The sequence below is a fragment of the Bacteroides sp. RTP21281st1_H5_RTP21281_210402 genome (assembly GCF_040918965.1).
In the GTDB taxonomy this organism is placed as follows: Bacteria; Bacteroidota; Bacteroidia; order Bacteroidales; family Bacteroidaceae; genus Bacteroides; species Bacteroides congonensis.
In genome coordinates, this window is the sequence record NZ_JBCOWR010000010.1 from 101,235 (window position 1) to 267,152 (window position 165,918).

At 44.2% G+C, this 165,918-nt stretch carries 98 protein-coding genes and 1 pseudogene; 46 read left to right on the top strand and 53 right to left on the bottom strand.

The window, feature by feature from the left end:
• The 7 genes from AB5443_RS15565 to AB5443_RS15595 all read left to right on the top strand — a co-directional run.
• On the top strand, positions 1-666 hold a 666-nt coding region (locus AB5443_RS15565), incomplete at its 5' end, for a cyclomaltodextrinase C-terminal domain-containing protein (protein WP_368119621.1).
• A gap of 198 nt (positions 667-864) precedes the next feature.
• On the top strand, positions 865-3,075 hold the full coding sequence (locus AB5443_RS15570; RefSeq protein ID WP_277132080.1) for a glycoside hydrolase family 97 protein: 2,211 nt from the start codon (positions 865-867) through the stop codon (positions 3,073-3,075).
• A gap of 88 nt (positions 3,076-3,163) precedes the next feature.
• Positions 3,164-6,187 (top strand): TonB-dependent receptor, encoded by a 3,024-nt coding sequence (locus tag AB5443_RS15575; RefSeq protein ID WP_277132082.1) that lies wholly within the window; start codon positions 3,164-3,166, stop codon positions 6,185-6,187.
• Between the two features lie 20 nt (positions 6,188-6,207).
• The gene (locus AB5443_RS15580; RefSeq protein WP_277132084.1) at positions 6,208-7,806 is read left to right on the top strand and encodes a RagB/SusD family nutrient uptake outer membrane protein; all 1,599 of its coding nucleotides are present in this window, start codon (positions 6,208-6,210) and stop codon (positions 7,804-7,806) included.
• A gap of 39 nt (positions 7,807-7,845) precedes the next feature.
• Positions 7,846-8,994 (top strand): SusE domain-containing protein, encoded by a 1,149-nt coding sequence (locus tag AB5443_RS15585; protein ID WP_022137375.1) that lies wholly within the window; start codon positions 7,846-7,848, stop codon positions 8,992-8,994.
• A gap of 23 nt (positions 8,995-9,017) precedes the next feature.
• Positions 9,018-10,385, top strand: coding sequence for a DUF5115 domain-containing protein (locus tag AB5443_RS15590; protein ID WP_277132087.1), 1,368 nt, complete (start codon positions 9,018-9,020; stop codon positions 10,383-10,385).
• A gap of 73 nt (positions 10,386-10,458) precedes the next feature.
• Complete coding sequence (locus AB5443_RS15595; RefSeq protein ID WP_368114122.1) at positions 10,459-12,840, top strand: alpha-amylase family glycosyl hydrolase; 2,382 nt, start codon at positions 10,459-10,461, stop codon at positions 12,838-12,840.
• A 192-nt stretch (positions 12,841-13,032) separates the two neighbouring features.
• Here AB5443_RS15595 and AB5443_RS15600 read toward each other — a convergent pair whose 3' ends face one another.
• The 8 genes from AB5443_RS15600 to AB5443_RS15635 form a co-directional block, all read right to left on the bottom strand.
• Positions 13,033-13,797: a UDP-2,3-diacylglucosamine diphosphatase gene (locus AB5443_RS15600; RefSeq protein ID WP_044654507.1), complete on the bottom strand. Its 765-nt coding sequence runs from the start codon at positions 13,795-13,797 to the stop codon at positions 13,033-13,035.
• Positions 13,798-13,865: 68 nt separating this feature from the next.
• Positions 13,866-14,177 (bottom strand): metal-sulfur cluster assembly factor, encoded by a 312-nt coding sequence (locus AB5443_RS15605; RefSeq protein ID WP_022139307.1) that lies wholly within the window; start codon positions 14,175-14,177, stop codon positions 13,866-13,868.
• 160 nt (positions 14,178-14,337) lie between these two features.
• Positions 14,338-16,977: a glycoside hydrolase family 2 TIM barrel-domain containing protein gene (locus tag AB5443_RS15610; protein ID WP_277132093.1), complete on the bottom strand. Its 2,640-nt coding sequence runs from the start codon at positions 16,975-16,977 to the stop codon at positions 14,338-14,340.
• Positions 16,978-17,137: 160 nt separating this feature from the next.
• Positions 17,138-19,183, bottom strand: coding sequence for a hypothetical protein (locus AB5443_RS15615; protein WP_277132095.1), 2,046 nt, complete (start codon positions 19,181-19,183; stop codon positions 17,138-17,140).
• Between the two features lie 28 nt (positions 19,184-19,211).
• Positions 19,212-21,395: a GLUG motif-containing protein gene (locus AB5443_RS15620; RefSeq protein ID WP_277132097.1), complete on the bottom strand. Its 2,184-nt coding sequence runs from the start codon at positions 21,393-21,395 to the stop codon at positions 19,212-19,214.
• A 47-nt stretch (positions 21,396-21,442) separates the two neighbouring features.
• On the bottom strand, positions 21,443-23,395 hold the full coding sequence (locus AB5443_RS15625) for a DUF5006 domain-containing protein (RefSeq protein WP_022139311.1): 1,953 nt from the start codon (positions 23,393-23,395) through the stop codon (positions 21,443-21,445).
• Between the two features lie 27 nt (positions 23,396-23,422).
• Positions 23,423-25,222: a RagB/SusD family nutrient uptake outer membrane protein gene (locus AB5443_RS15630; RefSeq protein ID WP_368114121.1), complete on the bottom strand. Its 1,800-nt coding sequence runs from the start codon at positions 25,220-25,222 to the stop codon at positions 23,423-23,425.
• Between the two features lie 13 nt (positions 25,223-25,235).
• Positions 25,236-28,562: a SusC/RagA family TonB-linked outer membrane protein gene (locus tag AB5443_RS15635; protein ID WP_368114120.1), complete on the bottom strand. Its 3,327-nt coding sequence runs from the start codon at positions 28,560-28,562 to the stop codon at positions 25,236-25,238.
• A 343-nt stretch (positions 28,563-28,905) separates the two neighbouring features.
• On the opposite strand from AB5443_RS15635, the gene AB5443_RS15640 reads away from it, so the two are divergent.
• A complete protein-coding gene (locus AB5443_RS15640) occupies positions 28,906-32,838 on the top strand; it encodes an ATP-binding protein (RefSeq protein WP_283139975.1) in 3,933 nt (1,310 codons plus the stop codon).
• A 14-nt stretch (positions 32,839-32,852) separates the two neighbouring features.
• On the opposite strand, the gene radC is transcribed toward AB5443_RS15640, so the two are convergent.
• Positions 32,853-33,548, bottom strand: coding sequence for a DNA repair protein RadC (gene radC, locus AB5443_RS15645; protein WP_277132105.1), 696 nt, complete (start codon positions 33,546-33,548; stop codon positions 32,853-32,855).
• A gap of 146 nt (positions 33,549-33,694) precedes the next feature.
• On the opposite strand from radC, the gene AB5443_RS15650 reads away from it, so the two are divergent.
• Positions 33,695-35,692 carry a family 20 glycosylhydrolase gene (locus AB5443_RS15650; RefSeq protein WP_277132107.1) on the top strand — a complete coding sequence of 666 codons (1,998 nt, stop codon included), beginning with the start codon at positions 33,695-33,697 and terminating at the stop codon, positions 35,690-35,692.
• A 165-nt stretch (positions 35,693-35,857) separates the two neighbouring features.
• Here AB5443_RS15650 and AB5443_RS15655 read toward each other — a convergent pair whose 3' ends face one another.
• The 3 genes from AB5443_RS15655 to pta form a co-directional block, all read right to left on the bottom strand.
• Positions 35,858-36,847, bottom strand: coding sequence for a glycosyltransferase family 2 protein (locus AB5443_RS15655; protein WP_277132109.1), 990 nt, complete (start codon positions 36,845-36,847; stop codon positions 35,858-35,860).
• A 137-nt stretch (positions 36,848-36,984) separates the two neighbouring features.
• Complete coding sequence (locus AB5443_RS15660; protein ID WP_195407352.1) at positions 36,985-38,184, bottom strand: acetate kinase; 1,200 nt, start codon at positions 38,182-38,184, stop codon at positions 36,985-36,987.
• A 46-nt stretch (positions 38,185-38,230) separates the two neighbouring features.
• Positions 38,231-39,250 carry a phosphate acetyltransferase gene (pta, locus tag AB5443_RS15665; RefSeq protein ID WP_044656605.1) on the bottom strand — a complete coding sequence of 340 codons (1,020 nt, stop codon included), beginning with the start codon at positions 39,248-39,250 and terminating at the stop codon, positions 38,231-38,233.
• Between the two features lie 198 nt (positions 39,251-39,448).
• Here pta and AB5443_RS15670 point away from each other — a divergent pair, with 198 nt between their 5' ends.
• From AB5443_RS15670 to AB5443_RS15685, 4 genes are read left to right on the top strand one after another with little or no spacing between them, the layout of a single operon-like run.
• Positions 39,449-39,892, top strand: a complete 444-nt coding sequence (locus AB5443_RS15670) for a CidA/LrgA family protein (RefSeq protein WP_022139133.1) — start codon at positions 39,449-39,451, stop codon at positions 39,890-39,892.
• On the top strand, positions 39,889-40,584 hold the full coding sequence (locus tag AB5443_RS15675) for an LrgB family protein (protein ID WP_022139134.1): 696 nt from the start codon (positions 39,889-39,891) through the stop codon (positions 40,582-40,584). The genes AB5443_RS15670 and AB5443_RS15675 overlap by 4 nt, the downstream gene beginning before the upstream one ends.
• A 54-nt stretch (positions 40,585-40,638) precedes the next feature.
• Entirely contained in the window at positions 40,639-41,556 is a 918-nt protein-coding gene (locus AB5443_RS15680) for a DUF2156 domain-containing protein (RefSeq protein ID WP_073346702.1), read from the top strand.
• A gap of 17 nt (positions 41,557-41,573) precedes the next feature.
• The gene (locus AB5443_RS15685) at positions 41,574-42,590 is read left to right on the top strand and encodes a GNAT family N-acetyltransferase (RefSeq protein WP_022139136.1); all 1,017 of its coding nucleotides are present in this window, start codon (positions 41,574-41,576) and stop codon (positions 42,588-42,590) included.
• Positions 42,591-42,598: 8 nt separating this feature from the next.
• On the opposite strand, the gene AB5443_RS15690 is transcribed toward AB5443_RS15685, so the two are convergent.
• The 12 genes from AB5443_RS15690 to AB5443_RS15745 all read right to left on the bottom strand — a co-directional run bounded on the left by AB5443_RS15690 (position 42,599) and on the right by AB5443_RS15745 (position 65,966).
• Entirely contained in the window at positions 42,599-43,732 is a 1,134-nt protein-coding gene (locus AB5443_RS15690; RefSeq protein WP_277132115.1) for a glycoside hydrolase family 88 protein, read from the bottom strand.
• Between the two features lie 4 nt (positions 43,733-43,736).
• Positions 43,737-45,032: a BNR repeat-containing protein gene (locus AB5443_RS15695; protein WP_277132117.1), complete on the bottom strand. Its 1,296-nt coding sequence runs from the start codon at positions 45,030-45,032 to the stop codon at positions 43,737-43,739.
• 14 nt (positions 45,033-45,046) lie between these two features.
• Complete coding sequence (locus tag AB5443_RS15700; RefSeq protein WP_277132119.1) at positions 45,047-46,069, bottom strand: glycoside hydrolase family 43 protein; 1,023 nt, start codon at positions 46,067-46,069, stop codon at positions 45,047-45,049.
• 28 nt (positions 46,070-46,097) lie between these two features.
• Positions 46,098-47,354: a DUF2264 domain-containing protein gene (locus AB5443_RS15705; RefSeq protein WP_277132121.1), complete on the bottom strand. Its 1,257-nt coding sequence runs from the start codon at positions 47,352-47,354 to the stop codon at positions 46,098-46,100.
• Positions 47,355-47,478: 124 nt separating this feature from the next.
• Entirely contained in the window at positions 47,479-49,383 is a 1,905-nt protein-coding gene (locus AB5443_RS15710; RefSeq protein ID WP_368114119.1) for a family 16 glycosylhydrolase, read from the bottom strand.
• Positions 49,384-49,414: 31 nt separating this feature from the next.
• Positions 49,415-50,890: a family 16 glycosylhydrolase gene (locus tag AB5443_RS15715; protein ID WP_277132123.1), complete on the bottom strand. Its 1,476-nt coding sequence runs from the start codon at positions 50,888-50,890 to the stop codon at positions 49,415-49,417.
• 18 nt (positions 50,891-50,908) lie between these two features.
• Positions 50,909-51,802, bottom strand: a complete 894-nt coding sequence (locus AB5443_RS15720) for a discoidin domain-containing protein (protein WP_195662952.1) — start codon at positions 51,800-51,802, stop codon at positions 50,909-50,911.
• A gap of 28 nt (positions 51,803-51,830) precedes the next feature.
• Positions 51,831-53,468 (bottom strand): RagB/SusD family nutrient uptake outer membrane protein, encoded by a 1,638-nt coding sequence (locus AB5443_RS15725; protein ID WP_195407359.1) that lies wholly within the window; start codon positions 53,466-53,468, stop codon positions 51,831-51,833.
• A gap of 29 nt (positions 53,469-53,497) precedes the next feature.
• Positions 53,498-56,512: a SusC/RagA family TonB-linked outer membrane protein gene (locus AB5443_RS15730; RefSeq protein WP_277132126.1), complete on the bottom strand. Its 3,015-nt coding sequence runs from the start codon at positions 56,510-56,512 to the stop codon at positions 53,498-53,500.
• Positions 56,513-56,544: 32 nt separating this feature from the next.
• Entirely contained in the window at positions 56,545-58,485 is a 1,941-nt protein-coding gene (locus tag AB5443_RS15735) for a RagB/SusD family nutrient uptake outer membrane protein (protein WP_195407361.1), read from the bottom strand.
• 6 nt (positions 58,486-58,491) lie between these two features.
• A complete protein-coding gene (locus AB5443_RS15740) occupies positions 58,492-61,620 on the bottom strand; it encodes a TonB-dependent receptor (RefSeq protein ID WP_277132128.1) in 3,129 nt (1,042 codons plus the stop codon).
• A gap of 188 nt (positions 61,621-61,808) precedes the next feature.
• On the bottom strand, positions 61,809-65,966 hold the full coding sequence (locus AB5443_RS15745; RefSeq protein ID WP_277132130.1) for a hybrid sensor histidine kinase/response regulator transcription factor: 4,158 nt from the start codon (positions 65,964-65,966) through the stop codon (positions 61,809-61,811).
• Positions 65,967-66,262: 296 nt separating this feature from the next.
• On the opposite strand from AB5443_RS15745, the gene AB5443_RS15750 reads away from it, so the two are divergent.
• The gene (locus tag AB5443_RS15750) at positions 66,263-67,882 is read left to right on the top strand and encodes an ATP-binding protein (protein WP_195407364.1); all 1,620 of its coding nucleotides are present in this window, start codon (positions 66,263-66,265) and stop codon (positions 67,880-67,882) included.
• A gap of 137 nt (positions 67,883-68,019) precedes the next feature.
• On the opposite strand, the pseudogene AB5443_RS15755 reads toward AB5443_RS15750, so the two are convergent.
• Positions 68,020-68,195: pseudogene (locus tag AB5443_RS15755) on the bottom strand (DUF2264 domain-containing protein); the annotation flags it as partial.
• Between the two features lie 102 nt (positions 68,196-68,297).
• Between AB5443_RS15755 and AB5443_RS15760 the strand changes: the two are divergent.
• The 3 genes from AB5443_RS15760 (at position 68,298) to AB5443_RS15770 (ending at position 71,828) form a co-directional block, all read left to right on the top strand.
• Positions 68,298-69,302, top strand: coding sequence for a family 43 glycosylhydrolase (locus tag AB5443_RS15760; RefSeq protein WP_277132132.1), 1,005 nt, complete (start codon positions 68,298-68,300; stop codon positions 69,300-69,302).
• A 191-nt stretch (positions 69,303-69,493) separates the two neighbouring features.
• On the top strand, positions 69,494-71,500 hold the full coding sequence (locus tag AB5443_RS15765; protein ID WP_283139973.1) for a glycoside hydrolase family 127 protein: 2,007 nt from the start codon (positions 69,494-69,496) through the stop codon (positions 71,498-71,500).
• Between the two features lie 16 nt (positions 71,501-71,516).
• Positions 71,517-71,828 (top strand): hypothetical protein, encoded by a 312-nt coding sequence (locus AB5443_RS15770; protein ID WP_277132136.1) that lies wholly within the window; start codon positions 71,517-71,519, stop codon positions 71,826-71,828.
• Between the two features lie 48 nt (positions 71,829-71,876).
• Here AB5443_RS15770 and AB5443_RS15775 read toward each other — a convergent pair whose 3' ends face one another.
• The 12 genes from AB5443_RS15775 to folP all read right to left on the bottom strand — a co-directional run bounded on the left by AB5443_RS15775 (position 71,877) and on the right by folP (position 94,511).
• Positions 71,877-74,747, bottom strand: coding sequence for a two-component regulator propeller domain-containing protein (locus AB5443_RS15775; RefSeq protein ID WP_283139972.1), 2,871 nt, complete (start codon positions 74,745-74,747; stop codon positions 71,877-71,879).
• 107 nt (positions 74,748-74,854) lie between these two features.
• Positions 74,855-76,846 carry a beta-L-arabinofuranosidase domain-containing protein gene (locus AB5443_RS15780; protein WP_277132140.1) on the bottom strand — a complete coding sequence of 664 codons (1,992 nt, stop codon included), beginning with the start codon at positions 76,844-76,846 and terminating at the stop codon, positions 74,855-74,857.
• A 141-nt stretch (positions 76,847-76,987) separates the two neighbouring features.
• Complete coding sequence (locus AB5443_RS15785; RefSeq protein WP_368114092.1) at positions 76,988-78,601, bottom strand: RagB/SusD family nutrient uptake outer membrane protein; 1,614 nt, start codon at positions 78,599-78,601, stop codon at positions 76,988-76,990.
• 21 nt (positions 78,602-78,622) lie between these two features.
• Positions 78,623-81,622 (bottom strand): TonB-dependent receptor, encoded by a 3,000-nt coding sequence (locus tag AB5443_RS15790; RefSeq protein ID WP_277132144.1) that lies wholly within the window; start codon positions 81,620-81,622, stop codon positions 78,623-78,625.
• Between the two features lie 832 nt (positions 81,623-82,454).
• Positions 82,455-83,600, bottom strand: coding sequence for an ATP-binding protein (locus AB5443_RS15795; RefSeq protein ID WP_277132146.1), 1,146 nt, complete (start codon positions 83,598-83,600; stop codon positions 82,455-82,457).
• Between the two features lie 134 nt (positions 83,601-83,734).
• A complete protein-coding gene (locus AB5443_RS15800) occupies positions 83,735-84,601 on the bottom strand; it encodes a TonB family protein (protein ID WP_283139971.1) in 867 nt (288 codons plus the stop codon).
• Positions 84,602-84,703: 102 nt separating this feature from the next.
• A complete protein-coding gene (locus tag AB5443_RS15805) occupies positions 84,704-86,650 on the bottom strand; it encodes a glycoside hydrolase family 97 protein (protein WP_277132150.1) in 1,947 nt (648 codons plus the stop codon).
• An 18-nt stretch (positions 86,651-86,668) separates the two neighbouring features.
• Positions 86,669-89,170 carry an alpha-L-arabinofuranosidase C-terminal domain-containing protein gene (locus tag AB5443_RS15810; protein WP_277132152.1) on the bottom strand — a complete coding sequence of 834 codons (2,502 nt, stop codon included), beginning with the start codon at positions 89,168-89,170 and terminating at the stop codon, positions 86,669-86,671.
• A gap of 165 nt (positions 89,171-89,335) precedes the next feature.
• Positions 89,336-90,304, bottom strand: a complete 969-nt coding sequence (locus tag AB5443_RS15815) for a glycoside hydrolase family 43 protein (RefSeq protein ID WP_195662958.1) — start codon at positions 90,302-90,304, stop codon at positions 89,336-89,338.
• Between the two features lie 28 nt (positions 90,305-90,332).
• Complete coding sequence (locus tag AB5443_RS15820) at positions 90,333-92,669, bottom strand: beta-galactosidase (protein WP_277132154.1); 2,337 nt, start codon at positions 92,667-92,669, stop codon at positions 90,333-90,335.
• A 199-nt stretch (positions 92,670-92,868) separates the two neighbouring features.
• Positions 92,869-93,633 (bottom strand): diadenylate cyclase CdaA, encoded by a 765-nt coding sequence (gene cdaA / locus AB5443_RS15825; RefSeq protein ID WP_022137403.1) that lies wholly within the window; start codon positions 93,631-93,633, stop codon positions 92,869-92,871.
• Between the two features lie 11 nt (positions 93,634-93,644).
• Positions 93,645-94,511 (bottom strand): dihydropteroate synthase, encoded by an 867-nt coding sequence (gene folP, locus AB5443_RS15830; RefSeq protein WP_022137402.1) that lies wholly within the window; start codon positions 94,509-94,511, stop codon positions 93,645-93,647.
• A 116-nt stretch (positions 94,512-94,627) separates the two neighbouring features.
• On the opposite strand from folP, the gene AB5443_RS15835 reads away from it, so the two are divergent.
• Together AB5443_RS15835 and murF are read left to right on the top strand one after the other, a co-directional pair.
• Entirely contained in the window at positions 94,628-96,643 is a 2,016-nt protein-coding gene (locus AB5443_RS15835) for an ATP-binding protein (protein WP_277132159.1), read from the top strand.
• A gap of 77 nt (positions 96,644-96,720) precedes the next feature.
• Positions 96,721-98,019, top strand: coding sequence for a UDP-N-acetylmuramoyl-tripeptide--D-alanyl-D-alanine ligase (gene murF / locus AB5443_RS15840; RefSeq protein WP_277132162.1), 1,299 nt, complete (start codon positions 96,721-96,723; stop codon positions 98,017-98,019).
• 66 nt (positions 98,020-98,085) lie between these two features.
• Here murF and AB5443_RS15845 read toward each other — a convergent pair whose 3' ends face one another.
• On the bottom strand, positions 98,086-98,493 hold the full coding sequence (locus AB5443_RS15845) for a VanZ family protein (protein ID WP_277132164.1): 408 nt from the start codon (positions 98,491-98,493) through the stop codon (positions 98,086-98,088).
• Between the two features lie 102 nt (positions 98,494-98,595).
• On the opposite strand from AB5443_RS15845, the gene AB5443_RS15850 reads away from it, so the two are divergent.
• Positions 98,596-99,966: a sodium-dependent transporter gene (locus AB5443_RS15850; RefSeq protein ID WP_022137398.1), complete on the top strand. Its 1,371-nt coding sequence runs from the start codon at positions 98,596-98,598 to the stop codon at positions 99,964-99,966.
• Positions 99,966-100,892: a helix-hairpin-helix domain-containing protein gene (locus AB5443_RS15855; protein WP_073346715.1), complete on the top strand. Its 927-nt coding sequence runs from the start codon at positions 99,966-99,968 to the stop codon at positions 100,890-100,892. The genes AB5443_RS15850 and AB5443_RS15855 overlap by 1 nt, the downstream gene beginning before the upstream one ends.
• A 178-nt stretch (positions 100,893-101,070) precedes the next feature.
• Here AB5443_RS15855 and AB5443_RS15860 read toward each other — a convergent pair whose 3' ends face one another.
• From AB5443_RS15860 to AB5443_RS15870, 3 genes are read right to left on the bottom strand one after another with little or no spacing between them, the layout of a single operon-like run.
• The gene (locus AB5443_RS15860; protein ID WP_277132166.1) at positions 101,071-101,727 is read right to left on the bottom strand and encodes an ABC transporter ATP-binding protein; all 657 of its coding nucleotides are present in this window, start codon (positions 101,725-101,727) and stop codon (positions 101,071-101,073) included.
• Between the two features lie 9 nt (positions 101,728-101,736).
• Entirely contained in the window at positions 101,737-102,471 is a 735-nt protein-coding gene (locus tag AB5443_RS15865) for a tRNA threonylcarbamoyladenosine dehydratase (RefSeq protein ID WP_277132168.1), read from the bottom strand.
• Positions 102,453-104,588, bottom strand: a complete 2,136-nt coding sequence (locus AB5443_RS15870; protein WP_195407383.1) for a cation:proton antiporter — start codon at positions 104,586-104,588, stop codon at positions 102,453-102,455. The genes AB5443_RS15865 and AB5443_RS15870 overlap by 19 nt, the downstream gene beginning before the upstream one ends.
• Positions 104,589-104,893: 305 nt before the next feature.
• Between AB5443_RS15870 and AB5443_RS15875 the strand changes: the two genes are divergently transcribed.
• The 13 genes from AB5443_RS15875 (at position 104,894) to AB5443_RS15935 (ending at position 119,606) form a co-directional block, all read left to right on the top strand.
• Entirely contained in the window at positions 104,894-105,901 is a 1,008-nt protein-coding gene (locus tag AB5443_RS15875) for an aspartate-semialdehyde dehydrogenase (protein ID WP_022137392.1), read from the top strand.
• Between the two features lie 251 nt (positions 105,902-106,152).
• Complete coding sequence (locus AB5443_RS15880) at positions 106,153-108,996, top strand: TonB-dependent receptor (RefSeq protein ID WP_368114091.1); 2,844 nt, start codon at positions 106,153-106,155, stop codon at positions 108,994-108,996.
• A gap of 4 nt (positions 108,997-109,000) precedes the next feature.
• On the top strand, positions 109,001-110,233 hold the full coding sequence (locus tag AB5443_RS15885) for a DUF4876 domain-containing protein (RefSeq protein ID WP_368114090.1): 1,233 nt from the start codon (positions 109,001-109,003) through the stop codon (positions 110,231-110,233).
• Entirely contained in the window at positions 110,226-111,737 is a 1,512-nt protein-coding gene (locus tag AB5443_RS15890) for a DUF6850 family outer membrane beta-barrel protein (protein ID WP_368114089.1), read from the top strand. The genes AB5443_RS15885 and AB5443_RS15890 overlap by 8 nt, the downstream gene beginning before the upstream one ends.
• A gap of 42 nt (positions 111,738-111,779) precedes the next feature.
• On the top strand, positions 111,780-113,399 hold the full coding sequence (locus tag AB5443_RS15895; RefSeq protein WP_368114088.1) for a fimbrillin family protein: 1,620 nt from the start codon (positions 111,780-111,782) through the stop codon (positions 113,397-113,399).
• Between the two features lie 86 nt (positions 113,400-113,485).
• Positions 113,486-114,073 carry a hypothetical protein gene (locus AB5443_RS15900; RefSeq protein ID WP_073346720.1) on the top strand — a complete coding sequence of 196 codons (588 nt, stop codon included), beginning with the start codon at positions 113,486-113,488 and terminating at the stop codon, positions 114,071-114,073.
• Positions 114,060-114,626 (top strand): PepSY-associated TM helix domain-containing protein, encoded by a 567-nt coding sequence (locus AB5443_RS15905; RefSeq protein ID WP_368114087.1) that lies wholly within the window; start codon positions 114,060-114,062, stop codon positions 114,624-114,626. Before AB5443_RS15900 ends, AB5443_RS15905 begins: the two co-directional genes overlap by 14 nt.
• A 22-nt stretch (positions 114,627-114,648) precedes the next feature.
• Complete coding sequence (locus tag AB5443_RS15910) at positions 114,649-115,536, top strand: ABC transporter ATP-binding protein (protein WP_368114086.1); 888 nt, start codon at positions 114,649-114,651, stop codon at positions 115,534-115,536.
• A gap of 87 nt (positions 115,537-115,623) precedes the next feature.
• Positions 115,624-116,292, top strand: a complete 669-nt coding sequence (locus tag AB5443_RS15915; RefSeq protein WP_022137384.1) for a hypothetical protein — start codon at positions 115,624-115,626, stop codon at positions 116,290-116,292.
• A gap of 37 nt (positions 116,293-116,329) precedes the next feature.
• Positions 116,330-117,364, top strand: coding sequence for a DUF4857 domain-containing protein (locus AB5443_RS15920; RefSeq protein ID WP_368114085.1), 1,035 nt, complete (start codon positions 116,330-116,332; stop codon positions 117,362-117,364).
• Positions 117,365-117,434: 70 nt separating this feature from the next.
• The gene (locus tag AB5443_RS15925; RefSeq protein ID WP_073346724.1) at positions 117,435-117,755 is read left to right on the top strand and encodes a nucleotidyltransferase domain-containing protein; all 321 of its coding nucleotides are present in this window, start codon (positions 117,435-117,437) and stop codon (positions 117,753-117,755) included.
• Positions 117,746-118,153 (top strand): HEPN domain-containing protein, encoded by a 408-nt coding sequence (locus AB5443_RS15930; protein WP_288359878.1) that lies wholly within the window; start codon positions 117,746-117,748, stop codon positions 118,151-118,153. Before AB5443_RS15925 ends, AB5443_RS15930 begins: the two co-directional genes overlap by 10 nt.
• A gap of 151 nt (positions 118,154-118,304) precedes the next feature.
• Positions 118,305-119,606 (top strand): lamin tail domain-containing protein, encoded by a 1,302-nt coding sequence (locus tag AB5443_RS15935; protein WP_368114084.1) that lies wholly within the window; start codon positions 118,305-118,307, stop codon positions 119,604-119,606.
• Between the two features lie 43 nt (positions 119,607-119,649).
• Here the strand turns inward: AB5443_RS15935 and AB5443_RS15940 are convergent, their stop codons facing one another.
• A complete protein-coding gene (locus AB5443_RS15940) occupies positions 119,650-121,326 on the bottom strand; it encodes a glycoside hydrolase 43 family protein (protein ID WP_368114083.1) in 1,677 nt (558 codons plus the stop codon).
• A 250-nt stretch (positions 121,327-121,576) separates the two neighbouring features.
• Between AB5443_RS15940 and pelA (AB5443_RS15945) the strand changes: the two genes are divergently transcribed.
• The 9 genes from pelA (AB5443_RS15945) (at position 121,577) to AB5443_RS15985 (ending at position 135,268) form a co-directional block, all read left to right on the top strand.
• The gene (gene pelA / locus AB5443_RS15945; protein WP_368114082.1) at positions 121,577-122,884 is read left to right on the top strand and encodes a pectate lyase; all 1,308 of its coding nucleotides are present in this window, start codon (positions 121,577-121,579) and stop codon (positions 122,882-122,884) included.
• A gap of 49 nt (positions 122,885-122,933) precedes the next feature.
• Positions 122,934-123,935: a DUF5123 domain-containing protein gene (locus AB5443_RS15950; protein ID WP_368114081.1), complete on the top strand. Its 1,002-nt coding sequence runs from the start codon at positions 122,934-122,936 to the stop codon at positions 123,933-123,935.
• A gap of 43 nt (positions 123,936-123,978) precedes the next feature.
• Positions 123,979-125,301, top strand: coding sequence for a pectinesterase family protein (locus AB5443_RS15955; RefSeq protein WP_368114080.1), 1,323 nt, complete (start codon positions 123,979-123,981; stop codon positions 125,299-125,301).
• Between the two features lie 8 nt (positions 125,302-125,309).
• The gene (locus tag AB5443_RS15960) at positions 125,310-126,887 is read left to right on the top strand and encodes a glycoside hydrolase 43 family protein (RefSeq protein ID WP_368114079.1); all 1,578 of its coding nucleotides are present in this window, start codon (positions 125,310-125,312) and stop codon (positions 126,885-126,887) included.
• A gap of 81 nt (positions 126,888-126,968) precedes the next feature.
• Positions 126,969-128,429 (top strand): polysaccharide lyase family 1 protein, encoded by a 1,461-nt coding sequence (locus AB5443_RS15965; protein ID WP_368114096.1) that lies wholly within the window; start codon positions 126,969-126,971, stop codon positions 128,427-128,429.
• Positions 128,430-128,592: 163 nt separating this feature from the next.
• Complete coding sequence (locus tag AB5443_RS15970; protein ID WP_368114078.1) at positions 128,593-129,189, top strand: RNA polymerase sigma-70 factor; 597 nt, start codon at positions 128,593-128,595, stop codon at positions 129,187-129,189.
• 67 nt (positions 129,190-129,256) lie between these two features.
• Complete coding sequence (locus AB5443_RS15975) at positions 129,257-130,267, top strand: FecR family protein (RefSeq protein WP_368114077.1); 1,011 nt, start codon at positions 129,257-129,259, stop codon at positions 130,265-130,267.
• Positions 130,268-130,427: 160 nt separating this feature from the next.
• Complete coding sequence (locus tag AB5443_RS15980; protein ID WP_368114076.1) at positions 130,428-133,823, top strand: TonB-dependent receptor; 3,396 nt, start codon at positions 130,428-130,430, stop codon at positions 133,821-133,823.
• Positions 133,824-133,855: 32 nt separating this feature from the next.
• On the top strand, positions 133,856-135,268 hold the full coding sequence (locus AB5443_RS15985) for a RagB/SusD family nutrient uptake outer membrane protein (RefSeq protein ID WP_368114075.1): 1,413 nt from the start codon (positions 133,856-133,858) through the stop codon (positions 135,266-135,268).
• Between the two features lie 650 nt (positions 135,269-135,918).
• Here AB5443_RS15985 and AB5443_RS15990 read toward each other — a convergent pair.
• The 11 genes from AB5443_RS15990 to AB5443_RS16040 form a co-directional block, all read right to left on the bottom strand.
• Positions 135,919-136,098, bottom strand: coding sequence for a DUF5039 family protein (locus AB5443_RS15990; protein WP_368114074.1), 180 nt, complete (start codon positions 136,096-136,098; stop codon positions 135,919-135,921).
• Between the two features lie 22 nt (positions 136,099-136,120).
• Positions 136,121-137,965: a pectate lyase gene (pelA, locus tag AB5443_RS15995; RefSeq protein WP_368114073.1), complete on the bottom strand. Its 1,845-nt coding sequence runs from the start codon at positions 137,963-137,965 to the stop codon at positions 136,121-136,123.
• Positions 137,966-137,984: 19 nt separating this feature from the next.
• Positions 137,985-139,727: a DUF5123 domain-containing protein gene (locus AB5443_RS16000; protein ID WP_368114072.1), complete on the bottom strand. Its 1,743-nt coding sequence runs from the start codon at positions 139,725-139,727 to the stop codon at positions 137,985-137,987.
• A 14-nt stretch (positions 139,728-139,741) separates the two neighbouring features.
• Positions 139,742-141,745: a RagB/SusD family nutrient uptake outer membrane protein gene (locus AB5443_RS16005; protein ID WP_368114071.1), complete on the bottom strand. Its 2,004-nt coding sequence runs from the start codon at positions 141,743-141,745 to the stop codon at positions 139,742-139,744.
• 13 nt (positions 141,746-141,758) lie between these two features.
• Positions 141,759-145,037, bottom strand: coding sequence for a SusC/RagA family TonB-linked outer membrane protein (locus AB5443_RS16010; protein ID WP_368114070.1), 3,279 nt, complete (start codon positions 145,035-145,037; stop codon positions 141,759-141,761).
• Between the two features lie 235 nt (positions 145,038-145,272).
• Positions 145,273-149,661 (bottom strand): two-component regulator propeller domain-containing protein, encoded by a 4,389-nt coding sequence (locus tag AB5443_RS16015; RefSeq protein ID WP_368114069.1) that lies wholly within the window; start codon positions 149,659-149,661, stop codon positions 145,273-145,275.
• Between the two features lie 163 nt (positions 149,662-149,824).
• Positions 149,825-151,246 (bottom strand): glycoside hydrolase family 28 protein, encoded by a 1,422-nt coding sequence (locus AB5443_RS16020; RefSeq protein ID WP_368114068.1) that lies wholly within the window; start codon positions 151,244-151,246, stop codon positions 149,825-149,827.
• A 43-nt stretch (positions 151,247-151,289) separates the two neighbouring features.
• Positions 151,290-153,395, bottom strand: coding sequence for a hypothetical protein (locus tag AB5443_RS16025; protein WP_368114095.1), 2,106 nt, complete (start codon positions 153,393-153,395; stop codon positions 151,290-151,292).
• Between the two features lie 22 nt (positions 153,396-153,417).
• A complete protein-coding gene (locus AB5443_RS16030) occupies positions 153,418-154,620 on the bottom strand; it encodes a glycoside hydrolase family 105 protein (RefSeq protein WP_368114067.1) in 1,203 nt (400 codons plus the stop codon).
• Between the two features lie 42 nt (positions 154,621-154,662).
• Positions 154,663-155,715, bottom strand: coding sequence for a family 43 glycosylhydrolase (locus AB5443_RS16035; protein WP_368114066.1), 1,053 nt, complete (start codon positions 155,713-155,715; stop codon positions 154,663-154,665).
• Positions 155,716-156,050: 335 nt separating this feature from the next.
• The gene (locus tag AB5443_RS16040) at positions 156,051-160,145 is read right to left on the bottom strand and encodes a two-component regulator propeller domain-containing protein (protein ID WP_368114065.1); all 4,095 of its coding nucleotides are present in this window, start codon (positions 160,143-160,145) and stop codon (positions 156,051-156,053) included.
• A gap of 181 nt (positions 160,146-160,326) precedes the next feature.
• Between AB5443_RS16040 and AB5443_RS16045 the strand changes: the two genes are divergently transcribed.
• From AB5443_RS16045 to AB5443_RS16055, 3 genes are all read left to right on the top strand, one after another.
• Positions 160,327-163,584, top strand: a complete 3,258-nt coding sequence (locus AB5443_RS16045; RefSeq protein ID WP_368114064.1) for a SusC/RagA family TonB-linked outer membrane protein — start codon at positions 160,327-160,329, stop codon at positions 163,582-163,584.
• Positions 163,585-163,603: 19 nt separating this feature from the next.
• On the top strand, positions 163,604-165,538 hold the full coding sequence (locus tag AB5443_RS16050) for a RagB/SusD family nutrient uptake outer membrane protein (RefSeq protein ID WP_368114063.1): 1,935 nt from the start codon (positions 163,604-163,606) through the stop codon (positions 165,536-165,538).
• 52 nt (positions 165,539-165,590) lie between these two features.
• Positions 165,591-165,918: sulfatase-like hydrolase/transferase (locus AB5443_RS16055; RefSeq protein ID WP_368119622.1), on the top strand; the 328-nt coding region annotated here is incomplete at its 3' end.

Consider the following 165,918-nt stretch of genomic DNA (forward strand, 5'->3'; position numbering starts at 1 on the left):
CATATGAACAAAGCCTTTGACGAAGAAACAACCGACTGGAACGGTGGACTGTGCCGGCTTTATGAATACCTGTCACAAGACATCGTCTTTGCCGACCCGATGAACCTGCTGACTTTCCTTGATAATCACGACACTTCCCGTTTCTACCGTTCGGAAGCAGATACCCAAAACCTGAACCGGTACAAACAAGCCTTGGCATTCCTTCTGACAACACGCGGCATTCCGCAGATATATTACGGAACTGAAATCTTAATGGCTGCCGATAAAGCAAACGGTGACGGATTACTTCGATGTGACTTCCCGGGCGGCTGGCAGAACGATACTCATAATTACTTTGAGGCAGCAAACCGCACTCCGCAACAGAATGAAGCTTTCTCTTACTTGAAGAAGCTGCTCCAATGGAGAAAAGGAAACGAAGTCATAGCCAAAGGAAAACTGAAACACTTCGCACCGAATAAAGGCGTATATGCATACGAAAGAAAACTAGGCGACAAATCAGTTGTTGTTTTCCTCAACGGAACAGACCGGGAACAGACTATCGACTTGAATTCTTATCAGGAAATACTGCCCGGCTCTTCCGCATACAATGTATTAGAGGATAAAAAGATGGAGTTAGGAAAGGATTTAACACTTCCGGGCCGCGGAATATACCTTTTATCCTTCTAAAAATGTTCACTACGACTTATATTTATCCGTATTCACAGAATGCTTATTCAACTATAAATCAAAACAATAAACTTCATACTAACTTGTATTTTTATTCTAATTGACAGACTCAGTCCAGACGGTCGCTACATTTGCAATATCCGAAACAAAAAGAATAAAATTATCAGTTAGCTCACAATTTAATACCATAAAAATAAAATGAAAAAGAATCTTTTGCTTATCGCAATTCTCTGTATCCCGTTTATAGCGAACGCACAACAGAAACTGACTTCACCGGATGGAAATCTGGTAATGACCTTCCAGGTTAACAAGGAAGGTGCTCCTACGTACGACTTGATTTATAAAGGAAAAACGGTTATCAAACCCAGTACCTTGGGACTGGAATTAAAGAAAGAAGACAATACCCGCACAGACTTCGACTGGGTAGACCGCAGGGATCTGACCAAGCTTGATTCAAAGACGAATCTTTATAACGGCTTTGAGGTGAAAGACACAAAGACTTCCACATTCGACGAAACCTGGCAACCGGTATGGGGAGAAGAAAAAGAAATCCGCAATCATTATAATGAGCTGGCAGTAAACTTGTATCAGCCAATGAATGACCGTTCCATCCTCATTCGTTTCCGTTTGTTCAATGACGGTTTAGGCTTCCGCTACGAATTCCCGCAGCAGAAATCCCTGAACTATTTCATCATCAAAGAAGAACACTCCCAATTTGCGATGGCAGGCGACCATATCGCTTACTGGATACCGGGTGACTATGATACTCAGGAATATGATTATACCATCTCCCGCCTGTCGGAAATCAGAGGTTTGATGAAAGAAGCTATTACCCCGAACTCTTCACAGACTCCTTTCTCACAAACAGGCGTACAGACTGCACTGATGATGAAAACAGATGATGGTTTATATATCAACCTTCACGAAGCAGCCCTTATTGATTACTCTTGTATGCACCTGAACCTCGACGACAAGAATATGGTATTCGAATCCTGGCTGACTCCTGACGCAAAAGGAGACAAAGGATATATGCAGACTCCTAGCCATACTCCATGGCGTACCGTGATTGTCAGCGATGATGCCCGCAATATCCTTGCATCCCGCATCACTCTGAACCTGAACGAGCCTTGCAAAATTGCGGATGCCGCTTCATGGGTGAAACCTGTGAAATACATCGGCGTTTGGTGGGACATGATTACCGGAAAAGGTTCTTGGGCTTATACCGACGAATTGACCAGCGTAAAATTAGGTGAAACCGATTACTCTAAAGCAAAACCGAACGGCAAGCATTCTGCCAACACTGCCAATGTAAAACGTTATATTGACTTCGCGGCAGCCAACGGATTCGACGCCGTATTGGTAGAAGGTTGGAACGAAGGTTGGGAAGACTGGTTCGGCAACAGCAAAGATTATGTATTCGACTTCGTCACTCCGTATCCGGATTTCGATGTGAAAGAGATTCATCGTTATGCGGCAAGCAAAGGCATCAAGATGATGATGCACCACGAAACTTCCGCATCTGTCCGCAACTACGAACGTCATATGGATAAGGCTTACCAGTTTATGGTGGACAATGGTTATAATTCTGTAAAGAGCGGTTATGTAGGCAATATCATTCCCCGCGGCGAACACCACTACGGACAATGGATGAACAACCACTATCTGTATGCAGTGACCAAAGCGGCCGACTACAAAATCATGGTGAATGCGCACGAAGCAACCCGCCCGACTGGTATCTGCCGCACGTACCCTAACTTGATTGGCAACGAATCCGCACGTGGAACTGAATATGAGTCATTCGGCGGAAACAAAGTATATCACACCACTATCCTTCCTTTTACCCGTCTGGTCGGTGGCCCGATGGATTACACTCCGGGAATCTTCGAAACTCACTGTAACAAGATGAATCCTGCAAACAATTCACAGGTACGCTCTACCATCGCCCGTCAGTTGGCATTGTACGTGACCATGTACAGCCCTCTGCAAATGGCAGCCGATATTCCGGAGAACTACGAACGCTTTATGGACGCTTTCCAGTTTATCAAAGACGTAGCGCTCGACTGGGATGAAACCAAGTATCTGGAAGCAGAACCGGGTGAATATATCACCATCGCCCGCAAGGCAAAAGGCACTGACGACTGGTATGTAGGCTGCACAGCAGGTGAAAACGGTCATACTTCCAAATTAACGTTCGACTTCCTGACTCCGGACAAGCAATATGTCGCCACTGTTTACGCGGACGCTAAAGATGCCGACTGGGAAAAGAATCCGCAAGCCTATACCATCAAAAAAGGTATCCTCACAAACAAGAGCAAACTGAACCTGCGTGCTGTCAATGGTGGCGGATATGCTATCAGTATCAAGGAAGTAAAGGATAAATCTGAAGTAAAAGGACTGAAGAAATATTAAGGGAATAAGATTGGGAGAATATAGTTTTCAATAGGTATTTTTTAGAGAGAAATATTTGATTTTGATAAAATAACTTTAAATTAGAGACATGAAAAAGAGCTTAAGACTAAAAGCCCTGCTTGTATTGTTGGTAGGACTCTTCCTTTCCATTGGAGCATTTGCGCAGCAAATAGCTGTCAAGGGGCATGTGAAAGACACAACGGGTGAGCCTGTCATCGGTGCAAACGTACTGGTGAAAGGTACAACCAACGGAACCATAACAGATTTCGACGGTAACTTTATGCTGAATGTACCGAAAGATGCCATTCTTTCCGTTTCATTCGTCGGCTATAAAACTGCGGAAGTGAAAGCCGCACCTACCGTAATGATAACATTAGAAGATGATTCTCAAGTACTGGATGCGGTAGTCGTTATCGGTTACGGTTCGGTGAAGAAGAATGATATGACAGGTTCGGTTACTGCCATCAAACCTGATAAACTGAACAAAGGTCTGATTACCAATGCGCAGGACATGATGACCGGTAAGATTGCCGGTGTGAGTGTCGTCAGCAAAGGCGGCGCTCCGGGTGCGGGCGCAACGATCCGTATCCGTGGTGGTTCTTCGCTGACTGCGGAAAACGACCCGCTGATTGTAATTGACGGTCTGGCAATGGACAATAAAGGGGTGAAAGGTTTGTCCAACCCGCTTTCTATGGTCAATCCGAATGATATTGAAAGCTTTACCGTATTGAAAGATGCTTCGGCTACCGCTATTTACGGTTCACGTGCTTCCAACGGTGTCATCATCATTACGACAAAGAAAGGTCAGGCAGGTGCACGTCCCACCATTTCTTATGACGGTAATCTGTCTGTCAGTAATGTAAAATCGACCGTTGATGTGATGGATGGCAACCAATTCCGTTCTTTCATCAAGGACATCTGGGGAGAGGACAGCGAAGCTTACAGCAAACTAGGAAACGCCAATACCGACTGGCAGAAAGAAATCTTCCGCGCAGCCGTAAGTACAGACCATAATCTCACCATTTCCGGTGGTTTGAAGAACATGCCTTACCGCGTCTCTTTCGGTTATACCAATCAGAACGGAATCCTGAAAACATCCAAGTTTGAACGTTATACGGCATCTGTCAGCCTGGCTCCTTCTTTCTTTCAGGATCATCTGAAAGTGAATGCCAACCTGAAAGGTATGATTGCCAAGAACCGTTATGCTGACGGCAATGCGGTAGGTTCTGCTGTCAGTTTTGACCCTACACAGTCTGTCCGTTCCGACGATCCTTACCATCAATACTATTTCGATGGATTTTTCCAATGGAATACGGATGCTTCTTCTTTGAATGATGACACATGGAAACGTACTTTCAACGGTAATGCTCCCGGTAACCCTGTCGCCTTATTGGAAGAAAAGAACGACCGCGCCATCTCCAAATCTTTGATCGGTAATCTGGAACTGGACTATAAGTTTCATTTCTTGCCGGACTTGCACGCTCATGTGAACGGCGGTATGGATCTCTCTACGGGTAAGCAATATACGGATGTCTCTCCCTATTCCTCCACCAACAACTATTATGGCAGCTACGGCTGGGAAGAAAAAGACAAGTATAACCTCTCTTTGAATGCCTACCTGCAATACAGCAAGGATTTCACCGACAAACATCGTTTCAACGTAATGGCAGGTTATGAATGGCAACACTTCCATGATACGTCCGATCAGGAATATTGGGGACTCTATCCGCTGTCAAACAATGTGGTGGAGAACAGAGGTCAGCGCTACAATAATACCGCAAGTGGTTCGGCTACGGAAAGTTATCTGGTATCTTTCTTCGGTCGTGTCAACTACACACTGCTGGATCGTTACCTGTTTACGGCAACCGTACGCCAGGATGGTTCTTCCCGTTTTCACAAAGACAACCGCTGGGGATTGTTCCCGTCTTTTGCCTTGGGATGGAAATTGAAAGAAGAAGCTTTCCTGAAAGACGTTGACGTACTTTCCGACTTAAAGCTTCGTCTGGGTTATGGTATCACCGGTCAGCAGAATATCAATTCGGGAGACTATCCGTATCTGGCTGTTTATGAAACAAACAAGGACGGTGCTTACTATCCTATTCTGGGAGAGGGAATCACTTACCGTCCGAATGCATACAACCCGGATCTGAAATGGGAAAAGACCACCACCTACAATGTAGGTGTAGACTTCGGATTCCTGAACAACCGCATCAACGGTTCAGTGGATTATTACTATCGCAAGACCACCGATTTGCTGAACAGCGTATTCGTTTCCGCAGGAACGAATTTCAAAAACAAGGTATTGTCCAATGTCGGCTCACTGGAAAACTCCGGTGTGGAATTCTCTATCAATTCCAAGCCGGTTGTAACTACCGACTGGACATGGGATCTTGGTTTCAATATCACTTACAACAAGAACGAAATCACTAAATTAACCACCGGAGATAGCGAAAATTATTATGTTGCTGCCGGAGACAACATCGGCGGCGGACGTGACATGAAAGCAATGGCGCACGCCGTAGGACATCCGGCTTCTTCATTCTATGTTTACCAACAGGTGTATGACGAAAACGGAAGACCCATTGAAAACGAATTTGTAGACCGCAACGGAGACGGAACAATCAACGGTGACGACCGCTATTTCTACAAGAAGCCGACAGCCGACGTACTTATGGGACTTACTTCCCGCCTTTCTTACAAGTCATGGGATTTCAGTTTCTCACTACGCGCCAGTTTGAACAATTATGTGTATAACTCTGTCGAAGCAGGTGGCTCCGACTGCAACCCTACTTCCATCTATTCATTCGGCGCACTTAACAACCGCCCGTTGATGGGAGTGGCAAACAATATCCAAAGCAAGAACGACAACACCTTGCTGTCCGATTACTTCGTGCAGAATGCTTCTTTCATGAAATGTGATAACATCACTTTGGGATACTCGTTTAAAAAATTGTTCGGCGCTCCGATTGACGGACGCGTATATGCAGCCGTACAAAACGTATTCACTATCACCAAATACAAAGGACTTGATCCAGAAGTAGAAAACGGATTGGACAACAATATTTATCCACGCCCTCTGACTACGTTAATCGGTTTGAGCCTTAATTTCTAAACCTACTAAAAATACCAATTATGAAATTCAGATATATAAAATCAATCCTATCGGCTGCCTCACTATTGCTGGCAGTCAGCGTGACTTCATGTATCGGTGACCTGGATGCCACTCCTATCGACCCGAATATAGTGATGACATTCGATCAGGCGAGCGTTTTTAACAAGATATATGGAACCCTCGGACTGACAGGACAGAAAGGCCCTGACGGAAGCGGTGATCTGGACGACATCGACGAAGGAACTTCCTCTTTCTACCGTATGACGTGGTGCGCCAACCAATTGATGACAGATGAAGCGATTGTCAATTCATGGAACGATGCCGGTGTCGCTACTATCGCCGATTGCAGTTGGAGTTCTTCCAATGAAATCGTAACAGGGCTCTATTACCGTCTGACATTCGACATCACTTTGTGCAACTACTTCCTTGAACAAACGGAAGGACTGACTGATGATGAAACCATGCGCCAACGCGCAGAAGTACGTTTTATCCGTGCTTTGAACAACTACTACCTGATGGATATGTTCGGCAATCCGCCGTATTGCGATAAAGTATCGACAGAGAAGCCTCAACAAATCCAACGTGCGGATCTCTTCGCAAAGATTGAAGAAGAGTTGAAGGAAATCGGCGACGATGCTACCGCCACATTAGCGCAGCCTCTTCAGACGACTTATGGTCGTGTAGACCGTGTTGCCGCCTGGTTATTATTAGCGCGTATGTATCTCAACGCAGAAGTCTATACCGGTACGCCCCAGTGGGGAAAAGCCAAGGAATACGCCCAAAAAGTAATTGGCTCCGGCTACAAACTGGCTCCTGTCTATAAGCACCTGTTCATGGCCGACAATGATGGCAGCAATGTCAACAAAGCAAGACAGGAAGTGATACTCCCGATTCTGCAGGACGGCGTGCGAACCAAGAGTTGGGGTGGTTCGTTGTTCCTGATTGCAGGTACACACAAGAGTGATACAGGCATGAATCCTTGGGGAAGCAAACAAGGATGGGGCGGCCCGCATTGTCGTCAGGCAATGGTAGCCAAATTCTTTCCGAACGTAAATGATGCCCCTTCCGTATTGGAAGACCAGATGGTAGTGGCTGCAAAAGACGACCGTGCCTTGATGTGTGGAGTACAAAGAACTACGTCGACAGGAGACAACATGAGCTTTACAGACGGATTTGCGTGTGCCAAATTCTCGAATATCCGTGCAGATGGTGGTTTGACCAGCGATACTGACAATCCGGACATGGATATTCCTTTACTTCGTATGGCGGAAGCCTATCTGATTGTGGCAGAAGCCAGTCTTCGTGAGAATAATGGTGTTTCGACTCAGGAGACAGTAGCTGCCATGCATGAAATCCGCAAGCGTGCAAACGCCGCTGAAGCCGCTTCATATACATTGACGGATATCCGTGACGAATGGGCGCGTGAGTTCTGGTTTGAAGGCCGCCGCCGTATCGACTTGGTTCGTTTTGGCAATTTCGGTGGTAACTCCGACTACAACTGGGATTGGAAAGGTGGAGAAAAGCAAGGTACCGGAATCAAGGAATTCCGTAACATTTATCCTATTCCTGCCAATGATATCAATGCCAATACGAATCTGGATCAGAATCCCGAGTATTAAAATCAGACCGAAGTTATACTTTTAAATAAACAGAGTAATATGAAAAAAATAAATATACTGACGTCCATATTAGTAGCGGCAGCCTTGCTGACTGCCTGCGAAGATGACAGGGACTCGAATCCTACCATACAGGAACCTACTACTTTTGTATTGAACACTCCTGCCAACGCAATGTCCAACGTCTATGACCTGAACCAGTCCAAGAATATTGAACTGACTTGCACGCAACCGGATTACGGTTATCCTGCCGTAGTGACTTATACCGTGCAAGCGGATTTAACTGATAAATGGACTGATGAAACGGAAACGGCAGATGCCTCTTATCTGACATTACCCTCTACATCTACATCAGCGAAAGTAGATGCCAGTGCTCAGGAATTGAATAAGGCTATCGTAAAACTTGCCGGATGGGCATCGGAGAATGAGTATGACGGTGAGCCGATGAGTGTATTTGTACGTTTGTACGCCCATATCGGAGATGGAGATTATCCTATACATTCCAATTCGATAGAACTGAAAGTACTCCCCTATTATATGGATATATCTGACGCTGTTCCCGCTACTTATTATTTGCTGGGTGATTTCATCGGAGAAGTTCCCTGGGGAAATCCGACGATGACAGCAGGTAGCGCCTATATCCCGATGTCACTGGTGAAAGGATATGCGTATGACGCAAATACGGGTAAAGGAGAATTTACTTACACAGGATATATTCCTGCAGATAAAGGATTTAAGGTAGTAGCTGTTCCCGGCGCATGGGACGACCAATGGGGAAATGCAGACAGCGAAGGTTTCACCAATTTGGTAAATGACAAGAATTCTCAAAATATTAAAGTGAATGCAGCCGGCTGGTACACACTTCATCTGAATACGATTGAGAATAAATTGACAATGAAAGCAACTACTTTCGAGACTCAGCCGACAGAGTATGATGCCATCACATTGACTTATGGTTCGGAAACTATTGAATTGAACAAGGTAATCATGGAACACTCACATGTATGGTATGCCGACATAACAATCGCATCAAGTTGCAAAGCCAAGTTCACTTCCGGCGACAAGACTTGGGGCGGAGAGGTATTCCCGTTCGGCTCATTTGTCGACGGCGCAACAATCAGTTGCAAACCGGGCGATTATACCGTACTGTTCAACGAACTGGACGAGTGCTATTACTTCAAAGCAAAATAGATGAATCTTAAATGCAGATAGATATGAAAAAATTATCAATATATATAACCGTGCTACTGGCTGCCTCACTGACAGCCTGCAACGAAGATTTTAATGAAGGGGTAGCTTCTCCACAGTCTTACGGACAGGAAGAAGCCGCCGGCAAGATTACTTTTACGGCTACAGGCGTAGACCCGATCAATCTGGGAGATGTTGAGGAAGAATCCGTAGCAGTTGCCGTATTTACGGCTCCTGCCGTTGAAGAAGAAGCCTCTTTATCCTATAAAATGAAGTTGGATAATAAAGTGACTTTGTCAGTCAATAGTGACGGACATGTAATCACGAAAGATTTGCAAGATGCCGTAGCTCAAATATATGGTATTCGTCCGGTAGAACGTACCATGAAAGCTGTGCTTACTGCTTATGTGGCTTCCGGCAAGACAGTATATGCAGCACCGGCTGAAGAATTTGAACTAAAAGTAACGCCCGAAGCCCCGGTTATTGAAAGTGCTTATTATATCAATGGCTCTCTGACTTGGGAACAGGATGTGGCATTTGGCAATACAAGCGGTGATCCTTATGCCAACCCGGTCTTTATAACAACCGTCCCTGCCGTGATTACGGACAAAGCAGGAGCACAAGACGCCTATTTCCTGATTAAATCCAACTCCGGCAAGTCGCTAGGTGCTGCGGACGCTGATAACGATGCCTTGGAAGGCAATCTTGTCTTATCAGAAACAGCGAAGCCAATAAAAATATCCGGTGGGGATTATAAATCAGTCAAAATCTCCATAAATATGCTGGAAGGTACCTACAAGATTGAAAAGATAACGGATGCACCTTATTTATGGATACCGGGAAACCATCAGGGATGGGCGCCTTCACAAGCACCGACTTTGTTCAATCCGGAAGGAAACAAAGCTCATTGGGGAATGTCGGAACTGAACGGCGGCTTCAAGTTTACCGCACAACCCTATTGGCCGGATGGCTCAGATGATGGTGGGACTGATTATGGCTATGATTATTTCACGACAAAAGAGGGTATGACAAATGATGGTGGAAACTTATCACTGCCCCAAGGCATTTACTACATGGTAGTCAATTTGGATGATAAGTATGTCTCTGCAACCGAGATATCATCTATGGACATAATAGGCACAGCTGCAGGCGGATGGGAAAGCGGCAAAAAACTGACTTATGATGCAACGGAAAAATGCTGGACTGTAAATACGGAAATGACAGCGGGTGAATTTAAGCTTCGTGTCAACTCCACTTGGGATTCCGGTATTAGTTTCGGGGGAACATTAGATGCACCCACTCCTTTCTCAAGCGATAATATTGTGATGGACGCATCGGGTAACTACACTATAAAATTCTATCTGAACAGTAGATTAGTCCTCATCAAAGAATAATAAAATAACAAATGGAGAGAACTGTTGAACGTAAAAGCAGCAATAGTTCTCTCTACCTTCAAATTGAACAAGTATGAAAAAAGATATAAGACATATATTCTGGATACTGCTCTGTCTGTTCACGATAGCAGCATGTTCCGACGAAAACCACGAGATGTTAATCACCGGGCCGGAACTTCCCGAACTGGATCATGAACCGTCTATTGAAGAATTGGTAGAAGGAATCAATAATTACCCGACTAAATTCAACGGTGACAAGCAAGGCAAAATCTGGTATAAAGCAGCCGCCGGCGACGACTTGTACGGCTATGAAGGCGATGTATATGTTCACATCGGCATCAATGACTGGATGTATGTTCCTACGGAATGGGGCGTAAATGAAGATAAATACAAGGCGGAGAAAGTGGCGGAGAACATTTGGTACTTTACGCTTGCCCCGACAGTACGCGAATGGTTTGGCGCGGAAAATGCAGCCAACATTCAAAATGTCTGCATCCTCTTCCGCAATGACGAGGCACTGACTGACGAGAAGAAAACCAGCGACTTCTTTATCACAGTAACAGGAGACAAGACTTTCACGCCGGCTCCGGTAGAGATAGCCGCCTGTCCGGTAGATGAAGCCGGCATTCATCCATCCGCCGACGGAACATCCGTGACTTTCGCACTATACGACTTGGATACGGATAACAATTATAAGGATTATGCTTGCCTGATTGGCGACTTCAATGATTGGGAGCTTAGCACGGAATATCAGATGAAGCGTGATAATGACAAACACTTCTGGTGGTACACCGTTACGGGCATCGATCCTACCAAAGAGTATGGCTTCCAATATTATATGGGCAGCGAAAAAGACGGGAACGTCCGCATTGGCGACCCCTATTGTGAAAAGGTTTTGGATGGCTCGAACGACAAATATCTTGTAGAACAGGGAGTTTATCCAGCTAGTGCCATACAGTATCCGAATGGAAAGACAACAGGTATTGTCTCCGTATTCCAAACAAAACCGGCATCCTACAACTGGCAGGTGTCCGATTTCAAGATTAAGAATGCGGATAATATGGTAATATACGAACTGTTGTTCCGCGACTTCACGCAAACAGGTTCCGAACTTGCCACCGGTACCATTAAAGAAGCTACGAAGCATCTGGATTACATCAAGAGCTTGGGAGTGAATGCAATTGAACTTATGCCGGTACAAGAGTTCGATGGAAATAATAGTTGGGGCTATAATCCATGTTATTATTTTGCAATGGACAAGGCATATGGAACGAAAGAGGAATATAAGCAATTCATTGATGAATGTCATAAACAAGGCATTGCAGTATTGTTGGATGTTGTCTACAACCACGCTACAGGAAGTCATCCATTTGCGAAACTTTATTGGAATTCGAAGGAAAGCAAGACTGCCAAGAATAATCCTTGGTTCAATGTCGATGCTCCGCATCCATTCAGCGTATTCCATGACTTCAATCACGAATCACCGCTTGTACGTGAATTCGTAAAACGCAACTTGAAGTTCTTGTTGGAAGAGTACAAGTTTGACGGTTTCCGTTTTGACCTGACCAAAGGATTTACTCAAAACAAGAGCAATGAATCAACGGCAAGCAATAAGGATGATTCCCGTATTGCTATCTTGAAGGATTATTATGAAACAGTCAACACGACTAATCCTAACGCAGTAATGATACTCGAACACTTCTGCAATACAGATGAAGAGTCAGAATTGGCCAAAGCGGGGATGAAACTATGGCATAATATGAATGAAAGCTATTGCCAGTCCGGAATGGGAGAATCAAGCAAATCAGATTTCTCATACATGAGAAATAGCGGAATGCCTGCCGGGGGATGGGTTAATTTCATGGAAAGTCATGATGAAGAAAGAGTCGCATACAAGCAAACAGCTTTTGGTAATCTTAAAGATGCACCTCTTACTACCCGTATGAAACAACTGGAGACAAATGCAGCCTTCTTCCTGACTGTTCCAGGGCCGAAAATGATTTGGCAGTTTGGCGAACTTGGATATGATTATTCCATAATGTATAAGTACGATGGAACAATGGGAACTGAGAAGAATACTGATGCCAAGCCTGTGAAATGGGATTATCTTACTGACCAATATCGGAAAGGATTATATGACACTTATGGCACTTTGCTGAAATTACGCAACGATAATCCTGACTTATTCAACGACAACGCATTCAAAGACTGGAAAGTCGGTGTTTCCGATTGGGACAAAGGTCGTTATCTAAGATTGGAATCCACTACAAAGAAACTGGTTGTAGTAGGCAATTTCAAGAATGAACAGATTAATACAAGTGTGTACTTTGGTAACACGGGAGATTGGTATGAATTGAATGGCGGAACATTGAATGTAACCAACAGTTCTGAACAGCCTGTTGCTATACCTGCAAATAGCTTTAAGTTATACACCAACTTTCCGGTAAACAATTGATTGAACGGTTGTAATCAGAATTATCATAGAAAACAACCCATAATAATGTAATAAATCCCTGTTCCACAATGTTGGAGCAGGGATTTATTGCTTTAATTATTTCTTATCGGTAGATATTTTTATCTTCAAGCATGAGTTCTTTTTCAGTCCTTTTAAGCAAGTTAGTTGTTTCATGCCTTGAAACTATCCGCCTCAAACCTGCGTCTCTCCTTCTATATATTCTTCAAGAAAAAGATTCTCGCCGTCGAATACGGCATAAGAAAAGAAATTAATCCAGTCTCCAAGTATCAGCACACGTGAAGTGACACTTAGCATCAAATCAAGTTCAATGTGGCGATGTCCGTAAATAAAGAAGTTGATATTGGGATGACTTTTCAAATACTCTTTTGTATATAGTACCAGATGCTCCTGATTTTCTCCCATATAGTCCGGTTCCTTTCCGTCAGCCCGTTTCTGCCTGCTGCGTTTCGCCCATGACAAACCAAGTTCCACGCTCCAACGGGGATGAATAGCGGAGAACAACGTTTGTAATGTTTTGCTGTGAAACATGGAACGAAGCAGTTTGAACTTCTTGTCCGGGTCGCCCAGTCCGTCACCATGAGCAAGATAGAACTCTTTTCCGTATATTTCGGTAGTCAGCGGTTCACGGTGCATAATGACACCACATTCTTTGGTGAGATAATCCCCACACCATATATCATGGTTGCCAATAAAGAAATGCACTTCCACTCCCATATCCGTCAGTTCGGAGATTTTTCCCAAGAAACGGGTATATCCTTTGGGGACGACCAACCGGAATTCATACCAGAAATCAAACATATCTCCCAACAGATAAACAGCAGAAGCCTTGTGTTTTATACTATCAAGGAAGTTCACCAAGCGTCTTTCTTGAGTACGTCCGTGTTCAATGGCACGGGAGCCAAGATGCGCGTCGGAAAGGAAATAAACGTTCTTCATGAGTTTTCTAGTTGTTAGTTATAAGTAGTGGGTTATGAGTTGTCAGCGTGTATTCTGTTCACTCATAATTAAAGGAAACCCAGTTCGAGTTTCGCTTCTTCACTCATCATATCCTTATCCCATTCCGGTTCAAACACCAGGTTAATGGTAGCCGAGTTCACTCCTTCCACTGATTCCACTTTCTGACGAATATCTTCCATGATAAAATCAGCAGCCGGACAATTCGGTGCTGTCAGAGTCATGTCAAGCACCACTTCCCCATTATCGGAGACATCAATCTTATAAATCAGTCCGAGGTCATATACGTTTACCGGAATCTCCGGGTCGTACACCGTCTTTAGCATGGCTACAATCTTCTCTTCTATTTCAAACTTTTCCATACGTTCTTATTTGTTATGTATCGCAAAGATAGAGATAAAATACGAAAGACAAAAAAATAGGCACGGAATGCGTATCCCTTGCCTAAAGAATGTTACATTACTCTCTATCTCCGGTTAATTAAAAAACGTACCGGAATAGTAAATTGTTTCAAAAGGAGTATCAATTCCTCTTTTCGCCAAAGTCTGTCTGTTGTCTTTCCACCTCTTTCAGTTTCAGTTCATTCTGTTCACGACGCAAACGTTCCAACTCCAATTCCGCGTCATTCTTTTTGTCTACTGAAGAAGACTCCATCTGTTTGGTTAAACACTCTTCCATAGCATCAAATATCAATGGATACATCGGAGCGGAAGAGGTAAATTCCAGTTCTCCGCTTACAGGCATTTGGGAACCTTCGAACAATACACTGGCCATGACCTTAATCTTGCCCGGCTTTGTGGTAGACTGAATCAGTACCGGAACACTCCCCCATTTCACAGGAGCAGGATTCGCCATCACACCGGCATCCCCAAGAATACGCCCTTCACCTTCCACAAAGAACTTGATATAATAGTTGTTCAGATGTTTCACATTACCGTTCTTATCAGTAACTTCGGCTATAACAGTTACAAAGTCGGAACCGTCAGCGCGTAAGTTCACACCTTCGTGATCTACTCTCAAGCGAATTTGTTCGGCACGGCGAGCCGGCAGTACTTTGTGAGTAACCACGACTTTACCGTCCATAAGCCCTTCCGCCAACATATAAACATCTTCCTCATGCTTCTCACGGGTCAACTTCTTGTCCGTCATAAAATCGAATACACCCGGGAAAGTGATAATCGGTGAAGGCATTCCTTTCCGTGCCTTATCTTTCTTATATGTATATACCTTTCCACCTTTATTAACCGTCAGACGCACTTCGTCACAATTTGAATAGACTGTTACGTCCCTACTAGAGAACGGTGTCATCTCATGAGCAATATATACCATCGGGCCACTTTCCGCCAAGCCATCGGAAGCCTCAACAGGACGTTGCGCCTTAAACATATAATAAGAATATTTCGGTTGTCGGAACACGTCCATCACTCCCCCATAGAAAGGGTCGGGATGATAACCGCGCTGATGGTCGAACGAATGCCACAGGCAACCGCCTACGTGCCACGGAGATTCCTTGTACAAGGCATCATAACAGGTATATTCGTAATAAGGGGAAGCATAATGCGTAGCCTGTATCAACATGGGCTGCTCTCCCCAGTTGCGGGCTGTACGGCTGGGAGAGTTGTGGGAACTCCAGTTATCCACATTATCGCCCCATTCACGTGTGAAGTAAGTGATTTTAGGGTCACGCTTCGACACTTCCATCGGATGACAGAACTGAACCGGGAAATATTGCGCCCCTTTGGCTTGCGTATCACAGCCCGAATAACAAGACGGATAAGGATACTCTTCATCAACAAGACCTTTCACATGTCCGGCAAAATCCTCCGGATACCATGTCTCGTTTAGAATAGGTTCCCACAGCCATACACAAGGATGGTTACGGTCACGGCGAACCAAATTACGAATATCATTATAAACCCGTTCGGCAAAAATCGGCTCATCATTCCAAAATTGCCATCCCGGAGTATTCACAATAACAAACAAGCCTAGTTCATCACAAGCATCCATAAACGCAGGGTCTTGCGGACAATGCGCGTTACGAATCACTTCCAAGCCTAAATCCTTCAGTTTCTTCGCATCGCGCCAGTGAATGCTGTTAGCTACGGCATTTCCTACTACCGCAAAATCCTGATGGCGGTTGGCACCTATCAATGGCTTTCCATACGGTTTTCCATTCAGCCAGAAACCGTCTTTTCCCTTGAATTCAATGCTGCGGATGCCGATACGACGGCGATAACCGTCTACGATATTTCCGTTCTTATCATAAATACGGATATACAGGTTATACAGATAGGGCGATGAAGGAGTCCACAAATGAGGTTGTTCCACTTTCATCTTGCCATTACGGCTTATCGCAGTACCTTTACGAATACTTAGCTTCATATCTGATGATGCCACCTCTTTGCCGTCACGGTCGACTAACGAATAAGCAATGTTTCCGGCAAAGTTCCGTGCATTATCATTGCGTATATGCGCTTTCAGAAGAATATCCGCCGATTGTTCCGAAACATTGTCAAAAGCGACAAATAATCCACCGCCGGCTGTTTCATTCTCATAATTCGGGTCGGTGATAAACACAGGATTGTGCGCAATCAGCCAACAGTCACGATAAATACCTCCAAAGTATGTATAATCCAATACGTCTTGCGGCTTTCCCGGAGCATAAGTAGGGTCATCGCTATTGTCAGCCCATACAGCTATTACATTGTCTTCCCCCCAATTTAGTGCATTTGTCACATCAACCGATACAGGAAGGTAGCCGCCAAAATGCTCTGCCAGCAATTTGCCATTCACGTAAATTCTGCTTTTGCCCATGATGGCTTCGAAATGCAAAAACAACTTCTTTCCTTTCAAGGCGTCTGCCGGAGTAAAATGCTTCCGATACCAAACTTCCCCCTGGTAGTTGATGCAACCGCTGGCTTCAGTCGGAAGATACTCGATTCCATTCGGTAAGGAGACTACCTGCCAGGCTTTGTCATTAAACTCTTTCGCTTCGGCACCGACGGCACTTCCTTTATGAAAACGCCAAGCGGGATTCATCGAATATACATCACGTCCCGTATCCGGCAATCGGAAAAAGCCGGCAGTCGAGAATTCCGGTTCGTAGGCATAAGCCATAAAAACCAAACACAAACACATCAGGTTAACAAGGATTCGTTTCATACATATATAAATTAATACCTACTATACTTTTCTTTTAATTCTATCAAACGCAACAAAGATATTCTTATTTTTCAGAAATCCCCCCTATTCGTCCTTCTATGACGCATAAATCAGGACGAATAAAGGGAATCCTACAGAATAGTCAAGCTTCAGGAACAAATCACTGCATAATTCTTCGGATACTTAGAGGAGCATCATCAGCCGTATTTACGAAAAATTCGAATCCTGAATCAGATACAGCATTATTCATGCCAACCGCTTTTTCCCGAAGTTCATCCGCACTTGTCAACTTGACCGCACTAGACAAACCGCCACCCGGATTCGTTATTCCATCCATTATAAAATAACATTCGATTCCATTAATATTATCAGCCTTTCCACCAATACCACCAATATTATTACTGCCGGATGTAGGAAGAATAGTCATCGAATAACAACCGGACACTTTTCCGCCTGCGTTAACGATACCACCCGCTGAGAAGCCTGTACAATTTGCCACAATTTTACCTGCCGAGTATGAAGCGATAACACTACCTGCATTTCCACCGGTCAAACCTCCGGAATTGGCAGCCTTATCCAGTTGTATCGTAGCTAAAGAATAACTACCATATATATTTCCCCTACTCCAGCCGACAAGTCCGCCTACACCAGTAGTTGCCGTTGCATCATTGATTATAAATAATACATCTTTCCCTACAGAACATCCCTTTATGGCAGATGCGTTCCAACTACCAAGCACACCGGCTATTCCGCCTATATTTGCCTTATTGGTAACTGTAAATACAGTACTTCCATCTACCATGCAATCTGTAATTGCAGCCGATGCCTGTAAGTTATTTCCTGCAATAGCGCCAATCGCTGCATTAAAAGCTCCGGATGTAAATGTTCCGCCATTAACGGTACATGATTGAATCGTTCCGAGATTCTCTGCCGCAAATCCACCTACAGCAGTTGCAGCCGTACTATGAAGCGTCACATCCTCCAAGGTCAGATTCCTAATTGCACCGCTATTCTTTACAAATAATCCGGCAGATGTGCCGCTCGTTGCAATGGTCAGATTGGCAATCTTTTTATTATTACCTTCCAGTGTCCCCTTGAATTCCGCAACCGGCATCCAAGCATCTTTCCCCTGAAAATCAATATCCGTATCCAGTGTAATCACCGTTGCGGTATTAGTCATAATAGCTGATTCTCCCGCCAAATTAATCAAGCCGTCCGCTTTCTTGACCAAATACTTGTTTGTTTCAGTCTCTTCATATCCTAAATCCGCTACGAAAGTAAACGAAACGCCATAACGTTTTCCAGCAATGTATTTATATCCATCCTCTGCTACCACTGAACCTATATTATAAAGTTCGCTGACTTTGCCAGTCTTCTCTATTATTTCAGATGTTCCAGGTTCCCCATTTTTCTCTATTGTAGCTGTAAAAGTCAGCTCTGTATCTTCTGTCATATCAGATACCGGGAAAAAGCTCATATAACCGTATGAAGTTGCGTTCTTTCCTACTTCCAAGTTTGTAGTAGTCAAAACCAAACTGTTCACTTTCTCTCCATACGTCTTATTATCTCCGGAAATGGTCAGAGTTTTAGGAAAGATTGCATCATTACATGATACAACAATTTTAGTTACTGCATAAGTATCCGGTCTGCGGTTAGTAACCTTAAACTGAAAGAGTGCAGTCAAATGCTCAAAATTCAGATTAGTAACCGCATTTCCATTCACCGTACCTTTGGCCAGCATATGCATTGTGTTCTGCAATTCCGGTTTGCTTCCGCTCTGCGTCACATTATCCGCCAATGTAAAAGTGAAAACATTCGCAGTGGTCGGGGAATCCTTTTTCGGATAGATTCCCCATACTGTTGCTCCGTCTGCCAATGCACCGTCTCCTGTAAATTCCACATTTCCGGACGGTTCACTCTCATCATAATTCACAGAACTGAACTCATAGCCGTTTGTACCATTCCAGATGGTCACTTTATCATCCTTATTCCACATGAAAGAACTGCCGTCATCCTGCACATTCGCACGTGACGAAGGGGCTTTCTCCGTATTCTTATAGCTATCAATGGATGCAACAGCCGTATAGGTTTGCAGTTTTCCCTGCTGTGTCCTGCCTTGTTCCTCCGTGAAAATATCTTCTTTACAAGAGCTTAGGGTGGCTGCGCCAAGCAGCCCAATCCCTAATAAAGAATAGATTTTATTCATGATTTAATCTTTTTCTGTTATCCGTTAATTAAATATCACCGCCGTCTCCAAAATCAGAACCACCAAAACCGGGTTCTTTTACCGCGTTCTGTAAGATAAGCGGTTGAAGAAGATTTGTAGAAGGGTCGTCATTCACTTTGAAGTTAAAGCCGAATTCAGGGTCTTTTGCTTCTATGGCAAGATTCATCTGACGCTTTTTACCTTTGAGCTGGTCGGTATCAACCTTGGCAATACCGCTTGCAGAACCATTTCCAACACCATTTGTCACTACATCGTCTACAAAATAGCACTGGTTCGTACCAACCGTATTCGATCCGATGAAAGCTCCCAACTTATTTCCCGCAGCATTAGTCGCCGTTATCCGGGTAGTTGTATAACAGGAAGTTACTACAGCATCGAGATTGTTTATCGTGTTCTGTGCTATCAGACCGCCCGTATTATTCACTACTCTTCCGCTTATCCCACCTGCCGCATAACAAGCTAAAACAGTACCGTTACTATTCGCACCGACCAGTCCGCCGGTTTGAGCGGAACAGTTAATTTCAAGCGTTGCCAATGAATAACAACCTTTAATCTTACCTGAGTTATTCCAGCCTACAAGTCCGCCGACACATGACGCGCCTGCCGCATTTGTCGGGTGTTTAATCGTAACATCTGCTCCGACATAAGAATTGACTATTAATGCAGTTCCATTGAAATGCTCGCCTACCAGTCCACCGTAGTTCGAATTACCGGCCTTACCGGACAAGTCGATAGTGATTGTCCCGCTCAACAGCTTACAACCATCAATCTTACCTTCAGAGTTTCTGCCGACCAATCCGCCAAAGACAACCGTTTGTTTCACATTTGCCGTCAGATTCTTGACTGTACAGTTCTGAATGACACTGGTTGAACTTGTCGCAGCCAATGCGCCCGCACCGTCAGTAATGTCATTGGCAAAGTTTACGTTTTCAAGTGTCAAATTACGGATGGTTCCCGTATTTGCGTCTATAAAGCCTTTCTTCTCAATATTGAGATTACGGATAATAACACCGTTACCCTCAAATACTCCTCCGAATGCAGCAATCGGTTTCCAAAGTTCATTCTCCATATCAATCACTTTTCTTCCGTCACCGTCCGGTTCGTCAATGTATTCTTTCTCCAAAGTGATTGTTGCCAACCGGTATTGGTTTGCTATTTCATTCCATCCCGACAAACCTTTCTTATTATAAATATGAACATTCCCGTCATCATCAATCATGTAACCCTCTTTCGGGATCTTGAACCGATAATCAACATCGAAATCCATCTTATAAAGTTTGCCTGCCGTAAATTGATTGGCAGAAGCATCCATATCAATCCCGACCTTATCCTTTAGTTCCTGTACCTGCACTGTTTTCAACAAGATAATATCCTGTTCCATTTCACCATTCACTACACGCACGGTAAGATTCAGTCCAGTAGTAGCCTTCATCAAGCGGATGTCGCCATAAGTGGTAGGAAGTATGTTCATGTAACCATTCAGTGTAGCGTTCTGCGCAAGTGCCTGCCCACCCATATCAAGCGTCAGTTTATTGCGTGTTCCCGATACGCTTTGCACCACTCCGTTTTCATCAATTCTCAGTTCAGACGGAAATACTTCATCATCACTTTCCAAGGTAACAGAAAGAATCTTCAACTCACGGTCGGAAGTGTTTTTCAGACCGAACTGAAGAAGTGCCGTCAACGGTGAAAAAGTCAATGCAGGTATTTTATTATCCACCACTTCACCAGTGGCTACCATATAGGTAGTAGCCGCCAGTTCCGCAGTTTCACCGCTCTGAACATAAGTATCCGGCATGGAGAACGTAGTCAAGTCATTAAAGACCTTCGCTTCTTTTTGAGGAAATACCGCAATCAGTTTATATCCGTTTTCTATGGCTGCCTTACCCGCAAATTCCGCATCCTTGCCCGGCTGTGCGGAAGTGACGGTGAAATTGTATCCGGCACCGAGGTTACGGTTCCATAGCGTTACCGCATCCCCTTTATTCCATGCATACACTCCATTCTGCATATTTGCGCGAACCGGCGGTTCGGCCTGCTTAATGGAAGCCGTAAATGTATAATCCGCCAGATTCTTGTCGGCCTCGTTTCCTCCGCCGGTATTCTCATTCACTATCTTGTCCTCTTCGCAAGAGGTCAGCGCTATCGCACCCAATAGTGCAATGCCCAATAAGTGATAAACCTTTTTCATAACTATATAAAAGTTTACTCTATTAAATATCCTTGTTTCAACCACCATTAATACATTGGTTTATTACGGGTAGGCGTACCGCTTCCATAATACTTGTAAGTCGATTTCTTGTAGAAACGTATCCAGTCTATTTCCATACGCGGAGTATCATTGCTGGTCTTACTGTCCTGATAAGAAATATGCTTGAAGTCGTTAGCCCAACTACCATCTTTCGCAGCCTGTTCTGCCGCAGCCTCGCCTAATGACCACTCATTACAACCCGCAAATGTGAATAACAGATGTAAGCCTTCCTGATTATACTCATCGGTGAACGGCCAATGTGTAGAACTATTCCATGCAGCCGTACCATTTGCTACTCCCGTATAATTACCGTCACGCTTGGCGCACACAGTCTCCACACCATTGATACCTAAGGCTATTTCATTATTATCTCTCCATTCCATCCAATAGATATCAAACTCATCCATATCAGATATTACCTTTTGTCCGGAAGACGGTTTATACTTGTCGCCCGATGAGGTAGACACATCGTTCCAGTGGAAAGTCTGCCAGGCACCGTTCGGGTTACTGTTAGTCGCCGGATTCTCCAGCAGGTCGACCTCACCGTAAGTAGACCATTGCACGCCTCTGATATTTCCCTGGAACCAGACAGCCGAGTTGAAAGAATGTTTCTTTCCACGTACACGGATTCTGACTTCCACGCGGGTGCCCGGCAAGATGCGTACATTGCTTGATTCCCAAGAGTCTGCTCCGGTAGGAACACCGTCAAACTTGCTGGCATAAAGAGCAGAAACGCCAAAGTCTCTTGTTCCGGTTATTTCACCGGTCACACTAATTCCCGGATCGTAAGCACACCACATCTTCAGATAGCCTTCTTGGGTCATTGTCGCATACTTGTCATTGACAACAGCCTGTACTTTCTGCGTATTGGCTACATTCTGCGCCGCCATAAAACGCGGCGGGCGGTTACCATATTCATTCACACCCTTGCCACCCTGTGTCAACGCATCAATCGGATGGAACTCATAGGAATTCAGGAACGACCAGCCTTCGGCAGCCAAAGCCTCATTAGGATGTGGATCGCCTTCTTTTATTTCCAATGCGGATGCCGCTCTAATTTCGTCCCATTTTTCAACAGATTTCTTATTATCGGGGGATATGAATATCTGGTCGGGGTCTGTGTAAACCCATTGCTCATTGGTAAGCTCTGTTCCTGCCACCAGACCGGCATCTGTATCCGTCACCTTAATCTCCATTTCATTTCCATATACCGGATGATTTTCCGAGTCGGATGAGAAAGACATGGAGACAGACGTAAAGGAGTTCGGCCCCTGCTCACCCTTTATCCGTATAAAGCCGGATTCCGCCGTTTTATAACCGGCTTTCACAATCAGTTTATCCGGCAGGTTCTCATACTTATCCGCATCGTCACCTGCATTTATAGTAATCGTCACATCTTCCTTGGCCGGTGCCCCCACCGTAGCCAAAAGAACAAAATAGCCATATTCCTTGACCGTATTATCCGAATTGTTCTTCAAAGACATAATCGTATAATGTTTATCCGAAAGCACAATCGGACGTTCGGCGGCATTCATCTTGTATCCTCTTACATAAGCGGTTATTGCACCGGAAACTGGATACTTAGCCAGGTTATTCTTCACCTTGAACTCAGTGAATCCCTGTTTTTCCCCCTTCTTCATATATATATGACCGCTAAAATTATCAAAGACATCAGATGCGGCAACCTCTTTTCCTTCCACATTCTTGCCGGTAAAAGTCAGGACAACATCTATATCTTCTTCCAAAGCCAGGCTGTTATCCTGCTGGTCTATCTTCACGGAAAATGTCACTTCATCACCGATGGCAGCACTCTGGGTACTAATCTCGGCCACCAGATTGCGACTCTCCCCAATAGAGATTACCGTCTCCGTGTCATCACAGCCTGTCATCAGCAAAGCCAACAGGCAAACGGGCAATAACCCATAGAAAAACTTCTTCATAGTGTATTCTATTATATCATTATTATATTACCACTTCGGATTTTGATTCAAAGTCTTATTCAGTTCCAGTTCGGATGGCGGGATAGGCAACAGATAATCCCTATCGGCATGAAACTGATAGCCGCTCGGCAATGTTCCTGCCAGCGGGTCTGCCCAGCCATTATCGTCAAGTGTCAGTCTTTCCCTGATTCTCATCTGATTGTCCGGGCTGAACGACTTGAACAAGAGCGACTCCACATCGCCGGGTTTACCTACATAAGCACCTTTGCCACGCTTGCCAACAATCAGCTTATCGCCTTTCCAACGCATCAAATCATCCAAACGGAAGCCTTGCAAGGCAAGTTCGGAACGACGTTCACGACGAACTTCCTGCAAAACCGGAGTCAGTTCATAGCCGAAGTCTGTAAAGTTATTATCTTTCACAGGCGTTACATATTGTATTCCGGCACGTGCACGCAGTTCTTTCAATGTTTTAGTCGCTACGATGTCGCTCCATTCTCCCAATTCTGCGGCAGCTTCGGCATAAGCCAACAGAGCTTCCGCGTAACGGATAACCGGCAAGGCAGTCTCACCATTGCCACTCACGAAAGTAGTATCTATCCCCAGGCGGATATGATAGCCTGTCAAAGAACGTGAATTGCCGTCTCCCGCCAATTTGGGCGGACTAATCCTGTTTTTATTTTCATCACTGTATTCTTCCAGATGCATGGGCGTCGCCGTAGTAGCAGAAGCAAATTTGGCACCTTCATTCATTACCGTCTGAAGTAATCTGGGGTCACGTCCTTCAAAAGTCTGTTTGAAACTCATAAACTTTTCATCCGCCGGATTAATAGGCGTTCCATCCTGATTCAGGTAATTGTCCACCAAGCTCTGCGTAATTCCCGCAGCCCCTTCCGAATCAACCACACCTGCTTTCAAATTGCCGTTTACATCATGGAAAACGCCCTCGTCACTCGAATACTTTCTCCACAGCAGCACTTCGCTCATACCCGACAAGTCCTTACTATTGAACAAGGCGGCAAAAGCATCTCCCGGATTCTTTCCTTCCTTATATAAGCTGATGCCACATTCAAATAACTCATCCCCCCATTTCATTACCTCACCAAGAAAATAATCCGATTCATTGACCGGTGCGGCAAAACCGTCTTTTGCGTGGTACTTTTCCCATGTCCCTTCGTATAAGGCAACATTCATAGCCAATGTCATAGCTGCTTCCTTATTTACACGGATACCGGAGTATTTACTACGCGAATGTAATAACAGCTTGGCGTCATTCAAGTCTTTCAGGATAAACCTGGCTACTTCATTGCGCGACTTCGCAGGAATCTGCAATCCCTCCACTGTCGCATTTTCATCCCAGAAAGTATCCATCACCGGAATAGAGCCGAATTTCTTCAACAGGTAGAAGTGCCAGTAAGCCCGGAAGAAATAGGCTTCTCCCTTCAATGAAAGCACATCTTCGTTTTCCTGTGCTTCCGGCACTTTGTAATTGTGGAAGAAGTAGTTCACTTTACGCAAGTTCTGATAGCCGGTCTGCCATTCGGAAGCCCCGCTGAACTGATTGTTCTGACCATGCAGACGCTGGTCGTATTTCTCGGCAATGATATTATCGCTATTCTTTTCCTCACTACGAACTCCAAGGCCGAACTTGCTGAAAGACGGCAGTGTCATGTAAAGTCCGTTTATATAATTCTCAACCTGTATCGCACCGGACAGGAATGTGCCAGCTTCCGGCTTGGTTATCGGTTCCCTGTCCAGAAAATCAGAACAGGATGAAAACGGTAGTATTGAAGCGGCTGCAAGAGCCAGTATATATATCTTTTTCATGATTCTCTACAGTTTAAAAAGTAAACTCAACACCAAATACATAGTTCTTATTCAACGGATATACCTTTCCGTTACCATTCTGCTTCATCGGGGAAGTCAAGCCCGGAGCAGTCTCGTTGCTACCACCTGCCCATGTATTTACCTGGTTCAGAGTTTCCGGGTCGAATACATCCGGCAGATTATCAATCGTGAACAGGTTATCGCAAGTGAAGTAAACTTTCAGGTTCTCCAAACCTATCTTCTTCACAAGCTTCGGTTGAAAATTATAAGAAATCATCAGGTTCTTCAAACGCATATAAGCGGCATTCAGCAAATAGCGCGTTGTGTTGTAACCTGCGTTGGCGTTATATTCGGGGCTGTCCGGCTTAGTCAAGCGAGGCAGGTAAGCGCCCGGATTATATACGTTGTAATAATCCAGATGTTCCTTGAAGAAGTTGGAGTCGCCGCTAAAGAGGTAGGTACTGGCGGCCATCGGGAAGTCGCGTTTCATCACGCCCTGGAACAAAGCCGATACTTCAAAGCCTTTATAACCCGCATGCAGGTTCACGCCGAATGAATAACGCGGAGTGGTGTTACCAATCACTTTCAAGTCACCATGGTCTTTCAGTGTGCCTGACCCCGGGTCTATTTTACCGTCGCCATTCGAATCAATGTATTTCAAGTCACCGCGTTGCCAGTCCTTATTCGGTTTGAAGAAGGACATATCCACTCCTTTCAGGTATTCGTCAACTTCTTGGTTAGTCAGGAAAAGGTCATTAGCCTCATATCCCCATATTTCTCCCAAATTCATTCCTTCATAATAACCTCTGTTACGTTCCAGACCGGTATGGTTATTGTAAATCAAACCTTCGGGATTATTATATTTGGTTACCACCGCTTTATAGTCGAAGATGTTGAAACCGATTCCATAGCTGAAACCGTTCTTCAACTGGTCTGCCCAATTAATGGATAATTCCCAGCCACGATTCCGTAAAGTAGCGTTGTTCACTTTCGCACGCTGATCGACAGCAATACCGCCAATATCGGGGATAGCCTCAGCCGGCCCAATCATATCTTTCGTCGTACGCTGGTAAATATCCGCAGTAACGGTCAGGCGATTATTAAACAGGCTCAAATCGAAACCCAGGTTGGCATTATCTACCTTTTCCCAAGTGATGTAGGGGCTTACCATAGAGGGAGTCAAAGCTACCGTACCGCGCACCGGTGTGGCAGAAGTTATCCCGGAAAGCAACCAGGCATTTGAGTAATCGGGCCTTAGAGTCATGAAGTTCAGGTAGTCATAGAGTCCGGCACCGTTCTGATTGCCCAGACGTCCGTAGGAAAGACGCACCTTCAACTGCGAAACAGGTAAGTTCAATTGCTTGAAATAGTCGGTGCGTGCAATATCGTAACCGGCAGAAGCCGAAGGGAAGAATCCCCAACGATTGCCGCGGGCAAAACGGGAAGAACCGTCATAACGTCCGCTGAATTCTAGGAAATAGACATTCTGATAGTTCCAGTTCAAACGGGTATAGAATCCCATTGTAGCCCAATGGTCGCGTGCTTCGCTGTTATAGGCTTTACCGTTCGCATTGTCGAAAGAGAATGTGCCGTCGCTCATCACGCCGTCTTTGTAGGCATACATGCTCGAGTTGTTCTGCACCTCCATTTGGAAACCTGCCATAGCCTTAAAGAAATGCTCTCCCCACTGATTTGTATAAGAAGAAGATACGCTGGGAGACAGGTAATAATTGAACTGGTTGCCGCGGGTCATCGAACCCCACAACGAGTTTGAATATTCAATGCCCGGATAGGAATATCCCTGTCGGGGCGCAGTCACATTCTCGACAGTTCCGTCGGGGCGTGTAGTCCTGGGTTGTTTCTGCAGGAACTCATCGTTCTGCACATCGAAACGGACTTTCATTTCTCCAATAATGTCCCATCCCTGCAGAGGAGTAACCGTAGCCGCAAAAGTCATGGCATCCGAAATACGGTTTTGGGAGTAGTTCACATTATCCAGATACAAGGCTTCGTTCCATGACGGCAGGTTATATTGCCCGGAAATGGGAACTTCTGTTACCATGTTGGGTTGCGACCGTGAAATCTGATGATACAGGATAGACATGTTCGGAAGCGGACGCGAAATCAGGTTCAACGTGATATTATTATTGAAGTTGAACTTCAACCAGTCATTCGGTTTGATTTGGAATTTGGTGTTCACGTTATATTTATCCAGTGAATCTTCCACACGGTCCAGCAAACCACCCTGGTAGGTATATCCCAAACCAACATAATAAGTAACTTTCTCCGAACCGCCGGAAATGCTCAGGTTATGCGAATGGCGCAGAGAAGTGTCTTTATAGAAATAGTCGAACCAGTCGGTATTGGCATATTGTGATTCACCGCCACGCCAGCCGGTATTCTCCTGGTTCGCCGTTATGCCGGGAAGCCCTTCGCCGTAAGGGTTCTGCATAAACTGCTGCATCAGCCCGATGGTTTCCTGTGAGAAATAAGGAGACTCACCGATAGCCGCCCGATAAGAGTTCTTGTAATTGGCAAACTCCACGGAGTTCATCATTTCGGGCATATTAATCGGAGAACTCAGACCGACGGAACCGCGATATGTCACTCTTGCCTTATCCTGCTTTCCACTTTTTGTTGTTACCAATACCACACCATAGGCGGCACGCGCACCGTAAACGGCTGCCGCGGAAGCGTCTTTCAATACACTGATACTTTCAATATCGGCAGGATTGACATTCTGCAGACTCTGTTCCACACCGTCTACCAATACATAAGGTTCACCACCGTTGATAGAACCGATACCACGGATATTAAATTTGATTTCGCCGCCGACTTCACCGCCTGTACCGCTCTCGGAAGCATCCGAAGCAAAGTTAAGACCGGCAACATTACCTTGAAGCGCACTGGTAGCGTCGGTCACCGGACGGTTGGCAATAGCGTCCGAACTGACGGTGGCAACGGCTGCCGTAATCGTATTACGTTTCTGCGTTCCCATGCCGACTACCACCACTTCATCCAAAGCCTTGGCGTCTTCTTTCATCACATAGCGATTTCCGGATAATTTGGTTACCTTCACTTCCAGAGGGGAATAACCGACATAAGTAATAGTGAGAGTGCTGCCCACCTTGCCTTTAATTGCAAATTTTCCATCTAAATCGGTAATAGCACCATCGGTAGAACCTTTCACCAGTACGGTTGCTCCGATAACAGACTCTCCACGTTCATCCACCACCTGACCGGTGACAGTTCCCTGTTGCGCAAGAGCTCTTACAGGGAAGAACAGCAAAAGCATCGAAAAGAGACACACGAGTTGCATCCTAATCCGCATTTTCTTCATAACATTATATTAAAGTTAATACTAAAAGTTTTGTGGTTTTCAAGGGTTGGCAGCCAACTGCCGTACCTTAAATTCTGGTTCAAAAATAGCCCTTTTATCAGACTGACGAGTTCACGAAATCGCCAAAATGTTTCCAAAAAACATCAGCTTTCCATTTTTAGACATACTTCGGGCTATTCTAAGAAACCAGCATGCCACCGGAGATATTCTCCATAAGAATAGTAACAGGAATTATCAAGGCTCAAAAATAATCATTCAAATGATAATTTCAGAAACATTTCTTTTGTTTTAGCGGAAATAGTCATACTTTTGCTTCACCATTATTCCTTTAAATCCCCAATTCATGAGAAAAACCAGTCAGATAAAACATATTTTCTGTTTGCTAATCTTTCTGATAATAAGCATATTCCCTGCAATTGGACATCATTACGATTTCAAGCAAATCGGTTCGAAAAGCGGTATGCCTTCGATTATCAGTTGCATTTATACCGAACAGAAAGGATTTATATGGATTGGCACCCCGCAAGGACTTATAAGGTTTGACGGCGAAGAACTGAAAAAATACACCGCTCAACCGGACAACGAGAATTCCCTGCCCGGCGACAGTATTCTCCAAATTATCGAAGACAACCAGCAAGCCACTTGGATACTGACCACGAAAGGTATTGCGCGCTACTCGCTTATCCACGACAAATTCTTTATTCCAAAATTGGACAACCGGCCGATTGTGGCATATTCTGTGTGCAAAACAGACGACGGACTCCTATTCGGCGGCATCAATAATATATATAAGTACTCCTATGACAGCGATGAAATCTCACGCATACATGAGTTCAAGACAGACAGCCCGTTCATTATACGAGGTGTACAGGTATGGAAATCGGATATTGTCCTTTGCCTGAACTGGCAGAAAGGAATATTCCAGATGAATCCGAAAACACCGGAGCTGATTCCGTTTCCTTTCCGGTTCGGAGACAGTAATGTGGAAATGTTGGTCGATTCCCAACAACGGATATGGCTGTCGACGTACAACAACGGTGTCTTATGTTTCTCGAAAGAAGGTAAGGAAATAGCCAGCTACTCCACCCGTAATTCCAAACTAAGCAGTGACATCGTTCTATGTATGACGGAACTGGAAGGTAAAATATGGCTCGGAACAGACGGCGGAGGAATTAATATCCTCAATCCGGACAATGGAGAAATCACCCTGTTGGAGCATATTTCGGGAGACAACCATTCACTTCCCACCAACACAATACTCTGCCTGCATGGTGATTCAGCCAATAATATATGGGCGGGAAGCAAACGGGAAGGGGTTATAAACATCCGTGAAGTCTCCATGAGGACATATACCAATGTTGTATTGGGCTACAACAAAGGATTAAGCCAAAGTACCGTATTGCAAGTATATCAGGAACCCGGTTCCGAAGACCTTTGGATAGCGACGGACGGCGGGGGAATCAACAAGTTCATCTCTTCCGAAGAAATATTTGTGCATTATCCGGATACGTGGGGAGATAAAATGGTATCTATCAGCAATTTCACGTCCAACGAGTTGTTGGTTTCCGCTTTCTCGAAAGGCATCTTCATATTTGACAAACGTACGGGAAAGAAACGCCCTCTTCCCATCACCGCACCTTCTTTGGAAAAAAGTATCCGGTACAGCGGGCAACCTATCAATCTGTATGAGGACGCACCGCACTCCGTTTTAATATTGAGTTCTACTCCATACAGATACGATATTCCGACCCGGAAGTTTGAACAGGTTTCCTGTGCAGAGAATATCAAGATAAAAGGAATGTTGGCTTCTATCGCCCATGATTCCCTCTATACATATCTGAATGACCCGTATAATATCTATAAGCTGGACCGTGCAAAAAACAGGCTGGAGATATTCGCTAATGCTCCCCAAGGAATTTATCTCAATGCCGTATCGAAGGACGGCGAAGGGGTATTTTGGATTGCAAGTACCCGCGGACTTTATACATATCATCCCGACAGCCGGGAGTTTAAAAAGATTCCGACATCTCTGTTTAGCGAGGTCAACACCGTCCTTTGTGATAATAAAGGCAAAGTGTGGATAGGAGCCGAACGGAAGTTATTTGTCTGGCTCACTGATGCCAAACGCTTTGTCCTGTTCGGAGAAACTGATGGTATCACCCAAAACGAATATCTTGCCAAACCTCGCCTGATATCGCCCAAAGGCACTATTTATATGGGTGGTGTGAAGGGGCTGCTTCGCATCAACGCGGACATAAAGATAGAGAAAAGCACGGATTCTCCAGAAATCCGCCTATCCGAATTCACTATCAACGGCGAGAACAAGATGCATAAACTGCATGAGAACAAGATATCCATTCCCTGGAACAGCAAGAATATCAAAATTCGTGTAATGACCTACGGCGGGGATATTCTGCGTCTCAAAGTCTATCATTACCAAATGGGCGGCTTCGATGCGGAAAGCTACAATCCGGAACTGGTAATCCCTTCTCTTGCACCGGGCACTTACCCTATCCTGGCAAGCTGCAACACCCAGGAAGGGAACCTGACTGAGCCTCAATATCTTTTCACCCTGACCGTATTGCCGCCCTGGTACAGGACTTGGTGGTTTCTCTCTCTTTGCATTATCTGCTGCACCATCATAGTAGCATGGATTGTTTTTGTCCTGCTCCGCCGCAAGGAAAACAAGATGAAATGGATTGTAAAGGAGCACGAACAGAAAGTTTATGAAGAAAAGGTACGTTTCCTAATCAATATCAGCCATGAGCTGAGAACTCCACTGACACTGATATATGCTCCGTTGAGTCGTATCCTAAAGACATTGAGCCCGTCGGACAGCAACTATCCGTCGCTAAAGAATATACACAAGCAGACACAGCGCATGAAAGACCTTATTAATATGGTGCTGGACGTGCGTAAAATGGAAGTCGGCGAAACCAAGCTCAAACTCCAGGCGCACCCGCTCAACGAGTGGATAAAAGAAGTGGGAGCCGACTTTACAGACGAGGGAACAGCCCAACAACTACAAATAGCCTATCAACTCGACGAGAACATAGGGGAAGTTGTATTCGACAAAGCCATGTGCACAATTGTAGCAACCAACCTGCTGACTAATGCCCTGAAACACAGTCCTGAGCATAGCACTGTCACTATACGGGCCCATAAGGAAGGGGAATACGTCCGCATTTCCGTAACCGACGAGGGAGAAGGATTAAAGGAAGCAGACATGGATAAAGTGTTTATCCGCTTTTATCAGGGCGACGGGGAAACCGGCGGAAGCGGCATCGGACTGTCATATGCCAAGATGCTGGTAGAACTGCACAAAGGTAAAATCGGAGTTGTGAACAATGAGGGAAAGGGGGCGACTTTCTTCTTCGACCTGCCACTGGAACAGACAGCCGGCGAGGTGACCTGCCAGCCGAAACCTTATATCAACGAATTGATTATACCGGACGTAACTGATGATATAAATACTCCCGAAGTCCGTGATTTCTCTACACGAAACCATACCTTATTATTGGTAGACGACAACCGGAACCTGACTGACTTCTTTTCCAAGGAACTGAAAGATTTGTTCAAGGCTATCTATATAGCTTATGACGGAGAAGAGGCTTTGCAGATTGCCAGGGAGCGAGTGCCGGACATTATCGTAAGCGACGTAATGATGCCGCGAATGAACGGTTACGACTTATGCAAAGCAGTGAAAGAAGATATCAGCATCAGCCATATCCCCGTCATACTGCTTACGGCACGTACCGACGAACAAAGCCGTCAATACGGATACAAGATTGGCGCCGACGCCTATCTAGGAAAACCTTTTGAGATAGACACGCTTATCAAAATCATACAAAATCGTTTGTACAACCGGGAACAGACTAAAGAGCATTATCAGCACGTAGGTATCTTCCCCCAACCGTTGGAAAGTACTTTCAGTCAGGCTGACGAAACATTCCTGCTCAGATTCAACAAGCTTATCCGGGAGAATATCAGCAACCCCGCGTTGGATATCCCCTTTATCTGCAAGGAAATCGGCATGAGCAAGACTTCACTCTACAACAAGCTCAAAGCCATTACCGATATGGGCGCAAACGACTACATCAACAAGTTCAGGTTGGAACAAGCCATCGTTCTGGTGAAAACGACCGACCTTACGTTTACAGAAATATCCGACCAGGTAGGTTTCACTACTTTGCGTTATTTCAGTACCGCATTCAAGCAATACACCGGCAAGACGCCGACGCAGTATAAGAATGAATGTAAGAACGGGCAGCAATAAGGGTTGCCCTGAAATCAGAGCAATCCTTCATCCGCAAAGCTGTAGAACCCGTCTTCGCAGACTATAACGTGGTCTATCAGATGTATATTCATTGTATCCGCCGCTTTGCGGATATGTTCCGTCAACGTCCTGTCCGGCTGGCTGGGATGAAGATTCCCGGAAGGGTGATTATGTACCACGGCTATTTGCGTAGCCCTTTGCAGCAACGCTTCCCGGAGAATGGTACGCACATCAGTATAAGTCCCGTCTATGCCGCCGGTACTGATACGTACCTTGTCAATCAGTTTAGTCGCCTGATTCAAGAGTAAGACCCAGAATTCTTCCTGTTCAAGGTCGCACATAATCGGTTGAAAAATCTCATAGATGTCTTTTGAGCAAGTTATCCGGAGCCTTTCTTTTGTGCTTTGCAGCTTCCGTCGCTTGCCGAGTTCAAGGGCTGCCATGACAGTAATACTCTTTGCAGGTCCCATTCCTTTAAAACGGGAATAGTCGCACACCTCCCACTTAGCCAGTGAGTTCAGGTTGTTATCACAAGACAGGAGCAGGCGTCTCATCAGTTCGACAGCACTTTCTTCCGTATTTCCGGAGCCGATTAATATAGCGAGTAGTTCGGCATCACTTAATGCGGCTGCTCCCTTCTCCATCATTTTCTCCCGCGGGCGGTCTTCCGGTGCCCACTGGGTGATGGATAGTTTGTGTTTACTTTCCATTATTTATATAATTGAGAGCACAAAGGTAGTCTTATTTCATTTAATAAATGATTTTTGGAATCCATAAGTCTATTTTTGGAACATGTTTCTTTCCAAACATCCTAATTTTGCATCAGTAAGATAAGTATAAACTAAATCTAATAAGCATGAAAAAGCAGATAAGTATTTTATGTATCCTATTGCTGCTGGGTATGGTAGCAAATGCACAAGTCAATATTCCCCAAGTGATTCCCTCCTTACAGAACTGGAAAGCAGGAAAAGGAAAGCTGGCACTGCCGGCAACTGGAAAAATAATCGTTGCGCCCGAAGCGGAAAGCCTGCTGAAAGAAACTGCGGAGATAGTAACAAAGGACCTGAAAGCTATGTTCGGATGGAATTATCAGGTAATTTCCGGCAAACCGGAAAAAAGCTCCATCTACCTGTCTCTGAAAAACTCCCCCACCTCCTCAAAAGAAGAAGGTTATGAAATGAATATAAACAACCGTGTAACGATTGAAGCCTCCACCGTAAAAGGCGTATTTTGGGGAACGCGCACACTACTGCAAATGCTTCATAACCAGCCTTCAGGAATCTTGCAGGGGAAAACCTCAGACTATCCACAGTATTCGCACCGGGGAATGATGATTGATGTAGCGAGAAAGTTCTTTACGATAGACTATTTGAGGGATTATATAAAAATCCTCTCCTTCTACAAAATGAACGAGTTGCAAATACATCTGAATGATAACGGCTTCGTCGAGTTTTTCGATAATGACTGGAAGAAGACATACGCTGCTTTCCGGCTTGAAAGCGACTGTTTTCCGGGATTGACGGCAAAAGATGGTTCTTACACTAAAGAAGAATTTCGTGATTTGCAGAAAATGGCAGCGCGTTATGGCATCAATATCATTCCCGAAATAGATGTCCCCGCCCATTCACTTGCCTTTACCCATTACAACCCTAACCTGGCAGCCGACAAGAAAGAATATGGTATGGATCATCTTGACCTCTACAAGAAAGAAGTGTACAATTTCCTTGATACTTTATTCAATGAATATCTTGCGGGGGACGAACCGGTGTTTCTCGGACCGGACGTGCATATAGGTACGGACGAATATAACCTCAAAGAGGCGGAACAATTCCGCTACTTCACTGATTACTATTTGAAATATATTTCCGGGTACGGAAAGAATCCCCGGTTATGGGGAAGCCTGAAACATATGAAAGGAGATACTCCAGTCAATTTGAAAGGAAAAACCGTCAACGCATGGAACTACAACTGGATGGACATGGAAACCGCACTGAAAGAAGGAGCTAAGGTTGTCAATACCTGCGATGAATTTCTGTACATCGTACCATCCGTAAACTACTACCATGACTTTCTCGAATATAAATGGCTCTATGAAAACTGGTCGCCACGTATGATGAAAAAAGGGGAAATGACAGAGTACTCCCCTAACCTGTCAGGAGCCATGTTTGCCGTGTGGAACGACCGCGTCGGAAATGGTATCAGCCAGCAGGATGTACACATACGTACCTTTCCTGCCATGCAGATGATAGCCGAAAAGCTCTGGAAAGGAGAAAATACAGCCAACATATCCTTTAATACATTCGAAAACCTGTGCAAACGAACACCGGAAGCACCGGGAGTTAATTTACAAGCGCGGGTAGACGGTAGAAAAGAACTGACTCCGCACGAACAAGAAATCATCTTGCAAGGCAACGACTCCCTTCTCACTTCCATTTCCGAAATCGGTTATCCGTATGCAGTGGAATTCGAAATCCGTCCGGATACAAAATCCAATATTGATGCAGTCGTATTCAAAGGCCCACATTCTGTCTTTATCACGAACTGGCAAAATACAGGCAAATTCGCTTTTCGCCGCGACGGCTACGAATTTGTATTCCACGCCTACCGTTTGCCAGTGGAAACATGGACTAAAGTTCGCATAGAAGGGGACAAGAAAGGAACCTCGCTTTATATAAACGGAAAATTGCAGGAACGTCTGGAAGGACGCATCGGCGTATCTTACAATTTAAAAGCGCAGAAAAAAGATAGTATATGGTATCAGGAAACCCTGATTTTCCCTTTACAACAGATTGGCGATAAACAGATGGGATTTAAAGGATTAATCAAAAACATTATTTGTATGCAACCGGAATAATTTTTCCATGCTAACGCTTCTTGTCTGACACCCGGGTGTCAATGATACTGAGACCCGGGTGTCAGCATATCCAAGACCCGGGTGTCAGACGTGCCGAGACCCGGGTGTCAGACAACTTTTCTTTTAAGCAAAAAAAGGAATGCCAGTAGACAAATAAGAGTTTGACTATTTATAAAAATTCTTTCGGAAAGCCTCGAACTCATCCTTCCCTCTTACACAACGCTGCCACCATGCACGCCAAAAGCCTGTTCCATAGCCGATAAGCTGGATAAATGCGGCTGCAATGGAGTAAATGCCAATAGGTAAGCTCTTATTCTGAATAGTAGAATCAATGCATACCAATAGTGCATAGAGAATTATCGGTGTAAAACTGAAAAGGCAGAACGGAGTTCCTAGCAGTAGAAGCGCTACTCCTAACGTAAATACGGCAGGCAGCAAATGAACCAGCTTAAGAGAATCCGGGTATTTCTTATAAAGATTGATACGGGCAATGCCGGAGTTGTGCACCTGCTTGAAGAACTTCTTCAAATCTGTCCGACGCTTATGATACACCCAGGTATCCGGAAAAAGACGGCAGGTATAGCCATTTTTAAAGATACGGATACTAAAATCAATATCCTCTCCGAAACGCATCTTGGAAAATCCTCCCAAAGCTTCGTACACTTTGCGTCGCACTCCCATATTAAAGCTACGGGGATAGAATTTATCCATCTTCTTTTTCCCGCCACGGATACCGCCCGTTGTGAAGAAAGAGGTCATGGAATAGTTAATCGCTTTCTGAATATCCGTAAAAGAATCGTGCGCACGATCAGGACCGCCAAAAGCATCGGCAGAAGAAACGAGAAGTTCTGTCTCTACGGCATCGAAATATCCTTCGGGCAGAATCACATCAGAATCGAGTATAATAAGATATTCCCCTTCACTGCGTTCGGCTCCATAATTACGGGTCTGTCCCGGTCCCGAATTGGGTTTAGCAAAGTATTTGATGTCCAGCCGGCCTGTATATCGGTCTGTTACTTCTTTACAGGGAATGGAAGAACCATCTTCCACTACAACGACCTCAAAATCTTTAAAGTGCTGCACAGTGAGACTTTGCAATAACTCGTCCACTTCATCAGGACGATTGTAAACGGGGATTATGACAGAGTAACGCATATCAAAATGGAATGTAACTGTTAGATATGCAAAGTAAGGGAAAAAAAATGATACTTATAAAAGAATGATGAATTTCTATACATCAAAAAAGGCGACACCGTTAAAGAGTCGCCTTTTCATATATAAAATCCTATTTATTACTTGTTCAAAATATCCATCGTATCCGAAGCAATCAACAGTTCTTCGTCTGTCGGAATCACTACTACTTTCACTTTAGAAGCAGGAGTGGAAATGATAGCTTCTTCACCGCGAACTTTCGCATTTATGTCGTTATCAAGTTCGATGCCCATGTATTCCATATCCTTACAAACTTCACGACGACATTCCATTTGGTTTTCACCCACACCACCTGTAAACAGGATGATATCCACACCACCTAATGCAGCAGCATAAGCACCGATGTATTTCTTGATACGGTAGTAGTACATCTTCTCAGCCAGGATAGCTTTTTCATTGCCGGCAGCACAAGCAGCCAACAGTTCACGCATATCGCTTGATACACCGGAGATACCGAGTACACCACTCTTCTTGTTCAACAGGTTGGAAACGCCGGTTGTGTTCAAACCTTCTTTTTCCATGATAAATGTTACTGCACCGGCATCGATGTCACCACTACGAGTACCCATCATCAAACCTTCCAGCGGAGTCAATCCCATAGTAGTGTCCATGCACTTGCCGTCTTTGATAGCAGCGATAGAACCACCATTACCGATGTGGCAAGTGATGATTTTCTTTCCTTCAGGATTTACGCCCAAGAATTCACATACACGCTTCGAAACATAACGATGAGAAGTTCCGTGGAAGCCGTAACGACGTACACCATATTTCTCATACAATTCGTAAGGAATAGCATACATATATGCATAATCCGGCATTGTCTGGTGGAAAGCCGTATCAAATACGCCCACCTGCGGAATATTAGGAAGAATAGCAGAAACAGCATTCACACCTTTCAGGTTGGCAGGATTGTGAAGCGGAGCCAAGTCATTGCAAGCTGCAAAAGCTTCCAATACTTCCTTGTTCAGCAATACGGATTCGCTGAAACGTTCACCGCCATGTACCATACGGTGACCTACCGCATTGATTTCATCCAAAGACTTGATAGCGCCATATTCAGGGCTAATCAATGTATTCAGGATAAATTCCACACCTACTGTATGTTCTGGAATATCTTTTTCCAGGATTTTCTTTTCGCCGTTCGGCAAAGTCAGTTTCAGGAATGAACCTTTCAGGCCGATTTTTTCGATACCACCTTGAGCAATCACCTCTTTAGTGGTCATATCGAACAATTTATATTTGATAGATGAACTTCCGCAGTTCAAAACTAAAATTTTCATGTTGTTGTCGATTTAATACTTAATACTTTATATCTAATACTTGTATTTATTTGTTTGCTTTTGCAGCAATAGACTGATTGGCTGTGATGGCAATCATGCGATATACATCTTCGATAGAACAACCGCGAGACAGGTCGTTTACCGGGCAGGCGATACCTTGAAGAATCGGGCCGATTGCATCGGCATGTCCCAAGCGTTGAACCAATTTATAAGAGATGTTACCTACTTCCAGACTCGGAACAATCAGTACGTTTGCCTGTCCAGCTACATCTGAGCCCGGAGCTTTGCTTGCACCCACTTCAGGAACAAGAGCGGCATCCGCCTGCAGTTCACCATCCAAATCAAGAGTCGGAGCCATTTCCTTGGCTATTTTAGTGGCTTCTACCACTTTGTCTACCACTTCGTGTTTGGCAGAACCTTTGGTAGAGAAGCTCAACATAGCTACTTTCGGATTTTCGATACCGGCAACAGCCTTGGCAGTCTGAGCTGTACAAACAGCAATCTGCGCCAACTGGTTAGCGTCAGGAACCGGAGTTACGGCTACGTCACCCATTACCAGAATTCCATTCTTTCCGTATTCGGGGGCATGAGTCAACAGCAACATAGCACCCGAAACACAAGTGATACCCGGAGCTGTCTTGATAATCTGCAAGGCAGGACGCAATACATTGCCGGTAGTGTTACGGGCACCCGCCAACTGACCGTCTGCGTCACCACTCTTCATCATTAAACAACCAAAGAATAAAGGATCATTAGTAAGTTTGCGGGCTTCTTCGATAGTCATCCCTTTCTTCTTGCGAAGTTCACATAGCAACTGTGCATACTCTTCGTGCTTCGGAGAAGTTTCAGGGTCAATGATAGTAGCTTTACCGATGTTTCCCAATCCCCATTTTGTAGCAAGTTCATTAATTTCGGCCGGATTTCCTAACAAAATAAGGTCGGCAACTTCATCTGTCAAAATCTGATTGGCAGCTTTTAATGTGCGTTCTTCAGTACCTTCGGGAAGAACAATACGTTGGCGGTTTGCTTTCGCGCGTTCAACGATTTGGTTGATTAAATTGAGCATAAGATATATTGAATAATATTATAAAACCTACTTACGATTTGTAATTTGCGGTGCAAAAGTACTCAATTTTGCAATATCCACATTACAATTTCGTCCATATTTTAGTTCCAAGTCTAAAATATTATAATATTTAACACTGTACTCCTATTTTTCATACCTTTGCAGCGTTTTCAAACAAAATCAATAGGTAATTAGTATATGATACGTCAGTGCGCCATTTTATTTGGCTGTTTGGCTTTGGGTGAATTGATAGTTTATCTTACAGGCATCAAGCTCCCCTCCAGCATCATCGGTATGCTGCTGCTCACCCTCTTTCTGAAATTAGGTTGGATTAAACTGCATTGGGTGCAGGGACTATCCGACTTTCTGGTAGCTAACTTAGGTTTCTTTTTCGTTCCGCCCGGAGTGGCACTTATGCTATACTTCGATGTTATTGCAGCAGAATTCTGGCCGATAGTAATAGCGACGATTGTTAGTACTGCCCTTGTGCTGGTTGTCACGGGATGGGTTCACCAAATTGTCCGCAAGTTCAGACTGGCGCGTCAAATCAAGCTGGCACGCAAACTGCACCTGACAGATTTCCATCTGCCGGAAAGACTTCACCGTAAAGAAAAAAACAACTTAACTGATAAAGACAAATGAGTTTCCTAGAAAATAACTTCTTCCTGCTGGCCGTCACCTTCGGGGTTTTCTTCTTTGCCAAGTTGCTTCAGAAGAAAATAGGGTTAGTGTTGCTAAATCCGATATTACTGACTATCGCCGTTCTTATTATCTTCCTTAAAATGACCGGTATCTCTTATGAGACTTATAATAAAGGAGGACATCTTATCGAATTCTGGCTACGTCCGGCTGTGGTTGCCTTAGGCGTACCTTTATATCTTCAGTTGGAAATGATTAAGAAACAGTTATTACCGATTCTCTTGTCGCAACTGGCAGGATGCATCGTCGGAGTCATTTCGGTGGTGCTGATTGCGAAATTTATGGGGGCTTCCCAAGAAGTTATCCTGTCTCTCGCCCCGAAATCGGTGACTACCCCGATTGCGATGGAAGTGACGAAAGCCATCGGCGGTATTCCGTCACTGACTGCGGCGGTTGTAGTGGCAGTCGGATTATTGGGAGCTATCTGCGGTTTTAAGACGATGCAGATTATGCGCGTAGGCAGTCCTATCGCCCAAGGGCTTTCTATGGGAACTGCCGCCCATGCTGTCGGAACCTCGACGGCAATGGATGTCAGCAGCAAATATGGAGCATATGCCAGCCTGGGATTAACGCTGAACGGAATATTCACTGCATTATTGACGCCTACCATTCTTCGTTTATTGGGTGTTTTATAAAACAAAATCCCATGATTTTCCGTTATATAAGAGTTAAACGCAAAACGCAATTTTATGATTCCATTTAAAGATATCACATTAGCAGATAAAGACACGATTACCTCATTTACAATGAAAAGTGAGCGACGTAACTGTGACCTGTCATTCTCCAATCTTTGTAGCTGGAGATTCCTGTATGATACCAAGTTCGCTGTTATCGACAACTTTTTAGTATTTAAATTCTGGGCAGGAGAACAACTGGCATATATGATGCCTGTAGGTACCGGTGACTTAAAAGCCGTATTGAAAGAGTTGATAGAGGATGCCGGACAAGAAAACCAGCCCTTTTGCATGCTGGGAGTATGCAGCTGTATGCGTGCCGAACTCGAAGCTATCCTTCCCGAACAATTTACTTTCACGGAAGACCGTGATTATGCAGATTACATTTATCTAAGAAGTGACCTTTCAACTTTAAAAGGAAAGAAATTCCAGGCAAAAAGAAATCATATCAACCGATTCCGCAATACATATCCGAATTATGAATATACCCCGATTACTCCCGACCGTATCCGGGAATGTATGGATTTGGAAGCGGAATGGTGCAAAGTGAATAATTGTGACCAACAAGAAGGAACGGGTAATGAACGCCGTGCCTTGATTTATGCCCTTCATAACTTTGAAGCCCTCGGATTAACTGGTGGCATTCTCCATGTGAACGGAAAAATCGTCGCATTCACTTTTGGCATGCCTATCAATCACGAGACATTCGGCGTACATGTAGAAAAGGCAGACACTTCCATCGAGGGTGCTTATGCCATGATTAACTATGAGTTTGCAAACCGGATTCCCGAACAGTATATTTATATCAATCGGGAAGAGGATTTAGGAATCGAGGGGTTACGAAAAGCCAAACTGTCCTATCAACCGGTGACTATTCTTGAAAAATATATGGCTTGTCTCAAAATTCATCCGTTAGATATGGTTAAATGGTAAATTCCCGACGAGCGAATATGATAATAAAGGAACAAGTAAAAGCCTTATGGAAATTGTGCTTCGAAGATAGCGAAGAGTTTGTTGAAATGTACTTCAAGCTACGCTATAAGAACGAAGTGAACGTTGCCATCCAAAGTGGTGACGAGGTAATCTCTGCGCTTCAGATGCTTCCTTATCCGATGACTTTCTGTGGGGAAATGGTACAGACTTCGTATATTTCAGGAGCCTGCACACATCCTGATTTTCGAAGTAAGGGAGTGATGCGCGAACTCTTATCCCAGTCTTTTGCCCGGATGCTACGGAATGGGATACAGTTCAGTACACTGATACCGGCAGAGCCTTGGCTATTCGATTATTACAAACGTATGGGATATGCCACTGTCTTTCAATATTCGGTCAAGGAGATGACTTTACCAGAGTTTATCCCTTCTAAAGAGATTGCTGTCAATGTCGTTTCCAAACCTCAAGATGAAGTCTATTCATATTTGAATAAAAAGTTGTCCGAACGTCCTTGTTGCATTCAACATTCCGCAGAGGATTTCCAGGTTATTATGGCAGACTTACCTATAAGTGGGGGAAATTTATTCGTTGCAAAACAAGCTAATGAAATATGGGGAATAGCCATTATATATAAAAGAGAAAACTGTATCATTATTAATGAACTTCTGGCAGAAGATAAGGATACGGAGTACAGTTTATTATTTGCCATTAAACAATATACCGGATGTAACCATATAATCCAATTACTGCCACCGGATAAAGAATTGCCTCAACATTCACTAGGGATGGCACGTATTATCAATGCTAAAGAAGTATTGCAGATTTATGCGTCCGCCTTTCCTGAAGATGACATGCAACTGGAAGTATCAGACAAGCAGTTATCAGTGAATAATGGTTATTACTATCTGTCTGACGGGAAATGCAGATATAGCGCCGAGCGGCTACCCGGTGCACATATCCAAACGAACATAAGTGAATTAACAGAGAAAATACTCAAGAAGCTAAATCCTTATATGAGTTTGATGCTGAATTAAGGCACGGATTATTTATCCAGATAACGTACCCGTTCGCAAGCTGCCAACAAGAAGGCCCCGAGTCCAAAGTTTGACGTAGAATTTGCGTCTACTACCTGCCCCGGTATCGCTTTCTCACCAATCGGCTGCACATAGCCAATCTTTCCATCGGGTTGTAAAGCAACCGTTGAGAGATATTTCCATGCTTTTTCAACTATCGGCTGATATTCATCTGAATCAAGGAAACCGTTATTTATGCCCCATTGCAGGCCATACGTAAAGAAAGCCGTTCCACTGGTTTCCGGCCCCGGCGCATGTTCCGGGTCAAGCATACTGCGTGTCCAGTAACCTTCCGGTTGCTGACAGGCAGCAACAGACTTAGCCAGAGTACGGAAACGGTCTATATATTCCTGACGATACTTATCTGTTTCTGGAAGCTCCTTCAGCACTTTTGCCAATCCTGCCAATACCCAGCCGTCTCCACGCGCCCAGAAATCTTTTTTACCGTTCACACTTTTGTGCTTGGGGTATACGTACTTACCGTCCCGATAGTAAAGTCCGGCTTCTTCATCATACATGATACTGTCGGCATAAGCAAGATATTCGTGCAGTTTCTCCAGGTAAAGCGGATTCTTCGTGATATTATACATCTTTGTCATTACAGGCATTACCATATACAAACCATCCGCCCACCACCAATAATCATGGTTAGGAGTACTCATCTGATATTCCATCACTTCACGGGCACGGGCTATCTTCTGTGTATCCGGTTCCAGATTGTATAAATCAGCATAGGTCTGGAAACAAATCTGATAATCCCCGAAAAGTACATAGTCGTCACTTTCGCCATAACTATACTTCCAACAAGTTTTATCATCCGATTTAGCACCTTTCCATTCGTTATGTTCAGCCCAACCTTTCGAATACTCTAAATATTCCGGCTTCTTTGTCAGGAAATAGGCTTCCATATTTCCGGTATGATAGGCGGCGTTGTCCCAAAAAGAACGACCGTGTTCCGGATGATTCGTCTGCCAATACCCATTCACCTTATGAATTATCTCTATCACTTCTTCCGAAGAATCGGCTTTCTTGTCCACACAACTTGCGCAGACCATACCGCCCAGAAGAAAAGCCGAAAAAAGAGTTACGTATAAATTCTTCATATCTTTATTTATTTGTATTCATATCCATTTCCAACACATACACCATTTGAGGTTCAATCTCTGCCGTACGTTCGCCGTCCCCTTGGCGGGTATGCTGCACAAAGAGATGCAGTTTTCGTTGTTTCTTCCAAAGTTCCGTGTCGTGTGACGGTTCCCAGGCATCTACTGAAAAGTCTGTTAAATCCGTTATCGTCCACTTGCCGATACCGACATCGGCGGCGTGAGCCATTGAGACACGGCTTCCCCGTTCTTCATCACGGAAGATATAGAAAACTTCTCCACCCTCTACGACAATACGCGGACGGGCAATAGGAATCATCTTCGTGCCGCCGCCTTTCAAGCTAAAAGGTGTTTTACGGTCGGTTACCTGACGGTGATGCCATACTTTTCCATCATGCCATACGATGCGATATTGCGGTACGTCACTGTCGGGATCTCTCCAATACGTAGCTATATAAGGATTCCCGCCCGCATCGGTACTCATACTCGTTTGATTTATCAATTCACAGTTCTGCGGCAGACGGCAAGCGTATTCCGCATTCGAAAGTTTAATCGGAAGTTCATATTGCTCTCCACTGGATTTGTACCAGGTCACTCCATTATCAAACGAACGGGCATAACAAATATCGTGATTCGTCTCTACATGCCAGGTTTCACGCCATACCCATGAAAGATGGATAGTCCCTTGTTCATCAACGTATAACTGCCAATAGGCGTTTCGTTTGTTTTCTCCGTCAATCAGTACATCCTGCACACGAGTCCACTTCTGTTCTTTCAATGAGTAACGGTTCATTACCAGGTTACCACGACCGGAAGAACCGGAACGGTAGGCAAACAATAAATCTCCGCCCGCCAGAGGATAAAATTCGGGATAAGTAACATTTCCTTCATCCACTCCGGTCATCGGCATTTTATCTCCTAACTCCAAAGAACCGGGAGCAATGCCCCGACAATAATTCAGTTTGTGACCGTGATGGTCAAAAGAAACGTGCACATACCCTTCTCCGTCCACCATCATGCTGATGATATTATGGGCGTCTTTCACATTTCCCTGGTATTGGGTACGATGCAGCGTCCATTGTCCGGAGTCCAGTTTACGTTTTCCCAGTGTCAGATAACCGTCAGCATCATAATAGCTGATGTACTGCTCATCTCCATGGGTAACCAGGGAATTATTACGGAATACCGCAGTGTTGACCGAAGTACAGCTATACCCCTTCCCCACTTCAACCAAATGTTGGGAGTAGCATAACACAGGAACCAGCATAATCCCGCAAAGTAGTAGCAATATCCGTTTCATGCTTGTATTCTTTATTATTTATCGAAAAAGGAAAGATTCCATTTCTCCTGCCAGGGGATAGTAATTTTTCCGTCTTTTATCAATATAGGCAACCATACATAGCGGGAGTCTTCCAAATCTTTCTTTTTCCAACGGTCGAACAAGGCAATATATGCGTCCTTCTTTCCGACAACCGGTTGCACATACGTACTCTGTGCATAAAATGTCTTATCCGCATCCGGGCCGGTACATGGGTCTCCGATAGTTTTCCACGTCCCCATAATAGAATCAGCCACTGCCATCTCAGCCACATTCGGATCCCAACCTGTACAACCGGAACTTAACATATAATATTTACCATTATATTTAAACACTGCCGGAGCTTCACGGGATTCTTTCACGAAATTACGTGTAAAGCGTCCGCTCGGCTTTAGATAGTCGTCAGTCAGCAGGCTGATATACATGGTTTCATTATTCTCGGAAGAATAGAATTGATAGGCACGACCGTCATCGTCCACAAAAACAGTCTGGTCACGGCTCATCGCATTGTTCGGACGGAAACTTCCCTGATAAATGAACGGCCCGACGGGAGAATCGGCAACGGCAACTCCGGCACAAGCCTTACTGTAATCGGCACTTTCCACATGCGCCCACATTACGAACTTGCCCGTTTTCTTATTATAAACCACTTTCGGACGTTCCAATACTTTGGACGGATGCAAGTCGTGATTCGGGTCATCTTTTACTGCCGGAAGTACAATGCCTTCAAATTTCCAGTTTAGCAAGTCTTTGGAAGAGTAGCAACCTACTCCGATCACATCCGTACGGTAACATTCCCAGGTAGCCCATTCGGGCAAGATGGTCTTTCCTTTTTTGTATTCACCATACCAATAGTAGGTGCCATCATGATAAAGAAGTCCGCCACCATGAGCGTTAATCGGATTTCCATCGGTATCTTTCCACACTTCTCCGGGAATAAATTCCGTGTTCTTCTGAGCCTGTACGGATATTGGAAGCAAGCCTATGCAAGCTACAAACAATAATAATAGTTTAGTCATATATCAATATTTGTTGGTTAATTCATTATTAATGAAAAGCATGGTCTTTCGGGAAGTCATTCCCTTCCCAGGCTTTTTTACTTGTCCAGTCTTCGGCAGAAGATGTCCAGAAGGGATGGTCAGCCGGAAGTCCGAGTGGCAGGAAAGCAAGTGATGCCATATATAAGCTACCATTATTTGTATACCAGTCGGATATCTTCGGTTGCTTGCCATTGAAACCTAAAGTGAGGAATCCTTTCTCATTGAAATTACGGTCATCGCCAAACATCCGCTTAATAACTGCTGTCATGGCTGCACGTACTTGTCCATTTGGCAATTCCTTGGGTAACCATTCTCTCCATGCCAGCAATGCTAAAGGCTGCAAAGTTCCTGTACGATAGGTAATAGAACGACCGAAAACAGGGAGCGTCCCTTCGGGAGAGATGAACCGTTCCAAAATCATTCCGAAGCGCTGCATCCGTTTTACTGCACGGTTGTAGTCACATTCCGGCATATTCCAAACTTTACTCTTTCCGCCGTTGGTCATTATTTCCAGCGGTTCTATATACATGGGATGCAATACAAAGCTATTGTAATAGTCGAAAGCAAAGTCCTTTCCATCCGAATACCAGCCATCACCGACGTACCATTCTTCCACTTTGCGCAGCGCCGAAGCTATGCGGTAAGTATCACTTGGCGCACCCGCTTTCCGTAGAAAGGCTTCTACGGTAGCAGAGAACAATAACCAATTCGTATAAGGCGGGTCTACCCGGCGAAGCTGTGTAAACTCGGTAATATAACGTTGTTTCGTCACGCTGTCCAACGGAACCCATAAAGCATCATATCCTCTTATGAAACTTTCCGCGATATAAGCGGCATCCACCAAGGTTTGCCCTTCCTTTCTCCACAACAAATAATCGGGACTTTCCGGGTCGACAGCCTGTGCATAACTCTTGAGCGCCCATTCACGCAGTTGTTTCCGCTGGATACCTTCGGTCGTATCATCATCCGGCAATGAAATCCAGGGAGCCAGTCCTGCCAGCAAACGTCCGAAACATTCCATATAAGTAACCTTTTTATTTCTTCCGTCCCATGTCGGACTTAACTCTACCAACATATTCTGTTGCAGCTTACCTTCACTCATATTACTAAGCACCGGTTCAGCCATACGATACAACACTTCCGCCCATAACTCACGGTCGGTCGGTTCTTTCACTTGTTTTTTCTTTTTTGCCGACAGGTCTTGTGACGGTATCATCAAGATTGCCATAAGCAATAGTAGTACGTAATGTCTATTCAAGTTCATGATATTATTATAGGTTTTTCGTTTACAAAGATACTTTATACTCACAAGAATAACGTCCAATTTTATGTCAAAAAAGGGATACAAAAAGACCAAATTTCATACAGGGACAGTTATATATACGAAATTAATAAGGTTTCCACCTATCAATCCATTCAATAAAAGGTATTCCTTTTTCATTAAATTGAATAGGCAGCCAGATATAACGTGAATCCGACAAACTCTCCGGACGCCAGCTATCTGCCATAAAAACAAACCGGTCTTCCTTCCCTTGCAAAGGAAGGATATATGTGCCTTGTCCCCCGAACGTCTTATCCGCTTTCTCTCCGACACATGGATTCGGAAGTTGTTTCCATTCTCCTAGAATCGAAGTAGCAGTTAATAACCGGGCTTTATTAGACTCCCATCCCGTACAACCGGAAGTTATCATCCAGTACGTCCCGTCTTTCTTGAAAATAGCGGGGGCTTCATTATGTCCGCCGGGAAAAATGCGTATATACCTGCCTGTATGGCCGAGATAATCATCAGACAATTCGGCAATCTGCAATGTCAGGTTATCTTCCGAAGAATAAATATGATAAGCCTTCCCGTCATCATCCACAAACAGAGTCATATCGCGGGACATTTGTCCTCCTTCCAAATCCCTTCTTACAAACAATCCCTTTTCAATCGCATTATACCATCCCGGAGTCCACCATTCTTTATATTCTGAAAAGTCCCATTTGATCCTTTTTTCCTTTTCCGACATATTTAATGGATAAATGCCCGGATTGACACGACCGGAACGGATAAACCGATATGGTCCGGTTGGTGAGTCACTGACAGCAACGGCTGCACACGCAGAACTGTATCCTTTCCCTTTCTTTTCCAAATGAAACCACATCACAAACTTTCCGGTTTTCTCATTATATATCACTTTCGGACGTTCCATGATACATCCTTGTTCAATATCAGCCCCTTCCTCACCGGAAACAGCCAAGACAATACCTTCTGGCTTCCATTTGCATAAATCAACGGATGAATAACAGTTTACTCCTTTTTCTGTCACAAAACCGGATTCGGGACGATGTTCGCCAAACCAATAATATATACCTTGATGAAAAAGTATGCCTCCCCCATGCGCATTAATCACATTCCCTTCTATATCCCTCCACACTTTACCGGAAACAATCTTTTTCTCCTTCTGATAAACTCTCACATAATCTATCTCATACTTCATCGGAAAAACAGTTTCATCAACCGGACCACCATTAATACCGCCAATAGCAAGATTCAACAAAAGATATTGTGGTTTCGTAAAAGGATTCGTCCCTTTGCCGATACTTCCGTTTACCGTATTATTCAAAGGAATCTCATTTAAAAGCTCATCATCCAAATAAATCTTAATCGCTTCTTCGTCCCAGTCCATTCTCCAAATATGGAATTTGGAAGCCCAATCAGAATCCTTTTTTATAAAATGAGAATATGGAATAGCCCGACTATCCCATTTTGCAGTCCATTTCTTATCTGTTCCCCACGCAGCATTTGCCAAAATATGAGGAATCCCCCTGATATGATAATATTCCATAAGATCTATCTCTCCACAGGAAGGCCACTCCATATTACTACCTAACATCCAGATAGCCGGCCATGCACCTTTCGCCACCGGTATGCGTGCACGCACTTCAAAGCGTCCGTAGAGAAACTCCTTCTTTCCGGCAGTCGTCACCGATGAAGAAGTATATTCTACAAACTCCCGTTTTTTGCGCCAATCGTTACTACCACACACATAAAGAGGATTCCGGCGACCTTGTTCCTTCCGGGCTTCGATGACAAGCAAGCCCCCTTTACAGACTGCATTGTCCGGTTGATACCATTGAGCCTCCTCATTACGGGCATACCCTTGTTCATAATTCCATACGGAAGGGGATAATCTCCCTTCCGTATTAAACTCATCACTCCAGACCAACCGCCAATCATTGCTCTGCGCAGTAACAAGCAGAGATAAGGTTGACAGTAATAACAATAATATACATGTATTATTCTTTTTCATCATCAATAGATGTCTCAGGATATCAATATATTTATTTTTTAGACTGGTAGATACGTATATAATCTATATGATATTTCAAAGGGAACGCAGAGTTATCCACAGGTCTTCCATTAATACCACCGATAGCAAGATTCAGCATCATACGCTGTCCAAACCCCTCGTAATTGTTTGAATAAGGATTTTGATGCCCGCCTTCTCCGGCCCCATTGTCACCTTTGTTCACAGTCATAGCCAAATTCGTTTCATTCAGCAACTCGCCATCCAAATAAATACGAATGAAATCCTTATCCCAATCCATCACCCACAAGTGATACTTGTCAGCCCATTGTTTATCTTTGGAAGTGAAGTTCGTGATAGGGTAGTTTTTTGAATTCCAAGTACCCGACCAACGGGAGTCTCCGCCCCAACATACATTAGCATGTATTTTTTCCTTATAGAATTCCAACATATCAATTTCTCCACCCAACGGCCATTCCCACCAGTTGCCGGTTGACCAGATAGCCGGCCATGCACCTTGAGCCACGGGTATCTTTGCACGTACCTCCATACGACCATACTTAAATACATACGCATCCTTTACAACAATACAAGACGAAGTATATTCCGAATATTCGCGATTCTTCTTCCAATCACTGCTGCCTGCCTGATAATTCGGATTTTTCACAGCTTCCTGCCGTCCTTCTATACACAAAGCACCTTCCTTCATCTGTGCGTTGTCTTTCTGATACCATTGGTCTTCTTCATTCCGCTGGAATCCGGTTTCGAAGCGCCAAATATTACCATCCGGTTCTCCTGTACCGTTGAACTCATCGTGCCACAACAGTTGCATTCCATTTTCCAATGTATGGTCATCAGCTACCCCCACCTTGTCGGCCACATATGCTTCCTGATCTTCCGGTTCCACCGGTTTTACATAGCTCACATTGAATAGTAGCATCAATGTATTTGTTTTAGGATTTATTCCATAAGAAGATGAGGACTCAATCGTTAATGGAAGCAGATACAGCAGATTTCGCTCCGCCTCCTGACAAGCAGCAATCAGTTCGCTAGAATAGACAGTCACTGATACGGCATCCGATTTTGTTTCACCTGCTTGTAGCGTTAGTGTCGGGGAAGATAAATGATAAAAGGACTCCGGAAGTAGTTCCGCACCATCATATTTTGCGTAAATACCTCCTTCAGATACCTTAGCCAGTACTTTATTCAATGTATCCTTATTCACAACCAAGCTAACCTTAGCTTCTTGTCCGGCTGTACGTTCTTGATAAAGAGACAAACTCAATTTATAAGTAAAGTTCTTGACAGGTGTTTCATCCTCACTTTGCTGTAAAGCCGTAATTACATTACACTCCGCACCATCCCACACATCACGGGCCTGCGTCAGATTCAACAAATTCAGGTCCAACTGACCTTCATAACTAAAATCTTTATCATCGTCACAGCCATACACTCCACCGATGAAGGTGGCCGCCATGCAGGCGACCATCCATATTTTATTCATTTTCATTATACATCTCATTTTAAATTAATCCAAGGGAACTGTTTCCGGGTCATACGTTTCAATATCCGTATCAAAGAAGGCAATCTCTCCAACATGGAAATATTTTTTATCCTGCGAACTTGTCAGTACATTGAAACGGAAAAATTTAAACTTCTTTCCCGGCATTACAAAATCTGAAGCATACTTTGTCTGACGTGTCGTTGGTAGTCCACTCAAAAAAGAGACTGTTTCCCACTGTACACCGTCCGTACTAATCTGCAATTCTGCAGAAGTTGGAAATCCATCCGAATTGCCCGTATCTCGTGTATAGTACTCAAATGCGAAATTTTCATGCTCTTCCTTCAAATCAATCTGTATATAGTGTGGCAGAGCCACTTGCGGGGAATGCCAGTTGGTGTGAAAGAAAGAGGGATCCGCCGTTTTGCCATCTATCAGACGGTCAAAATACCCTTCGGACGCATCCGGATAATTACAAGACAACTGGTCTACTGTCAGAGTAACCTGCGTACGGGATTTTTCCGTATACGATGCAGGCATTGCTCCTGATCGCGCTTTCAATTCCTGAACCGCTCCTGCTTCATGAGCCGCACTAAAAGTCTGCAAATAGAAAGTATAGTCTCCGAAACGAGCACGAGTATTCTCAATCAGCATTTCGGTTGTTCCTTTAGAAGCAATCTTACAAACATTCTTCTTTAGCAAAGGATCATAATAGCGGATCTGCATATAAGCATAATCACCTTCCGGCGCTTTCCATGTCAGTTTTATCTGCCCCGGCAAAGCCTCCGGAGTGACAGTCGAAAGTTCAATTGTTGCAGGAGAGCCTCCCCCTGACGTCTCAAATTCTTCAAAATTCTTATCACAACCAATCATTCCCAGAAAAGTAAAGGCTGCAATCATATATTTTATATTCAACTTCATAGCTTTTATCTTTTATCATTAATAAAATTTACCATCCCGGATTCTGGCTCAGATTCGGATTCTTGCGCATTTCCGAAGCCGGAATCGGAAAGAAATACATTTTATCATCCCAAACCAATGACTTATTTACCCGATTATACCGGAAACTTCCATCTGTATTTCTAGTTATCTCCATACGCCCGATATTAGTGAATCCACCTTCTTTCCAACGGCGGACATCCCAGAAACGATGCTGTTCAAAAGCCAGTTCAACCATTCTTTCTTTTTTATACCGTTCCCAAAAGTCCGTATTAGAAATATCATCCGGAAAATCCGGCATTCGTACATCCGAACGCTGACGCACCTTATTGATTGCGGCACAAGCCGACATTCCAAATTCATCGTCCGTAGTACCGGCTGTTCCCAAATAGCGGAAGACTGCCTCTGCATAGTTCAGATAAAATTCTCCCAGACGAAACACAACCCAGTTATGCCGTTTGCCACCACTGCCACTCTCCGCACTGATATCAGTAGATGCGTCCAGATACTTCTTCAAGTAATAACCGGTAGGTGTAGCATAAGGCAGCGGCAATCCGTTCTTACCGCCGACAAATGTTTCTAACGGGGTCGGATTCGTATTCGGCCATTTATCACCATTACAAGCGATAGTCATACCGAAACGCGGATCTTTATCTCCATTATCCTTCGATTCATAAGCATCCACCAATGTTTGTGTCGGACAATTACCGGAATTGGCATTCTCCATACCAACCGGGAAATTAGTATATTCCGGACTACTTGTATCTCCAATACGACGGACGAAAATCATTTCAGAAGCTTGATAATTATCAGTACCCCAGATATCCGTGTATTTTCCAAGCCGGATACCGTTAGCCATACAATAATCAATAACAGCCTTATTGGCTACAGCAGCTTCACGCCATAACTTCCGATCTTCACCACCACTGAACAACTTGCTTGCTTTATACAATGCAGCGCGGGCCTTTAAAGCCAAAGCCGTTCCCTGCGTGACACGACCGGCCTCTGGGTTGGAACCACCTGCGGCATCATTATCCAAAGCGGAATAAGAGACAGGCAATTCCGGTGCCACTTCCTCACATTCACTAATAATAAAATCAAAGACCTCTGATGCTGGAGTACGTGAAAGGGAATTGGCTTCTTTCTCTGTCAATACATCCTCGGTGAAGGGCACATCCCCATACGCACGCACCAACAAGAAATAATAATACGCACGTAGCAGACGAACCTCATACTGGTAACGGTTGAACCGGTTCATTTGAGCTTCATAATCCTGCGCATAGCGCAAGTCATAAAAATCAAGTTCCTTACTCTCTTCCAGATAGTAATTGGCTGCACGGATACCCGAATAATACCCCCATAGGGATTTAGGGTTCAATGCACTCCAGGCACCATTTGTATAGTCGAGAACAGACGAATAAGTAACAGCCATTTCCGCTTCATCACAAGCGGAAGCCATTGACTGATAACTTGGCAAATCAGAGTCCAGATAACTATAGATATTATTCACAAATCCTGCCGTACGGGAAAAGTCCGAAAAGACATAATCCTTGTCATACGATGTGTATTCATGATAATCCATCTTGTCGCTGCAAGCAGACACCACCGCTATACAAGCTATTCCCAAGCATATATTTTTCAATTTCATAGTTTCTTTCTTATTTATAGCGTTAAACGTTAAAATCCTACTGACAAACCAACATGAACAGAACGGGTAGCAGGATAAGAGTTATTCATCGCTTCCGGATCCAGTTGGTCAATACTATCAAAACAAAGTAAATCAACCCCTCGTACATATACTTTCGCATTTTTCATCCAGAACCTGTTCAACCAGGATGAAGGAAGTTTGTAATACACCTCACAATTGCGCAACTTCAAGAAAGAACGATCTGCCAACCATAAAGAACTTGTCTGCAGATTGTTGTCAACAGTTTCCGTCGTCAACCTCGGGAAACGGGCATTCGGAGTTTCCGGTGTCCAGCGGTTCTGATAAGCATAATTGGAAATCGTCGTATTATCTACCAAAGGATGGTAGTAAGTTCCTGACAAGATTGCCGTATAATTTCCCACTCCCTGGAATTGTGCACTAAAACCCAGTCCCTTCCATTCCAAACCAAGACTGAACGAATAATAAGTTTCAGGACACGTACTATTGTATCCCATAGCTACTCTGTCATCCGAATTAATCACTTTATCACCGTTCATATCTTTATATTTGATATCTCCGGCCTTTACCGGTCCAAACTGTTGTGGCAAACTATTATCTATATCTGCCTGATCCACAAAATATCCGATAGCCTGTAATCCAAAGATCTGCCCTACCGGATTTCCCGTAGAACGCGTATAGTCATAGGCAGCAGGTTCTTCCAGCATCTCTACAATTTTACTCCGGTTGTAAGTGAACGTTCCGCCCAGATTTAATTCCACGTTACCAATCTTCTTATAATAATTGGCACCGATTTCCGTACCCCAACTATCTACGATACCCGCATTGACATAAGAGCCGGATGCACCCAGCACTGCCGAGTTTTGTCCGTCTGAACTGACCCAAATATCGGAACGTCTTTCATAAAAACCGTCCACTGTCAAAGTCAATCCCTTGAACAAGGTAGCGTCCACACCCGCATTATATTTATAAGCTTTTTCTGTGGTTCCGTTAACAGAAGCCAAACGGCCTTCATGCCAACCACCATCGCCACCGAAATTGTTATTTATCGGATAGCCATTACCGCCACCTACCGTCTCATTCCAATAGCCGTTACCGGGAATATTATCCGTATTCAAAATACCGAACGAAGCCCGTAGCTTCAGGAAATCCACCACATTCTGACGTTGCATAAACTTCTCATTAGAAATGAGCCATGCCAGCCCAACTGTAGGAGACACATTCCAACGATGATCGGGCGCCAATAAGTTGGAAGCAGAAGCCATCAATGTAAAATCCGCAAAGTAACGGTTCTTAAAGCCATAATGAGTATACCAGCCCGCATTCTGACGATAGAACGTATTATTAATGCCTTTAGCATTATCATATTTATAGGTATAAAGCAGCATGGAATACAGACTGTGCGCACCAAACTGACGTTGCCAGTCAACATTCATCTGAAAATTAAAGGCGCGGTATTGCCAGTCAAGTTTACTGTCGCCTGACATTTCCGTGTCTTTTCCTCCCGTCACTTCCTCACCTGCTACCGGCAGCCCATTTTCCCAGGACGCCACAGATGCCATGCCATACTTATATCCTTTCGTATGATTCTCCCAATAAGAAGCGAGATTATCATATCCTATACGGACAGAGGCTCCCAAACCCTTAGTTAAAGAAGACAAATCCTGCCGCAAAGACATATCAGCATATAATCCACGGGTATGTCCTTTTGAATATGCACGCCCTTCGGTCAACGCTACCGGATTCCAGTTCTCCCCCCAAGTGGTGCTTCCTCCCCACAAACCGCTTTCCGTACGGATAGGGAAAGCTGCTGAAGGCAATTGGTACAACTTGCTTATCAAATTATCGCTGCCCATGCCCGGACGACTGAATTCATTCAAAATTCCCATGATATTGGCCTGCATCTTTGTTTTCGGTGACAAATCAATATCCAGATTGGTACGGAAGTTAGCTTTTGAATACTTTTCCTGAGTGGAATAATCGGCATTCGTATCGAAGTTTTTGATAAACCCACGATTATTCTGTAAATTCATCATTGTATAATAACGCATCTTGGTAGATCCGCCGCGGAAACTCAATGTCGCGATATCTGACGCTCCACGATCACGAAAGACCTCTTCCCACCAGTTTACATTCGGATAAAGATAAGGCGAGGTACCATTCTTAAACGCATTCAGTTCATTCTGCGAATAGCGCATCTGCTTGCCATCATTTGCCAATGCCTCATTCAGAGCGGAAGCATACGTATAAGCATCTGCCATTTCCGGCTTGCGCGTCATATAATTGAAAGCATGATCATAAGAGAAATTAATCTCACGACTATTGTATCTACCACGTTTTGTCACAATATTGACTACGCCATTCACTCCCCTATAGCCATAAAGAGCCAACGCAGCCGCATCACGGAGCACACTAACAGATTCCACTTCTTCCGGAGTGATATATTTCAAAGCCTGCCAGTTATTATCCCGCTCAAGTCCGTCCACTACCAACAAGATTCCATTATTATCATTCAGTGTTTTCAATCCACGGATATATATTGACGGCATCTGTTCCCATACTACACCAGTACTTTGCATGGTAGTCAGTCCCAACACATTGCCATATAATGAATTTCCAATTGAAAAAGCTGAACTTTTATCTATATTCTCTGCATATACGGTAGATACGGCACCGGTAGACTCTGCATTCGTCTGCTGCAAGCCAAATCCGTAGTTTACTTTCTCTGAGGAATAATCCATGACAACGGTCAATTCCTTTCCGTTGTCTACTTTCACCACCTTCGTTGCATCATCGCCAGTCTGTACTTTCAACCGGCTTCCTTTCACCGCAATGATTTCAAAACGTCCGTTTCTATCTGTAGCCACCCGTACCAGCGGATTCTCTTCAACCGAAACTAAAGCTCCCGCTACCGGTTTCCCTTTTTTATCGAGAACCCTTCCGGTCACATTATCTTCACTTTGCGCCCATCCGTTCAAGGTGACACTAGCGAATATCGCTAAAGCTAATATCTTATATTTTTTCATTTTATTCTATGATTAATCGTAGTTATTCCACATTAATTCCATCCGGGATTTTGAGTCAACCCGTATTTCTTGTTCACCTCTGATGGTGGAAATGCCGACAAATACCACTTCGGACTGAAATTACTCCACCATGCACGGGAAGGATTTACCAGCGGAAACGCCTCATAAGTGAATTGCGTCGGTTTAGGATAAGCACTGCTGTTTCCTGTAGTTCCAGACCAAGGAGTGTTTCCTCCCCCATCATTTCTATAAATCTTTAATCCGTGAAGTTGTTTTCTGAAAAGATCATCTCTTTTATATCGTGTCATATCAAACAAGCGTACATCTTCCAATCCCAGTTCGCAAGCACGCTCTCTAAGAATCTCTTCCAATAAGGCGTTAGCGTCGTTCGTCAGATTCTTATCCGGATTGCAAGCCGCCAAGTCACCTAACCCAACACGGGCACGTACCTTATTTACTTGCTCGATAGCCCCCGTTAAATCATTCTTAGACTTTAGCAATGCTTCCGCATAAATCAGATACATTTCTGCCAGACGCAGATATGGCCATTGCAGATATTTATCTTTCAGAGAATTGACCCCTTCCTTATAGAACTTGTAACACCCGAATCCGGTAGCATACTTGCCTGTCTCCTTCTCCGTATCATTGATATTGTCACGTCCTCCAATCCATAATTCGGCAGCATGATCACCAAACTGTGTTCCATTCACCAGCATCGTTTCATACAGACGCGGGTCACGAGTCGGCCGGTTATAGTCATTATCCGTATAAAACGGGTTTGTAGCAGCATTCAACCGGAAAGGTTCACCATTACTTATCGGGAACATCTCCATAAATTCCAATGTAGGAGTCAGTCCACCTGTATAAACCGTACCATTGTCTCCTTTGACAAAAATATACTGCCATTCATCCCACGAATTAAATTTTCCAAAACGGGAAATATGTGTAGAGATCAATAGCTCCTTATTATTCTCACGGGTAAAATAAGCCTTATTGTACGCATTTCTATAACCCTGTGCCGTAGCTTCTGTTGCTTGCGTCAGTTCATAATATCCTTTTGACTGAAGTTCCGTAAAGAAATCAACACAAGCCTGCCAGCACTGATCCCACAATTCCGGTTTGTAGGCACCATACCACACCTGATGATTAATCACAGCATCTTGCGGCGGCTCCGTACAATAAGGAACATTATCATTAAACAACGGACTGGCCGCAAATAAAAGAATCTTGCACTTCAGCCCCATAGCGGATGCCTTGGTAAAGCGTCCCTGCCAGTTCGTGTCATCCGTTCCCAAATCCCACGGAAGTTGAGGAGTGGCAGCAGCCTCGTCCAAAAGATCAACCATATACTTCACCGTTTCTTCCACCGTAGCACGAGGCAGTTCGTAAGATGGCTGCACATCATAGGTTTCCTTAATTAACGGAAGCCCTCCAAAATGGCGGAACAAATCAAAATAACGAGATGCAACAATCACTTTAGCTTCTGCCGCCAAACGTTTTTTCTCCGCATCATCCATATCCGGAACCCGTTCTACATTCTCCACAAAAAGCAATGCGGCACGAATCGCCTCCCAACAGTTCTCTTTAGTATACCCGAAACGTGTATCATCGCTGCTATCCTCATCACCAGCCTTATAAGAACCCGAATAGTATTTCCGGTTAATTCCGTTCCAGTCTGTATGGCTATGCCAACAATCGGACATCATTTCAAAGATTCCGGTATTCATTTTTCCCTCCACAGTATTCCAATATACAGGGAGTCCATAATAAAGTTTGCTATAAGTATCCCACAAGAAAGCACGAGCATAAGTCGCTTTTCCGAAGATTGTATCTTGCGTTACCGCTACCCCCGGAGCTTTTTCTAAAAAGCTATCTCCAAATTTCACCTGATCGACACAAGAAGAGGCGAACAAAGCCACTCCTGCAAATGCCGCAATAAACCATTTACTTAAATGTTTCATCATATTATTCATAAAGCATTAGAATCCAAGTTTCAATCCAATATTAAACACACGTGTCAAAGGATAATTAGGGCGGGAACTCTGACGAGATTCGGGGTCTCCCCATTTGAATCCGGTAATAGTAACCAAATTATATCCATTGACGTATAACCGGCAATTATCCATCTTCAATTTCTTCATGAAAGGGAAATTGAAATTATAACCTATCTCAATACTCTTCAGACGTAAATAGCTGGCATTAACCAAATACAAGTCAGACCCTGCATAATTATTGGAAGCATGCAGACTGGAAGTACGCGGAAACTTAGCTGTGAATGTATCAGCCGATGAACGCCACGTTGTATCATACTGATAAAGCAACAATCCCTTTTCATTCGTATCACCCAACGGACGTCTGAATTCGTCCAACATACGGTCCGCATTCCAAGCTCCTGTCCATTGCATAGAGAAATCAAAATTCTTCCAACTGAATCCGGTATTCAATCCGGCCGTGTATTCCGGCATATCCGTATATCCTATATCCCGCGTAGCATCATTAGAGTTTATTTCACCATCGGCATTCAAGTCTACATAAACGCAATCACCCGGCACCAACGTAATACCATGATCAGCTATCGGACGTCCAAACTCTTCCTGATAACGTATATCTGCCGTTTCATCATAGAAGCCCCAAAACTTATACATCGACCGGGAACCTATTCTACGTCCTGTCTCATACATCCAAGGCTCATTTTGATCTACCTCATTCTTGTAGACAATTTTATTCCTTGAGAAAGAAATATTAAAGTTTGCCCAATATCTGAAATCATTTTTCAGAGTTTCGTTCCATTTCAACTGTACTTCAAATCCTCTATTCAATGTCTCCCCAACGTTAACAGAAGGAAGTGACATGCCTAGAATTGCCGGCAAATAATCGGGTTTAGATAAAATATCACTGCGGTCTTCTCTAAAGTAATCTAAAGAAACCGTCAAACGCTCCGCCAAAAAAGTGGCATCCACTCCATAATTCTGCTTTATAGCAGTTTCCCACTTGGCGTCCGGATTAGAACGGCTGACTTCACTGGCACCGGGCATTTTATTTCCAACATTCTGTCCGAAATAATATCCTCCATCACCATATTGGTAAGAATCAGGCAAATATAAGAATCGTTGTGATACATCATTACCTACCATCCCTACAGAAGCACGTAGTTTCAAATAATTCACCACACCTTTAATCTGCTGGAAGAAAGATTCCTCACTTACAACCCAGCCCAATGAACCTGCCGGGAAGAAACCATACCGATTTCCCGGACGAAAGTTTTCCGAACCGTTATAACCCGCATTAAATTCTGCCATATAACGGGTTTTCCAATCATAAGTCACACGCCCCACCAAACCTACATATCCGGTAGGAATGTCAGAGTACTCTGACGGATAATATTTTTTTGACTGATTATAGAGTAACAATGCTGTCACATTATGCTCCCCAAACTTACGGGCATAATTCAAAGCCAGTTCCATATACCAGTTACGCGCTTTAGAAAAGCCATTGTCAGGTTCATCGTAACTTAATTGAGAATCAGTCCCATATTTACGAAGAGAAATAGAACCATCAGCATTTGCAACAGGTGTATAATAAGCCTTGGACGAACTTGCCTTTTTTGTATTAGCATATTCTGAGTTATAAGCACCTTTCAGTTTCACGGACAATCCTTTTGTGATGAAATCCAGTTTCTGGTTCAATGCAAGGTCTACATTCAGAACATTTGTCGTCTTTGTCTGAAAGCCCTTTCCATAATAAGAGCTCAATCCGTCCATTCCCGTAAAAGGGAGAATTTCGGAATTAGATACGACACGTTCACCGTTTACAATACCTGCACCCGCAAAAGGAACCGCCCAATAGAGCTTACGGAACAATTGATTCTGGTCTTCACCTGATTCAGGAGTACGTTTCGTTTCTATACGACCACCAATATTAACAGACAGCAAAGTTGTTTTCGTTACATCAAAATCCAAATTAGCACGATAATTATAACGCTTGTAATCAAAATTAAAGTCATCCGTCGCATTGAACTGCTTGAACATACCGCCTTGCGTAAACAAACCGGCAGAGACAAAATATTTCATATTGCTGGTTCCACCAGATATATTCACATTATGTTGAGACTGAAAAGCAGCCTTATTCATACAATAATCAATCCAATTAATATCCGGATATATCAACGGATTAGAATGATTACGGAACGTTTCCAGCTGTTCATCGCTAAAAGTAGCTACCCCGCCATCATTGACCTTCATCATATTATAATAGGAAGCATACTGGTAGGAATTGGCAAACTCCAGATCCTTTGTCCGCACATTGACACCGGCTGACGTGGAGAAAGAAACCTTTGCCTTTCCTTCAGCCCCACGTTTGGTCGTAATCAAGATAACACCATTGGCACCCCGCACACCGAATACAGCCGTAGCTGAAGCATCTTTGAGCACAGTCACACTCTCGATTTCATTCGGGTCAATCTGCGAGAAATCCCGTTCTACACCATCTACCTGAATCAACGGTTTCGCATTGTTCCATGTAGCGACACCACGCACATAAATATCCGCCGCATCCGCTCCCGGCTCACCGGAATACTGTACGGAAGAAATACCTGTGATTTGCCCAGACAATACATTAGATAAAGATCCCGCCGGAGTCTTCAACAAGTCATCTCCCTTCATAGAAGAAATAGCCCCCGTGATGGACACTTTTTTCTGAACACCATAAGCTACCACCTGAACTTCCCCCAATGACTGTGCATCTTCTTCCAAAACTATATTGAAACTAATACCTTTCTTAATGGTTACCACTTTTTCTTTGTAACCGATAAAACTAATTTTAATTTTTGCACCGGAATTCGCATTGAGAGAAAAACGCCCGTCTATATCGGTAATGGTTCCCAATGTAGTTCCCACTACCGTAACATTAGCACCAATCACAGGCTCACCATTGGCATCCACCACCGTGCCTGTCAGTTTGGAGTTTTGCTGTACCACCTCTGCTATGGGATTCTCGTCTCCATATCCTTTCAGAGGAATCAAAAGAAACAAAAACAAGGAGAGCGCTACCGGAAGTAGCCGACATTTCTTTCCCGCTTGTCTTTCATGGAATTGCTTTTGTTTTTCCATTTAGTATAAATATTAAGATTAAACATAAAATGAACTACAGATTATTCTATAGCCTGTATAGAAAAACCAATGCAAATGTAAGAACCCTCTTGTCTGCAAGGCTCCAATAATACTTATCTTAGGGTGAATTTTAGTTACTCCACCAAATCGAATGATAATTCGACCTGAGAATATGAATGATTCGCCTCCTATCTGGCAGGAACAGTCAGAAATCGTTCAATATACTCGGAAGGCAACATTCCGAACTCTTTCTTAAAGCAAGAACTGAAATATTTGGGATCGTTGAATCCCACCGCATAAGCCAATTCAGAAATACGGATATTACTACCTTTCTCCTCCATAATCCGACAGGCGGATTTCAAGCGAACATTACGAATAAAAGCTGAAGTATTGAGTCCTGTCAAAGATTTAAGTTTCTTATACAAAGTAGATTTACTGGTTTTCATTTCATCGGCAAACTGCGGCTGATCAAATTCAGCATCTTCCAGATGACCATTCACACAATCAATAGCCCGTTGCAGGAAATCTTCATCCAGACTTGTATAATTCAGGTCCTTCAATTCAAATACCAACTGATGTTTGAAGTCATGCACCAGCCCTTCCTTATGTTTCAACAAATTACGAATACGCGCATAAAGCACAGGCAGATTAAAGGGTTTGCTGATAAAAGCATCCGCACCCACTTCATAAGCTTCCGCCCGATCTTCTTCCTTATTTTTGGCAGTCAACAGTATCACAGGAATATGACTGATTTCCAGATTACCTTTCACGTATTTACAAAATTCGATCCCATCCATTTCGGGCATCATCACATCAGACACGATCAAATCTATATCCTCATTTTCCAATACAATAATCCCTTCCTTACCGTTTTCCGCCGTAAATACATTATATTCACGTTTCAACAGTCTTGTCATGAGTTGCAGCAACTCTTCATTATCCTCTATCACCAGCACCGAATGTTTCTTTTTCACCACTTCCGCCTCATCGTTTGTCTGCACATCTTCCTCATCGGCATAAGTCCCGGTTTTCTGTATCGGCACAATAGTCTCGTCATCAATCTGGTCTTCGCTGAAATAAGAGCGGTCAATAGGAATACACACTATAAACTCCGCGCCTTGTCCGCTTTCGCTCTCTACAGAAATAGTACCTTTATGCAGCTCTACCAGATCTTTGGTGAGCGACAGACCGATTCCTGTCCCAATTGTATTGAACTTACGATAGTCGCCTTCATAAAAACGTTGAAAAAGAGTTTTCTGCTTCTCCTGCGAAATGCCCTCACCGTTATCTTTGACTTTCAGGAATATATGGTCTCTATCTTCCGCATATGACAGCGTCACCTGTATGAAGCCACCCTCTACTGTATATTTAGCCGCATTAGACAGCAGGTTATATAAAATTTTATCCAACTTATCCGTATCAAAGTATCCTATGATTGAATCCGGATTGCACAATACAGAAAAGTGTATTTTCGATTTCTTTATCAAAGGTTGAAAACCTTCCGTTTCCTTCCTCACAAAAGCTGCTATGTCTCCAGAAGAAACCCGAAGTTTTAAATTCCCTGTTTCCGCTTTTCGAAACTCCAAAATTTGTTGTAACAAGCGTATTAACCGATGAATATTGTTATACATCACCGCAAACAGGTCAGTATGCTGGGGAGCTTGTGCTTTAAGCTCGTCCACCGTAGCAGAAACGATAGTGAGCGGTGTCAGTAATTCATGGGTTATATTGGTAAAGAATTGCAATTTAGCATGATTCAATTCCTCCGATTTCATCTTTTCTATTTCGCGCAACCGGAGCTCATTTTGCAACAGAATACGGTTACGAGTGATTCGAAAGAGCCAGAAAACCGTTCCGGCAGCAAACAGTACGTACAAGATATACGCCCACCAGGTTGCCCAGAACGGGGGAAGTATCACAACTGTCAATTCGCGGATATAACCGCTCCAAATTCCATTCTCATCGGTTGCCTTCAAACGGAACGTATAAGTTCCGCTCTTCAAGTTATTATAGTAAGCGAAACGCCGGTTCGAATTTGTATACACCCAATTCTTATCAAATCCTTCCAATTGATAGGCATACCGGTTCAGTTCCGGATTCTTATACGTAAGTGTGGCAAACTCGATACTGAAATTATTGTATTGGTAAGGTAGCTCTATTCTCTGAGTGAAAGTCGGAGTGAACCGGGATATTTTCCGCTGCATATCCAGTGGCAACAAAGTTATGGAACGGTTGAATATCTTAATATCGGTGATTGCAAGCGAGACATCTCTCTGTTTTTCTTCCATATTTTCAGGAATAAAACTGTTATATCCCCTGTAGCCTCCAAAAAACAATTCGCCATCGCGACTGCAAGCAGACCGGGAAATGAAAAAATTTCCTTGCAGCCCATCAACTTCAGTATATACGCGAACTACCGCATCCCGTCCTGGCGATTGTGCGCCCAACTTTACCAATCCTGCATTGGTTCCTAACCATAAGTTTCCATTCTTATCTTCTTCGATACTACCTACCATATCACCAGGGATATTATATTCCTGATTTTTCGCCTCAAAACAGTTATTCTGACGGTCATAGAGATAAAGACCTCCTCCCTCTGTCCCCACCCACAAACGTCCTGTCTTGTCTTTATAAAGGCACAACACATTGTTTGTAGTCAATTTTCCGTTATAAAAGCTGTAATTATCATACTTCAAAGTGGAAGGATGATGAATATCTCCCTGAATATGAATCAGCCCGTAGTTTGAAGTAGCTATCCACACACTATTCTCACTATCGGTGATGATGTCGCGCACATAAAACCAGTCCAGTCGTGTTTTTTCCGCGAATGTCATGGGACCAAACAAGAAACTCTTTCCATTAGCCAACAATACCCCTAAACTACCGCGGGTTCCTACCCAGCAGTTGCCATGTCCGTCTTCATAAAGTGCGGAAACACAAGAATTCCCCACGAATTCGCAGTTTTCAGCCGTCAGATTCTCTACTTTACGTCCCTTCCGGTAGATGAAAATCCCCCCATCGTATGTACCAAACCAAATATCCCCACTATTCTGTCGTTGCACTACGGAGAATACGGTAGGAACGGTCATTCCTGCAAACTCCGGTATTTGTGAATGAGACTTCAACTTGCCGGTAGTATATTCAATACAAGCCAACCCATACGTACCAATCCCCATCCAAATATTACGTTCGGAATCCGTAAACAATGCACGTATGGAAGTAATGGGGATATCATTATCTGCAAAATCCAGGCTGTGGGAAGCAAACATGGGTTGACTGGTATCGGCCGCCAATACCCCTCCGCCGATGGAACCAAGCCACATTATCCCCGCCTTATCGCGTAAAATAGTATTGATTTCATCACAGAAGATATAGTGTGAGGAGCCGCGGGACTTATAATTGACAAAGCGACCGGGAGCGTCTTTTCCCATGATACTCAATCCGCTACGTGTACCCACCCACAATGTTCCGGTATTCAGGTCTTCACTTATATCATATACTATATCATCAGACAAACTTGTACCATCGCCTGCCTTATGCCGATAATTCACGTAGGACACCGTACTGAGGTTTTTCGGATTATCAAGTTTAAAAAGCCCGCAGTTCCAACTGCCTACCCAAATATTCTTATTTGTATCTTCATAAATGACATGTGCAGAATTACGTTCATTCATGGTAGGATAAGCATAAAACTTTCCGGTGGAAGGGACATATCTATATAACCCCGATGACCAAGTACCTATCCACAAATCCCCCTCCGAATCTTCCAGCAATGATTTAATAGCGGTATAATCCAGCACTCCTCCGGTCAATTCCCGGTTATAAACCACAAACGTGCCATTTTCAGCATCATACTTACACAATCCGGAATCCGTACCCAGCCAGACGGAATGGTCACGCATCACCAACAGACAAGATATTACATTGTTCGGAATGACGGGGGATAGTATTTTCTTTATTTCTCCGGTTTTCTTATTCAATATATTCAAACCTTCCTGCGTACCTACCCACAAGTTATGGTCATAGTCGTCCACCAAACAGAGGATATTATTATTAGTCAGCAATCCTGGAGTATACAGGTTTGATTTATACAAAGTCGTTTCATAACCGTCATATTGATAGAAGCCATAACGACTTGCCAGCCAGACAAATCCATCTTTATCCTGATATATTTTTTGTATTTCGTCCGACGGCAGATTATTTAAGGCAGGAAACCGCTTGAATTTCAGATTAGCGGCAAGGTCGTCTCCTGATGCACGCAATGCAGCAGAAGGTTGCATGCAGAGTAAAAATAAAAGAAGTATAATCTTTTTATTAACAATATTTACGCATCGTTTGTTTTTCATAAAGTACGTTTGTAGTTTTATTGCAACAAAAATAAACACTTTTATTTATTTAATGAGAGAATTATCATTCTTTTTTGTCTGTTTTTAGATTATTGCCTATCAAGAAAACCGCACTACGCCATTATTACTTATTTGTTTTTCACGGATTTGAATTAATTCATCGGTACATCGACCTTTATTTTGTCCCCCTAGAAAACGGGCAAATTCCCCCATTCAAACATATCTGATGATTCTTTTGCATTTATGTTTGTTTTCACGTATCTTCGTCTATTAATTTATAAAAAGCTGACGAAAAGATGAAATATCCTATTGGAATACAGAGTTTCGACCGCCTTCGCGAAGACGGATTTGTCTATGTAGACAAGACTGCTTTGGTTTACAGTCTTGTGCAAGAAGGTTCAGTCTATTTCTTGAGCCGTCCCCGCCGATTCGGAAAAAGTCTGTTGATTAGTACGCTCGCCTGTTACTTTCAAGGACGGAAAGAACTTTTTGACGGACTTGCAATAGCCGAGCTTGAAAAAGACTGGTTGGAATACCCCATCTTCCGTGTCGATTTTAACGGTGGGAACTACACCCGTGAAGGAGAACTGGAAAAAACGATTGAAACCTATATAGCCAAATGGGAAATAGAATATGGCAAAGATACTCTTGAAACCACCACAGGCGATCGCTTCAAGGGAGTTCTACAACGTGCCTACCAAAAGACCGGAAAGCGCGCTGTAGTGTTGATTGATGAATATGACAAGCCCATCCTGGATGTACTGGATACCGGAGCCTCTACCTGCAATCAAGAAGGAGAAAGACAACTGCTCGAAGATCATCACAGGGAGATTCTGAAATCATTCTATTCCACATTCAAAGGTGCCGACGAATACCTGAAGTTCGTCCTGCTGACAGGAGTTACGAAGTTCTCGCAAGTAAGTGTGTTCAGCGGATTCAACCAACCTACAGATATCAGTATGAGTGAACAATACGAGTCACTTTGTGGAATCACCCAAGAAGAATTAGAGAAATATTTCGAAGAACCAATGCTCCAATTGGCAACTAAATACGAATATACAGCAGAAGAAATGAAAGATTGGTTGAAACGACAGTACGACGGCTATCATTTCAGCACGAACATGACGAATATCTATAATCCGTTCAGCATTCTTAATGCTTTTCGGATGAATGAAATCCGTGATTACTGGTTCGCTACCGGAACTCCCACCTATCTGATACGCCTGCTGCAACACAGCCGCGAACAGATGAACGAACTTACGGGAAAATACTACGATCCAGCTATGTTTGTAGACTACAAGGCGAACGTAGAACAACCCCTACCTATGATTTACCAAAGCGGATACCTCACAATCAAAGAATATAATAAAAGAATGGGAACCTATCTGCTCGACTTCCCGAACAACGAGGTACGAAAAGGATTTCTTTCCATGTTGGCAGCCAGCTATATGAAGCCTAAGAGCAAAGAGGTGACAAGTTGGATAACAGATGCCGTAATGACTCTTGAACAGGGAGATACAGAGGCGTTCCGTCGTTCACTCACTTCTTTCCTGGCAAGTATTCCTTACGACTCCCACGGCTCGCTAAAAGACATAGACATAACGGAAAAACATTTTCAATATACATTTTATCTATTGCTTCGACTTATAGGTGTATATTGCATTGCTATCCATTGCGAAGATCGTCAAAGTTACGGACGAGTGGACTGTACACTGGAGATGGAAGAATATGTCTATATCTTCGAATTTAAGATGGATGGTACAGCACGGGAAGCCCTGGAACAAATAGAAAAAAACAGTTACGCAAAGCCTTATCTGGCAGACAAGCGAAAAGTGATTTGCATAGGAGTAAATTTTTCATCCGTCACACGGACAGTAGAAGATTGGGAAGAAACTTCAATTACAAAAGACAGGTAAAGTAATTCCTTGTATTTGAATAATGGATATACTGAAAAATAATAAAATCAGAATAATCTTTCTTTTCATGGTAATAGTACGTTTTTAATATCAAATATTCGAATGAGATGTTTTTCTGATCTCTGTTCGTCAAATTAGAACTGCGCTACGTATTGAGGATATTGTTTCTTTCCGAACATTTCCGTCCAGATAGGGTCGTAGGTCAAGCCCATGCGCTATAATAATCGTATGCGGAAGTATCATTGTACCAACCTTCACCCCGATATCGAGCCAGAAGTTTCTCCAGATTCGACTCCAGATAGCTGTCATTCACAACAATTGAACGATAATCAGCCCCCTTTGACGGATATACATCCTTTTTTCCAAAAAAGACCATTTATCTTTGCAATACAACAATTAAACCAATACATCAAACATGAAACATTTGCATTTCAAACTCTTCCTATTCTGCTTATGCCTCATCGGGACAATACAAATGACAGCGCAAAACAGAAAATCGCATAATCCGATATTACCCAGTTTCCATGCTGATCCTGAAATACTATATTCACAGCAGACGAAGCATTACTATATTTATCCCACAAGCGATGGATTTCCCGGTTGGGGCGGGAGTTATTTCAAAGTCTTTTCATCGAAGAATCTGAAATCATGGAAAGAGGAGAAAGTCATTTTAGACATGAACAAAGATGTATCATGGGCGAATGGCAATGCATGGGCACCTTGCATCGAAGAAAAGAAAATAAACGGAAAATATAAATACTTCTTTTATTATAGCGCAAATCCTGTCACCAACAAAGGCAAGCAAATAGGAGTAGCCACGGCAAATTTCCCTTTAGGTCCATTCACCGATTCGGGGAAACCAATTATCACTTCTTCTCCCGTAGGGCGGGGACAGCAAATTGATGTGGACGTATATACCGACCCTATATCAGGTAAAAGTTATCTCTATTGGGGGAACGGCTATATGGCAGGAGCCGAACTCAATGACGACATGATGTCTGTCAAAGAAGAAACCATCACGGTGATGACTCCCAAAGGCGGGACTTTAGAAACGTATGCATTCCGGGAAGCTCCTTATGTATTCTTCAGAAAAGGAGTTTATTATTTCTTATGGTCTGTGGATGATACAGGTTCCCCCAATTATCATGTAGCTTACGGTACAAGCGACTCTCCATTAGGACCTATCCAAGTTGCCAAAGAACCGATTATCCTGATCCAATCTCCTAAAGAAGAAGTTTATGGTCCGGCACATTGCTCGGTTCTTCAAATTCCTAACAAGAAAGACAGGTGGATTATCGTCTATCACCGTATTAATAAGGAGTATCTGAAACATGGACCGGGATGGCACCGAGAAGTGTGCATGGATTGGATGGAATTTAATGAAGACGGAACAATCAGGCAGGTAGTTCCTACACCCTAATCCCGTTATTTAGCTTTATGGTAAAAGGAATAGGGGGATTTGGCCCAAAACGCGGAGAAGATTCAGTCAAATTTTAAATGAATAAATCTTCTCCCGTATCTGACAAAAGCACAAGACGGCGTTTCCATAGATATTCCTTTTATTTGCAAAGTTAAAATCATCATACTATATTAATCCTAAAATAATATCAGATGAAAAATGTTCTGACTATCGCATTACTTATTTCTACCAATATGGTAGGGAATGCGCAACTTAATCATGGTTATCCGATAGACCCGGTATCCTTCACTTCCGTGACAGTGACAGACAGTTTTTGGGGACAACGCCTCAAAGCAAGCCGTGAAGTGACCATACCTCTGGCATTCAGCAAATGTGAAGAAACCGGAAGATATGAAAATTTCGTGAAAGCAGCCCATCCAAGCGATACATACAAAGTGGAAGGACTCTCCTTTGATGACACGGATGTCTACAAAACCATCGAGGGAGCCAGTTACTCGTTGCAGACTTACCCGGACAAGAAATTGCAAAAGTACATTGACAGCGTACTTGTGATCGTTGCTGCTGCACAAGAACCGGACGGATATCTATATACTGCCCGTACGATGAATCCCAAACACCCGCATAATTGGGCGGGAAAAGAACGTTGGGTAGCCGTGGAAAACCTTAGTCACGAATTTTACAACTTAGGACACATGATAGAAGGTGCGGTTGCACATTATCAAGCTACGGGAAAACGTAATTTTCTTGATATTGCTATCAAATATGCTGACTGCGTCTGCCGGGAAATCGGAGACGAAGCACAACAGAAAAAGCTGGTTCCTGGACATCAAATAGCAGAAATGGCACTGGTTAAACTGTATCTCGTGACAGGTGACAAGAAATATCTCGACCAAGCCAAGTTCTTTTTGGATGCGCGCGGATATACCAGTCGGAAAGATGCCTATAGCCAAGCGCACAAACCGGTTGTAGAACAAGATGAAGCTGTCGGGCACGCAGTCCGCGCCGCCTATATGTATTCCGGCATGGCAGATGTGGCGGCCATTACAGGTGATAGTAGCTATATCAAAGCCATTGACAAGATTTGGGCTAACATCGTCTCCAAGAAGATCTACGTCACAGGCGGCATCGGCGCACGACACGCCGGAGAAGCTTTTGGCAACAATTACGAACTCCCTAATTCTTCTGCCTATTGTGAAACCTGCGCAGCCATCGGTAACGTATATATGAACTATCGCCTTTTCCTGCTGCACGGCGATGCGAAGTATTTCGATGTATTGGAACGTACATTATATAATGGCTTAATTTCCGGAGTATCATTGGACGGTGGCTCCTTCTTCTATCCTAATCCGCTGGCTTCCAATGGTAAATATAGTCGCAAGCCGTGGTTCGGTTGCGCCTGTTGCCCTTCCAATGTCAGTCGTTTCATTCCGTCACTTCCCGGCTATGTGTATGCAGTCAAAGACAATCAGGTATATGTCAATCTATATCTTTCCAACAAAGCCGAATTGATAGTCAATAAGAAGAAAGTCGTGTTGGAGCAGGAAACGGGATATCCCTGGAATGGCGACATCCGTGTAAAAGTGGCACAAGGCAATCAAGAGTTTGCCCTGAAGCTCCGTATCCCGGGATGGGTACGCAACGAAGTTCTTCCAAGCGACTTGTATAGCTATGCAGACAATCAGAAGCCGACTTATCGGATAATCGTGAACGGACAAGAGACAGCAAACACGCTAAATAACGGTTATTTAAGTATTGAACGCAAATGGAAAAAGGGAGATGTGGTGAAAATTCATTTTGATATGCTTCCCCGTATCGTAAAGGCAAATGAGAAGGTAGTTGATGACAAAGGGAGAGTCTCCGTCGAACGTGGACCGATTGTATATTGTGCAGAATGGCCGGACAACAAATGCAATGTACATACCGTACTTTTAAATCAGCATCCCCAATTTAAGGTCGTTGAGAAACCGGAACTTCTCTATGGTATCAGCCAACTAAAAACTGACGCGCAGGCTTTAAGTTACGACAAGAACGGTAAATTAATCACCAAAGATACAGAACTTACACTTATTCCTTATTATGCCTGGGCTCACCGTGGCGAAGGCGATATGAAAGTATGGCTACCGATTGACGTAAGTGCCGCTTCCGCACTCCCGCAGGAAGTTCAGAAATGGGAAGATAACGGATTCTTCAAGAACTAAAGACTACAAACCAGACATGAATATAACTCCATTCAAAGGTCATCTGGATAACTTTATTGAATTTATAGAAGAAAAATGGGAGTGGAAAGTCAGTTATGAAGACAGTAACAAGCAAGTGTTTATTGTTGACGAGGACAAGCCATTTTGTGTATGTCCATTATTACAAAAAGAGAAGGAAAAGAAGTTCCCGGCCTTATGTTATTGTTCGGAAGGATTTGCTGAAAGAATGTTCACTATCGTATGCAACCATCCTGTAAATGCAACTGTCATTTCTTCTATCCAGCGGGGAAATAACAAATGTATCTACAGGATAGTACTCAATCCATAACCTTATACCCTTTCCCCAATAAGATGCTTTATCGGTAAATGTACTTTGTTATTGCGTTTTCATTTTCTTTTGATACTCACTAGGCGTAATGCCAAACACTTCTTTAAATGAAGTCGTAAAATGCTTGTGATCACTATATCCCAGCGCCATGACCACTTCGGCGATAGTAACCGTTTTATTCTCCAACATCCGGCAGGCATGTCTCATCTTGATATCTTTGATAAAATCCAACGGTGTCTGTCCGGTCATCGCTTTTATCTTTCTCGACAAAGTAGAACGTGACACATTCAGTTTATCCGCCAACATCACGACATCGAGTTTAGGGTCGGACATGTGTTCCTCTACGATTCTTAAAGCTTTCTCTATAAGCTGTTCATCCGACGAAACAAAACCAATATCCGATATCGAACCGGCCTTCGCTTGAACTTTACTGATTTCCGGTCGTATCTGCATACGTTCCCTTTCTACCAGCATCCGGTTATTTTCCTGTTTGATCCGCTGAAGATAGAGATGCAGCATGGTCCATAAAATACCAATAGCAATGAGGACATATAATGTATATGCCCACCATGTCTCATAAAAAGCAGGTAAACGATGAATGGTAAATTCCGTCACTTTATCGCTCCATAATCCATTCTTATCAGTAGCTTTTACTTGAAACACATACTCTCCCTTACTCAAATTGGTGTAGAAGGCCGAGTTTCTACCTTCCTCCAAATATACCCAGTCATTATCGACGCTTCCCAATCGATAAGCATAACGCACCTGCTGCAAATGATGGTAATCAAGAGAAGAAAAATTAATCTCCAGGCTTTGGTCATCGGGATTCATACGAACGGACTGCCTCAATGGATTTTCCTTCCTGTCGTTATCCCAAATGCTCTTTCCCTTTATCTTAATATCTGTAATATAAGTAGTCACTTGTTCCGGAATACTTTCGAGTTGTTGAGAGGAAGGAATAGAAATAATACCGGAGATCCCTCCGAAATAGAGTTCCCCTTTCCTGTCATAATAAGAGGCATGTGATAATAAACGATTCAATAAAAAATCAGAAGTACCGGTACGATAACTTCTATAAGCGCCATTCTTTGGATTATATTCTCTCACAGCCTGATTCGTTACAATCCATACATGATTATAGTTGTCCACAATCACATTATTAATGATATTCCCCTTCATGCCGCAAGCAATGCTATGCTCCGCAGTTTCTTTGCGCCCGGCATCATACATCAATATTTCTCCTTCGCTTGTCCCCAACCATAGTTTGCCGTCGGTCGTTGCATCCATACAAGTGAAGTCCTTTTCCAAAGGAAACAATTCCGTATATTTATCCTGTCCTACTCTATATATTCCTTTTCCCCTGACTGCCGCCCATATCCGTCCGTCACTCGTCTGCGTAATCCCCGACACATTTCCAAGTTCATCGGATATGACTTCAAGCGTTCCGGTCGGTATATGATATACATATAGACCGGTCGTGGTACCCACCCACAAATTCTTTGCCGAATCCTCGAAGAAAGAAGATGTCTCTCCCGGATTTCCGGTTACCTCACCGATTTGTATGCAGAGTTCCTCCTTCATTTTCATATTTTCCTGACTTAGTCCGTAAATGACAGAGCCATAAGGCATAGCCCATACCATACCCGGAACATGAGAAGGAATCAGGTTGCGCACTTCCCACAAAGGAAGATTCTTAGTTCCCCCGTTTCTTAAATAATACCCCATCCGGTCAGTTTCCGCATCATAGACATACAAGCCATAACGTTCTTGCGAAAACCAGAACACTCCTTTACTATCCATACACAATGAGATGATAGCCGGATTTGCCTTTATCTGTTCTCTTAAAGCCGGTAAAGTATATTTCTTTATAAAATGCTTACGAATATCAATAATGAAACTCTCCATATCAAAAGCCGACACCCACAATTTTCCGTCCCTGTCTTTATAGATTTCATAAAGCATCTTATTGCCAGGAATAAGGAATGAAGAGGTATCCACCTGTTCGAGCATCTTATCTTCTGTGATGCAAAATGCGAAAAGGTCTTTTTTGGTAGTAACCCATAAATAATGGTAGATGTCGTCCTGTACCATGTGATAGGTGTCTCCCGTGGTTTCGCCTGTCACGTCCACAGGAAGCGGTTGCGGAGTATATGCGCGTTCCGGAGATGGTGCCTCCGGATTAAAACGGACAATACCCTTTCCCCAAGTCCCCAGCCAATAACATTGATGTGTTTCGTCCCAGATGATTTTCTCAATATCCCGATATTCTTCATTATGGAAATAAGGTTCGAAACTATCTGTCGCCTTATTCAGTTTATACATTCCGCCCTGTGTAATGGATATCAGCAGATTATCCTTTTTATCTTCATAAACGGTATAAACAAACTGTGGAGAACGGTTGTACGTCATCGGATACCGTTTGACCATTTCCCCATTAGCCTTATATCTGAATAAAGCCCCAGCCACGCTTACCCAAATCGTGCCATCCTTGGTTACATTAATAGAGAACACATTTTTGTCTGACAGTTCTTCCATATTGACAGGAGTAATCCGGTATGTTGCCTTATCCAGCATGTAAGCCCCTTTGAATGTTCCGAACCAGATATGTTTTTCATGGTCTTCATTAATGTAAGTGATGTAATTATCCTTCAGCAGTCCGTAATGAAACAGGTCGGAGCGAAACACACGGACATCATATCCATCATCCCGACATAGCCCATTAAAAGTGCCATACCATATATAACCATCGCTATCCTGAAATATGCGGTGAATAGCCTTGACCGGCAATTTCTCCAATGAGGGGATATCCTTCACCACGATTTCCTGCGCGCAAGTGGTGCTCATGAACCAAGTCCGAAGTAATAAGAAAAGAAATATATGGTTCAGCCGTGGGAAATAATAGATATGTCTGGTGCTCATAGTCTGATTCTTGAATATTTGATACGGCAAATATATCAAAAAAGCTTCAACCTAGGTGCAAGGTTGAAGCTTTTCTCTATTAATGACTAATACCTATTGAAAGTTACCTATTTCTTATACTGCCAAATACCATAAGTAAACATATCCGCATTTCTCTGTGGTTTCTGTTCGTCCGGACGGAACCACTGTCCAATATTTACAAACGGGGTGAGAACCACTTCCACATCACTCCCCTTATAGAGGGCTTTTGTCCGATAGGCAGGTCCCAGTATCTTGGGGTAAGGTTTGTCCATAATCGTAGGCTTTGCATCTACATCCACCTGAATATCTCTTTCCATATTTACATCATCATTACAAAGCTGTTTATTCCACACCATATCCAGGCAATAAACCACAGGACCACGTAAGAAAGCGTATGGTATTTTATCGGTCGGTTCTTCTCTATACATAATCTCTCCTCTGGGCAACGTGTAAGTGGTATATTTACTATGATGTTCGCGCATCACCCACTTTTCCACCATAGGAAAAACGATGCTGACTTTGTCTCCCTTCACCCATTTCCGGGATATTTTCAGATAAGTACCGGGCTGTACGCCTGCCATTTTCTCTCCATTCACAGAAACTTGCGGTTTCTCGCACCAACTGGGAATACGCAGATTCAGCACTCTGTCTGCAACCCTTTCCGACGTGACGGTCAATTCCATATTTTCCACTTCCGGATAGTTGCCGGAGATTTCAAATGAGAAAGCCTTTCCCGCATATTGGGAAGGAACATACTGGTTCACATAAAATTCTTTTCCTTTTTCCGCATACATGAAAGTGGGCAACATGGAAATGATGCGATGTCCGCTTGCCGTGCAACAGTCGGGACCATGAAAATAGCCATGAGGTTTTGAACCGTTCGGTGCGGTATGATAACGGCATGAACCGGTTTCACAATCTTGCGCGGCAAAAACGTGATTAATCATCAAACGTTCCATTGCGTCTGCATACTTGGACTCTCCGGTCAGTTCCAGCAGCATTTGTGTCAGTTGCATCCATGACATAGTAGCACACGTTTCAACCACATGACCCGAAATTGGTTTCACATAATCGTGTTCATAATGCTCGGCTACACTGACACCACCGGTGATATACATCTGACGCTTGTGAATGTCATCCCATGCTCCGGCAACTTTGCGGAACAGCGACTTGTCTCCTGTGATACGATATAGACGAAGAAAACCCATAAAATTCATCTGGAAGGTATGCGAATGTACGTATGGTTGGAGTTTGTCTACCCCCAATGTACCATCGGCCACAGAATCCAACCGTGAGAAAGCATCCCAACCGCTCCATTTATCAATGTTGCTGACTACCCATTCACTCCACTCCAGGTATTTTTTCTTTCCTGTAAGTTCATACAGCCGTGCGACAGGGTCGCAGAGCAATGTCCCTTCCCATGAATAGTGTACTCCGTGTCCTGCAAAATCCGACAAGGCATCCACTTGTTTATGTTTGTTCTCCGGATCTCTCAAGTCAGACGGCCAGAATTCCAATTTGCCGGGTCCGAAGTATTTCAGATAATAATCCGCCAGTTTTTCAACAGCTGCTAAAGCATCCTTATCTCCAGTTTGCTCATACACCGTAATAAAAGCATGGAAAACAAAGTAGAGTTCATAAGCGTCCATACCCCTGACTGGTCTCTTGTCCGAACGATAACTTCTGGCAGTAGCACCCAGATAACCATTCTCTTCCTGTGATTCAACAATGCGTTTGAGTACGGCACGGGCTTTCGACATCAATTCGCTGTCACCGCTCTGAATGGCAGACAAATAAGCGGATTCGAGCCATTTCCCATGTTGCTCGGCTTTCGTCCAGTCCCATGTTGTATGTTGGCGTTCCACGATAAAATCAACATATTTGTCTATAGGGAAATTCTTCAGGTAAACGTCACGATTCAGTTTCATACGTTCTCCATAGAAGCCGGTTACATTTTTAACCAAAGAAACAGGAACCGGGTTTTCCAGTGCCGCTACTTTATCATGGTTGCGGGCAGCAAGAGAGTGAGCAGCCGTCGAAACAGCTAATAAGATTGTTAGAAAGCTTTTTAATTTCATAAGTGATATTCTAAAATAGTTATATAATTCAGACAAAAGAACATAAGAACAAAAAATAAAATAGCAGTTCAATAAGCAACAGAAATAAGTTTCAAAGCGCAGCCTTTATGTTCTTTTGTTCTTATGTCTAAAAATAAATGATCATTTCACATAGTCCGGATTCTGTGTCAGTTCCGGATTAGCAATCAAGGTAGATTCCGGTATCGGGAATACCTTCCTGTAGTCTCCCATAGGCTTATGTGACAGCCAGCTTTTCTTTGTGAAAAGTCCGAACCGTATCATATCCCTGCGCGTATGCCCTTCCCAAGCAAATTCCCAACAAAGTTCATCAAACATACGTCCGAATTGTACCGGAGTCTGGTCTCCCGGTTCCGCAACATTATAATCTTCGACATACCCCCATTGGTAGGCAGAGTTTTCTTCCAGTTGTTCGTCCGTCACCGTAGCTTTGTCGGGGTCACTCTTAAAGTTTCTCTGACGAACCTGCGTCACGAGAGCTCCGGCTCCCGGCTTACCGGTACGCAGCAGGCACTCTGCTTTCATCAACAGCACTTCGGAATAACGGATGAGAGGAATATCCGTATCGCAACTCCACTCCGACCCGGCAGCTACTTCATACTTATTCATGCGGTAACCAGCCATTTCACTCGTAAAGTTTCCGTCAGGAAGCTCTTTGGTAAAAACAAGAGGCTCGCCCGCCATATCGTAAACGCCATACAAAGGATTCCCTTCCGCGTCAAACTGCTGTCCCATCAGCCACGAATCTTCCAAACGTGTATCACCTGCCTGATAGGTATTGATAAACTGTGTAATCCCCTTCGGACCACCAGCCATATTGGGGGCGGCATTGAGCAGATATTTCTTCTGTAATTCACTATGCCAGGAATTCATAAACAGGTAATTCCCGGTTATCCCACGGCTATAATCGTAAACAATAGTAAACATGACTTCTTTCGAACCTTCTACTCCGCTTGCACGGAACGAATCTTTGTAGTCAGGAGACAAGTCACACTTATTCTCCGTGATTATGTCATTGCATTGTGTAATACATTCCTCCCAACGGGGAGTGCCTGTATATACCTCCGCATTCAAATATACATTTGCCAATATCGCTTTTCCCGCCCACTTATTGAGTTTTCCGTAAGTACTTGCATCCTGTTCCTCCGCCAAATCGGGAATAGCTTCGCCCAGTTCTTTCACAATAAAGTCATAAACTTGCGCACGCGCAGTCTTTCCCGGCAAGTCCTGCGACATGGTAGTAACCAAAGGAATATCACCGAAATTATCCATCAGAATCCAGTAATAATAAGCGCGAAGAGTTCTTAATTCTGATATTCCCTGCTGCTTCTTTTCGGGCGAAGGCGAGGAAATAATATCTTTTTCCAAACGTTCAATAGCCCCATTACATAAAATCACTCCTTTAAAGTAGTTGTTCCAAAGACTGGAAATCTGTCCCAGTTCGGAATTCCAGTTATGAAAATGCAGGCGTTTATAAATACCACCGTCATCCCAACCGGTAGAATTCGGCGGAGTCACCACACAACAACCCGTCAGCTCTTGGGTTTGCCAATAGCCACCTACAAAATCGCCGTGCAACGGTTCGTATGCACCTGCTATATTAGGAATAAAGTCATTGACCGAGTAACTATAAGTCTGTTCAGTCACACCTGAATATACCACTTCGTCCAAGTCATTGCAACCGGAAACACATACGGTCAGTGCCATCCATAAGATATGTATATTTTTCTTTTTCATATAAGTCATTTTTTATTAGAGTTAGAAATTCAGGTTAACGCCGATTGAAAACGTACGGGCAGAAGGATATCGGTACATATTGTCCACACCGGGAGTCAGTCCGGTCACGTTCACCTCCGGGTCGATGCCGGAATATTTGGTAATGGTAGCCAGATTGGATATACTCCCGTAAACACGCACCCCTTTAATCCATTTGTTTTCTTTGATAACCGGGGTGTACCCGATAGTCAGATTGTCTATTTTCCAGTAATCGCCATCCTGCACATAATAACTTACATACTGTAATTCCTGATCGGCAGCCAACGGACGTTTGCCATAAACATTGTCAAATGCTTTTTCCATCACATTTCCCAACCCTAATGACACGGGAGCCGCATAATTCATTTCAGGCATATTCAGTATCTGGAAACCAAAAGCTCCACGCATAGTGATTGACAAATCAAACTGTTTATATCTAAAAGTATTATTCCAGTTTAAATACCAGTCAGGAAGTCCGTTGCCAAGCACTTTCTTATCATCCGCCTGTTGCTCCGCAATCGGTTTCGGTTTTCCGTCGGCCCCTTCGATAATCCAGTGACCGTTTTCGTCAATGTCTATGCTCTTATAGCCCCAGAAATTACCGATAGCCATACCTTCCTGCACACGATGAGTCTTCTGCTGAATGGGGGCGTATGTATCTCCCAAGTCAGTATAACCGTTGGAAGAGTACTTGCCGTTGGACAAAGACACCAGTTCATTGGTGTTTGTAGAGAAGTTGATTCCCGTATCCCAAGTGAAAGATTTCGTTTTTACGGGAATGAAATTCAAGGATACTTCCAATCCTCTGTTCCGGATAGAACCGGCATTGGCAGTTATCGTATTTTTCACATAAGGAGGAACCGATACTGTATAATCCCAAATCAAATCGTCCGTATCCCGGTTATACCAGTCGATACTTCCTGAAATCCGGTCATTGAAGAATGCAAAATCAAGGCCGATATTCGTTTCTTTCTTCTTTTCCCAGCGCAGGTCGGGATTCGGATTGGAGGATGCACGGAGCAAAGTAGTCCACTGTCCTCCATAATAACCATATCCGCCCAAGTCAAGCGTATTTAAAGACAGATAAGGATTCCCGGGGATCGTTCCGGTTATTCCGTAACCGGCTCTTAACTTTAAAAAACTCAAGAAGTTTACATTCTTCAAGAATGATTCTTCTTTCAAATTCCAACCAATAGATACGGCAGGGAATGTTCCCCATTTGTGATCTGCCCCAAACTTGGAAGAACCTTCATGACGGATGCTTGCTGACAAATAATATTTACCCTGATAATTATAATTGATTCTTCCGAAGTATCCTACGAGTTTGTATTCTTCCTGATAAGTCTTCTCTGTAGCCTTTCCATCTTTCAAAGCTGTACCGGCTGCCATATTATTATAGGAGTAGTCATCTGTCGGGAAATTATAATTATCCATGAAAGCTTCCTGGTTGTTATTCTTGTTCCAGCTATAACCGGCTAATGCGTTCAGGCTGTGTCCCCCCTTGAAAGCTTTGTTATATTGGATCGTGAATTCTGTCATATCCGCCTGATTCTTATGTGTTTCACGGGACGCGTAACCATTTTTATTCTGAATAGTGGTAGAGCGGTGATTCTTTGTTTCATAATAGCCGGAGAATTTGTTATAGACTTCTCTGGAAAGCAACCATTTGATATCCAGCCCCTCAATCGGAGTAACCGTAACAGTGGCGTGCATCCGTAGATTGGTCGCATCGTTTTTCCCTTGTGTCTCATTCAGCAACGCAAGCGGATTATAGTATAAATCACGTGCAACTTCCGTCCATTTACCGTTTTCATCTTTTATCGGTTCTGTCGGATTGTAAATCAAGGCACTCTGATATACATTGGTATTATAAGGAATACCGTAACTTTGCTGGTACCCGCTCAACCCCGCGTCTATCTTCAACCTGTTATCAAACATCCGGTGCGTTACGTTCAGACGCGGAAATATAGTCTCCACTTTAGAGCGTTTGACAAGTCCTTCGTTAGAGGTATAGTCAAAACTGGCTATGTAATTGGTGTTCTTCGAGCCACCACGCAAATTGATACTATAAGTCTGATTAAAAGGAGTCTGCATTATTTCGTCCAGCCAGTCCGTCTTACTGCCATAATCAGCGGCTCCGGTATATCCTTCCTTCACCTTCTCCAAGTACTGGTCTGCCGACATCATCGGAAGTTTCTTTGCAATCTTCTGAAAGGAGACATAAGAATTCACTTCTATCGTGGGCTTCATCTCTCCCTTACTGGTTTTAGTGGTAATCAGAATAACACCGTTCGTACCCCGTGTACCGTAAATAGCCGCTGCCGACCCGTCTTTCAAGACGTCTATCTGCTCAATGTCATTAGGAGATACTGAATTCAATTCTCCCGGAACTCCGTCAATCAATATCAACGGGCTCGTTCCCGACTTCAGGGTAGTAGAACCGCGCAGAACGATTTCGGAAGTGGAAAGAGGATTCGCATCGGGATTAATAACGGATAAACCGGCTACTTTACCTTTTATCAGTCCGGCAGCATCGGGAGTGGTTACCTGAACGAAGTTTTCCGCTTTCACACTCATAACCGAGCTGGTCAATTCTTCTTTACGTTGAGTGCCATAGCCGATAACCACGACTTCATCCAACGTTTTCGTATCTTCTTTAAGTACGACTTTCAATGATGTTTTTCCGTTCATCGGGATTTCTTGCGTGATATAACCGATGAAAGAGATAACAAGTGTACCTTTCGACGTTCCGTTAAGGATAAAGTTACCGTCCAGATCCGTTATAGTGCCGTTGGATGTACCTTTCAGCATGACACTGGCCCCAATCACCGGCTGTCCGCTTTCTGTTACGACCTGCCCTTTCAGCGCAACAGTCTGCATAGTTATCTGTACCTCACTTACATCTGCAAAAGATGATGACGGATAAGCTGTACAAAGAGCTGAAATCATCATCATAGAAAAGATTCTTTTCTTAGACAAGTTCTTTAAATGATAGTTTTTCATGAAATCAAGTTTAAAATCAACAATTTCTTTACTTCTGAAAAGGATGACGGCCGCTCATCTCTTTGCCACAAAGAAAAGTAAATTCTAAATTAATGCGTTCATAGATATGTTCCAATAAACAGGGAGTAATGAAGCAGAGGGATTTTGATTCATTACTCCCCGTTATTTGAATCATTACTCCCCGAGGCATTCGCTATTTCCGGAAATCTCCTCAAACACCTATTTTTCAATTTTATAAATACAGCCTTCACCTTTCACAATACCCTGTTCATCGGCATTAGCGGGTGAAGGCTGTACTTTCACCCGTCTTTCACCCATCGGTTTCCTAATCCTACATGGCACTTCTCTATCTATGCTTCTGAAGACATACCTGACCTGCTTCCCATTCATTACTAACTAACTTCTCTTTCATTAATAATAAACTTACTTTTGATTATAGGTAAACTTCCTATTACCAGTATGTAAACTTACTTTTCATTAAATGCAATCTATAATTGCAAGTTGCGTTTATAAAAACAGAACTTGCAATTATAAAAATGAAACTTGCAATTATATAATCAAAGCTTGCATTTATAGTTTACTTACCATGCAAAGAAAGTTTGGTTCCTATACAAAGGAAGTTTATCCCTTATAGAAAAGAAGTTTTCCTATAATAGTCTGGAAGCTATCTATTAACACTTCTTCTGCCAACTATAGATGGAGGATTTAGCAGACTAGACAATCTGTGAAAGCCAGGGTAGAAAGATGAAAGGGAGGTGAAAGCCAGTCCTTCACCCGCTAATGCCGATGAATAGGGCATTGTGAAAGGTGAAGGGTCTTTTCTTGAATATGATTATTTTAGTATACCGGCGTAAGGTAATGTTTGCAACCACAATTCCATAAAACGGTCGTATACACAATATCTCTCTTCCGCCTTAAACACATATTCTTTATTAATCAGAAATTTAAGAGCTGCATTAATACTACTCGAACCTTTCAATCCATACTTTTTAATAAATATGGAACTATTAATAGCTGTCACGAACTGCTCCCGGGCGATAGCGCGCAACAAAGTAGACTGATTTTCGGTCAACATACCATATAAACGTTGGTATTCATCCACTTCGGAACGAACTATTTCCGTCAAACATTTCTCAAATATAGTTTCATTCAAGACGGCCTCCCTTTGTTCATAAAGTCGGTTCAGCACATACTGTACATACCATGTATGCCCATTAAAACGTTGATAAATCATCTGAAAAAGTTCATCACTCAATTCTTTTCCTCCGGCTTTCATCCAACGTATGGCAAAAAGAGAATAATGCTCTAAAGGGATGGATGTCAGATTCATCTTTTCCGTACTACGGTAAAAAGGACGTTTCGCTGAACCAAACATTTCTGCCATAAGATGTTGTTTACTTCCTGAAAAAATAAAATGTACATGAGGTAAAAATTGAATGTAAGAACGTAACAGACCTTCTACCCCTTTTTCCGGATATTCAGTGATCTGCTGAAACTCATCAATAGCGATATAACATTCCTTTCCCGAATGTTCCAAGTAATCAAAAATCTCTTTTAATGTTGCTTGCGCCTGGGAAGGTTGAAAATCAAGAGTTGCTTGTGGCACTCCCGTTAAGACATCCGGGGAAAACACTAAACGACAACTTTTAAAAAAGCCGCTGATTGCCGCCAACGTCTTCTGCGATAAATTATCTAATTTACCAATCACAGTCTGCCCGAACTGAATGATAAAATCATCCAAGCAAGTTGTAGAAAAAATATCCATGTAAAAACAGGCTGCTTCCGGGTAATCCTGCCGAATCTGATGGAAAGCGTTCTGTATTAATCCGGTCTTACCCATACGGCGAGGACTCATTAAGGTCACATTTCTTCCATTCCGTAAAGCGGAAATCAGGCGTTCTGTTTCTTCTATCCGATCACAGAAATATTTAGGTCCAGCATAGGCATAAATCAAAAAAGGATTATTTACGTCATTCATATTCAATCAATTATTTATAGCGTAATTTGTGTAGCACTTTTTATGCTACACAAATTACGCTATAAATATTGATTCTACCAAACTTTTGCCGAACAATCATTTCTATAAGATTCCGCAACGATTCAAAATAATTATCAGTCAGCCATCATCTTCATGTCAGGCGACGGAATACGGAACCAATATTCCACCCATCGTCTTTCTTTATCGGGAATTGAGAACGATAACTTAATCAAATTGTCGTGGAGACGTTCAACACTAATTTTATTTTCTGTTCCTTCGATGAAAACAGAATCAGACGATTTACCCAATATCTCAACATAAACGCTGTCTGAAGGCAAACGGTACTCTCCTTGCGAAAAAATAATAGCATTCGATTTGGCATCTCTACCGCGAGTCATGATGTTCATAAATGTCTTATCGGCTGAGATAATTTTCAATATAGGCAGCAGAGCTATTTTATAATCATTCGCTCCGGGTTGCACCAAACAGCTTTGCCATACCCCTTCTAATGTCCTATCAGTAATTTCTTGTCCGACAGGCACGGTAAGTTCGGGAATATTCATCCTCGCTGCATCATTGCCTTGCCCTTTCGACAGGTTGAACATAATAGGAATTGTGAAACGTACTTTTACGGCTTTACCATCTGCCATACCTGCCGACCATCGCGGCATTGCTTTTACTACGCGCAAAGCTTCTTCGTCCAACAGAGGATCCACACCACGCACAACTTTCTCCTGTCCCAGTGTCCCATCTTCCATTACGACAAACTGTACGATTACACGTCCTGAAACACTCCGTTTCTGAGCATCAGCAGGATATTTGACGTTGGTTGACAAGTATTTCATCATAGCCTGCATTCCGCCCGGGAACTCCGGCATCTTATCAGGAACTAAAAAAATGCCGTTACTATCGACCCGGGGAGCGGATTCTTTCTGATGTTGGGCTGACAAGGGTAAATACAGAAACAGTGCAATAAGAAGACTTAATAATTTTGTGTTCATGGCTATTATCTTTTTATGGTTAAACAATATAACGAAGATAACAATTTCAAGCCAAAAGACAAACAAAAGTATTGTTTATTTTCTTCTTATTGCAACAATTATTTACTTGTTTATCAATACAGCACCACCTTGGGGAAAAATTTCCAACTGCACCTTACCGTTCTCTTTCACCTTCAAAGGAACAAGCTGCGGTTCTCCCTTTTTGTCATCCTTATACTGGGATACCGTTTTTCCGGCAAACATGTCCAAATCCAGTCTCAATTTCAAAGGCTCTTTCCCTGCATTTACGGCAGCCAGATACCAGGTGTCACCGTGACGGCGAGCCAGGACTACATATTTGCCGGGATAGCCGTCGATGAAACGTGTTTCATCCCATGTGGTGGGAACTGCTTTCATAAAATCCATGCAGACAGAAGAAACGTCATTCAGGTTATTCGGAGCAAGGGCGAAGTTCTGAACAGGATTTTGGAACAATACGGTGGTAGCCAACTGGAATATATCAGTAGTGCGGCGGGTCGTACCGCCGTCGTTATTACGGTTCAGACGTTTGTTCAGGAAGCAACCGCCAAATTCCATACTGCCTATCGCATTGCGGATAAACGGATGCAGGCAGGTATTGAAGGCCTCTTCGTCACAGAAGTGCTGGTTGAAAACCATATTCTCGGAAGCCAGCACCGCTTCGCTTCCTACGTAGTTCGGATACATACGCTCCCAACCGCGAGGGATGGTACAGCCGTGGAAGATAACCATCAGTCCGTGGTCGTCTGCATCACTGAGGATCTCTTCATACAGACGCATCGTTTCCTGTTTGTCGCCACCGAAGAAATCGACTTTGATTCCTTTCACCCCAAGGCTTTGCAGCCATTTCATTTCACGCTTGCGGATGATGGCGTCATCCATATGGTTGACAGGCCCTTGTTCTATATCATTCCAATAGCCGGAAGAACTATACCATAAAAACAGTTCTACGCCTTTGCCGCGGGCATATTCTATCAAAGATTTCATCCGGTCACGCCCGATGCGTGTGTCCCACCAGTTATCAATTAATGCATATTCATATCCCATAGAGGCGGCAAAATCTATATAGCGAACCTGGTCTTCATAATTGATACTGTCATCCTGCCAAAGAATCCAACTCCATGTGCCGCGTCCGAAACGATAATCATGCTTCGTTTCGTAGAGGGGAGTTACTACATCCCAGACAACCGTAGTCTCGACTATCGGTTTCAAGTTCTCGCCAACGGTAATAGTACGCCAGGGAGTAGCGCCGGGAAGCGCGAATGCCGGGGAAGTTGTTCCGTTCCCATTGTTTTCTTCCTCCATCGGGAAGGCGACGGTGTACAGGTTTTCTTCACTTACGTCGCTCAAACGCGAACCGCAGTAACGGCTGTCCACACCTGTCTCACTGACTAATACCCAACCATCATCACCTACACGAAACAGGCAAGGGAAAGTGTATCCGTGTCCGTATTGGGAACGTTCGCCCATAGATGCGTCGGCTTTGTATTCTTCTTCATAACTGGGTTTTGTACGTTTCCATCCTATCATGGCGTCGCTTTGCGGACACATGAAGGTGGTAGTTTGCTGCGGGAAGCGGAATCCGGTTTCTTCGGCATTGACAGTCACGCTTCCTTTTCCATCCTGACGGGGCAGGGTATAGCGGAAAGCTACATCGTTGTTGCTGACACGAAAGACTACGTTCATCTTCTGTCCTTTCGAGTTCTCAAAATTGCAAATCAGTTCGTTCGCCTGATAATGGATTTGAGAGGTTTTGATGCGGTTCTGATGATAGATGGTATCAATCGGGCTGACGGCGTGTCCTGTCAGTTTCATTCCTTTGGAAAAGTCACCGATAGTGGTGTTCATGCCTAAAGGAGATTTTTCCAGCATTGTCTTTCCGTTGTAGGTGACGGAATAAGTTGGCTTTTCTGTGGGAGAAGTAAATACTACTAATTGCAGTTTCTCATCCGGGCCTTTCACAACTACGTCCTGTGCCATCAGGGGAGTCAGACAAAAGCTTGCCAATAAGGTGCCTATAATTTTCTTCATATGAACCATTGTTTCCGATTATTTATGTTGTGACGATTTCTCTTTATGTTGTGACGATTTCTCATTTGCCTTTTTTATCCGAATCACCGTAAAAGAATAAGCGGACAACTGGCAGTCGAATTTTTCAGCTACTTCCATTGTATCTTCCACAGGCAACGGAGTATCTGCTGGCTTGCCTGTCAATACGGTTCTTTTGGCCGAAGATTGTACGATGCCTGTTCCGGTGAGGTCTACACTTGTATGAATCTCTACGGGAAGCAGGTTGACTAACTTCACAATCACATCTCCGCTTGCCGAGTCACGAACGATAGAGGAAGCAAAGCGTTTCTGTACTTTATCCTCTTTATTGTCAAGCACAATCCTGGACGGCAGATATTCATTTCCAGCATTCTGCCCGTAGAGTTTCTGCACGTAGTATCCGGTGGTAGGTTTCACTTCCCGGTTATTGAAATAGATTAAATCGGGACTCCATTGGGTATGTTTCTCTTTTGCCAATAGCGGGGCGTAGGAAGTCATGTGTACCACGTCGCCGTTACGTTCCAAAGCAGTCAGATAGAGTGCTTCTGTCAATGCGGTTTCGATGTTTGCCTTTCGTCCGGGGATATGAGTGGCATATTCACCCAGGTAAACTTTCGTCTTTTTGTTGCGGTCGTACTTGTCGTAGAAGTCCTGATTGTGCAGGAACCATCCCGGCGACTGGTAGTAATGTTCGTCTACCATCGGGACACCTAATTTATCCGCCAATTTCCAACCTTCCACATAATCTGTGCCTTCATTGAATGGGCCTACTGTACCTATGACTGTTATTTCGGGATGTTTCTCCTTGATGGCATTGAATATCATCGTAAATCGTTCCTCGAAAATATCGGTGATAAGGTCTTCATTACCGATTCCGAGATATTTCAGATTGAAAGGTTTCGGATGTCCGGCTTCGGCACGTACTTTTCCCCATTTTGTCTTTTTGGCGTCACCGTTCGCCCATTCTATCAGGTCAAGAATATCCTGAATATAAGCACCCATCTCGTTCATCGGGATACCGCCTTGCTGACCGCCTCTCAAATCACCGTGGCAGGCAGAGTTCTGACAAGGTACACCGGCTGCAAGTACCGGAAGCGGTTCAGCACCAATATCTTCGCAGAACTGGAAATATTCGTAATACCCCAGTCCCATACTTTGATGATAGCCCCAAAGGTTACGTTGCGCCTTGCGTGCTTCGAGAGGGCCGACGGTGTTTTTCCATTGATAAATGTTTTTAAGTCCGTCGCCATGAGCTACACAACCACCGGGAAAACGGATGAAGCGGGGATGAATATCCGCCAATACTTGCGCCAGGTCTTTGCGAAGCCCGTTCTTACGTCCTTTGAACGTGTTTTGCGGGAATAAGGAAATCATATCCAGGTGCAATTCGCCTGCCGATTGAGGGATAATTTCAAGATGGGTATCGGCAGTGTTTTTGGCAGTTATCACAGCTTTATAGGTTTTCCATTGGCGGGAAGATATATTCAGGGATGTTTCTCCGCAGATGTTTCCTTCATCGTCTACCAGGCGAATCTGTAGTTTATTGGATGTACCTTGCGGCACACGGGCAAAGACAGAGAAGTCATATTTCTCTCCGCTGTTTAATGCGATTTCATCAAAGCCGGTGTTTGCCAATGCCGCACCGGGGCGTTCTATTGCCAACACGGCATAATGCGGGTTATTCCGGTGTATAGGAACGACCGTATCAATCGTGAAAGTTGCTTTATCCCCTTTCAATGTCCAGGAGTGCATACTGTTCCAGCTTTTATCTCCTTCCCGGTCGGAAGGAGTGTATTCGAAGTCACGGTTCTGAATCAGTTCGGCATAGAGTCCGCCATCCGCCGAATAATTAATATCTTCAAAGAAAGCCCCCAATAGCAGGTCGCTAATAGCTTTTGCACGCTCCAGCTGTACGGTAACTGTGGCCTTTACGGGTTTTAATCCGGCGAAACGTTCGCCATCCTGAACGGGACGTTCCGCATGAAGGGTATTCCGGTATTGATTCCATTCATAGTTCTTATTCAATCCGTCCACCAGTGTCCATGCCACTCGGTTGACAGTTCCTTTTTGTTCTTCGCCGGCAATGGTCGCTTTCACTCGCGTTCCGTCGAAGTCGGGGGTGGTGCGGGGATATTGTTGGCTAGTCCAGTAAATCAGGTCTTTTGATGTGGCTTGTCCGTATCCGTCGTGATTGTTCAGCTTCCAGGTGCAAAGCCATTCGCCGTCGGGCGATTGCTTCAAATTAGGGTCGAGCATCTTTTTCTGTGAACCCCAACGGCTATAATCGCAACGGAGATAGCCGTAATTGCGACCGACTTCAAACCAATTTTCCTTATCCATGCTCCAAGCAAAACGAAGTCCACTGCGTCCGTCGTCACCGGAAGTAGCATACGAAAAAAGGTAGACTGAATCAGGGATACTCGTCGTTTCTCTGATGGCAGCTAAAGTGACCTGTGGAAACGACAAAAACAAGACAACTGACAGTAGGAATAATTTTCTCATGGTATACGCGTCATTAAGATTATCAATCGCAAAGATAAGATTTTCATCATTCTAACAAACCATTTTTAAGTGTAAAATTACCAATTATTATTCAAAAGCGTATGAGAAACAAGCGAACAATATTAATTTGTACACCTTTACAGTATTATGTATGATTTTCCAGTATCAGAACTGCGGTGTGCCGTAGGCTTTGTACAGGCGTTTCAGTTCTTTTCCGGTGATAGGTATCACGGTGCCGTGACGGGGATGGAAATCCATGCTGACGGCATGGTCTATCACTTTGAAGTTTTCGAGGTCGGTACTTTCCGTAAACTGGTATTTGCCTTTCATATATACATCGTACATCAGAATATATTTGTCCGAACCTATCAGCGGGAAGATGCCTGCACCTTCCACAGCTTCTTTCGTCTGCTGTTTATAATCATCCGATTCCGTCCATTGTCCGGAAGTCAGAGAGGCGGTAGTCGCTTTTTTGATTCCATTGCCATCCCCTTCCGTCTTATAAAACAGATGATAAAGCCGGTCTTTGTAGATAATGTCGCCGTCGATACATGATTTTCCGTTCTTCGGCAGAAACAAGGGTTTCGGTTCGCCTTCGAGGTCGGTAAAGTCCTTATTGGCGTATGCATAATAAATAATATCTGCGCCGTTGCCATGTTTCATTGACCAATATACCATATATTTTCCGGCTTCCTTATCATAGACGGTTTGTGGAGCCCAAACACGCTTCAAGTTTTCCTGAGCAGGATATTTCTTTTGAATATTTATAATATTGGAAGTCCAGTGCACCAAGTCTTTCGATTTCAACAGCACCATGGCACGATTGGAATCCCATCCGTTCCCGGATACCATGTCGGTAACGACCATATAGAATGTCTTGCCATCCTCACAACGCAGGATATGGGGGTCGCGTACTCCGCCCGTAGAGCTTATCACACGGGAATCGAGTATCGGCCGGTTGCCATTCAGCGCTTTATAATTATATCCGTCAAGGCTGACGCCCATCCGAATGGCTTCTTCACTCATCTTATTTCCGGTGAAGTAAACAAACAGGTAGGCGGATTGCTGGCAATAGCCAGTCAGCACTCCTATAAGAAGGAGTGCCAAAAGGGTGGTATATTTCTTCATACTCATGTAATATTCAATGCTTAGTCTATGATGATTAGTATTTGAAGTCCGCAGGTTTCACATACACACGATATTCCTTAATCATGCCCGGATAATTCTTTTCGGCACGGGGGAGATAACGGAAGCCTGTCACCGTTTCCACTTTGCTCAAGTCAATCACCAGTTGGTGGGGATAAGCCACATTATCCACCGTCATCCAGAAAGTAGACTCCTGCAAGTCGAATACCTTATCGGCTGTACGGTTGCCGCTACGTGTCTCTTCGCTGTCAGCGTAACGAATCTTCCAATGTTCACGGGATACAGGCTTGCCGTCCGCGCCCAGAACATCCAGTTCAGCAATGGCGGCAATGTTATCATTCGCTTGTGGAGACAATGCTTCGAGACAGAAGAAACGTCCTTTCACCGGAGCGGTGAAGCGTACTTCCTGCCATCCGTTGCCCGGAGTAAATACTCCTTCGTGCGCAACTTTCTCGCCAGACAAGTTCAGTTTCTCACCCTCTTTGCGGTGTGTTTCCGGTGCTTTTTCGCGAAGTACGTCGAGGATAGGCTTCTTCAAGCCTTTGATAGAGGCTTTTGCAGGACCTTTCAGGTCTAAGACCAATATCTCGTTTTCCCCTTCTTTCAGCCAACAGCCCGGCATGAAGAGTGTTTGCTGTGGACCGATTTCCCAAAAGCGCCCCATTGCATGACCGTTCACCCAAACCATGCCTTTGCCCCATGTGCTCATATCGAGGAAGGTATCTCCGACTTTATCCAGTTTAAAGGTAGCCTTATAATAAGCAGGCATAGTAGGCAGTGCCTTAGTATCCTGATAGTTCTTGTCTTTAATAAAAGAGTAATCTACCGGGAAGTTATATACTGTCCAGTTTTTCAGTTCTTTAGTCCGGCCGCCCGAAATCAGTTCCACCTTTTCTGTAATGCCTTTACGGTCATGGATGGATTTGTCAAAGTTGACACGTCCCATCGCTTCAACAAGAATATCCAGTTGCGTACCTTTCTTCAGTACGGGAAGCGGGGTTGTAAACTCTCCTTTGCGACGGTCTAAACGAGCCAGGAGCTTGCCGTCGGCATATATCTGTGCCCAGTCGTGCACTTCTGTAATCTTCAAGGTTGTGCCTGCGGCAGTAGTTTCAGGCAGAGTTGTGCGATACAAGATTGTTCCCCAGCCTTGGTCGAACTGCTCCATCGGTTGAATATCCACCGAGTGTTTCGCTTCCGGCAGGTTAGAGAAAAGTGGAGCCACTTTCGTAAAGTGAAATTCGGGAATCTCTATTACAGGCAATGCAGCGGGAGCTTCCGGCAATGTTTCACCAGCCGGGAGATAGTTTTTCAGCAAGTCACGCAATAGGAAGTATTTCTCTGTCGTCCAACCGGGTTCGCTGATTGGCGCATCATAATCATAAGAACTGCACATGGCAGAATAAGCCGGATTGTTGGCACCGCCCCAATGACCGAAGGTTGTTCCACCGTGAGTCATATAGAGACTGAAAGAGATATTGCGGTCGAGCATATCCTTGATACCTTGTACCATATCCTTGGCAGGACGCGTTTCATGTTTGCGTCCCCAGTGGTCGAACCAGCCGCTCCAAAATTCACTGCACATCAGGGGAGTTTCGGGGCGAAGCTCCTTGAGTTTCTTGAATTGCTGGTCGATATTGGCTCCTGTCCCGAAGTTCACTGTCCAAATCAGGTCGTCAAGCGCATTGTTGGTAAAGTTACTGCTCCAGTCGCATTGGAACAAGGGCACATCGGTGAAACCCGATTCGCGGACTAAATCACGCACGGCAGATACGTAGGGCTTGTCTGTCCCATAAGAACCATATTCATTTTCCACCTGTACCATGATGATATTACCGCCTTTATTTACTTGCAGCGGAGCCAGTTGCTTGCCGACTTCTTTCATAAAGATGCCTACACGTTCCATATAATAAGGGTCGAGCGTGCGCAATGCCACGTCTTTTTTCTTCAGCAGCCACCAGGGAAGTCCGCCCATCTCCCACTCCGCACATACATACGGGCCGGGACGGACAATGACATACATGCCATGTTTCTGTGCGGTACGACAGAAAGCGGCAATATCATTCTGACCGGAGAAGTCGAATTTGCCTTCTTCCTGTTCGTGGATATTCCAAAAGATATAGATACAAATCGTATTCATCCCCAACGCCTTGCACATTTCGATACGATGATCCCAATATGCTTGCGGGATACGGGTGTAATGCAGCTCGGCCGCTTTCACCACAAATGGCTTGCCGTCCAGCAAGAATGTGTTCTTACCGGCCTCGAACTTGCGGGCAGTAGTCTGTGCCTGTGCACCACTAAAGATAATGACTGTAAAAAGTACCAGTAAAGCAATCAATCTGTTTTTCATGGTTTATTCAAAATAGAATTTTAATAGTATACGGCAAAGGTAGGCGATTCACCTAAATGAGAGGGCATAATTATCGTTCAAAAAGGGTTGGAAATAAAGCAAAATAGCTTTTTATAGACAGAAAACGGCAATGGTCAAAAGATGATGGTCATTTTATGACCATCATCTTTTGACCATTGCGTTGTTTTCGTAGCTAAAATCAGTTTTCCTTTGTCAGCAGGCTTTCCAGTTCTTCCGCATTCAAGCGGAGATAGAATTGTCCGCGATAAGCCACGGAGATTCCGCCCGTTTCTTCAGAAACAATGATGGCATGGGCATCCGACTGCTGCGAGATTCCCATAGCTGCACGGTGACGCAATCCTAATTCTTTGGGGATATTCAAGTCATGGGATACAGGAAGGATACATCCTGCCGCTTTGATACGTTTCTTACTGATAACCATCGCGCCGTCATGCAGAGGACTGTTCTTGAAGAATATGTTTTCAATCAGGCGTTGGTTGATTGCCGCGTCGATTACTTCACCTGTACGGATGATTTCGTCCAAGGGGACATTATGTTCAATGACAATCAATGCACCGACCTTTTGCTTTCCCATGCTCAGACATGCCATCACTACCGGCATGATGTCGTCGTGCTTCAGAGCTTCTTTCTTCGAGCCGTTGAAAAGACGGGCTAATGCGCTGACATGGCGATGAGAGCCCAAGGTCAGTAAGAAACGGCGTATCTCATCCTGGAAAAGGACAATCAAGGCTATCACACCCACATTCATCAATGTGTCGAAGATGGAGCCGAGCAGTTTCATTTCCAGTACCTGAGTCACGACGAGCCAAATCAGGATAAAGACAAGGATGCCGGTGAAAACCTTGATGGAACCGGACGCTTTCATCAGTTTGTAGGTATAGTACAACAGCAAAGCTACCAGCAGAATATCAATAAAATCTTTTATGCCAAATTCAAAAAACATGCTATCTTCTTTTATTTGCTATATGAACTTTCTTTTTTTATCTTTTCCGTGATTCGGACGGCTTCTACTGCTTCGCGTACATCATGCACCCGGAGAATATGCGCTCCTTTCATTAACGCAACAGTATCCAGGATAGTTGTCCCATTCAACGAATCTTGCGGAGTGCCGCCCAATAATTTATAAATCATGGATTTCCGGGATACTCCGACGAGGAGCGGGAGCTCGAAAACACTGAATTCTTCGAGGTGTGCCATCAGTTCATAATTATGCTCCAATGTCTTGCCGAAACCAAAGCCAGGGTCAAGGATAATGTCTTTTGCTCCTAAGTCACGGAGTTGCTGCACTTTGCGGGCGAAATACAGAAAGACTTCTTTTATCAGATTGTCGTAATGAGGTTCTTTCTGCATACTTTGCGGTGTTCCCTGCATATGCATCATGATATAGGGCACGCCCAGTCCGGCTACTGTATGGAACATCCGGTCGTCCATCTCACCGGCAGCTATGTCATTGATGATGGCTACTCCGTATTCCTTCACACATTGTTCCGCCACATCGGCGCGGAAAGTGTCTACGGAAACGATAGCGTCCGGGTGGTTACGGTTCAGGATTTCCAGTCCGGTGCGAAGCCTGCGCATTTCTTCTTCGGCAGAGATATGTTCGGCGTTGGGACGGGAAGAATAAGCCCCTATATCAATAATGGAAGCACCTTCGTCAATGATTTGCCGGGCACGGGCTGCAATGTCCTCTTCGGTCTGCATCCGGCTGCCGGAATAAAAAGAATCGGGAGTTACATTCAAAATACCCATCACCTGCGGAGTAGCGAGGTCGAGCAACCGCCCTTTTACATTTATATAAATAGGAGATACAGGTTTCATCATTGATACTATTCCTTTTAGATTGCCTACAAATGTAGATAAAAAAAGCAAGTATTGCACTAAAAATAATAAATAAACGTATATTTGCAATCAATAGAAGAAACCGAAAAATTCATACCATGTGCCGATCACCCCTCATTCGCGTAGGATTTATTTTTTCCCTTTTGTTCTTGACAGCTTCCGCCAAAGCTCAAAAAGAGGCCGAAACATTTAACGTTGATTCTACTCTGTATGAATATTATCAGCGTTGCCAGGAATACTTGTTGGAACCTGTTGTGCTCGGCATGTCTGACACCTTGTTCAATATGGCTGCCGAACAGCATGACATACGCATGCAGGCAGTAGCCATTGCTACCCGATTAGACTATTATTATTTTCAGGGAACGCAGGAAGACAGTGTTATCTTCTACACCGACAAGGTGAAGGAGTTCGCCCGGGCTACCCGCCAACCCAAATATTATTATTTCGCGTGGGCCAACAGGCTCATCACCTATTATCTGAAAACAGGCAGACCCAACCTGGCACTTTACGAAGCACAAAAAATGCTGAAAGAAGCGCAGGACGAGGACGACAAGACAGGGTTGTCCCGTTGCTATAACATCATGTCGCAAATCTACACCGTCAAAAGGCTGGATGGCATGGCCTGCGAATGGCGTCTGAAAGAAATCGAACTGACCGGGAAATATAAGCTCGAGAACTATAATATTTCTCAGACTTATACTCAAATAGCCAATTACTATATCAATCAGGATAAGCCCGAAGAGGCATTGGAAGCGCTGGAAAAATCCATCGAAACCGCCAACTCTCCTATTCAAAAGACTACCGCGAAACTGGAGTTTATCAACTATTATAGCAAATTCGAGAATTTCCCGGCTGCCGGGAATATATTACAGGAATGTAAACAGGAGTTTGAGCAGGACAAGAGACTGGAATCTATCAAGAAAAGGCTCTACAACATGGAATGCCTTTACTACAAGCAGACCAAACAGTATCAGAAAGCCCTGGAAGCCGCCGACAGGCAGGAAATGGAAGAACAACGCCTTAGCGAAAGCGCGCTTAACAGCAGCCACTACCGCACGAAAGGAGAAATATACAGTGACATGGGCAACATGAACCAGGCTGTCAAATACCTGCAAATGTATATCAAGGCCGAAGACTCATTAAAAATAACCAATGAGCAAATGGCCAGCAGCGAGTTCGCCACTTTGCTCAATGTGGAGAAGCTCAATTCCGAAAAGAAGGAGCTTATGCTCCAGGCACAGGAAAAAGAGATACATAATAAAACAACGCTGATTATTTCATTGGTTATCGTACTGGGTATTGTATTCATGTTCCTGTACAGGGAGAACTTCCTGAACCGCAAACTGAAAGTTTCGGAAGCGGAACTGAAGACCAGTAACGAAGAACTAACGGTGTCACGGGAAGAATTACGCAAAGCCCGGGATATAGCTGAAGCGAACAGCCGGATGAAAACGACATTCATCCAAAGTATGTCACACGAAATCCGCACGCCGCTCAATTCTATCATAGGCTTCTCACAAGTGTTGAATGACCATTACAGCAACAGTCCGGAAACCCAGGAGTTTGTCAATATCATCAAGAGTAACAGTAATGACTTGCTTCGCCTGGTCACTGACGTACTTACCCTATCAGAATTGGATCAATATGACGAGCTTCCCGCAAACACTGAAACGGATATAAATACGATCTGTCAACTTGCATATGAAGTAGCCAAAGATAACAGGCAGCAAGGGGTGGAAGTCTTTCTTGAATTGGAAAGGGAGTATCTGTTTATTCTCAGTAATCCCGAACGTGTCTCGCAAGCGCTGAATAATCTGGCGCATAATGCTGCCAAATTCACGACTAACGGCAGTATCCGCATTGCTTATTCTGTATTGGAAGCAGAAAAGAAGTTGGAAATCACTGTAACCGATACCGGAATCGGTATCCCGGAAGAACAGCAGAATGTGGTATTCTCCCGTTTTTACAAAGCGGACTCTTTCACACAGGGAACCGGACTAGGACTTCCCATCAGCCGGGGGATTGTTGAGAAATTGGGCGGCAGTCTGCGGATAGACTCTTCGTACACTGGTGGATGCCGAATAGTACTGACTTTACCTCTGGTTTATGTCTAAGTAAAAAACAGTCCGAACTCCTGCCAAATCCGAAAGAATAGCCTATCTTTGCAGCGTTTTAAATTAAAGTTCAGGTTATGAAACTTACTGCTCTTTACCAAATTTTCCAGGAGTGCCAATCAGTCACTACTGATAGCCGGAACTGCCCGGACGGTTCTTTGTTTATCGCCTTGAAAGGCGAGTCATTCAACGGTAATGCATTTGCCAAGTTAGCGTTGGATTCAGGGTGTGCATACGCCATTGTCGATGAAGCTGAATATGCCGTAGAAGGCGACCGGCGATATATACTTGTAGACGACTGCCTGCAAACCATGCAACAACTTGCCAACTACCATCGCCGCCAACTCGGTACACGTGTGATTGGTATCACCGGAACAAACGGGAAAACGACTACCAAGGAATTAATTTCTTCGGTTCTTTGCAAAGCACACAATGTTCTTTATACATCAGGTAACCTCAACAATCACATCGGCGTGCCCACGACTTTGCTCCGGTTGAAACCGGAACATGACCTCGCCGTTATTGAAATGGGAGCCAATCATCAGGGAGAAATCAAGTTTCTTAGTGAAATAGCCGAACCGGATTATGGTATTATCACCAATGTGGGTAAAGCTCACTTGGAAGGATTCGGCTCTTTCGAGGGAGTTATCAAGACGAAAGGAGAACTCTATGACTTCCTTCGTCCCAAAAGTGATTCCACCGTTTTCATCCATCACGACAATTCGTATTTAATGAATATAGCCGATGGATTGAACCTCATTTCTTACGGTACGCAGGATGATTTGTATGTCAACGGACACATCACGGATAATTCCCCTTATCTTACTTTCGAATGGAAAGCGGGCAAAGACGGAGAGATTCACCAAGTCCGCACACAGCTTATCGGAGAATATAATTTCCCGAATGCCCTGGCTGCCATTACTATCGGACGTTTCTTCGGAGTGGAAGCACAAAAGATTGACGAAGCCCTGGCAGAATATACACCACAAAACAACCGCTCCCAACTCAAAAAGACAGAAGACAACACGTTGATTATTGACGCATACAATGCAAATCCGACCAGCATGATGGCTGCCCTGCAAAACTTCCGCAACATGACTGTTCCCCATAAGATGATCCTATTGGGAGATATGAGAGAACTCGGTGCCGAAAGTGCAGCCGAACACCAGAAGATTGTAGATTACATCAAGGAGAGCAGTTTTGAGAAAGTCTGGCTTGTAGGCGAACAGTTCGCAGCCGCACAACATTCCTTCAAGACTTATGCCAATGTGCAGGAAGTCATCAAAGAACTGGAAACTAATAAACCGAAAGGATACACCATTCTCATCAAAGGTTCCAACGGCATCAAACTCAGTTCGACAGTAGAACACTTATAAACAGTGGAATAATTAGAAGCAAAATACTATAAAATGAAAAGAGAATGCGTCAAAAAGAAGTAAATACTATCTTTTTGGCGCATTCTCTTTTTTATTCATTCTCGGTCGTACCACATAATAGGCAAGTAAACTCGCCAAAATCGCTCCCGTAGAATTGGCTGCAAAGTCCATCCAATCCCCACCACGATAACTGGTACAGTATTCCTGCAACAACTCCACACAACCACTGAAAAGCACAGGGCAAACGAAGGCACCTACCCAAGCATGCCACATAGGAGCATTATCCCTACGGTGCGCCCGCAAAAATTCTAACCATAACATTCCCGACATACCGAAATACATACAAATATGAACTAACTTGTCCAAGTTGGGAATCTCATTCAAATCCGTCTTGGGCGGCTTGAAGAACGACAGGTAAATCACAGTCAATATGATAAAAAGTGAAACGGGATATTTCTTAATATAAGATAGCATAACTAAATAAAATTACAGATTCGATGCAAATATAAGTATCATTTTCTATATTTGCACTTTCATACGTACATTTATAACGATTTGTAAGATAAAACAAGATTTATGACGAAAAATGATAGAGCGAACTTCGGCAGTAAATTAGGCGTAATACTTGCTTCCGCCGGCTCGGCAGTAGGATTGGGCAATATATGGAGATTCCCTTATGAGACAGGAAATCATGGGGGTGCGGCTTTTATTTTGATTTATTTAGGCTGTGTGCTTCTTCTCGGACTTCCCATTTTGATTGCCGAGTTTCTTATAGGACGCCGTTCGAGAGCAAACACCGCAGGCGCCTATCAAAAACTCGCTCCCGGCACACATTGGCGTTGGGTAGGGCGCATGGGCGTATTAGCAGGCTTCCTGATACTCAGTTATTATTCAGTAGTGGCAGGATGGACGCTTGAATATGTTTTTGAAGCCGTCACGAATGGCTTTGCCGGTAAAACGCCCAATGAGTTCATTACTTCTTTCCAAGATTTCTCCAGTAACCCCTGGCGCCCCGTGGTATGGTTGGTGGCTTTCTTGCTGGTTACTCATTTTATCATCGTAAAAGGAGTAGAAAAAGGCATCGAGAAATCTTCCAAGATTATGATGCCTACCTTATTTATTATTATACTCATACTGGTAGTCTGTTCAGTCTCTCTGCCGGGAGCCGGTGCAGGTATCGAGTTTCTGCTGAAACCGGATTTCAGCAAAGTGGACGGGAATGTATTCCTTAGCGCGATGGGACAAGCCTTCTTCTCCCTTAGCTTGGGAATGGGTTGCCTTTGTACTTATGCTTCCTATTTCAGTAAAGAAACCAATCTGACTAAAACCGCATTCAGCGTAGGCATCATTGACACTCTTGTAGCCATATTGGCGGGCTTTATCATCTTTCCGGCAGCTTTCTCCGTAGGCATCCAACCCGGTTCTGGGCCGAGTCTTATCTTCATTACGCTGCCTAATGTATTCCAACAGGCGTTTAGCGGAGTACCCGTATTAGCATACATATTCTCTGTGATGTTCTATACCCTGCTGGCAATGGCTGCCTTGACTTCCACCATTTCACTGCACGAAGTGGTGACGGCTTATTTGCACGAAGAGTTCAAATTCTCCCGGGGAAAAGCGGCAAGGCTGGTCACCGGTGGATGTATATTCCTGGGAATATTCTGTTCCTTGTCACTGGGAGTCACAAAAGGATTCACGGTCTTTGGACTGGGAACGTTCGACCTCTTCGACTTTGTTACAGCTAAAATCATGTTACCGCTCGGCGGATTGTGTATCTCCCTCTTCACGGGATGGTATCTCGACAAGAAAGTAGTATGGTCGGAGATTACAAATGACGGTTCATTGAAAGTTCCCGTGTATAAACTAATCATTTTCATATTGAAATATATCGCCCCAGTTGCCATCACACTGATATTTATCAACGAATTAGGATTCATCAAACTATAATGTGGAAAGACTTTTTTTATTTCACTAAAACCGAACGACAAGGCATTATCGTCCTTGTCGTTCTTATTTTAGGAACATTCGCAATTCCTAAGCTCTTCACGCTTTTCGTCCATCCCAAAGAGATGGATGCCGCTGAACAAGAGAAGTTCGAAAAAGAATTAAATGAATTTATCACTTCCCTCGAAGAGACAAAACCACACAGAAAACCTACCGACAGCTCCTTCCGGTCATCTCCCAAAAGAGAAATAAGGCTTACCGTCTTTGACCCGAATACGGCCGACTCCATGACTTTTCTGTCTCTTGGACTACCGTCATGGATGGCTAAGAACATCCTGCGTTATCGTAGCAAACAGGGACGATTCCACCACCCGGAAGACTTCCGGAAAATATACGGACTAACAGAAGAACAATATCAGACACTGCTTCCTTATATTCAGATTGCGAAAAGTGCCGAGCCTAGAGAACCAAGAGATACAGTACAGCTATTAACAGCAAAAAGCGCACAGCGAGATACTGTATTCAAGTACCAGCCCGGAACTATTATCAGCCTCAACTCTGCCGATACCACCGAACTCAAGAAGATTCCCGGAATCGGTAGCAGCATTGCCCGGAAGATTGTGAATTACCGCAAGCGGCTAGGAGCTTTTTGCCGGATAGAGCAATTACAGGAGATTCAGCTAAAAGTAGAGAAGCTCCGTCCCTGGTTTTCTATTGATGCCGGTCGGATACATCGTATCAACTTAAATAAAGCCAGTTTGGAACGGATGATGTATCACCCGTATATTAACTTCTATCAAGCGAAAGTAATCGTAGAGTACCGGAAAAAGAAGGGAAGCATAAACAGCCTGAAACAGTTATCGCTCTATGAGGAATTTACTCCGGTGGATTTTGAAAGGCTCGAACCATACGTTTGTTGTGATTTATAAAAAAAGATGCATTCCTATCACACCAGACAAGAATGCATCACACACAAACAAAACAAACACTCTACTATCATCTTCACAGACTTCCGTAGAGAAGCGACTACAAATATATAGCAAAAAGGTAGAAACCATGCAAGCCTCTACCTTTTTGGTATCCATTTTTAGAAATTAGGTTTCTTAATTAATCTTTTTTAATCATACCATCAACCATATGCACTGTCCGGTCGGTGATTTTGGCAAGTCCCTCGTCATGGGTGACGATGACAAATGTCTGCCCCAGCCTGTCCCTTAGGTCAAAGAATAGTTGATGTAAATCTTCTTTATTGTGAGTATCCAAACTGCCTGACGGTTCATCGGCCAAGATTACAGCCGGGTCATTGATTAAAGCACGTGCTACTGCTACCCGCTGCTTCTCTCCACCCGACAGTTCATTGGGCTTATGAGAGGCACGGTCGGCAAGCCCCATAAACTCCAGTATCTTCACCGCACGCTCGTTTGCCTCTTTTGAAGATACGCCGGCTATAAACGCAGGAATCATCACATTCTCCAATGCCGTAAACTCCGGCAAAAGCTGATGAAACTGGAATACGAAACCAATATTCTTATTACGGAAAGCAGCCAGTTCCTTCTCTTTCATCTTGCTGACTACCGTCCCGTCAATCTCCACCGTTCCCGCATCCGGCTCATCCAAAGTCCCCATTATCTGCAACAGGGTAGTTTTACCTGCCCCGCTCGGCCCTACGATACTGACAATCTCACTCTTATTGATTTCCAGGTCAATCCCTTTCAGTACCTGCAATGAACCGAAACTCTTCGTTATTCCTTCTAGTTTTATCATAATAGCCTTTTATAATCGTTTAATGACATATTCTGCGAGGTAGCATCCGAACACAGCCGGCATATAGCTGACTGTTCCACAAGTAGATTTCTTATTCTGTTCATCATCGGTCAGCAACACAGCTTTCGGGTCGGCCTGTTCGGTACTGAATACTACCGGGAGCTTCCGTTTCATTCCCATCTTCTGCAAACGTTTCCGAACAGCTTTACTTAGTCCGCAATGGTAAGTATCCCAAAGGTCGGCAAAGCGAACCTGTGTGATATCGCTTTTCGCCCCTGCCCCCATACTGGAAACAATCTTGATATGACGCTTCATCGCTTCACTAATCAGATAGCATTTCGGGCTGATTGTGTCAATAGCATCCACTATAAAATCATACTTACCGGCATCCAGCAGTTCCGGTATATTTTCATCTTTCAGATAGACAGGAAGAACTTTCAGTTCAATATCCGGATTTATATCTTTATACCGGGCAGCCAACACTTCTGCTTTTGTCTTTCCCAATGTGGAATGCATGGCAGGCAACTGGCGGTTTATATTGGTAGGTTGCACCGTGTCGGCATCTACAATCGTCATCCGGCCGACTCCCGCACGACAAATCATCTCGGCCGCATAAGCCCCTACTCCCCCCAAACCTACGACCAACACATGGGAATTACGGATACGATTCATCTTTTCCTCTCCCAAAAGGAGCTCTGTCCTTTGCTGCCAGTTATTTTCTTCCATCAATTTTTCTTTAGCCATTTATAGAACCATTTACCAACCTTTTCATAATGCTGCGACTCATTATGTCCGCGAGGGTCAGAGAAAGAAACAATCTCCTGCGGCTCGCCGAACTGGTCGGGATACAAAATAATCAAACTATTATTAGAGAAATATTTTCCAAGTTGTGCAGGCAGACGTTCAAAAGAAGGATCGTAAGAGATAGACCCCCGACGAGCGGAAATAACAACCAGCAGATGGTCGAAATTGACTTGTCCTGTCAATAGAAGAAGGTCTTCCCACTCGTCCAACGTGGAAAACTCAGTCGGTGTTCCTGCATATTTCTTCTTTACAAGATGCTGAAGCCGCATCAAAGTCCGTTCGTTTGCAAAGAAATGCACGCGACATCCCAGGATGCTTCCCATCCGGCAGAAGTGTTCCACCCATTTTGCAAAACCGGTTTCATATTCGGCTTTCGGCGGAACGGCTATATTGATTCGCCGCAAGGTATTCACCGGCATCAGGAATTTGGCAATCATCACTTCACGATGCGTACCTTTCAGCAAACTTTCGGCCAGATGCCCGAAAAAAGAATCCACGATATTGGCTTTCCGGTGCAAACCGATGACAACGTCCGTAGCTTCATATTCTTTTATCGTATGAATAATCCCCGAAGCAATATTCAAATCATAACGGCTCACCATCGTGACAGGTACATCTGCAGCAGCGGCAATCATCGCCGCTTTTTCCAAATTACGCTTTCCCTGTGATTCTTTCTTTTCCGAACTATTATTATCATTGATAACGTTCAATGCGATTAATGCATTCTTCTGTTTGGCATCTTTTATCACCAGTGCCAGGTTGATAAGGTCTTCAATCGTGTCCGGATTGGCAACCGGAATCAATATATGCTCCTTGTTTTTCTTCGTTCCCTCTTCTTCCGACTGCACTGTTTCATCCAAGGCAAAACGGCGGGCAGCACGTTCCGTCACCAAAGAACTGATGACACAAGTAAAAAGAATCATCACGACCGTACCGTTCAGTACATCGTCGTTCAATAACCGTTCGCCATTCTCCATGATAATCTCGTGTCCGATTAATACCGCTGCCAACGTAGCTGCCGCCTGCGCATTACTCAAACCGAAAATCATGTTCCGTTCGTTCGGTTGCATCCCATAAATCTTTTGCGTAATCCATGCAGCCAGCCATTTGCTAATGGTAGCAACTACCGTCATGACAACCGCCACTTTCAATGCTTCCCCACCGGTGAACAGGCTTCTTACATCAATAATCATTCCGACACCAATCAGGAAATAAGGTATGAACAACGCATTTCCTACAAATTCCAACCGGTTCATCAAGGGAGATACATGAGGAATCAGACGGTTCAAGACGAGTCCGGCAAGGAAAGCTCCCAGAATACCTTCCATTCCCACAAACTCCATCAATCCGCCACCAAGGAAAACCATTGCCAGTACGAATACGAACTGCATCACACTGTCGTCATACTTCCGGAAAAACCAACGTCCGATACGGGGGAAAAAGAAAACAATCAGAAATCCGAGGAAAGCGACTTTTGCTACAAGAAAGCCCCAAAACCAACCATCGACAGTCCCTTTGAACATACCACCTATGACTGCAAGAATAATCAAGGCAAGGGTAACGGTTACTGCCGTACCACCAATCGTTATATTGACACTGCGCAGACGCGACAAACCATAACGACTGATTATAGGATAAGCAATCAACGTATGGGAAGCGTACATACTCGCCAATAGCACAGCGGTGAGAAAACCATATCCCAACATACTCATACTACTCCATATACCTAATCCCATCGGAATCAAAAAGGTGAGCCAGCCGAACACAAAACTTTTCGTCCGGTTCTTCTTGAAATCTTCCATATCCATTTCGAGCCCGGCAAGAAACATGATGTAGTATAGTCCTACTTTACCGAAAAGTTCGAAGCTACTGTCGCGGTCGAGCACATGAAAGCCATGTTCGCCAATCACCACTCCCGCCAAAATCATACCTATAATATGAGGTATATGCAGACGTCCGAGAATCATCGGAGCAAAGAGAATGATAATCAATACCAGGAAGAATACCCAGGTAGGGTCAGTTATCGGTAAGGTAAAATTAAAATCAAACAGGTTCATAGGCTATGGCTTTAGGAATTCAATGCAAAGGAACAAAAAAGTTCGCAGAATCACAATGAATGTTCAGACTGTGTATTATTTATTTCACCGCTTACCTGACAGGATATATTTCGTCAGGCACTTTTATTTCATACGGCAACCACGCCTGACTATACGCAAGGTTAAAGTAATCCACCCAAAAACTGAAATATTTCTCTCAAAAGCGATGTTTATATGCTAAATTGTTATAATTTTGCAGCCAAATCTCTTCTATTCGACAGTGTAAGGAGAGAAATTCAATATTCACAATTTAACAAAAGAAAAAGATGAAAGTAGCTATTGTTGGCGTAAGCGGAGCCGTGGGACAGGAATTCCTGCGCGTGCTCGATGAAAGAAACTTCCCGTTGGACGAGTTAGTTTTGTTCGGTTCTAAACGTAGTGCCGGAACAACATATACTTTCCGCGGTAAACAGATCGAGGTGAAACTCTTACAACACAACGATGACTTTAAAGGGGTAGACATTGCTTTCACTTCTGCCGGTGCAGGCACATCCAAGGAGTTTGAGAAAACCATCACTAAATATGGTGCTGTGATGATTGACAACTCCAGCGCATTCCGTATGGATGCCGATGTACCTTTGGTAGTGCCCGAAGTAAATCCCGAAGACGCTTTGGAGCGTCCTCGTGGCGTCATCGCCAACCCTAACTGTACAACTATCCAAATGGTAGTTGCACTGAAAGCCATCGAACAGCTTTCTCATATAAAAACCGTGCACGTGTCTACCTATCAGGCAGCCAGTGGCGCGGGTGCCGCTGCCATGGACGAATTGTACGAACAATATCGCCAGGTATTGGCTAACGAACCTGTGACTGTGGAGAAGTTTGCATATCAGTTGGCTTTCAACCTGATTCCGCAAGTGGACGTATTTACAGAAAACGGTTACACGAAGGAAGAGATGAAGATGTTCAACGAAACACGTAAAATCATGCATTCCGACATCAAGGTTAGTGCTACTTGCGTACGTGTTCCTGCATTGCGCGCTCACTCTGAAAGTATTTGGCTGGAAACAGAACGTCCTATCTCTATTGAAGAAGCCCGTGAAGCATTCGCCAAAGGCGAAGGACTGGTTCTTCAGGACAATCCTGCCGAAAAAGAATATCCGATGCCGTTGTTCCTGGCCGGAAAAGACCCTGTATATGTGGGTCGTATCCGCAAAGACCTGACCAACGAAAACGGACTGACTTTCTGGGTTGTAGGCGACCAAATCAAGAAAGGCGCCGCATTGAACGCTGTTCAGATTGCCGAGTATCTGATTAAAGTAAAAAATGTCTAAAGTATGAGTCCGGAGATTGTGTCCGGCCATCAATAACGATAAGCCAAATCTATGAACCGGCTTGCAACGCGATACAATTCGCCATGCAAGCCGGTTTCTTCTTTTACACACCAAATATCGCATCCATAGAACCGGAAAGGATGTATTTACGAAATCCCTCACTCATTATAGGTATTTCATTTCCTTAAAATAACAATTTATAGCGATTGTCCCACGCCCGTTTTTTAACGAATTTTGCGCAAAACTTATCTATGAAGTATTGTCTTTTTAATATAGCATTGTGGGGGCTATTATTTTGTAATCTATTTGAAGCTGCTGCCGATTCAAACATTCATACAATCTCCGGCCGCGTGACCGAAGCAAAAACGAATACCCCTTTACCTGGTGCATCTATCGTCATCAAAGGCACCTACTTATGGGCTGTATCCAATCAGAAAGGAGAATTTACGATACCGGGAATACAAAACGGACGTTATAATCTGGAGGTATCTTTCTTGGGATACGTACCGGCAAGTGTTCCCGTAAACGTACGCAATGACATTAAGAATCTGACCATACAACTTCAAGAGAATACCCTCGCACTGGAAGACGTGGTTGTCACCGCACAAGCTCCGAAAAATGAATTGAATACTACGCTGACTATCGGCAGCAATGCATTGGAACATCTTCAAGTATCCAATATCAGTGATATTTCTGCTCTTCTGCCGGGGGGAAAGACGAAAGTGCCCGACCTTACCGCCAACAATATTTTCTCATTACGCAACGGTGGCTCGACAATTGGCAACGCGGCTTTCGGAACAGCCGTAGAAGTGGACGGCGTACGTATCGGCAATAATGGTTCGTTCGGTGAGATGAACGGCACAGATACGCGGAGCATTCCTGTGGCGGATATCGAGTCGGTGGAAGTAATCACGGGTGTACCGTCCGCAGAATATGGCGACCTGAACAGTGGTATGGTTAAAATCCATACAAGGAAAGGGAAAACTCCCTGGAACATACTACTATCCATCAATCCCCGTACGGAACAGGTTTCATTTTCCAAAGGGCTCGATTTGGGGAACGACAAAGGCGTTATCAACATAAACGGAGAATGGACAAAAGCCACCCAAAAGCTGATTTCTCCTTATACCTCTTATACTAGAAGAAGTTTCTCCGCCGGATACAGCAATACGTTCAACAAAGTATTCCGGTTCGATATCGGCTTCACGGGTAATATCGGCGGAATGAACACGAAAGACGACCCCGACGCATATTCAGGAGAATATACCAAAGTGAGGGACAACGTATTCCGTGCAAACACTTCATTGTCATGGCTGCTCAACAAATCATGGATAACCAACCTGAAACTCGATGCATCCGTATATTACAATGACAACAACTCACACGCACATACCTTTTACTCTTACGCATCCGAACAACCGGCAGTCCACGCCACGCAGGAAGGATATTTCCTCGCAAGCAAACTGCCATACACCTACTTTGCCGACCAGATTATAGATTCCAAGGAAGTGGACTATGCCGCATCCCTGAAATATGAATGGAACCGCCGGTTCGGGACTGTCAACAGTAACCTGAAAGCGGGTGTCCAATGGAAGGCAACAGGCAATGCCGGTGAAGGGGAATATTACAAAGACCCCGCGTTAGCCCCGACCGGCTACCGTCCGCGACCTTACAGTTCGTATCCGTATATGCATAACGTGTCATTTTATGCGGAAGAAAACCTGTCCCTGCCTGTCGGCAATACAATGCTCAGGCTGATGGCAGGCGTACGTTGGGAAAATCTGTTTATCAAAGGAACAGAATACAACAGCCTGAACAGCCTTTCACCGCGTTTCAACGCCCGGTGGCAATTGAACGAACATATCGCTATCCGTGGCGGATGGGGAATTTCGGAGAAGTTACCCTCGTTTTATATGCTATATCCCAAGCAGGAGTACCGGGACATACAGACTTTCGGTTTCTCATCCAATAACAATGAATCATCTTATGTATATTACAGCCAACCCTACACCTTGTTGCACAACAAGAATCTCCGTTGGCAGAAGAACCAAAATTCGGAGATAGGTATCGACCTTGATGTAGCCCGAACCCGGATTTCATTAGTCGGATATTTCAACCGTACGAAACTGCCGTATAAATACACACATACCTATACCCCTTTTTCATATGACGTGCTTCAATTGCCCGATGGATTCACCATGCCCGCCAACCCGCAAATCAATGTGGACAGCCAGACAGGGATGGTTTATATACGTGGGAACGAATCAGGCTATTGGACTCCGATGGATGTGAAGGTGACCGACCGGACATTTGTCAGGTCAACCTCTCCCGACAACGGTGCGGACGTGATTCGCCGGGGAGCGGAAATGATTGTCGATTTCCCGGAGATAACTCCTATCCGTACGCAATTCCGGGTGGATGCCGCCTATACATATACCAAATACATAGATAATTCGTTATCCTATTATTATCAGAACGGATGGTCGCACACCGACACCAGTCTTCCCAACCGTTCCTACCAATATGTAGGTATCTATGCCAATGGCGACAATTCATCCATAACCGCCAACGGCAAGCGTACCCACTCACTGGATGCCAATATCACCGCCATCACCCGCATCCCGAAAGCGCGGCTGATTATATCATGCCGGTTGGAAGCCTCACTCGTGAAACGTTCGCAGAACATTTCCGAATACAAAGGCAAGGAATACGCTTTCAACGTCAGCGAAAGCAGCAACACCCAAACCGGGGGAAGCATTTATGACGGAGACTCCTACACAGCCATCCGCCCGGTAGCCTATCTCGACCTGAACAATGAGATGCATCCTTTCACCGACGCCGAAGCCGGAAATCCGGAGTTCTCCTATCTGATACGCAAATCGGGCAATGCCTATACGTTCGCGGCCGACGGGTACAACCCGTATTTTTCTGCCAACATCAACATTACCAAAGAGATTGGCGACCATATATCCCTGTCTCTCAATGCTATCAACTTCACGAACTCCCGGCCTTATGTGAAATCCCGCGCCACCGGTGTAAGCGCGCTCTTCACCCCTGATTTTTATTATGGACTCACTTGCCGCATCAAACTTTAAACTTATGAAACAATTTATCTATATAGTATTACTGACAGTCACCGGCATCACAGCAGGATGCACGGACATAGACAAAGAGAATCCGTACGCCGACCGGTTGCACACATTGCAGGTCACTGCCGTCTACCCGGAAGGTTACACGGAGCATCTCCGTGAAGGAGTAACCGTGAAAATTGAAGACGTAGACCGGGGCAACTCTTACAAGGCAAAAACCGACAGGAACGGAACGGTACAATTTTCACTGGCACAAGGAATATACCGTGTGCAAATCAGTGACAAGAGCGAACAGGACATCTTCAACGGACTCGCCGACAATGTAAAACTGACCGACGGGGATATGGCTTTCAACCTTCCGTTGCTCCATTCCAGGGCAGGAGCTATCATTATCAAGGAAATCTACTGCGGCGGTTGTACTAAACTGCCGTTGGAAGGAAATTACCAGTCCGACAAATACCTCATCCTTCACAATAACGACTCGGAAGTGCAATACCTCGACAGCCTTTGTTTCGGGACACTCGACCCTTACAATGCACAGGCGACCAACGTATGGGTGAAGCAGGACGCGGAAACCGGAGCAACCATCTTCCCCGACTTCGCCCCTATCGCCCAGTGCGTCTGGCAGTTCGGCGGCACAGGCAGGACATTCCCCCTGCAACCGGGAGAAGATGCGGTGATTGCCCTCAACGGAGCTATCGACCATGCGGCACAATACCCGCAATCCGTCAACCTGAACAAAGCCGGATATTTTGTCTGTTACAATAACGTCTATTTCCCGAATACCCAATACCATCCGGCTCCGGGCGACCAAATCACACTGGAACATTACTTGAACGTAGTCGTGAAGACCGGGCAGGCAAATGCCTATACATACTCGTTATCCTCTCCCGCCACTGTCATCTTCAAGGCTGAGGGAACTACAATACAGGACTTCGTTTCCAGGGAAGGCAGCATCATGCAAAAGCCCGGAAGCACAACCGACCGTGTGATAGCCGTCCCGTTAGAGTGGGTTATCGACGGCACGGAAATTTATTACGGCGGTTCCTCGAACAACAAAAAACGCATCTCTCCTTCCATTGACGCCGGATACGTCACACAAAGCGCCACTTACAACGGACGCAGCCTGTACCGCCATATAGACGAAGAAGCCACGCAGGAAGCCGGTTATGAGATACTGGTAGATACCAACAACTCCTCTACCGATTTTTACGAACGGGAAAAACCATCTTTGCATGAGTGATATGAGAAAAATATATATAGCCTGTCTTTTGCTGTCATGCATGGCGACCGCCGCTTCGGCACAGACCTATGATATTATAGAACGGCGTAACTCATGGAACGCCGGAGCTAATGTCACCGGTATCATGATGGACAGCGTCACCACTTCTTACGCCGAATTGTACGGGAACAACCGCCACGGCGACTTCCGCAACTCATACGAAGCGGAAAAGTCTTGGAGCGCCGGGGCGGTAGCAAAGTCCATCACACACCTGAAAAGTTATTCCCTGACCGGCTCGTTCTCCTTCGACCACACTTCTGGCAAGAATATGAGTGGCTCGATGTTTATCCATCCGGGATTTTATCCGGTAGACCTTCTCGAGTTCACCCCCGGACGCAAAAACCTGCAAACCTACGCGTTCATGGGCGGCATAGCAACCGACATCGCCCCCAACTGGCGGCTGGGTGGAAAGGTGGATTTTGCCGCATCCAACTACTCCAAGCGGAAAGACTTGCGGCATACCAACTACAGGCTCGACCTGACGGTAGCCCCCAGTGTCATGTATCATTCCGGTGAACTGGCAATCGGTTTCTCTTATATCTTCAACAAGAACAGCGAGTCTGTCAAAGCGGAAGTTATCGGCACGGCGGAAACATCTTACAATGCCTTTCTGGATAAAGGACTTATGTACGGGGCCTACGAAGCATGGAACGGTAGCGGAATCCACCTGAGCGAATCGGGAATCAACGGTTTCCCTATCAAGGAGCTCTCTCACGGAGCAGCCTTGCAACTGCAATGGAAAGGTTTCTACGGAGAGTTCGGATATACGCATTCTTCCGGTTCTGTCGGCGAACGGGAAGCCATCTGGTTCAAATTCCCGACACATCGGATTGCTTCCCGTTTAAGTTACCGCTTCAAACAAGGGAACAAAGAGCATTTCCTACGGCTGAACCTGCAATGGTCGCATCTGGCAAATAATGAAAACGTAATAAGCAAGGAGACAGTCAACGGAATAACGACCACTCATGTACACGGTTCCAACCGCATCTTCGAGAAAGACGCTTTCTTCGCCAATCCCGAATATGAACTTTTAAGCCCCCGCGGAGAGTTTCGTGCGGGAAGCGAGTTGTCGGTATTCAAGTCTCTCGCCACCCAAATGTACCCTTATATTGCTTCGGAAAAGATGCTATGCAGCCGGACGTATATCTCCGGCGTACTTCATACCGGAAAATTCGACCTGAAAGCCGCCGTTTCCTTTTCTACGGGAAACTTCACCGAAAAAAGCAGGACTGCCGGAACAACGACAGAGCCGGGCGACCCGCCCTACCGCCTGACGGATGAGTATAATCTGCGGAATGAGTACGCAACCGCCACGCACGCCACCTTCCGGCTCGGATTACGCTATCATTTCAACAAAGGAATTTACGCTGAAGTGCAGGGAAGTTATACGCACGGTTTCAACCTTAACTATATAGAAGGTTCAAGCCGTTGGAACGAAACGGTAAAGTTGGGATATACCTTTTAAATTAGAAACAATCCATATTTATACATACTAAATTATCAAGCAATGAAGAAGATTTTGACATTTATGTTCGCAGCCGCACTATTGGCATCCTGCCAGCAGGAAGAGAATGAAACTACGACTATTGACACCAATGGCCGCATTACTATCGCACCTATTATCACACGTGCTACGGAAGTTGACTTCGAAGATACAGACCAAATCGGCGTAACAATCACCCAAAGCAATGACTTTGTGTACGCATCAAACAAGCTGATGACATACAATAACGGAGTATTTACCGGTGACTTGCTTTGGTATCCCGAAGGAAACGACAAATCGCAGATAGTAGCTTATTATCCTTATGACGCAGCCGGTGCTCCGACTTCATTTACAGTAAAGGCCGACCAGACCGACCAGGCTACAGGCTACGGCGCGTCCGACCTTATCGCCGCAAGCAAGTCCGACGTACTTCCTTCTACCAATGCTGTCGTCATGAACTTTAAGCATATACTTACCAAACTCGTTATTAACGTAGAGAACGATACACAATCGGATATTTCATCGGTCGTACTGAAAGGTTCTGTCCCGACCGCTACTCTCGACCTGCCCGCCCTTTCGGTCACAGCAGACGAAAGCGCTACGGCAACAAACATTACCGCACAAGTTGTTAAGGCAAATGAGACTTACCGTGCCATCGTCATCCCGCAGACAGTAGCTTTCACCCTTGAAGTGGCAACTGCCGACGGCAAGACTTTATCACAGAGACTTACTTCTACTACATTGGCGCAAGGCGGACAATATAGTGTGAATGCCCGTGTGCTGCCCGATGATATAATTGTTACGCTTAGCGGAAAAATCGAAAGTTGGACAGATGAGGGGGAAATCGGAACAGACAATGAAGTACCTTTTGAAGAGCATCTTGATGAGAATTATTTCTTGTATGATGGAGTGAAATACAACATTGTAACTCTTGCGAACGGCACAACATGGATGGCAGAACCGCTTGCTTACTTACCGAAAGGATATACTCCGTCCACTGACCCGACGGCAGATTCTCATATTTGGTATCCTTATGAAATAGTAGACGGTGCAACCGTAGCTACAACAGAAGAAAGTGCTATAAAAGAATTGGGTTATCTATATGACCTGCAAGCTGCACTGGGTGGTAAGGAAATCACGGAAAGCAACCTGAATAGTTTTGAAGGAGCACAAGGCATCTGCCCGAAAGGATGGCATATACCGACACGTCTGGAATACTTTAACCTCGTAGGGAAATCAACGAATGATGCCGACGGAAAAGTACCGGCTGATGGTGATAAAGCACTTTTCTATGATGCAGCCTATGATGGTGGCAAAATTGCATCACTCAATGAAGCAGGATTCAATTATCAGTTCTCCGGAGTTCGTATGGCATCAAATTTCGCAGCTACTCCCTCCTATCAGAAAACAGTAATCAGCAGCACCACCAGTACAAAAAGCGAATGGTTCGGGAAGCCAAGTGTGAATTATTATATGACTTCGACAGCTTACAAGGCTGCATATAACGCCAGCGAAGAACTTACCAATATTCAGTTCTTCACATTAATGAGCACATTTACCCTTGCCAAATATCCGGAAGGCAGATTATCATTATCGTATGTCGGCATTAAATCCGGCATGCAACTCCGTTGTGTAAGGGACTAATCCGCCACCCTGTAAAGAGAACCATTATACGCTATAAGCAAAACAAGAAACTATTTACAAACTATATAAAAACAAAAGCAGTAACAATGAAAACAAGAAAGCTAACAATCGCAATTGCCCTCATGGCAATAACCATTATCGGAACTTCATGTGGCAACAAACAACAGAAAAGCGCGTCAGAAGCAACTACGGAACAAACGGCCTCTTCCGCTTTAGAAATCGACTCCCTTCTGGCAAATGCCGAAAGTCTTGCCGGAAAAGAGGTAACCATCGAAGGCGTCTGTACTCATACCTGCAAACATGGCGCAAAGAAAATCTTCCTGATGGGCAGCGACGACACGCAAGTAATCCGCGTGGAAGCCGGAACACTGGGAGCATTCGACCCTAAATGCGTGAACTCCATCGTCCGCGTCACCGGTACACTGAAAGAGCAACGCATCGACGAAGCCTATCTCCAAAACTGGGAAGCCCAACTCAAAGCACAAGCTGCCGAGAAACACGGAACAGGCGAAGCCGGATGCGACACTGAGAAGAAAGCGCGCGGTGAAACAGCCAACACGCCCGAAGCCCGTATCGCAGACTTCCGCGCCAAGATAGCCGACCGCAAGGCAAATACAGGAAAAGAGTATTTATCATTCTATTTTATGGAAGCCAATTCGTATGAAGTGGAGTAGCAGCATCCGTAAATGGAGCCGGATTATACACCGCGATTTATCATTTTTCTTTGCCGGAATGGTCTTGATATATGCCATTTCCGGCATTGTAATGAATCATCGCGATACGATTAATCCGAACTTCTCCATCACGCGGAAAGAATACAAGATAACAGAAAACCTGCCGGACAAAACCGGAATGAATAAGGAGAAAGTACTTACTTTACTACAACCACTGGGAGAGACAGGCAACTACACCAAACATTACTTCCCTCAAACGGACGTGATGAAGGTCTTTCTGAAAGGCGGTTCCAACCTGCTGGTGAATGTAAAGACAGGGGAAGCAATCTACGAGTCTGTCACCCGCCGGCCGCTTATCGGGGCGATGTCCCGCCTGCATTATAATCCGGGGCAGTGGTGGACGCACTTCGCGGATATTTTTGCCGTCGGACTTATTATCATCACTCTCTCCGGCATCATCATGCTGAAAGGGAATAAAGGTATTATCGGTAGAGGGGGAATAGAGCTCATTGTCGGAATCTTGATTCCTATTCTCTTCCTTTTCTTCTTTTGAATAGAATAACAGATAAAATCGAATGGAACAAATTATCGAATGTAACAACCTGACGCATTATTACGGCAAACGGTTGATTTACGAAAACCTCAGTTTCACAGTACCCAAAGGACGCATTCTGGGGCTGTTGGGAAAAAACGGTACGGGTAAGACCACCACTATAAATATCCTGAGCGGTTACCTCAAACCGCGTTCGGGAGAGTGCCGTATCTTCGGACAGGAGATACAAACCATGGCACCCGCCCTGCGCCGCAACATCGGGCTGCTCATCGAAGGTCATGTACAATATCAGTTTATGACCATCACCGAAATAGAGAAATTCTACGCGGCTTTCTATCCCGGACAGTGGAAAAGGGAAGCGTATTATGAACTGATGAACAAGTTGAAAGTAGCTCCGGGACAGCGTATCTCACGTATGTCTTGCGGACAACGCTCGCAAGTGGCTCTCGGACTGATTCTAGCGCAGAATCCCGAGCTTTTGGTATTGGATGACTTCTCCCTCGGACTCGACCCCGGTTACCGCCGTCTGTTCGTAGACTATCTCCGCGACTATGCCCGCTCCGAAGGAAAAACGGTCTTCCTGACTTCGCATATCATTCAGGATATGGAACGTCTGGTGGACGATTGCATCATCATGGACTACGGAAAGATACTGATTCAGAAACCGATTTCCGAGTTACTGGAAAAGGGACGCCGCTATACATTTACAGTTCCCGAAGGCTATGAGTTTCCCGAATCCGGAGATTTCTATCATCCTTCCGTCATGCGGAATACGTTGGAGACTTTCTCCTTCCTGCCGCCTGCGGAAACAGAGGAGAAGCTGAAATCAATGTCAGTGCCTTATACGGACTTGCATAGCGAACAAGTGAATTTGGAAGACGCCTTTATCGGTCTGACAGGGAAATACTGAATTGAGAATTGAAAAATAAGAGCCGATAGATTATTGACTGATAGATAATCGGCTGATAGATTAGAACAGATAACTTATCTTAAAACAATGTACGCTATATTTTATAAAGAATGGATAAAGACACGGTGGTATTTCCTGCTTGCCGTACTCGCCACACTCGGTTTTACAGGCTACTGTATGCTCCGCATCAACCGGGTGGTAGAAATGAAAGGAGCCGCGCATGTATGGGAAGTCATGCTGCAACGGGATGTCATATTCATTGATATGTTACAATATATCCCCCTGATTGCCGGAATCCTGATGGCAATCGTGCAGTTTGTGCCCGAGATGCAGCGCAAGTGCCTGAAACTGACGCTTCACCTGCCCTATCCGGAGTTGAAGATGACAGGAAATATGCTGCTCTCCGGTCTGGTGCTGCTCCTTGTCTGCTTCGCTTCCAACTTCCTGCTGATGGAAGTTTATCTGAGCGGAGTGCTTGCCCATGAACTGAAGAACCATATCCTGCTCACCGCCCTGACGTGGTATCTTGCCGGAATCTCCGGTTACCTGCTTGTCGCATGGATTTGTCTCGAACCGGCATGGAAACGACGTATCCTGAACCTCGTCATCGCCGTGCTTTTACTGCGAATCTTCTTTCTGTCGCCCACACCGGAAGCCTACAACAAGTTTCTCCCTTACCTGTTGGTCTATACATTGCTGACAGCCTCTTTCTCATGGCTCTCCATCGTACGGTTCAAGGCGGGAAAACAAGACTAAAAGAAATGAAGAACTAAACATTAAGAATCAAATAAAGATGAGACGTTTCAGTACCTTATTATTATATGTCACCATTGCTTTCCTGCTCCTATGGCAGTTGCCGTGGTGTTACAATTTCTTTGTTGTAAAGCCGGAGAAGACTCCCTTTACGCTATATAGCTTCGTTATCGGTGATTTCGCCCTGATGGGACAAGAGGACGGAAAAGGAACGGTGCGCCGTGACCTTGCCGGAAATATCTATTCCGAAGCTGCTTTCGACAGCATTCTTCCGATGTTCTACTTCCGTCAGTTGATGTCCGACGAACGTTTTCCGGACACGATAAAAGGAATAGCAGTCACTCCCAAACTGGTACAGACGGAGAACTTCAATTTCCGCAGTGTCCCTTCGGACATCAATGCTCCCTCTATCGGACTTTATCCTTTACTCGAATCCATGTCCGGACGTGTAGACCTCAAGATGCCGGACGATGTATTCCGCATCACTTCCCAAGGAATTGACTTTATCGACATGTCTACCAACAGCGTAAAGGCAGACAAAAGCCTTCAGTTCACGGAAGCCATGAGCAAAAAAGGCTTTCGCTTCCCCGCTACGAAGATAGCAGGAAACCCGACCGTGAAGAAAGAGTACGACGAAGGATATCTCCTGTTGGATGCCGACCGCCGTCTGTTCCATCTGAAACAAGTGAAAGGCCGTCCTTACGTCCGTGCCATACCACTGCCCGAAGGATTGGCACTGAACCACCTGTACCTGACAGAATTCAGGAGTAAAAAGACGCTTGCTTTTATGACAGACGTCAACAATGCCCTTTACATCTTGAACAACCGTACCTATGAAATAGTGAAAACAGGCATCCCGATGTTTAATCCCGAAACGGATGCGCTGACGATTATAGGCAATATGTTCGACTGGACTGTACGGGTGACTACTCCGGCTTCCGACAACTATTATGCATTGAATGCCGACGATTATTCACTGATTAAGGCATTGGAAAATAAATCGAATGTTCATTCCATGCCGGGTATCACTTTCACTTCCTATACGGATAAGTATGTGATGCCGCGCTTCGAATAAGGCTGAAAAAATACTGGAATTGGTAGGATAAGAGAAAAAAATATTGTTCCTTTGCATAAAAGGAACTTCTATGCAAAAAGAAAGAGTGATATATTCCATTCGGGAAACAGCCGGCAAAGTGCTTCCTTTCGGAGCAAAAGTCGTATTGTTCGGGTCACAAGCTCGTGGAGACGCGAGAGAAGACTCCGACTGGGATATTCTCATTCTTTTGGATAAGGATAGAATTAATAATATGGATTTTGATGATGTAGCCTATCCGCTAGTCGAACTAGGATGGAAAATAGGAGTAATGATAAATCCTATATTATATACGTACAGAGACTGGCAAAAAAGAAATTTCACCCTTTTCTATAAAAATGTAGAACAAGAAGGAATTGTGTTATGTCATTAAGTATTGAAGAAAAAAAGGCTATCATAGCTTATCGTATTCAAAAGGCAAAAGCTACGATGATTGAGGCACAAGACAATGCCCAATTAGGACATTGGAATCTTGTTGCCAATCGTTTATATTATGCAGCATTTCACATCATTTCCGCCTTACTCACCGACAAAGGCTTATTTTCAAAAACTCATAATGGCGTTATCTGTTTATTCGGACAAGTATTTGTTGAAAAAGAATTGGTAAGCAAAGAAGATGCCCGTTTGGTTTCGCGACTACAAAATATGAGAAAATCCGGAGACTATGATGATTTATTCGATTGGACAGAAGAAGATGTCATTCCCTTATTGGATAAAACAGAGCAACTCATACAAAAAATCGAAAAACTTATTTCACTAAAAGACATGTAACAAGAATCACGCTGACAAAAACGGATAAACAGAGTGTCTTTTCCATAAAAAATACTACTTTTGTATCTAATAAAACATTTAAGCCGCAATTGCCTCTGCGTTATACACAAACAAATACGGTTAATGAAAACTACTTAATATATATAACCGTATGAGAATCTACAAAACACTTATATTCATATCCCTAAGCCTTTTTGTCCTTTTATTCCAAAGTTGTTCACTCCCTGCAGATGACGAAGCGGCAGAAAATCCCGAAGAAGAAGATACTATCACATCCGAACTTCCATGGGAAGGGGAAACGGACAAATTCACTATCAATGCCAAAGAAGGAATCCGCCTGAATGACCCGCAGGAAGATGCAGGAACCGCCTACGCCACTTTCCCTTCTTCTTCCGTAAAAAACACCCGTTGGGAGTTCGGAGTACGCCTCACTTTTAATCCGTCCGCCAACAATTATGCCCGATTTTACCTGACCTCTTCTTCCAACGTACTTTCCGGCAGTTTGAACGGTTATTATATCCAAATAGGCGGAGTCAAAGACAACGTAGCGCTTTATCGCCAGAATGGAGAACAATCCAAGCTTCTGGCTTCGGGAAGGGAACTGATGAAAGGAAACAACTCACCGAAGTTATATATAAAAGTAGAGTGTGACAACAACGGCTACTGGACTTTCTGGACACGCCTGGATTCCGAAGATGAATATACCAAAGAAAAACAAATAAAAGACAATAGTATCCAAAACTCTTCCTGCTGCGGAATATACTGTATTTATACCCAAACCCGCAGCAAAGGCATCACTTTCCATCATGTACAGTTATCGAACGATGTGGAGACAACGACAAAGCCCGACGGGACACCGGATGAACCGGATACCCCCGCAGACCCAGTCCCCCTTCCGCCTGATTATCCGGCAGAAGTAAAAGGGATTTTATTGTTCAACGAAGTAATGTATGATAATGCAACAGACGGGGCAGAATATATAGAACTCTATAACCCATCCGGTTCTACCGTCTCTGTCCCGTCATTAAAACTTATGAGATATGTAGATGCGGGGGCGAACACCACAACCACCAAGTCTACCGTTATCCTGCAACAAACGGACGGCAATCAGGAAATAAGCGTTCCCCCTTACGGTTATATATGCCTTACGAAATCAGCCGCTACCCTTATCAAAAAGCACAAGACCAATGGAGAGACAATTATCGGAATAGCCAACTTTCCCAAACTGACCAACGAAGACAGTTATCTCGCTATAATGACTAACGAGGAAAAGTCACGGCTTATCGACAAATGCAGTTACTTTGAATCCATGCACAGTTCCGGTGACAAAAGACATCAAGGCATATCTCTCGAGAAGGTTTCACCGGAGCTATCTTCCTCAACCCGAAAGAACTGGCATTCATCCAAGGCACTGACAGGGGGAACGCCGGGGATACCAAACTCACAAGAGTAAAGGCTTATATAACAATTATACTTCCCTTTACTTGCCGGCAATTTTACTTTTTAGTAATCCGGAACCAGTCTACATCCGCCCATCCACCGTCATTGGTAACGATAGCCGGACGCGTACAGAATGTTCCTATTTTAGCGCCAATCCACTGTCCCTCTCTGGCCTTGAAAGTTTTTCCTAAAGACTTGAACTTCTTTCCATCCATACTATAACTGAAATTGCATATCACACTCATGTTTTCCCTCATATTCCTGTTCTTACCTCCTTTGAGATGACTCTCAAAACGCACCTTCAAATACACTGTATTTTGGGAAATGCTGACCGAAGTATTCGTCACTTCCGGCGCGCCCTTTTCCGCCTTTATACATTCCACTTGCGAAAGCACTAACCCCTTGTCGGTATTTTCAAGAACAAGACCAGCATAGTCCCTACCCATAACAATAAGTCCCGTACGTTCCCCCTTATACTTCTGAATAGGGCTGAAGGTTAGCTTCATCGTTGCGGTGAAATTATCGGAAGGAGTTTTCTGCAACAAGAGGTTTGCTGCATCCCACAGATTCCTGTAATCCTTCACCACCGGATAAGAATATAACCTGACATACCCCTTGTCACCTGCATAGTATGCCCACTTCTCATTGATGTTAGCGTGCCATTGCCATTGCGGTGAAAGCGTATAGCCATCGAACTCGTCACTTTCCTGCGGAGTACAGACAGGATATGTTTTCCCTACATCCGGTTTCCTGTAAGTCATGACAGGTTCACCGCAACCGTCACCGTCGTTATCAATCCCAATAACCGGCCAGTCATTCACCCATTTCATCGGTTGCAGATGCATGATACGTCCGTAAACACCTACATCCTGAAAGTGAAGGAACCAGTCCTCACCGGTCGGCGTATCCACCCAAGCTCCCTGATGAGGGCCGTTGACAGGCGAGTTGCCTTGTGCCAATACTGTTTTCCATTCATAAGGGCCATATACGTTTTTGGAACGGAGTACGACCTGCCAGCCTGTCGCCACTCCACCCGCCGGATGGAAAATATAGTAATAACCGTTCTTCTTGTAGAATTTCGGCCCCTCACAAGTCTCGTGCGCTTCATGACCGTCGAAAATGATTCGTGAGGAAGTAATGGCTTCACTCGCTTCCTTATTCAATTCGCAAATGGCAATCACACTTTTCAATCCCGCACGGCTTCCCGCGTAGGCGTGTACCATATATACTTTTCCATCCTCATCCCAAAGCGGACAAGTGTCGATAATGCCCTTTCCCGCCTTCACCAGAACAGGTTTCGTCCACGGGCCTCTCGGGTCTTTGGCTTTCACCATGAAAGCTCCCTGGTCGGGATCACCCCAAAAGATATAAAACTCCCCGTTATGATGGCGGATACTGGGCGCCCATACACGATTGCCGTGCTCCGGCCGCTCAGGAGTTTCAACGGGCGGAAGCGCCTCAGGCACAGCCGCACCGATAATTGTCCAGTTCACTAAATCCTTCGAGTGCAGTATCTGCAATCCAGGCAGACAGTTGAAGCTGGATGAAGTCATGTAAAAGTCCTCTCCCACGCGACAGGCGTCCGGGTCGGAATAGTCGGCATAGAGCACCGGATTCTTGTATTTCCCGTTTCCCAAGTCGGAAACCCATACTTCGGATACATAGTTTTTTTGTGCCGCCAGATGAGTGGCAGCCAACAGGCAGAAAGCTAAAATCTGTGTGAGTCGTTTCATGATACAAGCATATAAAAAAATGAATGATTCGTTTTCGGAAAACAAAAGTAAGGCAAACATTCCGCTTGCAAGTAGAGTATTTAACCGGAAAATTGTAAAATTTGGCAGAACAGCGATAATTACGATTTTCACCACCTATTCTAAGAAAAAATACACTTCATTCTCTTTTTAAATCCATACTTTTGGACATTGAAAATACGGATATGATATTATCTGTCGTACTATGAATACAAATAATAAAATAACAACTATGAGATTCCTTCTTTTATTTATGATGTTGTCTCTGCTCATGCCGGAGTGCAAGTCATCACAATCTGCAGAGAGTTCACAACGAACCGCCCAGTCATCCATCGAAAAAAAGAAATGGTTGACACTGGCAGTTTCGCAACCGGAAGAGTGGTATGCGACCGATGAAGCCAGAGAAGTGGCGGAAAATGTTCTCCTGTACCAAAGAAATATCGGAGGATGGCCCAAGAATATCGAGATGCACCGCAAGCTCACAGACAAGCAAAAAACGGAAATTGCCGGTCAGAAAGAAAAGACAGATGCCATCTTCGATAATGGAGCGACCACTACCGAAATGAGATTTCTGGGTAAAATGTATAAAGCGGTGAAAGACCCACGTTACAAAGACGCGGTAAACAAGGCAATCGACTTTATCATCGCTGCACAGTACGATTCCAACTACAAAGGAGAAGGAGGATGGCCGCAAGTATATCCGTTGCGGAAAAAGGGGTACACTTCCCGCATTACATTCAACGATGATGCAATGATCCATCTTTTGGAGATACTAAGGAAAGTCTATCATAAAGCGGACGAATTTTCGGATATCGTGGACGACGCAACAGCCACCAAAGCTAAAACCAGTTTTGACAAAGGAGTACAATGTATACTAAACTGTCAGGTAACGGAAAACGGGGTGAAAACTTTCTGGGGAGCACAACATGATGAACACACGCTACTTCCCGCAGTCGCCCGTCCGAAAGAACTTCCTTCATACTCCGGTTCGGAAGGGGCACGAATCCTTCAGTTCCTGATGGAGCTTGAAAATCCTTCCCAAGAAATAAAAGACGCCGTTGTCGCTGCGGCAGAATGGTTGGAGAAAGTGAAGATACCCAACAAGAAAGTGGTGAACGTCATGGAAAACGGTGTTCTTGTGGACAGAAAAATCATCGACTCTCCGGGTGACGATATGTGGGGACGCTTCATACAAATCGGCGGCGAAGTCGGACAGGAAGCGTTTGACGCACTTGTCAACGGTTACCTGAAGAAAGGTTCGAAAGGCGGATTCAGTTACAGGGAAAACGTACTCTCTTCCTATGACCCGACCAAAACGTCACAGCCAATTTACAGCATATATGAAGCCGACCGTCCCAATCTTCTCTACCGCTACCTGTACATTTTCGAGGACACCGAACCTGTCGTCATCAACGGTGTTTCCACCGCTGTATCTTTGGATGCGAAAACAAGAATAAAATACCAATATCTGGGCAACTGGCCGCAAAAAGTGCTTCGTAAACTATATCCTGCATGGAGAAAGAAAAACGGGCTCGATTAAAAAAAGAATCTTATCATACGCATTATTCAAATCTTAAAAACTTACACACATGAAAAAAGTATTTTTATCAATATTACTTGCAGGAATGTACGCCTTTCAAGTAAATGCTAATCCGGTACTGAAAGTAGCGCCTACCTCGGACGGTAATGTAGACTTGGGAAAACTGGTCAGCAAATTTGTACAGAAGAACAAATGCACCAGTCTTACTGTAGAGTTCGAAGCCGGAAAAACCTACAAAATCGAACGCCTGAAACTTCCTCAACTGGAAGAAATCACACTGACAGGCTCAACCGATGCCAACGGCAAAAAGACAGAATTGGTTTTAAGCAGCATCCTTTTTACATCTCCCGTAAAGTCACTGGCATTCAAAGATGTATGCTTAGACGGCAATGACACCCGTTTTCTGATGGCATGGGACGGCGACCTGTACGCCCAATCGCTCTCCTTCACCGGATGCGAAGTGAAGAATGTCAACCAAAGTGTAGTCCGCATCGGCAAGAACGGGACGGGCATGTCTATCAAAGACATCACTTTCGACAACTGTATACTTTCAGAACTTAGCACCGTTGGCTGGGGCGTAGTAAACGTAAGCAGTGACGTGGCTGCACTGGAACGTATTGCTTTCATCAACAGTACCCTAATCAATGTAGGCGACCAGCTAATGGATTTACAAGGCGGTGTCGGCCATATCATTGTGGAAAACTGTACTTTTTACAATGCAGCAGATGCAAAGAAAGATTTATCCAGAGTATTCCTATTACGCAAGACCAACGATACTCCGGCTTCTCCCGCCACCTTGACCGTACGTAATGTTATCTTTGCCGGCAACAATGCAGGAAAACCGATGAGCGCCGGATTGGGAAACTACAAATGCCTCAACTTTTCGGACAATAACTACATAACTTCCGATCTGGCTGAAGGTAAAGTTCCTTTCACAGGAATTACCAGACTGGAATTTGCCGCAGACAAATTCTTTGTTAATCCGAATGAGGGAGATTTCCACATAAAAGCTAAATTTGCAGGCAAAGCAGGTGACCCGCGCTGGTATTAACCGACATCATTAATATAAAAATATATAGCATACCAAGTAAACCATGAGAAAAACAATCATATCCATCTTATTGGCAGGAGTTTCCATTCTGAACTACGCACAAACCCAAAGCGGAGTTTATCAGTCTGTTGTCGCAGCTGATGGCAGTGGAAATTACAAAACCATTCAGGAAGCCGTAGACGCTGCCCCCGAGAAGCAAGCCAAACCTTGGCTTATCTTCGTAAAGAACGGTTCGTATGAAGAACAAGTTGTCATTCCGAAAGAAAAGCCCTATATACATCTGATCGGTCAGGATAAAGACAAAACTATCATTCATTTAAGTCTGAACGTGGGTGGCAAACCGACAGGCAAAGAGTCGGAAGCCGTATTACCCTATTGGGAAGTATCTGTCCATAACCCTTCCTCTCCGGTCTACAAACGTGAAGGTTCGGTAGTGATGATAAAAGCACCTCATTTCTACACAGAAAACATCTCGTATATTAATGACTGGGGAGTACTCGCCGAAAACGGACCGCAGGCTCTGGCTATGAAAAGCTTTGCAGATTGTGCTTCATTCAACAACTGTATCTTCCGTTCATGGCAGGATACATGGCAGACTTCTCCAAACGATGCACATCGTCATTATGTGAAAAATTGTCGGATTGAGGGTGCCATCGATTACTTCTACGGTGGTGGAGATGTATTGGTAGAGAACAGCACATTCTACAATACACGGAGTGGTGCTATCCTGACAGCTCCTTGCCAAAAGGATGCCAAATGGGGGTATGTATTCAAGAACTGCATAGTAGACGGCAATGAGGCTGCTGCCAATGTAAAAAGATGGGGAGTAAAATTCGGGCGTCCGTGGCGCAATTCTCCCAAAGCTGTCTTTATCAACACGACACTGAATATCCCAATCAACCCCGAAGGGTGGACAGATATGGGAACCATCCCGGCACTTTTTGCTGAATATAACACCAGTGACGCCAAAGGAAATCCGGTCGATTTGAGCCAGCGTAAAACTGAATACCAATATAAAGACCGCTCCACGGGGGAACAGGTAAAAGGTACATCCCGTACAACCATCAGTAAGGAAGAAGCCGATAAATATACATACGAAAATATAATTTCCGCAACCGACGGTTGGAATCCGCGTAAAATGATGCAGCAAATGGATGCACCACGGGATCTTGCTTATCAGGGAGGAAAGTTTTCATGGAATGCAGTAAAAGGAGCCGCAGGATATATCATATATGATGGCGAAAATATAGTAGGATTCACTACCACAGACACTTCTTTCCCGGTATCGAAAATAAACTATACACTAAAAGTCTGTGCAGTCAATCCATACGGAGCTTTAGGTAAAATAGAGGTTTTGAGGAAATAACAAGTAACATGAAAAAAATCGCACTAGTCTCTTTTCTTTTACTGATTGCAGTCTACATGCATGCACAATGGAGTCCGGATAACGGTGACGGAACTTACAAGAATCCCATTATCCATGCTGATTACTCCGACCCGGACGTCATCCGGGTCGGAGACGACTACTGGATGGTTGCTTCCAGTTTCACCTGTATGCCGGGTATTCCCCTGCTACACTCTCATGACCTTGTCAACTGGAAAATAGTCAATCATATCTACGACCGCCTTCCTCTTCAGAAGTACGATCATCCTGTTCACGGACAAGGCTCCTGGGCACCCTCTATCCGTCATCACGAAGGAATGTTCTATGTCTATTTCTGCACACCACACGACGGGCTTTTTGTTGCACGTGCCACCGATCCGCTAGGTAAATGGGATCTCAAACACATTGTCGATGTAGAAAAATGGGAAGACCCGTGTCCTTTTTGGGATGAAGACGGTCAAGCCTATCTGGCACATAGTATTCACCGCGGCGGCCCTGCTATTATTCATAAAATGTCATGGGATGGCCTGCAACTGCTCGACAATGGCAAAGTAGTCTACCACGATATCGAAGTAAATCCCATACTGGAAGGATTAAAAATGACGAAACGCAACGGATGGTACTACATCTTCGCTCCTGCCGGAGGAGTAGCCCACGGATGGCAGACCGTGCTGCGTTCCAAAAACATCTATGGGCCGTACGAGCCTCGAAAAGTGCTCGAAGCAGGCAACGGTATCAACGGGCCTCATCAGGGAGGACTGGTCGAAACCCAGACAGGCGAATGGTGGTTTATCCATTTCCAGTCCAAAGGAATATATGGCAGAATCAACCATCTCCAACCCGCCCGCTGGACAAAAGATGACTGGATTGTCATCGGTGAAGACCCCGACGGGAATGGTACCGGCACTCCCGTACTGACTTATCGCAAACCGAATGTAGGAAAGACATACCCTGCCTGCACACCGCAAACTTCCGATGAATTTAGCACCGGAAAGCTAGGACTACAATGGCAATGGCAAGCTCATGAAAATCCGGACTGGTTTTCCCTTTATGCCCGTTCGGGACATATCCGTCTTTTCGCCGAGCCCTGCCCGTCGGAACAAGGCAACTTGTACTTCGCCGGCAACCTGCTTTTACAAAAACTGCCTGCACCTGTATTCACGGCAACGACCTATGTCGAAACCCGTTTTACCGATGCCGGTGAACGTGCCGGAGCCATTGTCATGGGAAACGCCTACACCTATATCGCCCTCATTCGTGGAGAACAAGGCAACCGCATCTCCGTAATCAGCGGACGCAATGACCGTCTGGCTGTCATCCCGGAAGAACTGGCAACCGTTGAAACGGAAAGCGAAAAAGCCTGGTTTCGTATTCACATTCACAATGATAAGGAATGTAGCTACTCTTACAGTACTGACGGGGTACATTTCAAAGAATTGGGCAGCCGCTATCCTATCATTAACGGTACATGGATAGGAGCCAAAGTCGGGATTTTCTGCAGTTCTCCGAATATTGTCCGTGGAAAAGGATACGCGGATTTCGATTATTTCCGGCTGGAAAAGCAGTAATAGATAAAATAAGATCAAGAATAAGAATCTGATTAATAGAATTATACAATGAGAATTACAATCATTTTTATAGCATTTCTAATGGGAGTATCCGGTGAGTGGAGTCACGCCTGTGCACAAGAAACCGGTAAACTGCCGTCATTTCCCGGAGCCGAAGGTTTTGGAAGATATACCACAGGCGGACGAGGAGGTACTGTCTATCATGTGACAACTCTGGAAGACGGTGATTTTAAAGGCACTCTTCGTCATGCAGTCAATCAACGCGGTCCGCGAACGATTGTTTTTGATGTAGCCGGCAATATATTTTTAAACGCTCCGTTGCGCATCAAACAAGATGATATAACCATTGCCGGTCAGACAGCTCCTGGACAAGGTATCTGCATAGCCCGCCATCCGGTAACCATCGGTGCAAACAATGTAATTATCAGATACCTGCGTTTCCGCGTAAGCAATGAAGTAGAAGGAGAACCCGACGGGCTGGGTGGCATGGACAGGAAAAATATCATCGTCGACCATTGTTCCATCAGCTGGTCGGTGGATGAATGTTGTTCCGTATATGGGAATGAAAACTCAACCGTCCAGTGGTGTATCATCTCCGAAAGTCTCCGGACAGCCGGACACTCCAAAGGAGCACATGGATTCGGCGGAAATTGGGGCGGCAACCACGCTTCCTACCATCATAATCTGATGGCGCACCACATGAGCCGTGTACCCCGCCTAGGCCCTCGTCCTTCCACACAAGAACATGAGTACATGGATTTGCGGAACAACGTATTCTACAACTGGGCAGGTAATGGCTGCTATGGCGGGGAAGGTATGAAAGTGAACATCGTGAACAATTACTATAAACCGGGGCCTGCCACTCCCGACAATAAAGTTCGCTACCGGATAGCTTCTATCAGTGTCCGCAACAATGATTATTGTTTTGACAAAGAAGGAAATCCCAACAGATGGTTCCCCATGCTACACGTCTGGGGGAAATTCTACGTAGACGGCAATATCATAGAGGGAGAGCCGGATGTCAGCAAGGACAACTGGACGAAAGGTATTTACGAACAAGTCAGAATAAAAGGGAGTGACGGCACATACACCGATGCTACCCGTGACAGCATCCGTTTAAGAACTCCTCTCGATCCAGGTGTCATAACGACCCATACAGCAGAAGAGGCATACGAAAAAGTACTGGCTTCCGCCGGCTGTTCCAAATGGCGGGACATCATCGACGAACGCATCGTCAAAGAGACGGCTACGGGAACGACTACCTATATCGGCAGTATCAGTAAAGATGCCGCCCGCTTTCCCGGTCTGATTGACATTCCCCAAGATACCAAGCCCAAAGGAGAAGATTCCCCCTGGGTCAAACTATCGGACGGCGGAGTCAAAGCTGAAGACTTGAAGGACACGGACAACGACGGTATGCCGGACTGGTGGGAACTGAAAAACGGACTGAATCCGAAAGATGCATCTGATGGTACGAAAACGACTTTAAGCAAGGAAGGATATACCAATCTGGAGGTATATCTGAACAGTCTGGTCAAGTAACATACTTATTTCATATAGAAATAATACTGACAACTGTGTTTTATGTGAACAATAAAAACGTATCACTCCTCGTAGATTGATACGTTTTTTTGATATTACCAATAACACTTTATAAAGTTTCATAACCAATGCTTTATTTACCAATAATTGAATTGGAGCGACTATGGAAGATACAACAATCATCGAAAGCCTGCGCCGAAGGGACGAGTCTACATTCAAGTGCATCTTCGAACGCCATTATGTTTTACTCTGCCGCTTCGCAAACCAGATACTGAATAACGCAGCCCTTTCAGAAGAGGTAGTGGATGATGTCATATTCTATTTATGGGAGCATTGCCGAGAAATAGAAATCACCTGTTCTATCCGGGCTTACCTGATGCGCTCCGTTCGTAATCGTTGTCTGAACGAGCTACAATCATTGCGTTACCGGGAAGAATTACATTTCTCGTCTTTCACCTTACCGGAAAATATAGAATTTCTGGACTCCATTTTCATTGAAGAGAGCCAACCTCTAGGCATTTTACTGGAACAAGAACTGGAAGAAGAGCTTGCACGTAACATTGAGCAACTTCCTTCGGAATGCCGTACCGTATTTAAAAAAAGCCGTTTCGAACAGAAAAGATATGAAGAGATTGCTTCTGAACTAGGAATCTCCGTAAACACTGTTAAATACCACATAAAGAACGCATTATCATCCCTTCAGAAGAGCATGGAGAATTATCTCCAACTGCTCGTTATCTATATTTTCATGGGAAATTGAAAAAAGTTTGTATTTCGACTACCCGCCACTCTTATTTTTTTGCCTTATATATAAAAGCACCGGAAATATGCAATTAGAAAAACATACCGACATAGACCAATTAATAACCCGATATTTATCGGATACACTGGACAAGGAATCTTTTGCCGAACTGAAACGCTGGAGTTCGGCATCCGAATCCAACAGGAAATATGTCAGGAATAAACTTGAAATCTGGTTTTCGTCAGGAACGGCAGACCATACCGCCGCCCATTTCAATAAAGACAAAGCGTTTTCTTCATTCAAACGACGGATGACCGGAACCAGAAAAAGGAAAGAGCAACTCCTTCGTTTCTCATGGAAAACCTTCATACGGGCAGCAGCCGTTTTATTGATACTGATACTGCCGGTCGCCACTTACCGGCAGGGAAAAGAGGCAGTGAAACAAACTTTTGCCGATATGGTTGTCGAAGCCCCTATGGGAACCCATACAAAGTTGTATTTACCGGACGGGACATTAGTATGGTTGAATGCCGGCTCAAAAATTATGTATTCCCAAGGATTCGGAATAGATGACCGCAAGTTGAAACTGGAAGGAGAAGGCTATTTCGAGGTAATCCGGAATGAAAAAGTTCCTTTCAAGATAAACACAAAGGAAGTAAACCTGCAAGTACTGGGAACCAGATTCAATTTCCGTAACTACCCCGATGACGAAGAAGTGACAGTGAATCTTATGGAAGGTAAAGTTGCCTTGCACAATCAAATCAGAACGATGCCGGATCTGTGTCTCGAACCGGAAGAAAAAATGGTTCTTAACAAACTGACCGGTGAAATGAGCAAAAGTAAGGCAAGGACAAACAAGTCGAATGTCTGGATTAACGGTGAACTCTTTTTTGATGAAGATTTACTGGAAGATATTGCCAAAAAACTGACGCGCACTTATAATGTAAAAGTCGAAGTGGCCGACTCATTACGCAACAAACGTTTTTATGGCAGTTTTGAAATATCCGGTAATACGATAAATAAGATTCTGGATACAATGGTTTCTACCAGACAAGTAAAATACAGGTGTGAACATGATGTATATATACTCTATTAGTGTTGAATTTTAAATATGGAAAACATGAAAAACATTCGAAATCTCTCTTCCGGTTAATTTTTATTCCCTACACTATTAAGGAATAATAAAAAAGCCGTCCTTCAGGATTGGCTTACTACCGATTTTATTTCTATTCATTTAATTTTAAATCCAAAAGCTTATGAGAAACTTTACCAGGGCTATTTATATAGCCTCAGTAGCTCTTTGTCTCAATTTGTCAGCCTATTCGCAAGGCATTACACTGAAATTCAAGAACATAACCGTAAAAGAAGCTATCGAACAACTAAAAGAGAAATCCGGTTATGCATTTGTTTTTTCTTCCATTGACGTAAATACCGGCAAACGTATCTCCGTTACAGCCAATAACGCGACAATTGAAGAAATAGTAAAGCAGATTCTTCAGGGACAGAACCAGTTAAGTTATGAAATTCAAGGAAACAAGATTGTTATCAAGAAAGCCCAACCGAAACCGGACAATCCTGTGAAGAAAATTAAAGCCACAGGTAAAGTAGTAGACACGAACGGAGACCCAGTTATCGGGGCGACCGTCAAAGAACAGGGTACCTCGAACGGAACCATTTCCGACATGGATGGTAACTTTTCATTTGAAGTGGCGGACAATGCTGATTTGGAAGTGTCGTATGTCGGTTATCAGAGCCTGCATATAAAGGTGCAGAACGGTAAAGTCCCGGCCATCATTCTGAAAGAAGATACAGAGACGCTCGACGAGGTCGTTGTCGTTGGATACGGTACTATGAAAAAACGTGATCTGACAGGCGCGGTTTCTTCCATCGGCGCAAACAAACTGAAAGAACGCTCCTTCGGTAATGCCCTGCAATCAATGGCAGGACTAATTTCCGGCGTTCAGATTACGCAGACACAAGGTGCTCCGGGAATGGCTCCTACCATAAAAGTACGTGGCTCCTCATCCATTAATGCAGGCACTTCCCCGCTCTATGTAATCGACGGCATTCCTTTGGAAGATAATACAGGAACAAACGCTGTGGGAAAAGCGAGTGACATGTCTTTTAATAGTAATCCGCTGAATAATATCAACCCCAACGACATCGAATCCATCGAAATACTAAAAGACGCATCTTCAGCAGCCATATACGGTTCGCGCGGTGCCAACGGAGTGGTTCTGGTAACGACCAAACAAGGTAAAGCCGGTAAAACCAAAATCGACGCCAATTACGAGTTCGGCATATCAAGGGTAAATCGCCGCATTGATGTGATGGACGCCAAAGAGTGGATGGAATTTGAAACAGCCGCACGAAATAACACATGGTCTACAACTTTAAAGAACAATCCCGACGCAGTCCGTGGAAACAACACTATGATTCCGACAGAGTTTTCCGATCCCGAATGGCTGGCAAGAATTGGAAATGGAACAGACTGGCAAGACGTGTTGTTCAGAACGGCATTTACTCATAATGTCCAGATTTCCGCTTCCGGTGGTTCTGAAAAAACTCAGTTCATGTTTTCCGCCGGTTATCTGGATCAGGAAGGAGTGATAGATCAAAACGAATATAACCGTCTCTCAGTCCGTAGTAATATCAACCATAAGTTTAACAATCACATAGATGTTGGCCTGAAGATCGGTCTGACACGCACAAATGATTCTCCTTATGGCATAGAAGGCAAATCTGATGCCGTAAGTCTGGCCGTACAGAGTGATCCGATTTTCCCTGTCCGCATGGAAACCGGTAGTCTGGGCTTTTACGATCCGGAATCAATATGGAATGTATTCCAAAAATATGGGTTCAACTCATGGCATCCCTATGCCTTGACCCGCGAAATTTCAAAGAAAAGAACCACCAATGCCATATTGCTCAACAGCTATCTCAATTATAAAATTATCGACGGACTTGATTTCAAGATGTCTTTTAATGCCAATACGGAAGACACCCAATACAAAACTTACCAGAATGCCGGACAAAATTGGGGATGGACAGGATGGGTGGATGCAAAAGCCGACTTTATCACGCAACGTTCGCTGAACTGGGTATGGGAAAACACACTAAATTACAACAAGACCTTTAACAGGGATCACTTTGTCACAGGATTATTGGGATACACCATGCAAGAACAGAGACTGGAACGCAGCAATATGAGTGCAAGTTCCTTTCCCAACGATTTGGTTCATACACTTAATGCGGGAAAGGTTTCCGGCGGTTCTACGACAGAGACAGAGTGGGCGCTGATTTCTTATCTGGCACGTGCTACCTATTCTTATAAAGGCATATACATGGCTTCGGCAACTCTTCGTGCCGACGGTTGTTCCCGCTTTGGCAAAGATAACCGTTGGGGATATTTCCCATCCGCCTCTCTTGCGTGGCGTATGTCGGAAGAGAATTTCATGAAAGGACTAAACTGGCTCGACAATTTGAAAATCAGATTGAGTTATGGTGTTACAGGTAATAACCAAATTTCAGATTACGGCGCAATAGGCTTGTTGGGATACACCACTTACGTCAAGAACGGTGCATTAGCACAAGGTATCTACACAAACACTTTGCCTGATCCCGAATTAAGATGGGAAAAGACGGGACAGGTGAACTTAGGACTGGACGCGAGCCTGTTCAACAATCGTATCCATTGGTCTTTAGACCTTTATTACTCAAAAACACGTGATTTGTTACTAGATGTACCGATTCCGGTGCTGACAGGCTTCCGGTCTACCCTGACCAATGTCGGCAAGCTTGAAAATCGCGGAGTGGAATTCCTGCTCTCCACCCGGAACATTGATAATGGAGATTTCTTGTGGACCACCGATTTTAATATTTCAGCCAATCGTAACAAAGTGTTGAAATTAGGCGCCAATAACGCTCCGATTATGGTAACAAACAATGATGCTATCTCAAAGACGGAAGTCGGCCAGCCTGTCGGAAATTATTTTGGATATGTTTTTGACGGAGTACTAAGCCAAGCGGATATTGACAAAGGAATTCCTGTGTATCCGGGCAGTGAGGCAGGTGATCCTAAAGTGCGCGATGTCAATAAGGATGGAAAAATCAATGCGGACGACCGTACTATCATAGGAAATTACCAACCCGATTTTACGTGGGGAATGACTAATAATTTCTCTTATAAAGGTTTTGAACTATCCATTATGTTAAGCGGTTCCCAAGGGGGTGAAATAATGAACCAACAAGCACGTTTCACCAAGATATTCAATAATAACAGAAATGCCTATAAATCTGTCGCCAACTTCTGGAGATCGGATGAGAATCCCGGCGATGGTTCCACTTTCAAGCCACGTGTCGTTCAAAACACCGTACAAGCACAAAGCTCTACCTATTGGGTTGAAGATGGTTCCTTTGTACGTATAAAAAACATACGCCTGGGTTATAACTTCCCGAGTTCCATATTGAGAAAATGCCGTCTCACCAACCTAAAGCTTTATGTAAATATGGAAAACATCCACGTATTCTCTGATTATCCCAATTTTGATCCGGAATCCAGCACTTACCAATCCGGCTATCTCGTTGGATATGATTATGGAGCCTATCCGAATCCATTTACCGCTACTGTAGGTATTAATTTAAGCTTCTGATATTTATTGCAAAACTTAAACAATTGAAAGTTATGAATAAGATAAACTATATAATAGTTACTTTTAGCATATTGATATTGGCCGGATGTGATAGTTTTCTGGACCGTTCACCCATATCAAATGCCAATGAAAATATCTTCTACCAAACGGAAGAAGATTTCATCGTAGCGGTAGATGCCGCTTATAACAGCCTTTATACCCTATATGGCCCCGAAAGCCTGCCTTCTTTTTTCGGTGAACTCATGTCGGACAATGCATACAGCGACAATAACGTAGGTAATGTGAAAGACTATGAAGCTTTTGACACTCATATTGGTATGGATCCGAGTAATTCTCTGGTATTAAGTTTCTGGAATGATTACTACAAATCTATTTTTATTATTAACAACATACTTTCCAAGAGCAGCAATGTGGATTTTGACTCAAAGATGCCGCTACAAGCTGAAGTCCGTTTCCTGCGTGCTTTATATTATTTCGATATGGTCAGAGCTTGGGGAGACATTCCGTTGGTTTTAACTCCCCTCTCTGTTTCCGAAGCACTTAAACAGCCGCGTACCCAACAAAAGGAAGTCTATGAGGCCATAATCGATGACTTGAAATTTGCCGCCGGCAATCTTCCGGATAAAGCAAGAGAACGTTTTGTCGGGGCGGCAAATGCCGATGCAGCCAATACATTGCTCGGTAAAGTGTATCTGACAACGGGCAACAAGAGCGATGCGGAAAAGACCCTGAAGCAAGTCTATAAGAAATTCTCATTGGTTCCTTACGCCGATTTATGGGATACAAGCAAAAAGAACGGAGCGGAATCTATTTTCGAGATACAATATAAAGGTGGAAAGGCAAATCCTTACAGCTCATATTGGGCTATGTTTTCTCCTCTCGAAAACAAGGTTCTTACAGCATGGGGGGCAGGCTTGAACCAAGCTTCGGAAGATTTATGGAACTCCTATGAACCGGAAGATATCCGCAGGGATCTTTCTATCCAGAATGGCTATATCTCTTCAACCGATGAATTTATCAACGTAAAATATTGCATCAAGTGGAGAGATCTGGATGCAGAGTTGAATAACAGGCGGGAAGCTTCTGACAATAACTTCATTATTTTGCGTTATGCAGATGTCCTGTTGATGTTGACAGAAGCTACAGGCGACCCTGCATACCTGAATGAAGTGCGCGACAGGGCAGGCCTTCCCCATTATGGTGATGCGAGGTATCCTTCCCAATACAACACAATAGCATTAGCGTGTGAGCATGAGCGTCAGGTCGAATTTGCCCTGGAGTTTCATCGTTGGTTTGACTTGATACGTACGGGAAGGGCTATTTCTGTCTTGAAAAACAGCCTGAAGAATGTTACAATAACCGAGAAGCAACTATTATTACCTATTCCACTAGAAGTTGTCAGCCAAAATCCGACTATTATTGTTCAGAACGAGGCTTATCTATAGCAATATTTTTCATATATGAAATGAGGGTATGTCTTCGCTTTGATGTTGAATGGAATGCCTGACTAAAGCATAGCTTTAGGGAATGAAAAGCATAGCTTTAACCAGTCTAAAGCTATGCTTTTGAGAGTTAATAAGAAGCATATCCGTTCTTTCTACAGATATAGCATTTTACTTACTCCCTTCACCTTTCTTCTGAGCACCCGATAAATAGGGCGTTCGCGGGTGAAGGGAGACATCTTCATCATTGCATTCATTTCGAAAGAATATCATTACATCACTTTCTAAAATCATTGAGTTAATTGTAGAAAACATTGCGATGTTTTTTTTAATCACTGCGATGTTTTTTTCAAATCATCCCAATGAAAAAATAATCCATTAGCATATTTGTTTTTGCTATTAGCATATCCCCATTAGCTATAATGATATCCTGATTAGCTATAATGATATTGCATTTCCAAACAAAGTGAAAGAGTGGGTGAAAGGCTTGCCCTTCACCCATAAACTCTCCATCTATCGGGAGTTTGAAAGAAAGGTGAAGGGGAATTAAAAAACAATTTTATCGGCACAATCATCCAGCCGAAACCATGATTGTTCTATGAACAAATGATGTTTGAACAGGTTCATTCCAATTAATATACTTGTTATTATCTTCAGTAATACGAGCAGGCAGTTGCAAGTTGCCAACTATATTCTTTTGTTTTTTGGCTCAACTCATTAGTAATAGCCAGCAAACTCTTTTCCATTGCTTGCAAATCTTGAACTGACACTGTACCCGGACTTCCCCATCCGAAGATAAGGATGCAAGAAAGATTCAATAAGCTTATTTTCATAAGCTAATTATTTTGTTATCATTCAATATCCATTCTTCGCTCTCCACGCCGGATACAACTGCTTAATCGCTTTCTGCGGCCAATTACCCAAATACTGATAGTTCTTGCGGTTTTCAGCATCCAGGGAAGTCGGTATCTGAAGAGTGACACCGTCCTGTACGATGGATTCAAAAGGCGCATCCTCATAAGTATAAAGAAAGCGATAGAGCAGATATGCACGATCAGCATCGTAAATACCAAAGATGGGTTGATAAGCATTCTCTTTTTTATAAGAATCACGTACATTCTGTCCGTAATAGAATGTAACCTTTTTGCCGTCAATGGTCATTGTACGTTTACTGTTTGCTAATTTCCCAATCATATCCGCATATACTTTATCCGCCAACGTGCCGCCCAATTGAATGAAACGCCCCCACATATCTTCTCCCGGGGCATCCTGAACAACACGATTCACTACAGTGTTGCCCTCTTTAATGTCCACCACTTTCTTGTTCGGGATTTTGTGAGCCTGTAACCATTCAACTGCTGCTATGACTGACTCTTTCACTTCCACTGAAGGATTTTCAATCTCCATCAGAAACTCAAGTACACGGGCACCTTCCGCACCGGAGTAAGAAGGGAACTCATGTGGACGACCGTAAGCAGGTTCCAATGTCTGCGGATCATGTTGGGCACACCAAAAGGTTCTTTTGCCGTCATCATCCCTCACCTGACAATCAAGAATACACTGTACACCTTTGTCGTAAGCAGTCTTCGCCTTATCAGCAACAGTATTTTCTACAATAGCTTCCATATCCCCTTTGTCTTCCGCCACCTCCTTTATCAGACGAAGCAGGTTGACCATCAGGTCATCATTGAAAGTGATATTGTCACTGTACGTACCTTTCAAGGGATAGAACTGAGGCCATCCACCGGTCGGGTATTGTGCGCTAATAATATAGTCCAGTCCTTTGGCAAAAGCAGTCCGGTATCTCTCATCGGGGATATGCTTGTACATTTTAGCAAGAAAACGCATTTCAGTAGTGGTAGCGTCATTGTCGAAAATGGCATCCTGTTTGCTTTTGTCGGATTCGAGTTGTTTCTTCTCACTATCTGTCAGTAACAGGTGCATCTCGATATTCTTTGGCCAGCCACCCAAGTTCCTTTGATAAAGGAGCACATTCTCCGCCACTTCGACGGCTTCATTGGTGGCATACCAACTATCGGGCTGTTTAAGTGCCAATGACAACCATTTCTTTCCGGCAATGTCGGATTGTTGAAAGGCCTCTTGTGCGACTGTCATCACTTTGCTACTGCCACCATTCTTCAGTTTAAAACGGATATTTGCCGTTCGTTTGTTCTTACTGTTGTTCAGCTTGACCGTTAATTTTAAAGACGATTCCTGTTTATCAGAATAGCTAATCCAGTTTACACTCTCGAGAGGAATTTCACACTCCCACTCCAAACCCTTGCCGTCCACCTGTACAGTAAAGGTTTCACCCGAAGAATCCGCCTGTTTACCAGAAGGGGTTATTGTCAATGCACCACCCTTGCCATCTTGCGAAACATAGAAACTGGCAATTTTACTTCCGCTGGTAACTTTCACTACTACACTTCTTTCTTCCGCACCAGTATTCTCTTTAACAGTGAAGGCAACGGAACCGTTGCCTTCACCCTCTGTCTGTGCGAAATGAATCCAGTTTGCTTTGCATTCAATATTCCATGCTGCCGTCGCGGTAATACTCACCGTTTCCTCACCGCCACCCTGAACTATGGAAAAATTGGTGGCGGATAGTTCCAACCGCGCCGCTGCCTTTTCTCCATCGTCCGACGTGCAAGCCGTCAGGCAGAATACATACATGAATACAAATAAAAGGGTATATTTCATTACACTTCTATTACTTCAATTATTTAATCCAACGCGGGTCACCAATACCATACTTATAAATATTGGATTCCTTATCTTTAATCTCCAGATTACCTTCCGAGGGAGCAACAAAAAGTTCTTCCACACTTACACCGGCAGAAACAAAATTCAAATGATTATCATTCTTCTGAATCGACCAACCTTCGACGTAATAATTCCCTTCTGAAGTTACAACACTATTACCTACCGGACAGATTTGCTTATTGGTTCCGGTAGTAGCTACCAAACAATTCTTTAAGGTCAATGTTACACTTGGTGCAGGCAATACGTCTGTACCGATAATCGTGTTGGCAGTCGAGAAATCAAAGAATGTACAGTTTGAAATGTTTATCCTACCTGCTACCGGACGACTACAATAAGTATTAGCACTAGTCTGACCGAACAATCCTCTAGCTCCCGGACAATTGTAGAACGTTGAGTTAGTAATCGAAATATTATTCCAAATATCGGTATAAGCTCCTCTGATCTGGAACATACCCATCCCTTCATGCGGCACTGAATCATCTCCCACTTCATAGATACAATTATCTACTATAATATTATTGACTAAAATCGGAGAATCTTCTGCATTCGCATTGTTACACATAAAGATACCCCTACGGAAACCTGCAATATCAGAGTTCTTAATTGAGAATTGACCAATAGTCAATGACCCGGAGCCTGCTACCCTGCCATTCTGATTGATAAAATAAGTATCTTTCTTCGGGGCACTGCTTGCTGTGGTATACTCTTTCAGATTAACGCCGTCAATATCAAAGAAGTCGATATTGTTCGTAATTTCCCATTTAGCCCCTCGTATCCACAAAGTCGGTCTTTGAGCACCGGGAGCACCTAATATCCTGACCGACTTCGTGATAGTGTAGCCTCTTCCGCCATCACCTTTCGGCCCTATTACTTTTCCGTTTTCATCAAGTTCAAGTGCATTATTGTTAAACATATAATAATTGGCTCCTGCCGGTAAATAATAAACCAATTCAGGTAGTGCTGCATTTTTCAAATCGTCTTCCAATATTTGGGCAAAATTATCATCTGCTTCCAAACGCTTTGCTTCGGCAGGTGGCCCTACTGTCTTGAATTCTTGAGAATTATATGCCTTCTCACCTTCTCTTGCCCTTGTATTACATACCGTAGCTCTATAAGCAATATTCGTCTGCAAATTGTCCACATATATTTCTCCGGCAGCCATCTGATTTGTTGTCAACAGAATCTCTATCGGAGCAGCTTCCGCATCCAACACTTGAACTATCGCAATGCTGTCCACCCGATTGGCTTTATCAATAGTCCAACGCAATGTAACATAATCCTCACCTATATCTGCCAGATTGACAGCCTGCAAAAGTTTAGGCACTACACGTACCTGTGTTTTGACTTCCTCCTCCTTTATCGTCCAGTTAGAATCTCCGGTTGTTCCATCGGAAATCGCTTTTAGTCGAACATAATATCCTGTATCATACAGTAAACCGGTAAAAACGTGCTTAGTACCCTCTACTGTTGCCGAATACTCAGCTCCTGCTTCGAAAGTAATGTCGCGACTTAGTTCAACGACGTAAGCTGTGGCATTGGCTATCGGCCGCCAAATGATCCCAATCATATTTTCCTGAGGTTCACAAGCCAAAATATTCGGTCGGAATAAACGGGGAACCTCCATTTCATCTTCCTCGCATCCCCACAAGGAGATGATACAAAGTGCCATAAGAGGTAATAAATATAGTAACTTTTTCATGATAACCTTAGTTTTTAATTAAATCCATAATAATTCTTCAACAAACCTTGATGACTGGAAAGAGCATCAGTCGGAATCGGCGCAAAATAACGCACAGGGTCAGTCAGCGGATCCACCGCATTGGCATTATTTTCATTTATATATCCGTAGAAAGCATAAAGAATACCATCGGCAGGAGCCCAGCCTGTACGTGTGCCACTGTCATCTTTTACTTCTTTCAGGAATATAGTGCACATATTGCCTTGTGTATATCCTTCAGGAGCCTTGTCAGGATAAGTGGCCAAAGACTCGTCATACGAATTAACGCCATTTTCCGTATAATATTCAATAACTTGCTCTACCTGGTCGGTCACTCCGGTTCCATTGGCAGGTATCAGTTTATAATAAACCCTTGCAGGATAATCATCGAAAGGTGTACCGGAGATAGGCTGGTCAAAGTCCTTAGTCACTTTTGTATGCGCTACGCGTCCCATTGTAATCCAATTATGATAGAGGTTGTAGACAGTCTTGCCGTAGAGATTCCAACGTGCCAGGTCGAAACGGCGCAGTTTTTCTCCCCCGAATTCCCACGCACGCTCATCAACAATAGCATTAAAGAAATCTTCTTTCGATGCCAGTCCATTGACGTAAGCATCTACTTTCTCCGCATGTTCCGCTGAATCGAAGGCACGCATCCGCACTTTCTTCAAAGCAGCCACCGCTTCCGGTGTAGGCCCACCATGGTTCTCGTTGGCAGCTTCAGCATACATCAGAAGCACATCGGCATAACGCATATAGGAATAATTGATTCCCGTACCCTTATTAGATGTATTCCCTAAAGGCGATTTCATAAAAAGACGGTTCCACTTACCGCACTTGAACGAATTAAAGCCAAAATTATCATGTCTCTGCTTGATGTTTGATTTCCCGGAATTTTCGTAAGAGAACATTTCGCAAGTGATATTACGGCGCAAGTCTTTACGGTCGAAAGAAAACATATAAGTAGGGCAGAGTTTCAACGCACCCGATGAATATCCCTGAGAAGCATTGGAATAACTTGCGTCATTTTCATCTTTCTGGCTGCTGATAGCAGTACCGTGGAAATAACCATATTCGCCTGTACCTCCTACTTTAGCGGGCACATCGAAAATAATATCATCGTCGGCAGGTACAATCCAGTTACACTCATCCTCCCATACCTGACGGAAGCTGCGCTTCAGATCGTGCCTGTTTTCAGTAATCACTTTGCCCGCATATTTTTCAGCTATTTCGTAATACTCCTGCCAGTCCTCACTACGCTTCATGGAACCGGAAGCGAGCGGATTACTAAAGTCAGGACGCAGGCTATAGCCACCACGACGCAAAGCGATACGGGCTATAAGTGCCTGACAGAACTCACGGGAAACGGCTTCGGCACCTTTGCCGGACTCACTGGCATAATAGAGATACGATTCCACTTCAACAAGGTCGTCAATCATTTCACTTAATATGATGTCGCGGTCAGTGGCACCAATCAATAACTCATCTTTATTTCCGGCAGGTTTCCTGCGGTAGGGTACATCCCCCCAGTTGCTTACCAATTCCAAATAATACATGGCACGCAGCACTTTTGCTTCACCGTAGAAGTGCATTACTTTGGACGGTTTGGTACGGTCGGCAGCCTTGAAAAGGTCGGACTGCTCAATGCCTTGAAGCACATCGTTGGCACGGTTTATACCGTCGTACAAAGCTTTCCATGCCGCGTTATAACCGTTCATCTGTCCCGTTGCCGGCAGATAACAGTATTCACCGTAATTATCTTTCCTGACTTCGCGGAACTCCACATCCGTATTCATCAGGAAATGGGCACTCATATTACCGACCCATCCGCCGCTTCCTACCATGGGGACATATATGCCGGTTACGGCAGTTTCCATTTCGGCTTCCGTGCTGAACACATAATCTCTGTCAAACTTGGAAGGAGAGTTCACATCCAGATAATCATCGCAGGAAGTACACAGCAGTACTGCCGCCATTATACTCATCCATATCTTTTTCATATACAATATTCAATTAAAAGTTAAGATTAATACCCACTGTGTACGTACGGCTACGTGGGGTTACATTATAATCGACACCCGGTGTCAGACCTTTCTGTACGTTTACTTCCGGATCGTATCCGGAGTATCCTGTCAACGTGAAGAGGTTGCTTCCGGAAACATAAACACGAAGTTTATCCACTTTCAGTTTCCACAACCAACGTCTGGGGAACGTATAACCGATAGTCAGTGTACCCAAACGTAGGAAAGAACCGTCTTCCACGATGTCACTCATCACAATTCCCTGTGTCATCGAATGCCAGGAATAAATGGACGCGTTTTGGTTCAGCGCAGCCAGTGCCGTGGGATCATTCGCCACATTCACACCTTCGTCGTTTACATAGCGGTAACGGTTGGCAAGACTCATATCCATTGACAAGTTAGTATTGTTATGGCGCAGATTGGAAGCGAGATAAAACTTGTTGGCATTCAGCACGTCAAAATCATACATAAAATTGAAGAATGCCGTAAAGTCGATAGACTTCCAGTTGCCGGAGAAGCCGAAACCTCCGATCATCTTCGGATTCGTATTACCAATCACCGTAAAGTCATCCTCTGTCACCACGTATGAATCAGGGTTGTTGGGATCTACCGGTGCCTGTTTCTTAAACTTCACACCTCCCGGTTTGAAAGAGAAGCCTCCGCTACCGAAACTTGAAGCATTAGCGATACCGGGTTTCAGTTTCCATGTATTATTCTCGAAGGTGAAATCGTCCATCGTGTACATGCCATCGTTCACCAGTCCATAGATAAGTCCCATGGTCTTTCCTACTTCCAGTTTGTAGTTGTAGGTTCCGTACCAGTCACTTCCCAATGCCTTCTGCTTCCATTCCGTTTCACCGGAAGCCAGTTTGTCCACCTTGTTTTTATTGAAGCTGACATTGAAGTTCAAGTCCAGATTAAAGTTCTTGCTTTTTACAATTGCTCCCGACATCGCAATTTCTATACCTTTATTGGATGTCTGCCCTACGTTTGTCAACTGCTCGGAATAGCCGGACGAGTTGGGTATCTTGGAAGGAACCAGCAAATCTTTCGTTGTATTCCAATAAAGGTCAATAGTACCTGTCAGACGGTTGTTGAAGAAACCGAAATCCAGACCGAGGTTACGGGTTATAGTTGTTTCCCACTTCAAGTCGGGGTCGTACAGATATTTGACATCTCCGAACTCATAGTAGTTATATTCTCCGTTGTTAAAAGCCGGAGCACTGTTTCCACTCTTCACACGATAGATGTTTTGCCAAAGGTCGTTACCGATACGGTTGTTACCTGCCAGACCAAGACTGGCACGCAGCTTCAAATCGGATATGAACTTGACCGGCTTCATCCAGCTCTCGTTACTGATACGCCATGCCAGTGATCCTGCCGGAAAGTATCCCCATTGCTTGCCCGGAGCAAATTTGGTGGAACCGTCGGCACGGAACGTAAATGTAGCATAGTAACGATTCCGATAGTCATAGAGGGCACGTCCGAAGAAAGAGGAAGTGCGAACCGGAGTATCCTTGAAACTCGTACTTTGATTGGGAGTTCCCAACGCAAAATTCTCGAGTGCAGCATCTGCCGTAATGGAAATAGGGAAATAACGGGCACTCATCAACGTATTGTCACTTTGTGAGTGGTTAATTTCCTGACCTATCATCAAATTAACACTATGCGCACGCTTGAAGAAGTTACGGTAAGTCAACGTATTTGCCAGACGATATCCCGCGGAGTGTGACTTGGTACGTTCAGCCGAAGGCTGGTTGTTCATACCTGCTCCACGTGCCGTACTTGATTTCGGCCCCCAAAAACGTCTGTCTTCCGTATAATCATTGTTGATACCAAACTCGGAACGGAATTGCAAATGATTTACGACATCCCATACCAAGGCTGCCTGCAAGCTCAGTTTGTTTTCTAATTTCTTACGGTAATTCTGTTCGGTGTCCTGAGACGGCGTATAGCCTTGTTCCAATGAGTTGCCTGCTTCGTCCAGGTTTTCATCTTCATAGTCATAAGCAAAGTCATTACTCAACCCATTCGTCGGGCGGAAACAAAGGGCATTCTTTACGTTCGTGCCACCGGTTCCCGCACCGTCTACGGTACGGTTCATGTAATTGATATTCGTTTCCAGTTTCAGTCCCTTGAACAGTTCATGGTTCAACCTCATCCTGATGTTATTACGTGAAAGCCCTGAGCCTATCATCTGTCCCTCGTCCTTATTACGGGTAAAGCTGATATTAAACTTGGTTTTCTCACTACCACCGTCAATGCTCAAGTTATAATATTGGGACAGGGGAGTTCCGCCGAAAATATCTTCCTGCCAATCGTTCGGCTCAATATATTTATAGAGGTCGAGGTCATCGTAAAAACCGAAATTCCTATTGAAGTCCTTCACTCCGCTTTCACCGTTACGCACCAACTGATATTCATACTCTGCCATCACAAACTCATAATTATCCATCAAAGGCAATTTCTTTGCCAAGGTACGTGTCTGCAAGTAACTATTAAACTGAATAGAAGTTTTTCCCGCTTTCGGGCTCTTCGTGGTAATAACGACTACACCATTGGCACCGCGTGCACCATAAATGGCGGTCATGGACGCTTCCTTCAACACATCGACTGTTGCAATGTCCGTCGGCGGTATGTTATTGATATTATCCACCGGAAACCCGTCTACTATATATAAAGGTGAATTGTCCTGCGTGATGGAACCGCCGCCACGAACACGGATATTGACCTCGGCATCCAAAGCACCGTCGGCAGTCGTAATCTGCACACCCGGCATTTTACCCATCAAGGCATCCGTTACGGAAGTAGCGGCTACCTTCGATATGGATTCGGCAGAAACAGAAGCCACGGAACCGGTTATATCACTTCGGCGGATACTTCCATAACCTGTAACTACGACTTCATCCAATGCCACCGCACTGGGTTTCATCTTTACGTCAATCTTACTTCTTTTATTTACTTTGATTTCCTGATTCTCGTAGCCGATGTAGCTCACCACCAATGTACCGTTTTCCGGTGCCTGTATCGTGTAGTTTCCGTCGAGATTCGTCACCGTACCTGCCGATGCCCCTTTAACCATAAGGGTCACTCCGATAAGAGGTTCGTTATTCTCATCTACGATCGTTCCCGATACTTTTATCTGTCTTCCGGCCTGACCGTAGACAGAAAGTCCTGTTCCTATTCCCAATAACAACAAGACAACCAATCCCCATCGGGGAAAAGCCCATCTTTCCAAAGAAACAGCCAACTGCTTTTTTTGTCTTTTCATGTTAAACATACTATTATAATTTACAGATTAATTGATTCGTTTATACGAATTAACGATGCTGCAAATGTATTCTCTTGCCATATATAAGCGGTGTAGATTTTAATAATACAGGTAGATTATTTCCCAAATCTGCATGTTATCAGCGGATTGAATCAAAAAACGGGTAAAAGTTGATACACTCCCGCCCGTTTTTTACAGATTATCCCATTTCTTTTTGAATATCGGCAATTGACAGTCAACTGTCCTTCATCTGCTGATAGTCTGTCGGAGTAATGCCGAATTTCTGCTTGAAACTCTTGCTGAAATAATGAGGGTCGTTGAATCCGACCATATAGCCGACTTGCGCACAGGTATATTCGCCCGTCCTTATCAGTTCTCCGGCTCTCCTCAACCGTACTTCAAGTATGAACTTAACGGTTGCCATTCCGGTCAAGGCCTTTACCTTGTTGCCGAAAGTAGAACGGCTCATCGGGAATTCTTTCACCAAATCATCGACTACCAGTTCGCCGTTATCCAGATTAGCTTCTATCAGCCCGACCAGTTTTTCCATAAAGTTACGGTCTTTCAATGTCATTTGCGGTTTCTCTTCTTCCGCAGATACTTCTTCCTGCTCTGCCGTTGCAGCTATTCCGGACGGCTCTCCATAATAAAGCCGGCTGAGCTTCTGACGGATAAGGAGCAGGTTGGATACACGGGCTTTCAGATAGGAAGTGCTGAAAGGTTTCGTGATATAGTCGTCCGCCCCATATTCAAGTCCTTCCAACTTGCTTTCGATAGTGGACTTGGCGGTCAGCAATATAACAGGTATATGACTTGTTTCCACACTTTCACGTATATCTCTTGTCATCTCTATACCATTCTTTTCGGGCATCATCACATCACTGATAATCAGGTCGGGCTGAACCTCTACCGCTTTTTCGAAGCCTTCCCTGCCGTTGGCAGCTTCAAACACTTCATAATCTTTCCTGAAAATATCTCTCAGGAAAGAACGCAGTTCCTCATTATCTTCAACTAAAAGCAGTTTCCTGCGTTCTTCTCCGGTCGGGGGTTCGTGGGTTGACTGCACAGTGACCGATTCCACACTTTTTTCCGATACCGAAGATATTTTCTCCTGCCCGCCCAAGATAAATTCGGTATGTTCATCATAATGGTCACGTCCCGCAGGCAACGTAAGAATAAAGCAACTTCCCTCGCCCAAAGTACTCTGTACCTCAATTTTTCCTTTATGCATGGCGACCAGTTCTTTCACCAGAGATAATCCGATGCCGGAACTGTTGGACTGGCTGGCTACATCTTCATTGCCCAAACTCTCGAAACGTTCGAAGATAGAACCGATTTTCTCCTTAGATATGCCAATCCCCTGATCGTGAATCTCAATCATGATATGTCCCGCTTCCTCTTTGACCACCACGCTGATCTTCTTCTGCGGGGGAGTGAATTTGAACGCATTGGAAAGCAAATTAAACAGGATTTTCTCCAGTTTGTCCGAATCCGCCCAAAGATGCAAATTCTGTTCCGGTGCCTCAAGACACAAGTCAATCTTTTGCTCTTCAGCCATTTCCGTGAAATTATCCATCACCTTCCTGACGAAAGGTACCAAGTCAATATCCTGTACCACCATCTTCATCTTATGGTTCTGTATCTTACGGAAATCCAGAATCTGATTCACTAACCGCAACATGCGGTCGGTGTTCTGCTTGACTACCGAAAGATGTTTCCTTCCGTCTTCCGGCAAAGGCACATTCTCCAAGACATATTCCAACGGCCCGTTAATAAGCGTCAGCGGGGTGCGGAACTCATGGGAGATATCCGTGAAGAAACGAAGTTTGATATCTGCAATCTGCTGTTCCACCCGCACCTTGTTCTTCAGGCGGTAGACTACGAAACGAATATGGGAAAGCAACAGGATAATCAGCAGGACTGCGATGATATAAAGTACATACGCCAGTTCACTCTCCCAAAAAGCGGGTAAAACCACAATCTTCAGTTGCCGGACATTATCCACCCAAATACCATCCCCGTTCGTTGACCTTACATGGAACGTATATTTGCCTTTCGGAAGATTATTGTAAGAAGCGGAATGCTGCTTGTTGACAATCTGCCAGTCTTTGTCAAAGCCTTCCAGATAGTAAGCGTACTGTATGTTCTCGGGATTCCTGTAATCCAGTGCGGCATATTGAAGGGTGAAGTTATTTTCGTCATGTTCCAATACCAGCTTGTCCATGTCATCCAGACACACTTTCAACGGGGATTTCCCTCCCACCGGAGCCACTTTGTTGAACAACAGCAAATCTGAAAATACAATAGAAGGGATATAGGAACTTTTCCTTATGGAATCAGGATAGAAAGAGAACAAGCCCTGATTGCTTCCAAACACGATACGGTTATCGAAAGTGGTGGCACAGGCACCTTCCTTAAAGCGAAGCCGGAAGCCGAAGTTATTATCGTTGTAAGTTTCAAAGATTTCCTTTTCGGGCATGAACTTGCTCAGGCGTTCTTCGGTACTCAGCCATAAATGTCCGGCACGGTCTTCCTGAATTGCGAACAAAGCATCTGACGTAAGCCCGTTCTTTATCGTGTAGTTTTTAAAAGTCGGGACACCGGCATCATTGATTGACACCAGCTTATTCAGTCCGCCGCCATAAGTAGCGAGGTAAAGTTCCTTGTTCGAGGAAGCGTAAACCCAATGTATGTCATTGCTACTCAGGCAACCGTCCACCATCGGATCGGCCGGTACATGATGAAAGACTATATTTTCGGCATCGGCAAAGTCCTCGTTAAAATAGACCGCACCGTTGGTAGTCCCCAACCAAAGACGCCCCTTCTTGTCAGAAGCGATGTGACGAATCTTCGGGCATTCGTTGATAGGATAGTTTTTCAGTTTGTTACGGTAATTGACAAATTTCGACAGAGGATCGGACGGGTCTATATAATTAAGTCCGCCCCCGAAAGTAGCCACCCAAATCCGTCCTTCATTATCCTGATGAAGTGAATAGGTATCATTATTACTCAAACTATATATATCCGCCGGATCATGCCGGAACTGGGTGACGGAATAAGTATTCCCCTGTTTCTTCAGTCTCAACACTCCGTCTCCTTTGGTCGCTATCCAGATGTCATTCTGCTTGTCCTGCATGATAGCGTAAGCGGAAACTTCCAAATGAGGACCGCTCTGCACAATCCGTCCTTCCTTTGTCAAATAGCCGAGAGGTTCCAAAGCGGAATCGAATACACGGATATACCTGTTCCTAAAGCCGACCCACAAGCGATGTTCCTTATCTTCAAGGATGGAACGTACATCATTGTCCAACGTACGGGAATTACTGCCGGAAAGTGCCCGGTTGAAATAGAACTTGCTCTCCAGAAACGTCACTCTCTCCAACCCCTTCGAGTGCGAGCAAAACCACAGGTTGCCCTGCCGGTCAAAGAATATGGAATGAAGTTTATTGGAATATTTCTGACCGGGGGCATTGGGACGGTTATAGAACGGAACGAAACGATTATCCTTCCTGTCAAAGTAAGAAAAGCCGCCTCCGTAAGGAGACACCCACTCGTTCCCGTTTGCGTCTTCAATGATAGGCTGCGTACGGGTTGCCACCCCGTTCTCCGTCTCAATCAGTTGGTAGAAAAGCCGGCGTTCCGGCAGGCTGAAATAGCAAACCGCCCCGAACTGTTCGACTTCAAACCAGACTTCTTTTTTCTTTTTATGAAAATAGGTAGAAAGTATCTTGTTCTCAGGATAATTGGTGCAATTCTTCCGGTCATAGAGTGACATATCCTGAGTGTCAACATTATATATCACGAATCCCGCCTTTTCTGAAGTAAACAGTAATTCACTGCCCGAAAGGGAATCAATAGCTATGACCCTGTCCTGCAACGGAAGTTTGGTAAACACAAAGCTCCGGTCACCTTTCTGATACCGCACAATCTCGCCTTTGTTCGAACCGAATAATATCTCATTTTCCCGCTCCAAAAGGGAATAAAAAGAAAAATCAGTCTCCACCATATAAGAAATGGGCATATCCTCGCCGGCTCTAAGGCAGGAAATACCATTATTGGTAAGCAACCAAGTGTTCTTTTTCCGATCCAGATAGACTTGATTCACCTTTTGTCTAGGGAAGTAAGGCCGGACAGACAACTGATGTGTTTTGGGATCTGTAAGTACTTGTATGGCTCCCTGTTCCTCGGTGACAAGCCATGCTTCGCCATTGTCGAACAGTTCGAATGAAACAATAGTAAGGTCTTTCTCCGCCCCGTCGGCGGGAACCCGGCAGGCTGTTTCCGTGCGCGGGTCAAAACGGGACATCCGCAGTTCTCCGGTAAGCATCCAGATATAGCCGTACTTATCTTCCTTCATCTGCTTTACATTATTACTGGAAAGATAAATCTGGTTTCCCTTTGCCTTTTTAAATGTTTTGAATGTTTGTCCGTCAAACCGGTTGACACCATCATAAGTGCTGAACCACATCATACCTTTATGGTCCTGCAAAATGCTGGTAACCGAATTTTGTGATATTCCGCTTTCGGGTCCATAATGCTTCATAAAGACTTTGGGTTGTGCAAATCCTTGTGTTAACAGTCCTGCCACTACCAACAGAAATAATAGATAAAATCTAGTTTTCATAGCTCCAAAGTTATAGTATAATACGCAAAAATAAGAATTTCCGTTTAAAAACAAGTACCTGAAAGCAGAATAAAGCCAACTGATTCTGCTTAGAAAGAGTTGACTTTATCATAGATTGTTAACAAACAATCCGAATCCAAGTGATTATTCCGTCACAAATATTCTATTCGGTGACAAGCCGGCCGTTGATAAAGAAATTCTCAAACTTCACGTCTTTCGCACCCTTTATACTGACAGGTGACTTGCTTACCTGGTCGAATTTACTGTTCGTGACATGGATATTCTCAATATTCGTGCGGTCATCATAACCTACGATAAGCACTCCGTAGTCACTTTTACCGCTTGTGATACGATCCATAAAGACATTGCGCACCATAGGCGGAAAGCTCCGGTCGCATTTCTCCCTGTTCTCATATTGAAGGTTGATTTTAAGAACAGCCTCCTTACATTCGCCGACTTCCACATTACGGACAAAAATATTCTCTATCACACCGCCACGGCAACTGTTTGTCTTGATACGGATCACGCGATCCAGATTCGGGCTGTCCATCCGGCAGTTCTCCACAAACAGGTTCTTATAACCGCCTGAGATTTCACTGCCTACCACCACTCCGCCATGACCGTCTTTCATTTCACAGTTTCTCACGATAATGTTTTCACTGGGGACGTTCCATTTGCGTCCGTCCATGTTACGACCGCTCTTGATGGCAATACAATCATCTCCTGTATCAAACAGGCAGTCCTCAATCAGCACATTCTTGCTTGATTCGGGGTCACATCCATCACTGTTGGGGCCATGGCTATATATCTTCACCCCACGTACAATCAGGCTTTCGCAGAACAGCGGATGAATCACCCAGAAAGGAGAGTTGCGCAAAGTTACATCTTCTATCAGAACCGTGTTGCAATGATAGAAATTTATCAACTGGGGACGCAGACCGTCTTCCAGTGTCATCTGTCTTTTGTCTACCGGAGTAAACGTTTCCGCATACATTCCGAGTTTGTCACGTCCTCCGTTCTTCGCAGCAATCATTCCTTCTTTCCAACCAAACCTGTCGGAGTTTCCACACATGAACCACCAAGTTTCATTGCTTCCCTGTCCGTCAATTGTGCCTTTTCCGGTAATTGCAAGGTTGGTTTCACCATACGCATAAATCAAGGGACGCAGATTATAACAGTCGAGCCCTTCCCAACGGGTCAGTACAGTAGGTGTATAGAGGTATTTCTCCGTCGAGAACTTCAGGCACGCTCCCTCTTCCAGATACAGGTTCACATTACTTTTCATCGTGATGGGGCCTGCATAGAATGTGCCGGAAGGAATTACGACACGCCCTCCACCTGCCTGATTGCAAGCCAGTATTGCCAGGTTGATGGCCTCATGGCACAAGTCTTTCTCACTTCCTTGCTTTGCGCCGAAATCCTTGATATTGAAAGTCCGCTGCGGGAAAGAGGTTTTCTTTATCTGTTTTTCTATATTGCTACATTCTTTCCATGCCTGTTCCATTGCCTGAGCGTTCAATCGCTGTGAATTAAAAACAACAGAGAGGCATAAGCAGCAGCAAATCAAATTCCATTTTATCTTCATTCTTCTTCATTTTTTTATAGGGTGGATGAATGTAGAGGAAAGGTTACGGCATCGGTTGCAGTCCTTCCCATTTCACATTCCAATTACCGTCTTTCGGAAATCCCGGATTCGGAGTGTCACATCCGTCCCATCCGGCACACATCATGGCAATGGCAGTCAGCAAACCGCCGTTTCCGGGCAGATAAAGACGCAAGCGTTCATCCTGATAGTTGTGTCCGTTTATCAGGTAGGTGTTTGTACGCTTATCCATCAATAATGCGCCGACCGCTTTTTCCGGTTCGCCCAGACGGGCTGCGTTCATTGCCGTCATCGGATAATCCCATCCCCAAGTATGATTCCAGTTCCAGTTGTCCCATATCCAGTGCAGCGTATTTTTCATCATTCCTTCGTCTGCCAGCCTTGATGCGGGAAGGATGCCCCATGCCCCCAATACTGCCGGATGATCGGATATATAACGGTCGTTCGCATAAGTATCGGCGGCACTTTCGGCAGCCAGATACAGGCTGTCTTTCGATGCAAGCGGAGAAATCTTGTCAATCAGCGTATCCCATTCCGGTTTCCGTCCCTCACCCGAACGTTCCCGCCATTCCTGCGCCATCTTCATGGCACAATGCCAATAAGAGAGTTCGAAAGGAGAGTTGAAAGTGTCCGGTATGCGGAGTGTTTCCTGTGCAGGAATGAGTCCTTTCAGGATATAGCGGTCATCCGCTTCATCGTAGGTGGCAAATGAATACATGAATTCGGCGGTCTCCTGTACCAGTTTATTATATTTCCGGATGACTTCCGGTGACGGATTGGCACGATAGAGCAGTTCCGCCAGATAAATGAGATGAGGTTGTTGCCAGATAAGGAAAGAGCCTATGCTGGAAGGCGCTTCCATACCTGAAGGGTCTGTCATCTTCATCCAACGGACACCCTTGAATCCCTGACGTTCCGCAATTTCCTTAGCAACAGGGTACACATTTTCATACCATCCCAATGTACGGTCCAGAAGTTCCGGATGCCCCCATAAGGCAAAATGCGCCTGATGCCACCAAATCATTTCGAGATGGAATTTACCGAACCAGGAGTTATAAGTCAAACCAGTTTCCTGTGGCGGTGTGGTGCCCGCACATTGGATAGCCATCAGATATTGTGACAGTACGACTCTGCGTTCCAGCTCACCGGCACGCGGGTCTTTACAAGCGGAGAAATCGACGGCAGCCCCTTTCTTCCAGAAAGACTCCCAATGGGAAGCTACTTCCGCCATCTGTTGCGGAATAGCCGGATGTGAGCCATTACCCATTTCTTCCGTGAAAGAGCAGGTAAATGCGATGTTGTCTTCCTGTGGCTCCAGTACAAAATAATTCTTTGCCTTTTCCTTGAAATCCGCTTTTCCTTCCCATTCTACGGCTATATAATAAGTCGTTGCATCTATCTTACGCTCCAAAGTAACGGATTGGGAAGACTGCTTTACGATAACGGTGGAGTGAAGGTCATTTTTTGTCCAGTCACAACCATCGCCTCCCCATTCTCCGGTCGGATAGGAGAAACGGAATTTGATTCCCGGTCTTAGCGAAGAAGATACTTTAGCTATAATTTTGTCCTTGTCCGGATGGCAGGCGGTTTCAACATCTACCGGCTGACGGTTCAACAGGAAATGGCTTTTGATGACGCCTTTCCACATATCAAGCCGTTGGTCTATCTCCTGCAGGTCGGAAGGTTGTACTGTCTGCGGCAAATCCAAGCCGACTATTCCCAAATGCAGGCGGTGCGGATTGGCACGGAACCAGTCAACGGCATTATTCTGACGCCCTTTTTCTTTTACTTGTGTAGCATAAAGCTCCTTGTGTCCCCGACCGAAGTCGTACTCTTCCAGTGTCTCCTTGTGTTTGTAGCCTTCCGTGTTTACAAAACTATGCCATCCCCATTGCGCTTGTGTACCCAAAGGTATCCCCTTTTCATACATCTTGGGAAATGTCTGTAATCCGGTAGCATCTACAGTCATGGCAAATTCTCCGTTACCTACGGATAAGGATGACAGAGAATCAAATGCCGTGACATGCGGGTTGTTGCGCATGACCAGTGACTCCCGGTCAATGGGCGTCTGTTTCTCTGCTCCGCAAGCCGTCACGAATAAAATGCAGAGGCTATAAAAGCTGTTTCTCATTTTCATGGTTATGATTTTGTATTTAGTTAGTGTATTTCTCGTATTCCAGACTGGCAAGTATGAAAGGGCCCACCCCTTTCGCGTCATTATCTTTCTTTCTCTCATTGATGTAATAGTCATAATCGCCCATACGGTAGTCCTTACTTCCTCCCAAACCGGCCACTTCACATATCTGTGTAAGTGTGACAAGTCCTTTATCATCTACCTGAATCAGATGTTCAAGAATACCTTTGTATCCTTTCACTCCTACTTTCATTAAAGAAGCCGGCAAGTATCCTTTCCGGACGCCTTTCATCAAAGCATAAGCGTACATGGCGGAAGCGGAAGCTTCGAGATAATTCCCTTCATCCCCACTACGGTCTACTACCTGATACCAAAGTCCTGTACGTTTATCCTGATATTTCTCTATCTGCGCAGCGACATGATTCAATATAACAAGAAGAGAGTCACGCCCCGGCTCACTCACCGGTATATAGTCCAGTACATCAACCAATGCCATCGCATACCATCCCATTGCCCGTCCCCAACAATGCGCAGATTGTCCCGTCACCGGATCCGCCCATTTTTGTTGCCGGCTTTCGTCCCAGGCATGTTTGTACAGGCCGGTGACCGGATCATACGTATGGCGTGCCACAACCTTGAACTGACGTATAACATCCTGATAATCATCTACACGGCTGTTGCGCATGGCATATTCCGCATAGAAAGGAGAACCCATATAAATACCGTCCAGCCACATCTGATGCGGATATATTTTCTTATGCCAAAAACCGCCCTCTTTGGTACGCGGCTGTGTGTCCAACTGGCTGCGCAACAACTTCAAAGCTCTTTCATATTTGCGATTTTTCGTGTATTGATATACATCATACAACATTTTACCCGAATAGACCTGATCTATATTATAATCGGACAAACGATAAGTATGAATGTTTCCATTCTCCTGTACGACTGTGTCAGCATAGCTGACCACATATTCGCGAAGCCGTTCATCCCCATATCGTTCATAAACTTTCCAGATAGCCCCCAATTCCAGTCCGACACAATAACTCCATTTCAATTTGGTAGAGAAATCAACCTGCCACGACTCCGGGTTACGTATCATCTCCGATTCGACCATCCTCACAGACCAAGGCTGGTTCTTATCCACTGACCGGCGCGCAAGTACCGGTTGGCTCATACAGCCGACTATCATACTTACAATTATGCCGCATATTACTTTATTCATTCTTTTCCAATGCAATTTTCAGGTTACTTCTTCAGTTTACAATCACTTTTTTGCCGTATCTGTCGGGATAAACTTATATTCTCCCGTCTTCACGTCAATAGTCCACGGTCCAGGTTCCGGTACCCATAGTTTTCCGTCTCCAATTTCAACCGGCATCCACAGATAACGAGAATCCCATTGTGAAGCAGGTTTCCATATATCAGCCATAAATATGACTGTCGTACTTTTCTTTCCTTCCACCTTTAAAAGCAATGTGGACTGCGAACCATATGTATTGGTAGCCGGCGGGGCTATATCAACAAACTCACTCCAAGGACCGGACAAAGAAGGTGCCGTAGCCACTTTATTTGGATTAGGACGCCAGGCAGTCAGGCCGGAACCAATCGCATAATATAATCCTTTATAATGAACAATCGCTCCTCCTTCCAAGCGTGACTGGATAAATGTCACCGCCTTTTCCACATTCATATAATCATCCGACAATTTTGCTATATAAAATCCTTTCTCCGGGCGGCATTCAAATATCAGGTAAGCGCTTCCGTCATCATCAATAAACTGGCCTATGTCACGGCTTTCCTTACCCAATGGACGGAAAAGTTTCACAAAAGTAAAAGGTCCAGTAGGCTTGTCGCTGACAGCCACACCGACTTTCGCATAATTGTATCCTTTTGTCGTTCCTTCCAAAGTGCCGTCAATATGCATATACATCACAAATTTCTTTGTCTTTTCATTATAAAAGACTTTAGGCCTTTCCAATACCCATTTCTTATTCTCTACCGCATCTGTCAATATAGGGTCAGGCTTTGACATCTTCAAGACATCGCCTTCCGATTTCCAGTTTATCAAATCTTTTGAAGAATAGCAACTTACGTAGCGGTAATCGTCTAACTCAATCCCTTTTCTGCGTTGTTCACCGTACCAATAATAGGTCTTGCCGTATTTGATAATACCTCCGCCATGAGCTTGAATATGATTTCCGTCCGTATCAGGCCACACTTCTCCGGGATAAATAACAGTTTGTTTTTGTCCGTATGCCATAAGCGATACAAAGGCAAATACGAGTGTCGCGACTCTTTGCTTCTTTAATAAATGCATAATATTTCGATTTTTAAGTTATTAAATTTGTATCCGATGTGAAACAAATGGTGAAGGTCATTATGCATAACCCGACTCTGTTTCTTCACGTTACAAAAGTAGGCGATGGGAAGATAAAAGGCGTGTACTTTTTCTTAAAACAGGGGTGTTTATTTGCAATATTGTCTATTCTACGGAGAGAAAAATACGCTAAGCACTTTAGTGCACCGACACATTTAATCCTTTGGATGGTGCCACCGTATTGGCACAGTTGTGCCACCTTATTGGCACGCTCATGCCAACGGACTGGCACAGTTGTGCCAATGCGGTGGCACAAGGCATGGCATATAGCATGCTTATTTCTCTCCTATATATTTAGAAGGCGACACCCCGAAGTGTTCCGTAAAATGCTTGCGAAGCGTACGGGTATCCGAATAACCGACCATCTCCGTAATCTCCTGAATTGAGTACCGGTTTTCCAGAATCAACGAAGCGGCCTTACTGATGCGAATACTCCGAATCATGTCTATCACAGACAAGTCACTACGCTGTTTTACTTTACGGTATAGCGTAGGCTGGCTCATATTCAGTTGTTCGGCCAACATCTTGACATTGAAGTTCTCATTAGGAATATTCGCCTCTATGACATGGATTAATTGTAACAGAAAAGCGTCTTCCTGTTCCCCTTCTTCCGATTTCTGTTTCAGCATCAAGGCTTTGGTATAAATCCTCTTCAACTGTTCACGCTGCAAAATCAGGTTATCTACTTTCGCTTTCAGGATTTCAGGGTTGAAAGGCTTCATCATATAATCATCCGCCCCGCTACGCGAACCTTGCAGGATGTCAGCATCCTCTGCTTTTGCTGTCAGCATCAAGATAGGAATATGTGCTGTCTCTTGTTGTGAACGAATTTCCTCACAACAAGTAAAACCGTCTTTTACAGGCATCATCACGTCGGAAATAATCAAATCGGGAAGCTTTTCTTTCGCCATACGCACTCCCTCTTCCCCGTCTGCCGCCTCATACAGCCGGTATTTAAGGGCGAACAAGCTACATATATATTCGCGCACATCTTCATTATCTTCTATAATCAGCAGACTTCTTTTAGTCGAAACCTCTTCCGAGTTTTCACCATACACCAGAGCCGGAAGTTCCTGTTTATCCTCTTGTCCCGTCACTTTCGATTGAGATTCCCGCAATTCATAATCATCTTTCGCGAAATGCCCTTTCCCCTCGGGAATATGCAATACAAACGTGCTTCCTTCACCCGGTACACTTTGCAGTGTAACCAGGCCGTGATGCAAATCCATTGTATGCTTGACTATATGCAAGCCTATTCCCATCTTTGTAGAGTATTCAGGAAGGCTGTCTCCCGTTATAAAAGAATCGAAAACGTGCTTCTGCAAGTCTTCGGAAATGCCTATGCCCGTATCCGAGACAGCCACCAGACAATATCCCTGTCCGTCCTTCATTGTATGAGAGACGGATAGCAGGATGTCTCCTGCCGGAGATGTATATTTAAACGCGTTTGACAAAAGGTTCTGCACTGCCGAGAAAATTTTCGCCTCATCTACCCAAACCATCAGTTTCGTGTCCGGCAGGTTTGTGTCGAAACGCAATCCTTTAATTTCCGCCATTTGCCGGAAAGGTTCCGATACACTCCTTATCAGTTGCACAAGGTCGGTTTCGGACAACTGAAGTTTCACCATTCCCGCCTCTATCTTCTGCACATATAGCAAATGGTCGACCAAGGTGTGTAGTGAAGCCGCATTCTTATACATCACCTGCAATTTTTTATAGATAGACTCCAACGGGTTACATTGTTTCATCAGTTCCTGCAACGGTGCCAGAATTAATGTGAGCGGAGTACGCAACTCATGGGCGACACCCGTAAAAAAGTTCTCACGCTCCATACGTATCTGGCGTTCTTTCTCACGCTCCATACTGACAGTGAGCAATTCATGTTTCATCTGCATTTCACGTTCCAGACGTTTCTGACGGATTCTTACCAGTCTCACACAATAAGCGGCACCTGCCAATAACAATAGGAAAATAAAAAGACGAAAAGCCAAGGTATCCGTCCAATGAGGAAGAATGGTTATTTTCAATGAATTGAGCGGCCCCGACTGCCCGTCCGGATAGATGTTTTTCACTTCAAAAACATAGTCTCCTACAGGAAGGTTGGTATATGAGGCTTTTTCCCCATTATTAGATATCAGCCAATTCTCCTGATAGGGAAAAAGCCGGTAATTATACTTTTGTTGTTCATTCGAATAGGACAGGTTGTTGAAGGTCAGGGAGAAATCACGGTTATCATTGTTCAGCACAATCCGGCCGGTATAAGATATTCCCTTGTCTAGTATGACCTGCTTGTTTATCGCCGCTCCAATCTCCACCGGACGATTATTAACTTCCAGTCCTGTTATCAGGACACGGTCGTTGACCGGGGACGTACTTACATCGTCCGGATTGAAAAACGTCAGGCTCTGATTATTTCCGAAAAACAAAGTTTTATCGTAGAACACCGCCGAACGGTTACTGCCTGCAATATAGTAATTATAGAACAAATGTTGATGACGGCTATATCTCGATATGCCGGAGTTACTTCCTAGCCAGATATGTCCCTTGTCATCTTCTGTGATGCAACCGATAAAATTACTGCATAATCCGTCATTGGTAGTATAAAATTCCTGAATTGAATCCTGATGTGGAGAAAGAATAGCAAAGCCATCTATATAACCAACATACAGATTCCCATCTGAAGACGCTAACAAAGAACGTACGGAATGATGTTCCATACCGGCTTTCCGCTCGTAACCATCCTTCACTAAAATATCTCCCGAAGCAGACTCCGTCAACTTACAGACTCCCATATTACTTGTGCCCAGCCATATCACGCCGTCTTCCGTTTCCTCTATCTCCCGCACAAAAGGGAATTTAGTCTCCTTCAAATATTGTCCGACAGGCAAACGGGTACATATCTTTGTCTTGCAGTCATACAATAAAAGCCCTTGTTCTGTACCAACCCAACACCTGTCTTTACGGTCGATATGCAAAGCCCATACCGGGGAACTGTTCACAATACCGTTTACCGGCAAAGGACGGATTGAAAACCGACGAAGTTTATTGTCGTAAAATGTCAATGAGCCGTCCGCGTTTCCGAACCAGAGATTGCCTTGTTTGTCTTTCAAGCAACATAGCACAGTTTCTTCCTGTTTCCCATTTCCTGTATCGGTCTTGGTGAATTCCAGTTTTTTTCCCGGAATATACGGCAGAGTACTCTTCATAATACCTTTATGGAAAGTGGCCAGCCATACATACCGGCTATCATCCATTACAATGCCGCAAATCTCATTATGTCTCTTTTGATAATAACGGTGGTAAAACTGTGACCTTAAATCGGAATACATTACTCCCCCACCGTTCGTTCCAATCCAAAGAAGTCCGGTCGGGTCATAATATGCAGAAATCATGCGGGTTTCCAGATTCAGGTGAATCTGTGTATGTGTATAATTGTAAATCTCCGAAGTCAGTTCTTCCGGATGTTCTTCGTCAAGCATTAATAATGTGTATCCACTCCATGTGACGGCCAAATAACGATTATTCCCTATATATAGGGTTTGATAGACATCCGTATGGGAAAGGAGATTCCCTTTTCCTGTCCCGCCATACGAAATCCGGTCAATGTCCCCCGTCTTCACATGATAACGGATGATGCCTTTGGAAATAGTAGAAATCCACACAATATCATCCCTACTCATTATTGAAGTAATCCGTAAAGGATAAGCTTCCTGTATCAGGCTCTTACAAGAAACCTGTTGTGGAGTATCCGGACGAAATAACAACAGATTCCCTTTATTGGTTGCCAACCATATTTTATCCTTGCACTCTTCATCATAACAGAAATCAGCAAGGACTTCATCCTCTCCCGGCAGTAAATCATAAGACTTTTCTATCCTTACCCGAATGGATGCCGCCTGTCCGTCCGTTTTTTGCAAGCTCTCCCACCGATAGAGGAACAGCTTATTTAGCGATATTCCCCAAAAAGAAGATTCACCGGCAGGCAATACACGGGTAACCGCCAATTTATCCGCTTCCGAACTATTAGTGGAAGGAGTGAAAGTTTCCAGTTTCCGGTTGAAATAATAAAGAACGCCATCCGACAGGATACCTAAATAATCATCGGACAATCTCACAATGGATGATATAGATTTATAAGCTTCCGCCGGCTTGAAATTCCTGACTGTCTTTCCGTCATAGCGACTTAATCCGTTACTTGTCCCAAACCACATAAAGCCATCTTCATCCTTATATATACAAGGGATTGTATTATCAGCCAGTCCGTCTTGCATCGTCAACATACGGATGTCCTTATCAAAGAAAGCATGAATCGTATCGAACGGGCAACAGCTTATAATAAGAATAGCAAGAATTAGATTTAAGAGTTTCATTATACACTGATTTACCGCAAATAAACGAAATAAAGTCAAAACATACAAAAAAAAGGAATAAAGAAATAGCCTTTTGAATTAAACATGCATACTTTATGAAACAAGTATGTATATCCATCATGAGTCAATCCGCCTACATTTGCAATACGATAACCTTATGTATAACTTTAAATAAAATGCAATGAGAAAACTAACAGCATTATTCATCATGTTATTGTTTGGCATCCATATAATGTATGCACAACAATCGGACATCAAGGGCACCGTTACGGACAAAAGGCTCAACGAGCCAATTATCGGAGCCAGCGTATTAGTGGAAGGAACTTCGAATGGAACTATTACCGACATGGATGGCAACTTCTCTCTGAAAAACATTTCTAAAGGCAATGTACTGGTAGTATCATATATAGGATACCAACCACAACGTCTGACGATAGACGGTAATCAGACCACTTTCAGAATCATGTTAACGGAAGATACGCAAACTTTGGATGAAGTGGTTGTGGTAGGATTCGGTACGCAAAAGAAAGTGAACCTGACCGGAGCGGTAGCCACCGTAGATACCAAGACGCTTGAATCAAGACCTGTCACTTCCGTAACACAAGCCCTGCAAGGTGTCATGCCCGGACTGAATATTGATATAAATGACAAAGGTGGACGTCTGGACTATAGCCCTAACATGAATATTCGCGGCACAGGAAATTTGGGAACAGGTTCCAGTGCTTCACCACTTGTTTTGATTGACGGTGCCGAAGGAGATATCAACTCTCTTAATCCACAGGATATTGCCAATATCTCTGTATTGAAAGATGCGGCATCTTCTTCTATTTATGGTTCACGTGCACCATTCGGAGTGATTTTAATTACTACCAAATCCGGAGAAACAGGTAAGACTAATATACAATATTCCGGTAATTTCCGGTGGTCTCGCCCGACTAATATTCCCGATATGCTTGATTCATATCGTTTTGCCAAGTATTTCAATGTGGCCAAAAAGAATGAGGAAGGTAATGAAGAGGCATTTATTTTCAGCTCCGCCACCATTGACCGTATCCAAAAATACATGGCAGGCGAATACCCATACACTTCTGACCCAGAAGGCAACCAAGGTGGCTTCTTTCCTTTCAATGGAGCATCTAATGATAACCAGAATTGGCCCCGAAACTTCATTGACAAAACGTCTTTCGGACAAGAACATAATCTAAGTATTTCAGGTGGAAGCGAAAAGGTTAAATATTATATCTCCGGAGCTTTTCTTTCACAAGAAGGACAGATGAATTATTCCGACGAGAAAAAGAAACGCTTCAATATTAGCGGCAAAGTAAGCGGACAGGTAACCAAATGGTTAAACCTTGACTTCAATGCGCGTTTTATCCGTGAAGATATCGGTATGCCTACTTTTATAAAGCTCTACGGCGACCGTTTCTTTGCCGAAACAACCAAACTCTATCCTACAATGCCGCTGTATGACAACAACGGTCACTATACCCGTAATCCCAAACTAATGCAGTTAACTTCGGGAGGACGTTCAAACTCAACCAAAGATACTTATTTTACTCAAGGCGGTTTCCATCTAACTCCTATCAAGGGATTAGGTATACACGGACAGGCAAGTTTACGAACTACAAACTATCAGCATCAATACAATGTAAACAAAGTATATCTCTATAACAAGGAGAACCAACCGGTAGAGGAAGCGTGGCTAGGAGGTGACAACGACCTTGCTGCCGGAAAGACATTCGTACAAAGCGAAACGGAACAAACGTCCATGATGACTACCGCTCTTTACGCTGATTATGAATATTCCTGGATGAAACATAACTTTAAAGCCACCGCAGGTATGAACTCGGAATATTACCGTATCAACAATCTGGTAGGCAAGCGTTATGATGTAGTCAACGAACAGGTACCCAGCATCAACACCGCAACAGGTACAAGTGTATTGAAAGCTTTCACCAGAGAATGGGCTACAATGGGATATTTTGCCCGTCTCAACTATGATTATGACGGAAGATACCTGATTGAAGGAAATATTCGTCGTGATGCCACTTCCCGTTTTCGTGGAGATGAACGTTGGGGAACTTTCCCGTCTGTATCAGTGGGGTGGAATATCGCCCGTGAAGCATTTTGGGAACCGGCACAGGAGTATGTCAACCTGTTGAAACTACGTTTTTCGTATGGTAGCCTGGGAAACCAAAATACAGAAAGTTTCTATCCTACCTATTCCATCCAAAACATAACAGTAGGTAGCGCAGACGATGGTGGCCGATGGTTGCTCGAGCAGGCCAACCGTTCAAGTATTGCTTCCACTCCCGGACTTGTAAGTTCGTTGCTCACTTGGGAACGGGTTATCAGCTACAATGCCGGCCTGGACTTTGCTGCATTCAATAACCGCCTGACCGGATATGCAGAGTATTATATCCGCGATACAAAAGATATGGTAGGGCCTGCTGAAGAGATTTCTCCGATTGTAGGCGCATCAGCTCCGAAACTAAACAACACATCTTTACGGACTAAAGGATGGGAACTACAAGTGAACTGGCAGGACAGAATTGGACAGGTAGGTTACCGCATATCCCTCAATCTGTCCGACGCACAGACTGAAGTAACAGAATATCCTAATCCGGACAAGACATTCTACACCAAAAACTCGGATGGTGAGACAATAGAAAATTACTGGAAAGGAAAGAAACTGGGAGAAATTTGGGGATTTAAAACCGTAGGTATGGCTAAAACCGACCAGGAAATACAAGATTACATAGCTATCCATGATCAAAGCAGACTTCCAAGTGTCGGCAATAACATCTGGAAAGCGGGCGACATCATGTATGCAAACTTGGATGATAATCCTGCCATTGAAAAAGGTACTTCCGCCAACGACCCGAAAGACCTCTGCATTATTGGTAACAGCACGCCTCGCTATCGCTTTGGCATCACATTGGGAGCCGATTACAAAGGCTTTGATATCAGCATGATGTTTCAGGGAGTAGCCAAACGCGACATATGGGTAGGCGGAGACGACAGAACAGACTATTCGAAAGGTATGATCTTTTGGGGAGTAAACGGCGGACAATGGGACTCCACAGGATACGACGAACATTACGACTTCTTCCGCCCCGAAGGTGACGAACTGGGAGCAAACCTGAATGCTTACTTTCCACGTCCTATTATCGGAAGCAAGCAAAATCAACAAGTACAGACCCGCTACCTGCAAAATGCAGCTTATATCCGCCTGAAGAACCTGCAAGTCGGATATACTTTACCAACAGAATTAATTCGAAAAATCAGTTTGCAAAAAGTACGGGTATTCTTCTCCGGTGACAATCTTTGGACAGGCAGCAAGATGAGTAAGAACTTTGATCCGGAACTACTCTTCCAAAATGGTATGAGCTACCCATTGAGCTATACATTGTCTTTCGGTGTCAACATTACATTATAAACCTTAAAAACAGATTATTATGAAACTAAGATATACCCTATTTTCATTGATAGCCGCCTCATTCGCATTCAGTTCATGCAGCGACTTTCTCGACAGGAAACCCCTGACGGATAATACAGATGAAGGCTTCTTCACCGAACCGATCCAATTGCAGGCATACTGCAACAAAAAGTATGCCTTGCTTCCCGATTACAATGATGTCAATCTTTTCAATGATGACGAGACTAGTGACAATCAGGCGGCAGACTCACCGAAAGACATCTTTCTGCCCCAACGCATCAAAGTGGCAACCGACGGCAGCTATAATCGTCAGGAACATTTACGGGACTGTAACCACTTTCTGTATTATGCACTTGAGAATCTGGAGAGCGGAATACTCAACAATACTAATGAGACACAACAGTATTTAGGGGAAATGTTTTTCTTCCGTGCTTATATCTATTTTGAATACCTGCGGAAGTTTGGAGACTTCCCTATCATTACGGAAGAACTTAACGCTGATGATTATGCTGCTAATGTGGAAGCCAACAGACGCAAGCCACGTAATGAAGTGGCACGTTTCATTCTTAAGGACTTGGATGAAGCTATCAGCCGCCTGCTCCCCCGCAGCAATGCATTGACCAGCCACAGGTTGAATCAGGAATCCGCTTTATTGTTCAAATCACGTGTTGCCCTTTATGAAGCGAGTTGGGAAACGTATCACAAAGGAACAGCCCGTGTACCGGGAGGCGCAGGATGGCCGGGTGGAACATTCGATGGCAATCTGGATACGGAAATAGATTTCTTCCTGACTCAGGCAATGGAAGCCGCCAAACCGGTAGCAGAAGCATTCCTGCCCAATATCACCGATAAAATCGAGGATTACATGAATATGTTTAACCAATATGACTTATCATCCAATAAAGAGGTATTACTGTGGCGAATGTATGCTGTAGATGCTAAAGTCAACAGTCTGGTGGAAGGTACTTATCATAGTATTTACAATGGAGAAAATGAAATGGCAAAAGGCTGTGCCGGTAAAGGCGGAGGATACACACGTTCATTAGTGGAAACATTCCTTACAACTAACGGTTTGCCAATTTACGCAACAGGCAATACAGAATACCAAGGTGACGCAAGCATTGAGGACGCAATGAAAAACAGAGATTTACGCTTGGTAGAATCGACTTCCAAACCGGGTGACGTGATATGGCGGGGAGCAAATCTGAATCAAGAGGGAATCATGAGATATGTCAACTTGCTCCATTCGTATCAAAGTGTAGCCAAGTCCGCTACCGGCTATATGGTACGCAAAGGATGGAGAGACAGTAATGTTGCCCCGAATGATAATTCACCATTGGCATATATGATTTTCAGGGCATCGGAAGCATTCCTCAACTACATGGAAGCGGATTGTATGAAAAATGGCGGAAACTCTATAGACGCAAACAGCCAGAAATACTGGAAAGCACTAAGAAAGCGCGCCGGAGTATCTGAAAATTACCAATATACAATCGACAATACCGACCTAAGCAAGGAAAATGACCTGGCTATATGGTCAGGCAATGAACTGGTCAGTAAGCTGCTTTATAATATCCGTCGCGAGCGTCGTTGCGAGTTTATAGCCGAAAGTATGCGTAAGGACGATTTATTCCGCTGGCGTTCACTGGATAAAATGAAGAATTATGTTGTGGAAGGATTTAATTGGGAAGAATATCAGAAGAAGGATTATTATATAAATCAGATTAAGGAAGGATTGGCAGTAAAAGACACCAAATATCTGCAACCATACGCATTCAACGAACTGATTATCGCCAACGGTGGCTATAACTTCGAAGAAGCCAATTATCTCACCCCGATTTCTTATGACGTCTTCCGTATGTCGACACCTGTAAAAGGGGGAGATCCATCCACTTCAGTGGTATATCAGAATCCGGGGTGGCCGATAGGTTCCAATCTCTATGCAAATCAATAGGTATTCAACATAAACCATAATCCATTTAAAATAAAAAACTATTTTTGTATTTATGAATACTATACCAAGGAGTATATATCACCGGCCATGGACTATCGGGGCAGCACTTGCTGCTCCGATTCTCCCGCTTTTATCACAAGCATCTCCCAACCTTGTTTTCATCATGGCTGACCAATACCGGGGAGACGCACTCGGTTGCATAGGTAAAGAACCTGTAAAAACTCCCTGTCTGGATAAGCTGGCTTCCGAAGGAATCGTGTTTACTGACGCAGTCAGCAGTTATCCTGTTTCATCACCCGCAAGGGCTATGCTGATGACGGGCATGTACCCTATCAACAATAAAGTAGTCAGTAACTGCAACTCCCGGACAGCTCCTTATC

Coding starts and splice junctions, on each gene's coding strand:
- AB5443_RS15570 (WP_277132080.1), top strand. CDS start 865: ATGAAAAAGAATCTTTTGCTTATCGCAATTCTCTGTATCCCGTTTATA.
- AB5443_RS15575 (WP_277132082.1), top strand. CDS start 3,164: ATGAAAAAGAGCTTAAGACTAAAAGCCCTGCTTGTATTGTTGGTAGGA.
- AB5443_RS15580 (WP_277132084.1), top strand. CDS start 6,208: ATGAAATTCAGATATATAAAATCAATCCTATCGGCTGCCTCACTATTG.
- AB5443_RS15585 (WP_022137375.1), top strand. CDS start 7,846: ATGAAAAAAATAAATATACTGACGTCCATATTAGTAGCGGCAGCCTTG.
- AB5443_RS15590 (WP_277132087.1), top strand. CDS start 9,018: ATGAAAAAATTATCAATATATATAACCGTGCTACTGGCTGCCTCACTG.
- AB5443_RS15595 (WP_368114122.1), top strand. CDS start 10,459: ATGAAAAAAGATATAAGACATATATTCTGGATACTGCTCTGTCTGTTC.
- AB5443_RS15600 (WP_044654507.1), bottom strand. CDS start 13,797: ATGAAGAACGTTTATTTCCTTTCCGACGCGCATCTTGGCTCCCGTGCC.
- AB5443_RS15605 (WP_022139307.1), bottom strand. CDS start 14,177: ATGGAAAAGTTTGAAATAGAAGAGAAGATTGTAGCCATGCTAAAGACG.
- AB5443_RS15610 (WP_277132093.1), bottom strand. CDS start 16,977: ATGAAACGAATCCTTGTTAACCTGATGTGTTTGTGTTTGGTTTTTATG.
- AB5443_RS15615 (WP_277132095.1), bottom strand. CDS start 19,183: ATGAATAAAATCTATTCTTTATTAGGGATTGGGCTGCTTGGCGCAGCC.
- AB5443_RS15620 (WP_277132097.1), bottom strand. CDS start 21,395: ATGAAAAAGGTTTATCACTTATTGGGCATTGCACTATTGGGTGCGATA.
- AB5443_RS15625 (WP_022139311.1), bottom strand. CDS start 23,395: ATGAAGAAGTTTTTCTATGGGTTATTGCCCGTTTGCCTGTTGGCTTTG.
- AB5443_RS15630 (WP_368114121.1), bottom strand. CDS start 25,222: ATGAAAAAGATATATATACTGGCTCTTGCAGCCGCTTCAATACTACCG.
- AB5443_RS15635 (WP_368114120.1), bottom strand. CDS start 28,562: ATGAAGAAAATGCGGATTAGGATGCAACTCGTGTGTCTCTTTTCGATG.
- AB5443_RS15640 (WP_283139975.1), top strand. CDS start 28,906: ATGAGAAAAACCAGTCAGATAAAACATATTTTCTGTTTGCTAATCTTT.
- radC (WP_277132105.1), bottom strand. CDS start 33,548: ATGGAAAGTAAACACAAACTATCCATCACCCAGTGGGCACCGGAAGAC.
- AB5443_RS15650 (WP_277132107.1), top strand. CDS start 33,695: ATGAAAAAGCAGATAAGTATTTTATGTATCCTATTGCTGCTGGGTATG.
- AB5443_RS15655 (WP_277132109.1), bottom strand. CDS start 36,847: ATGCGTTACTCTGTCATAATCCCCGTTTACAATCGTCCTGATGAAGTG.
- AB5443_RS15660 (WP_195407352.1), bottom strand. CDS start 38,184: ATGAAAATTTTAGTTTTGAACTGCGGAAGTTCATCTATCAAATATAAA.
- pta (WP_044656605.1), bottom strand. CDS start 39,250: ATGCTCAATTTAATCAACCAAATCGTTGAACGCGCGAAAGCAAACCGC.
- AB5443_RS15670 (WP_022139133.1), top strand. CDS start 39,449: ATGATACGTCAGTGCGCCATTTTATTTGGCTGTTTGGCTTTGGGTGAA.
- AB5443_RS15675 (WP_022139134.1), top strand. CDS start 39,889: ATGAGTTTCCTAGAAAATAACTTCTTCCTGCTGGCCGTCACCTTCGGG.
- AB5443_RS15680 (WP_073346702.1), top strand. CDS start 40,639: ATGATTCCATTTAAAGATATCACATTAGCAGATAAAGACACGATTACC.
- AB5443_RS15685 (WP_022139136.1), top strand. CDS start 41,574: ATGATAATAAAGGAACAAGTAAAAGCCTTATGGAAATTGTGCTTCGAA.
- AB5443_RS15690 (WP_277132115.1), bottom strand. CDS start 43,732: ATGAAGAATTTATACGTAACTCTTTTTTCGGCTTTTCTTCTGGGCGGT.
- AB5443_RS15695 (WP_277132117.1), bottom strand. CDS start 45,032: ATGAAACGGATATTGCTACTACTTTGCGGGATTATGCTGGTTCCTGTG.
- AB5443_RS15700 (WP_277132119.1), bottom strand. CDS start 46,069: ATGACTAAACTATTATTATTGTTTGTAGCTTGCATAGGCTTGCTTCCA.
- AB5443_RS15705 (WP_277132121.1), bottom strand. CDS start 47,354: ATGAACTTGAATAGACATTACGTACTACTATTGCTTATGGCAATCTTG.
- AB5443_RS15710 (WP_368114119.1), bottom strand. CDS start 49,383: ATGAAAAAGAATAATACATGTATATTATTGTTATTACTGTCAACCTTA.
- AB5443_RS15715 (WP_277132123.1), bottom strand. CDS start 50,890: ATGAAAATGAATAAAATATGGATGGTCGCCTGCATGGCGGCCACCTTC.
- AB5443_RS15720 (WP_195662952.1), bottom strand. CDS start 51,802: ATGAAGTTGAATATAAAATATATGATTGCAGCCTTTACTTTTCTGGGA.
- AB5443_RS15725 (WP_195407359.1), bottom strand. CDS start 53,468: ATGAAATTGAAAAATATATGCTTGGGAATAGCTTGTATAGCGGTGGTG.
- AB5443_RS15730 (WP_277132126.1), bottom strand. CDS start 56,512: ATGAAAAAATATAAGATATTAGCTTTAGCGATATTCGCTAGTGTCACC.
- AB5443_RS15735 (WP_195407361.1), bottom strand. CDS start 58,485: ATGAATAATATGATGAAACATTTAAGTAAATGGTTTATTGCGGCATTT.
- AB5443_RS15740 (WP_277132128.1), bottom strand. CDS start 61,620: ATGGAAAAACAAAAGCAATTCCATGAAAGACAAGCGGGAAAGAAATGT.
- AB5443_RS15745 (WP_277132130.1), bottom strand. CDS start 65,966: ATGAAAAACAAACGATGCGTAAATATTGTTAATAAAAAGATTATACTT.
- AB5443_RS15750 (WP_195407364.1), top strand. CDS start 66,263: ATGAAATATCCTATTGGAATACAGAGTTTCGACCGCCTTCGCGAAGAC.
- AB5443_RS15760 (WP_277132132.1), top strand. CDS start 68,298: ATGAAACATTTGCATTTCAAACTCTTCCTATTCTGCTTATGCCTCATC.
- AB5443_RS15765 (WP_283139973.1), top strand. CDS start 69,494: ATGAAAAATGTTCTGACTATCGCATTACTTATTTCTACCAATATGGTA.
- AB5443_RS15770 (WP_277132136.1), top strand. CDS start 71,517: ATGAATATAACTCCATTCAAAGGTCATCTGGATAACTTTATTGAATTT.
- AB5443_RS15775 (WP_283139972.1), bottom strand. CDS start 74,747: ATGAGCACCAGACATATCTATTATTTCCCACGGCTGAACCATATATTT.
- AB5443_RS15780 (WP_277132140.1), bottom strand. CDS start 76,846: ATGAAATTAAAAAGCTTTCTAACAATCTTATTAGCTGTTTCGACGGCT.
- AB5443_RS15785 (WP_368114092.1), bottom strand. CDS start 78,601: ATGAAAAAGAAAAATATACATATCTTATGGATGGCACTGACCGTATGT.
- AB5443_RS15790 (WP_277132144.1), bottom strand. CDS start 81,622: ATGAAAAACTATCATTTAAAGAACTTGTCTAAGAAAAGAATCTTTTCT.
- AB5443_RS15795 (WP_277132146.1), bottom strand. CDS start 83,600: ATGAATGACGTAAATAATCCTTTTTTGATTTATGCCTATGCTGGACCT.
- AB5443_RS15800 (WP_283139971.1), bottom strand. CDS start 84,601: ATGAACACAAAATTATTAAGTCTTCTTATTGCACTGTTTCTGTATTTA.
- AB5443_RS15805 (WP_277132150.1), bottom strand. CDS start 86,650: ATGAAGAAAATTATAGGCACCTTATTGGCAAGCTTTTGTCTGACTCCC.
- AB5443_RS15810 (WP_277132152.1), bottom strand. CDS start 89,170: ATGAGAAAATTATTCCTACTGTCAGTTGTCTTGTTTTTGTCGTTTCCA.
- AB5443_RS15815 (WP_195662958.1), bottom strand. CDS start 90,304: ATGAGTATGAAGAAATATACCACCCTTTTGGCACTCCTTCTTATAGGA.
- AB5443_RS15820 (WP_277132154.1), bottom strand. CDS start 92,669: ATGAAAAACAGATTGATTGCTTTACTGGTACTTTTTACAGTCATTATC.
- cdaA (WP_022137403.1), bottom strand. CDS start 93,633: ATGTTTTTTGAATTTGGCATAAAAGATTTTATTGATATTCTGCTGGTA.
- folP (WP_022137402.1), bottom strand. CDS start 94,511: ATGATGAAACCTGTATCTCCTATTTATATAAATGTAAAAGGGCGGTTG.
- AB5443_RS15835 (WP_277132159.1), top strand. CDS start 94,628: ATGTGCCGATCACCCCTCATTCGCGTAGGATTTATTTTTTCCCTTTTG.
- murF (WP_277132162.1), top strand. CDS start 96,721: ATGAAACTTACTGCTCTTTACCAAATTTTCCAGGAGTGCCAATCAGTC.
- AB5443_RS15845 (WP_277132164.1), bottom strand. CDS start 98,493: ATGCTATCTTATATTAAGAAATATCCCGTTTCACTTTTTATCATATTG.
- AB5443_RS15850 (WP_022137398.1), top strand. CDS start 98,596: ATGACGAAAAATGATAGAGCGAACTTCGGCAGTAAATTAGGCGTAATA.
- AB5443_RS15855 (WP_073346715.1), top strand. CDS start 99,966: ATGTGGAAAGACTTTTTTTATTTCACTAAAACCGAACGACAAGGCATT.
- AB5443_RS15860 (WP_277132166.1), bottom strand. CDS start 101,727: ATGATAAAACTAGAAGGAATAACGAAGAGTTTCGGTTCATTGCAGGTA.
- AB5443_RS15865 (WP_277132168.1), bottom strand. CDS start 102,471: ATGGCTAAAGAAAAATTGATGGAAGAAAATAACTGGCAGCAAAGGACA.
- AB5443_RS15870 (WP_195407383.1), bottom strand. CDS start 104,588: ATGAACCTGTTTGATTTTAATTTTACCTTACCGATAACTGACCCTACC.
- AB5443_RS15875 (WP_022137392.1), top strand. CDS start 104,894: ATGAAAGTAGCTATTGTTGGCGTAAGCGGAGCCGTGGGACAGGAATTC.
- AB5443_RS15880 (WP_368114091.1), top strand. CDS start 106,153: ATGAAGTATTGTCTTTTTAATATAGCATTGTGGGGGCTATTATTTTGT.
- AB5443_RS15885 (WP_368114090.1), top strand. CDS start 109,001: ATGAAACAATTTATCTATATAGTATTACTGACAGTCACCGGCATCACA.
- AB5443_RS15890 (WP_368114089.1), top strand. CDS start 110,226: ATGAGTGATATGAGAAAAATATATATAGCCTGTCTTTTGCTGTCATGC.
- AB5443_RS15895 (WP_368114088.1), top strand. CDS start 111,780: ATGAAGAAGATTTTGACATTTATGTTCGCAGCCGCACTATTGGCATCC.
- AB5443_RS15900 (WP_073346720.1), top strand. CDS start 113,486: ATGAAAACAAGAAAGCTAACAATCGCAATTGCCCTCATGGCAATAACC.
- AB5443_RS15905 (WP_368114087.1), top strand. CDS start 114,060: ATGAAGTGGAGTAGCAGCATCCGTAAATGGAGCCGGATTATACACCGC.
- AB5443_RS15910 (WP_368114086.1), top strand. CDS start 114,649: ATGGAACAAATTATCGAATGTAACAACCTGACGCATTATTACGGCAAA.
- AB5443_RS15915 (WP_022137384.1), top strand. CDS start 115,624: ATGTACGCTATATTTTATAAAGAATGGATAAAGACACGGTGGTATTTC.
- AB5443_RS15920 (WP_368114085.1), top strand. CDS start 116,330: ATGAGACGTTTCAGTACCTTATTATTATATGTCACCATTGCTTTCCTG.
- AB5443_RS15925 (WP_073346724.1), top strand. CDS start 117,435: ATGCAAAAAGAAAGAGTGATATATTCCATTCGGGAAACAGCCGGCAAA.
- AB5443_RS15930 (WP_288359878.1), top strand. CDS start 117,746: ATGTCATTAAGTATTGAAGAAAAAAAGGCTATCATAGCTTATCGTATT.
- AB5443_RS15935 (WP_368114084.1), top strand. CDS start 118,305: ATGAGAATCTACAAAACACTTATATTCATATCCCTAAGCCTTTTTGTC.
- AB5443_RS15940 (WP_368114083.1), bottom strand. CDS start 121,326: ATGAAACGACTCACACAGATTTTAGCTTTCTGCCTGTTGGCTGCCACT.
- pelA (WP_368114082.1), top strand. CDS start 121,577: ATGAGATTCCTTCTTTTATTTATGATGTTGTCTCTGCTCATGCCGGAG.
- AB5443_RS15950 (WP_368114081.1), top strand. CDS start 122,934: ATGAAAAAAGTATTTTTATCAATATTACTTGCAGGAATGTACGCCTTT.
- AB5443_RS15955 (WP_368114080.1), top strand. CDS start 123,979: ATGAGAAAAACAATCATATCCATCTTATTGGCAGGAGTTTCCATTCTG.
- AB5443_RS15960 (WP_368114079.1), top strand. CDS start 125,310: ATGAAAAAAATCGCACTAGTCTCTTTTCTTTTACTGATTGCAGTCTAC.
- AB5443_RS15965 (WP_368114096.1), top strand. CDS start 126,969: ATGGGAGTATCCGGTGAGTGGAGTCACGCCTGTGCACAAGAAACCGGT.
- AB5443_RS15970 (WP_368114078.1), top strand. CDS start 128,593: ATGGAAGATACAACAATCATCGAAAGCCTGCGCCGAAGGGACGAGTCT.
- AB5443_RS15975 (WP_368114077.1), top strand. CDS start 129,257: ATGCAATTAGAAAAACATACCGACATAGACCAATTAATAACCCGATAT.
- AB5443_RS15980 (WP_368114076.1), top strand. CDS start 130,428: ATGAGAAACTTTACCAGGGCTATTTATATAGCCTCAGTAGCTCTTTGT.
- AB5443_RS15985 (WP_368114075.1), top strand. CDS start 133,856: ATGAATAAGATAAACTATATAATAGTTACTTTTAGCATATTGATATTG.
- AB5443_RS15990 (WP_368114074.1), bottom strand. CDS start 136,098: ATGAAAATAAGCTTATTGAATCTTTCTTGCATCCTTATCTTCGGATGG.
- pelA (WP_368114073.1), bottom strand. CDS start 137,965: ATGAAATATACCCTTTTATTTGTATTCATGTATGTATTCTGCCTGACG.
- AB5443_RS16000 (WP_368114072.1), bottom strand. CDS start 139,727: ATGAAAAAGTTACTATATTTATTACCTCTTATGGCACTTTGTATCATC.
- AB5443_RS16005 (WP_368114071.1), bottom strand. CDS start 141,745: ATGAAAAAGATATGGATGAGTATAATGGCGGCAGTACTGCTGTGTACT.
- AB5443_RS16010 (WP_368114070.1), bottom strand. CDS start 145,037: ATGAAAAGACAAAAAAAGCAGTTGGCTGTTTCTTTGGAAAGATGGGCT.
- AB5443_RS16015 (WP_368114069.1), bottom strand. CDS start 149,661: ATGAAAACTAGATTTTATCTATTATTTCTGTTGGTAGTGGCAGGACTG.
- AB5443_RS16020 (WP_368114068.1), bottom strand. CDS start 151,246: ATGAAGATAAAATGGAATTTGATTTGCTGCTGCTTATGCCTCTCTGTT.
- AB5443_RS16025 (WP_368114095.1), bottom strand. CDS start 153,395: ATGAGAAACAGCTTTTATAGCCTCTGCATTTTATTCGTGACGGCTTGC.
- AB5443_RS16030 (WP_368114067.1), bottom strand. CDS start 154,620: ATGAATAAAGTAATATGCGGCATAATTGTAAGTATGATAGTCGGCTGT.
- AB5443_RS16035 (WP_368114066.1), bottom strand. CDS start 155,715: ATGCATTTATTAAAGAAGCAAAGAGTCGCGACACTCGTATTTGCCTTT.
- AB5443_RS16040 (WP_368114065.1), bottom strand. CDS start 160,145: ATGAAACTCTTAAATCTAATTCTTGCTATTCTTATTATAAGCTGTTGC.
- AB5443_RS16045 (WP_368114064.1), top strand. CDS start 160,327: ATGAGAAAACTAACAGCATTATTCATCATGTTATTGTTTGGCATCCAT.
- AB5443_RS16050 (WP_368114063.1), top strand. CDS start 163,604: ATGAAACTAAGATATACCCTATTTTCATTGATAGCCGCCTCATTCGCA.